Source organism: Streptomyces sp. NPDC052225, assembly GCF_040679615.1.
Taxonomy (GTDB): Bacteria; Actinomycetota; Actinomycetes; order Streptomycetales; family Streptomycetaceae; genus Streptomyces.
On sequence record NZ_JBFAVD010000008.1, the window covers coordinates 1 to 229,749 of the forward strand.

Annotated in this window: 190 protein-coding genes, 7 pseudogenes and 1 riboswitch (1 of these 198 only partly in view); of the genes and pseudogenes, 79 read left to right on the plus strand and 118 right to left on the minus strand. The window is 71.3% G+C overall.

Translation table 11 applies throughout. The features are described from left to right. Both cysD and AB0L37_RS14345 read left to right on the plus strand, forming a co-directional pair. Nucleotides 1-450, plus strand: a 450-nt coding sequence (gene cysD, locus AB0L37_RS14340) for a sulfate adenylyltransferase subunit CysD (protein WP_365504259.1), incomplete at its 5' end; no start/stop codon positions are given. A gap of 2 nt (nt 451-452) precedes the next feature. Next, a complete protein-coding gene (locus tag AB0L37_RS14345) occupies nt 453-1,682 on the plus strand; it encodes a GTP-binding protein (RefSeq protein ID WP_365504261.1) in 1,230 nt (409 codons plus the stop codon). Between the two features lie 188 nt (nt 1,683-1,870). On the opposite strand, the gene AB0L37_RS14350 is transcribed toward AB0L37_RS14345, so the two are convergent. Continuing rightward, on the minus strand, nt 1,871-4,165 hold the full coding sequence (locus AB0L37_RS14350) for a bifunctional salicylyl-CoA 5-hydroxylase/oxidoreductase (protein WP_365504263.1): 2,295 nt from the start codon (nt 4,163-4,165) through the stop codon (nt 1,871-1,873). A gap of 7 nt (nt 4,166-4,172) precedes the next feature. Then, the gene (locus AB0L37_RS14355; RefSeq protein ID WP_365504265.1) at nt 4,173-5,003 is read right to left on the minus strand and encodes an enoyl-CoA hydratase family protein; all 831 of its coding nucleotides are present in this window, start codon (nt 5,001-5,003) and stop codon (nt 4,173-4,175) included. A gap of 324 nt (nt 5,004-5,327) precedes the next feature. On the opposite strand from AB0L37_RS14355, the gene AB0L37_RS14360 reads away from it, so the two are divergent. Next, the gene (locus AB0L37_RS14360; protein ID WP_365504267.1) at nt 5,328-5,774 is read left to right on the plus strand and encodes an ATP-binding protein; all 447 of its coding nucleotides are present in this window, start codon (nt 5,328-5,330) and stop codon (nt 5,772-5,774) included. Here the strand turns inward: AB0L37_RS14360 and AB0L37_RS14365 are convergent. From AB0L37_RS14365 to AB0L37_RS14420, 12 genes are all read right to left on the minus strand, one after another. Further along, nucleotides 5,728-7,179: an amino acid permease gene (locus AB0L37_RS14365; protein ID WP_365504269.1), complete on the minus strand. Its 1,452-nt coding sequence runs from the start codon at nt 7,177-7,179 to the stop codon at nt 5,728-5,730. The genes AB0L37_RS14360 and AB0L37_RS14365 overlap by 47 nt on opposite strands. Before the next feature lie 126 nt (nt 7,180-7,305). Continuing rightward, a complete protein-coding gene (argF, locus tag AB0L37_RS14370; RefSeq protein ID WP_365504271.1) occupies nt 7,306-8,319 on the minus strand; it encodes an ornithine carbamoyltransferase in 1,014 nt (337 codons plus the stop codon). A gap of 113 nt (nt 8,320-8,432) precedes the next feature. After that, complete coding sequence (locus AB0L37_RS14375; RefSeq protein WP_365504273.1) at nt 8,433-9,677, minus strand: arginine deiminase; 1,245 nt, start codon at nt 9,675-9,677, stop codon at nt 8,433-8,435. Between the two features lie 36 nt (nt 9,678-9,713). Next, complete coding sequence (locus AB0L37_RS14380; protein WP_365504275.1) at nt 9,714-11,327, minus strand: HEXXH motif-containing putative peptide modification protein; 1,614 nt, start codon at nt 11,325-11,327, stop codon at nt 9,714-9,716. A gap of 58 nt (nt 11,328-11,385) precedes the next feature. After that, nucleotides 11,386-11,613: a hypothetical protein gene (locus AB0L37_RS14385; protein ID WP_365504277.1), complete on the minus strand. Its 228-nt coding sequence runs from the start codon at nt 11,611-11,613 to the stop codon at nt 11,386-11,388. Between the two features lie 101 nt (nt 11,614-11,714). Next, nucleotides 11,715-12,845 (minus strand): caspase family protein, encoded by a 1,131-nt coding sequence (locus AB0L37_RS14390; RefSeq protein ID WP_365504279.1) that lies wholly within the window; start codon nt 12,843-12,845, stop codon nt 11,715-11,717. Continuing rightward, nucleotides 12,842-14,038: a hypothetical protein gene (locus AB0L37_RS14395; protein ID WP_365504281.1), complete on the minus strand. Its 1,197-nt coding sequence runs from the start codon at nt 14,036-14,038 to the stop codon at nt 12,842-12,844. The genes AB0L37_RS14390 and AB0L37_RS14395 overlap by 4 nt, the downstream gene beginning before the upstream one ends. A gap of 131 nt (nt 14,039-14,169) precedes the next feature. Beyond that, entirely contained in the window at nt 14,170-18,483 is a 4,314-nt protein-coding gene (gene fxsT / locus AB0L37_RS14400; RefSeq protein WP_365504283.1) for an FxSxx-COOH system tetratricopeptide repeat protein, read from the minus strand. Continuing rightward, on the minus strand, nt 18,484-19,584 hold the full coding sequence (locus AB0L37_RS14405; protein WP_365504285.1) for an AAA family ATPase: 1,101 nt from the start codon (nt 19,582-19,584) through the stop codon (nt 18,484-18,486). Beyond that, the gene (locus tag AB0L37_RS14410) at nt 19,581-21,137 is read right to left on the minus strand and encodes a hypothetical protein (RefSeq protein WP_365504287.1); all 1,557 of its coding nucleotides are present in this window, start codon (nt 21,135-21,137) and stop codon (nt 19,581-19,583) included. Before AB0L37_RS14410 ends, AB0L37_RS14405 begins: the two co-directional genes overlap by 4 nt. Before the next feature lie 146 nt (nt 21,138-21,283). After that, nucleotides 21,284-23,848 (minus strand): polynucleotide kinase-phosphatase, encoded by a 2,565-nt coding sequence (locus AB0L37_RS14415; RefSeq protein ID WP_365504289.1) that lies wholly within the window; start codon nt 23,846-23,848, stop codon nt 21,284-21,286. Further along, the gene (locus AB0L37_RS14420; protein WP_365504291.1) at nt 23,845-25,326 is read right to left on the minus strand and encodes a 3' terminal RNA ribose 2'-O-methyltransferase Hen1; all 1,482 of its coding nucleotides are present in this window, start codon (nt 25,324-25,326) and stop codon (nt 23,845-23,847) included. The genes AB0L37_RS14415 and AB0L37_RS14420 overlap by 4 nt, the downstream gene beginning before the upstream one ends. 81 nt (nt 25,327-25,407) lie before the next feature. On the opposite strand from AB0L37_RS14420, the gene AB0L37_RS14425 reads away from it, so the two are divergent. Next, on the plus strand, nt 25,408-26,331 hold the full coding sequence (locus AB0L37_RS14425) for an LLM class F420-dependent oxidoreductase (protein WP_365504293.1): 924 nt from the start codon (nt 25,408-25,410) through the stop codon (nt 26,329-26,331). Between the two features lie 266 nt (nt 26,332-26,597). Next, entirely contained in the window at nt 26,598-26,798 is a 201-nt protein-coding gene (locus AB0L37_RS14430; protein ID WP_365504295.1) for a hypothetical protein, read from the plus strand. Between the two features lie 33 nt (nt 26,799-26,831). On the opposite strand, the gene AB0L37_RS14435 is transcribed toward AB0L37_RS14430, so the two are convergent. From AB0L37_RS14435 to AB0L37_RS14465, 7 genes are all read right to left on the minus strand, one after another. Continuing rightward, nucleotides 26,832-27,329, minus strand: coding sequence for a DUF6099 family protein (locus AB0L37_RS14435; RefSeq protein ID WP_365504648.1), 498 nt, complete (start codon nt 27,327-27,329; stop codon nt 26,832-26,834). Nucleotides 27,330-27,447: 118 nt separating this feature from the next. Continuing rightward, nucleotides 27,448-27,876, minus strand: coding sequence for a nucleotide pyrophosphohydrolase (locus AB0L37_RS14440; protein ID WP_365504297.1), 429 nt, complete (start codon nt 27,874-27,876; stop codon nt 27,448-27,450). Continuing rightward, a complete protein-coding gene (locus AB0L37_RS14445) occupies nt 27,873-29,042 on the minus strand; it encodes an ATP-binding protein (protein ID WP_365504299.1) in 1,170 nt (389 codons plus the stop codon). Before AB0L37_RS14445 ends, AB0L37_RS14440 begins: the two co-directional genes overlap by 4 nt. A 120-nt stretch (nt 29,043-29,162) precedes the next feature. Then, the gene (locus AB0L37_RS14450; RefSeq protein WP_365504301.1) at nt 29,163-29,549 is read right to left on the minus strand and encodes a cell division protein SepF; all 387 of its coding nucleotides are present in this window, start codon (nt 29,547-29,549) and stop codon (nt 29,163-29,165) included. A 107-nt stretch (nt 29,550-29,656) separates the two neighbouring features. Continuing rightward, nucleotides 29,657-30,994, minus strand: a complete 1,338-nt coding sequence (locus AB0L37_RS14455; RefSeq protein ID WP_365504650.1) for an FtsX-like permease family protein — start codon at nt 30,992-30,994, stop codon at nt 29,657-29,659. Between the two features lie 12 nt (nt 30,995-31,006). Continuing rightward, nucleotides 31,007-31,813, minus strand: a complete 807-nt coding sequence (locus AB0L37_RS14460; RefSeq protein WP_365504303.1) for an ABC transporter ATP-binding protein — start codon at nt 31,811-31,813, stop codon at nt 31,007-31,009. 130 nt (nt 31,814-31,943) lie between these two features. Next, nucleotides 31,944-32,702, minus strand: a complete 759-nt coding sequence (locus tag AB0L37_RS14465) for an ATP-binding cassette domain-containing protein (RefSeq protein WP_365504652.1) — start codon at nt 32,700-32,702, stop codon at nt 31,944-31,946. A gap of 222 nt (nt 32,703-32,924) precedes the next feature. Here AB0L37_RS14465 and AB0L37_RS14470 point away from each other — a divergent pair, with 222 nt between their 5' ends. The 4 genes from AB0L37_RS14470 (at nt 32,925) to AB0L37_RS14485 (ending at nt 37,826) form a co-directional block, all read left to right on the plus strand. Next, nucleotides 32,925-35,102, plus strand: a complete 2,178-nt coding sequence (locus AB0L37_RS14470) for an MMPL family transporter (protein WP_365504305.1) — start codon at nt 32,925-32,927, stop codon at nt 35,100-35,102. A gap of 4 nt (nt 35,103-35,106) precedes the next feature. Then, nucleotides 35,107-36,345 (plus strand): histidine kinase, encoded by a 1,239-nt coding sequence (locus AB0L37_RS14475; protein ID WP_365504307.1) that lies wholly within the window; start codon nt 35,107-35,109, stop codon nt 36,343-36,345. Beyond that, a complete protein-coding gene (locus AB0L37_RS14480) occupies nt 36,342-37,001 on the plus strand; it encodes a response regulator transcription factor (RefSeq protein WP_365504309.1) in 660 nt (219 codons plus the stop codon). Before AB0L37_RS14475 ends, AB0L37_RS14480 begins: the two co-directional genes overlap by 4 nt. A 189-nt stretch (nt 37,002-37,190) precedes the next feature. Next, the gene (locus AB0L37_RS14485; RefSeq protein WP_365504311.1) at nt 37,191-37,826 is read left to right on the plus strand and encodes an HAD-IA family hydrolase; all 636 of its coding nucleotides are present in this window, start codon (nt 37,191-37,193) and stop codon (nt 37,824-37,826) included. Here the strand turns inward: AB0L37_RS14485 and AB0L37_RS14490 are convergent, their stop codons facing one another. The 4 genes from AB0L37_RS14490 to kdpF are packed head-to-tail and all read right to left on the minus strand — an operon-like array spanning nt 37,827 to nt 42,369. Further along, nucleotides 37,827-38,480: a potassium-transporting ATPase subunit C gene (locus AB0L37_RS14490; protein ID WP_365504313.1), complete on the minus strand. Its 654-nt coding sequence runs from the start codon at nt 38,478-38,480 to the stop codon at nt 37,827-37,829. Between the two features lie 5 nt (nt 38,481-38,485). Next, a complete protein-coding gene (gene kdpB / locus AB0L37_RS14495) occupies nt 38,486-40,615 on the minus strand; it encodes a potassium-transporting ATPase subunit KdpB (RefSeq protein ID WP_365504315.1) in 2,130 nt (709 codons plus the stop codon). Next, entirely contained in the window at nt 40,616-42,277 is a 1,662-nt protein-coding gene (kdpA, locus tag AB0L37_RS14500) for a potassium-transporting ATPase subunit KdpA (RefSeq protein WP_365504317.1), read from the minus strand. 8 nt (nt 42,278-42,285) lie between these two features. Next, nucleotides 42,286-42,369 (minus strand): K(+)-transporting ATPase subunit F, encoded by an 84-nt coding sequence (kdpF, locus tag AB0L37_RS14505; protein ID WP_365504654.1) that lies wholly within the window; start codon nt 42,367-42,369, stop codon nt 42,286-42,288. Nucleotides 42,370-42,740: 371 nt separating this feature from the next. Between kdpF and AB0L37_RS14510 the strand changes: the two genes are divergently transcribed. After that, a complete protein-coding gene (locus AB0L37_RS14510) occupies nt 42,741-43,526 on the plus strand; it encodes an IclR family transcriptional regulator (RefSeq protein WP_365504319.1) in 786 nt (261 codons plus the stop codon). A 20-nt stretch (nt 43,527-43,546) separates the two neighbouring features. Here AB0L37_RS14510 and AB0L37_RS14515 read toward each other — a convergent pair whose 3' ends face one another. Further along, a complete protein-coding gene (locus AB0L37_RS14515) occupies nt 43,547-45,820 on the minus strand; it encodes an FAD-dependent oxidoreductase (RefSeq protein WP_365504321.1) in 2,274 nt (757 codons plus the stop codon). 132 nt (nt 45,821-45,952) lie between these two features. Here AB0L37_RS14515 and AB0L37_RS14520 point away from each other — a divergent pair, with 132 nt between their 5' ends. Beyond that, nucleotides 45,953-47,221, plus strand: a complete 1,269-nt coding sequence (locus AB0L37_RS14520; protein WP_365504322.1) for a BNR-4 repeat-containing protein — start codon at nt 45,953-45,955, stop codon at nt 47,219-47,221. Nucleotides 47,222-47,242: 21 nt separating this feature from the next. Here AB0L37_RS14520 and AB0L37_RS14525 read toward each other — a convergent pair whose 3' ends face one another. After that, nucleotides 47,243-48,025 carry an SDR family oxidoreductase gene (locus AB0L37_RS14525; RefSeq protein ID WP_365504324.1) on the minus strand — a complete coding sequence of 261 codons (783 nt, stop codon included), beginning with the start codon at nt 48,023-48,025 and terminating at the stop codon, nt 47,243-47,245. Nucleotides 48,026-48,131: 106 nt separating this feature from the next. On the opposite strand from AB0L37_RS14525, the pseudogene AB0L37_RS14530 reads away from it, so the two are divergent. Together AB0L37_RS14530 and AB0L37_RS14535 are read left to right on the plus strand one after the other, a co-directional pair. Beyond that, a pseudogene (locus tag AB0L37_RS14530) lies at nt 48,132-48,730 on the plus strand (DinB family protein). Nucleotides 48,731-48,946: 216 nt separating this feature from the next. Then, on the plus strand, nt 48,947-49,471 hold the full coding sequence (locus tag AB0L37_RS14535) for a GtrA family protein (protein WP_365504326.1): 525 nt from the start codon (nt 48,947-48,949) through the stop codon (nt 49,469-49,471). Between the two features lie 61 nt (nt 49,472-49,532). Here the strand turns inward: AB0L37_RS14535 and AB0L37_RS14540 are convergent, their stop codons facing one another. Next, the gene (locus AB0L37_RS14540; protein ID WP_365504656.1) at nt 49,533-50,180 is read right to left on the minus strand and encodes a carbonic anhydrase; all 648 of its coding nucleotides are present in this window, start codon (nt 50,178-50,180) and stop codon (nt 49,533-49,535) included. 73 nt (nt 50,181-50,253) lie between these two features. Between AB0L37_RS14540 and AB0L37_RS14545 the strand changes: the two genes are divergently transcribed. The 7 genes from AB0L37_RS14545 (at nt 50,254) to AB0L37_RS14575 (ending at nt 55,743) form a co-directional block, all read left to right on the plus strand. Next, entirely contained in the window at nt 50,254-51,123 is an 870-nt protein-coding gene (locus AB0L37_RS14545; protein WP_365504328.1) for a GNAT family N-acetyltransferase, read from the plus strand. Next, nucleotides 51,120-52,319, plus strand: a complete 1,200-nt coding sequence (locus AB0L37_RS14550) for a MalY/PatB family protein (protein ID WP_365504330.1) — start codon at nt 51,120-51,122, stop codon at nt 52,317-52,319. The genes AB0L37_RS14545 and AB0L37_RS14550 overlap by 4 nt, the downstream gene beginning before the upstream one ends. 83 nt (nt 52,320-52,402) lie before the next feature. Beyond that, nucleotides 52,403-52,783: a DoxX-like family protein gene (locus AB0L37_RS14555; protein WP_365504332.1), complete on the plus strand. Its 381-nt coding sequence runs from the start codon at nt 52,403-52,405 to the stop codon at nt 52,781-52,783. Next, complete coding sequence (locus AB0L37_RS14560) at nt 52,780-53,721, plus strand: hypothetical protein (protein WP_365504334.1); 942 nt, start codon at nt 52,780-52,782, stop codon at nt 53,719-53,721. Before AB0L37_RS14555 ends, AB0L37_RS14560 begins: the two co-directional genes overlap by 4 nt. A gap of 92 nt (nt 53,722-53,813) precedes the next feature. Beyond that, nucleotides 53,814-54,560, plus strand: a complete 747-nt coding sequence (locus AB0L37_RS14565) for a DUF2071 domain-containing protein (RefSeq protein WP_365504336.1) — start codon at nt 53,814-53,816, stop codon at nt 54,558-54,560. Next, complete coding sequence (locus AB0L37_RS14570) at nt 54,557-55,321, plus strand: methyltransferase domain-containing protein (protein ID WP_365504338.1); 765 nt, start codon at nt 54,557-54,559, stop codon at nt 55,319-55,321. The genes AB0L37_RS14565 and AB0L37_RS14570 overlap by 4 nt, the downstream gene beginning before the upstream one ends. Beyond that, nucleotides 55,318-55,743, plus strand: a complete 426-nt coding sequence (locus tag AB0L37_RS14575; protein WP_365504340.1) for a hypothetical protein — start codon at nt 55,318-55,320, stop codon at nt 55,741-55,743. Before AB0L37_RS14570 ends, AB0L37_RS14575 begins: the two co-directional genes overlap by 4 nt. Here AB0L37_RS14575 and AB0L37_RS14580 read toward each other — a convergent pair. Together AB0L37_RS14580 and AB0L37_RS14585 are read right to left on the minus strand one after the other, a co-directional pair. Further along, the gene (locus tag AB0L37_RS14580) at nt 55,712-56,413 is read right to left on the minus strand and encodes an NAD(P)-binding domain-containing protein (protein WP_365504342.1); all 702 of its coding nucleotides are present in this window, start codon (nt 56,411-56,413) and stop codon (nt 55,712-55,714) included. The genes AB0L37_RS14575 and AB0L37_RS14580 overlap by 32 nt on opposite strands. Then, a complete protein-coding gene (locus tag AB0L37_RS14585) occupies nt 56,410-57,447 on the minus strand; it encodes an LLM class flavin-dependent oxidoreductase (RefSeq protein WP_365504344.1) in 1,038 nt (345 codons plus the stop codon). The genes AB0L37_RS14580 and AB0L37_RS14585 overlap by 4 nt, the downstream gene beginning before the upstream one ends. Nucleotides 57,448-57,613: 166 nt before the next feature. Between AB0L37_RS14585 and AB0L37_RS14590 the strand changes: the two genes are divergently transcribed. Beyond that, nucleotides 57,614-58,231, plus strand: coding sequence for a TetR/AcrR family transcriptional regulator (locus AB0L37_RS14590; RefSeq protein ID WP_365504346.1), 618 nt, complete (start codon nt 57,614-57,616; stop codon nt 58,229-58,231). A 1-nt stretch (nt 58,232) separates the two neighbouring features. Here AB0L37_RS14590 and AB0L37_RS14595 read toward each other — a convergent pair whose 3' ends face one another. After that, nucleotides 58,233-59,225, minus strand: coding sequence for a Gfo/Idh/MocA family oxidoreductase (locus tag AB0L37_RS14595; RefSeq protein ID WP_365504348.1), 993 nt, complete (start codon nt 59,223-59,225; stop codon nt 58,233-58,235). A 128-nt stretch (nt 59,226-59,353) separates the two neighbouring features. Between AB0L37_RS14595 and AB0L37_RS14600 the strand changes: the two genes are divergently transcribed. Beyond that, on the plus strand, nt 59,354-60,097 hold the full coding sequence (locus tag AB0L37_RS14600; protein ID WP_365504350.1) for a GntR family transcriptional regulator: 744 nt from the start codon (nt 59,354-59,356) through the stop codon (nt 60,095-60,097). Between the two features lie 5 nt (nt 60,098-60,102). Here the strand turns inward: AB0L37_RS14600 and AB0L37_RS14605 are convergent, their stop codons facing one another. The 3 genes from AB0L37_RS14605 to AB0L37_RS14615 all read right to left on the minus strand — a co-directional run bounded on the left by AB0L37_RS14605 (nt 60,103) and on the right by AB0L37_RS14615 (nt 63,094). Next, nucleotides 60,103-60,738 carry a DUF47 family protein gene (locus AB0L37_RS14605; protein WP_365504352.1) on the minus strand — a complete coding sequence of 212 codons (636 nt, stop codon included), beginning with the start codon at nt 60,736-60,738 and terminating at the stop codon, nt 60,103-60,105. Further along, complete coding sequence (locus AB0L37_RS14610) at nt 60,738-61,697, minus strand: inorganic phosphate transporter (protein WP_365504354.1); 960 nt, start codon at nt 61,695-61,697, stop codon at nt 60,738-60,740. Before AB0L37_RS14610 ends, AB0L37_RS14605 begins: the two co-directional genes overlap by 1 nt. A gap of 89 nt (nt 61,698-61,786) precedes the next feature. After that, on the minus strand, nt 61,787-63,094 hold the full coding sequence (locus AB0L37_RS14615) for a phytase (protein WP_365504356.1): 1,308 nt from the start codon (nt 63,092-63,094) through the stop codon (nt 61,787-61,789). 279 nt (nt 63,095-63,373) lie between these two features. Between AB0L37_RS14615 and AB0L37_RS14620 the strand changes: the two genes are divergently transcribed. The 13 genes from AB0L37_RS14620 to iolD all read left to right on the plus strand — a co-directional run bounded on the left by AB0L37_RS14620 (nt 63,374) and on the right by iolD (nt 77,221). After that, the gene (locus AB0L37_RS14620) at nt 63,374-64,579 is read left to right on the plus strand and encodes an ABC transporter substrate-binding protein (RefSeq protein ID WP_365504358.1); all 1,206 of its coding nucleotides are present in this window, start codon (nt 63,374-63,376) and stop codon (nt 64,577-64,579) included. A gap of 75 nt (nt 64,580-64,654) precedes the next feature. Next, nucleotides 64,655-66,514, plus strand: coding sequence for an iron ABC transporter permease (locus AB0L37_RS14625; protein WP_365504361.1), 1,860 nt, complete (start codon nt 64,655-64,657; stop codon nt 66,512-66,514). Nucleotides 66,515-66,519: 5 nt separating this feature from the next. Beyond that, nucleotides 66,520-67,686 (plus strand): ABC transporter ATP-binding protein, encoded by a 1,167-nt coding sequence (locus tag AB0L37_RS14630; RefSeq protein WP_365504363.1) that lies wholly within the window; start codon nt 66,520-66,522, stop codon nt 67,684-67,686. Further along, on the plus strand, nt 67,674-68,450 hold the full coding sequence (locus AB0L37_RS14635) for an HAD-IA family hydrolase (RefSeq protein ID WP_365504365.1): 777 nt from the start codon (nt 67,674-67,676) through the stop codon (nt 68,448-68,450). The genes AB0L37_RS14630 and AB0L37_RS14635 overlap by 13 nt, the downstream gene beginning before the upstream one ends. Further along, nucleotides 68,447-69,223, plus strand: coding sequence for an HAD family hydrolase (locus tag AB0L37_RS14640; RefSeq protein WP_365504367.1), 777 nt, complete (start codon nt 68,447-68,449; stop codon nt 69,221-69,223). The genes AB0L37_RS14635 and AB0L37_RS14640 overlap by 4 nt, the downstream gene beginning before the upstream one ends. Next, complete coding sequence (locus tag AB0L37_RS14645; RefSeq protein WP_365504369.1) at nt 69,220-70,077, plus strand: inositol monophosphatase family protein; 858 nt, start codon at nt 69,220-69,222, stop codon at nt 70,075-70,077. Before AB0L37_RS14640 ends, AB0L37_RS14645 begins: the two co-directional genes overlap by 4 nt. Then, nucleotides 70,074-70,922, plus strand: a complete 849-nt coding sequence (locus AB0L37_RS14650) for an HAD hydrolase family protein (protein ID WP_365504371.1) — start codon at nt 70,074-70,076, stop codon at nt 70,920-70,922. The genes AB0L37_RS14645 and AB0L37_RS14650 overlap by 4 nt, the downstream gene beginning before the upstream one ends. Continuing rightward, entirely contained in the window at nt 70,919-71,680 is a 762-nt protein-coding gene (locus tag AB0L37_RS14655; protein ID WP_365504373.1) for an MBL fold metallo-hydrolase, read from the plus strand. The genes AB0L37_RS14650 and AB0L37_RS14655 overlap by 4 nt, the downstream gene beginning before the upstream one ends. Further along, nucleotides 71,677-72,357, plus strand: a complete 681-nt coding sequence (locus AB0L37_RS14660; protein WP_365504375.1) for an MgtC/SapB family protein — start codon at nt 71,677-71,679, stop codon at nt 72,355-72,357. The genes AB0L37_RS14655 and AB0L37_RS14660 overlap by 4 nt, the downstream gene beginning before the upstream one ends. 150 nt (nt 72,358-72,507) lie before the next feature. Then, a complete protein-coding gene (locus AB0L37_RS14665; RefSeq protein WP_365504377.1) occupies nt 72,508-73,401 on the plus strand; it encodes a TIM barrel protein in 894 nt (297 codons plus the stop codon). Between the two features lie 3 nt (nt 73,402-73,404). Next, nucleotides 73,405-74,379 (plus strand): 5-dehydro-2-deoxygluconokinase, encoded by a 975-nt coding sequence (gene iolC / locus AB0L37_RS14670; protein ID WP_365504379.1) that lies wholly within the window; start codon nt 73,405-73,407, stop codon nt 74,377-74,379. Next, nucleotides 74,376-75,257, plus strand: coding sequence for a deoxyribose-phosphate aldolase (locus AB0L37_RS14675; RefSeq protein WP_365504381.1), 882 nt, complete (start codon nt 74,376-74,378; stop codon nt 75,255-75,257). Before iolC ends, AB0L37_RS14675 begins: the two co-directional genes overlap by 4 nt. A gap of 8 nt (nt 75,258-75,265) precedes the next feature. Beyond that, nucleotides 75,266-77,221, plus strand: a complete 1,956-nt coding sequence (gene iolD, locus AB0L37_RS14680) for a 3D-(3,5/4)-trihydroxycyclohexane-1,2-dione acylhydrolase (decyclizing) (RefSeq protein WP_365504383.1) — start codon at nt 75,266-75,268, stop codon at nt 77,219-77,221. Between the two features lie 25 nt (nt 77,222-77,246). Here the strand turns inward: iolD and AB0L37_RS14685 are convergent, their stop codons facing one another. The 3 genes and pseudogenes from AB0L37_RS14685 to AB0L37_RS14695 form a co-directional block, all read right to left on the minus strand. Then, complete coding sequence (locus AB0L37_RS14685; protein WP_365504385.1) at nt 77,247-79,631, minus strand: non-reducing end alpha-L-arabinofuranosidase family hydrolase; 2,385 nt, start codon at nt 79,629-79,631, stop codon at nt 77,247-77,249. 149 nt (nt 79,632-79,780) lie between these two features. Then, complete coding sequence (locus tag AB0L37_RS14690; RefSeq protein WP_365504387.1) at nt 79,781-81,268, minus strand: sigma-70 family RNA polymerase sigma factor; 1,488 nt, start codon at nt 81,266-81,268, stop codon at nt 79,781-79,783. An 88-nt stretch (nt 81,269-81,356) separates the two neighbouring features. Beyond that, nucleotides 81,357-81,545 (minus strand): annotated as a pseudogene (locus AB0L37_RS14695) (tautomerase family protein); the annotation flags it as partial. A gap of 188 nt (nt 81,546-81,733) precedes the next feature. On the opposite strand from AB0L37_RS14695, the pseudogene AB0L37_RS14700 reads away from it, so the two are divergent. Next, nucleotides 81,734-81,832, plus strand: a pseudogene (locus tag AB0L37_RS14700) (transcriptional regulator); the annotation flags it as partial. A 47-nt stretch (nt 81,833-81,879) separates the two neighbouring features. Here AB0L37_RS14700 and AB0L37_RS14705 read toward each other — a convergent pair. From AB0L37_RS14705 to AB0L37_RS14715, 3 genes are all read right to left on the minus strand, one after another. Further along, complete coding sequence (locus AB0L37_RS14705; protein WP_365504658.1) at nt 81,880-82,173, minus strand: antibiotic biosynthesis monooxygenase family protein; 294 nt, start codon at nt 82,171-82,173, stop codon at nt 81,880-81,882. Nucleotides 82,174-82,210: 37 nt separating this feature from the next. Further along, nucleotides 82,211-84,772: a GH32 C-terminal domain-containing protein gene (locus AB0L37_RS14710; RefSeq protein WP_365504389.1), complete on the minus strand. Its 2,562-nt coding sequence runs from the start codon at nt 84,770-84,772 to the stop codon at nt 82,211-82,213. Between the two features lie 159 nt (nt 84,773-84,931). After that, entirely contained in the window at nt 84,932-85,894 is a 963-nt protein-coding gene (locus AB0L37_RS14715) for a carbohydrate kinase (protein WP_365504391.1), read from the minus strand. 293 nt (nt 85,895-86,187) lie between these two features. On the opposite strand from AB0L37_RS14715, the gene AB0L37_RS14720 reads away from it, so the two are divergent. The 5 genes and pseudogenes from AB0L37_RS14720 to AB0L37_RS14740 form a co-directional block, all read left to right on the plus strand. Beyond that, entirely contained in the window at nt 86,188-87,222 is a 1,035-nt protein-coding gene (locus AB0L37_RS14720; protein ID WP_365504393.1) for a sugar ABC transporter substrate-binding protein, read from the plus strand. 112 nt (nt 87,223-87,334) lie between these two features. After that, nucleotides 87,335-88,330: an ABC transporter permease gene (locus AB0L37_RS14725; protein ID WP_365504394.1), complete on the plus strand. Its 996-nt coding sequence runs from the start codon at nt 87,335-87,337 to the stop codon at nt 88,328-88,330. Next, nucleotides 88,327-89,160, plus strand: coding sequence for an ATP-binding cassette domain-containing protein (locus tag AB0L37_RS14730; RefSeq protein WP_365504396.1), 834 nt, complete (start codon nt 88,327-88,329; stop codon nt 89,158-89,160). Before AB0L37_RS14725 ends, AB0L37_RS14730 begins: the two co-directional genes overlap by 4 nt. 78 nt (nt 89,161-89,238) lie before the next feature. After that, nucleotides 89,239-90,264 carry a LacI family DNA-binding transcriptional regulator gene (locus AB0L37_RS14735; protein WP_365504398.1) on the plus strand — a complete coding sequence of 342 codons (1,026 nt, stop codon included), beginning with the start codon at nt 89,239-89,241 and terminating at the stop codon, nt 90,262-90,264. Between the two features lie 522 nt (nt 90,265-90,786). After that, nucleotides 90,787-91,068, plus strand: a pseudogene (locus tag AB0L37_RS14740) (TetR/AcrR family transcriptional regulator); the annotation flags it as partial. 343 nt (nt 91,069-91,411) lie between these two features. Here the strand turns inward: AB0L37_RS14740 and AB0L37_RS14745 are convergent. The 6 genes from AB0L37_RS14745 to AB0L37_RS14770 all read right to left on the minus strand — a co-directional run bounded on the left by AB0L37_RS14745 (nt 91,412) and on the right by AB0L37_RS14770 (nt 100,166). After that, entirely contained in the window at nt 91,412-93,586 is a 2,175-nt protein-coding gene (locus AB0L37_RS14745; RefSeq protein ID WP_365504400.1) for a hypothetical protein, read from the minus strand. Nucleotides 93,587-93,588: 2 nt separating this feature from the next. Continuing rightward, the gene (locus tag AB0L37_RS14750) at nt 93,589-94,416 is read right to left on the minus strand and encodes a hypothetical protein (RefSeq protein WP_365504402.1); all 828 of its coding nucleotides are present in this window, start codon (nt 94,414-94,416) and stop codon (nt 93,589-93,591) included. A 17-nt stretch (nt 94,417-94,433) separates the two neighbouring features. Beyond that, on the minus strand, nt 94,434-95,270 hold the full coding sequence (locus AB0L37_RS14755; protein WP_365504404.1) for a vWA domain-containing protein: 837 nt from the start codon (nt 95,268-95,270) through the stop codon (nt 94,434-94,436). Between the two features lie 171 nt (nt 95,271-95,441). Beyond that, nucleotides 95,442-99,107 (minus strand): AAA domain-containing protein, encoded by a 3,666-nt coding sequence (locus tag AB0L37_RS14760; protein WP_365504406.1) that lies wholly within the window; start codon nt 99,105-99,107, stop codon nt 95,442-95,444. 20 nt (nt 99,108-99,127) lie between these two features. Continuing rightward, a complete protein-coding gene (locus tag AB0L37_RS14765) occupies nt 99,128-99,526 on the minus strand; it encodes a hypothetical protein (protein ID WP_365504408.1) in 399 nt (132 codons plus the stop codon). Nucleotides 99,527-99,590: 64 nt separating this feature from the next. Then, nucleotides 99,591-100,166, minus strand: a complete 576-nt coding sequence (locus tag AB0L37_RS14770) for a restriction endonuclease (protein ID WP_365504410.1) — start codon at nt 100,164-100,166, stop codon at nt 99,591-99,593. Nucleotides 100,167-100,799: 633 nt separating this feature from the next. Between AB0L37_RS14770 and AB0L37_RS14775 the strand changes: the two are divergent. Further along, nucleotides 100,800-101,042: pseudogene (locus AB0L37_RS14775) on the plus strand (NERD domain-containing protein); the annotation flags it as partial. Next, nucleotides 101,042-102,273, plus strand: a pseudogene (locus AB0L37_RS14780) (helicase-related protein); the annotation flags it as partial. The pseudogenes AB0L37_RS14775 and AB0L37_RS14780, both read left to right, overlap by 1 nt. 539 nt (nt 102,274-102,812) lie before the next feature. Here AB0L37_RS14780 and AB0L37_RS14785 read toward each other — a convergent pair. The 3 genes and pseudogenes from AB0L37_RS14785 to AB0L37_RS14795 all read right to left on the minus strand — a co-directional run. Then, nucleotides 102,813-103,109 (minus strand): annotated as a pseudogene (locus tag AB0L37_RS14785) (DNA/RNA helicase domain-containing protein); the annotation flags it as partial. 280 nt (nt 103,110-103,389) lie between these two features. Further along, complete coding sequence (locus AB0L37_RS14790; RefSeq protein ID WP_365504412.1) at nt 103,390-104,718, minus strand: class I SAM-dependent RNA methyltransferase; 1,329 nt, start codon at nt 104,716-104,718, stop codon at nt 103,390-103,392. A gap of 114 nt (nt 104,719-104,832) precedes the next feature. Further along, nucleotides 104,833-106,878, minus strand: coding sequence for an APC family permease (locus AB0L37_RS14795; RefSeq protein WP_365504414.1), 2,046 nt, complete (start codon nt 106,876-106,878; stop codon nt 104,833-104,835). Between the two features lie 259 nt (nt 106,879-107,137). On the opposite strand from AB0L37_RS14795, the gene AB0L37_RS14800 reads away from it, so the two are divergent. Continuing rightward, entirely contained in the window at nt 107,138-107,809 is a 672-nt protein-coding gene (locus AB0L37_RS14800; protein WP_365504415.1) for a TrkA family potassium uptake protein, read from the plus strand. Next, nucleotides 107,809-108,480, plus strand: a complete 672-nt coding sequence (locus AB0L37_RS14805; protein ID WP_207826409.1) for a TrkA family potassium uptake protein — start codon at nt 107,809-107,811, stop codon at nt 108,478-108,480. The genes AB0L37_RS14800 and AB0L37_RS14805 overlap by 1 nt, the downstream gene beginning before the upstream one ends. A 112-nt stretch (nt 108,481-108,592) precedes the next feature. Here the strand turns inward: AB0L37_RS14805 and AB0L37_RS14810 are convergent, their stop codons facing one another. The 9 genes from AB0L37_RS14810 to AB0L37_RS14850 all read right to left on the minus strand — a co-directional run bounded on the left by AB0L37_RS14810 (nt 108,593) and on the right by AB0L37_RS14850 (nt 117,347). Next, nucleotides 108,593-109,348 (minus strand): DUF3159 domain-containing protein, encoded by a 756-nt coding sequence (locus AB0L37_RS14810; RefSeq protein ID WP_365504417.1) that lies wholly within the window; start codon nt 109,346-109,348, stop codon nt 108,593-108,595. Between the two features lie 3 nt (nt 109,349-109,351). After that, nucleotides 109,352-109,762 (minus strand): OB-fold nucleic acid binding domain-containing protein, encoded by a 411-nt coding sequence (locus tag AB0L37_RS14815; protein WP_365504419.1) that lies wholly within the window; start codon nt 109,760-109,762, stop codon nt 109,352-109,354. A 77-nt stretch (nt 109,763-109,839) separates the two neighbouring features. Then, on the minus strand, nt 109,840-110,523 hold the full coding sequence (locus AB0L37_RS14820; RefSeq protein ID WP_365504421.1) for a response regulator: 684 nt from the start codon (nt 110,521-110,523) through the stop codon (nt 109,840-109,842). Continuing rightward, nucleotides 110,520-113,096 (minus strand): sensor histidine kinase KdpD, encoded by a 2,577-nt coding sequence (locus AB0L37_RS14825; RefSeq protein ID WP_365504423.1) that lies wholly within the window; start codon nt 113,094-113,096, stop codon nt 110,520-110,522. Before AB0L37_RS14825 ends, AB0L37_RS14820 begins: the two co-directional genes overlap by 4 nt. A gap of 127 nt (nt 113,097-113,223) precedes the next feature. Continuing rightward, nucleotides 113,224-113,949: an ABC transporter ATP-binding protein gene (locus AB0L37_RS14830; RefSeq protein WP_365504425.1), complete on the minus strand. Its 726-nt coding sequence runs from the start codon at nt 113,947-113,949 to the stop codon at nt 113,224-113,226. A gap of 92 nt (nt 113,950-114,041) precedes the next feature. Continuing rightward, a complete protein-coding gene (locus AB0L37_RS14835; protein WP_365504428.1) occupies nt 114,042-115,250 on the minus strand; it encodes an alginate lyase family protein in 1,209 nt (402 codons plus the stop codon). A 201-nt stretch (nt 115,251-115,451) separates the two neighbouring features. Next, entirely contained in the window at nt 115,452-116,219 is a 768-nt protein-coding gene (locus tag AB0L37_RS14840; protein ID WP_365504429.1) for a DUF3710 domain-containing protein, read from the minus strand. A gap of 1 nt (nt 116,220) precedes the next feature. Further along, nucleotides 116,221-116,766, minus strand: coding sequence for a dUTP diphosphatase (gene dut, locus AB0L37_RS14845; protein ID WP_365504431.1), 546 nt, complete (start codon nt 116,764-116,766; stop codon nt 116,221-116,223). Continuing rightward, nucleotides 116,763-117,347 (minus strand): PaaI family thioesterase, encoded by a 585-nt coding sequence (locus AB0L37_RS14850; RefSeq protein WP_365504433.1) that lies wholly within the window; start codon nt 117,345-117,347, stop codon nt 116,763-116,765. Before AB0L37_RS14850 ends, dut begins: the two co-directional genes overlap by 4 nt. A 58-nt stretch (nt 117,348-117,405) precedes the next feature. Between AB0L37_RS14850 and AB0L37_RS14855 the strand changes: the two genes are divergently transcribed. Continuing rightward, the gene (locus AB0L37_RS14855) at nt 117,406-117,858 is read left to right on the plus strand and encodes a DUF3093 domain-containing protein (protein ID WP_365504435.1); all 453 of its coding nucleotides are present in this window, start codon (nt 117,406-117,408) and stop codon (nt 117,856-117,858) included. A 19-nt stretch (nt 117,859-117,877) separates the two neighbouring features. Here the strand turns inward: AB0L37_RS14855 and AB0L37_RS14860 are convergent, their stop codons facing one another. The 4 genes from AB0L37_RS14860 to AB0L37_RS14875 form a co-directional block, all read right to left on the minus strand. Beyond that, on the minus strand, nt 117,878-118,876 hold the full coding sequence (locus AB0L37_RS14860) for a hypothetical protein (RefSeq protein WP_365504437.1): 999 nt from the start codon (nt 118,874-118,876) through the stop codon (nt 117,878-117,880). Between the two features lie 13 nt (nt 118,877-118,889). Further along, nucleotides 118,890-119,186: a DUF4193 domain-containing protein gene (locus AB0L37_RS14865; RefSeq protein ID WP_018535993.1), complete on the minus strand. Its 297-nt coding sequence runs from the start codon at nt 119,184-119,186 to the stop codon at nt 118,890-118,892. 426 nt (nt 119,187-119,612) lie between these two features. Continuing rightward, on the minus strand, nt 119,613-120,854 hold the full coding sequence (locus tag AB0L37_RS14870) for an ATP-binding protein (RefSeq protein WP_365504439.1): 1,242 nt from the start codon (nt 120,852-120,854) through the stop codon (nt 119,613-119,615). A gap of 6 nt (nt 120,855-120,860) precedes the next feature. After that, the gene (locus AB0L37_RS14875) at nt 120,861-121,514 is read right to left on the minus strand and encodes a response regulator transcription factor (RefSeq protein ID WP_018535991.1); all 654 of its coding nucleotides are present in this window, start codon (nt 121,512-121,514) and stop codon (nt 120,861-120,863) included. A gap of 339 nt (nt 121,515-121,853) precedes the next feature. Between AB0L37_RS14875 and AB0L37_RS14880 the strand changes: the two genes are divergently transcribed. Beyond that, nucleotides 121,854-122,027, plus strand: coding sequence for a hypothetical protein (locus AB0L37_RS14880; protein ID WP_365504441.1), 174 nt, complete (start codon nt 121,854-121,856; stop codon nt 122,025-122,027). 81 nt (nt 122,028-122,108) lie between these two features. On the opposite strand, the gene AB0L37_RS14885 is transcribed toward AB0L37_RS14880, so the two are convergent. Next, on the minus strand, nt 122,109-122,906 hold the full coding sequence (locus AB0L37_RS14885) for an inositol monophosphatase family protein (protein WP_365504442.1): 798 nt from the start codon (nt 122,904-122,906) through the stop codon (nt 122,109-122,111). A 9-nt stretch (nt 122,907-122,915) separates the two neighbouring features. Next, nucleotides 122,916-124,055 carry a ferrochelatase gene (locus AB0L37_RS14890; protein WP_365504444.1) on the minus strand — a complete coding sequence of 380 codons (1,140 nt, stop codon included), beginning with the start codon at nt 124,053-124,055 and terminating at the stop codon, nt 122,916-122,918. A gap of 115 nt (nt 124,056-124,170) precedes the next feature. Here AB0L37_RS14890 and AB0L37_RS14895 point away from each other — a divergent pair, with 115 nt between their 5' ends. Next, nucleotides 124,171-125,424 (plus strand): MFS transporter, encoded by a 1,254-nt coding sequence (locus AB0L37_RS14895; RefSeq protein WP_365504446.1) that lies wholly within the window; start codon nt 124,171-124,173, stop codon nt 125,422-125,424. Beyond that, nucleotides 125,375-126,703 carry a D-arabinono-1,4-lactone oxidase gene (locus AB0L37_RS14900; protein ID WP_365504448.1) on the plus strand — a complete coding sequence of 443 codons (1,329 nt, stop codon included), beginning with the start codon at nt 125,375-125,377 and terminating at the stop codon, nt 126,701-126,703. Before AB0L37_RS14895 ends, AB0L37_RS14900 begins: the two co-directional genes overlap by 50 nt. Before the next feature lie 10 nt (nt 126,704-126,713). Here AB0L37_RS14900 and AB0L37_RS14905 read toward each other — a convergent pair whose 3' ends face one another. Continuing rightward, on the minus strand, nt 126,714-127,904 hold the full coding sequence (locus AB0L37_RS14905) for a hypothetical protein (RefSeq protein ID WP_365504450.1): 1,191 nt from the start codon (nt 127,902-127,904) through the stop codon (nt 126,714-126,716). Between the two features lie 530 nt (nt 127,905-128,434). On the opposite strand from AB0L37_RS14905, the gene sepH reads away from it, so the two are divergent. Next, nucleotides 128,435-129,520 carry a septation protein SepH gene (sepH, locus tag AB0L37_RS14910; RefSeq protein WP_365504452.1) on the plus strand — a complete coding sequence of 362 codons (1,086 nt, stop codon included), beginning with the start codon at nt 128,435-128,437 and terminating at the stop codon, nt 129,518-129,520. Nucleotides 129,521-129,595: 75 nt separating this feature from the next. Here sepH and AB0L37_RS14915 read toward each other — a convergent pair whose 3' ends face one another. After that, nucleotides 129,596-130,462: a sulfurtransferase gene (locus AB0L37_RS14915; protein ID WP_365504454.1), complete on the minus strand. Its 867-nt coding sequence runs from the start codon at nt 130,460-130,462 to the stop codon at nt 129,596-129,598. Between the two features lie 274 nt (nt 130,463-130,736). Between AB0L37_RS14915 and AB0L37_RS14920 the strand changes: the two genes are divergently transcribed. Continuing rightward, on the plus strand, nt 130,737-131,513 hold the full coding sequence (locus AB0L37_RS14920; RefSeq protein WP_365504456.1) for a VOC family protein: 777 nt from the start codon (nt 130,737-130,739) through the stop codon (nt 131,511-131,513). A 16-nt stretch (nt 131,514-131,529) separates the two neighbouring features. Here the strand turns inward: AB0L37_RS14920 and AB0L37_RS14925 are convergent, their stop codons facing one another. After that, entirely contained in the window at nt 131,530-133,104 is a 1,575-nt protein-coding gene (locus AB0L37_RS14925; protein ID WP_365504458.1) for a glycoside hydrolase family 32 protein, read from the minus strand. A gap of 221 nt (nt 133,105-133,325) precedes the next feature. Between AB0L37_RS14925 and AB0L37_RS14930 the strand changes: the two genes are divergently transcribed. Genes AB0L37_RS14930 through AB0L37_RS14945 form a run of 4 tightly spaced genes read left to right on the plus strand, consistent with a single transcriptional unit; the run spans nt 133,326 to nt 138,023 of the window. Then, nucleotides 133,326-134,756: an extracellular solute-binding protein gene (locus AB0L37_RS14930; protein WP_365504460.1), complete on the plus strand. Its 1,431-nt coding sequence runs from the start codon at nt 133,326-133,328 to the stop codon at nt 134,754-134,756. Further along, the gene (locus tag AB0L37_RS14935) at nt 134,753-135,706 is read left to right on the plus strand and encodes a sugar ABC transporter permease (protein ID WP_365504462.1); all 954 of its coding nucleotides are present in this window, start codon (nt 134,753-134,755) and stop codon (nt 135,704-135,706) included. The genes AB0L37_RS14930 and AB0L37_RS14935 overlap by 4 nt, the downstream gene beginning before the upstream one ends. A gap of 14 nt (nt 135,707-135,720) precedes the next feature. After that, nucleotides 135,721-136,566 (plus strand): carbohydrate ABC transporter permease, encoded by an 846-nt coding sequence (locus AB0L37_RS14940; protein ID WP_365504463.1) that lies wholly within the window; start codon nt 135,721-135,723, stop codon nt 136,564-136,566. 29 nt (nt 136,567-136,595) lie between these two features. Continuing rightward, nucleotides 136,596-138,023: a glycoside hydrolase family 32 protein gene (locus AB0L37_RS14945; protein ID WP_365504660.1), complete on the plus strand. Its 1,428-nt coding sequence runs from the start codon at nt 136,596-136,598 to the stop codon at nt 138,021-138,023. A 27-nt stretch (nt 138,024-138,050) separates the two neighbouring features. On the opposite strand, the gene AB0L37_RS14950 is transcribed toward AB0L37_RS14945, so the two are convergent. The 6 genes from AB0L37_RS14950 to AB0L37_RS14975 form a co-directional block, all read right to left on the minus strand. Beyond that, nucleotides 138,051-139,130 (minus strand): LacI family DNA-binding transcriptional regulator, encoded by a 1,080-nt coding sequence (locus AB0L37_RS14950; protein ID WP_365504465.1) that lies wholly within the window; start codon nt 139,128-139,130, stop codon nt 138,051-138,053. Between the two features lie 403 nt (nt 139,131-139,533). After that, nucleotides 139,534-140,034, minus strand: coding sequence for a hypothetical protein (locus AB0L37_RS14955; protein ID WP_365504467.1), 501 nt, complete (start codon nt 140,032-140,034; stop codon nt 139,534-139,536). Nucleotides 140,035-140,091: 57 nt separating this feature from the next. Further along, on the minus strand, nt 140,092-140,742 hold the full coding sequence (locus tag AB0L37_RS14960) for a thymidine kinase (RefSeq protein ID WP_365504469.1): 651 nt from the start codon (nt 140,740-140,742) through the stop codon (nt 140,092-140,094). 46 nt (nt 140,743-140,788) lie between these two features. After that, nucleotides 140,789-141,976 (minus strand): nucleotide pyrophosphatase/phosphodiesterase family protein, encoded by a 1,188-nt coding sequence (locus tag AB0L37_RS14965; protein ID WP_365504471.1) that lies wholly within the window; start codon nt 141,974-141,976, stop codon nt 140,789-140,791. After that, entirely contained in the window at nt 141,976-142,563 is a 588-nt protein-coding gene (locus tag AB0L37_RS14970) for a DUF5998 family protein (protein ID WP_365504473.1), read from the minus strand. The genes AB0L37_RS14965 and AB0L37_RS14970 overlap by 1 nt, the downstream gene beginning before the upstream one ends. A 79-nt stretch (nt 142,564-142,642) precedes the next feature. Beyond that, entirely contained in the window at nt 142,643-145,465 is a 2,823-nt protein-coding gene (locus AB0L37_RS14975; protein ID WP_365504475.1) for a GNAT family N-acetyltransferase, read from the minus strand. Between the two features lie 189 nt (nt 145,466-145,654). Here AB0L37_RS14975 and AB0L37_RS14980 point away from each other — a divergent pair, with 189 nt between their 5' ends. Next, nucleotides 145,655-145,936, plus strand: a complete 282-nt coding sequence (locus AB0L37_RS14980; protein WP_003981826.1) for an HPr family phosphocarrier protein — start codon at nt 145,655-145,657, stop codon at nt 145,934-145,936. A gap of 193 nt (nt 145,937-146,129) precedes the next feature. Here the strand turns inward: AB0L37_RS14980 and AB0L37_RS14985 are convergent, their stop codons facing one another. The 4 genes from AB0L37_RS14985 to AB0L37_RS15000 form a co-directional block, all read right to left on the minus strand. Further along, nucleotides 146,130-146,816 carry a GntR family transcriptional regulator gene (locus tag AB0L37_RS14985; RefSeq protein ID WP_365504477.1) on the minus strand — a complete coding sequence of 229 codons (687 nt, stop codon included), beginning with the start codon at nt 146,814-146,816 and terminating at the stop codon, nt 146,130-146,132. Between the two features lie 228 nt (nt 146,817-147,044). Next, nucleotides 147,045-147,833: a M23 family metallopeptidase gene (locus AB0L37_RS14990; protein WP_365504479.1), complete on the minus strand. Its 789-nt coding sequence runs from the start codon at nt 147,831-147,833 to the stop codon at nt 147,045-147,047. Between the two features lie 12 nt (nt 147,834-147,845). Continuing rightward, a riboswitch (cyclic di-AMP (ydaO/yuaA leader) is annotated at nt 147,846-148,010 on the minus strand. Nucleotides 148,011-148,260: 250 nt separating this feature from the next. Further along, on the minus strand, nt 148,261-149,628 hold the full coding sequence (locus AB0L37_RS14995) for a pitrilysin family protein (protein ID WP_365504662.1): 1,368 nt from the start codon (nt 149,626-149,628) through the stop codon (nt 148,261-148,263). Nucleotides 149,629-149,645: 17 nt separating this feature from the next. Next, nucleotides 149,646-150,986: a pitrilysin family protein gene (locus AB0L37_RS15000; RefSeq protein WP_365504481.1), complete on the minus strand. Its 1,341-nt coding sequence runs from the start codon at nt 150,984-150,986 to the stop codon at nt 149,646-149,648. A gap of 283 nt (nt 150,987-151,269) precedes the next feature. On the opposite strand from AB0L37_RS15000, the gene AB0L37_RS15005 reads away from it, so the two are divergent. Then, the gene (locus AB0L37_RS15005; RefSeq protein ID WP_365504483.1) at nt 151,270-153,726 is read left to right on the plus strand and encodes a DNA topoisomerase IV subunit A; all 2,457 of its coding nucleotides are present in this window, start codon (nt 151,270-151,272) and stop codon (nt 153,724-153,726) included. Here the strand turns inward: AB0L37_RS15005 and AB0L37_RS15010 are convergent. Beyond that, the gene (locus AB0L37_RS15010) at nt 153,723-154,832 is read right to left on the minus strand and encodes a GTP-binding protein (RefSeq protein ID WP_365504485.1); all 1,110 of its coding nucleotides are present in this window, start codon (nt 154,830-154,832) and stop codon (nt 153,723-153,725) included. The two genes, AB0L37_RS15005 and AB0L37_RS15010, sit on opposite strands and share 4 nt — an antisense overlap. Nucleotides 154,833-155,157: 325 nt before the next feature. On the opposite strand from AB0L37_RS15010, the gene AB0L37_RS15015 reads away from it, so the two are divergent. Next, the gene (locus tag AB0L37_RS15015) at nt 155,158-155,691 is read left to right on the plus strand and encodes a DUF6082 family protein (protein WP_365504487.1); all 534 of its coding nucleotides are present in this window, start codon (nt 155,158-155,160) and stop codon (nt 155,689-155,691) included. Between the two features lie 150 nt (nt 155,692-155,841). Then, nucleotides 155,842-156,078, plus strand: a complete 237-nt coding sequence (locus AB0L37_RS15020) for a hypothetical protein (protein ID WP_365504489.1) — start codon at nt 155,842-155,844, stop codon at nt 156,076-156,078. A 58-nt stretch (nt 156,079-156,136) separates the two neighbouring features. On the opposite strand, the gene AB0L37_RS15025 is transcribed toward AB0L37_RS15020, so the two are convergent. Then, nucleotides 156,137-157,306 (minus strand): citrate synthase/methylcitrate synthase, encoded by a 1,170-nt coding sequence (locus AB0L37_RS15025; protein WP_365504491.1) that lies wholly within the window; start codon nt 157,304-157,306, stop codon nt 156,137-156,139. Nucleotides 157,307-157,403: 97 nt separating this feature from the next. Here AB0L37_RS15025 and AB0L37_RS15030 point away from each other — a divergent pair, with 97 nt between their 5' ends. The 4 genes from AB0L37_RS15030 (at nt 157,404) to AB0L37_RS15045 (ending at nt 162,023) form a co-directional block, all read left to right on the plus strand. Then, a complete protein-coding gene (locus AB0L37_RS15030; RefSeq protein ID WP_365504493.1) occupies nt 157,404-158,672 on the plus strand; it encodes a citrate synthase in 1,269 nt (422 codons plus the stop codon). 27 nt (nt 158,673-158,699) lie between these two features. Further along, nucleotides 158,700-159,623 carry a sucrase/ferredoxin-like family protein gene (locus AB0L37_RS15035; protein WP_365504495.1) on the plus strand — a complete coding sequence of 308 codons (924 nt, stop codon included), beginning with the start codon at nt 158,700-158,702 and terminating at the stop codon, nt 159,621-159,623. Nucleotides 159,624-159,705: 82 nt separating this feature from the next. Then, nucleotides 159,706-161,349 (plus strand): sensor histidine kinase, encoded by a 1,644-nt coding sequence (locus tag AB0L37_RS15040; protein WP_365504497.1) that lies wholly within the window; start codon nt 159,706-159,708, stop codon nt 161,347-161,349. Further along, nucleotides 161,346-162,023 carry a response regulator gene (locus AB0L37_RS15045; protein WP_365504498.1) on the plus strand — a complete coding sequence of 226 codons (678 nt, stop codon included), beginning with the start codon at nt 161,346-161,348 and terminating at the stop codon, nt 162,021-162,023. The genes AB0L37_RS15040 and AB0L37_RS15045 overlap by 4 nt, the downstream gene beginning before the upstream one ends. A gap of 47 nt (nt 162,024-162,070) precedes the next feature. On the opposite strand, the gene AB0L37_RS15050 is transcribed toward AB0L37_RS15045, so the two are convergent. The 6 genes from AB0L37_RS15050 to AB0L37_RS15075 form a co-directional block, all read right to left on the minus strand. After that, nucleotides 162,071-163,669: a cation acetate symporter gene (locus AB0L37_RS15050; protein ID WP_365504500.1), complete on the minus strand. Its 1,599-nt coding sequence runs from the start codon at nt 163,667-163,669 to the stop codon at nt 162,071-162,073. After that, nucleotides 163,666-164,199 carry a DUF485 domain-containing protein gene (locus tag AB0L37_RS15055; protein ID WP_365504502.1) on the minus strand — a complete coding sequence of 178 codons (534 nt, stop codon included), beginning with the start codon at nt 164,197-164,199 and terminating at the stop codon, nt 163,666-163,668. Before AB0L37_RS15055 ends, AB0L37_RS15050 begins: the two co-directional genes overlap by 4 nt. 94 nt (nt 164,200-164,293) lie before the next feature. Continuing rightward, entirely contained in the window at nt 164,294-165,001 is a 708-nt protein-coding gene (locus AB0L37_RS15060; RefSeq protein WP_365504504.1) for a response regulator transcription factor, read from the minus strand. Further along, nucleotides 164,998-166,155 (minus strand): histidine kinase, encoded by a 1,158-nt coding sequence (locus AB0L37_RS15065; RefSeq protein ID WP_365504506.1) that lies wholly within the window; start codon nt 166,153-166,155, stop codon nt 164,998-165,000. The genes AB0L37_RS15060 and AB0L37_RS15065 overlap by 4 nt, the downstream gene beginning before the upstream one ends. After that, nucleotides 166,152-166,697 carry a DUF1453 domain-containing protein gene (locus AB0L37_RS15070; RefSeq protein WP_365504508.1) on the minus strand — a complete coding sequence of 182 codons (546 nt, stop codon included), beginning with the start codon at nt 166,695-166,697 and terminating at the stop codon, nt 166,152-166,154. The genes AB0L37_RS15065 and AB0L37_RS15070 overlap by 4 nt, the downstream gene beginning before the upstream one ends. Before the next feature lie 165 nt (nt 166,698-166,862). After that, the gene (locus tag AB0L37_RS15075; RefSeq protein ID WP_365504510.1) at nt 166,863-168,986 is read right to left on the minus strand and encodes a DNA topoisomerase IV subunit B; all 2,124 of its coding nucleotides are present in this window, start codon (nt 168,984-168,986) and stop codon (nt 166,863-166,865) included. Nucleotides 168,987-169,428: 442 nt separating this feature from the next. Here AB0L37_RS15075 and AB0L37_RS15080 point away from each other — a divergent pair, with 442 nt between their 5' ends. Continuing rightward, the gene (locus AB0L37_RS15080; protein ID WP_127825940.1) at nt 169,429-169,659 is read left to right on the plus strand and encodes a hypothetical protein; all 231 of its coding nucleotides are present in this window, start codon (nt 169,429-169,431) and stop codon (nt 169,657-169,659) included. A gap of 102 nt (nt 169,660-169,761) precedes the next feature. Here AB0L37_RS15080 and AB0L37_RS15085 read toward each other — a convergent pair whose 3' ends face one another. The 7 genes from AB0L37_RS15085 to AB0L37_RS15115 form a co-directional block, all read right to left on the minus strand. Beyond that, nucleotides 169,762-170,592: a serine protease gene (locus AB0L37_RS15085; RefSeq protein WP_365504512.1), complete on the minus strand. Its 831-nt coding sequence runs from the start codon at nt 170,590-170,592 to the stop codon at nt 169,762-169,764. Nucleotides 170,593-170,752: 160 nt separating this feature from the next. Beyond that, nucleotides 170,753-172,285, minus strand: a complete 1,533-nt coding sequence (locus AB0L37_RS15090; protein WP_365504514.1) for an RNA polymerase sigma factor — start codon at nt 172,283-172,285, stop codon at nt 170,753-170,755. Nucleotides 172,286-172,713: 428 nt separating this feature from the next. Further along, nucleotides 172,714-173,598: a FadR/GntR family transcriptional regulator gene (locus tag AB0L37_RS15095; RefSeq protein WP_365504516.1), complete on the minus strand. Its 885-nt coding sequence runs from the start codon at nt 173,596-173,598 to the stop codon at nt 172,714-172,716. A gap of 163 nt (nt 173,599-173,761) precedes the next feature. Beyond that, nucleotides 173,762-175,663, minus strand: coding sequence for an ABC transporter ATP-binding protein (locus tag AB0L37_RS15100; protein WP_365504518.1), 1,902 nt, complete (start codon nt 175,661-175,663; stop codon nt 173,762-173,764). A gap of 241 nt (nt 175,664-175,904) precedes the next feature. Further along, nucleotides 175,905-176,666 carry an NUDIX domain-containing protein gene (locus AB0L37_RS15105; protein ID WP_365504520.1) on the minus strand — a complete coding sequence of 254 codons (762 nt, stop codon included), beginning with the start codon at nt 176,664-176,666 and terminating at the stop codon, nt 175,905-175,907. Between the two features lie 107 nt (nt 176,667-176,773). Next, the gene (locus tag AB0L37_RS15110) at nt 176,774-178,852 is read right to left on the minus strand and encodes a glycogen debranching N-terminal domain-containing protein (RefSeq protein ID WP_365504522.1); all 2,079 of its coding nucleotides are present in this window, start codon (nt 178,850-178,852) and stop codon (nt 176,774-176,776) included. Between the two features lie 203 nt (nt 178,853-179,055). Then, nucleotides 179,056-180,426 carry a DUF4192 domain-containing protein gene (locus AB0L37_RS15115; protein ID WP_365504524.1) on the minus strand — a complete coding sequence of 457 codons (1,371 nt, stop codon included), beginning with the start codon at nt 180,424-180,426 and terminating at the stop codon, nt 179,056-179,058. Between the two features lie 132 nt (nt 180,427-180,558). Here AB0L37_RS15115 and AB0L37_RS15120 point away from each other — a divergent pair, with 132 nt between their 5' ends. Beyond that, complete coding sequence (locus AB0L37_RS15120) at nt 180,559-182,721, plus strand: RecQ family ATP-dependent DNA helicase (RefSeq protein ID WP_365504526.1); 2,163 nt, start codon at nt 180,559-180,561, stop codon at nt 182,719-182,721. Between the two features lie 217 nt (nt 182,722-182,938). Further along, entirely contained in the window at nt 182,939-183,577 is a 639-nt protein-coding gene (locus AB0L37_RS15125; protein WP_365504528.1) for a hypothetical protein, read from the plus strand. 75 nt (nt 183,578-183,652) lie between these two features. On the opposite strand, the gene AB0L37_RS15130 is transcribed toward AB0L37_RS15125, so the two are convergent. The 3 genes from AB0L37_RS15130 to AB0L37_RS15140 form a co-directional block, all read right to left on the minus strand. Next, a complete protein-coding gene (locus AB0L37_RS15130; protein ID WP_365504530.1) occupies nt 183,653-184,288 on the minus strand; it encodes a hypothetical protein in 636 nt (211 codons plus the stop codon). A gap of 68 nt (nt 184,289-184,356) precedes the next feature. Then, nucleotides 184,357-185,058 carry a ribonuclease HII gene (locus tag AB0L37_RS15135; protein ID WP_365504532.1) on the minus strand — a complete coding sequence of 234 codons (702 nt, stop codon included), beginning with the start codon at nt 185,056-185,058 and terminating at the stop codon, nt 184,357-184,359. A 51-nt stretch (nt 185,059-185,109) separates the two neighbouring features. Next, nucleotides 185,110-185,736, minus strand: a complete 627-nt coding sequence (locus AB0L37_RS15140) for a TetR/AcrR family transcriptional regulator (protein ID WP_365504664.1) — start codon at nt 185,734-185,736, stop codon at nt 185,110-185,112. A 146-nt stretch (nt 185,737-185,882) separates the two neighbouring features. Here AB0L37_RS15140 and AB0L37_RS15145 point away from each other — a divergent pair, with 146 nt between their 5' ends. After that, entirely contained in the window at nt 185,883-187,439 is a 1,557-nt protein-coding gene (locus AB0L37_RS15145; RefSeq protein ID WP_365504533.1) for an MFS transporter, read from the plus strand. Between the two features lie 72 nt (nt 187,440-187,511). Here AB0L37_RS15145 and AB0L37_RS15150 read toward each other — a convergent pair whose 3' ends face one another. The 4 genes from AB0L37_RS15150 to AB0L37_RS15165 form a co-directional block, all read right to left on the minus strand. After that, on the minus strand, nt 187,512-188,420 hold the full coding sequence (locus tag AB0L37_RS15150) for an ADP-ribosylglycohydrolase family protein (RefSeq protein WP_365504535.1): 909 nt from the start codon (nt 188,418-188,420) through the stop codon (nt 187,512-187,514). 12 nt (nt 188,421-188,432) lie between these two features. Beyond that, entirely contained in the window at nt 188,433-189,092 is a 660-nt protein-coding gene (locus tag AB0L37_RS15155; RefSeq protein ID WP_365504537.1) for a histidine phosphatase family protein, read from the minus strand. A gap of 106 nt (nt 189,093-189,198) precedes the next feature. After that, nucleotides 189,199-189,804: a YdbC family protein gene (locus AB0L37_RS15160; protein ID WP_365504666.1), complete on the minus strand. Its 606-nt coding sequence runs from the start codon at nt 189,802-189,804 to the stop codon at nt 189,199-189,201. A gap of 34 nt (nt 189,805-189,838) precedes the next feature. Further along, complete coding sequence (locus AB0L37_RS15165; protein ID WP_365504539.1) at nt 189,839-190,663, minus strand: arylamine N-acetyltransferase; 825 nt, start codon at nt 190,661-190,663, stop codon at nt 189,839-189,841. 114 nt (nt 190,664-190,777) lie between these two features. Between AB0L37_RS15165 and AB0L37_RS15170 the strand changes: the two genes are divergently transcribed. Then, nucleotides 190,778-191,314 (plus strand): TerD family protein, encoded by a 537-nt coding sequence (locus tag AB0L37_RS15170; RefSeq protein WP_365504541.1) that lies wholly within the window; start codon nt 190,778-190,780, stop codon nt 191,312-191,314. Nucleotides 191,315-191,391: 77 nt separating this feature from the next. Here the strand turns inward: AB0L37_RS15170 and AB0L37_RS15175 are convergent, their stop codons facing one another. Together AB0L37_RS15175 and nrdR are read right to left on the minus strand one after the other, a co-directional pair. Then, entirely contained in the window at nt 191,392-194,286 is a 2,895-nt protein-coding gene (locus AB0L37_RS15175; RefSeq protein WP_365504543.1) for a vitamin B12-dependent ribonucleotide reductase, read from the minus strand. A 137-nt stretch (nt 194,287-194,423) separates the two neighbouring features. Beyond that, nucleotides 194,424-194,969: a transcriptional regulator NrdR gene (gene nrdR, locus AB0L37_RS15180; RefSeq protein WP_365504545.1), complete on the minus strand. Its 546-nt coding sequence runs from the start codon at nt 194,967-194,969 to the stop codon at nt 194,424-194,426. Nucleotides 194,970-195,485: 516 nt separating this feature from the next. Between nrdR and lexA the strand changes: the two genes are divergently transcribed. Continuing rightward, nucleotides 195,486-196,271: a transcriptional repressor LexA gene (lexA, locus tag AB0L37_RS15185; RefSeq protein WP_365504547.1), complete on the plus strand. Its 786-nt coding sequence runs from the start codon at nt 195,486-195,488 to the stop codon at nt 196,269-196,271. A gap of 108 nt (nt 196,272-196,379) precedes the next feature. Here lexA and AB0L37_RS15190 read toward each other — a convergent pair whose 3' ends face one another. The 5 genes from AB0L37_RS15190 to AB0L37_RS15210 form a co-directional block, all read right to left on the minus strand. After that, a complete protein-coding gene (locus AB0L37_RS15190; protein ID WP_365504549.1) occupies nt 196,380-198,353 on the minus strand; it encodes an ATP-dependent DNA helicase in 1,974 nt (657 codons plus the stop codon). Between the two features lie 40 nt (nt 198,354-198,393). Beyond that, nucleotides 198,394-200,262 carry an IucA/IucC family siderophore biosynthesis protein gene (locus AB0L37_RS15195; RefSeq protein ID WP_365504551.1) on the minus strand — a complete coding sequence of 623 codons (1,869 nt, stop codon included), beginning with the start codon at nt 200,260-200,262 and terminating at the stop codon, nt 198,394-198,396. Between the two features lie 58 nt (nt 200,263-200,320). Next, the gene (locus AB0L37_RS15200) at nt 200,321-201,124 is read right to left on the minus strand and encodes a GNAT family N-acetyltransferase (RefSeq protein WP_365504553.1); all 804 of its coding nucleotides are present in this window, start codon (nt 201,122-201,124) and stop codon (nt 200,321-200,323) included. Between the two features lie 66 nt (nt 201,125-201,190). Then, complete coding sequence (locus tag AB0L37_RS15205; RefSeq protein WP_365504668.1) at nt 201,191-203,116, minus strand: IucA/IucC family protein; 1,926 nt, start codon at nt 203,114-203,116, stop codon at nt 201,191-201,193. Nucleotides 203,117-203,414: 298 nt separating this feature from the next. Then, nucleotides 203,415-204,857 carry a diaminobutyrate--2-oxoglutarate transaminase family protein gene (locus AB0L37_RS15210; RefSeq protein WP_365504669.1) on the minus strand — a complete coding sequence of 481 codons (1,443 nt, stop codon included), beginning with the start codon at nt 204,855-204,857 and terminating at the stop codon, nt 203,415-203,417. Between the two features lie 467 nt (nt 204,858-205,324). Here AB0L37_RS15210 and AB0L37_RS15215 point away from each other — a divergent pair, with 467 nt between their 5' ends. Then, nucleotides 205,325-206,551: a hypothetical protein gene (locus AB0L37_RS15215; protein ID WP_365504555.1), complete on the plus strand. Its 1,227-nt coding sequence runs from the start codon at nt 205,325-205,327 to the stop codon at nt 206,549-206,551. A gap of 179 nt (nt 206,552-206,730) precedes the next feature. After that, a complete protein-coding gene (locus AB0L37_RS15220) occupies nt 206,731-207,945 on the plus strand; it encodes a hypothetical protein (RefSeq protein ID WP_365504557.1) in 1,215 nt (404 codons plus the stop codon). A 76-nt stretch (nt 207,946-208,021) separates the two neighbouring features. Here the strand turns inward: AB0L37_RS15220 and hflX are convergent, their stop codons facing one another. The 6 genes from hflX to miaA form a co-directional block, all read right to left on the minus strand. Further along, entirely contained in the window at nt 208,022-209,518 is a 1,497-nt protein-coding gene (hflX, locus tag AB0L37_RS15225; protein ID WP_365504559.1) for a GTPase HflX, read from the minus strand. 203 nt (nt 209,519-209,721) lie between these two features. After that, a complete protein-coding gene (locus AB0L37_RS15230; protein ID WP_365504561.1) occupies nt 209,722-211,188 on the minus strand; it encodes a M1 family metallopeptidase in 1,467 nt (488 codons plus the stop codon). A 79-nt stretch (nt 211,189-211,267) separates the two neighbouring features. Next, a complete protein-coding gene (locus tag AB0L37_RS15235) occupies nt 211,268-213,391 on the minus strand; it encodes an HD domain-containing protein (RefSeq protein ID WP_365504563.1) in 2,124 nt (707 codons plus the stop codon). A 139-nt stretch (nt 213,392-213,530) separates the two neighbouring features. Further along, a complete protein-coding gene (gene dapF / locus AB0L37_RS15240) occupies nt 213,531-214,400 on the minus strand; it encodes a diaminopimelate epimerase (RefSeq protein ID WP_365504565.1) in 870 nt (289 codons plus the stop codon). 47 nt (nt 214,401-214,447) lie between these two features. Further along, nucleotides 214,448-214,915 (minus strand): hypothetical protein, encoded by a 468-nt coding sequence (locus AB0L37_RS15245; protein ID WP_365504671.1) that lies wholly within the window; start codon nt 214,913-214,915, stop codon nt 214,448-214,450. A gap of 107 nt (nt 214,916-215,022) precedes the next feature. Beyond that, nucleotides 215,023-215,961 (minus strand): tRNA (adenosine(37)-N6)-dimethylallyltransferase MiaA, encoded by a 939-nt coding sequence (gene miaA, locus AB0L37_RS15250; protein WP_365504567.1) that lies wholly within the window; start codon nt 215,959-215,961, stop codon nt 215,023-215,025. Nucleotides 215,962-216,158: 197 nt separating this feature from the next. On the opposite strand from miaA, the gene AB0L37_RS15255 reads away from it, so the two are divergent. Then, the gene (locus AB0L37_RS15255; RefSeq protein ID WP_365504569.1) at nt 216,159-216,419 is read left to right on the plus strand and encodes a hypothetical protein; all 261 of its coding nucleotides are present in this window, start codon (nt 216,159-216,161) and stop codon (nt 216,417-216,419) included. Between the two features lie 23 nt (nt 216,420-216,442). Next, the gene (locus AB0L37_RS15260; protein WP_365504571.1) at nt 216,443-216,703 is read left to right on the plus strand and encodes an antitoxin; all 261 of its coding nucleotides are present in this window, start codon (nt 216,443-216,445) and stop codon (nt 216,701-216,703) included. Between the two features lie 82 nt (nt 216,704-216,785). Here AB0L37_RS15260 and AB0L37_RS15265 read toward each other — a convergent pair whose 3' ends face one another. The 4 genes from AB0L37_RS15265 to AB0L37_RS15280 are packed head-to-tail and all read right to left on the minus strand — an operon-like array spanning nt 216,786 to nt 221,231. Beyond that, nucleotides 216,786-217,502 carry a class III extradiol dioxygenase subunit B-like domain-containing protein gene (locus AB0L37_RS15265; protein ID WP_365504573.1) on the minus strand — a complete coding sequence of 239 codons (717 nt, stop codon included), beginning with the start codon at nt 217,500-217,502 and terminating at the stop codon, nt 216,786-216,788. Nucleotides 217,503-217,512: 10 nt separating this feature from the next. Further along, complete coding sequence (locus AB0L37_RS15270; protein WP_365504575.1) at nt 217,513-217,866, minus strand: hypothetical protein; 354 nt, start codon at nt 217,864-217,866, stop codon at nt 217,513-217,515. 23 nt (nt 217,867-217,889) lie between these two features. Beyond that, on the minus strand, nt 217,890-219,416 hold the full coding sequence (miaB, locus tag AB0L37_RS15275) for a tRNA (N6-isopentenyl adenosine(37)-C2)-methylthiotransferase MiaB (protein WP_365504577.1): 1,527 nt from the start codon (nt 219,414-219,416) through the stop codon (nt 217,890-217,892). A 33-nt stretch (nt 219,417-219,449) separates the two neighbouring features. Continuing rightward, entirely contained in the window at nt 219,450-221,231 is a 1,782-nt protein-coding gene (locus AB0L37_RS15280; RefSeq protein WP_365504673.1) for an ABC transporter ATP-binding protein, read from the minus strand. A gap of 179 nt (nt 221,232-221,410) precedes the next feature. Here AB0L37_RS15280 and AB0L37_RS15285 point away from each other — a divergent pair, with 179 nt between their 5' ends. After that, the gene (locus AB0L37_RS15285) at nt 221,411-222,406 is read left to right on the plus strand and encodes a TAXI family TRAP transporter solute-binding subunit (protein ID WP_365504579.1); all 996 of its coding nucleotides are present in this window, start codon (nt 221,411-221,413) and stop codon (nt 222,404-222,406) included. Here AB0L37_RS15285 and AB0L37_RS15290 read toward each other — a convergent pair. Further along, nucleotides 222,385-223,854, minus strand: a complete 1,470-nt coding sequence (locus AB0L37_RS15290; protein ID WP_365504581.1) for a HAMP domain-containing sensor histidine kinase — start codon at nt 223,852-223,854, stop codon at nt 222,385-222,387. The genes AB0L37_RS15285 and AB0L37_RS15290 overlap by 22 nt on opposite strands. Nucleotides 223,855-223,873: 19 nt before the next feature. Continuing rightward, a complete protein-coding gene (locus AB0L37_RS15295) occupies nt 223,874-224,560 on the minus strand; it encodes a response regulator transcription factor (protein WP_365504583.1) in 687 nt (228 codons plus the stop codon). 254 nt (nt 224,561-224,814) lie between these two features. Here AB0L37_RS15295 and AB0L37_RS15300 point away from each other — a divergent pair, with 254 nt between their 5' ends. From AB0L37_RS15300 to AB0L37_RS15320, 5 genes are all read left to right on the plus strand, one after another. After that, nucleotides 224,815-225,594, plus strand: a complete 780-nt coding sequence (locus AB0L37_RS15300; protein WP_365504585.1) for an amino acid ABC transporter ATP-binding protein — start codon at nt 224,815-224,817, stop codon at nt 225,592-225,594. 94 nt (nt 225,595-225,688) lie between these two features. After that, the gene (locus AB0L37_RS15305) at nt 225,689-226,528 is read left to right on the plus strand and encodes a glutamate ABC transporter substrate-binding protein (RefSeq protein ID WP_365504587.1); all 840 of its coding nucleotides are present in this window, start codon (nt 225,689-225,691) and stop codon (nt 226,526-226,528) included. A 98-nt stretch (nt 226,529-226,626) separates the two neighbouring features. Then, nucleotides 226,627-227,292, plus strand: coding sequence for an amino acid ABC transporter permease (locus AB0L37_RS15310; RefSeq protein ID WP_365504589.1), 666 nt, complete (start codon nt 226,627-226,629; stop codon nt 227,290-227,292). Continuing rightward, complete coding sequence (locus tag AB0L37_RS15315) at nt 227,289-228,182, plus strand: amino acid ABC transporter permease (protein WP_365504591.1); 894 nt, start codon at nt 227,289-227,291, stop codon at nt 228,180-228,182. The genes AB0L37_RS15310 and AB0L37_RS15315 overlap by 4 nt, the downstream gene beginning before the upstream one ends. A 375-nt stretch (nt 228,183-228,557) precedes the next feature. Continuing rightward, nucleotides 228,558-229,749, plus strand: partial view of an FAD-dependent monooxygenase gene (locus AB0L37_RS15320; protein WP_365504593.1) — the 5' portion only. It continues 422 nt past the right edge of the window; the window shows 1,192 of its 1,614 coding nt (coding positions 1-1,192); the start codon lies at nt 228,558-228,560; its stop codon lies beyond the right edge, outside the window.

The following is a 229,749-nucleotide window of genomic DNA, read 5'->3' on the forward strand; positions in this document are numbered from 1 at the left end:
GAGTTCTCGCAGTGGGACCCGCGCCGCCAGCGCCCCGAACTGTGGCAGCTCTACAACGGCCGCCACGCGCCCGGCGAGCACGTCCGCGTCTTCCCGCTGTCCAACTGGACCGAGCTGGACGTGTGGCAGTACATCGCCCGCGAGAACATCGACCTGCCCGGGATCTACTTCGCCCATCGGCGCGAGGTGTTCGACCGCGGCGGCATGTGGCTGACGGCGGGCGCGTGGGGCGGTCCGAAGGAGGGCGAGACGGTGGAGAAGCGCCAGGTTCGCTACCGCACCGTGGGCGACATGTCCTGCACCGGTGCCGTCGACTCCGGCGCCGAGACGCTGGAGCAGGTCATCGCCGAGATCGCCGCGTCCCGGCTCACCGAGCGCGGTGCCACGCGCGCCGACGACAAGATGTCGGAGGCGGCGATGGAAGACCGCAAGCGCGAAGGGTACTTCTAGAGATGTCCGCTTCTGTTTCTGTTTCCGGTGTCCCCGGCGCCGCCGGGGCCGGCACGCTGCGCCTCGCCACGGCCGGGTCGGTCGACGACGGCAAGTCCACGCTCGTGGGCCGCCTCCTGCACGACTCCAAGTCGGTCCTCGCCGATCAGCTGGAGGCGATCTCCCGTACGGGTACGCCGGACCTGGCGCTGCTCACGGACGGGCTGCGGGCCGAGCGCGAGCAGGGCATCACGATCGACGTCGCCTACCGCTACTTCGCGACCCCGCGCCGCCGCTTCATCCTGGCGGACACCCCGGGCCACGTGCAGTACACCCGGAACATGGTCACGGGCGCGTCCACGGCGGAGCTGACGATCATCCTGGTGGACGCCAGGAACGGGGTCGTCGACCAGACGCGGCGGCACGCGGCCGTCGCGGCGATGCTGCGGGTCCCGCACGTCGTGCTCGCGGTGAACAAGATGGACCTCGTCGGGTACGAGGAGAGCGTCTTCGCGCGGATCACCGCAGGATTCACCTCGTACGCACGGGAGTTGGGCGTTCCGGCCGTCACCGCGATCCCGATCTCGGCACTCGTCGGTGACAACGTGGTCGAGCCGTCCGCCACCATGGACTGGTACGGCGGCCCGACCGTCCTGGAACACCTGGAGACCGTGCCGGTGACCGCCGAGTCCCCCGACGCACCGGCTCGCTTCCCCGTCCAGTACGTCATCCGGCACGGTGAATCCCGTCACTACGCGGGCCAGTTGGTCTCCGGCACGCTGCGGGTCGGCGACGCCGTGACCGTCCACCCGTCGGGCCGTACGACGACGATCGCGGCCCTCGACGTCCTCGGCACCCGGGTCGACGAGGCCCACGCCGGGGCCTCGCTCACGGTGCGGCTCGCCGATGAACTGGACGTGGCCCGGGGGGACTTGATCGCTCCGGTGGACGGGCGGGCGCCGGCTGTGACGCAGGACGTGACGGCGGCGGTGTGCCATCTGGCGGATCAGCCGTTGGTCGTGGGCCGGCGGGTTCTTGTGCGGCACACGACGCGGACGGTTGCGGCGGTTGTCCGGTCGCTCGGGGCGGTGGATGCTCTGGGTGCGAATGACCTCGGGCGGGTTGTGCTGCGCACGGCCGAGCCGGTTGTCGTCGACGATTATGCGGTGATTCGGCGGACCGGGGCGTTCTTGGTTGTCGACCCGGTGGATGGGACGACGTTGACCGCGGGGATGACGGTGCTGCGGGGGTAGTTCGTCGCTGGGTGCGGGCCGGTGGGGGCTGGTCGCGCAGTTCCCCGCGCCCCTGAGATGCGCACCTTCGGTGCGGCATCTCATCGGGCGCGTACGCGTCGGGGAAATGCGGCGCGCAGCGCCTGCATTTCAGGGGCGCGGGGAACTGCGCGACCAGCCACGACGGCGCCGCAGCCGCGACCTCACGCTCAACCCGGCAGGACCAGGCGGGGCCGGGGCGCGTCCAGGCGGCCCGTCTGGGGGCGTCGGCTCCCCGCCAGGTACGGCTCGGGCCAGACCACCCCCGGCCCCGTATACCCCTGCTCCGCGGCAGCGTGCAACGTCCAGTTCGGGTCGTACAGGTGCGGCCGGGCCAACGCGCACAGATCCGTACGCCCGGCCAGCACCAGCGAGTTGACGTCGTCCCACGACGAGATCGCCCCGACCGAGATCACCGGTACCCCGGCCTCGCCCCGGATCCGGTCCGCGTACGGCACCTGGTAGGAGCGCCCGTACGCGGGCCGCTCCTCCGCGACGACCTGCCCGGTCGACACATCGATCGCATCGGCGCCGTGCGCGGCGAAGGCGCGCGCGATCGCCACGGCGTCGTCGGCACTGGTGCCGCCCTCCGCCCAGTCCGTCGCCGAGATCCGTACGGTCATCGGCCGGTCATCGGGCCACACCCCGCGCACCGCGTCGAAGACCTCCAGCGGGAATCGCAGCCGGCCCTCCAGGGAACCTCCGTACGCGTCCGTGCGGCGGTTCGTCAGCGGCGACAGGAAGCCGGAGAGCAGGTAGCCGTGCGCGCAGTGCAGCTCCAGGAGGTCGAACCCGGCCCGTGCCGCGCGCCACGCCGCCGACGTGAACTCCTCGCGGATCTCCTCCAGTTGAGCGGCCGTCAGTTCGGCAGGTGTCTGGCTGACGCCCGGCTTGTACGGGATCGGGGACGCGGCGACGAGAGGCCAGTTGTCGTCGGGGTCGGGCAGCGGTTCGTCGATGCCCTCCCACATGAGCTTCGTCGAGCCCTTGCGGCCGGAGTGCCCGAGCTGCACGCCGATCGCGGTGCCGGGCGCGCGGGTGTGCACGAACTCGACGATCCGGCGCCAGGCGGCGGCCTGTTCGGGGGTGTAGAGCCCGGCGCAGCCGGGGGTGATGCGGCCCCGCGGGCTGACACACACCATCTCGGTCATCACCAGGCCCGCACCCCCGAGCGCCCGCGCGCCCAGGTGGACGAGGTGGAAGTCGCCGGGCACGCCGTCCACCGCCGAGTACATGTCCATCGGCGAGACGACGACCCGGTTGCGCAGCCGCAGACCGCGCAGTGCGAACGGCGTGAACATCGGCGGCGTACCTTCCGGGCAGCCGAACTCCCGCTCCACCGACTCCGTGAACCGGGCGTCGCGCAGCCGCAGGTTGTCGTGCGTGACGCGGCGCGAGCGGGTGAGAAGGTTGAAGGCGAACTGGCGCGGCGGCTGGTCCAGGTAGCGGCCCAGCTCCTCGAACCACTCCAGGCTGGCCCGCGCGGCGCGCTGCGTGGAGGCGACGACGGGGCGGCGTTCGGCCTCGTACGCCTTCAACGCTGCGCCGGTCGTGGGGTGTTCGTGCAGGCACGCGGCGAGCGCGAGGGCGTCCTCGACGGCGAGCTTGGTGCCGGAGCCGATGGAGAAGTGCGCGGTGTGCGCCGCGTCACCGATGAGCACGCAATTGCCGTGCGACCAGCGGTCGTTGACGACGGTGCGGAACGTCACCCAGGAGGAGTTGTTGGACTTCAGGCCGCGTCCGCCGAGCGCGTCGGAGAAGACCTTCGCGCTGCGCTCGACCGATTCGCGTACGTCCATCTCGTCGAAGCCCGCCGCCCGCCACACCTCGTCGCGCATCTCGATGATGACGGTCGACTCGTGGTCGCTGTACGGGTAGCCGTGCATCTGCATCACGCCGTGCTCGGTCTCGGCGATCTCGAAGCGGAACGCGTCGAAGGCGAAGTCGGCGGCGAGCCAGATGTAGCGGTTGCGGTGCTCCTCGATGTGCGGGCGGAAGGCGTCGGCGTACGTCTCACGCGTGCGGCTGCGCACCCCGTCGGCGGCGATCACGAGGTCGTACGCCGCCGAGAGCTCGGCCGCGGGCGGCGCCTCGGTGCGAAAGCGCAGGTCGACGCCGAGCTGGCGGCAGCGGCCCTGCAGTATCTCCAGGAGGCGGCGCCGGCCGAGCGCCGCGAAGCCGTGGCCGCCCGAGGTGTGCCGGGCGCCGCGGTGCACGATGTCGATGTCGTCCCAGCGCACGAACTCGTCGCGCAGCGACGCGTAGACGACGGGGTCGGCGTGCTCGATGCCGCCGAGGGTCTCGTCGGACAGGACGACGCCGAAGCCGAACGTGTCGTGCGGGGCGTTGCGCTCCCAGACAGTGATCTCGCGCGCGGGGTCGAGGCGCTTGAGGAGCGCCGCCGCGTACAGGCCGCCGGGGCCGCCGCCGACGACGGCGATCTTCCGCGCCTTGGTCAGGGTCATCGGGTGCTCACCGCCCCTGCCACTTGGGCGGTCGCTTCTCGGTGAAGGCCGCGTGGAACTCGCGGTAGTCCTCGCCGTTCATGAGCAGCGCCTGGGTCGCGGCGTCCATCTCGACCGCCGCGGCGAGCGGCATGTCGAGTTCGGCGGTGAGCAGCGCCTTCGTCTGCGCGTACGCGAGGGCCGGGCCCTCGGCGAGGCGGTGGGCGAGGGCGAGGGCGGCCTCGTCGGCGCGGCCCTCGTCGGTCAACTCGCTGAGCAGGCCGATCCGCTCGGCCTCGGGTGCGCGCACGGGCTCGCCGAGCATGAGGAGCCGGGTGGCGTGGCCGAGGCCGACGACGCGCGGCAGGAGGTACGCGGCACCCATGTCGCCGCCGGAGAGGCCGACCTTGGTGAACAGGAACGCGAACCGGGCGCTCGGGTCCGCGACGCGGAAGTCGGCGGCGAGCGCGAGCACGGCGCCCGCCCCGGCGGCGACCCCGTGCACGGCGGCGATCACCGGGAACGGGGCCTCGCGCACGGCCCGTACGACCTGTCCGGTCATCCGGTTGAAGTCGAGGAGCTGGGCGGTGTCCATGGCGAGGGTGGCGCCGATGATCTCGTCGACGTCGCCGCCGGAGCAGAAGCCGCGCCCCTGCCCGGTGAGGACGAGGGCGCGGACGGACTTCTCGCGGGCCAGCTCGGCGAGCAGGTCGCGCAGGTCGGCGTAGGCGCCGAAGGTGAGGGCGTTGAGCTTCTCGGGCCGGGCGAGCGTGACGGTCGCGACGCCGTGCGCGTCCACGGCGTACGTCAGGTGGCGCCAGGTCTCGGTGCGGGGGGCGGAGCCGGTGAAGGGACTCATGCGGATGCCTCCGGCGGACGGCGGGGCGGTGCGGAGCGGGATGGATTGGGATGGAGCGGGATGGAGCGCGGGCGAGTGACTCTCTCGCGAAGGTATCACCGCATCGTGACTGCCGTCACGAGTACGCGATACAGCGGTACGCACTACGTCCGTACGCGATACGTCCTGGGCGACATAGGTCCAGAAAGGGACGGACGTCCCGACAGAGCCCGCCGGGAGCCCCTATCGCACCCGCCGTACCATTCCTAAGGTTGAAAGCAGGACCGCCACCCCCAGCGGCCCGCCTGCCAGCCCGTCCCCGAGCCCCCCTCCGAGGACCCCGCCTTGCCCCCACCTCCGACGCCCACCTCGTGGCGCATCGCCCTGCCGCACACGGCTGCCGCCGTGCCGGTCGCGCGCGCCCTCGTCCGGACCGCCCTGACCGAGATCGACTCACCGGCGGCCGACATGGACACCGCCGAGCTGCTCACGGCCGAGCTGGTGGCGAACGCGGTGGAGCACACGACGGGCGACGCGCCGATCGAGCTGGTCGTGGAGCTGCTGGAGTCGGGCTGTCAGGTCGAGGTGCACGACCCGGACCCGGCGCCGCCCGCGGACCTCACCAATCCGGACGACGCCGAGGAACCCGACCCCTGGCAGGAGCACGGCCGCGGCCTGCTCCTCATCCGCACGCTGTCCTCCTCGTGCGGGCACCGCCCCACCGACTCCGGCAAGGCGGTCTGGTTCACCCTTCCCGCGGTGCCGAAGCAGCGCCCGCCGTCGGAGGCGTGAGAGCGCCGAGCCGCGAGTTCCGGCGCCCGTAGAACGCGTAGACGAGCGCGCCCACCACGACGAACACCACGAACTGCACCCACGTCGTCCAGCCCGTGCCCCAGATCAGATAGAGGCACATCGCGACGCCCAGGACCGGGCTGAGCGGATAGAGCGGCACCCGGAACGAGCGCTTCAGCCCGGGGTGCGAGCGGCGCAGGGCGACGACCGCGACGTTGACGACGGCCATGGTCGCGAGCGTGCCGATGGTGGTCAGGTTGACCACGACGTCCAGTGACGAGAAGGCCGCCGGGATCGCGAAGACGGCCGCGACGATCCAGGTGTTGGCGGCGGGCGTCGACGTCTTCGGGGAGACCCGCTCGAAGACCCGCGGGATCAGACCGTCGCGGGACATCGACATCAGGATGCGTGTCTGCCCGTACATCACCGCGAGCACGACGGACGCGATGGCGACGACCGCGCCGAACGCGATGATGCCGCCGCCGACGTCCGAGCCGGTGACCTGGTCGACGACCAGGGAGAGCGCGGCGGGCTTGTCGCCGACCTCGTCGGCGCCGAGCGCTCCGATGGCCGCGACCGCGACGGCGCAGTACAGCAGCGTGACGATGCCGATGCAGATCATGATCGCGATCGGGATGTTCCGCCGCGGGTTCTTGACCTCCTCGCCGGCCGTGGTGATCGCGTCGAAGCCGATGTACGAGAAGAAGGCGAGCGAGGCGCCCGAGGTGATGCCGCCGACGCCCTCGGCCATGAACGGCGTCAGGTTGCCGGCCTCGAAGGCGCTGAAGCCGATGGCGCAGAACGCGACCAGGATGCCGATCTTGAGGACGGCCATGGCGGCGGTGGCCCGCGCGCTCTCGCGGATGCCGCGCACGAGCAGGGTGGCGGCCATCAGGATCACGATGACGGCGGGCAGGTTGATCACGCCGCCGTCACCGGGCCCGGCGGACAGCGAGGCGGGGATCTGCCATCCGAAGAGGCTGTCGAGCAGCTCGTTCAGATACTGGCTCCAGCCGACCGCCACGGCGGAGACCGAGACGCCGTACTCCAGGAGCAGGCACCAGCCGACCAGGAACGCGATGCGCTCGCCGAGGGTCGCGTAGGCGAAGGAGTACGAGGATCCGGAGACCGGGATCGCGCCGCCCAGCTCGGCGAACGAGAACGCCGTGAAGATGCAGGTGACCGCGGCGAGCACGAAGGAGACGATGACGGCGGGCCCGGCCTCGGCGACCGTGTCGGACAGGCCGACGAAGATGCCGGTGCCGACGATCGCGCCGACGCCGAAGCACACGAGCTGGAAGAGCCCCATCGTGCGCTTGAGCCCGTGCCCCTCCAGGTCGGCGCCGGACTCGGCGATGAGCGACTCGGGGGACTTGATGCGCAGCCCTGTGGGGGTGGGCGACATGCGGTGGTGCTCTTTTCTTGTGGTGCGGGAGTGCGGCGGGGTGTGCCGCATGCCGGTGGGGCCGGAGAAGGTGTTCCGGCCCCACCAGTTTGAACAGTTATGGGCGACTTGCGCCGCTTATCACAGCTATCGGCCGAGCGTGGCGACCATGATCGCCTTGATGGTGTGCATCCGGTTCTCGGCCTCGTCGAACACTACCGAGTGCTCCGACTCGAAGACCTCGTCGGTCACTTCGAGGGACTCCAGACCGTACTTCTCGTGGATCTCGCGGCCGACCTTGGTGCCGAGGTCGTGGAAGGCGGGCAGGCAGTGCAGGAACTTCACGTCCGCGTTCCCCGTCGCGCGCAGGACGTCCATCGTGACGGCGTACGGCGCGAGCGCCTTGATCCGCTCGTCCCAGATCTCCTCCGGCTCGCCCATCGAGACCCAGACGTCGGTGACGACGAAATCGGCGCCCGCGACGCCCTCCTCGACGGACTCGGTGAGCGTGATGCGCGCGCCGCCGGCGGCGGCCAGCTCACGGGCCTGCGCCACGACCGCATCGGCCGGCCAGTAGGACTTGGGCGCGACGATCCGTACGTCCATGCCGAGCAGCGCGCCGGTCACCAGGTACGAGTTCCCCATGTTGAACCGGGCGTCCCCCAGGTAGGCGAAGGAGATCTCGGTCAGCGGCTTGGCGCTGTGCTCGGTCATGGTGAGCACGTCGGCCAGCATCTGGGTGGGGTGCCAGTCGTCGGTGAGGCCGTTGTAGACCGGCACGCCCGCGTACGCGGCGAGCGTCTCGACGGTCTCCTGGGCATCGCCCCGGAACTCGATCGCGTCGAACATCCGGCCGAGGACGCGGGCCGTGTCCTTGCTCGACTCCTTCTTGCCGATGTGCGAACCGGCCGGGTCGATGTACGTCGTCGAGGCGCCCTGGTCGGCGGCGGCGACCTCGAAGGAGCAGCGCGTCCGCGTCGAGGACTTCTCGAAGATCAGCGCGATGTTCTTCCCCTTGAGCCGCTGCTGCTCGGTCCCCGCCTTCTTGGCGGCCTTCAGCTCGGCGGCCAGCGCGACCAGGCCTCGGAACTCCTCGGCGGTGAAGTCCACCTCCTTGAGGAAGTGGCGGCCGGCGAGGTCGGGGCGGGCGGTGGTCGCCATGGGGCGCTCCTGGATGCAGCTAGGGGACGGGAACAGCGGTGCGAACAACGGGACGATGGAAGTCTATACGACGCCTCACATTTATATACAGATGGTCCCTGTACGGGGTCCCTCTACGAGGCCGCTACGGGACCCTGTACGGGGTCGCGCTCGACCGGGCAGCTCATGCAGCGCGGGCCGCCCCGGCCGCGGCCCAGTTCGCTGCCCGGGATCTCGATGACCTCGATGCCCTGCTTGCGCAGATAGGTGTTGGTGGTGGCGTTCCGCTCGTACGCGACGACGACGCCGGGCTCGACGGCCAGGACGTTGCACCCGTCGTCCCACTGCTCGCGCTCGGCGGCGTGCACGTCCTGTGTGGCGGTCAGGACCCGGATCTCGCTGAGGCCGAGCGCGGCGGCGATCGCGCGGTGCATGTGCTCCGGCGGGTGGTCGGTGACCTTCAACTCCCGCGGCGACGAGCCCGGTTCGATGGTGTACGAGCGGAGCATGCCGAGCCCCGCGTACTGCGTGAACGTGTCTCCGTCGACCATCGTCATCACGGTGTCCAGGTGCATGAAGGCCCGCCGCTTCGGCATGTCGAGCGCGACGATGGTGCGGGCCGAACCGGCCGCGAACAGCTTGTGCGCGAGCATCTCGACGGCCTGCGGGGTGGTGCGCTCGCTCATGCCGATGAGGACGGCGCCCTGCCCGATCACGAGGACGTCGCCGCCCTCGATGGTCGAGGGGTAGTCGGCCTGCCCCTCCGACCAGACGTGGAAGGACTCGTCTCGGAAGAGCGGATGGTGCCGGTAGATCGCCTCGAAGTGGACGGTCTCGCGCTGGCGGGCGGGCAGCCGCATCGCATTGATGGAGACGCCGTCGTAGATCCAGGCCGAGGTGTCGCGGGTGAAGAGGTGGTTGGGCAGCGGGCCGAGCAGGAAGTCGTCGAGCTCCATCGCGTGGAACCGCACGGAGGTCGGCTCCGGGTGCGCGTCCAGGAACTCCCGCTTGGTCATGCCGCCGATCAGCGCCGCCGCGAGGTCCTCGGAGGGCAGCGTCTCGAAGGCGGCCCGCAGCGGGCCCGTGGCCAGCGGCCCGTACTCCTTCTCGTCGAAGACGCGGTCCAGGACGAGGGAGCGGGCGGCGTCCACGCCGAGCGTCTCGGTGAGCAGGTCGCCGAAGAGGTGCACGGTCACGCCCCGGTCGCGCAGCACGTCGGCGAACCCGTCGTGCTCCTGCCGCGCCCGGCGCACCCACAGCACGTCGTCGAAGAGCAACTGGTCCTTGTTGCTGGGCGTGAGCCGCTTCAGCTCCAGATCGGGCCGGTGCAGGATGACGCGGCGCAGCCGCCCGGCTTCGGAGTCGACGTGGAATGCCATGCCTTCATCCTCACCGCTGGACCGCGCGTTCACCCCTCAGAGCGCGGCTTCCTCGGGCCTGGCGAGGAGGCGGCGGGCCGCCCGGCCGGGGTTCAGGGTCGCGCGAGCCACGATCCAGCCCGCGAGGGCGTGCGGGTCGCCGGGGGCCGCGGCCAGTTCGTCGGTGAAGCGGGCGAGGGCGCCGGCCGGATCGCCCGCGGCGAGGTGCTCGTCGCCGGTGCGCGGCGCGGCGGGGCGGACGGCGAGGGCGTGGGTGCGGACGTCGGGCCAGGAGGCGCCCGGCGTCCGCAGCCGCGGCACGGGACCGGGGACGACATTGCGCAGCCGCCACTCGGTGCGGTGCAGGGCCGCCGCGGTGCGGGCCCGGGCCAGGGCGTCGGCGCGGACCGGCACGCGCAGCCAGCCGTCCAGGGAGTGCGCGAGCCCCTCGACGAGGCGGCGGCCCGGCGCGGTGAGCCCGCCCTCGGTCAGCAGGGTGCGCACCACGAGCCTGCTCTGGAGCCGGCGCAGGGCGAAGTGGTACGCGGCGGTCTCGCCGTGCGCCGGGTCGTCGAGCAGGCCGTGCCAGAACCCGGTGACGCCGGTGAACGCGTACGCGCCGTGCAGCAGCCCCGTGCGGTGGCGGGGGTCGGCGCGCCACGGCGCGTAGTACCGCTCGGCGCGGTCGTCGTCCAGGAGCGGAAGGAGGTGGAGGAGTGCGCCGAGTTTGCTGTGCTGGAACTCGTGCACGAGGGTCTCGGCGAGCGCGAGCGCGCTGCCCGGCCGGGCGATGACCATGGCGCCGAAGGAATCGCCGCTGGAGGCGGAGACCCGGACGTCCGGCGGGGCGGGCGGCATGACGCCGGTGCGCCCCCACGGCACGACGGCCCGGATGACGGCGGGGTCGAGGCGGACGGGACCCCGGAGCCGCGCGAGGATTCCGGCGGCCTCTTCGAAGAGGTCCTGCCAGGCCGCCGCCTCCTCCGGGTCGAGCCGGGCGGCCGGCACGGGTTCGTCGAGGTCGCGGTAGGGGTGGAGGTCGTCGAGCGGGATCCGGGCGGCGCCGGCCCGCAGGATGCGCAGCGGGGTCCAGTCCGGGGCGGTGGCGCCAAGGTCGAAACCGACGGCGGGCCCGCCGTCGGGGGACGCCAGGGTGAACGTGCCGTCGCCCGCCGTGCGCAGCCGCCCCACGCTCAACCCGCTCGCGGCGCCCGGGAGTCGGGCCGTGCCGAGACCGGGCAGATGGACCGTCCCGTCGTCGAGCGGCACAAGGATGTCGAGGTCCGTGCCGGCGTGCAGGGCGGCGGACGCGGCCAGCGCGCCGAGGTGGCCGGCCTCGGCCCACAGGGGCGGCCCCGGGGCGGTGCCGTGCGCGCGGCGCAGCAGATGGGCGAGCCAGCCGCCGGTCTGCGGTGCGAGCAGCAGCCGCTCGACGGCCTCGGGGGCGCGCCCGGCCGCCCGCCGCACCTGGCGCCAGGTCTCGGCCGGCGGGGTGAGCGGGGTGGGCAGCGCGTCGAGGCGGTCGAGCGCGGTGCGCAGCAGGAGCAGTCTGCGGTGGCGCTCCCCGCGTTCGAGGAAGGCGACCGCCTGCGGGGAGCCGCCGCCGGTGGCGAGTTCGGCGAAGAGCGCGCCGGGCACGCTCAGCCGGGGCGGCACCTGCTCGCTGGTCATGGCCGGGTCCTCCGGTCGGTCGGCGGGGTGAGCGGTGTCGTCAGCACGTGCCGTACGGCTACTCCGCTCTGCCGGGTTCGCCACCGCCGCGCATGCTGCCGCGTGGGCGGAGCACTTCTTCGAGGATGCGGGCGGTCGCGGGGAGCGGCGAGAGGCCCTCGACGTCGGTCAGCGGGACCAGGGTCAGGTCGGGCAGGTCCGACTCCCAGTCGGGGGCGGCGGCCGGGTGGGCCGGATCGACCGGGTGGGACGGGGCGGCTCGCTCCGCGCGTAGCGACTGGTCCAAGATCCGTTCCCCTCCTCGCACGGTGGCACTCGATGCCCCCGCGTCCTTCCATCATGACGAACCGGGCCCGCATGGGAAACCCGTACGATCACGCCACACGATCAGCGGCGTCCGCCCATCGCCTCCCCATTTCCGCCCAACTCACGCAACGCGGAGGTGAGTTCGGCCGCCCGGTCGGGGTCGTCGTCGAGGACGAGCACGGCGCCGAGCAACTCCTGGAGGGCGTCGGCGCCGCGCCGGGCGAGAGCGGTGAGGATGCCGACGACGTCGGTGCGGCCGCGGGGGTGCCGGGGCACCATCGCGCTGAGCCGCGGGCTCAACGCGCCGACCACGGCCTGCCGTTCGGCAGGGTCCGCCATCAGGGGATAGGCGACGAGCGCGTCCACCGCACGCTGCAACGCGGCGACGGGCGGCGGCGCTCCCGGCGGCACGGCCCGCCCCTCCCGCGGCAGGATCTCGGTGCGCTCGGGGCTCTGCATCCGGACCTCCGGGCGCTGCGCGGTGCGCCCGGAGGCGCGCAGCGCGGCGACCTTCTCCCGCACCGCGGGGAACAGCTCCTCCGGGTCGGGCAGCCCCGGCAGCACGTCCGCGCGCTCACGCAGCAGGCCGAGGAGAACGTCCGAGAAGAGACCCGTGGCGCGGACCGGGTCGTTGGCCGCGGCACGGCCCGCCCCCGCGGCGCGCAGCAGGATCTGCCGGTGGCCGAGGGTCCGGTCACCGGCCGGCAGCGCGTCGGGCGGCAACGGGCCCCGGAACCCCAGGCGTTCCTCGAACGACTCGCAGGCGTCGACGATCCACAGCTGGTCGGCGAAGCCGGGCACGGCGTCGCTCGCGTAGCGGGTCAGCGCGGACTCCAGGTCGACGGCCACCTTGTCGGCGGTCGTGGCGTCCGCGCAGAACAGCCGCGTGTGCCCGGCCCGGTCGAGGACGCCGTGCCCGCCCCACCACACCCACAGCACGTCACCGGGGCGCGCGGGCAGATCCCGTACGAGGGCACGGCGCAGCGTCGCGTGGTCGGCGTAGGCGTACGGAACCTGCGGCACGTACGGCGCCAACGGGGCCAGGAACAGGTGCAGTTGAGGTGCGGGCACGCCTGCCGCGCGGAGCAGGCCGTGGAAGGCGACGGCGTCGCGGGCCGGTCCCGGAAGGTTCCAGGAGGGACCCGCCTCGTACGTCTCGATGCCGACGACGAGGGCGTGCACCCGCGCCGGATCGACGGGTCCGGCGGTCACTTCAGCCACTCCGCGATGTGCCGGTACGTGGCCGGGTTGGTCCAGTACGCGCTGTGCGCGGCGGGGAACGGCTGGCGGTTGTCGACGGCGATGTCGGTGACCCGGGCGGGGAAGAGGCCGCCGCCGAGATAGCCGAGCAGATCGCGCGGATCGTACAGATTCAGCCAGTCGGGCATGTGCGCGGGCAACGGCTCCGGGTGCGCGAGCGAGGGCAGGGACCCGGACTCGTACAGGAAAGGGCCCTGCGATCCGGCCGTGACCAGCAGGGCGACCTGGGGCAGCGGGGCCTCGATGAGGGTGTCGAGGGCGATGATGCCGCCGAGGCTGTGGCCGACGAGGGTGACGGGCGGTTCGAGTCCGGCGACGAGAGTGCGCAGGTCGGCGCGGAAGCCGGCACCCCTGCTGAGGTAGCGCAGCACGTCTCCGGCGGCCGGGTGCGCGGCCTCGGTGAGCGCGCGGCGGCGGCGCACGACGGCCCGGGACGCGGCGCTCCCCGCGAGGGCCAACAGGCGGCTGCGCAGCCCGCGTTCGGCGCCGGAGGGGGCCGCGCCGAGCTGTCCGGCGACGTGCTCGACGGCGGCGTCGCGGCGGTCGCCGTCGGGGACCAGCGGCGTGTCCGCGTCCAGGGCGTCGGCGAGGGCGCGGGCGACGACGGCGCGGGCGGCGAGCAGGGCGAGGTCGTCGGGGTCGAGGGCGTCGGCCGCGGCGGGGAGCAGCGGGTGTCCCGCGAGGCGCAGGGCCGCGGGGCCGATGCCGGGCAGCAGTCCGTCGCCGGGCGTCGCGGCGAGGGCGGTCAGCCGGTCCTGGAGGAGCTGCTCGGGCAGGGCGGCGTGCGGCGGGCGCTCCGCGGGGCCCTTCGACGAGGCCGCGGCCAGGGCGAGTTCGGCGTCGGGGTCGGCGTAGAGGACGGCCCAGGCGGCGGTGTCGTCCGGGGTTCCGTCCGGGTTTCCGTCCGGGGTTGCCTCCGATATCCCTTCCGGCGCCCCGAACGGACCCCGGGTCGCGCCGCCCGGCGCCGGCGGCAGGCTCACACCGCCCGCGGCGAGGGTCGCGCCGTGGGTGCCGCCCCAGTAGTGGGGCACGATCCGCAGGCCGCCGCGCAGCGCGGTGAGCTCCGCCGCGAAGCGTCCGGCGAGCGCGGAGAAGCCCGGCTCCCGTACGCCGGTGCCGTGAATGAAGACCACCGTCGACATGCGTCCCCCGTTCCCCTCGTCCCCCGTGAAGATCTCTCAACTTACCCAGACATGCGGCGAGTTGAACCTGAGACCGACGGCGGGGCGGGCGGTGGACACCGCCCGCCCCGCACGCTTTCGTGCGCCGGCCGCTACAGCGGCATCGGCGCCATGTCGCACTCGATACGCCGCCGCTGCCGGGCCGCGGTCAGCCACGGGTGGTCGGCGCGCACGACCCGCGTGAAGCCCTCCACCGCCTTGCGCTCCAGCTGGTCGGCCTCGGCGCCGCGGCCGAGACCTCGCAGGTCGAGGGCGAGGTTGGCGGTGCAGGAGAGGGTCAACGGGTGGTCCTCGCCTGCCACTTCGGCGAGCTTCGGCAGGTTCTGCTCGTCGATCTCGCGCGCCTTGTCGAAGTTGAGGCGCCCGTACTCGGTGCTCGCCCTGCCGAGCGTGACGGTGAGCGACAGGACGTGCCGGGGACCGACCGTGTCGGCGAGGCCGCGGGCCGCGTCCGAGTCGAGTTCCTCGGCCACGTCGAAGGCGCCGAGGGCCCGCATGGTGGCGGCCAGGTTGGCCTTGGTCAGCAGGGTGTGTGCGTGCCGTGCGCCGAGGCGCTGGGTGTAGCGGCGCACGGTCGACTCACCGAGCTCCCTCGAGCCCTCCAGATCACCACTGATACGCCGGTCGACCACGGCGTTGACGGCGGTGGCCAGCGTGTAGTTGTGGTCGGCCCCGTAGCGCTGCGTGAGGCGGCGCAGGATGTCCTCGGAGAGTTTGGCCGCCTCTTCCACGGCGCCGTCCCTGCGGCGGCACACCGCCAGGTCGTTGGCGGAGCGCAGCGTGAAGGGGTTGTCCTCGCCCAAGGCGCCGCGCTGCCTGCGGTAGACGTCCTCCCGGAAGTCGCGCGCTCCGGGGTAGTCACCGCTCTCCCGCATGTCGATGGCGAGAGCGCCCTGCGTGTTCAGGGTCAGTCCACTGGTCGGCCCGAACAGCAGGTCGCGCAGCCGTACGGTCTCCTCGTCGAGCGCCTTCGCCTCCTTGAACTCCCCGCACAGGCGCAGCGAGACACCCCAGCTGTGCATCGCGCGCAGCGTCATCGGGTCCTCGGGACCGAACAGGGTCCGGGACCGCTCGGCGGCCTCGGCGTCCAGCTCCCGGGCCTCCTGGAAGCGGCCCTGATAGCGCCGCGCGTCGGACAGCTCGACCATGGAGTCGATCAGGTCCTCCACGTCGACGTCGATGCGGCGGCAGACCTCGAGGGCCCGCTCGTTGAGCGGAATGGACTCCTCGACCTGGCTGACGACGCGCAGGCAGAAGGCGAGGATCTTGGACATCCGGATGACGTGGATGTTCTCCTCGCCGGACGACTCCAGCCACGCGCTCCACGCCTGGCGGGCGAGGTCCACGGCGGATTCGTGCGCCCCCCAGTAGTAGAGGAACATCACGGTGTCGTAGACGAGTTCGCGCGCCCAGGTGTCCGAGGAACGGACCGCTTCCGCCGTCAGGACGTGCGGAAGCAGCGCCTGGTAGGCGGGCCATTCACGGGACGACGCGTAGTGGCCCGGCTTGGCGGCCGACAGGAGCTGGTGCGCGGCGTCGCGCATGCGCTCCCGGTCGTCGGGGCCGAGCTTGGCGAGGAGCACGTTCTGGAGCAGTCGGTGCATCTGGAGGGTGTCGGCCCGCAGGTCCAGCTTCACCAGGGAGAACTGGTTGAGGTCGCGGATGGCGCGGCTCAGTTTGATGGACTCCCGCAGCAGCAGGTCCAGTTCGGGGGTGATGTCGATGCCGCGGCTGCCCCGGAACAGCGACAGCGGTACGGGTTCGGGCGCCATGCAGGCACAGATGTCGAGGAGCTGACGGGCGCCGGGGTTGTTCTCGGCGATCCGCTCGAGGGAGATGTCCCAGGCGGCGGCGACGGAGACCGGGTAGTCGGGCGCCGGGTCGAGTTCCAGGACCTCCGGGCTGCGGGCTTCGAGCAGGTCGAGGTAGTCCTCGACGAGCATGCCGGTGACGGCCCGCCAGGCGCCCGCCTGCTCGACGGCGAGCGGCAGGTCGCCGAGGGCTTCGGCGAGCCGGTCGGCGTCGTCGTAGGAGAGGTCGGGCGAGCGCTTCTGGAGGAGCTGGATCGACTCGTCGCGCTCGAAGACGTTCACCGGCAGGGGGCTCGCCACCCGCTCCCACTCGCGGTTGCGGGAGGTGACGATGATCTTCCCCGGGCCGTTGGTGGGGAAGTAGTTGCGGACCACGTCGATGTTCTCGGCGTTGTCGAAGACCAGCAGCCAGTTGTCGTACGGGGCTCCGGTGCGCAGCGCTTCGAGGACGGCCGGCACGGCGGTGTTGGCGGCCGGTGCGGCGCCGCCTTCGTCGCCGGGGAACAGCCGCAGCCGGGTGGCGAGGCCGGCCAGACCGGCGAGGATGAGGCTCTCGCGCTCCGCGGGGATCCAGCAGATGACCTTGTAGTCCCGCTGGTGCGTGTAGATGTACTCCAGGGCCAGCTGCGACTTTCCGACCCCGCCCATGCCTTGCAGCGCGTGCGGCAGGACCGCCGCCGTGTCCTGGGCACCCAGCTGTTCCTCGACGGCGCGCAACAGTGCGGTGCGCCCCACGAACGAGGTGTTGCGCAGCGGCACGTTCACCAGGAGGGCCGGCGATCCGGTCGTGGTGCTGGGCATGGGCGGTTCAGCCTCCTGGGCTTCGGATCGGGGCGCGGCTTCGTTGACCAGGGGCGGCACGTTCTCTCCAGAGGGGTCAGGGACCAAGGGCTCCTGATCTCTGCCCTCTCCCGTGCCGGACGACTCCGCCAAACGGCCATTCGTGATATCAGGGGCATCGATGACTAAACCCGGCTCCAGCCGTTTAGCACGTTCGGAGTACGGGCCCGAGAGCGCGCGCATGACCGCGAGCTCGCTGCGCCGCCACCCCCGCTCGTGCGGTGCGGGCAGGGTCGCGCCCACCGGGTCCTGCAACGCGGCCCGCAGCGCGACGCCCCGCTCCCCCGCCGCCGGCAGGCCGCTCACCACGCTGACGGTGCGGGCGAGCTGGGTGCGGGTGGTCGTCGCGAGCAGCGCCTCGCGCACCCCCTCGGCGAACTCGGGCCGCCCTTCGCCGCCGCTGTCCCAGTCGAGCAGGCCGCCCATCATGATCTCGGCGAGATGGGCGGGCCCGGTCTCCGGCATGGTCCGCCGGCGTAACTGGTCGACCAGGTCGAACTCGAAGGGGATGGCGGCGAGTTGGGTCGCCAGGCGCCGGGCAGCGGGTGTGGCGAGCGTGAAGAACCGGCGTACGGCGGCCGCCGCGAACCGGGGCAGCCGCGGCGCGCGCAGCCCCGGCGTGGGCGCCCCCTTGGTGAGCGCGCCGGCGAGCACGACCGGCAGCTCCCTGCGCACCCCCCGCTCTCCGGTGACGAGGTCCGCCCACGCGGCGATCGACCCCGGCTTCAGGGACAGCACCGGTACGGGAACGGAGTCGTCGCCGGTCTCGGGCAGCGGGCGCAGCGGGTCGGGGCCCTCACCGGGGGCGCCGTGGCCGAGGTTCACGTTCGACGCGCCGAAGCCGCCGGCCTCCAGGACCGCCGGGTACGGGTAGATCGAGGAACGGTGGCGCAGATGGGGCGGAAGGAGATGGACGAGGGCGGTGGGGCCCGAGCGGGCGAGCCGGCCCAGGAGCCGGTCGGCGGCCGGTGCGGTCCAGCCGTGCGCCAGGCCGTCGGTGACGACGAGGAAGATCCGGCCGCCGCCTCCGTCGAGCAGCTCGGCCGGGTCGGCAGGGGTGCAGGTGGCGCCGCTGCGGACGGTCGGCATCCCGGTGCGCGGCACGCTCACCTTCACCGTCCGCACCAGGCGGAAGCCGCCGCTGTGCTCGGCCGCGGCGGCCAGCCGGGTGATCTCCTCGTCCCAGATCCGCATGGTGGGCGCGTCGTCGGCGAGCAGGACCAGGTCGAACGCGGTGGCCTCCGCGGGGCGGAAGAACGGCATCCACAGTTCGTCGGCAAGGCCCCGCTCGGCGGTGACGTCCTCGTCGAGCTCGACGTGCACGGACGAGGGGACGCGGCGGGCGAGCCGGTGCAGGGCGCGGGCGAGCAGGGCCCAGCGCCGGCCCGGGCCGGAGGGTTTGAGGGGCTCGTCGGGCACGTGCGGTCGACCGAGATGCACCGTTTCGGGGCCTTCGGGGTCAAGGGTGGGCAGCGCAGGGCTGGGTAAGTCGCCGGGCCACAAAGGGTCCGGGAGCGGGGCGAGCGGCAGATCGGTGCCGCCGGCTCCGGGGAGCTCGTCGCCCACCGCGTCGTCCGCGGGCAGGTCCGGCGGGTCCGCGCGACGTGCGGCGCGGGCCCAGTGCGCGGCGAGCCACACCGCGTCGGCGAACTCCTGCCACTGGGGGGTCCGGCCGGGCTCGTCGCCCGAAAGCCGCGAAGGTCCCGGTTCGCCGTCGGCGGCGCCGGGTGCGCGCTCCCTGGGAAAGCCGTTCATTCAGCGGCCCTTCGCGAGATCGCGGAGCAAGCTTTCCACGAGCTTACGCCCGTCACCGTCGGCCTGGAAACCACCCGCAGTAGTCAACTGGACAGCGTTGAGCAACTGGTCGAGGGAGTGGGTCCCGCCGGCGTTCACCCGCTGAACGAACAGGTCGACGAGGTCCTCGGCGGCTTCGGGGCGGCTCCTCAAGTGCCCTTCCACCATGGCCAGAAGCTGCTCCTTGGAGGGGGTGCGCATCTCAAGGGGCAGACACCTGCGGCGGAATGCGGCGGGGAACTCCCGCTCCCCGTTACTGGTGATCACCACGACGGGGAACTCACGGCACTCGACGCGGCCGCCGGACACCACCGCGTGCCCGCCGGGGTCGGCGGTGTGCACCTCGGCGCTGCCGGTGGCGTCGCGCACCAGCTCCGGGATCTCATAATTGCCGTTCTCCAGCACATGAAGCAGGTCGTTGGGCAGGTCGATGTCGCTCTTGTCGAGCTCGTCGATCAGCAGGAGCCGGGGACGGTCGTAGGGCAGCAGGGCGGTCCCCAGCGGGCCCAGCGTAACGAACTCCCCCAGGGGCGGCGGAAGTTGATGTTCACCCTGTCCGGCGTACGCCGGGTCGTCGGGGGCGCTCGGATCCGTGCGGAGCGCCGCCGCACGCCAGGCGGCGATGGCCTGGGCGCGGCCGATGGCGTCATGGGCGTACAGGCCGTCGCGCAGGGTCGTACGGCTGACGATGTTCCATTCGAGGACGCGCCCGAGGCCCAGCTCGCGGGCGATCAGGTAGGCGAGGGTCGACTTGCCGACGCCGGGGGCGCCGGTGATCAGCAGCGGCCTGCGCAGCAGCAGCGCGGCGTTGACGGTGTCGATCTCCTCCGGGCCGAGCTGCGGGGTCGCGTCGAGCTGCCCGAGGCGGCGGGTCGCCGCCTGTTCGTCGTCGGGGGCGCAGGGCTGGGCGGGAGAGCCGTGGAAGCGGCGCCAGGGCGGCGCTTCGGGCAGCACGGCCCGGTCCTCGGCCGGCACGCCCGTGGCCCGGAAGACGCGCCAGTCGCTCGGGGTCTGCGGCCTGGCGTCCGCGTCCCGCCCGGTCCCGTTCTCGTGCGCGCTCATGCCGAGGCCTCCTCGTCGGCGGGATCGCCGTAGTCGGTGGTCTGGAGGTCGACGACCCGGTTCGGGTCGTCCCAGAAAAAGGCGATGTGCCGGCCGAGGAGGAGCGTGCCCTGCGGGCTGCGCTCCGCCTTGCGGCGAAGCCGGTGGATGGCGAGGGGGATCTGCACGGGTGTCTGAGCGGTCGCGAACACGGCAGTCACTACTTCCCGCCGCTCCTCGATGAAAACTCCCCTGCGGTCCCAGACGGCGAGCCCGATCCCCGTGGCGATGGCGGCCTTCAGGGCGGCGAGGGCGTCCCCCTCGTCCGGCGCGTCGAGCACGACCGCCGTGCGGTTCGGTTCGTCGGCGAGCGCGATCTGCCAGGAGCGCAGCGCTCCCGCCTCGGCCGAGCTCCAGTCGTGCACGGTGATGCCGTGCCGGCGCAGCGTTCCCCAGCGCGACCGCCAGCGTTCCCTGACGAGTCCGTCGTCGCTGCGCATGCGGTCCAGACTGCGCAGATGGACCGCGAACTCCAGCCCCAGCGGCACCGATTCGGGCCCCGGGCCGAGCGCCAACCCCGCTACATCGTGGTTCAGGAGGTCATACGGAAGGATGAACTCGACGTACGCAGGCTGCTGTCCCGCCCCGCTGGACGCCGGGTCCTGCCCGGCCGACCACAGCCGGGCCCCTTGGCGCAGCACCCGCGCGACGGCCGGGCCGAGCCCGTCCATGGTCGTGATGCGGGGCTCGGCGGGCTGCGGGTTCCAGTACCCCGCCACGGTGTTGAGCCAGGGCCGCACCATCACCTCGCCCGAGCCGTCCCGGGCCGGTTCGACGGCGACGAGCAGGCAGCGGGGCACTTCCGGATCGTGGGTGAGGGCGATCCGCTCGGCCCGGCGCCGCTCGAGCGCCGGCAAGAACCCCGCGTGTTCGGCCCACCCCTTGGCCCACGCGGCCAGATTGGCCCGGTGGCCGGGGTCGGCCACCTGTAACGCCGCGTGCTCCACGAGGATCACCGCGGGCGGGATCTGGTCGGGCTGTGCCGTGAACTCCATGACGTGCCGGAAGAGTTGATCGCACGTCATGTTCAACGGCAGGTCCAGGCTGCCGAGTTCGACCGCGAGGGCGTCCCGCAGCCGCGTCGCCGAGATCTCCCCCTTCACCGCGTCGAGGAGCACGAGGGCGGCGCTCTCCTCGTAGGGCGAGACCGGTCCCGGCACGGGGGCCGTCCGGACGGTGAGTGGTCCCGGCGGGTCGAGAAGTATCTGGAACTCGCTCGCGACGTCGGGTCCCTCGTAGATCCGGATCACGTCGAGGAGTACGTCCGCGCCGTTCGGTCGTTTCAGCGCCACGGTGACCATCTTCCGGACGTCGTCCCGCAGCCGGGAGCCGCTCACGTCGACGGGCCGGCCCAGCTCCAGGTACTCCCCGAGCATCGCCGCGAACTCCACCCGGGAGGCGGGCGCTTCCATGCAGACGAGGCCGCACACCGCCTCGACCAGCCGGAACACCAGATTGATGTCCGGCGGGGGACCCGACTGCGACTCGGGCCCGCCGATACTCGCACCTGCCACCACCGACCGTCCCCCATGAGCCGGTACTTCTGCCTGCCCGGTCTGCGAAGCTAGCATGTCAACTCCTGGTTAACCAGGGGCATTTGATGTTCCAGTCCGGTCCGCCCGACCGATGTGCGGCCGGGCGGACAGCGGAATTCAGCCGATCAGAGCCGGGGGTCGACCGGCTCCGACTCCAGGGCGAGGACCCCGAACACCGCCTCGTGCACCCGCCACAGCGGCTCCCCTTCCGCCAGCCGGTCGAGGGCTTCGAGCCCGAGGCCGTACTCCCGTATCGCCAGCGACCGCTTGTGGCCGAGGAAGCGGTGCCGCAGCTTGGCCAGGTTCTCCGGCCGGGTGTACTCGGGTCCGTAGATGATCCGGAGGTACTCGCGGCCACGGCACTTGATGCCGGGCTGCACGAGCCGCCCCTTGCCGTCCCTGACCATCGCGCCGACCGGCTTGACGACCATGCCCTCGCCACCGCGCCCGGTCATCTCCAGCCACCAGTCGACGCCCGCCCGCACCGACGCGGCGTCACCCGTGTCGACGTACAGCCGCCGTGTCGTCTGCAACAGGCCGCTCGTGTCGTGCTCGACCATGCGGTCGATGAGCGCGAGCTGCTCGTCGTGCGGCAGCGCCGCGAGAGACCGGCCCTGGGCGGCGAGGATCTGGAACGGCGCGAGCCGTACGCCCTCAAGGCCCTCCGTGGTCCAGCAGTAGCGCCGGTACGCGTCCGTGAACGCCGCGGCGTCCGCGGCACGCCCGCGCTGGCGCTCCAGGAGATCCCCCACCTCGACGCCGCGCGCGGCCGCCTTCTCCAGCGCTCCGAGCACCCCGGGGAACACCGCGCCGGACGCCGCGCCCACCGCCGCGTACTGCGAGCGCAGCAAACCGGACGCCTTGAGCGACCAGGGCATCAACTCGGCGTCGAGGAGCAGCCAGTCCGTGTCCAGCTCGCCCCAGAGCCCGGCCGCCGTGGCGGCGTCCCGCACGCGGGCGAGCACCGCCTCCGTCGTCTCCCGGCTGCCGAAGAACGGGCGGCCCGTACGGGTGTACAGGGAGCCGGTGACGCCCGGCTCCTCCACGCCGAAACGCTCCCGCGCGGCCTCCGCGTCACGGCACACGAGCGCCACGGCCCGCGACCCCATGTGCTTCTCCTCGCACACGACGCGCTCCACGCCGTCGGCGGCATACTGCGCGAACGCCTCCGCCGGGTGCTCCAAGTAGCCGTCCACCTCGGACGTGGCCGTCGGCGCCATCGTCGGCGGCAGGTACGGCACGAGCCGCGGGTCGACGGCGAAGCGGCTCATGACTTCGAGCGCCGCCGCCGCGTTCTCCTCTCGTACGGTCACGCGGCCGCTGTGCCGGGTCTCGACGGTGCGCCGTCCGTGCACGTCGGCGAGGTCGAGCGGCCGGCCCTCGTGCCCGCCGGGCGCCTCGGTCGCGAGCGGCCTGGCCGGCTCGTACCAGACCTTCTCGGCCGGGACGTCGACGAGCTCGCGCTCCGGCCAGCGCAGCGCGGTGAGCTTGCCGCCGAACACGGCGCCGGTGTCGAGGCAGATCGTGTTGTTGAGCCAGGTGGCGGTCGGGACCGGGGTGTGGCCGTAGACCACCGCGGCCTTGCCCCGGTAGTCCTCCGCCCACGGGTAGCGCACGGGCAGGCCGAACTCGTCGGTCTCGCCGGTCGTGTCCCCGTACAACGCGTGCGAGCGCACCCGGCCCGAGGTCCGGCCGTGGTACTGCTCGGGCAGCCCCGCGTGGCAGACGACCAGCTTGCCGCCGTCGAGGACGTAGTGGCTGACGAGCCCGTCGACGAACTGCCGCACCTCGGCGCGGAACTCCTCGCTCTCCTTGTCCAACTGCTCGATGGTCTCGGCGAGTCCGTGCGTGTGCTGCACGTTCCTGCCCTTGAGGTACCGGCCGAGCTTGTTCTCGTGGTTGCCGGGCACGCACAGCGCGGTGCCCGCCTTCACCATCGACATCACGCGGCGCAGCACGCCGGGGGTGTCGGGACCGCGGTCGACGAGGTCACCGACGAAGACGGCGGTGCGGCCCTCGGGGTGCACGCCGTCGACGTACCCCAGCTCGCCGAGCAGCGTCTCCAGTTCGCTCGCGCAGCCGTGGATGTCGCCGACGATGTCGAAGGGGCCTGTGAGGTGCGTCAGGTCGTTGAACCGCTTCTCGCGGACGATGCTCGCGCTCTCGACCTCCGCCACTCCGCGCAGCACATGCACCTTGCGGAAGCCTTCGCGCTCCAAGTGCCGCAGGGAGCGTCGCAGTTCGCGGGTGTGGCGGGTGATGACACGGCGCGGCATGTCGGCGCGGTCGGTGCGCTCCGCGTTCCGCGCGACGCAGACGTCCTCCGGGACGTCGAGGACGATCGCGATCGGCAGGACGTCGTGCTTGCGGGCCAGCTCGATCAGCTGACGGCGGCTTTCCTGCTGCACGTTCGTCGCGTCGACGACGGTGAGCCGTCCCGCGGCAAGGCGCTTGCCCGCGATGTAGTGCAGCACGTCGAACGCGTCGCGGCTCGCGCCCTGGTCGTTCTCGTCGTCGGCGACGAGGCCGCGGCAGAAGTCGCTGGAGATGACCTCGGTGGGCTTGAAACGGGCCCGCGCGAACGTGGACTTGCCCGACCCCGAGGCCCCGACGAGCACGACGAGGGAGAGGTCGGTGACGGGCAGCGTCCGCGCGCTGCTGTGCTCGGTGGATCCGGTGGTACTGCTCATGCGGCCTTCGCCTCCTTCGTGCTCGGGTCGGTCCTGGTGGTCGGGTCGGTCAGGGTGAACACGGCCATCTGCGTGGGCGGGCCCACCTCGGGGTCGTCGGGTCCGACGGGCACGTACCGCACGTCGTAGCCGTGTCGCGCGGCGACCCGCTCCGCCCAGTCGCGGAACTCCTCCCGCGTCCACTCGAACCGGTGGTCGCCGTGCCGGACATGGCCCGCGGGGAGCGTCTCCCAGCGGACGTTGTACTCGACGTTCGGCGTCGTCACGAGGACCGTGCGGGGCCGCGCGGAGCCGAACACCGCGTATTCGAGGGCGGGCAGCCGGGGCAGGTCGAGGTGCTCGATCACCTCGCTGAGCACCGCGGCGTCGTACCCCTTGAGCCGCTTGTCGGTGTACGCGAGCGAGCCCTGGAGGAGCTGCACGCGCGAGGCCCGCCGCTCGCCCATGCGGTCCAGCTTGAGACGCCGCGCGGCGATGGTGAGCGCCCGCACGGACACGTCGACACCCACGATCTCGGTGACCCGCGCGTCCTTGAGCAGCGCCTGCACCAACTGGCCCTGTCCGCAGCCGAGGTCGAGGACCCTGGCCGCGCCGGACGCGCGCAGGGCGTCGAGGATCGCCTCGCGCCGCTGTACGGCGAGCGGCACCGGCTTCTCCTCGGTGTCGCTGGTCTCGTCGACGGCGTTGTCGATCTCCTCGACGTCCGTGTCGTCGGCGTCGGCGAGCCGCACCAGTTCGAGCCGCTCCATCGCCTGCCGGGTCAGCGACCAGCGCCGCGACAGATAGCGGCTGGTGATCAGCTTCTGCTCGGGGTGCTCGGCGAGCCACCCCTCACCGGCCCGCAACAGCTTGTCGACCTCGTCGGCCGAGACCCAGTAGTGCTTGGCGTCGTCGAGCACCGGCAGCAGCACATACAGGTGCCGCAGTGCCTGCGCGAGCCGCAGCTCCCCTTCCAGGACGAGCGTGACGTACCGCGAGGCCCCCCACTCGGGGAACCGCGCGTCCAGCGCCACGGCCTCCACCGTCACCTGCCAGCCCAGCGGCTCGAACAGCTTCCTTACGAGGTCGGCGCCGCCCCGCGCGGGCAGCGCGGGCACCTCGATGCGCAGCGGCAACGCCTCCTCGGCCCGCTCGGGGCGCGCCTTGCACACCCCGCGCAGGGCGCTGGAGAAGACGCTGCTCAGCGCGACGGCGAGCAGCGACGACGCGGCGTACGGCCGGTCGTTCACATACTGCGCGAGCGCCGCGTCCGGAGCCGAACGGTCCTTCTTCTTCCCGCGCCGCATCAACGCCACCGGATCGATCTCAAGCAGCAACGCGGCCGTGCACCGCTCCGCGCTCGCCTCGGGGTAGAGGACGTGCGCGGTGCCGTAGGAGGTGGAGAACGCCTGCGCGCTGTCGGGATGCTTGTGCAGCAGAAATCCCAGGTCGGTCGCGGGGCGGTCCGGGGTGCCGGTGGTACTGATCGTCAGGAACACGCGGATCAGTCTCCCCCGACGGACGCGGGCGCGACCAGCGAGTTTTCCGGGTCGGCGGCGCCCGCCGGGCATCATGGCGGTATGGATCTTCGCGTTTTCACCGAACCTCAGCAAGGTGCCACCTACGAGACCCTGCTCCGCGTCGCCCGGGCCGCGGAGGAGCTGAACTACGGAGCCTTCTTCCGCTCGGACCATTACCTGCACATGGGCTCGGTCGACGGCCTTCCCGGACCCACCGACGCCTGGACGACGCTCGCCGGCCTCGCCCGCGAGACGAAGACGATCCGCCTGGGCACCCTGATGACCGCGGGCACCTTCCGGCTGCCGGGCGTCCTCGCCATCCAGGTGGCGCAGGTCGACCAGATGTCGGGCGGCCGCGTCGAACTCGGCCTCGGCTCCGGCTGGTACGCGGAGGAGCACGCCGCGTACGGCATCCCGTTCCCCAAGGAGAAGTTCGGGCGCCTGGCCGAGCAGCTCGCCATCGTGACGGGTCTGTGGGAGACGCCCGTGGGCCAGCGCTTCAACTTCGACGGCACGTACTACCAATTGAAGGACTCCCCCGCCCTGCCCAAGCCCGCCCAGACGCGGGTGCCGATCCTGGTCGGCGGCCACGGCGCCAAGAAGACCCCGGCGCTGGCCGCGAAGTTCGCCACCGAGTTCAACATTCCTTTCGCCTCCGTCTCCGACACCGAGCAGCAGTTCAAGCGGGTGCGCGCCGCGGCCGTCGAGCACGGGCGCGCGGACGACGCGCTCGTCTACTCCAACGCCCTGATCGCCTGCGTCGGCCGGACCGACGCCGAGGTGAAGCGCCGTGCCGACGCGATCGGCCGCGACGTCGACGAGCTGAAGGCGAACGGCCTCGCCGGCTCCCCCGCCGAGGTGGTCGAGCGCATCGCCGCCTTCCAGGCCGTCGGCTCGCAGCGGATGTACTTGCAGATGCTCGACCTCGACGACCTGGACCACCTGGAGCTGATCGCCTCCGAGGTGGCGCCGCAGCTGACCTGAGCCGGCCCGGGCGGCGGCCTCCCGGGACGCCGCCGCTCGAACAGGCGTCAACGCGCCCGCCGCCCCGGTCCTCCACCGCCACGGTCGGGTGAAATTGCGTCAACCCGGCAGGTGGTGGCGGTCCGGGCCAGTGACCAGGGCCCCGCGGTGATCGTTGGCTCGGGCGGAGCCGGACCGCCCGGCACCCGCGCCGGCGGTCGCTGCCGGGCGCCACTTGCGTCAACTGCCCGTCCCCCAGCGGGAGGGCGAGGGCCGAGGAGGCCGTCATGTCCCAGGAAGCCGTGCCCGAGGCTGTGCACGACACGTCCGTGCCGGAGCAGCAGGGTGCACCCAAGGGTCTGTTGCAGCAGATGGAGGAGCTGATGGCGGCGCTCAACGCCGACCTGTCCCAGCTCGACGCCGATCTGCAACAGTCCCCGGGCACCCCGACCACGGGCACGTCGCGCCCCGCCGCCGAGGACGTCTGACGGCACCGCCTGCCGGGAGCGGCCCGCTCCCGGTCAGGCCGCCGAGTCCGAGTCGGGATGCGGCTCGGCGTCGGGCCCGGTCATCACGACGCCGCCCTCGGGCAGGCGCCGCAATATCTCCAGGACGTGGTCCCGCGACTCGTCCGCCGCGTCGATCGCTTCCATGCACTGCCAATAGGCCCCCTCCTCGAAGGATTCGCTCGCCACGCCGACGAGCGCGATGCCCACGTCGCCGAGGAGCACGCCCAGGCCCACCAACGCCGCGCGCACATCCCCCAGTTCGGTCAGCTGCGCCGCCCGTATCCCGCCGGCGCCGACCACCGGGACCGCCGAGCCGCCGCTGCCCCGCGCACCCGCCTCGCTCAGACTGCGCGCCTCGCCTCTTGATTCCGGCGGCCCGTGCGCCGCGAGCCGTCCGCCGATCGCCTGTGCCAGTGCTTGTGCCTGCCATGCCTCCCTCATGATGTCCGGCGCGTCCTGGCTCTGCGCCAGGGCCCGTCGTCCGACCCCGATGAGCCGCACCGCGTCCATCCGCGTCCCCGTCCTGCCCGCCCGAACTCCGTTGTCCACTACCCAGAGTGAAGGTCCGCGCGACGAAAAGCCAGAGGAAGCCCGAAATCTGTGGACACGGAGTCCGATGTGGATATTTCTATGACTCCGGAGAGTGACTGTCGTCGTGAGGGCGGGCGTGCGAGGCGTCCCGCTCCGGAACCCGCTCCGGCCCCGGCACCGGGAAGCGGCTCTCGTTGCGGTCGATCTTCGCCGCGAGCGCGGCCAGCGCGTCGATGCCGAGGACCTCGCACAGCTGGAGGAGGTACGCGAGGACGTCGGCGACCTCGTCCTCGACACGGTGCGCGGCGTCCGGGTCGTCCATCACGCGGGCGGACTGCTCGGGGGTCAACCACTGGAAGATCTCGACCAGTTCGGACGCCTCGACGCTGAGCGCCGCCGCCAGGTTCTTCGGGGTGTGGAAGGGCTGCCAGTTCCGCGCGGCGGCGAAGCGCGCGAGCCGGGTCTGAAGGGCCGCCACATCGAGCGGGCGGGGCTGTTCGGCCTGGTCATGGGTTGCGTCTGTCACGGTTTCAGGTCTACCACCGCCGCCCCGTGCGCCCGCGCCGCCCCGTCCGCGCACGACGCCTCGCCCACCGCGGCGACCAGGCGGATGTGGCCGCGGGCGGACATCCGGGCGGCGAGCGCGGCCAGTTCGGTGCCCTGGGCGCGGTCCAGGTCGCGGTCGAAGCCGTCCGCGAGGACGGTGAGGGTCTGGTAGGCCTCCGGGACCTCGGCCGCCGGGTCGACCTCGAGCACACGGGGCCCGGTGAGCAGGACGAGGGCGAGGGCCAGATACCTCAACTCACCGTCCGCCAGCCGCTCCACGGGGGTGCGGTGCCCGTCCCCCCGGTCGACGACGGCGCGCACGGCGCCGTCGGGCAGGGTCTCGGCGAGGACGTCCGCCACCGGACCCGCGAGACCGGCGCGGGCCGTCGCGACGAGGAGGGCGTGCCGGTTGCCGCACTCGGCGCGGGTACGGCGCAGGACCGCGGCGAGGTTGTCGCAGCCGGTCAGGAGCCGGTCGGCCCGCGGCGTCACCGGCGTACGCATCCGGGCCGGGTCCGGGGCGCAGGCGAACGTGGAGCGCAGCCCGACCACCACCTGTTCCGCCGCCGCGAGCACCTGCCGCTGCCCTTCGGTGCGGCCGGCCACGCGCAGCGGCAGCAGGGCCGTGCCGAGGAGGTCGTCGGGGAGCGGGCCGCGCGTCACGGGGACCGAGCCCGCGGTGTGCCACGCGGCCTGCACGTCCCTGCGGCCCGGGTCGCGCAGCGCGGTCTCCAGGTAGGTGACGCCCGGGCCGGTCAACCGCTCGCCCACGATGCGCAGTTCGGGCTCGGCCTGGACGGCGAGGTCGAGGCGGACGGGTCCGGCGGGGCCGTCGACGGTGCAGCCGATGCGGAACCCGCGGCGGGCCTGCGCGTCGGGGCGGGCGCGTTCGGGAACGTACGCGGCGGGGTCGGGGAAGACCTCGGCGAGATCGGCGCCGCCGCCGAGCCTGGCGAGCGCCTCAAGTGCCGTCAGGACGGCGCTCTTTCCGCTGCCGCTCGGCCCGGTCAGTACGGTGAACGGGGCGAGCGGGACGGTGCGGCCGCGGTGCCGCGCGAAGGCGGAGAGCCGCAGCTCGCTCACGTGCGGGCGGTCCGGGGAGGCCCCCGGCGGTAACGGGGGCGCGCCCCCGTGGAGCACGGTCATGCGGCGAACGTAGGCGGGCCCACGGCGCAGAACCGTTTGTCCTGGGTGACCTTCCTACGATCGGGGGACTATGCCCTCCGGGATTGCCACCCCGGCCGGACCGTCACGGAGCCTCCGCACTCAGGAGAGCGCGCCGGCTCCCGCCACCAGGCCCTGGACCTCGGTTCCCGGAGGGGCCAGCAGGAACACGTTGCGGTCGACGCGGTGCATGCCGCAGCCGAGGCCGAGGACGACGCCGCTGCTGAAGTCCAGGACGCGCTTGGCCACTTCGGTCTCGGCGCCGGAGAGGTCGAGCAGGACCGGGATGCCCGCCATAACCGTCTCGGCGACCTCGCGGGCGTCACCGAAGACGTTGACCCGCAGGACGACGAAGCGGCGGCGCGGCTCCGTCTCCGGTTCGCGGATCGCCCGGTGGTCGACCGCCGACGGCCACTCGTTACGGCTGCGCAGCGGTACGACCTGGGCGAGCCCTTCCCACTGTTCGTCTGTGACGTCGTGGCTGTTCACTACCGCACCCACCCCGTCCGGGCTCGCACTGTTGTCTGCACCGGGCAATTCTTACGCCATGTCACCCGTTCAGCCCAACACCGACACGGACCGGAGTGCCCGCACACTCATGCGGCGAGGGCCACCGCTTCGACCGCCGGGACCCGCAGGCCGCGTCGCGCGGTGGCCAGGCTGGTGCCCAGCGTGGCCACGGCGGCAATGGCCACCACCGTGATCCAGATGCCGAGACCCTGATCGGGCAGGAGGTCGTCCGTGCGGACGGCGGTGAAGGGGAGGATCCCCGCGAGCGCCGCGAGTGTGCCGAAGAACACGCCGGTGACGGTCAGGACGACGCCTTCGACCGCGACGGTCGCGAGGACCTGGGACGGGGTGGCGCCGGCCAGGCGCTGCTGGCCGAACTCCCTGACGCGGTAGGACGTCGCGGCGTACAGAGAGTTGATCAACATGATGCAGGCGAACACGACGATGATGCCGACGACCGTGAAGTTGAGTGTCTCGAGGTTCTTGTCGTCTATGGACTTGGTCAACCCCGATTCCTTGATCGCGTCATTCTCGACGGCCTGCATGTACAGCGTCGCGGTGGCCATCCCCGTGAAGAGGATCAACGGCATCAGGACGCCGGACAGTTGGGACGCGCGCTGCCGCATGTTCCGTACGGTCAGATAGCCGCTCACGCCCGCGAAGGCCGTGACGAGCGGCTCGGCGCGGCCGAGGGCGGTGCGCAGCAGGCCCGGCGAGACGAGGGCGAAGCCGACGGAGAGCAGGATCGCGCCGTAGGCGGGCGCCGCCATCAGGGCCGCGTCGGTGGCGTCCATCGCGAACGTCGAGCACACGGCGAGGCCGCCGACGGCGAGCGCCGCCCAGGACGCGAACTTCCGTGCACGTCCCGCCCGTCGGCGTGCGCCGGCGGCCGCCTTCGTGGCGCGGCGCACCGCGAGGAACGCGGCGCCGGCCGCGGCGAGCACCGTGATGTCGATGCCCGACATGAGGGCGATCGGGCCGAAGGAGAAGTCGACGGAGTCGGCGACCTGGCCGCTGTCCTTGAAGACGTCGAGGAGGACGGTGCCGCCGAGCACGGCCGGGCCGATGGCGAGCAGGGCGCCCACGAGGGAGACGGCCACGGCCTCGCCGACGACCATGCGCTTGATCTGGGCGGGGGTCGCGCCGGTCTGCCTCAACAGGTTGATCTCGTCCGTACGTTGACGCACGTTGACCGTCAGGGTGGACGCGATCGCGAAGAACACGAGGAGCGTCCCGTAGCCCCCGACGACGCTCGCGGCCGTGGTGAGGGTGTCCGCGCTGACCTGGTCGACGCCGTCGGCGCCCGCCGTGTCGTGCATCGCGTTGAACGTCATGATGATCGTCGCGCCGAGGAAGGCGGACAGAAGGGTCGCGAGGAAGCGGCCGGGGCGCTGCCGTACGGAGCGGATCGCGAGGCCGAGCATCGTGAACACGGCTCACACCTCCGTCAGGGCGTCGTCGCCGAGGTGCGCGAGGCGTTCGGCGACCGCGTCGACCGTGGGGGCGGGCAGGCGGCCCGCGAGGCGGCCGTCGGCCAGGAACTGCACGGCGTCCGCGTACGAGGCCGCCACCGGGTCGTGCGTCACCATCACGACGGTCCTGCCGTGCACCCGTACGGCTTCCTGGAGGAGGCGCAGTACGTCGCGGGCGCTGCGGGTGTCGAGGGCGCCGGTCGGCTCGTCCGCGAAGATCACGGAGGGTTCGGTGACCAGGGCACGGGCGATGGCGACGCGCTGGCGCTGGCCGCCGGAGAGCTGGTCGGGACGGTGCCCGAGCCGGTCGCCGAGGCCGACGGAGTCGAGGATCTGCTCAACGCGGGCCCGGTTCACGCGGCGCCCGGCGAGCTTGAGCGGCAGGATCGTGTTCTGGGCGACGGTGAGCGTCGGCAGCAGGTTGTACTGCTGGAACACGAAGCCCACGCGCGTGCGGCGGAACTTGGTGAGCGCCGCCTCGCCGCGGGCCGCGCCCGGGCCGCCGGTCATCTCCTCGCCGTCGACCGCGACGAGGCCGCTGTCGGGCCGGTCGAGGCCCGCCGCGCAGTGGAGCAGCGTGGACTTGCCGGAGCCCGACGGGCCCATCACCGCGGTGAAGGTGCCGGCCGGCAGCGAGAGGGTGACGTCGTCGAGGGCGCGGACCGCGGTGTCGCCGCCGTCGCCCCCGGTCCCGTACGTCTTGGTGACCCGCACGAGCCGCAGCGCCTCGCCGCGGTCGTCGTACCCCGGTGTCCGTTCGTCGTGTCGCATGATCGCCGATCCCCTCGTCGGGCGCTCCGTGCGCGCCGCTGTGTCGATGGATACGACGCTAGGGACGGCGGGGCCGCGGCACATTGGGCGTACGACCCGGACGGGGGTGTCTCTATGTACACCGTGAGAACTACGGGTGGCCGCCGGAGCGGGCCAGCCAGCGGCCCGCGTGGCGGGTCACCTCGATGGGGCGGCCGAAGCAGGCGGTCATCCGCTCCCCCGTCAGGACCTCGTCGACCGGGCCGTGGGCCATCACCCGGCCGTCGCGCAGGAGCAGGGCGCGGTCGATCGCCGGGGAGAGTTCCTCCAGGTGATGGGTGACCGTGACGGTCGCCAACTCCGGCCGGTTCTCGGCCAGTCGGCGCATCGTGTCGATGAGGTCCTCGCGCGAGGGCAGGTCGAGGGCGTTGAACGGCTCGTCGAGCAGGAGCAGCGCCGGGTCCGCCATGAGGGCGCGGGCGATGAGGATGCGGGCACGCTGGCCGCCGGAGCAGACGCCGTACTCGCGGTCGGCGAGCTCCTTGATCTGGAGTTCGGCGAGGAGGGAGTGGGCGCGGTCGCGCACCTCGCTGTCGTACGACTTCCAGAGCGGCTGGACGGTGCCCGTGTGGCCGGTGAGGACGACGGTGTGCCCGGTGAGGTCCTGCGGGACGCGCTGGGAGGTGGAGACATGGCCGATGTGGGCGCGCAGTTCGCGCACGTCGACCCGGCCGAGGCGGTGGCCGAGGACCTCGACGGTGCCGGTGGTGGGGAAGGTGGTCGCGCCGACCATGCGCAGGATGCTGGTCTTGCCCGCGCCGTTCGGGCCGAGCAGGGCCCAGTGCTCGCCGGAGCGGACGGTCCAGTCGATCCCGTCGAGGATGACCTGGCCGGTGGTGTAGCGCCGCATGCTGACACCGTCGAGGGCGGCCACGACCCGCCTCTGCTCGTCGCTCACTGTGCCTCCCGTTCCGTCATGTACCGGTCGGAGGGTAGCTGTACGCAGCACGGACCCGCGGGGTCGTCCGAGTCGTGGACCGCCGGCCGGCGGAGGGGTCCACCGACCGGTGGACCCCAGGTTCCACCGGTCGCCGCTGTCGGCGTCGTGGCCGTCGCGACCAGCATGGACGTCATGACCAACTACCCCGTACGCATGGCGCGTTGGAGCGCCGGACATCCGTGGCGCGCGATCGCCGGATGGTTTCTCTTTGTCGTCCTGTGCCTCGGCGCGGGCATCGCGGTCGGCGGGAATCCGGCCGCTTCCGCGGACTTCGGTGTGGGCGAGGCCGGGCGCGGTGAGGCCATCGCGCGGGACGGCGGGCTCGCCCAGCGGCCCCTTGAGCGGGTGCTCATCGAGCGGCGCGACGGCGGCGCGCGGCTCGACCGCGGCACCGCGGGTGCCGTCGCCCGGGAGGTGACCCGCCGGATGCGGGCGCTGCCCGAGGTGCGGTCCGTCGGCGATCCGGTGTGGTCGAAGGACGGCCGGGCCGTGCGGGTCGACGTGACGATGAAGGGCGCCGAACTCGACGGCAAGAAGCACGTCGACCCGCTGCGGGCGCAGACCGCGGCCGTCCAGAAGGCGCACCCCGGGCTGCGTGTCGAGGAGACCGGCGGGCCGTCCATCGGCCAGGGCGTCGACAAGCTCCGCGGCAGCGATCTGTCGCGTACGGAGATGATCGCGCTGCCGATCACGCTGCTCACGCTGCTGTTCGTGTTCCGGTCCCTGGCGATGGCGACCGTGCCGCTGCTGCTCGCGCTGACCTCGATCGTCGCGTCGGTCGGCCTGTCGATGCTGGCCTCGCACGTCTTCCCGGACGCGGGGGTCGGCACGAACATCATCCTGCTCGTCGGTCTCGCCGTGGGCGTCGACTACACGCTGTTCTATCTGAAACGGGAGAGGGAGGAACGGGCCCGTGCGCAGGGGAAGTTGAGCTCGCCCGCACTGGTCGAGCTGGCCGCCGCGACCTCCGGCCGGGCCGTCGTCCTGTCCGGTCTCGCGGTCGCCGTGTCCAGTGCGACGCTCTATCTCGCCGACGACGTGATCTTCTCGTCCATCGCCACGGCGGCGATCGTGGTGACGCTGGTGGCCGTGGTCAGCTCCCTGACGGTGCTGCCCGCGCTGCTGGCCACGATCGGGGCACGGGCCGAGCGACGGGCCGCACGCAAGCCGCGCAAGGCCCCTGCCGAGAAGGCCGTACGCCACAACGCCCTGCTGCGCCTCACGGCCCGCCGGCCCGCCGCCGTCCTGGCCGTCGCGGTCGTCGCGCTGCTCGCCCTGGCCGCCCCGCTGCTCGGCCTGAAGCTGACCGACATGGGACGCGAGACGCACTCGCGGCAGGTGCCGTCGATGCCCACGTTCGACCGGCTCAACGCGGCGTTCCCCGAGGTCAAGGCCATGCACCAGGTCGTCGTACGAGCGGACGCGGACCGTGCCGGCGAGGTGGCGGCCGCCCTGCGCGGCCTGGGCGCCGCGGCGCACGACGATCCGGGTCTGAACGGCACGTTCACGCTGCGCACCTCCGCCGACCGGAGGGTCACCTCGCTCGAACTGCCGGTGCCGCACTACGTGAGCGCCGCACCCGCGCAGGAGTCCCTCGACCGGCTGCGGAGCCGCTATCTCCCGGACGCAGTAAGGGTGTTGGGGTCCGGCGTCGAGTCCGCCGTGACCGGTGACGTCGCCCGGTACGCCGACTATCCCGCACACCAGAAGCAGAAACTCCCCCTGATCATCGCGGCGTTGCTGCTCGTGACGTTCGCGATGACCGTGTGGGCGTTCCGCTCCGTGGTGCTCGGCGTGATCGGTGTCGTGCTGAATCTGCTGTCGGCTGCGGCGTCGCTCGGTGTGCTGACCCTGACGTTCCAGAGGAGTTGGGCCGAGGGGCTGCTCGACTTCACCTCGACCGGGTCGATCGGCTCGCGCGTGCCGCTGTTCCTGTTCGTGATCCTCTTCGGGCTCTCGATGGACTACCAGGTGTTCGTGATCAGCCGGATCCAGGAGGCGGTGCGGCGCGGGGTGCCGACGCGGCAGGCGGTGCTCGACGGGGTCGGCAGTTCGGCGGGGGTGGTGACCAGCGCGGCGTTCGTCATGGTGACCGTGTTCGCGAGCTTCGTGTCGCTGCACTTCATCGAGATGAAGCAGATCGGCTTCAGCCTGGCGGTGGCGGTGCTGCTCGACGCGTTCGTGATCCGGGTGCTGATCCTTCCGGCGCTCATGTTGCTGCTGGGCGAGGCGAGTTGGTGGCCTTCGCGGCGCCGGCGGGCAGCGTCCTTCGACTCCTCGGCGGACCGGGTCCTGACGAACGTAGGCTGAAACGATGTTGCAACGACCGCGGCGCGGCGACCCGTTCTGGATCTGGCTCCTGCACTCCTGGGACCTGTTCTCCTGGGCGATCATGGGCCTGCTGGCCCTGATCACGGTCCTGGGTGACGCCCCGGCGGGGCCGCGGTACGGGTCGCTCGCGCTCCTGGCCGCGCTCGGCGCCGCGAACCTGGCGGTTCGGCGGTGGGGGCGCGCCGGGGCGGTCGGCGGGTACGTGTACCTGGGCCTGCTGATCGTCGCCCTCGGCGAACTGGCCTATCTGCGCGACGGGTTCGGGGCGCTGTTCACCGCGGCGCTCGCCCAGTTCGTCGTCTACGCGGACAGCCGGCGCGGGGCGCTGGTCGCCAGCGGGCTCGGGGCCGTCGCCATCACGGCGGGCGGGGTGCTGCGGGAGGGCTGGGGCGTGGACGCGCTGGCCCGCAACAGCGTCTCCACCCTCGCGGTGTACGCGGTGGCCGTGCTGGTGGTGACGGTGACGCCGCGGGCCCTCGAACTCCGGGACGACCGGGCCCGGTTGCGGGCGGAGCTGGCCAGTACGCAGGCGGATCTGGCCGAGGCGCTGCGCCGGGAGGGCGCGGCGGCGGAGCGGGCCAGGATCGCCCGGGAGATCCACGACACGCTCGCGCAGGGCTTCGCGTCCATCGTGGTCCTCGCGGAGGCGGCCCGCGCCGGCATCGAGACCGAACCGGCGCGCTCCGCACAGCAGTTGACGTCCATCGAGCACACGGCGCGGGAGAACCTCGCGGAGGCGCGCGCCCTGGTCGGGGCCCATCCGCCGCCGGGCGGGGCGGCGCCGGGGTCGGTGGCCGGGACGCTGCGGCGCACCCTGGACCGGTTCGCCGAGGACACCGGGATCGCCGTCGACGCCGAACTGCCGGACGTGGACTGCGACCAGCACACCCGGATCGCCCTCCTGCGCTGCACGCAGGAGTCCCTCGCCAACGTCCGCAAGCACGCGGGGGCCTCCACGGTGATCGTGGTCCTGTCCCCGGGCCCGTACGGCATCGAGCTGGAGATCACCGACGACGGGCAGGGGTTCGACGTGGCCGAGGCCCGCGGTTTCGGGCTCGACGGGATGCGCAGGCGCCTCTCCGAGCTGGGCGGCGAGCTGTCCGTGACCAGCTCGCTCGGCGACGGCACCCGGGTCCTCGCCTGTCTGCCCGCACCCCAGTTCGCGCCCCTGCCCGTGCCCCGGTCCGCGCCCCAGTCCGCCCCCGAGGAGGAGTCCGTATGACGGAATCTGACCAGCTGCGCGTCGTCGTGGTCGACGACCACACCGTGATGCGGGCCGGGGTGGTGGCGCTGCTCGCGCCCGAGCCCGGCATCGCGATCGTCGGCGAGGCGGACGACGGGCGGGCCGGGGTGACGCTCGTCGAGGAACTCGCCCCGGATGTCGCCCTGTTGGACCTGCGGATGCCCGAGCTCGACGGCGTCGAGGCGACGCGGCGGATCGTGGCGGGGCCCAGCGGCACACGCGTCCTGATCCTGACGACGTACGACACGGACACGGAGATCGAGCGCGCTGTGGAGGCCGGGGCGGTCGGCTACCTCCTCAAGGACACCTCCCGTGAGCAGCTGGTCGACGCGATCCGTTCCGCGGCGCGCGGCGAGACGGTGCTCGCGCCGCGCGTCGCGCAGAAACTCGTGGCCAAGATGCGCCGCCCGGCCCAGGCGGCGCTCACCGCCCGCGAGGTGGACGTGCTGCGGGCGGTGGCCGACGGCCTGTCCAACCCCGACATCGCGCGGCGCCTCGTGATCGGCGAGGCGACGGTCAAGACCCACCTGCTGCGGGTCTTCGCGAAGCTGGACGTGAGCGACCGGACACGGGCGGTGGTGGTGGCGATGGAGCGGGGGCTCCTGGCGCCGGCGGGCGGGCACCGGCCCGGGTGAGATCCTGTCTTGGAACCCCCGGCGTTCGCACGAAATGCGGGCGCAGCCGGCGTTCACTGGGCCCTCCCGCCCGAGCCGGGCGAAGCCGGTTCGAGGGTGCGTGCCGGGCGGTGGGGCGCAGGCGGGGGTTCCGGGACAGGCTCCGGGGGCGTGTGCGGCGGGTGATCACCGGCGTGCTATCCAGGAGTGGTGACGACCACCCCGCATCCGAGCCGCCCCTTCGACGCCGTCCTGTGCGACGTCGACAATGTGATCCGCTTCTACGACAGCACGCCCGTCGCCGCCCTCGAACGGGCCGCGGGGCTGCCGGAGGGCGCGACCGCCGCGGTCGCGTTCGCGCCGGAGGTCGATCTGCCGCTGATGCTCGGGGAGATCGACACGCGGCAGTGGGTGGAGGCCGTCGTGGACGGTTTCGCCGGGCGGGTGCACGAGGAGCTCGCGCGGGAACTGGGGGCGGCGCTCGCCGCGTCGCCGTTCCGCGCGGACGACGAGATCGTGGGCCTGCTGCGCCGGGCTCGGGCGGCCCGGATTCCGTTGGTGCTGGTGACCAACGCGACCGTGGAGCTCGAGAAGGACCTGACGGCGATGGGGCTGTCCGATCTCGCCGACCATGTCGTCAGCAGCGCCCGGGTCGGGGTGGCCAAGCCCGATCCGAAGATCTACGAGATCGCCGCCTCCCTCGCGGGTGTCGCCCCTGAGCGGTGCCTTTTCGTGGACGACAGCCGGGAGAACGTGGACGCGGCGGTCGGGCTCGGGATGACCGGGGTGGTGTACCGGCAGCCGGACGATCTGCGGGCCCTGCTGGGGCCCTGGATCGACTGCTGATCAGCTCCTGGACGCCAGCTCCCGCAAGGCCACGTTGAGTTCGAGGACGTTGACGGTCGGCTCCCCCATGAAGCCGAGCTGCCGGCCCCTCTCGTGCGCGTCGACGAGCTTCTGGACCTGGGCGACCGTGAGACCGTTCCGCTCCGCGACGCGGTGCACCTGGAGGTCGGCGTACGCCGGGGAGATCGCCGGGTCGAGGCCGGAGCCGGAGGACGTGACGGCATCCGCCGGGACGTCGGAGGGTTTCACCTGGTACGTGGCGGTGGAGTTGTCCTTGACGACGGCGGCCTGAGCGTCCTTCACCTGCTTGATCAGGTCCTTGTTGTCACCGGCGAGGTTGGTGGCGCCGGACAGGATCAGCTCGTACTGCGTGTTGACGCTGTTCTCGCCGAGGCCGTTCCGCGGGCGGCCCTGGAACCACTTCAGGTCCGCGTCGCCGTCCTTGTCCGTGTACGACTGGCCGATCAGGGACGAGCCGACGACCGTGCCGTCGGCGTCCTTGATCTCGGAGCCGTTCGCCTTGTCGTGGAAGGCGGCCTGGGCGACGCCGGTCACGGCGAACGGGTAGAGGACGCCGCAGACGACGGTGAGGAGGAGCAGGGCGCGCAGGCCCGCCCAGAGCAACCGGCCTGTGTTTCCGATGGAGTTGTTCATGACGATCAGCCGATTCCGGGGATGAGGGAGAGGAGTACGTCGATGATCTTGATGCCGATGAAGGGCGCGACGAGGCCGCCGAGGCCGTAGATCCCGAGGTTGCGGCGGAGCAGCTTGTCGGCGCTGACCGGCCGGTACCGGACGCCCTTCAGAGCGAGCGGCACGAGCGCGATGATGATGAGCGCGTTGAAGACGACCGCGGACAGGATCGCCGAGTCCGGCGAGGACAGCCGCATGATGTTGAGCTTGTCCAGGCCCGGGTGGACGGCCGCGAAGAGCGCCGGGATGATCGCGAAGTACTTCGCGACGTCGTTGGCGATGGAGAACGTGGTCAACGCGCCCCGGGTGATGAGGAGTTGCTTGCCGATCTCGACGATCTCGATGAGCTTGGTCGGGTTCGAGTCGAGGTCGACCATGTTGCCGGCCTCCTTCGCGGCCGACGTGCCCGTGTTCATCGCGACGCCCACGTCGGCCTGCGCGAGCGCGGGCGCGTCGTTGGTGCCGTCACCGGTCATCGCGACGAGCTTGCCGCCTGCCTGCTCCCGCTTGATGAGCGCCATCTTGTCCTCGGGCGTGGCCTCCGCGAGGAAGTCGTCGACGCCCGCCTCCTCGGCGATCGCCTTGGCCGTCAGCGGGTTGTCGCCCGTGATCATGACGGTCTTGATGCCCATGCGGCGCAGTTCGTCGAACCGCTCGCGCATGCCTTCCTTGACGACGTCCTTGAGGTGGATGACGCCCAGGACGCGGGCCCCGTCGGAGTCCGCCAGGGCGACGAGCAGCGGCGTGCCGCCCGCCTCGGAGATCCGGTCCGTCAACTCCCGTGTGTCGGCGGCGACTTCGCCGCCCTGCTGTTCGACCCAGGCGATGACGGAGCCGGTCGCGCCCTTGCGGACCCTGCGGCCGTCGACGTCCACGCCCGACATACGGGTCTGCGCGGTGAACTCGATCCACTCGGCTCCTGTCAGGTCGTGCCGTTCGCGCAGCCCGTACTTCTCCTTGGCGAGGACGACGACCGAGCGGCCCTCGGGCGTCTCGTCGGCCAGCGAGGAGAGCTGGGCGGCGTCGGCGACCTCGGCGTCGGTGGTGCCGCGGACGGGCACGAACTCGGCTGCCTGGCGGTTGCCGAGGGTGATGGTGCCGGTCTTGTCGAGGAGCAGCGTGGAGACGTCACCGGCGGCCTCGACCGCGCGGCCCGACATGGCGAGGACGTTGCGCTGCACCAGGCGGTCCATGCCCGCGATGCCGATCGCGGAGAGCAGGGCGCCGATGGTGGTCGGGATGAGGCAGACGAGCAGGGCGATCAGGACGACCATGCCGAGGTGCTCGCCCGCGTAGTCCGCGAACGGCGGCAGGGTCGCCACCGCCAGCAGGAAGACGACGGTCAGCGACGCGAGCAGGATGTTGAGCGCGATCTCGTTCGGCGTCTTCTGCCGGGCCGCGCCCTCGACCAGGTGGATCATGCGGTCGATGAACGTCTCGCCGGGCTTCGTCGTGATCGTGATGACGACGCGGTCGGAGAGCACCTTCGTACCACCGGTGACGGCCGAGCGGTCGCCGCCGGACTCGCGGATGACGGGGGCGGACTCGCCGGTGATCGCCGACTCGTCGACGCTCGCGACGCCCTCGACGACGTCACCGTCGCCGGGGATGATGTCGCCGGCCTCGCAGACGACCAGGTCGCCGATCTTCAGCTCCGTACCGGCGACGACGGTCCCGTCGGCCTTGCGCGCGACCGTGTCGGTCTTCGCCTTGCGCAGGGTGTCGGCCTGGGCCTTGCCGCGGCCCTCGGCGACGGCCTCCGCGAGGTTGGCGAAGATCACCGTCAGCCAGAGCCAGGCGCTGATCGTCCATCCGAACCAGTCGGACGGGTCCTTGAAGGAGAACACCGTCGTCAGGACGGACCCGACGAGGACCACGAACATGACGGGCGACGTGACCATGAGGCGCGGGTCGAGCTTGCGGCAGGCGTCCGGCACCGACTTCAGGAGCTGCTTCGGGTCGAAGAGCCCGGCGCGGACCTTGCCCTCGCCGTCCTCCTGGCTGGGCTGGTGACCGCTCGGCGCGTCCAGCGGGGCATGGGTGGCTGTGGACATGGAGTCCTCTGCGTTCTTCCGTTTCCGGGTGTCGGTGCTCATTTACGCCAACCCCTCGGCCAGCGGCCCGAGCGCGAGCGCCGGGAAGTAGGTGAGTCCGGTGATGACGAGGAGCGTTCCGGCCAACAGGCCGGCGAAGAGCGGCTTGTCGGTGCGCAGGGTGCCCGCGGTCTCCGGGACCGGCCGCTGCCCGGCGAGCGATCCGGCGAGGGCGAGCACGAACACCATCGGCAGGAACCGGCCGAGGAGCATCGCGAGGCCGATCGTGGTGTTGAACCACTGGGTGTCGGCGCTCAGGCCCGCGAAGGCCGAACCGTTGTTGTTGGCGCCGGACGTGTACGCGTACAGGATCTCGGAGAAGCCGTGCGCGCCGGGGTTGAGCATGGAGTTCGGCGGGGTCGGCAGCGCCATCGCGACGGCGGTGAACACGAGGACCAGGGCCGGGGTGATGAGGATGGAGCAGGCCGCGAACTTGATCTCGCGGGCGCCGATCTTCTTGCCCAGGTACTCGGGGGTGCGGCCGACCATCAGACCGGCGATGAACACGGCGATGATCGCCATGACGAGCATGCCGTAGAGGCCGGAGCCGACGCCGCCGGGCGCGATCTCGCCGAGCTGCATGCCAAGGAGGTTGAGACCGCCGCCGAGTCCGGTGTTGGAGGAGTGGAAGGAGTCCACCGCGCCGGTCGAGGTGAGCGTCGTCGAGATGGAGAAGATCGCCGAGGCGCCGATGCCGAAGCGGTTCTCCTTGCCCTCCATCGCGCCGCCGGCCAGGTCGAACGCGGGGCCGTGGTGGGCGAACTCGGTCCACATCATCAGGGCGACGAAGCCGGCCCAGATGGTGGCCATCGTGGCGAGGATCGCGTAGCCCTGCTTGAGCGAGCCGACCATCCGGCCGAAGGTGCGGGTCAGCGCGAACGGGATGAGCAGGATCAGGAAGATCTCGAAAAGGTTCGAGAAGGCGCTGGGGTTCTCGAAGGGGTGGGCCGAGTTGGCGTTGAAGTAACCGCCGCCGTTGGTGCCCAGCTCCTTGATGACCTCCTGGGAGGCGACGGCGCCGCCGTTCCACTGCTGCGAGCCGCCCATGAACTGACCGACTTCGTGGATCCCGGCGAAGTTCTGGACGGCGCCGCACGCGACGAGGACGAGCGCGCCGAGCACCGAGATCGGGATCAGGATGCGCACGACGCCGCGGACCAGGTCGGCCCAGAAGTTGCCCAGTTCGCCGGTGCGGGAGCGGGCGAAGCCCCGTACGAGAGCGACGGCCACGGCGATGCCGACGGCCGCCGAGACGAAGTTCTGCACCGCGAGGCCGGCGGTCTGCACGACGTGGCCCATGGCCTGTTCGCCGTAGTACGACTGCCAGTTGGTGTTGGAGACGAAGGACGCGGCCGTGTTGAAGGCCTGGTCCGGGTCGATCGACGAGAAGCCGAGCGAACCGGGCAGCGAGCCCTGGAGGCGCTGCAACAGGTACAGGAACAGCACGCCCACGGCCGAGAAGGCGAGGACACCGCGCAGGTAGGCGGTCCAGCGCATCTCCGCGGTGGGGTCGGCGCCGATGCCCTTGTAGATCCACTTCTCCACCCGGAGGTGCTTCTCGGAGGAGTAGACCCGGGCCATGTGGTCGCCGAGGGGACGGTAGGCCAGCGCGAGCGCCGCTGTCAGCGCGAGCAACTGGAGCACTGCGGCAAGTACGGGGCTCATATCCGTGCTCAGAACCTCTCCGGGCAGAGGAGGGCGAGGACGAGATAGCCCAGGAGGGCGACGGCCACGACGAGGCCGACAGCGTTTTCGATGTGCTCGGCGTTCACAGCTTGGTCACCCCCTTGGCGACGAGTGCCACCAGCGCGAAGACCGCGATCGTGGTGACGACGAAGGCCAGATCGGCCATCGTGAGCTCCTGACGAGAAGGTGCGGAAACGAACGGACGACCCGAGGAAACCTCTGGTCACGGCCGGTTTCGATCCCCGTTGACGCCTCCCTTACGGCGACGTACGCAGCCTTGACGCGTCTCTTACGCGAGCGGCTGCGCCGGCGGTCGCGTGGACGGTCCTGAGCGGCGGCGCACGCCCGGTCTGCGTCACAGTCCGCCGCGATAGGCTGATGCACGCTGCGCAATTCGCGTGCAGCATGCAGTCACGCCGGCACAGCGGACAGAGGGAGAGCCATGGCTACGCGGGCGACCGACGCCGGGACGAACCAGAGCGTGGAGCGGGCCGTGTCCGTGCTGCGGGCGCTCGACTCCGGGCGCGCCGAACTGCGCGTCTCCGACGTCGCGGAGCTGACCGGGCTCGGCTCCTCCACCGCCTCCCGGCTGCTGTCCACGCTGGAGCGGCTCGACATGGTCGAGCGCGACCCGGTCAGCAACCTGTACCGGATCAGCCTCGGCACGCTCTCCCTCGCCGCGACCGCCGTCAACCGGCACCCCGTGCACCGCGCCGCCCGCACCGTCCTCCAGGACCTCGCCGCCCGCACCGGCCTCGGCGCGAACGTGGCCGTGCGGCGCGGTGACGTCCTGATGTTCCTGTGCAACTTCGAGGGCGCCCGCGCCCCCAAGTCGTACACCCAGGCGGGACACACGGCGCCGCTGCACGCCACCGGCATCGGCAAGTGCCTGCTGTCCGGTCTCGCGCCCAAGGAGCGGCGCACACTGCTGCCCGAACCCCTCGACGCGCACACGGAGTTCACCACCGTCAGCCACGACCTGCTCGACGAGGAACTCGCCGAGGTCCGCAGGGTGGGCTACGCGGTCGAGGCGGAGGAGCGCGCGCTCGGCCGCGCCTCCCTCGCCGCCCCGGTCCGCGACGCGTCGGGCGACGTCGTCGCGGCCGTCTCCCTGTGGGGCCCGACCTCCGTGCTCGGCACCGACGCCGGCGACGACGCCCGCGGCGCGCTCGTCCGCGAGGTCATCGAAGCGGCCGACGCCGTCAGCCAGGCCCTCGGCGCGGTCTGACCCGACCCGCGCCGCTCCCCCTACTCCCCGTACGCCTTGAACGCGACCACGTGGGCGCGCGCCGCTCCGTGCGTCGCGTCCACCACGAGGCGCAGGGCACGGGTGCGCACCGGGTCGGTGAACCGGTGGATCCGGTGGCGGCGGCGGTTGTCCGTCACGGTCAGCAGGGTGCGCCAGGTGCCGTCGGCTTCCTGGCCCTGGAGGCGGTAGTCCCGGACGAGTTCCGGCATCACCTCGTACGGGGTGCGGTGGCGGTGCAGGTTGTTGAGGTACTCGTCGACGTCGTCGTCGAACACCACGCGCACTTCGGCGAGTTGGTGCTCGCGGTCCCAGTCGAGCCCCAGCCACTGCTCGGGCAGCGGCTGCGAGGACCACAACCGCGGTCCGCCGTACGGGCGTTGGTAGCCGCCGACGGTCTGCTCGGGCGCGAAAGCGCGGGTGGCCGGGGAGGCACGGAAGGCGAAGGTGCTGCGGCGCAGGCCGCGCGCCTGCCACTCCAGGACCAACTGGCCCTCCTCCTCCGGGATGTCGTGGTCGACGGCCGCGTCGCCCTCGGCCCTGCGGCGCAGCGCGAGGACGCCGTCGGTGCGGACGGGGACGCGGACGAGGGCGGCGCCGGGGCAGGCGCGGACGATCAGGACGACGTTCTCGGGTACCTCGGGGCGGTGGTCGAGGCGGGCCGTCACCCAGTGCGGGCCGCCGGGCGGTGCCGTGACGGTCGTCGTGGTGAGGTGGTCGACCGGGACGCCGTTCTCGGGCAGTCCCGTGCCCCACAACTCGACGGTCAGCTCCCGGGGTTGACCGTCGTCGCCGCCGTGGACGAGCAGGTCGACCGTGTCGAGTGCGGGGTCCACGGGCAGCAGCAGCGCGAGGTCGCGGGTGAGCGGGTACGGCTCGCCGGGCGCGTCGGCGGCGGGCTCCGCGGCCAGGTCGGCGAGGTGCGAGGAGGCGCTGACGCGGGCCGTGCGGGCCAGGTCGGCGGGGTCGTCGTCGCGCACGCCGATCACGGAGGCGTCCTGGCGCAGCAGGGTGCGGCGGACCAACTCAGGGCGTTTGGCGGCCAGTTCGCGCGGGGTGAGCCCTTCGTCGACGCAGAGCGCGGCGGCGGTTCCGGCGGCCTCGCCGAGGGTGGCGCAGGTGGCCATCACGCGGGTGGCGCCGAAGGCGATGTGGGTGGCGGAGATGTTGCGCCCGGCGAAGAGCAGGTTCGTCACGTTCGCGGAGTACAGGGAGCGCAGCGGGATGTGGAAGATGCCGTCCGCGTAGCGCTGGCGGGCGCCGGGCTCTTCGGCGTACATGCCCTGCACGGGGTGGAGGTCGACCGACCAGCCGCCGAAGGCGACCCGGTCCTCGAACTGCCGCTGCTCCAGGATGTCCTGTTGCGTCAGGACGTAGTCGCCGACGAAGCGCCGGTACTCGCGCTTGCCGGGGAGGCTTCCGACCCACTCCAGGGTGAGGTTCGCGGCGTCGGGGAACTCCCCAGAGTTCTTGATGTGGTCCCAGATGCCCATGATGGCGCCCTGGAGTTCGTCGCGGATCCGCTCGTTGTCGTGGACGGTGTCGAGCTCGCCGCCCCACTCGATCCACCAGTAGTCGCAGCCGTTGTCGCCGGTGCGCAGGACGCGGTTGCGCAGGATGGGCGTCGAGGTGAGGTCGCGGGCGTAGGCGGGCGGGACGAACTTGACCGGGTGGCCCGCGTCCTTGGTGTGGAAGAGGATCGTCGAGCCGAGCAGTGCCTCGTCGGCCTCGTCGGGCGCCCACGGTTCGCCGTGCTCGGAGCGGGCCTCGCGGCCCACCCGGTAGCGGGCCCCGGCGAGATGGCCGAGCAGCCCGTCGCCGGTGCAGTCGAGGAACTGCCGTGCGTGGAAGGTGATGCGGCGTTCCGAACCCATCATCCAGCCGGTGCAGGAATGCACTTCGCGTGCGTCCTGTGGGCCGGACGCGTCGACTTCCCGCACGTCGGTGTTCAGGTAGAGGTCGATCAGCGGTTCGGCGAGGACCGCGTCGAGGACCACCTGGTCCCAGTAGTACGGGTTGCCCTCGGGGTTGCGGTACTGGTTCTCCGTGTAGAGCTCGCCCATGATGCCGCTCTCGCGGGCCCAGCGGTGCACGCCGTGCGCGGTGGCGCCGCAGACCCAGACGCGTATCTCGCTGCTGGCGTTGCCGCCCAGGACCGGGCGGTTGTGCACCAGGGCGACCCGGCGCCCGAGCCGGGCGGCGGCGATGGCCGCGCACGTCCCCGCAAGCCCGCCGCCGATCACGGCGATGTCGTAGTGGGCCTCTTCTTCCCGCACGTGCGGCCTCCTCGGTGATGGTTCGAGCCGCCATGAACGTACATCACATGCATATTGTGCAACCACTGTTCAGCCAGTGGGATCTGCAGTAAGTTCGCGCCGCATTCCCCCCCCGCCCGTGAAGGAGTCACCATGCGACGCCTGTACGTCCTCTCGGCCCTGACCGCCGCGCTCACCCTCGTATCCGCCCCGCAGGCCACGTCCGCCGACACCACCGTCGAGACGGTCCCGTACGCGATGGACTCGTCCAATCAGGCCGCCTGGTGGACGCCCGTCGCCACCTACAAGGGGCGCGGCCAGTACACGTACTTCGCCTTCAACGAGCCGGGGTCGACGGCCACGACGCACCGCCCGGCCATCGCCCGCCGCGACCCCGACGGCGTCTGGAGCCGGCTGCCGCTGCTCAACAGCGACGGCAAACAGGCCGAGTTCGCCGACGACAACGGCCACAACCAGCCGTCCGTCGCCCGTGACGGCAGCGGCCGGCTGCACGTCTTCACGTCCATGCACGGCAACTCCTGGCGCTACTTCCGCACGGAAGGTCCGGGCACCGGCGTCACCGACCACGCCGCCGAACTCCCCGACCAGGGCGTCGGCATCACGTATCCCGTCCTGACGACCGCGCCCAACGGCGACCTGTACCTGACCGCCCGCGTGGGCATCGACGCCGAGCAGCGCCCGGGCAAGCTCTACCGATGGGACAACGCCGCCTCGAAGTGGAGCGTCGTCGCCACCTTCGCCACCGCCCAGTACCGCTCCGTCTACCCGGACGACCTCGCCGTCGACAGCGCCGGACGCGTGCACATCCTGTACGAGTGGGCGAAGGCACCGGCGTCCGCCTTCCGGCACCAGCTCTCCTACCTGCGCTACGACCCGTCGACCGGCACCTTCGCCGACAGCACGGGCGCCGCGGCCACCGTCCCCGCCACACCCGGCACCGCCGACGTCGTCCAGGGCCTGACCAGCGGCGAGGAGTGGAGCATCGACAACACCGGGTACACAGGGCCTGCGGTGCAGAGCGCCAAGCTGACGCTCGACGGCGACGTGCCCAAGGTGGCCTTCCGCTACCGGTCCGCCGAGAGCGCGGGCGACTTCCGCGTCTACTACGCGTATCCGAGCGGCGGGGCCTGGGCCCGGCAGACCGTGTACGCGGGCGGGCAGACGAGCGCCGCACTCGGCATCACCTGGGACGAGACCGACGGCAAGCGCGTCTATTACGTGACCGCGTCCGGGACCGACCGGGTCTTCGCGGCGACCGAGTCGGCCGGCACATGGACGGCGCGGTCCGCGACGCCCGGCGTCCCGGCGGACCGCCTGGCCGTACGCCGGGACTCGGACGGGAACGACGTGCTGTACCTGCCGGACACCGCGCACAACACCCTTTACTACGCGCGCCGTTGAGGCCCCGGAGCAGGCGATGGGTCACGCGATGCCGCCGTTGCTCATCAAGAGCTGACCGTTGATCCAGCCGCCCGCCTCGGAGCACAGGAAGTCGACGAGGTGGGCGGTGTCGCGCGGTGTGCCCAGGCGGCCGAGCGGGGTGGCGTCGAGGCACGCCGCGCGGATCTCGTCGGACATCCAACCGGTGTCCACGGGGCCGGGGTTGATCGCGTTGGCCGTCACCCCGAGATGGGCGAGTTCGCGGGCGGCGGCCGTCGTGATGCGGTCCAGGGCGCCCTTGCTGGCGCCGTAGGGCAGGTTGCCCACGGTGTGGTCGCTGGTGAGGCTGATGACGCGGCCCGTGCCGTGCGCGCCGGTGAAGCGGCGGCCGAACTCGCGGATCAGCAGCCAGGTCGCGCGGGCGTTGACGGCGAAGTGCCGGTCGAAGCTCTCCACGGTGGTGTCGAGCAGCCCCGAGTCGACCGACTCGCAGTGGCACATCACCAAGGCGCTCACGTTGCCGAGCCGCTTCTCGGCCTCGTCGAAGACGCGGGCGGGGGTGCCCGGGTCGGCGAGGTCCGCCTCGATGGCGGCGCGCGCCGCGCCCTGCCCGGCGAGTTCGCGGCCGATCGCGTCGGCGGCCCCCGCTTCCCGCCCCCAGGCCATGCGGTCGTCGTAGGGGGTCCAGTAGGTGAAGGCGATGTCCCAGCCCGACGCGGCGAGCCGCCGGGCAACTCCCGCGCCGATTCCGGCCGTTCGGCCCACTCCGGTGACCAGGGCGATGGGGCGGGCGGGGTGCGCGGTCCGGTCCTCGGGTGTCGTCACGGTCCCGGATCCTCCCCGCCCGCCGGACGCGGCGTCAACGGAAATTCGCTCGCCCGGCCGGACGCCCGGTCGTTAGGCTCCCGTGCATCGACAGGGGGAGTTCGAGATGGGTACCGGGGACGGGCCGAGCGGCCGTCTTGGCGTTCTGCTCGACCAGTTCGACCGCGCCAGGGAGACGGCGGACGCCCGCCTCTCCGGGCTCGGCGACGGCGAGTACCCGTGGGAGCCCGCGCCCGGCTGCCGGTCGGTGCGGCGGCGCGGCAAGGCGGTGACATCGCCGCGGACTGGAGCGTGGGCGTCGAGCGGGTGGGCCAGGTCCTCGCCCACACCGGCCCGCCGGACCCGGATCCCGTGCACATGACGACGCTCGCGTGGCGCCTCGGGCATCCGCACTTCCGCTTCGCGGGCCGGCGGGAGTGGACGTTCGGCGAGCGCCGTACGGACCCGAAGGACCTGGTCGGCTTCAGCCCGTCGGCGGCCGTGGCGCTCGACCGGTTCGGGGCGGTGCTCGACCGCCGGCGCGCCGGTGTGGCCGCGCTCGGCGACGAGCAGCGCGACGCGATCGGCCTGTCGCAGTACCCGTACGGCTCGGACCCCGACGGCGCGTTCGTCGACGTGCTGTGGGGGACGGCCCTCGAGTTCATCCACCACAGGGCGGAGATCGGGCTGCTGCGCGGCCTGTGGCGGGCGCGCTTCACGCGCTGAGCACACCCACCAGAAGGGACGCGGTGACGCCGACGACGGCGCTCACCGGCTCCCACCTGCGCTGACACCGCACGGCTCACCCATAGAGCCAGAGCGACGCCATGCGCGACACCATATGCACTACACATGGCGCCACTGATGTGCCATCATGGCGTCACTAACGGCGCAGGGGCGGCGCGGACCGCGGGCCCCGCACCATCGAAGGGGTGGGGGACCATGGAGACAGCACAGCGTCAGCCGCAGGCGGCACCCGGCGCCGTCGCCGCCTTCGCCCGCTTCGCACTCTGCGGCGGCGGGGTGGGGGTCGCCTCCAGCTTCGCCGTGGCGGCCCTGTCCGGATGGATCCCCTGGGCCCTTGCCAACGCGCTGATCACGGTGGCCTCCACGCTCCTCGCGACCGACCTGCACGCCCGCTTCACCTTCGGCGCGGGCGGGCACGCGACCTGGCGCCAGCACCTTCAGTCGGCCGGGTCCGCGGCGGCCGCGTACGCGGTGACCTGCGGGGCGATGCTCGTCCTGCACCTCCTGGTGGCGGCCCCCGGAGCCGCCATGGAACAGGTCGTCTACCTCTCGGCGTCCGCCCTCGCCGGCGTCGCCCGGTTCGTGGTCCTGCGCCTGGTCGTCTTCGCCCGCACCCGCGCGCAGGCCGCGCAGACCGCGCAGACCGCGTTGCCCACGCGCACGGTGGCCACGACGGTGACCCGCGCTGCGGCCCCGACGGAGCTGTGCCCGGCGGCCTGAGAAACGACGGACGGGCCCTGCCGCCTCGACAGCGGCAGGGCCCGTTCGGGTGTGTCCGCGCCTACGCCGCGACGGACTCGCTCAGGCCGCGGGACGCGATCACCTGCGCCTGGCCGTCGGTGAGCCGGTAGCAGAGGCCGACCACCGCGGTGCGGCCCGCCGCCACGCCCTCGGCGAGCGTCTGCGAACGGTCGAGGAGCAGGTCCACCGAGTGCCGGATGTGCTCGTGCAGGATCTCCTCGTCGCCGACCCGACCGGCCGCCCGGGCCGCGAGGACGCTCGGCGTCACCCGCTCCACGACGTCGCGGACGAAGCCGCCGGGGGTCTCGCCGCTCTCCACGGCGACCCGCGTCGCGGCGACCGCCCCGCACGAGTCGTGCCCGAGGACCACGACGAGCGGACTGCCGAGCACGCCCACCCCGTACTCGATGCTGCCGAGCACCTCCGGGCCCACGACGTGCCCGGCGGTGCGCACGACGAACAGGTCGCCGAGGCCCCGGTCGAAGATGATCTCGGCGGCGAGGCGGGAGTCGGAGCATCCGAAGAGCACCGCGAACGGGCTCTGGGCGGGCACGAGTTCGGCCCGGCGCGCGGCGTCCTGGTTGGGGTGGTCGGGGCTTCCCGTGACGAACCGCTGGTTACCCGCCATCAGCGTCGCGAAGGCGGCGTCCGGCGTGATCGGCTGCTCGGGGGCGGACGGTATGGGCATCTCGGTCATGGATGAAGCCTACGATCCGCTCGCCGGCCTTGATCCCCGGACCAGCCAAAAGGAGTCCCTGCCGATGACGACCACCGATCACGACCAGGACCAAGACCAGGACCAGGACCGGGACCAGGGCCGGGACCAGGACCAGGGCCGGGACCAGGACCAGGGCCGGGACCAGGGCCGGGACCAGGACCAGGGCCACGACCGCGCCCGCGCCCACGACGACGCACTCGACGCGGCGCTCGACGACCCCGTCGGTCACGCGCTCCGCGGCCCGCACGCGCATCTGGCCCGCCGGCTCGGCGCCGCGGCCACGTATCTGCCGGACGTCGCGACCTTCGCCGCGCTCCCGGCCGACGCGGGGCCGGCCGCCTGGGCCGATCTGGCGGCGCTGCTCGGCCCCGGCTCCCTCGCCGACCTGTTCAGCTCGTCGGCGACGCCGCCGGACGACTGGGAGCCGGTGTTCTCCCTCGACGGCCTCCAGCTGACGCTTCCCGCGAACCGCGCCCCCTCTCAGCCCCAGGACGACCCGCGCATCGTCGAACTGGGCGCCGCCGACGTCCCCGACATGCTCGCCCTCGTCGCCCGTACGAGACCGGGCCCCTTCTGGCCGCGCACCCACGAACTCGGCACGTACCTCGGCGTCCGCGACGAGGCCGGCGCGCTCGTCGCCCTGGCCGGTGAACGGCTTCGCCCGCCCGGCCTGACCGAGATCAGCGCCGTCTGCACCACCCCCGAGGCCCGCGGCCACGGCCAAGCCGCGCGTCTGGTGCGCGCCCTGGCCGTCCGGATCGAGGCCCGCGGCGAGCTCCCCTTCCTGCACGTGGCGAAGGACAACACCGCCGCGCTCGCCCTCTACGAGCGGCTGGGCTTCGAGGTCCGCGGCCCGGTGACCTTCCGAGGCTTCCGCACCCCCGGCGACGAAAGGAACACACCTCAGCCATGACCACGCCCGGCATATTCGACGACATCGTCGACCGCAGGAACTCCAACTCCCTGAAGTGGACCCTTTCCGAGGAATTCCTCACCCCGGAGGAAGCGGCGGCCGACCCGCTCCCCATGTGGGTGGCGGACACCGATTTCAAGGCGCCCCGCGCCGTCCGGGAAGCGCTTCACGAAGCGGTGGAGTACGGCGTTTTCGGCTATCCGGCGGGCGCCACCGCGAGCTGTCTGGCCGCGGTGACGGGCTGGCAGGCGAAGCGTTTCGGGTGGGACGTCGATCCGGCCTGGGCCGTGCAGACGGCGGGCGTCATCACGAGTCTGAAGACGGCGGTCCAGGCGTTCTCGGCCCCCGGCGACTCCGTCCTCGTCCAGCCGCCGGTGTACGCCCACTTCCATGAGGACGTCCAGCTCAACGGCCGTCACCTGGCTCTCGCGCCGCTGACGCGGACCGAGGACGGCTACGCCTTCGACGCCCGTACGTTCGAGGCCGCGATCCGCCCGGACACCAAGCTGTTCATCCTGAGTCACCCGCACAATCCGACCGGGAACGTCTGGTCCGAGAGCGACTTGCGGACCATGGGCGGGATCTGCGCCCGCAACGGCGTTCTCGTCGTCTCGGACGAGATCCATCAGGACCTGATCATCAATACGGCGAAGCGGCACATACCTTTCGCTTCGCTCGGCCCGGAATTCGCGCGGAACAGCATCACGTGCACGGCCCCGAGCAAGACGTTCAACCTCCCCGGGCTGCAATGCGCGAACGTCTTCATTCCCGACCGCCGGCTCCGCGCGGAATTCTCCCGCCAGTACGAGCGCAATCTCTTCCCACTCGTCAATGTCCTGGGCACGGTGGCCGCCGAGGCCGCGTACACGCACGGCGAGCCCTGGCTGGAGGAGCTCCTGACCTATCTGCGCGGCAACCACGCGCACTTCGCCGCGTCCGTGAACGCCGCCACGTCCCGGGTCCGCGTCCTGCCCGCCGACTCCCTCTACCTCGCATGGATGGACTGCCGGGGTCTCGGCATGGACCCCGCGACCCTCGACCGGTTCATGCTGCTCACCGCCCGCCTCTGGCTCGACCGGGGCCCGAAGTTCGGCCGTGAGGGGCACGGCTACATGCGGGTGAACCTCGGCTGCCCGCGCGCCACCGTGGACGAGGCGATCCACCGCCTCACGACGGCCGTCGCCGCGCTCCCGTAACACCCCCCTGCTCCCGCGCTCCCACCCGATGTGGTTTTCTGAACGCGTTCAACTTCCTGAGCGGGGTGGGGGTGGGGATGCTCATGAGCCGTATGACCTTGGCTCGTTGGGCCGTCGCGCTGGTCTGGTTCTACGAGGGCTTCTGGTGCAAGGTCTGGCCGGGGCGCGCGGACCAGCGGGCCATCGTGGGGGACGTGCCGTTGCTTGACGGCTGGTCCGTGACGGCGGCTCTCGTGGCGATCGGGCTCGCCGAGGTGGCGCTCGGCATCTGGGTCCTGACCGGGCTGCGGCCGGTCGCCGCCGCCCTCGTGCAGACGGCCCTGGTGGCCGGGTTCAACGCGGGCGGCCTGCTGTTCAGCCCCGGCCAGATCGACGAACCCGGCCGCCTGCTCACCCAGAACCTGGTCTTCGTCGCGCTGATCTGGGTCCTGGCGCGGACGTCCCCGAGAGCGGGGCTCCGATGACCGGCACCCCGTGGGCCCGCGGCCGGATCGTCAGCGGGACGGGCGGCCCCCGCCTCCTCTTCGGGCGGATGTACGAGGACCACGGCGTCGAGCTCGACCGCCTGCCCGCGCCCGGCGCCCGGGTCCTGTGCATCGCCTCCGCCGGTGACACCGCGGCCGCGCTGCACCGGGCGGGCCACGACGTGACGGCCGTCGACGTCAACCCGGTGCAACTCGCCTATGCGCGGGAACGGCTCGCCGGGGGCGCGACCCTGGAGGGTTCGGCCGAGCGGCTGATGCGCCTCGGCCGCGGCGCCGCGGGCGCCGTGCTTCCGGCCTGGCGCGGGCCCGCACTCCGCGCCTTCCTCGCGCTCGACGACCCGGCACGACAGGCCGAGCACTGGCGCACGTGCCTGGACGGGCCCGGGCTGCGCCGGCTGATGCGGATCGCGCTGCGGCCGGGCGGCGCGCTCGCGGTGGCGCTGCGCCCCTCGTTCGCGCCCGTGGTCCCCGCACGCTTCGACACGGTGCTGCGCCTGCGCCTGGAACGCACCGTCGCCGAACACCCCAATGCCCGTAACCCGTGGCTGTGGCGGCTGCTCGCGGGGGCCGAACCCCCGGACGCCGAGCGGCTGTTCGCCCCCGGCGTCCGCCTCGTCCGGGGCGATGTGGTGGACATCCTCGAACGCTCGCCCCGCGGCGCCTACGACGCGGTGACGCTCTCGAACGTCCTCGACGGCCCCGGCCGCGCCTTCGCCCACCGCCTGCGCGCCGCGGTCCGGCACGCCGTACGCCCCGGCGGCGTCGTGGTCCTGCGCAGCTTCCGGGAACCGGGACCGGCCGGGCCCGGCTGGGCGGCGCGGGACCGCTCCGCTTTGTGGGGCGTCGTACGTGTGGTGCGCCTGGGCGCGGCACGCGATGGTTCCGACGACAGGAGGGTCGACCCGTGCGACTTCTGACAGGCATGGCTCATAGGGCGCCCCAGGCGCACCCGGTACACCCGGTACACCCGGTACACCCGGCGCACCTGATACGCCGTCACCCCATCCCCATGCGGACGCACTTCGCGCACTCCCTCGTCCTCACCTACGCCCTTCCCGCCGAGGTGCTGCGCCCCCTCGTGCCGCCCGCCCTGACGCTCGACACGTACCAACGCGGCGGCGAGGGACCGGAGTTCGGTTTCGTGGCCGCCGCGCTCGTCGACACCCGCGACTTGCGGCCGGCCTTCCTGCCCGCCCGGTTCGGCGGCGACTTCCTGCTGACCGGGTACCGCGTCTTCACCCGCTTCCCGACGCCCGGCGGCCGCACCATGCGCGGCCTGCGGATCCTGCGCAGCGACACCGACCGGCGCCTGATGCGGCTCGGCGGGAACCTGCTCACCCGCTACAACTACCGCCTGGCGTCGATCAGTTCACGCGCCGACGAGGAGCATCTGGAGTTCCGCGTCGACAGCGCCGACGGACGCGCGGACTTGCAGGTGCGCGCCGATCTGCGGGGGCCCGCGCCGCTGCCGCCGGGCAGCCCGTTCGCCGACGAGCGCGCCGCCCGCCGCTTCGCCGGACCGCTGCCGTACACCTTCGAGTACGAGCCGCGGACCCGCTCCGTGATCGTCATCAAGGCGTTCCGCACCCGGTGGGACCCGCGGCCGGTCGCCGTCGACGTGCCGCGTCTGACGTTCTTCGACCACGGCCCGCTCGCCGGAACCCGGCCCGTCCTCGCCAACGCCTTCCACGTCGCGGGCGTCGACTACGGCTGGGAGCGCGGCGTGCGGCGCGATGCGGCGGGCGGTGCGCGATGACACCGCGCCACTCGGGGGTGCGTGACGTCGTCGCGTACAACTGGCCGCAGTACGCGGCCGGTCTGACCGCGGCGGCGACCGCGGCCGCCGTCGCCGGACGCCTGCCCCGTCCCGTGCGCCGCCTGGCCCGTACGGGTTCGGCGGCCGCGCTCGGTCTCCTCGCCGCCGCCACGGCCGCGAGCTGGTGCGTGTACGACCGCTCTGACCTGTACGCGTACGACTGGCTGGCGGCGCTGCTCCCCCGCACCCCGTCCTCGTACGCCGTGGTGAGCTGCGGCCTCGACGAGGTCAGCGGTCCGCTCGCGGCGCGCTGGCCCGGCGCGCGCCAGGTCTCCGTCGACCTGTACGACCCGGCGCTGACCACCGAGGGTTCCATCCGGCGCGCCCGGCGCCGGGTGCCGCCGCCCGCTCACGCCGTGCCGGGCCGCCCGGGCGCGCTGCCGCTCCCCGCCGCCGGGACGGACGCCGTCCTGCTGGTCTTCGCCGCGCACGAACTGCGCCGCGCCCGGGACCGCGAGGCGCTGTTCGCCGCGTGTGCCCGCGCGTTGCGTCCCGGCGGCACGCTGATCCTCGCCGAACATCTCAGGGACGCCGCGAACACGGCCGTCTTCGGTCCCGGTGCCTGGCACTTCCTGCCCCGCGCGGAGTGGCTGCGGCTCGCCGCCCTCGCCGGACTGCGCCCCGCGGCCGAGCGCCGGGTCGCACACCTGGTCACGGCTTTCGCCTTCACCAAACCGGAGCCGGAGCCGGAGCGGACATGAGTGAACTCCTCACCCTCACCGGCCAGTTGCGCCTGGTCGGCCTCGCCCTCATCGCGATGGGCCTGGTGCACGCCGTGCTGCCGCGCGTTCTCGACTGGCCCGCCGACCTGCGCGCGAGCACCCTGCTGACCCGCCAGGTCTCGTACGCCCATCTCTTCTTCATCGCGCTGACCTGCGCGCTGCTCGGAGCGCTCCCCCTGCTCTTCGCGCCCGACCTCCTGACGGGCGCTCCGCTGCCGACGTTCCTGCTGTGCGCCCAGACCCTGTTCTGGGGTCTGCGCTGGGCCATGCAGTTCGCCTACTTCTCGCCCCGGCTGTGGCGCGGCCACCGGCTGCGCACGACGGGCCACGTCGCGCTCGCCGTGCTGTGGACCTGGGTGACGGCGGTGTTCACGACGGCGACGGCGCAGGCCCTGTCCTGACGGTCGCACCGTCGCGGCTCCCGGCCGCCGGCCTGCCGAGCATGTCCCGCAGCTCTTCGGCCCCCGCATTGGCGCCGAAGATCTCGGTGCCGGGCTGCATCCGTACTCCGTCGGCCAGGGTCCCGGCCGGGACGGGATCGAAGCCGAGGTCGTCGACGATCCGGCCGACGGCGGCGAGTGCGTCCGGGTCGTCACCGGCGACGGCGATGGCCTTGCGCCCGGCGGCGCCCACCGGCCGGGCACCCTCCTCCAGGTCGTGGTAGCCCATGTGGTTGAAGGCCTTGACGACCCGCGCCCCGGCCAGGAAGTCCCGCACCGTCGCGCTGGAGGAGACGGCCGGATCGCCGAGGTCGTCCCGTACGCCGTCCGTCTCCCACCAGTAGTTCATGGCGTCGATGACGAGCTTGCCGCGCAGCGCGTCCACGGGCAGCGTGCGGTACTTGCCAAGCGGCAGCGCGAGCACGACGGCGTCCGCGCCCGCCACGGCCTGATCGACGGTCACCGCGACGGCGCCCGGCGTCAGCACCTCCACCGTGAGCGCGATCTTCGCCGGGTCCCCGGAACCGGCGATCAGGACGCGGTATCCGGCACCGAGCGCGAGCCGCGCCAGCACGGTCCCGACCTTTCCGGCGCCGAGGACGGCGAGGGTGCGTACGTCCGTGGCGTTCATGCCTGCTCCCCCGCGAGGATGTCGCGGACCATCGGGATCACCTTCGTGCCGTACAGCTCGACGGCGCGCAGCCGGGCGCTGACCGGCACGGTCCCCGAGCCGTAGATCATGTCGAACCGGCCGACCCCGAGGCCCTTGATCGCGGCCGCCATCTTGCGGGATACCGTCTCGGGCGAGCCGATGTACAGGGAGCCGTGCTCGATCTCGCGCTCGTACTCGGCCTTGGTCACCGGCGGCCAGCCGCGCAGCGCGCCGATGCGGTCGCGCATCACCTTGTAGCGGGGCCAGTGCAGTTCACGGGCCTGCTCGTCGGTGTCGGCGACGAAGCCCGGCGAGTGCATGCCGACCGGGTGGGCGGTGGTGCCGAACTGCTCGGCGGCCCGCCGGTACAGGTCGACGTACGGGGCGAAGCGGGTGGGGCTGCCGCCGATGATGGCGATCATCAGCGGGAACCCGTACTTCGCCGTGCGCACGACCGACTGCGGTGTGCCGCCGACGCCGACCCATGTGGTCAGACCCTTCTCGGTCTTGGGGAACACGTCCGCGTCGACGAGGGGCGCCCGCTTGGTGCCGCTCCAGGTGACCGGCTTCTCCTCCAGGAGCTTCGCGAAGAGCTCGATCTTCTCCTCGAAGAGCACGTCGTAGTCGGCGAGGTCGTAGCCGAACAAGGGGAACGACTCGGTGAACGAGCCGCGCCCGAGGATCACTTCGGCCCGCCCGTTCGACAGCGCGTCCAGGGTCGCGAACCGCTGGAAGACGCGGACGGGGTCGTCGGAGCTGAGCACGGTGACCCCGGAGCCGAGCTTGATCCGCTCGGTGCGTCCGGCGATGCCCGCGAGCACGGTCTCCGGCGTCGAGATCGCGTACTCGGGGCGGTGGTGCTCGCCGAGGGCGAGGGCGTCGACACCGACCTGGTCGGCGAGGACGGCCTCGTCGACGACGTGCCGGATGGCCTGCGCGTACGAGACGAGGCGGCCGGAGTCGTCCTCGGGCACGTCGCCGAACGTGTCGAGGCCGAAGAGGAGGTCGGACATGACAGCGGCTCCTTCGTGAGCGCAGAGTCTCGGGGCGGTACGAGCTTCTCGTGGCGGTACGAGCGCCTCGGGGCGGTACGAGCGCCTCGGGCCGGCGTCTCGTGGTCGGTCACGAGCATAAACGGACTCCACCCCGCTTAATATTTCCGGAGGTAGGTTGGAGGCCATGGACAGCCCTTTCGTGCCGCTCGGACGCCCCCGCCCCGAACGCGCCGACGCCGCCCGCAACCGCGAGCAGCTCCTGGCCACGGCCCGCGCGATGGTGGCCGAGATGGGCGTGGAGAAGGTCACGATGGACGGCCTGGCCGAGCGCGCGGGCCTGGGCAAAGGCACCGTCTACCGCCGCTTCGGCACCCGCGCGGGCATCTTCCACGCGCTCCTGGACGAGGACGAGCACGCCTTCCAGGAACAGGTCATGACCGGCCCGCCCCCGCTGGGCCCCGGCGCCGAGCCCGTCGACCGGCTCATCGCGTACGGCCGCGCCCGCACCGCCTACCTCGCCGACCACCTCGTACTGGTCCGCGCCTCCCTCGACCGCAACCAGCCGGCCCCCGCCGGCGGCGCCTCCACCCTGACCCGGCTGCACCTGCGCATGCTCCTGGCCCTCGCCCGCCCGGGCCTCCCCGACCTCGACAGCCTCGCCCTCCAGCTGACAGCCGCGCTGGAGGGTCCGGTGATGCTGTTCCTCTCGCCGCCGCAGCCGACGCCCCCGACGGACTCCCCCGCGGCGGACCGCCTCGGCGACAGCTGGCAGGCGCTGATCGAGCGGATCTGCCGGCGCTAGCTCAGCCGTCGACGCCCGGCACCGCGACCGCGCGGCCCTCGGCCCGCGACCGGGTGGCCGCTTCGGCGATCGCCAGGGCCGCGCGGGCGTCCGCACCCGTGCAGGGGCTCGGCCGCGACCCCGCCACCACCTCGGTGAACGCGGCGAGTTCGGCGCGGTAGGCGTCCCGGAAGCGCTCCATGAAGCCCGGGTACGGCGTCCCCGCGGGCCATGACGCGCCGTCCGCGGAGACCAGCGGGGTCGCGTCGGTGAGGCCCGCGACGAGGGAGCCCTTCGAGCCGCACACCTCCAGGCGGACGTCGTACCCGGCGCCGTTGTAACGGGTCGCGGTGCAGGTGGCGAGCGTGCCGTCGTCCAGGGTGAGGACGCTGACCGCCGTGTCGACGTCACCGGCGGCGGCGAAGAACTCCTCCCCGCGGTTGGCTCCGGTGGCGTACACCGAGACGACCTCGCGGCCGGTCACCCAGCGCACGATGTCGTAGTCGTGCACCGAGCAGTCCCGGAAGATCCCGCCGGAGCCCGGGACGTAGCCGGCCGGCGGCGGTGTCGGGTCGGCCGTGCACGCGCGCACCGTATGCGTCCAGCCGAGGCGCCCGGCCGCGACGGCGTCCCTCAACTCCCGGTATCCGGCGTCGAATCGCCGCTGGAACCCGATGTGCAGCGGCGCCCCCGTGAGGGCCGCGAGAACGGCGTCCGTCTCCGCCAGCGAGCCCGCGACCGGCTTCTCGCAGAACGTCGGCAGCCCGGCGCGCTGCGCCGCGAGGATCAGCTCGGCGTGGGCCGCCGTGGGCGCGGCGACGACCACCCCGTCGAGGCGGGCGCCGAGCAGTCCGTCGAGGTCACCGGCGACCTCTCCCGCGACGCGGTCGGCGACGGCGCGGGCCGAGCGCTCGTCGGCGTCGTGCACCACGACGCCGCTCACCGCCGGGAGTGCGGCGAGGGTCGAGGCGTGGAACGCGCCGATGCGGCCGGTCCCGATCAGTCCTATGCGCATGGACGACACCCTTTCGTCAGACGCTTCTCTTTGTTATTACATATGGACGTGCGGATGTAGCGACGTACGGAACTTAAGGTGAAGCGCCGGATACTGTCGCGGTCGGCAGCAGCACCCAGGAGGATGCCGTGGAGTCGTTCACGAAACTGATCACCATCGATCGGGCCAGTCCGGTCCCGCTGTACTTCCAGTTCGCCCAGCAGTTGCAGCAGCTCATCGAGTCCGGGGTGCTGCCGCCCGGCACCCGGCTGAGCAACGAGATCGCGCTCGCCGACCAGTTCGGGCTCTCCCGCCCGACCATGCGGCAGGCCATGCAGCACCTCGTCGACAAGGGCCTCCTCGCCCGCAAGCGCGGGGTGGGCACGCAGGTCGTCGCCGACCGCATCCGCCGCCAGGTCGAGCTGTCGAGCCTGTACGACGACCTGGAGCGCGACGAGCGGCGTCCGCGGACGAAGGTCCTCACCGTGGAGCCCCGCCCGGCGGACGCGGCCACGGCCGCGGCGCTGCGCGTCGAGGAGGGCGCCGACGTGCTGGCCGTCGAGCGGCTCCGGTTCGCGGACGACCAGCCGATCGCGCTGATGCGCAACCATCTGCCGCTCGGCCTGGTCGAGTTGACCGCCGAGACCCTCGCCGAGGGCGGCCTCTACCGGCTGCTGCGCCGCTCCGGCGTGAATCTGCACACGGCCGAGCAGGCGATCGGCGCCCGCGGCGCGACGACGGCAGAGGCGCGGCTCCTTGAGGAGAACCGCGGCGCCACGCTGCTGACCATGACGCGCACCGCGTACGACGACGCCGGGACGCCGGTCGAGTACGGCTCGCACGTCTACCGGGCGTCGCGCTACTCCTTCGAGATGACGGTCGCGGCCCGCTGACCCCATCAGTGCCCCCGCTTGAGCAGGGCGTCGGACAGATCCGCCGCGGCGGCGTTCAGCCGCAGCCCGATCACATCGAGCCGGCGCAGCAGTTCACGGCGGCGCAGCGTCCCGGCGTCAAGGGGCTCGCGGAACAGTGCGGCGAGCGCCTCCTGGTACTCCCGGCGCACCCGCCCGGCCGCCTTGCGGGCCGCCATCGCCTGCTCCTGCACCAGACGCGGTTCGTCCGCCAGGTGCGCGACCGCCTCGCGCAGGGCGGCGAGCCCCTCGCGCACGGCTTCGAGCGCGGGCAGGTCCGCGGGGTCGCCGGGCATGCCGAACAGGTCGGTCTCGCGCACCAGGTCCCGCAGGTTGTCCAGCACGTCGTCGACCGAGCGGGAGAACCGGTAGAGGTCCTCGCGGTCGATCGGCGTGGTCAGCGTGGTGGCCAGCTCCGCCACCAGGGCGGCGCGCTGCCCGTCCCCTTCGTGCTCCACGCCGCCCATGCCGCCCCGCGCGGCGGCGGGCGCGATGCGTCCCGCGGCCAGGTCGGCGGCGAGGTCGACTCCCTTGACGGTGGCGTCCAGTTGAGCGGTCAGCAGGTCGAGCGTGCGGCGGTGGGAACGCCCCGCGAGGTCGGCCAGCACCCGGCGTACGGACATCAGGAGACTCCTCTGAGGATCAGGCCGGCCAGCGCACCGGCGGCGAACGCGGCCGGCAGCGTCACCAGCCAGGCGGTGAGCAGCGGCACGGCGAACTGCCAGCGCACCCGCCGCCCGCCCTCACTGGCCCCCGTCCCGACCAGCCCGCCCGCGATCGACTGCGTCATGCTGACCGGTGTGCCGAGCCCCGCCGTGGACAACACCGCGGCGGACGAGGCGAGTTCGGCGGACATCACCTGCCAGGGCCGCACGCTCAGCAGCCGGCTGGTCGCGCCCCGGGCGACTTTGCGTACGCCGATGAGCGCGCCGGCGGCGAACACGGCGGCCACCATCACGTCGCCCGCCTCCCACGGCCGCGGCAGCAGTGCGTCGCCGGCGAACGCGACGGCCACGACGGCGAACATCTTCTGCGCGTCGTTGGCCGCGTAGGCCAGGCACTGGGCGGCGTACGCGGCCAGTTGAAGGCCCCGCACCACCCGCGGCATGCCCCGCATGGCGGGCAGGCGGCGGACGGCCCGGCCGATGAGCCAGCCGACCGCCGCCCCCACCAGGGGCGCCGCCGCCGCGACGGCGAGGACGAGCCCGAGACGGCCCCACGCCGGACGCTCGCCCAGGGCGAGGCCGCCCCCGGCGAGTCCGCCGAGCACGGCGAGCGTCAGCGAGGTGGGCACGCCGCGCCAGGCGAGCACGAGCACCACGGCCACCGCGGCGCCCGCGCCCGCCAGGAACACCAACCGCGCGACGGCGGGCGGCCCTTGGCCGAGCCGCCCGGTGAAGGTGCGGGCGACGGCCAGGCCGAAGAGGTGGGGCCCCGCCCCGACGGCGGTCACCAGGAGCGCGAGCACCGGGCCCGCCGACCGGCCGCGGTGCCGGACGGCGAGCGCGAGCAGCGCACCGCCGTCGTTGGCCCCGCAGATGAAGACGAAGGCGAGCGCGGTGACGCACAGCGCGATGGTCACCAACCGAGGCACCTTCCTTCATGACTTCATGCGCGGCTGTCGGCATGGGCACGGGCACGGGTCGATACGGGGACGGGTACGGGCCCGGGTCAGTAGGCCCCCGCCGCCCGCATCACGTCGGCCAGATCGACGAGCTTGTAGTTGGTGTCGGTGCGGTCGCCGTCGTCGCCGGCGGCCGGGGCGTTGTAGCCGTCCTGAGCCACGAAGAGACCGGCCGGGAAGGCGCTGCCCAGCGGCTTGTTGAAGGCCGCGATGCCGTCGGTCTCCTCGGAGCCGTCGGCCTTCGGACCCGCGGCCACGCGGAAGCCGCCGGTGAACCTGTCCTCGCGCGCGGTGTCGTAGACGGCATAGGTGTAGTCGCCCTGGCTGGACGCGACGAGGTACTGGTGTCCAGAGGGCCCGCGATACAGCGTCAGCCCTTCGACGTCGGCGACCAGATGCTCGCCTCCGTAGCCGGGATCGTCGCCGGGCACGCACTCCTCGGTCGCCGGGTCGTACACGGCGGGCACCCCGAACTCCCTGGTGCGGTCCACGAGTTGGGGCCTGTCGGAGAGGTCGGCCGGCAACTTCCAGATGCCGACGTCCTCCTGGCTGATGTACACGGTGCCCCGGGCGGGGTCCACCACGAGCCCCTCGGCCTGCGGCCCGTTCCCGGGGTCCTCGCACGGGCTCCAGTCGCCGCCCGGGGTGCGGAACGTGTCGGGCAGCGCCACCGTGCGGACATGACGGTACGTCAGCGATCCGGCGGCGGTGACGGCGACCTCGAACAGGCCCACATCCGAGGTGTGCCGGCGGCTGGCCAGCACATAGGAGCGGCCGGTGCGCGGGTCGCGCCAGGCGGCCGTGCCGTACGCGGTGAGCTGGTCGTCGACGTCGGCCTCGGTGGCGGAGAAGGCGCGCGGCACGGCCGCGTCCGTGACATCGGTCAGGGGTGCGGCCGGGCGGGTGCCGTCGATGCGGTAGAAGCGGATCCGGTCGCGCCCGCGGTCGGTGACGACGGCGACGTCGGACGTGCGGCCGTCCGGGAAGCGGACCTTGGACAGGATGTCGACGTTGTTGAAGCGACCCGGCGCCGAGCCCTCCGCGGGGGCGGCGGGGGCCGGGAGTCTCTGGATGAGCGTGCCGTCGAGCCGGTGCACGTCCAGGCCGCCCTCCTTGGCGGTGCCCAGGACCAGACTGGCGCCCGGGCGGGCGGAGTCGTACCAGATCGCGGGGTCGTCGGCGTTGGCGTTGCCGCCCTGGTCGTCGTCGTACAGCGGGGGCGTCTCGGCCTTGGCGTACACGGGCGGGACGGTCGTGTTGCCGGGCAGTGGAGCGGTGGCGGCGGTCGCCGTGGTCACGGTCAGGACCGTGGCGAGCACGGCCAGCGCGGCGGCGAGTCGGGTTGTGCTTCGCATGCTTCCTCCCTGAGAGGGCTCGGTCACCCGAAGTCGCTGCGGACCTTACATAAGTATGTATGGACAAAGAAAGAGGTGGAGCGAAAGTGGAATCCAGGTGAACGGAAGATGTCCGCGAGGTCGACTCCGCTTTGCCAATCGGTGTCATCAGAATGTCTTGACATACTGCCGAACCCGGGTCGAAGCTGGCGCCCGTCGGCCGTCGAGCCCCACCCTCTCCGGCCTCAGGACCACGCCATTCCAGCCCGGTTGACGCCGGGACACTGTGGGAGGTCAGGCATGTCACGCCACATTTCCGGAACCCCTCGCCGCCGCTTCGGCCACCATCGGCTCCTCACCGCCGCCCTCGTCGCCGGAACGCTCGGCGCCGCCGCGGCGTGCGCACCGTCGGGGCCCGACCCCGCTTCCGGCACCGAGTCGGCCGGCGCCGTGAAGCCGGTCATCGACACGAAGTTCGACCTGGACAAGCTCGTCACCGCCGCGAAGAAGGAGGGCAGTGTCACCGTCTACGACAGCACCGGCGACATCACGAAGACCGCCGCCGCCTTCACGAAGAAGTACGGGATCAAGGCGACCGGCGTGAAGAGCAAGGTCGGCGAGACCCTGGAGAAGATGACCAGGGAGAACCAGTCGGGCAACGTCACCATCGACGTGACGAACTACGAGGACGGCCCGTCCCTGGTGGGGCAGTTGCTCGCGGAGAAGACCGTCTACACCTACATCCCGGGTCCCGTCGCACAGGACCTGCCGCCCTCGGGGCAGAACCCGCTCCAGGTGCTGTCCAAGGGCAACCTGTGGGTCTACAACCCCGAGCTGTTCCCCGGCGGCTGTCCGGTGCACAGCATGTGGGACCTGACGGAGCCGAAGTGGAAAGGCAAGGTCGCCCTCCAGGACCCGCTGAGCAAGCCCAACATCGTCGAGTTCTTCAACCAGTTGAAGTCCGGCGGCGACCAGCAGCTGCGACAGGCGTACCAGGACACGTTCCACAAGGCGCTGCCCGACGGTGACTCCGCCGGCGAGGCCTGGGTCAAGGGCCTGGCCAAGAACTCCCCCATCCTCACGTCCTCCGACGACGACGCGGCCGCGGCCGTCGCGGCTCCGAACCAGAAGAAGCCGCGTATCGCGCTGGTGTCCAACGCGAAGTTCCGTGACGTGAAGGACAAGGGCTACCACATGCGCGTCTGCACGGGCCTGCGGCCGTGGGCGGGCTATCAGTACCCCAAGTACTCCGCCATCGCGACGAAGGCCGAACACCCCAACGCGGCCAAGCTGTTCGTGCACTTCATGCTGACGCAGGAGGGCATCGACACGCAGCTGGACACCGGCGGCGTCCCCGGCAACCCCGAGCTCAGCACGGGGACGTTCATGCCGGCCGGCCTGACGGACTGGGACAAGCAGCTGCTCGTCTTCGACCCGTCCAAGCTGCGCGACGACTTCGAGAACCTGCAGCCGATGCAGGACCTGTGGCGGCTCAACCACGGCTGACCACCCGCCGGCCCGTTCACGCACCGGGCCGGCCCGTACCCGGGCACGTCCTCGCACACGTAACGGAGATCGCGCATGGCTGCCGCCACCCGCTCCCCCGCCACCGCAGCGCCGCCCGCCCGAGGCGGTGAACCGCCCGGAAGCCCGCGCCATCGGCTGCGCTACCGGCTGAGCGTCCTGCGGCACGAACCGACCGTTCCGCTCGGCATCCTGCTCATCGTCGTCCTGCTCTACCTGGTCGTCGCACCGCTCGTCGCGGTGCTCTCGGACTCGGCGCACGTGCAGGCCGGTGACGAGGCGGCCTCGCATCAGGCCACGGGCTCCTTCACCGGCTACTACATGTGGCGGGTGTTCCGCTCGCCGGTGGCCCAACTCCTCTTCTGGAAGCCGCTGTTGCACACCGTCGTCGTCTCCGTCGGGGTCACGGTCGTCGCCGTGGTGCTCGGCGGGTCGACGGCCTGGCTGCTGACGCGGACGAACGTGGCGGGCCGCAAGTGGCTGTCCACCGCGCTCGTCGTGCCGTACATGCTGCCGTCGTGGACGTTCGCGCTCGCCTGGCTCGCGCTGTTCAAGAACTCGGCGTCCGGCGGGCAGATCGGCATGCTGGAGGCGTGGGGTGTGCACACGCCGAACTGGCTCGCGTACGGCCAGGTGCCCATCATCATCTGCCTGGGCCTGCACTACTACCCGTTCGTGCTGCTGCTCTTCGGCAACGCGCTGCGGCGCCTGGACAGCCAACTGGAGGACTCCGCACGGATTCTGGGCGCGAGCCGGGCCACGGTCGCGCGCCGGATCACGCTGCCGCTGATGCTGCCCTCGCTGTCGTCGTCGGTGCTCCTGGTCTTCGGCCGGATCCTCGGCACGTTCGGCACGCCGTACATCCTGGGCCTGCCGGTCAACTACGACCTGCTGTCCACCTCGCTGTTCCGGTCGGTCAACAGCCACCAGCGCGGGGTCACCGCGGTGCTCGCCGGCGTCATCGTGGTCGTCGGGGTGCTTGCCATCGTCGTCGACACCCGGCTCGCCCGGGAGGCCAAACGGTTCGTGACCGTCGGCGGCAAGGGCGCGATGGACCGGGTCAGCCCCCTCGGGCGGTGGCGGTGGCCGGCCTTCGGTGCCGCGCTCGCCGTCTTCGCCGTCGGGGTCGTGATCCCGGTCGCGAGCCTGGCGCTGTCCACGGTCACCAAGACGCCCGGCGTCTTCCACAAGGACAACTTCACCCTCAAGTACTGGATCGCCGACCACCTCGGCGGCGCCCCCGGATTCCCCCACGGGGTGCTGCGCGGCGGCCAGTTGTACGAGGCCGCGTGGAACAGCCTGCGCATCGTCGGACTCGCCGCGCTCATCTGCGGGATCGTCGGGCTGCTCATCGGGTACGTGGTGGTGCGGGCGGGCGGCAGCCGGATCGGCACGGTCCTTCGCCAGATCAGCTTCCTGCCCTACATGGTGCCGGGCATCGCGTTCGCCGCCGCGTTCCTGTCCTTGTTCGCGGTGCGCCGCGGCCCGGTGCCCGCCCTGTACGGGTCGGTCACGCTCCTTGTGATCGTGCTGGCGGTCACGCATCTCCCGTACGCCTCGCGCTCCGGCATCAGCGCCATGACGCAGCTCGGCCGCGAGCCGGAGGAGGCCGCGCAGGTGTCGGGGGCGGGCTGGTTCACCCGGCTTCGGAAGATCATCATCCCGATCCAGCGGGGCGCCCTGGTCACGGGGGTGATCCTGCCGTTCATCTCGGGTCTGAAGGAGCTGAGCATCGTCATCATGCTCACCACGTCCGGCACCGAGCTGCTCACCACCTTGTCGATCAACCTCGTCGACTACGCCTACGACCAGATGGCCAACGCGGTGGTGCTGGTCATCGCCCTGGTCTCCTTCCTCGCCACCTACCTCACCCAGCGGCTGACCAGGACGAACCTCTCGTCCGGACTCGGAGGCTGACACTCATGCCGACCATCACGCTCACGTCGGTGCGCAAGAGCTACGGCTCCGGGCCGCCCGCCGTCGACAACCTCGACCTGGAGATCCCGTCGGGCTCCTTCACCTGTCTGCTCGGCCCCTCCGGCTGCGGCAAGACCACGACCCTGCGCATGATCTCGGGGCTCGAGTCGCTGAACGCCGGGACGATCACCGTCGGCGGCCGGATCATGGACTCCACGCGCGACGGTGTCTTCGTGCCGCCGGAGAAGCGCGGCATGGGCCTGGTCTTCCAGAACTACGCGCTGTGGCCGCACCTGACCGTCGCCAAGAACGTCGAGTTCGGCCTGAAGGTGCGCAAGGTCAAGTCGGCCGAGCGGGCCGAACGCACTGCCGCCGCACTGACGATGATGCAGATCGACTGGGCCGCCGACCGCTACCCGGCCCAGCTCTCCGGCGGCCAGCAGCAGCGCGTCTCGCTGGCCCGCATGCTCGCCGTCAGCCCCGACGTGCTGCTGCTCGACGAGCCGCTGTCCAACCTCGACGCCCAGCTGCGCCTGGACATGCGCGCCGAGTTGAAGCGGATCCACGACGAGACGGGCCACACCATCGTCTTCGTCACCCACGACCAGCTGGAGGCCATGACCATGGCCACCCACGTGGTCGTCATGAAGAAGGGTGTCGTCCAGCAGATGGCACCGCCCATGGAGGTCTACTCCCGGCCCGCCAACACGTTCGTGGCCCGCTTCGTGGGAAGTCCGCCGATGAACCTCGTCGACAGCGGCGAGGTCTTCGCCGCGGCGCGCGACCGCGTGGCCGCCGAATACCCGCACCTGGCAACGGAGTTGACGACCGTCGGTCTGCGCCCCGAGGCGATACGCACCGTGCCCTCGCACGAGTCGGCGCCGCCGGAGTGCCTCGTCTTCGAGGCCACCGTGAAGGCCGCCCTGCCCACCGGTTCCAGCTGGACGGTCCTGGTGGAGGCCGGGGGCACCGAGCTGTACCTGGTGGCGTACGGCGATGTGCGCGCCCACCCGGGGACGACGGTGCGCTTCGCCGTCCGCCTCACCGACCTGCACCTGTTCGACGAGGCGGGCGACCGGCTTCCCGACCACGCCGGCACGCGCGAGAACGCGAACGAGATCGCGAACGTGAACGACGAGACCGAGGAGAACACCGCCACATGGGCGAGCTGACCCGACCCACCGCTCTGCTCCTCGACTTCGGCGGCGTCGTCGTGGCGACCACCAACCGGCCTTCGTGGGCAGGGGAGTTGGCCGCGGAGCTGTACGACGCGCTGACGGCCGCCGGATGTCACGAGCTGTCCGCGGAGCACATCGAGGCGGACCTGAGGGCCGCCTCCGCCGCGGACGCGCACTGGAAGAACGCGATGAGCCGCCCGGCCGCGCCGCGCGAGATGACGTACCACCGCTTCTGGACCGAGTTCGTCGCCGCCGACTGGCCGGACGCCGCGCTCGCCTGGGTGACCGCGCACGCGCAGCCGCTGTGCCACCGGATCGGGCAGCTCAAGCAGGACCGGGCGAACCGGCCCGGCACGGGCGAACTCCTGGACACCTGCGAGGAGTTCGGCATCCGCGTCGGCATCGTGTCGAACGCGCTGGCCGGTTCGGTGCACCGTGACCACATGGCGGCGTGCGGCCTCGACAAGCGGGTGGCCGTGCAGGTCTACAGCGACGAGGTCGGCGTCCGCAAACCCAACCCTGAGCTGATCAGGATCGCCGCCCGCGCCCTGGCCGCCGAACCGGCCGACTGCTGGTACGTGGGCGACAACTACGACCGCGACGTGCTGTGCGGCCGCCGCGCCGGGGTCGGCGCCACCGTCCTCATGGAGGCCCGCGGCACGTACGACCGGCCCTACGTCGTGCAGGCCGAGCCGGACGCGGTGGTGGCCGATCCGCACGCCCTGCGCGCACTGCTGCTCGGCGCGGCGGCCCGGTGATCGCCCCGCCGCGCGCCCTGCTCCTCGACCACGGCGGGGTGCTGGTGCGGTCGGTCCAACACCCGGAGCGGATGCGGGACTTCGCCGGGCGGGTGCTGGCCCTGCTCGGGCCCGGCGCGGGCCTCGACCACGACACCGTGCTCGCCGACATCGCCGCCGGGCGGGCCGCGTACCGCGCCTGGAAGAACGGTCTCGTGCGCACCGGGGAACCCCGCGAGATCCGGCACCGGGAGCTGTGGGAGGACTTCATCGCCGCCGACTGGCCGACGGCGGCCCGCGCCCTGGTCGGCGCGGAGGCCGTACCGCTGTGCCGTGAGCTGATCCTCGCCGAGAGCGACAAGACACTCGCGCCCGGCATGCCGGAGACGTTGCGGCTGGCCCGCGCGCACGGGGTGCGCACCGGCGTCGTCTCCAACACGCTGCTCGGTTCCCTCAACCGGGACATGGCCGAACGCCTGGGCACCGCCCCCTGCTTGGACGTGCAGGTGTACTCGGACGAGATCGGGCTGCGCAAACCGGCCGCCGACACGATCCGCCTGGCGGCGCGTGCGCTGTCGGTCGACCCGGCCGACTGCTGGTACGTGGGCGACAACTACGACCGCGACGTGCTGTGCGGCCGCCGCGCCGGCGTCGGCGTCACCGTCCTGATGCGCCCGGCCGGCCGGCGCGATCCCGCGGCCCGGCCCCGGCCGGACGTCGCGGTCGCCGACGGTCACGGGCTGTACGAGCTGCTGCGCGCCGCACTGACGACGAAGGAGAGCACCGCCGCATGAACGAACTCGACGATCTTTCCACCCACTTGAGGGAGGTCGCCACCGAGGCGGCGCTCGCCGTGGCGCCCGATCTGCTCGCGGCCTTCCGCGGCGCGATGGACGTGGACTTCAAACGGGACGAGCACGACCCCGTCACCGTGCACGACCGGCGCGCGGAGGAGCGGATCCGCGAGGTGCTGCTGCACCGCGTCCCGGGCAGCACCGTCGTCGGCGAGGAGGGCGGTCGCAGGGACGGCTCCGGGCGGATCGCCTGGTACGTCGACCCGATCGACGGCACCGCCAACTTCGCCCGGGGGCTGGCCTTCTTCTGCACCTCGGTCGGCGCCACGGTCGACGGGGAGCCGGTGGCCGGGGCGATCGTCGATCCGGTCGCCGGGCATGTCTTCACCGCCGACACGGGCGGCTCCCGGCTCGGCGGCGAACGGCTCGCGCCCGCCGGAGTGCGCGACGAGGCCAGGGGCCTGCTCATCACCAGCTTCCCCACCAGCCGCGAACTGGCCCGCAGCGACCCCGAGACGCTGCGGCGCTTCGGTGAACTCGTCGCCCGGTACGGCACCGTGCGCCGCACCGGGAGCGCCGCGCTGACGCTCGCGCACGTCGCGGCGGGCTGGTGCGACGCGGCGCTCGGCACCTCGGTGAACGCGTGGGACATCTGCGCGGCCCGGGTGCTGGTGCGCGGCTCCGGCGCCGTGTACACCGCCTTCGCGGGAAACGGGGACGGGAGCGGCGACGACGGGGGCGCGGGCGGCTGGGACCAGCGCGGATATCTGGCCCACACCGCGCGCCTGAACCCCGTCGTCGTACGGGAGTTCGTCGACTGGTACGAGTCCGGGCTCTCCCGGAGCGCCGCATGAAGGCCGCCACCGGCACGGGTCTGCGCTACCCGTGGATCGTCACCGACCTCGACGGCACGCTCGTCGGCCGCGACCTGGAGATCGTGCCGCGCAGTGCGCTGGCCCTGCGCCGCTTCCAGGACCTCGGCGGCACCGTCGTCATCGCCACCGGCCGCAACGAGGTCTCGGCCGGCCGCTACCACCGCGCGCTCGGTCTCACCACCCCGATGATCGTGTACAACGGCGCCCGGATCGTCGACCCGGTCTCGGGCACCCGGCTGCTCGACCTGGACCTGGGCGCCGCCTGGCGGCCGCTGTGCGAGGGCCTGTTGCCGCGGTTGCCGGAGGGCGTCGGGGCGGTGGCCTTCGCCGGTGAGGACGCCCATGTCCTGCGGGCCGCACCGGCGCTGGCGGCGTACGCGGGGCGGGACCGGATCACGTTGCTGGACAGTCCCGCACCCCGCACCCCGGCGAAGGTGATGCTGATCGCCGACCGCCCGGGTCTCGGCCCCCTGGCCGAACTCGCCGCGCAGCACTGCCCCACGGCCCGCCTCGTGCAGTCGGAGGACACCTACCTGGAGCTCCTGCCGGCCGACGCGGGCAAGGAGCAGGCGCTGCGCCGGCTCGCCGAGCACGCGGGCCTCTCCCTGGACCGGATCGCAGCGATCGGCGACAACCCGAACGACACCGGCATGGTCCGCGCGGCCGGCCTGGGCGCGGCGGTCGGCGACGGGCACAAGGACGTGCGGGCCGCGGCCGACGTGGTGGTGGGCCCGTGCGCGCTCGGCGCGGTCGCGGACCTCGTGGACCGCGTCATCGCGGACCGGGATGTCGTGGGCCGGGACGTCGTGGGCCGGCCCCGATGATCCTCACCGTCCTCGGCTCCTCGGGGTCGGCGCCGGGCCCCGGCAACCCGTGTTCCGGCTACCTGGTCGAGCACGCAGGCCACCGGCTGCTGCTCGACCTCGGCACCGGGGCGTTCGGGGCCCTCCTCGGCCACGTACGCCCCGCCCTCGTCGACACGGTGGTGATCACCCACCGGCACGCCGACCACTCCGCGGACCTGGCGGTGCTCGCCTACGCCCTGGAGAAGCTGGGCGGCCGCACGGAACCGGTCCGGGTGATCGCGCCGGCCGGCGTAGGGGAACGGGTGGGGCGGACGTCCGTGCTGGCCTTCGAGGAGGCCGGGGCCGGCGGCCTGGCGTGCGGCCCGTTCCGGGTGCGGCTCGCCCGGGTGCGGCACTCGGTCGAGACGTACGCCGTGCGCGTCGAGGACGAGCGGGGCTCACTGACGTACACCGGCGACTCGGGCCCGTGCCGGGAACTGGCCGAACTCGCCCATGGCAGCGGGGTACTGCTCGCCGAGGCGGCCCTCGGCCCCGGCGACGGGCCCGGTGTGCCGGCCGTCCGCTGGGACGCGGACCACACCGCCCCCGCGCCCCACCATCTGACCGCGCACCAGGCGGGCGACCTCGCCGCGAGGGCCGGCGCCGGGCTGCTGGCGCTGACGCATGTGCGCCCCTGGGACGACCCCGTCGCCTCGCTGGCGGCGGCGCGCTTCCCGGGACCGGTGGTCCTGGCGTCGCCGGGACTGCGCCTGACCCCTCCCGCGGAGACGCGATGAACCACGACGGCACCTCCCTGGCCCATCTCGCGGTGGCGTTCGCCCTGTGCACGGTCATCGGCACGGAGCGCGAGTACCGGCAGAAGTCGGCGGGCCTGCGCACCCACGTCCTGGTCGGCCTGGGCTCCGCCCTTTTCATGCTCGTGTCGAAGTACGGCTTCTCGGACATGCTCGGCCTGTCCGGGGTGGCGCTCGACCCGTCACGGGTGGCGGCGCAGATCGTGTCCGGCATCGGCTTCATCGGCGGCGGGCTCATCTTCGTACGCCGCGACGCGGTACGGGGGCTGACGACCGCGGCCAGTGTCTGGCTGTCGGCGTCCATCGGCGCCGCCGCGGGCGCGGGGCTGCTGGAGCTGGCCTGCGCCGTGACGGCCGCGTATCTGCTGGTCGCGTTCGTCTTTCCGGTGCTCGCCCGGCGGTTGCCGCGGTCGCCGGCGGACTCGGTGCTGCTGCGGGTCGGTTGTCGCGACGGGCGCGGGCTGCTGGGCGAGATCGTCCAGGAGTGCACCGACGCGGGGTTCCACGTGTCGGGGTTGCGGTCGGCGGAGGGCGGGGACGCGCGGGCCGGCGTGACATTGGCGCTTTCGGGGAAGGGCCTGCGGGACGAACTGGTCCCGCGCCTGTCGCGCCGGGACGGCATCACGGAGGTGACCTTCCTGGAGGACGAGGCGGACTGAGCGGTGCCGCCGGCCTTGCGCGCACCACGCACGAGAGATTCATGAGTCAGTATGTAAGGACAATAGGTTGACAGGGTATTGCAGCGAAGTGCAGGCTCGCATCACGCGGGCGGGACACCGCCCCGCCCGCATCACCGAAGGAGGCAGGCCGTGACCACACCCCTTGCCCGGCGCGTCGCCGGAGCGCCGATCTCCTGGGGGGTCTGCGAGGTCCCGGGCTGGGGCCACCAGCTCGCCCCGGATCTGGTACTGCGCCAGATGCGTGAAGTCGGTCTCAGGGCAACGGAGTTCGGGCCCGAGGGTTTTCTCCCCGACGCCCCGGCCGAGAAGGCGGCGACGCTCGCGTCGTACGGCCTCGAAGCGGTCGGGCAGTTCGTCCCCGCCGTCCTCCACGACCCGGGCCACGACCCGCTCCCCCAGGTCGAGGCGGCCGTCGCCGGTCTCGTCGCCGCCGACGCGGGCACGGTCGTCGTCGCGGCCGCCACCGGGTCCGACGGCTACGACGCGCGCCCCGCGCTCGACACCGCGGGCTGGGCGTCGCTCCTGGCCAACCTCGACCGGATCTCCGCCGTCGCCGCCGACGCCGGACTCGTCGCGACCCTCCACCCGCACGTCGGGACGATGGTCGAGTCCGGCGAGGAGACACGGCGCGTCCTCGACGGATCGGGCATCGGACTCTGCCTGGACACGGGCCATCTGCTCATCGGCGGCGCGGACCCGGTCGCCCTCGCGGCAGAGCACCCCGAGCGGGTCGCCCACGTCCACCTCAAGGACGTACGCCTCGATCTGTGCGAGCGGGTGCGGTCCGGGCGGACGAGCTACACGGAGGCGGTCGCCGCCGGGATGTACGTGCCGCTGGGCGCCGGGGACATCGACATCGCCGCGATCGTCGGGCTTCTTGAGAACGCCGGGTACGACGGGTGGTACGTGCTCGAACAGGACACCGTGCTGACGTCCGCGCCGGACACGGGCGCAGGACCCGCCGACGACGTGCGCGCCTCCGTCGCCCACCTCCTCTCCCTCGCCCCCGCCGCGAAGGGCTGAGCCATGGCCCACGACCTCGTCGCCCTCGGGCGCACCGGCGTCGACATCTACCCGCTCGACCACGGCGTCGGCCTCGAACAGGTGCGTACGTTCGAGAAGTTCCTCGGCGGGAGCGCCACGAACGTCGCCGTCGCGGCCGCGCGTCACGGCCGCACCGCCGCGCTCGTCTCGCGGGTCGGCCAGGACCCCTTCGGCTGTTACGTGCGGCAGGAGGCGGAGCGGCTCGGCGTGGACCCGGCCCACATCACCGCGCTCACCGCACCGGGCGGGCCGCCGACCCCGGTGACCTTCTGCGAGGTCTTCCCGCCCGACGACTTCCCGCTCTACTTCTACCGGCACGGCGGCGCGCCCGATCTGCTGATCGAGCCCGCAGACCTGCCGCTCGACGACATCCGGGACGCGGCGGTCTTCTGGGCGACGGTGACGGGCCTGTCGGCCGAGCCGAGCCGGGCCGCGCACTTCGCCGCCTGGCGGGCCCGCGCCCGGCGCCCCCACACCGTCCTCGACCTGGACTACCGGCCGATGTTCTGGAGCGGCCCCGACGAGGCCGCGCGCCAGGTGGAGCGGGCCCTCGGCCACGTCACCGTCGCCGTCGGCAACCGGCAGGAGTGCGAGGTCGCCGTGGGCGAGACGGAACCGGGGCGGGCGGCCGACGCGCTGCTCGACCGCGGACTCGAACTCGCCGTCGTCAAACGGGGGCCCGAGGGGGTGCTCGCGGCCACCCGCGACGAGCGGGTGGAGGTCCCGCCGTTCCCGGTCGAGGTCGTCAACGGCCTCGGTGCGGGGGACGCGTTCGGCGGCGCCCTCGTGCACGGGCTGCTCAGCGGCTGGGACCTGCGCGAGGTCGTCGAGTTCGCCAACGTCGCGGGCGCGCTCGTGGCCGCACGTCTCGCCTGTTCCACCGCCATGCCGACCACGTCGGAGGTGGAGGCGGCCCTCGCCTCCCCGCCGACGGCCCAGCACCTGGGGACCGCATGATCGACGCCGCACGACTCACCGAGATCCGGGCCCGCGAGCCCGAACTCATCGGACGCGCCTGGCAGAAGCGTTCCCGGCGCCCGCTGACCGGGGACGACGGCCGGCTCCTGATCGTCGCCGCCGACCACCCGGCCCGCGGCGCCCTCGGAGTGCGGGACGACGGCGCGGCCATGGCCAGCCGCACCGGGCTCCTGGACCGTCTGGCGACGGCACTGTCCCGGCCGGGCGTCGACGGCGTGCTCGGCACCCCGGACCTCCTCGACGACCTGGTCCTCATGGGCGCCCTTGAGGACCGGATCGCCATCGGCTCGATGAACCGGGGCGGGCTTCAGGGGTCCGTCTTCGAGCTCGACGACCGGTTCACCGCGTACACCGCCGAGGCCGTCGCCGCCCAGGGGCTCGACGGGGGCAAGGCGCTGGCCCGCATCTGCCTCGACGATCCCGGGAGTCTGCGCACCCTGGAGTCGACGGCGGCCGCGGTCACCAGCCTCGCCGAGCACAGCCTGATGGCCATGATCGAACCGTTTCTGACGGTACGTCAGGACGGCCGGGCGCGTAATCTCCTCGACCCCGACAGCGTCATCAGGTCGATCCACATCGCGAGCGGGCTCGGCGCGAGCAGCGCCTACACCTGGCTGAAGCTGCCGGTCGTCGACCAGCTCGACCGCGTCCTGGACGCGACGACCCTGCCGACGCTGCTGCTCGGCGGCGACCCGCAGGGCGACCCGCACGACACGTACGCGGCCTGGGGCGCCGCCCTCACCCTCCCCGCGGTACGCGGCCTGGTCGTCGGGCGCACCCTCCTCTACCCGCCCGGCGGCGACGTCGCCGCGGCCGTCGACATCGCGGCCGGTCTCGTGCACGGGAGCGTCCGGTGAGGAAGAACATGAACGCACCCCGGGCCACGACGGTCCGGCTGACCGTGGCGCAGGCCCTCGTGAGGTTCCTCGCCGCCCAGCGCACCGAACGCGACGGCGAGCACCGGCGGATGTTCGCGGGGGTCCTCGGCATCTTCGGGCACGGGAACGTCGCGGGCCTCGGCCAGGCCCTGCTCCAGGCGGAACGGGAGGGACCGGGGCCGGAGGGCGGCGGACTCCCCTACGTCCTGGCCCGCAACGAACAGGCCATGGTGCACACGGCAGTTGCCTACGCGCGGCACCAGGACCGCCTGGAGACCTGGGCCTGCACCGCCTCCATCGGCCCCGGTTCCACCAATATGCTGACCGGCGCCGCGCTCGCCACGATCAACCGCGTCCCGGTGCTGCTGCTCCCCGCCGACACCTTCGCCACCCGCCGCAGCGCGCCCGTCCTCCAGGAGCTGGAACAGCCCGGCGCCGCCGACATCTCCGTCAACGACGCCTTCCGCCCCCTGTGCCGGTTCTTCGACCGGGTCAGCCGCCCCGAGCAACTGCCGTCCGCCCTCCTGGGCGCCATGCGGGTGCTCACCGACCCGGTCGAGACGGGGGCGGCGACGATCGCGCTGCCGCAGGACGTGCAGGCCGAGGCGTACGACTGGCCCGCCGAACTGTTCGCCGAGCGGGTCTGGCACATCGCCCGGCCGCCCGCGGAGGCGGCGCGCGTCGCCGCCGCGGCCGCGTTGCTCCGCTCTGCGCGGCGTCCGCTGATCGTCGCGGGCGGCGGCGTCCACCACTCCGGCGCGGAGGCGGCCCTGACCGCGCTGGCGGAGGCGACCGGCATCCCCGTAGGCGAGACGCAAGCGGGGAAGGGCTCACTGCCGCACGGGCATCCGCGGTTGATGGGCGGGGTGGGTTCGACCGGCACGACCGCGGCGAACGCGCTGGCGCGGGACGCCGATGTCGTCGTCGGTGTCGGCACCCGCTGGAGCGATTTCACGACCGCGTCGCGAACTGCCTTCCAGGATCCGGGAGTTCGCTTCGTCAATCTCAACATCGCCGGCTTCGACGCGGGCAAGCACGCGGGCCTGTCCGTCGTGGCCGACGCCCGCGAGGCGCTCACCGCGCTGACGACGGCGCTGCGCGGCCACCGCGTACCGGCCGAGCACGAGGAACGGCAGTCCCGGCTCTGGCAGCAGTGGAACCGACAGGTGGAGGAGACGTACCACCCACCGGCCTCGGTGACGGACCGGCTGGCCGACGGCGTCCTCACCCAGGGCACGGTGCTCGGCTGCGTCAACGAGCTGGCCGACCCGCGTGACGTCGTCCTCTGCGCGGCCGGTTCCATGCCCGGCGACCTGCACAAGCTGTGGCGCGTGCGCGACCGCAAGGCGTACCACGTCGAGTACGGCTACTCCTGCATGGGTTACGAGATCCCGGCCGCGCTCGGCGTCCGGTTCGCCGACGACACCCGGGACGTGTTCGCCATGGTCGGCGACGGCGGCTATCTGATGATGCCCACCGAACTGGCCACCGCGGTCCAGGAACGGGTCAAGATCATCGTGGTGCTCGTCCAGAACCACGGCTTCCACTCGATCGGCGCGCTGTCGGAGTCCCTCGGCTCCCAGCGGTTCGGTACGCGCTACCGCTACCGCACCGCCGACGGACACCTCGACGGGCCCCCGCTCCCCACCGACCTGGCCGCCAACGCCCGCAGCCTGGGCGCCCATGTCATCGAGGTGCGCTCGCGCGGCGCGCTGGAGAAGGCCATCGCCGAGGCCAGGTCGCGGCCGGCCGACAGCGGCCCCGTCGTCATCCACGTCGAGACCGACCCGGCGGTCTCCGCGCCGGACAGCGGCAGTTGGTGGGACGTACCGGTGAGTGAGGTCGCCACGCTCGACTCGACGCGCGCGGCTCACGCGGTCCACACCGACCGGCGCAGGGCCCAGCGTCCCCTCCTCGCACCGCCGCCGGGCGGAGCGTCGTGATGCCCGGCGGCGGCTGAGGGGTCGCTCAGCGTTGCAGCGTCAGGACGCCCGGCCGGTACGGCAGCGCGTCGTAGGGGGCGTCCGAGTTCGGGGACTTGCCCTGGTAGAGGAGTTGCAGGTGGCACGGATCGACGGTCATCGTCTGGTCCGGGTTGGAGCGGATGAGGTCGCCGTGGCTGATGTCGTTGGTCCAGGTCGCCCCGCTGTTGGCCTTGCCCGCGAAGGGGTTGGACTCGGTGGCGGCCTGCGGGGTCCACGTGCCGTTCAGGGATGTCGCCGTGAACGAGCGGAAGTAGCGGTTCTCGTGCGCGCCCCGCGCCTCGACGATCATCAGGTACTGGTTCTGGCCCTGGACCTTGTAGACCTGCGGCGCCTCGAAGAGGTTCTTCACCGTGTCGGACATGACCGTGGTGTACGTCGAGCCGAAGTTGCCGGGGAAGTTCCCGATCGGCATGGACGCCCGGTAGATCTTGCCGTTGTCACCGGCGAAGAACAGGTACATGTTCTGGTCGTCGCCGATCAGCGTCTGGTCGATCGGTCCGGTGCCGGCGTCGGGCAGCTTGCCGGTGAACAGGGCCTGCGGCGCGGACCAGCCGTTGGGGTTGGTCGGGTCGCTCGACGTGCGGTAGCTGAAGGGCGAGGCGCCCCGCTGGTAGGTGAGGACCCAGATCTTCTTCGGCGCGAAGTAGAAGAGGGTGGGCGCGACCGCGTTCTGGCTCATCCTGGTCTGCGTGGCCTTGCCCATGTCCGACCAGTTGGTGAACGGCGCGAACGCCATCGAACCGTACGCGGTGCCGGTCGACATCGACCCGTAGACCAGGTGCTTGCCGTTGTACGTGACGTGCGTGAAGTCCTTCAGCGAGGCCCAGCCGTTCGAGGGCTGCGCGAGGGCGCCGGTCGAGCTCCACTTGTACGAGGACGGCAGCGCGCAGGTGCCGCCGGCCGACCCGGTGGGGGCGGACCACTTCTGGTTGTCGGCGTTGGCGCAGGTGTAGAGCTGGATCTTGGTGTCGTTGGAGGTGCCCGCACCGACCGCGTCGAGGCACTTGCCCGACTGCACCCCGCTGATCGTGCCGCCCGAGTTGACGTTCCACTGCTGGTTGGCGCCGCCGTTGCAGTCGTGGATGACGACTTCGGTGCCGTTCGTCGTGCCCTTCGCCTTCGCGTCGAGGCACTTGTTGCCGAACACCTTCAGCTGCTTGCCCGCGGTGTACGTCCAGCTCTGATTGGGCTGCCCCGAGCAGTCGTACAACTGCACCCGCGTGTTGTCGGCGGTCGAGGCGCCCACGACATCGAGGCAGCGGCCGGACGCCACGCCCTTGATCTGTCCGGTGCCGGCGCCCGGATCGGCCTGCGTGGTGCCCGAGTGGGCGTTGAACGCGTCCTTGACGGCGGTGTACGCGGGCTTGGCCTTGCCGCTGCTGTCGAAGAGCAGCGGCTTCTCGTCCGCGCGCCACGAGTCGCTGTCCCGTACGCCCCACACCGTGATCCCGGTGCAACGCGCCACCGCCAGACAGGCCTTGACCGCGGTCGAGTAGTGCGTGGCGGACGCCTGCGCGATGTCCAGCTCGGTGATCTGGACGTCGACGCCGAGCGCGGCGAAGTTGGCGAGGGTGGTCCTGAAGCTCGCGGGCGGGCCGCCGGCCCCGAAGTGGCTCTGGAAGCCGACGCAGTCGATCGGGACGCCGCGCGCCTTGAAGTCCTTCACCAGGCGGTAGACGCCCTGGGTCTTGGCCGCCGACCAGTCCTCGATGTTGTAGTCGTTGTAGCAGAGCTTGGCGGCCGGGTCGGCGGCGCGAGCGGTGCGGAACGCCTCCTCGATGAAGCCGCTGCCGAGCACCTTCTTGAACACCGAGTCGCGCAGCGCGCCGCTGCCACCGTCCTCGAAGGCCTCGTTGACGACGTCCCAGGCGTAGATCTTGCCCTTGTAGTGGCCCATCGTCGTCTTGATGTGGTTGTTCATGACGCCGCGCAGCGTGGTCGGGTCGCCGATCGCCTTGACCCAGTCGGGGAGCTGCGAGTGCCAGACCGTGGTGTGCCCGCGCAGCCGCTGCCCGTGCGCCAGGGCACGGTTCACGATCTTGTCGGCGGCCGCGAACCGGAAGGTACCGCGGGACGGTTCGGTCGCGTCCCACTTCATCTCGTTCTCGGGGGTGACCATGTTGAACTCCCGGTCGGCGATCGACGTGTACGTCGAGTCGCTCAGCCGCCCGGCGGCCAGCGCGGTACCGAAGTACCGCCCGGAGGGGGACGCCTCGGTGCCGAGGCCCGCGGCTCCGGCGGAGTTGGGGATGAGCGTCACGACACCGGCCACCAGCGCGGAGGCGGCGACGCCGATCGTCAGGGTCCGCCGAGGCCGGCGGCGAAGCCGGTGCAGGCCCTTGCGGGGTTCGTCCGTGTGTCTGGTCATGGGGGTGACTTTCTTCAGGGGACAGAACAGCGTGGGTGCGCCGTGGAGGGCGCCCTGAAGAGGAGGCCGGGGCGGGTGGGACCGCGTAACGAAAAAAGTCCGTGCCCGCGCGGTGACGAATCTCGCAGCCGGAAAACGTTATGCGGCGCTCAGGTCGCGGGACCGCGCACGAGGAAGGACGCCTGGCCGGTGAAGGTCCGGGTGCCGTTGGAGCCGTCGAGGCGGATGCCGCCGTCGCGCGGGCGCAGGGCGGAGCCCGGGTAGTTGTGCGCGCGCAGGGTCACGGACCCGTCGACCGTCCCGGGGCGCGGGCAGAAGGTGGCGTCCTCCCGGAACAGCCGACTGCCGTCGTCGGAGCTGAGCCGCAGCCGCAGGTAGTGGTGGCGCAGATAGCGGCCGTCGGCGGCCCGGAAGGTGACGCACCGGCTGTCGGCGAGCCCCTTGACGACGGTGAAGGTGCCCCGCCGCCGCGCCTGCTCGCCACGGCCGAGCACCGCGAAGTCCCCCGCGTAGGTGAGGAATTGGCCGGGCTGGTCCACGGACTCCAGCGTCCGCGCGCCCAGCGGGACGACGGCCGGGAGCGCGGACGGGCTGACGGGGGGCGCCGACGTGCGCGAGGGGGCCGGCGCCGACGTGTCCGCCGTGGGCGCTGCCGTGACACCGGGCGTCCGGTGCTCCGGCTCGGGCCAGGCCAGGTACGTGGCGGTCCCCGTGGCGAGGACCGCGCCGGTGGCGAGCATCGCCACCGGATGGGCGGTGACCGCGTGGAGCTTGCCGAGCAGGGCGCCGCCTCCCGTCCCCGCACTCGTCGCGGTCGCGGTCGCGGCCATGGCCGTACCCGAGAGCAGGCCCTTCGCTGTCAGTGCGGCGAGCAGCGCGGCAGGAACGGCGAGCGGCGCGACGCCGAGCAGCAGCATCTCGGCGGGCACCCGCTCGGTCGCCGTCGCCGTGCACAGCGCACAGTCGCGGGTGTGCCGGGCGATCCGCTTGCGCCACACCGGGGCGGGAACCCCGTCCCAGCCGGCGACGGTCCCGCTCAGCCCCGGACAGCGCGGGTCGGCGGCCAGCGCGGCGACGATGGTCCGGCTCAGTTCGAGCTGCTCGCGCATGCGCTGCACCCGTACGCCGGTGTGGGCGACGCTCAGCCCCGTCGCGTCGGCGATGTCCTGCCGGGTCAGCAGCCCGGCGCACTCCTGCCACCACAGCGAGAGCAGCACCCGGTGGTCCGCGTCCAGCCAGCGCGCCGCCTCGACCGCTTGGCCCCGCTCGTCGGACAGGCGCAGCCGCAGGATCGTCGCGTCCTCGAGCGGGGCGCCGGCGTCGGGCACCGGGAGCGCCTCGTCGATGAGCGCCGTCCGGTCCTCATGGGTGCGCTGCCGCTGCCAGTACGTGGTGATCTGCCGCAGCGTGATCGACACGAGCCAGGACCGGAAACTCTCCGGGGTACGCAGGGCGGGCAGGTCGCGCACCGCGCGCAGCAGGGTCTCCTGCACGACGTCGTCGACGTCGGCATGACCGCTCAGCGCGCGTCCGACGATGTTGTACAACAACGGCAGATACGCACAGACCAGCTCCTCGCGCGCTCGCGCGTCACCGCCTTGCGCCGCGACGACCAGCCGCGCGTGATCCGCGTCCATGAGTACCGTGCCCGCCTCTTGAGGGAGAGATCCGCCGAGTGAGGCGGCATACCTTAGCGGCGGCGAACGGCTCGTCCGCGACCGCCCCTCACCCCTTGGCCATCGCCACGAGGTCGGCGTAGCGGATCACGGAGCCGCCCGCGCCCCAGGTGCCGTCGGGCTGTTCGTGGACGAGGACCCATACCCGCAGGGCGTCGTCCGGGCCGAGACCGGCGGCGGCCAGGACGGTCTTCGTCGCGTCCTCGACGAGCCCGGCCTTGCGCCGCTCGGACAGGGCCTCCCCGCCGACCCGGACACCGACCAGGTCTGCCGCCTGGACGGCTACCTCGTCCTCCAGCCGCACGCCTGAGCCGGCACTCACCATGAAGCCCCGCCCACCCGGCGGGGCTTCGTCGTTCCCGCATCGTCGCAGGTCAGCCGCTCCGTCTAGGAAAGATCCTTCCCATGGTGGCCCAACCGCCCCGGCTGCGCATGCAGGCCGCCGACCACCCCACCGACCCCCGACTCACCGCCCTGGTCGGGGAGTTGTCGGTCGCCGACGCCCAGTTCCGTCAGTGGCGGGCGGGCGACCCCGACCAGCAGCTCATCACCTGGTCGGCGCCCTTCAGAGGTCAGTTGAGCGGGTCGAGGAAGGTCAGTTCCGAGGCGTCCTCCTCGATCAGCGGGGCGAGCGCGGCGTTGAACGGGCCGCCGTAGGGCGCCTGGAGGTGCGCCTGGAAGGCCGCCTCGTCCCGGTACACCTCGAAGATCCAGTAGGCGCGGGGCCGGGCCGCCTTGGTGTAGACGTCGAAGGCGAGGTTGCCGTCCTCCTCGCGGACCTCCTTGGCGTACTCCGTGATCAGACGGGCGACGTCGGCCTCCGCGCCCTCGCGTGCGGTGAACTCGGCGAGCAGGGTCTTGGGCATGTCGGGCATGTCGAGGTGTCCTGTCGGTGTGGTCGGGTCAGTCACGGTAGGAGCCGAGGTGCCGGATGCGGGCCTGGTCGAGGCGCGCCGAGCCGTTCTCGGCGAAGACCTGGACCCCTTGGCTCGCCGGGCCGGGGAAGATCTGGTCGGTGATGACGGCGTCGCCCCGGCCGCCGAAGACCTCGACGGACGACCAGTCGACGAGGATCCGCAGCTTGATCCTGCCGTTCTCCGGCTTGAGCGGTGCGCGCTGGACGCCGGGGAAGGCGGCGCTGAAGTCCGCGGCACCGGAGTGCCTGCGGTCGACGTACATCTCCTGTGTGGTGGTGTCGTAGCCGATGACGGTCTCCTCGCCGTCGGCGCCGGTGCGCACCTTCAGGCCGAAGCGGTCCGCGTCCTGCACGGAGAACGTCGCCTCGATGTCGAGGGCCTTCCCGGCCGCCGCCGGCCCGCCCAGGGGCTGTGACGTGTCGGTCACCGTGACGCCGTCCGCCGTCACCGCGGATCCCTGCCGCAGGGACGCGAGACCGGCGACCGGTTCGCTGGTGAGCCGGAGCCTGCCGTCGACGGTGCGCAGGGCCATCCGCCGGGGCACGCTCTGTGCGCCGCGCCAGGGAGAGGTGGGGATGGCGCCGCCGTACTCCCAGTCGTTCATCCAGCCGATCATGTAGCGCTCGTCGCCCGGTGCGTCCTCCCAGGAGACGGCCGCGTAGTAGTCCTTGCCGTGGTCGGCCCAATCGGCGCGCTGGACAAGGGACTTGGCGGGTGCGGACGCGGTGGTGAACCGGTCGGCCATGATGTGGCCCCAGCCGGCGGTGTTGTTGTCGACGACCTGGATCCGCGCCTGCTCGCCCGCGTAGGGCCGCAGGTCGAAGGAGGCCCAGTCCAGGGTCTCGCTGTCGGCGCCGGTGGCGCTGGCGACCACCTTGCCGTCGACGAGGAGATTGACGGCCGTCTCGCGGGAGACGGGCTCGGCTCGGGTGTCCGAGAGGACGATGTGGTCGACGTTGAGATGGCCCCAGCCGCCGGTGTTCGCGTCGACGATCCTGAGCCGGGCCTTCTTTCCTGCGAGGTCCTTGACGTCCCAGGAGGCCCAGTTGAGTGCCTCGTCGTCGCTGCCGGTGGCGGTGCGGACCGGCTTGCCGTCGACGAGGAGTTGGATCGCGGTCGGGTCGGCGGCGCCTGCCGGGTGGTTGCCGCCGCCGATGAGGAAGTCGACGTAGTCCTTGTCGAGGGTGAACTCGGGTGAGGTGAGCGTTCCGGTCGCGGCGTCACCGCCGAGGAACGTGTTGACCAGGCCGACGCCGAGCCAGCCGCTGACCGGCAGTTGGCCGGGCAGGGTGCCGGGGGCGGGCGCGGTGCCGAACGCGTCGCCGGTCGCCGTCCAGTCGCCGTACGTACCGCCCTCGAAATCGGCGAGGACCGTGCCGTCGGGCGCGGGCCCGCGCTCCAGCACGGTGCCGTCCTTGTGGGAGTGTTTGCCGCCGCCCACCGTGAAGTTGAGGTAGCGGCTGTCGACCGTGAACGGCTGCGAGGTGAGGGTGCCGGTCGCGGAGTCGCCGCCGTGGAAACTGTTCGCGAACCCCTTGCCGTCATACCCCGTGACCTCGCCCTGGCCCTCCAGCGCTCCGGTCGCGGGGGCCGCGCCGAATGCCGTGCCCGCGGCCGTCCACGTACCGAAGTCGGCGCCTTCGAAGTCCTGCACGACCGTGCCGGCGGGCGGGGTGTAGCTGCCCTTGTCCTCGGCGGTGAACTTCGTCCCGTCGAAGTCTCCTACGAAGTACTGCGCGCCCGAACCCCCGGCGATTCCACCGGGGTTGATGTTGACGACCAGGACCCACTTGATCTTCTTCTTGTCGCCGTCGACCGGGAGTGGGAACAGGTCGGGGCACTCCCACACGCCGCCCGTCGCACCGGCAGGACCGAACTCGCTGAGCTGCTTCCAGTCCTTGAGGTTCTTCGACGAGTAGAAGCGCACCTTGTGCTCGGCGGACAGCGAGACAGTCATCAGCCAGCTCTTGGTCGGCGCGTACCACTGCACCTTCGGGTCGCGGAAGTCCTTCGAGCCGATGTCGATGACGGGATTTCCCCGGTACTTGGTCCAGGTGCGGCCCCGGTCGGTGCTGTACGCGAGCGACTGCGCCTGCACGCCGGTCGCCTTGTCGAGGCTGGTGTAGACCGCCACCATGGGCGGGTTCGTCCTCGTGCCGAAGCCGGTGGTGTTGTCCCGGTCGACGACCGCGCTGCCGGAGAACACCATCTCCTTGTCGTCGTGCGACAGGGCGAGCGGCAGCTCCTTCCAGTGCACGAGGTCCGTGCTCACCGCGTGGCCCCAGGACATGTCGCCCCAGGAGTTGCCGTTCGGGTTGTACTGGTAGAAGAGGTGGTACTCGCCCTTGTAGTACACGAGGCCGTTGGGGTCGTTCATCCAGTTCTTCTGCGGGGTGAAGTGGAACTGGGGTCGGTACGTCTCGGAGTACGCCGGCGCGTCAAGTGCCGCGGCGTGAGGGGCCAGTGGGGTCGCGGAGAGGGCGCATACGGTCACGGTCGCCGCGATCAGCCGTCTGCGGGCATGCCGGACTGGACGTACAGGGCTCATGAGGTCTCCTGCGCGAACTGGGTCGGAAGAAGGTCTGAAAGGGATCGGGAGAGGGCCGGAAGGCCATCGGGAGGGGATCAGGATGCGAGTGTCATCGTTGACTCATGTCATCGATGACACCCATGGCGAGCCGATGATGAGCGCAGTCCGGCCCCCGCGTCAACGGTTCGCGCACGACAAGCCGTGCTGCACCTGACGCAGCCACGGCGGGTTGGGGCCGGAAACCGAGCAGGTCAGGGCCGCGACGCGGGAGGCGAACCGGCAGGCGTCCGCCACGTCGTCGAGTCGGAGCCGCGACAGGCGGCCGCCGAGGAGTCCGGCGGCGCCCAGGTGGTGCAGCAGTCCGGCGGTGAACGAGTCCCCCGCGCCGACCGTGTCGACGACGTCCGCCGGCACGGCGGGCACCCGGAAGCGTTCGCCGTCGAGCGAGGCGAGGACGCCGGCGGCGCCGCGCGTGATCACGACGAGGCGTGCGCCGGCCGCGTGCCAGATGTCGCACGCCTTCTCGGGCGAGGCGTCGGGGAGCAGCAGTTCGAGGTCGTCCTCGCTCAGCCTCAGGATGTCGGCGAGTTCGCACCAGTGCGCGAGACGGTCCCGGTAGACCTCGGGACGCACCAGCAGCGGCCGGACGTTGGGGTCGATGCTGATCGTCGCGCCGGGGGCGGCGGCCGCCAGGAAGTCCTCCACCGCCGCAGCCCCGGGCCGGCGCACCAGCGCCAGGGAACCGGTGTGCAGACAGGCAGTCCCGGACAGGTCCACGCGCGCCAACTCCCCTGCCGTCCACTGCCAGTCGGCCGTGTTCTGCGCGTGGAAGGAGTACGCGGCCTGCCCTCGGGCGTCCAGTTCCGCCACGGCCAGCGTGCTCGGCTCGTCGGCCTCGACGGCGTACGTCAGATCTACGCCGGATGCCTCCAAGTGGCCCCGGAACAGCCGCCCGAACACGTCCCCGGAGAGCCGGGCCAGGAGGCAGGCCGGGGTGCCGAGCCGGGCCAGCGCGACCGCGGTGTTCGCCGGTCCGCCGCCCGGCAGCACACGCAGCGCGAGCTCGTTCACGGCCTGCGCCGGCTCGGTGAACGCGTCGGCGACGCACTCGCCCAGAACGGTTATCTGACGTGGAGTCATGAGCTGCTCTTCTCTCGGGTCTCGGAACGTGGCTTCGGGCCGACGCTCGATGAGCGTTGCCGATTTGTGACGGGCGGAAGGCATTGACGTTGCCGGGACCGGGAGTCCATCATCCTCGCCAGGCAGTGTCAACGATGACATAAGTCAACGATGACACCTCAGGCAGCCGCACCATGAACCCGGCCCGTGCCGGGCGCCACCGCCATCCGCCACTGCCCTCCGCCATCGCTGTTCGTCATCGCCGTTCGCCATCGCTGTTCCTCATCGCCGTTCGCCGTCCCACAGGAGTCGCCATGTCCCGCAGCACGCGTATGTCCCGGTCCGCCCTCGGAGCCGTCGCCGTCACCGCGATCTCCGCCCTCACGCTGACGGCCTGCGGGTCGGGGTCGGGCTCCGGGTCGGGGTCCGCCTCCGCCGGCGGCGGTTCGGGTCAGGTCAAGGTCGGTCTGATCACCAAGACGGACACCAACCCGTTCTTCGTGAAGATGAAGGAGGGCGCGGAGAAGTCCGCGAAGGAACACGGTGCCCAACTACTCACCGCCGCAGGGAAGTTCGACGGTGACAACGCCGGTCAGGTCACGGCCATCGAGAACATGGTCGCCTCCGGCGTGAAGGGCATCCTGGTGACCCCGAGCGACTCCAAGGCCATCGTCCCCGCGATCCAGAAGGCCCGCGCCAAGGGCGTCCTGGTCATCGCCCTGGACACCCCGACCGACCCGCAGAGCGCCGCCGACGCCCTCTTCGCCACCGACAACCTGCACGCCGGCGAGCTGATCGGCGAGTACGCCAAGGCCGCCATGAAGGGCAAGGCCGCGAAGATAGCGACGCTCGACCTCGCCCCCGGCGTCTCCGTCGGCGTCCAGCGGCACGACGGGTTCCTCAAGGGCTTCGGCATCGGCGCCGGGGACAAGTCGATCGTCTGCTCCCAGGACACCGGTGGCGACCAGGCCAAGGGCCAGACCGCCATGGAGAACTGCCTCCAGAAGAACCCCGGCATCAACCTCGTCTACACCATCAACGAGCCCGCCGCCCTGGGCGCTTACACCGCGCTCAAGGCCAAGGGCCGGGAGAAGGACGTCCTGATCGTCTCCGTCGACGGCGGCTGCACCGGGACGCGGGCGGTCAAGGACGGCAAGATCGCCGCCACCTCGCAGCAGTACCCACTGAAGATGGCCGCCCAGGGCGTCGACGCCGTCGTCACGTACGCCAAGTCCGGCAAGAAGGCGTCCGGTTACACCGACACGGGCGTCACTCTCGTCACCGACAAGGCGCAGGCGGGCGTCACGTCGAAGGACACCGGGTTCGGCCTCAAGAACTGCTGGGGCTAGGTCCTGCTGACCGGCGGATCAGGCACCCCACCTCCTCATCTGTCGGCCGCACCTCCTCGTCCGCCGGCGCGGACGGACACGTACAACTTCTGTCTTCCGACAAGGACTTCGCATGACAGCCACCACCACGCCGTACGCCGATCTGAAGGCGCCGACCACGGCCCGCAGACTGCTCACGGCGCCGACCGCAGGACCCCTGGTCGCTCTCCTCCTCGCCTGCCTCTTCTTCTCCGTGTCGAGCGACCAGTTCCTCACGGGCGGCAACTTCTCGCTGATCGTGCAGCAGGTCATGGTCGTGGGCACCCTCGCCATCGGCCAGACCCTGATCATCCTCACCGCGGGCATCGACCTGTCATGCGGTGCGGTGATGGCGTTCGGCAGCATCGTGATCGCGAAGACGGCCGCCGAGGGGACACTGCCGCCGCTCGTCGCCATCGCGCTCGGCCTCGCCGTCTGCGCCGGATTCGGGCTGCTCAACGGGCTGTTGGTGCAGAAGATCCCGCTGCCGCCGTTCATCGTCACGCTCGGCATGCTGAACGTGGCGTTCGCGCTGACGCACATCTACTCCGAGGAGCAGACGATCACGAGCCTGCCCGGGCCGCTGACGGCCCTCGGGCGGACGTTCCCCCTCGGGCACACCGACATCACGTACGGCTCGCTGGTCACCATCGCCCTGTTCCTCCTCCTCGCCTACACGCTGAGCAGCACCGGCTGGGGCCGGCACGTCTACGCGCTCGGCAACAGCCAGGAGGCCGCCCGCCTCAACGGCATCCGCACCTCGCGCCTCACCATCGGCATCTACGCCGTCGCGGGCCTCATGTACGGCATCGCCGCCCTGCTGCTCGTCTCCCGTACCGGGGTCGGCGACCCGCAGGCCGGCCAGACGGACAACCTCGACAGCATCACGGCCGTGGTCCTCGGCGGCACCAGCCTGTTCGGCGGACGCGGTTCCGTCCTGGGCACGTTCATCGGCGTCCTCATCGTCGGCGTCTTCCGCAACGGGCTCCAGTTGATGGGGGTCGCCTCCATCTACCAGACGCTGATCACCGGAGTCCTGGTGATCCTCGCCGTGACCGTCGACCAGATCTCCCGGAAGAGGGCCCGATGACCACCAGCACCCCCACCCCCGTTCTCCAGGCCCGCGGTCTGGTCAAGCGCTACGGTCACGTCACCGCCATCGACGGCGCCGACTTCGATCTGCTGCCCGGCGAGGTCCTGGCGGTCATCGGCGACAACGGGGCCGGCAAGACCAGCCTGATCAAGGCCCTCACCGGCGCGCTGGTCCCGGACGAGGGCGAGATACGCCTCAACGGCGAACCGATCCAGTTCTCCGGTCCGCAGAGCGCCCGCGCCCACGGCATCGAGACCGTCTACCAGGACCTCGCCGTGGCCTCCTCCATGGACATCGCGTCGAACATGTTCCTCGGCCGCGAACTGCGCCGCCCCGGCGTCCTCGGCACCGTCCTGCGCATGCTCGACAAGAAGCGCATGCGCGAGGAGGCCGCCGAGCACATGGCCGACCTCAAGATCGGTCTGCGTTCGCTCACGCAGGCGGTCGAGACCCTCTCGGGGGGCCAGCGCCAGGCCGTGGCCGTCGCCCGTTCCGTCGCCTGGGCGCGCTCCGTCGTCGTCATGGACGAACCCACAGCGGCCCTCGGCGTCAAGGAGTCGGGACAGGTGCTCGACCTGATCCGCCGCGTCCGCGACAAGGGCATGCCCGTGGTCCTCATCAGCCACAACATGCCGCACGTCTTCGAGATAGCCGACCGGATCCACGTCCACCGGCTCGGCCGGCGCGCAGCGGTGATCAAGCCGTCCGACCACACCATGGCCGAGGTCGTCGCCATCATGACCGGGGCGCTCACCCTGGACGCCACCGGGGATACTGTCGTGGCGGACTCCGAGGCGGCGAAAGCCGCGGGGGTCCGGTCCAACTGACCACACGACCAAGACACTCACAGGTTCCGGCCGCGTCCGCCGCGGCCGGAACCGACGAGCAAGGGGGCCCTCTCCTCCATGGCAGCGAACCGCCGCCCGACCCTGGCAGACGTCGCCAAAGAAGTGGGCGTCAGCGCCAAGACCGTCTCCCGTGTCCTCAACGAGGACGGCCCCGCCTCGCCGCAGACCAGGGAACAGGTGCTCGCCGCCGTCACCAAGCTCGGCTTCCAGCCGAACCTGATGGCCCGCAACATCCGTGTCGGCGGACCCGACACCACGATCGGCCTGGTCATCCCCGACCTCGCCAACCCGTTCTTCGGAGCCGTCGCCCGCAGCATCGAGGACACGGTCAGCGAGCGCGGCCTGACGCTCCTCATGGGCTCGTCGGCGGACGACCCCGACCGCGAGCGCGCGCTGACGGACAAGTTCCTGGCCCGCCGCGTCAGCATCCTGATGGTCGTCCCGTCCGTCGGCGCCGGCCACGCCCACCTCAAGACCCACCGCTCCACGGGCCTGCCCATCGTCTTCATCGACCGCCCCGGTTCCGGGCTGGCCACCGACAACGTCGTCAGCTCCAACCGCTCGGGCGCCCACGACGGCGTCACCCACCTGATCGCCCACGGCCACCGGCGGATCGCGTTCATCGGCGACCTGCCCACCAAGCTCTACACGCGCCGGGAGCGTCTGGCCGGCTACCGCTCGGCCCTCCAGGAAGCCGACATCCCGTACGACCGCACGCTCGTCGCCAACGCCCACGACCAGCAGGGCGCCGCGGCGGAGGCCGCCCGCCTGCTCGGCCTGGCCGATCCGCCCACGGCGCTGTTCGCCGGCAACAACATCATGGCGCTGGGCATCGTCGCCGAACTCGCCCGCAGCAAGCGCAAGCACGTGGCGGTGGTCGCCTTCGACGACGTCTCCCTCGCCGACGCCCTCGAACCGGCCCTGACCGTCGTCGCCCAGGACCCCGAGGAGATCGGCAGAGCGGCAGCGAGGACGGCCCTGGCCCGCCTGGACGGCGACCGCACCCGTGCGCGCACCACCACGGTGGCGACGCGGCTGATCGTGCGCGGCTCGGGCGAGCAGCCGGTGCGGGCGTCGTCCTGATCGCCGGCGCCTTGACCTCGCAGTAACGTGAGCGGGCCGCGATGAGACTGGGCGGGCCTGACATAACCACCACGTTCCACGGCGCGACCGCCAGCGTGCACCACGAGGGCACGAGCGTCGCCTCCGCGCTGATCAACACCAGCCAGCAGGTGGGTGGTTCGATCAGTCGGTACTGCTGACCATCGTCGCCTCATCGGCCGCGACCGACTGCCTGTCCTCGCACAAGCCCGGCGCGCCGGCCATGACCCAGGCCGGAGTCGAGAGCTGCACGGCGACCCTCGCCTAGGGCGCCGCGATCTTCGTGGTCGGTGCGGTGCTCACGGCGTTCTTGATGCCGAATCGGGCCCTGGAACCCTCGGACGGCGAGCCCATGCTCACCCAGCGAGTAAACCGATCTGTTTCCATCACACCGGAATCGAGTCAACCTCGCCCAATAACCCCCGAAGCAATGCCTGGTCGCGAGAGCGCCTGCTGGAGGCAGCCGCCGTACTCGCGCCTACCCGAACGGCGTCCGCATGGCCGTACGTCTTCGCACAGGCGGAGACACAGTCGGGCGCACCCGACTTCCAACTCAAGGAGCCGGCACACCGCGAGCCGAGGGCCCAGCAGGTCAAGGAGAACCTGACCACCTTCTTCCGCGCCGAGGCCGAGCAGGGCGGGGTGTGCGACCCGGACTTGCTGGCCCGTCAGCTGATCCTGGTCTTCAACGGTGCCAGCGCCCCGGCCGGAATCAAGGCCGATACGCAGACCGGGCTCGTCGCTCACACAGTGACCAGCCTGCTTCACGCGGCGGGCATGCGCTGACGCTTGGAGTTACCGTGCAGGCCGGGACTGCTTCCTCCCATGCGGTACAGATGCCGCGGCCGACCGTCTTCCACCGAGGCCGCTGCACGACTGGGCAGAGCCTGCCCGGTCTGCGAAGTCATCACCAACTGCGCTTCAACAGCGACAGCCACGCGGTCCGGGCCCACGGCATCGTCCACCGACCGAGTCAGGAAATCGACTTCGACATCGACACCCCCCGGCTCCTAGCGAACACCGACGTGGACTCCTCCATGGTCTGAGCCCACCGCCAGAGCGATGCCCATCTTCGACCGCAGAAAGTACGACATCCACCGTGGCTGCGGGCGTATTCCCGGTGCGCGGTTCAGCGACCGATGTAGAGGAACCTCAGGTAGCGCACAAAGGACAGCCTGCGCCAGTGTGCCTCTGCAGTCTCGGCAGCAGAGCTCAGCGCCGCATGACGCGCACTGTTCTGCTGGAGCGCGACCGCGCGCCGACTGAATTCCTGCCGCTGTCGGCTGGCCCGATTTCCGGCCAGAGTGTTTTCCCGAGTGAGCCGCGCCTGGCCGTCCTCCATCTCCTTCTGCGCCTTTGTCCGTGAGGCTTCAGCTGCCGCGTCCACGGAGCGGAGTTCGGCGGCGAGGCGGACGCGCCGAACCTCGATGCCCTGGTCGATCGACTGTCGTTCCTGTGCGGTGAGCGCAGCGGGCTGACTGGCTTCAGCAGCGGCGACCAGCTGCCTGCGCCAGGCATCGAGCGCCATGGCCTTGGCCTCGCCGATGCCCTGAACGTCTATACGGCGGCCATTGCTCAGCACCAGTTCGGCGCCGACGCTGTTGTAGTGCGCGTTCCGCACGGCTCGGTATCCGGTGAAGTCGGCTGCGGTACGGACTCCCGCAGCCGCCAGCCGCGCGGCAAGTTTCGGTCCGATGCCGTGCGGCGGATTCTGGGCGATCAGCCGTCGCCCGAGACGCTCCCGCACGTAAGCAGACTGCCGGGCGGCAAGCGCCGTTCTCAGTGCCTTCCCTCGCTCCTCCGAAAGCCCAGCGATCTTCTTGTCCAGCTCCTGCCGCTTACGGACCCGGCGCTTCTCGATCTGTTGGAGCTCGCCGTGGTAGCTCGCGGTGAGCCTGCTCTGTGCATGTGGGTGGTCCGCGGCGCGCTTTGTCTCTGCGGCGTCGAACTTCGCCCGCTCCTTGCGCAGCTTCCCCTCGGCCTTGACCGGGTCATCGAGCTGCGCCAGTTCTGCCGTGAGCCCGGAGAGTACGGCCCGTGCCTGGGCCCGCTCCGGGCGGCGGGCCTGCCCGAACACTGAGAACGCGGCGGCGGCGATCATTGGGACTGCTGGACCTAAGGGGGCTGTGGAGAGGCCCATCACAAGTGCCAGCAGGGTCACGGCCAGCATCAGAGGCCAGACGACGGCCACGACGACATCCAGAGGCGTCCTGACGTGGAATCCGCCGGGTAGGTCCACCGAGGACGCGGGCTGCGTCGGCGACGCCGCCGAGGCGATGTGTCCCGCCATCCAGCCGGGCAGACCGCCCTCGCCCGGGGCCCCGTTCGGGGCAGTGCTGTCCGTGATCACCGTTACGGCCGGGCGCTGCCTGGGCACGGCCAGGGTGAGCGGCGGCACCATGTCCAGGGGCTGGCACGCCAGGGTCTGCACCTGGTCGGCGAGTCCGCTCACCATGCGGTCGGGATGCGTGAGCAGTGTCTGCAGTCGTGCGGACCCGGCCGGGCTCGTGAAATCGTCCTCGGTAAGCAGGAGGAACTCGCCGCTGGGTTCGTGCAACCGGGACCACAGGGCCGGTTCGGAGGCGATCGCCTTCAACGAGAGGAAGATGACCCAGGCGGAGAACCGGTCAAGATCCACTCCGAAGTCGTCGTTCCCCCGCAGGGGCGACTGATAGTTCCGGTGCCCTCGCTCGGTCCCTCCCAGGCCGGCCAGCGCCGGGACGTACATGCCGTCGTAGTCGACCAGCCGCAAGGTGTCGTCGCTCGCCACGAGCAGGTTGCCGTGCTGCAGATCGCCGTGGGCGATCTGGTGGTTGGCCAGGTCCCGGGTCAGTTCCTCGAACCGGTCAGCCAGGCGATCGACGGCGACCCGGTCCGCATGGTTGTCGTCGAGCCAGGAGGACAGGGTGACGGCCTCGGCCCACTCCATCTTGAGAACCGGGTAGCGTTCCCGCCCGACGCTGATGGCGTCGGGAAGGTACTCAAAGCCGAGGTTCCACGGCTGGGAGAGCTCCGCCGGATCGAGCATGGCGAGTCGGGAACTGATGGCCTCGTACCGGCGTTCCTGGTCCGGGACGTGACGAGTGAAGCACTTGACCGCGTACCGGCGGCCCGATGAGGGCGAGGTCAGGGAGAAGACACTGGCGAAGGCGCCGGAGATGGGGCGCGGCAGGCCGAGTCCGGTCAACTCGGGCCGGGCGCCCTTGAGTTCCGGATGATGGAAGCACAGCTGGGTGTGCTGCAGAGCTTCCGCGTACTCGGCGCCGCTGGGGAACCGGCGCTGCGAACCGGTGGCCGGGCCCATGTTCACCGTCCCTCGAAATCGATCCGTACGAATGCCACATCGTCGTTGCGCAACTGCCGACTGTCCCGTAGTCCGTTCAACCAGTTGTTGAAATCGTCCAGGTCATCGGGACCGGCGTACTCAAGGAGCTGGCCGACGGCGTCGGCCTGGTCCGAGGCCGACATGAGCCAAGCGGACAGGGCATCCGTCATCAGGAGCAGTCGGTCTCCCGGGCGACAGTTCCCTTCGGTGAATCTCGTACGGTCGGAAAGGAGCGCGGCGTCACGGTTGCGGCTGCCGAAGAGATCGGGAGTGGTGCCGAATTCCTCGACGGCCGACACCGGGAATGTCCGTATCAGCTGGTCGTCGCGCAGGTGGAACAGGCAGCTGTCGCCCAGCGCAGCGGCGCGCCACTGCCAGGACGGTTCCGCTTCGCCGCCATCGGCACTGCTCTCCGGGTCGACGCGCACCGCGAGCAGCGTTGCGTAGGCACCCTCAGCGAGCTTGGTGTGCTCGTACCACTTCAGTGGACGCCCTTCTGATTGGCGAGCCAGTGTGTAGTCGGCCAGCCAGGGTTCCCACCCGGCCACCACGGACGCTGCGAACTGCTCGAAGACGGTTCCATCCGTCAGCGCGTCCGGCAGCGCCATGGCGTGTTCGACCGCCGCGCGGGACAGCAGCCTGGCCCAATCCTTGGCCAGTGCGCTTTCTGTGGCTCCGTCGCAGACGCCTGCCGCGAATGGCTCCCGCAGCATGTGATCGTGCGGATGCCCGGGCAGCACGGCGACGGCATCCTCACATTCCGCTGCCGTGCTTCCCTTCTTGGGGGCCACCAGGTGCGTGACGTACACGCAGGAAGTGGAGGTCGTCACCGCAGTTCGGTGGCCCGGGTACCGATGTCGAGGAACTGGACGACCGTTGTGATGTCGGCGTTGTAGACGAAACCGCGAGTGGTCTCACTGACCCGCTGCCCCTGCGAGGCCGCGTACGAGCGCATGTGGCTCGGCAGCGGGCTGGACATGTTGAACAGGGTCCGGGCGTAGCTGTCCGGAAGGGTGTCCGCCGAGTCGGGGAACGCGGTCGGTGTGCCGCCTGCCGCGGACACATGCAGATTGAACAGCAGCGCCGCTCCGTCTGCTGTGGCGTGGGATGTGACTGCATCAGCGGCCGCGGTGGGGTCGCCGTCTGTCGACTCGCCGTCCGTCAGGTTGATGACGATGGGCGGGAATCCGGCCGGATACCGCTCTGTCCAGCCGGCGACGAGTCCCTCCGCGTACTGCAACGCACGGTTCATCGGGGTCCCGCCGTGAGCGACCGGATCCATCCACAGAGGGAAGTTGACGGCGGTCTCCACCAGGCCGCCAGCACCGTCGGGAACCTTCTTGCTCCGCTCGTCGATGCGGGCCGGGTTGTCCGCCACCTCGCTCAGGGGGACAAGGTCCCGTCCTTCGAGCGGCCCCGCGAGCGCCGAGCCCACGGTGGCGCCGTAGCCGATGACCGCGACGTGGAAGTAGTCGCGTACGCCCTCTTCCTTCGCGCACTTGACGGAGAGTTCGGTGAGCAGGCGGTTGATGGCGTCAGCGACAACATCTGCCTTCTGCTGCGGTACTTCACCACCGATGGGATCGCTCATGGAGGTCGACTGGTCGACGAGGAAGACGATGCTCGTCGGGTTGGAGCGGCTGATCTCTGCCGTGTACGGCACGGTGAACTCCTGGCGGAATACGAGGAAACCGGTCGTCGGAGAAGCTCGTACGGCATGCCGACGCAGTGGTCTCCGGCGTGCGGCCGGGACACCGAGATCCCCCGGTTCGATGATAGGGACAGGCTTCGGCTGTCGCAGTCGTATCGCGCTTCGCGCTCCTCCCTGCGCATGTCAGTTGTCGAATCGGCCCACCACCCGTTCCGTCCGTCCGTCCCACACCTGCCAGGCAGGGATCCGAACACCGTTGGGCAGCAAGGCCGTTCGGCCGAGTGCGAGTCTCAGGTGACGTGCGGCCTCTGCACCGGGGGACGCACCGTGGTCGAGCCGGATCCGAACGCTCTTTGAGCTGCGGCGGACGTCAAAGTCGTAGGGATAGCCGTCCACCGTGGCATTCCGGTCGATCAGGACTCCCGGAATCTCGTCCGTCAACAGGTACTGCAGCCGGTCGCCGACGTTTTCGTCGGCGTGCTCCGGGCGAACTCCGAGCGGAGGGAGCCCGTCCTTGGCCTCTGCCGCGTCGAGAAGTGCGTGCGGCATGCCGGACCGGACAGACCAGAAGTCGCGGTCGCCGAACACGATGAGATGTGAACGAGCCCGGGTGATGGCCACATTCCAGAGGTTGACCTCGCGGGAGAGCCAGTTGACGGCGCTCGGACGCATCCGGTCGGACGCAACAAGGGACAGGAGGATCACATCCTGCTGTCCTCCCTGGAAGGTGTGCACCGTCCCGACCCTGACCCGTGGTTCGTGCTGCCAGCGGCCGGCGATCAGGTCCTTCTGGGCCCGGAAGGGAGTGACGACGCCTACGGTCGAACCGGGCGGAAGTCTCTTGAGCAGGCGCTCCACCGAGAGATGAACGCGGTCGGCCTCCTCCTGGTTCTGCCACGACCCGCTGTGGCCCCTGCGCACCGTTCCTTTCACGTCGAGCCACTGCACGGCGTCGACTCCATCGATGCGCCGGAGCGACCGGGGGTCGGTAAGGACGGTCAATCGGCCGCCGTAGCAGTGTCGGTTCGCGATGCCGACGATGTCCGGGTGGCAGCGGAAGTGCTCGTCGAGCAGCAGCGTCTCCCCTGCCGCATGGGCAGCCGCATGGAAGGAGGAGTAGCGGCGGTGCTCGAGCCGGTGCTCGTCGAGCCAGCTGGCCCGCAGTCCTGTTCTCCGGTGTGCCTCAGCCTCCTGGCGTGGCTGCAGTGTGGTGATGTGCTGCAGCTGCATGGGGTCGCCGATCACCAGGGCACGCCGGGCGCGGAAGAGCAGTGGCAGCACATCCGGTGCGGAGCACTGACTGGCTTCGTCCACGATGACCAGGTCGAAGAGGGCGGCCCGGTCCCGGAACCGCCGTGCGGACCGCGCGGTGACGGCCCACCCCGAGACCTGCGGCAGGATGCGGTCCAAGGTCGACCACTGCCTCGGCGAACGTGCCCGCACCGCCTCGATGCGCTCGTGGACGGCAGCGCGCGCGGTCAACGCCTGCTCCGCCACCGAGGACTGCAGCAATGCTGTCGCGGCCTCACGGACTCGCCGGTCGGCATCCTGGAGCGTGGCGTGGAGTTGTGCGTCGTCGGGCGCCGCTTCGGCTGCGGTGCGCATCCGCCGCCAGTCGGCTTCCGCTTCGGCGAACATCAGCAGTTCGACGAAGTCCTGGCGGTCCACGACCTGGATCGGCACAGGGTCGAGCCTGCGCACACACCGGCCGCGCAGCCATCCCCCGAGGATTCCGAGACGGGCGGCCCTGCGAGCCCGGCGCAGCCACCGTCCCAGGGAGACGTCGTCGCCCAGCGCGGTGGCGCAAATCAGGGGGTCCTGGTGGTGCTTCTCCGCGTAGGCGGAACGCAGCCGGCCGAGGTCGGCGAGGTCCCGCTCCCGGCGGGCGATCTCCGCGAGCCGGTGCCGCAGCGACTCCTGCGTGCGGAGATGGTTCCGCAGTTCGCCCCGGTACGTCTGGGAGGACTGCCGGGGCCGGACGCTGCGGGTGAGCTCCTCCAGTGTGCGCACCTCCTTCTCGACAACCGACTGCGCGCCTGTCCGCACGAGAAGCCCCGGGGCGAGTTGCTCGCACCTCTCCCAGACCTCGTCCACCGCCTTGTTGTTGGTGGAGGCGACGAGCACGGTCTCTCCGGCCGCTCTGGCGGTGGCGACCGTGTTGACGATGAGCTGGCTCTTGCCTGTGCCGGGTGGTCCGGTGGCGACCGTGAGCCTGCGGACCATGGCGGCCCGGATGACGGCTTCCTGTCCTTCGTTGAGTTCCAGTGGCGCGACGATCTGTACGTCCGCTTCGGCGCTCGGATCCGTTTCGCCCTGGGCGGTGAACGCTCCGAGTGCCGTGTCCGGGAACTGCCCGATGCTCCGCTGCAGCGTTGTGTAGTCCTTCATCAGCTGCGCTGTAGCCGCGCTGTCCGACCGGGTCGCGTAGACGACCGCCACGTTGCGGGCGCCCTCGTGTGCCGCGCGCAGCGAGCTGCCGTCGCCGAGGGCCCCGGGATCGAGGTGTTCGGTGTCGGGCAGCCCGAGTTCCTGCAGCAGGCTGCGCAGGTCGCGGATCATGTCCTCGCGGAATCCCGGCCGCCAGTTGGGCTGGTAGGCGGCGAGCAGTTCCCGCCCTTCGTCCTTGCCGAGGCGGTTCAGGACGAGTTCGGGGTGCAGGACGATCGGTCCGGAAGGCGTGACGACGCTGCGCCCCTGCGGTCCGGGTTCGACATCGATGCGGCGCATGGCGAGCGGTGCGCACACCTGTCGCGTGCCGTCGTACAGTACGGCGACGGGATACCCGTACCAGAGGTCGGAGCCGTCCTTCTGCGCCTGCTCGGCGAGGTCCACGACGCGTTGTGGTGCCTGCACACTGGATTCCGTGCCGGAGAGAAGGACTTCCTCCCCGGCCGGCCAGACCGTGCGCGGCGGGTCACTGCCCGCCAGTGGCAACAGTCCGCCGGTGCGGTTCTCCGCCTCCAGGCATTGCTGGTAGTAGGCCAGCAGTTGGGCCCATTCGACGTCGGTGAAGGTGGAGTCGTCGTGTGCCGCTTCGGTGGGCTCGACCGGTGCCGGTGACTTGTCCCCCGCGGTATTGGTCACTGCGGTGAGCCCGGCGGGCAGTGGCTTGAGCGCGGGGATCTGGCGGCCGGTGGAAGCGCGGGCGAGAAAGATGTCCCCGGTCACGGACAGGGTGGACTGGGTCGGCGTCTGCCGACGGCCGTCCGGCGCCTTCCGCAGCTCCCGGCTGATGTAACGGAACAGGTCGTTCGCAGAGATCAGGCCTTCGCCGTGCAGGTCCGCTTGTCCCGAATGCAGACCCTCGACGATCGCCCGAGTGAACTGTGAAGGCTGGTCGGCGTCCGTGGTGAACGCCTTTTCCCAGTGCTGGGAGGCGGTGATGACGTGCACTCCGCTGGCTTCGACCTTCGGTTCGGCGGCCGGCTGGGGTGCTCCCTTGCTGCGAAAGCCCTGCACCGCGCTGCCGCTGAAACAGCAGTCGAGCAGCAGCACCTTGCGGCGGGCCGCGCACTTCTCCAACTGGTCGATGACAAAGGCTGCTTCGAGGGCCGTCTCCCGTTCCCGCCCGGCCTCGGTGTCCGTGGTGACGAAGTACAGTTGTCCGTCCTCGCGGTCGTACGCCCCGTGGCCGCTGAGGTAGACCACCACCAGTTCATCGGGTTCCCGCGCGCTCAGGAAGCCCTCGATGGCCTGCTTGATCGCTGCTTTGGGCGAGTCCTCGACCCGGGAGCACTTCTCGTACCCTCCGACGGCGGGCATCTCCAGAACCTGGCCCAGGAAGTGGATGTCCGCGCGCACCGAAGGCAGGGCGGGGTAGCTCGCATCCTGGTGGGTGGCGGTGCCCACGAGCAGGGCATGCTTTCGGCTCACCGCCCGACTCCGGGACCGGGGCCCGAACTGCCGTTGCTGCCACCGTCCCGCAGCTTCCTGATCTCACGTCCGGAGACGCCGCCCTGGAACTCCGTGACCGTGCCGTCCGGGTGCAGGACGCGCACCTTGCGGCTCTTGCGGACGGCGACCCATGCCTTGATGGCGGTCCCGGCCAGCGTGAAAGATCCTCCCGTGAGAACGAGCACGACCTCCGGGGTCAGCAGCGCGGGTCCCTTCGAGCCCTCCGTATCGTGTGTTGCTTCCGGTGGGGCGAAGCGCACCTCGGTGTCGTCCAACCGGCGCAGAACGTCGCGGAGTTCTCGCGCCTCCAGTTCCGCGTGACGCGGGTCCGCCCCGGACACCTGAATCCGTACGGACTCGATCTGGCCGGTCATACTCCCCCTCGTGTCATCAACTCGCCCACATATAAGGCCAGTTGGGATGTGCGCCAACGCAATGTCACCCTAGCGACTTTCTTGCACGCCAAGATCCGGGTCCTCGTTTCCCGCTCCGTGCCCGCCCATCGGGAATCCGGAGAATCCCGTACAACGGCTCGCCCAAGTCGGCCCACCGCTCCAGCGCGTCACGGTCGACCAGATGGATCCCGTAGCGCGGGCCACTGGCTCTGGCCGCTGTCGTGAACCCTCCGGTGGTGACGATCACAGCAAATTCAGCACCATGGTCGTGGCGGTAGGTTCCGTTGACCCGCTGGACGTCCTGGTCGCCGACCTTTCGGTCCGGTCGCAGCCGCTTGCACTGCACGACCACCCGTCGTAGGGCCCCGTCGACGACCAGTACGTCCGCTCCCTTGTCTCCGGCTCGGCCGACATGCTGCGCGGCCAGGCCGTCCCTGCGCAGCAGGGAGCAGACCGCCAGTTCGAACGCCGTGGGGTCCAGGGAATCGAGATGTGCCAGCGAATAGCGCATGGGCCCTGCGGCAAGCGCCGAGCGGCCGACCCGCGTCATGAAGGTCGCTCGCCCCGGATGCAGCGCCAGCCCGACAGCTGTGGAAGCCAGCCCGAGCCCGGCCCACACCGGCCACTCCCTGCCCACCTGCCACAGCCCGATGAGCCCTGCCAGGCCTCCGAGCCCCCACGCCCACCAGGGAATCGCGGCCCACCCTCCTTGGCTACGACTGCGCCGCATCAGCCGGCTGCCCCGAAGAGCGTCCACACTCCAAAGGCCAGACCGAACAGCGCGAGTCCCGCCAGGTCGGTGACCGTGACAAGGGTGAAGCCGTGATCCTGGCAACGCGCGAACAGCCCTCTGCGTCTGCGGCGGCACGGCCGGTGGTACTGCGTCGGTCCACCGCAACGGGACACCAGCACACATCCGCCTATGCCCAGTAATCCCATGACAAGCAGCACTGAATCCCCCGATCCCCCGCTCAAGCCTTCATATGTATCGGAGAGCCGCGTGTCTCGACCAGTGCGTCTTCGGACGAACTGCAGGGCCCGAGTTCCAGTCACTCGCCCACGCCCCTCACCTGCGCCGTCCCGCGCTGTCCCCCTGGCCTACTTTGTAGGGCCACTGCCGCTCCTGGGCCACCTGGTGTCAGTGTCACCGTCCTGGATTTCTTCCAGGCAATTTCAGCCAGGCTGCCTGAGCTGCACCAGCAGGAATGCGACCGGCACACACGCACATGAGCTGACACGGGGCAGGAGCCGCATGGAGGATGGCCGGTTGACGAAGGTCACCGAGTCCGAGTTCAGGCATGAGCGCCGCGGCCTTGAGGCGATTCGCAGGCTCCTGCCGAACGAGGGAGCCTTGGCGCGCCTGGTCGAACTTCACCTTCACCGCAAATAGTGGGCACCTCAGCGAGATCGACCTCATGATCACCACACCGGTAGGTGCGTTCCTGGTCTGAAGAACTGGCGCGGGTCGGTGAGCAGCGGCGGCAACAGCTGGGTGAACGGGCCCGCTCCGAGCAGGCGTTCGCCGAGGCCCGCGACTGCGTCATCGTGCCCACTTCCACCCTGGAGCTCGGCATCGACGTCGGCGACCTCGACCGAGTCATCCAGATCGACTCCCCGGCACCGTCGCCTTGTTCCAGCAGCGGATCGGCCGCCGCGCCGACTCCTACCGCAACTGTCTCTTCCTCGCCACCAGTACCGAGTCGTTGCTGCAGGCCGACCGGCTGCTCACCCCCTGGGCCAAGGGCTGGGGCGAGCCCGTCAACCCCGCCACCGTCGCCCCGTCACCTCGCCGCCCAGCAGCTGCTCGCCCTCACCCTGCAGGAGCACCACATCGGCGACCGGCTCTGGCCCACGCAGTAGAACGGCCTTGCATCCTTTGACCGGTCGGCCGCCCCGCGCCTGAAGCACCTGGTCGACTGGACAGCGACGACGGCATGCTCTTCATCGGCCCCGAGGCCGAGAAGCACTTCGGCCGCCGCCACTTCATGGACCTCACCGCTTCTCTCACCGCGCCGTCCGAGTTCACCGTCCTCGCCGGGCTCACCGAGATCGGCCCCACCGATCCCATAGTGCTCACCGAGGAACGCCCTGGCCCGCGTCGTCTCCTGCTCGCTGGGCGCAGCTGGCAAGTCACCTTTATCGACCGGGCCCGGCGCCGTGCATTCGTCGAACCCGTCGACGACGACGGTGTCGCCAAATTGCAAGGCAGCGAGGCGCGCGGTCTGTCGCTCACCCTCACCCGCGCCATGCGCGACGTCCTCCTCGGCACCGAATCCAACGTCCGGCTCACCCACCGCGCCACCACTGCCCTCGCCGAGTTGCGCACCGATCATGCCCTTCACGAGGTTCACCCGGCCGGCACTCTCGTGGTCTGCGACGCCGACGCCACCCGCTGGTGGACCTGGCCCGGCTACCGCGCCAACGCCACCCTCGCCGCTTCCCTCGGCAACCTCGCCGACCCCGGCCAGCGGCCCTCCGACACCCATCTCCGCCCGCGCCAGGACCTCTCCCCTGCCGACGGGAAATCCGCCCGCGCCGAACTCGCCCACCCCCTCACACTGCCCACCATCGACCCGCGAACCGTCCGCGGCCTGAAGTTCTCGGCTGCCCTCCCACCGCGCGTGACCACGGCCAAACTGGCCGAACGTCTCGCGGACTTCTACGGGGCAGCGACCACGGCGCGAGAGCCGGTACGGCTCGAGTGGGGATGTGAATGCCGCTCCTGACAGCGCGTAAGTTCCGCCATGGCGCCATCTCTGCCATGCCCACCGGGCCTTCGGCTTGCGAAGCCCGCAAGAACTACTCCTGTGCGAAGCCCGACCTAGCTGCATCCTCGACGACAGCAGCCGGATGGGTGCCGGTCCGGGAGGTCCGTTCCGCATGGGCGAGTTCGAGGGTGGAGGCCTGCTGGTCCTCCCCGGCGCGACGAACAGCCGGTGGTCGACGTTGTCGCAGTCGTCGTAGGCGGGCGGAAGCGCGGGCAGCGTCTCCTCGCCGAGTCTGCGGACCTCTGGCGCCGCGCCGGATCGACCTCCTCACGGCCGAAAATCTGGTTCGGGCCTGCAGTGGGGTCGTCTGTGGGCACAGATGGCTTGGCGTGGGCGTCGGGCCACTCCATGCCGCTCATCGCCCCGGGGACCTGACAGTTGACTCCGCTGGCGATAAGCCACACTTCACCGAACAAACCGGTGTGCACGTCGCCGCCGACGGCCTCTGCACCGAACTTTCCTTCTCGGTATTGGGCATTCCGTTCTTGGCAGTGCACCTACCAGCGGACGCGCAAGGGCCCGTTCACGGAGCACTGAGCAGGTCCGAAGAAAGGACCGGACACTTCAGTCACAGCTTCGGAATCCCGAGGTCGGCAAAGAGCGATCCGCTTCAGCAGATCTTTGTCTGAGGAAATCCGACGAGCCTTGTTGCGCACATGCGCACGATCCACGACCCAAGCGTCTCCGGCCCAGGTGAGATTAGCCCCCATGATGACTCCGCCCCACTCATACTCGAGGCCCTCTGCTGTGTGGACACCGCCTGTCTGGCCGAAGCCGCCGGGATCCGTGGCCCAGAATCTACGCTTCGCACTCCGGGGGTGCGGTGGCCGTCATCGGCATTCCATGGCCGGACCCAACCCTTCTCCGGTGCAACGACCAATGCCGTACCTGTGTTGTCGGTCCAGTCCCAGCACACACCTGCGCTCATCCGAGTATTCAACCCGGCGTCCGACTTGGACTGCAGAAAAACCTCCATACGGGGCTGCAATGTCCGTGTAGTACAGCTCGAAGGGTTCCGGGTCTTGGTCGTCATCAAGCTTGCGCCACCGCCATTCCCCTCAAGGGATTTGCAGGTCAGACATCCTCGCGCACAGGCTCAAGAATCGCGACGCACTCCACATGATGAGTCATCGGAAACAGATCGAACGCCCGAAGCGTCCGCACCCGGTACCCGCCCTCCTTGAAGTACCCCAGGTCCCGCGCCAGCGCCGCCGGGTCGCAGGCCACGTACGCGATGCGGCGGGCGCCCAGCGTCGAGAGGTGGGCGACGGTCTTCTTGCCGGCGCCGGCGCGCGGCGGGTCGAGGACGATCAGGTCGACCTCGGTGATGCCGGTGCGCGGCAGGGCCGCCTCGACCTTGCCCTGCTCGATGCGGACCCGGTCGAAGGACTCCAGGTTGTGCCGGGCGTCCTCGACCGCGCGCTTGCCGGACTCGATGCCGAGCACCGCGCCCTTCTCGCCGACGCGGTCCGCGAGCGCGCCCGCGAACAGGCCGACGCCGCAGTACAGGTCGAGGGCGGTGTCGCCCTTGCGGGGCAGCAGGCCCTGCATGACCGCCTTCATCAGGGTGTCCGCCGCCTTCGGGTGGACCTGCCAGAAGCCGCCGCTGCCGACGCGGTACGTACGGTCGTCGGCGCGCTCGCGGACGAAGGGGCGGCCGTGGACGCGGTGGACGCCGCCGTCCTTCTCGCCGACACGCATCACGGAGACCGGCTTGTCCAGCTCCACGATGGGCAGGCGGGCGCCCGGCTTCGGGGTCAGGATCACCTGGCGGTCCTGCGAGCCGCTGGCGGCGATGGCCTCGACGGACTCCATGCCGGACCAGTCGCGCTGCTCGATGCCCAGCTCCGAGACGCCCTCGGCGGCGATCATGCAGTGCTCGATCGGCTCGACGTCGTGGGAGCGGTGGCGGCGCAGGCCCGCGTTGCCGTCCGCGTCGACGGCGTACTGGACGCGCGTGCGCCACTGGGGCACCTCGCCCGCGGGAAGCTTGTCGCCCTCTGCCGGCATGACCGTGCCGTCCCAGCCGGCCTCCTCGGGCGTGAGGCCCGCGAGGCGCTGCAACTGCTCGGCGATGACCTCGCCCTTCAGGCGGCGCTGCGCCCCCGGCTTGGCGTGCTGCCAGTCGCAGCCGCCGCAGCGGCCGGGACCGGCGTACGGGCACGGCGCCTCGACCCGGTCCTTGGACGGCTCCAGGACGGTGACCGCGTCGGCGCGCAGGAACCGCGCGCCCTCCTCGCCCTCGGTCACCCGGGCGACGACACGCTCGCCGGGCAGCGTGTGCCGGACGAACAGGACCTGGCCCTCGGCCGTGCGCGCGATGCAGTGACCGCCGTGCGCGACGGGGCCCACCTCGACCTCGTACTCGGCCCCCACCAGTGACTTCTTCGGTTCTGCCTGCATGGCGGGGTGACTCCAGTACGTAAGGGGACGGACCGCGGAAAAAGAGCGGCCGGACAACAGCCCACCAGTCTACGTGGCTGTCGTCCGGCCGCTCACCACGGGCGAACCGCGCGGTTACTTGTGGCTGTGCTCCTTGGGCCGCTTCTCCACCGGCCCGCGGCGCACCGCACCCGGCGCGCTCCACTCGGAGCGCCTGCGGGCCCGCTTCTTGGCGGCCTCGGAGGACTCCAGCTGGTAGGGCACGGAGGTGACCATGATCCCCGGGGTGAAGAGCAGGCGGCCCTTGAGGCGCAGCGCGCTCTGGTTGTGCAGCAGGTGCTCGTACCAGTGGCCGACCACGTACTCGGGGATGATCACGCTGACCGCGTCGCGCGGCGACTCCCGGCGCAGGCTCTTCACGTACTCGATGATCGGCCGGGTGATCTCCCGGTAGGGCGAGTCGAGGACCTTGAGCGGGACGTCGATGCCGCGGCGCTCCCACTCCTCCCGCAGGGCCTTCGTCTCGACCGGATCAACATTGACGCTCAACGCCTCAAGAGTGTCCGTACGCATCAACTTGGCGTAGGCGAGCGCACGCAGCGTCGGGCGGTGGATCTTGGAGACGAGGACGATCGAGTGGACGCGGGACGGGCGGACGCTGTCGTCGGACGGCGTGTCCGGTGCGGCGATCTCCTCGGCGACCCGGTCGTAGTGCTTACGGATCGCGGTCATCGTCGCGTAGAAGATGCACATGCCGAGCAGCGCGACCCAGGCGCCGTGCGTGAACTTCGTGACCAGGACGACCACGAGGACGAGGCCGGTGAAGAAGGCGCCGAACGCGTTGATCGCGCGGGAGCGGATCATGTGGCGCCGCTTGTCCGCGTCCTTCTCGCTCCGCAGGTGGCGGTTCCAGTGCCGGACCATGCCGGTCTGGCTCAGCGTGAAGGAGACGAACACGCCCACGATGTAGAGCTGGATCAGGCGGGTCGAGTCGGCCCCGTAGATGATCACCAGGAGCATGGCCGCGCCGGCCAGCAGCACGATGCCGTTGGAGAACGCGAGGCGGTCGCCGCGGGTGTGCAGCTGGCGCGGCAGGTAGCGGTCCTGCGCGAGGATCGAGCCGAGCAGCGGGAAGCCGTTGTACGCGGTGTTGGCCGCGAGGAAGAGGACCAGGGCCGTGGCCGCCGCGAGGATCAGGAACAGGAAGCTGCCCTTGCCGAAGACGGCCTCGGCGACCTGCGAGATGACCGGGTTCTGGACGTAGCCGGAGCCCACCGCGATGCCGTTGTGGATCAGGTCGGTCGCCGGGTTCTCGGCCATGCGGACGTGGGTCGCCATGGCGAGGGCGATGATGCCGCAGAACATGGTCACGGCCAGCGCGCCCATGAGCGCGAGGGTGGACGCCGCGTTCTTCGACTTGGGCTTGCGGAAGGCCGGGACACCGTTGGAGATCGCCTCGACGCCGGTGAGCGCCGCACAGCCGGACGAGAAGGCGCGGAGCAGCAGGAAGACGAGCGCGAAGCCCGCGAGTCCCTGGTGCTCGGCCTTGATGTGGAAGTCGGCGGTCGGGGCCTTCATCGCGTCGTCGAGGACGATCCCGCGGAAGGCACCCCAGGCGATCATGATGAAGACGCCCGCGACGAAGACGTACGTGGGGATGGCGAAGAGCTTCCCGGACTCCTTCACGCCGCGCAGGTTCATCAGCGTGAGCAGCACGATGACGGCGCACGCGCAGAGCACCTTGTGCTCGACCACGAACGGGATCGCGGAGCCGAGGTTCTCGATGCCGGAGGCGATGGAGACGGCGACGGTCAGGACGTAGTCGACGAGCAGGGCGCTCGCGACGGTGAGCCCGGCCTTCGGGCCGAGGTTGGTGTTGGCCACCTCGTAGTCGCCGCCACCGCTCGGGTAGGCGTGCACGTTCTGCCGGTAGGAAGCGACGACCGTGAACATCAGCACGACGACCGCGACCGCGATCCAGGGGCTGAAGTGGTAGGCCGACACGCCCGCGATGGAGAGGACCAGCAGGACCTCACCCGGCGCGTACGCCACGGAGGACAGCGGGTCGGAGGCGAAAACGGGGAGTGCGATGCGCTTCGGCAGGAGCGTTTCTCCGAGCCGATCACTGCGCAGAGCGCGCCCGATCAAGATCCGTTTGGGCACGTCGGTCAGTTTGGACACGCAGAGGATCGTAAGCGTTCGAACGGGAGGTCGCCCACCCACCACCCCTAAGAGCTCGTCATTGCACCCCGTGGATCTAGGCCCCGACGCGAAGGAGGAGTTCGAGCACATTGCCGATACGGTGGTCCTGATACGGGCCGTACGGGCCCGCACCGTGCCCAGATCGAGCCGCACCCCGGCTGGACCGAGCCGCGAGAGAGAGACATGAGCAGGACGTTTAGGCAGGTCAGAAGGCCTATGAGGAGTGCGGGGTAGGGCCGTGCATATCGTGATCATGGGCTGTGGCCGCGTAGGGTCCCAACTCGCCCAGACCCTGGAACAGCAGGGCCACACGGTCGCCGTGGTCGACCAGGACCCCACGGCCTTCCGCCGCCTGGGCTCCGGGTTCGGCGGCCGTCGTGTCACCGGGGTCGGCTTCGACCAGGACACCCTGCGTGAGGCCGGCATCGAGGAGGCGGGCGCCTTCGCCGCCGTCTCCAGCGGTGACAACTCCAACATCATCGCCGCCCGCGTGGCCCGCGAGATGTTCGGCATCGAGAACGTGGCGGCGCGGATCTACGACCCCCGCCGCGCCGAGGTCTACCAGCGCCTGGGCATCCCCACCGTCGCCACGGTCCGCTGGACCGCCGACCAGATGCTGCGCCGGCTCCTGCCGTCCGGGGCCGAGCCGCTGTGGCGCGACCCCACCGGCGGTGTCCAGCTCGCCGAGGTGCACGCCTCGTCGGCCTGGGTGGGGCACAAGATCAGCCGCCTCCAGGAGGAGACGGGCGTCCGCGTGGCGTTCGTCACCCGGCTCGGCGAGGCGATCCTGCCGACGTCGCAGACGGTGTTGCAGGAAGGCGACCTCGTGCACGTGATGATGCGCACGGACGACGTCGAGAAGGTCGAGGCGACGTTCGCCGAGGGTCCTGATGAGGAGGGCGGTCACTGATGAGGGTCGCCATTGCCGGAGCCGGAGCGGTGGGCCGCTCGATCGCGGGCGAACTGCTCGAGAACGGCCACGAGGTCCTCCTCGTCGACAAGGCGCCGACCGCCATCTCGGTCGAGCGCGTCCCGCAGGCGGAGTGGCTGCTCGCCGACGCCTGCGAGATCACGTCCCTGGACGAGGCGGCGCTCCAGCGCTGCAACGTGGTCATCGCGGCCACCGGCGACGACAAGGTCAACCTCGTCGTCTCCCTGCTCGCGAAGACCGAGTACGGGGTCCCGCGGGTCGTCGCCCGCGTCAACAACCCCAAGAACGAATGGCTGTTCAACGAGTCGTGGGGCGTGGACGTCGCCGTCTCCACCCCGCGCCTGATGTCGGCCCTGGTCGAAGAGGCGGTCAGCGTCGGCGACCTGGTCCGCCTGCTCCGCTTCAGCCACGGCGACGCGAACCTGGTCGAGCTGACGCTCCCGCCGGAGTCGGCACTCGCCGGCACGCGCGTGGGCGACGTCCAGTGGCCGGAGGACACGTCCCTGGTGACGATCATCCGCGGCACCCGCGTCCTGGCCCCCAGCCAGGAGGACTCCCTGGAGGCGGGCGACGAGCTCCTGTTCGTCGCGGCCCAGGCGCGCGAGGAACAGTTGGAGGACCTCCTTTCGGTCCGCCGCGAAGACGCGTAGAAGGCATAAGGGTGGGCCCCCGAGCTAGGTGCTCGGGGGCCCACCCTTATGTCCTCAGGGGCGCGAGGAACTGCGCGCGCAGCCGCACACGACCGGCACTCGCGCAACGGCCTCAGGCCTCACGGCGATGCCGCGCCCCACCTTCGCCCCGAGCGACCTTGGCCTCCTGCTCGGCCTTCTCCGCGGCCTCCATCTCGGCGAACACGTCAATGGGCGCGGGGGCCTTCGCCAGGAACACCCACGTCAGCCACACCGCCAGCAGGAACGGCGGAATCTTCAGCGCGATGAGCACCCAGCCGAACTTGGTCGTGTCCGCCCACCAGTACATCGGGAAGAGCACCGCGCACTTGGCGAGCAGGATGAGCCCCCAGGCCCAACTCGCCTTCGCGTAGGCCTTCTTGCGCCCAGGATTGCGCGTACGCCACGACAGGTTCTCCTTGAACACGGGCCCGAGGATGAGCCCGATCAAGGGAACGCCGCACAGCGTCGTCACGATGTACGCGAGGGAGAGCCCCAACGTGTAGAGCATGCCGGGGAGATAGAAGTCCTTGGCGTTCCCGGTCATCATCGCGAAGACGACACCGAAGACGACGCCGAAGACACCACTGAAGGCGTGCTTGACCGTGTCCTTCATGACCAGGCGTACGACGACCAGGACCAGGGACACCGCGAGGGCCGCGATGGCCGACATGTGCAGGTCCTTGTTGATCGTGAAGATGGTCACGAAGAGAAGACCGGGCACGACGGTCTCCACCATGCCCCGCACGCCACCGAAGGCCTCGAAGAGCGCGGCCTCGGTCACCGCCCTGTCCGCGGTGTCCTGGTCTGCGAGGTCTTCGCGGTCGGTCGGCTTGTCGAGGGACGTCACCGGCTACTCCCGTCCGAGCGGTCTGAGTTCGTATTTCGGATTGAAGAGCACCCTACGGCCCCGGCTCATCGATATCCGGCCCGATGCGATCAACTTGCGGCCCGGCTCGATCCCCACGATGGAGCGCCTGCCGAGCCACACCACGTCCAGGGCGGCCGAGCCGTCGAACAACTCCGCCTCCAGGGCCGGGACTCCGGCGCGTGGCCGAAGGGTGACGGTGCGCAACGTACCAGTAACCGTGACTATCTGACGGTCCTGGCAGTCGCCGATACGCGTACAGCCCGTGGTCTGCGAATCCTCGCGCAGCTCCTCCGACTCCAGGTCCTCCTGCGAGGTGGAGAGCCGGTCGAGCATGCGCCGGAATCGGCCCGCCGGCTTCTCGGACGTCCTGTCGGAACGAGGAACAGCACTCATACAGGAAGCGTACCCGGGGCCGGTGACACGGTCGTACCCGCTGGTGTACCCCGGATCCGAGGTCCTTACCTCTCGATCTACCGCTCGAACCGGTACCCCATCCCGGGCTCCGTGACGAAGTGCCGCGGATGCGACGGATCGGTCTCCAGCTTGCGGCGCAGCTGTGCCATGTACACGCGCAGATAGTTGGTCTCGGTGCCGTACGAGGGCCCCCACACCTCCTGCAACAGCTGCTTCTGGCTGACCAGGCGCCCCGTGTTGCGCACGAGCACCTCCAGGAGGTGCCACTCCGTGGGCGTGAGCCGTACGTCGCGGCCGTCCCGGTTGACCTTCTTCGCGGCCAGGTCGACCGTGAAGCCGTCCGTCTCGACGATCCCCTCGTCCTCGCCGCCCCCGGTGGGCTCGGCCCGTCGCACGGCCGCGCGCAGCCGCGCGAGCAGCTCGTCCATGCCGAAGGGCTTGGTCACGTAGTCGTCGGCGCCCGCGTCGAGCGCCTCGACCTTCTCGTCCGAGGAGTGCCGCGCGGACAGGACCAGGATCGGTACGCGGGTCCAGCCGCGCAGCCCCTTGATCACGTCGACGCCGTCCATGTCGGGCAGGCCCAGGTCGAGGACGACCACGTCGGGGTGGCGGGCGGCGGCGAGCTGGAGGGCCTGAGCGCCGTCGGCGGCGGCGTCGACCTCGTACTTGCGCGCCTTGAGGTTGATGACGAGGGCGCGGACGATCTGCGGTTCGTCGTCGACCACGAGCACCCGGGTCATGCGGGCCTGCCTCTCTGCGTTCCAGCGGTGTGCGGGGCGGCCTCCGTGGCCGCCGCCGGTGCGAGGGTGCGGGGCGCTGCCCGCAGGGTCAGAACCATGGTGAGCCCGCCTCCTGGGGTGTCCTCCGCGGCGAGCGTGCCGCCCATCGCCTCGGCGAAGCCCCGCGCGACCGCGAGGCCGAGGCCGACCCCGGCGCCGCGCGGGGCGTCCCCGTAGCGCTGGAAGGGTTCGAAGATGCGGTCCTTGGCGTCGTCGGGGACGCCGGGGCCGCGGTCCACGACGCGGAGTTCGACGCGGTCGCCGAGCGTGCTGGCGGCGACGAGGACGGGCTCGTCGGGCGGGCTGTACTTGACGGCGTTCTCGACGACGTTGGCGACGGCCCGCTCCAGGAGCCCCTTGTCGACGCTGACCATGGGCAGCGACTCGGGGATCTCCAGATCGACGCTGAGCTCCGGGTCCGGCACGCCGACGAGCGCCATCGGCACGACCTCGTCGAGGTCGATCTCGCGGATGAGCGGGGTCACGGTGCCGGTCTGGAGGCGCGACATGTCGAGGAGGTTCCCGACGAGGTGGTCGAGGCGGTCGGCGCCCTCCTCGATCCCGGCGAGCAGCTCGGCCTGGTCCTCGGGCGACCAGTCGACGTCCTCGGAGCGCAGCGAGGAGACCGCGGCCTTGATGCCGGCCAGCGGGGTGCGCAGGTCGTGCGAGACGGCGGCGAGCAGGGCGGTGCGGATGCGATTGCCCTCGGCGAGGGTGCGGGCCTGGTCGGCGGCGTCCTGGAGGCGCCGGCGGTCGAGCACGACGACGGCCTGCGCCGCGAAGGCCGCGAGCACCCGGCGGTCCTCGGCGGGCAGCACCCGCCCGGACAGGGCGAGCGCCATGTGGTCGCCGACCGGCATGTCCACGTCGGCGTCCTCGGGCCGCCCGCCGGGGTGCGGCCCGGCGCTGCCCGCGCACGTCCAGGGCGCGATGTCGCTCTCCCGCTCCAGAAGCGCCACGGACTCCATCGCGAACGTCTCCCGTACGCGCTCCAGGAGCGCCTCCAGAGACGTGTCGCCGCGCAGCACACTGCCCGCGAGGAAGGAGAGGATCTCCGACTCGGCGCGCAGCCGGGCCGCCTGGTGGGTGCGGCGTGCGGCGAGGTCCACGACGGACGCGACGGACACGGCGACACCGACGAAGATCACGATGGCGACGATGTTCTTCGGGTCGGCGATCGTGAACAGGTGCAGCGGCGGCGTGAAGAAGTAGTTCAGGAGCAGCGAGCCGACCGCCGCCGAGGCGAGCGCGGGGAACAGTCCGCCGACGAGGGCCGCGGCGACCGTCGCCGACAGGAACAGCAGCATGTCGTTGGCGAGGCCGAGGTCGCCGCTCATGTGGGTGAGGGCCAGCGAGAGGAGCGCGGGGCCGCCGACGCCGACCAGCCAGCCCCACACGATCCGGGACCGGCCGAGCCGGGCGCCGCGCGCGACGGGCAGTCCGCGTCCCTTGGCGACCTCCTCGTGGGTGACGATGTGCACGTCGAGGTCGGGCCCGGACTCCCGGGCGACGGTGGCGCCGACGCCGGGCCCGAAGACGTACTGCCAGGTCTTGCGGCGCGAGGAGCCGAGGACGATCTGGGTGGCGTTGACGCCGCGCGCGAACTCCAGGAGCGCCGAGGGGATGTCGTCGCCGATGACGTGATGGAACGTTCCGCCGAGGTCCTCGACGAGGGTGCGCTGGAGCGCGAGCTCCTTGGGCGAGGCGGCGGTCAGGCCGTCGCTGCGGGCGATGTAGACGGCGAGCACCTCGCCGCCCGCGCCCTTCTCCGCGAGCCGCGCCGCGCGCCGGATCAACGTACGGCCTTCGGGACCTCCGGTCAGCCCGACGACGATGCGCTCGCGGGCCTGCCAGGTGGAACGGATGTCGTGCTCGCCCCGGTACTCCTGGAGGTACTCGTCGGCCCGGTCGGCGACCCAGAGCAGGGCCAGCTCGCGCAGGGCGGTGAGGTTGCCGGGGCGGAAGTAGTTGGACAGGGCCGCGTCGACCTTGTCCGGCTGGTAGATGTTGCCGTGCGCCATCCGGCGGCGCAGCGCCTGGGGCGACATGTCGACCAGCTCGATCTGATCGGCGCGGCGCACGACCTCGTCGGGCACGGTCTCACGTTGACGTACACCGGTGATCGACTCAACCACGTCACCCAACGACTCAAGATGTTGAATGTTGACGGTCGATACGACGTCGATGCCGGCGGCGAGCAGTTCCTCGACGTCCTGCCAGCGCTTGGCGTTGCGCGAGCCGGGGACGTTCGTGTGCGCGAGTTCGTCCACGAGCGCGACGGCCGGGGCCCGGTGCAGGACGGCGTCGACGTCCATCTCGGGGAAGAGCGAGCCCCGGTACTCGATCTCCCGGCGCGGCACCTGCTCCAGGCCGTGCAGCATCACCTCGGTGCGCGGCCGGCCGTGGTGCTCGACGAACGCGACGACGCAGTCGGTGCCCCGCTCGACGCGGCGGTGCGCCTCGGACAGCATCGCGTACGTCTTCCCGACGCCCGGCGCGCTGCCGAGATAGATCCGAAGTCTGCCGCGTCCCATGGCCTCACTGTCTTCTGTCGCTGCTCCACGCAGTCTCGACCTTACGGCCGACGATGGCGACAAAAGGGACGGATGCCTGGTGGGCGGGCGGCTTTGACGCAACCCTGATGCCGGTCCCGCCGCGGGCTCAGTGCTCGACGATCTCGCCGTCGCTGAGCTCCAGGACGCGGTCCGCGAGGCCGAGCAGGGTCGTGTCGTGGGTGGCGACGAGCGCGGTGACCCGCTCGCTGCGCACCACGGCGCGCAGCAGCTCCATCACGGCAAGGCCGGTCTCCGCGTCGAGCTGTCCGGTCGGCTCGTCGGCGATCAGCAGGGCGGGCCGGTTGGCGAGCGCGCGGGCGATGGCGACGCGCTGCTGCTGCCCGCCGGACAGCTCGCCGGGCCGCTGTCGGGCGTGCCCGTCGAGGCCGACGAGGGAGAGCAGCAGCTCGACGCGCTCCTCGCGCTCGCGCGGGTCGGCCTTGCGCAGCCGCATCGGCACGCCGACGTTCTCGGCGGCGGTGAGGATCGGGATGAGCCCGAAGGACTGGAAGATGAAGCCGATGCGGTCGCGGCGCAGCTCCAGGAGGCCGTTCTCGCCGAGCCGCGCGAGATCGAGCCCGTCGACGGTGATCCGCCCCTCGTCGGGCACGTCCAGGCCGCCCACCAGGTTGAGCAGCGTCGTCTTGCCGGATCCTGAGCGGCCCTTGAGGGCGACGAGCTCACCGCGCGGCACCTCGAAGGAGACCCCGCGCAGCGCGTGCACGGCGGCGGCCCCTGTCCCGTACGAGCGGCGCAGGTTCTCCACGACGACCATCGGCCCGCTGCCGTCCTGCTCCAGGACGGCGGTGCCCGCCTCGGTGCTCTCGGTCATCCGTCCACTCCCCCGTCGTCACGTTCCCGGCCGGGCGCCAGTATGGTCACGCGGCGCCCGGCCGGGCAATGGTCGAGACCGGTTCGGGGCTTCTAGCTGGGGTTCTCCGCGTGGGTGAGGGTCTCCCAGGCGACGAAGAGGTTGTTGGAGCCCGCGGGCCGCTGCTGCTCGGTGAGCTTCTGGGTGTTGGTCATGGCGACGCCGAGCCGGGTGTGCAGGGCGTTGTAGCCGACCTCGGTGACGGGCCCGAGCCCGCGCTTGACGGTGCCGCCGCACAGCCAGCTCGGCGGTGCCTCACCGAGCTCGTACCGGGAGTGGAAGCCGAGCGCCTGCCGCAGCCGCTCGCCGACGTCGGTGCCGTACAGGTCCGTGCCCTGGATGCGGCTCGTCTCGGCGACGTGCGAGATGGCGGAGATCCCGTACCCGGTGTGCGTGAAGTCGCGGCACGTCTCCTGGGACAGCCCCGTCACGAAGGTCGACTGCCCCTGCCAGTAGCTGACGATCTTGGCCTTGGTGTCGAGGTTCTGGCTCGGCACGGTCTTGGGCAGCTCGCCGTCCGAGGCGAGATACACGTAGGCGGCCGTCCGCGTCCGGAACTTCGCCATGGCCTTGTCGTACGAGGTCCTGTCCTCCAGGAAGACGGAGATACCGACGGCGGCCTCCATCATCGACAGCTCCCAATTGCCGTTGGAGTTCGAGCCGTTGATGACCTCGGGCAGGTACACGTCGCGCAGCATCGTCCTGAAACGCGCCTCGTTGGCCCAGCCGCCGCTGTACGTGTACTTGATGATCTCGGCGGCCTTGGGCCAGGAGGAGCCCGCCCAGCCGGTCTGGAGGGGCGCGTTGCTGTTGGTGTGGTCCTTGATGGTGGCGGACCAGGCGTCCATGAGCGCGATGGACTTCTTCGCGTAGCGGTCGTCGCGCGTGATGTACCAGGCGAGCGCGTCGGTGTACGCGGCTATCGCGTCCTCGCGCTCGTCGGTGCAGCCGTAGTTGGGGTTGGAGTACGAGCCGCACTCGACGGTCGCCCAGGGCTTGGGGGTGCGGTTCAGGTCGGCGTACTTGCTCGCCATCATCTGGTCGAAGGCGCCCTTCCAGGGCTGTGCCCCGGCGGCGACCTTGGCCTTCGCGAAGTCCAGCTGCCCCTGGGAGACGGTGACTCCGGGGTGGGCGAACGCGGCGGGGGCGGCGTCGGCGCGGTCGGCGCCGGGCCAGGCGACGACGCCGACGGCCACGGCGGCGAGGGCGGTGGTGAGGGTGGCGAGCAGGGTGGTGCGCGATCTTCTGTGACGAGCCTGCATGGTGGGGGGCCATCCGTTCTCGTATATGAACGCGAGGCGCCGATGTGAACACGACGCTGGGCGGAGACCCTAGGTACGGACCAGCCTTCCGTCAATACCTGAAGAAAGAACGGGAGTTGGGCGGCCCTGAACACCAAAAGGGCCGGGGCCGCGCGTCCTTGAAGACGTGCGGCCCCGGCCACGTACTACAGCTGTCGTGCGTCAGCGCACTTCGGTGATCTCCGGGCCACGGGCCAGCTGACCCATGCCGCCGCCGAAGCGCGAGCCTTCCTGGCCGTCCTGCCCGGCACCCTCGGCGACCATCTGCGCGTCGTCCGGGAGCTTGAGGACGATCGGGTCACGCGGGGCCATCGGGCCCTCGCCGCGCACCACGACCGTGTCGCGGAAGATCTGCTCGAGAAGGCCGGCCGCCTGCGGCTGCACCGCGCCCTGCCCGGAGATCACACCACGCAGGAACCAGCGCGGACCGTCGACACCGATGAAGCGCACGACCTGGAAACCACCCGTGCCGTCGGGCAGCTGCACCGGCACCTGGGCCCGCAGCTCCCAGCCGAGCGGCCCCTCGACCTCGTCGATCACACCACCCTGCTGAGTGATGCCCGTGGCGATCTCCTCGCGGACCTCGCCCCAGATGCCCTCCTTCTTGGGGGCCGCGAAGCCCTGGAGCTGGATCGCGCTGTCCTGGAGGACCACGGTGGCCGCGACGATCGCGTCGCCCGCGACCTCCACGCGCAGCTCCATGCCCTCTACACCGGGGACGAAGAGTCCACCGAGGTCGACCCGGCCCTCGCCGGGCTCACGGACCTCGGAGGCGTCCCAAGGGCCGTCCGGGCGCGGCTCGGGCTCGAGGCGGACACGCTCCGGCTCGGCCTCGGCGTCCGCGTCGGCATCGTCGACGACCTGCTCGGCCTCGCCCGCCGCGTCCACTGCGTCTTCAGCGGAGCTGTTCTTCTTGCGACGTCCGAACACGTCACTGTCCTTCCCGGTCGGATACGACCGAAGCGTATCGATTCCCACCCTGCTGGCCGCCCGAGCCGCCGACGGCTCCGACGGTCCCGACGGAACCACCCACGGAGGCATGCCCGCCGGTGGACCCGAAACCCCCCTCGGCCCGCGCGGATTCGGGAAGCTGCGCCACCTCGTGGAAGCGCACCCTCTCGACCTGCTGAACGACGAGTTGGGCAATCCGGTCGAAGCGCTCGAACCGCACGCTCTCGCGCGGGTCGAGATTCACCACGATCACCTTGATCTCCCCACGGTACCCGGCATCCACCGTCCCTGGGGCATTCACCAGGGCGACGCCACAGCGCGCGGCGAGACCGGATCGCGGGTGCACGAAGGCCGCGTACCCCTCGGGCAGCGCGACAGACACTCCGGTGGGCAGCACGGCCCGCTCACCGGGGGCGAGTTCGCACGCCTCGGTGGTGCGCAGATCGGCTCCCGCGTCGCCCGGGTGCTCGTACGCGGGCAGCGGCACGTCGGGGTCGACGCGTCGGATCAGCACGTCAAGCGTCACGGGTTCACCTCGAAGGCACGGGCGCGCCGGACCTGGTCCGGGTCGCTCATGGCCGCCTGGATCTCTTCCTTGCGGCCGTTGTCGATGAAGTGGTCGACCTTCACCTCGATGAAGAGGGCGTCGGCGCGGACGGCGACGGGCCCGTCGGGGCCGCCGATCCGGCCGGTCGCGGTCGAGTAGATCTTGCGCCCCGCGACGGCCGTGATCTCGGCGGACAGGTGCAGCACGGTGCCGACGGGCACCGGGCGTACGTAGTCCGTCTCGAGGCGTCCAGTCACGGCGATGGTCTGGGTCAGCCAGTTGAGCGAGCCGAGCGTCTCGTCGAGCGCGGTGGCGAGCAGGCCGCCGTGCGCGAGACCGGGCGCACCCTGGTGCGCGGCGCGCACGGTGAACTCGGCGGTGACGTTGACGCCGTCACCGGCGCGCGCCTCCAGATGCAGCCCGTGCGGCTGTTCGCCGCCGCAGCCGAAACAGTGTCCGTAGTGCGCGCCGAGGAGCTCGCCGGGGGCGGGCGCGTCGGGGTGCCGGACCGGCGCTATGGCGTCGGCCGGGGGCGTCAGAGCTGCAGAAGTACCACTCACAGGCGCAGACCTTACCCGCGCGTCCTATGGCTTCACGCATCGTGCCAAGCTTGTCCGCATGGAGCTCTCGACGACGCCTTACGAAGAACGCCTCACCGCGCCCCGTTCCTGGTGGTTCGTGACCTTCCTCGTGGGTGTCGCGGGCGGCCTCATCCTGCTGCCCTTCGGCACGCTGCCGCTGCTCGGCGGCTTCGTCGGCGGACTGCTCGTGGCGGCCGTGATCACCAGCTCGTACGGCTCGGTCCGGGTCCGCGTCGTGGCGAACTCGCTGGTCGCGGGCGACGCGAAGATCCCGCTGTCCGCGCTGGGCCCGGTGGAGATCCTGGACGCGGAGGAGGCCCGCGCCTGGCGCACGCACAAGGCCGATCCGCGCGCCTTCATGCTGCTGCGCAGCTACGTGCCGACCGCGATCCGCGCCGAGATCACGGACCCGACGGACCCGACGCCGTACGTCTACGTGTCCACGCGCGAACCTGAAGCTTTGGCAAAGGCTCTCGGATCCCGCAGCTGACAGGCCTCGGTCCTCGGTCTCAGTCCTCGGTCCCGCTCTCGATCTCCAGAGCGTCCTTCGGCGTCTCCAGCGGCGGCAGTCCGGACAGCTCGTCCCACGGCACCTGTATGTGCCGCAGATCCTTGCGGACCCGCTCCGCGAGCTTCTTGGTGTCCCTGCGGTTCATGGTCGCGCCCACAGCGGCGCCGATCATGAACGGTGTCAGGCTCGGCAGATTGCGCATCGTGCGCTTCATGATCTGCTGGCGCAGTTCGCGCTTCATCTGTCCGCCGAGCGCCGCGTTGACCGACATCGGCTTCGCCACGTCGATGCCGCGCTCCTGCGTCCACGACGTCAGGTAGGCGCTGCTGCGGTCCTTGAGGGTGCCGCGCGGGCGCACTCCGTACACCTCGTGCAGCTCGGCGATGAGTTTCAGCTCGATCGCCGCGACACCGGTGATCTCCGCGGCCAGTTCCGTCGCCATCGCGGGCGGTACGGGGAGCATCGCCGCGACCCCGATCCCGGCGCCGACCGTGGACGAGGCGTTGGCCGCGCCGGCGACCAGCTTGTCCGCGATCTCCTCGGGCCCCAGGCCCGGAAAGTGTCTGCGCAGCGTCGCCAGGTCCCGTACGGGGACCCGCGGCGCGATGTCGATGATCCGGTCCGCGAGATGACCGAACCCGGCCTTGGCCGCGGCGCCGCCCTTGACCATGCCGGTCTTCACGACGGTGCCGCTCTTGCGTATCCCCGTTCTGGCGGCGCTGCCGCCCTTGCGTACGCCGTCCTTGACGGCATCGACGCGCCGCCGGGCCGGCTGCGCGTCGTCCACCACGGCAGCCGTGTCGGCGTCGCGCAGCGCGACGTCGGCAGGCTCCGGGTCGCCCGTCTCGTGCTCGTCGTGAAGTGCCGATTCGAGCGAGGCTGCTCCAGGGTCGGAAGAGCCTCGCTCGTCGTCACGCACGGCCTCCGAAGGGCCTTGTGCCGCGTCCCGGAGGTGTTTCCGGGGGCGGCGCTTCCAGGGCGGGGTCGAGCCAGTCATGCCCGACCCTGCCTCAGTCGCAGTCGCGGCAGATCGGCTGCCCGTTCTTCTCCCGCGCAAGCTGGCTGCGGTGGTGCACCAGGAAACAGCTCATGCAGGTGAACTCGTCCTGCTGCTTGGGCAGGACACGAACGGCCAGCTCCTCGTTCGAGAGGTCGGCGCCCGGAAGCTCCAGGCCCTCGGCCGCCTCGAACTCGTCCACGTCGACGTTCGACGCGGACTTGTCGTTACGCCGCGACTTCAGCTCTTCGATGCTGTCCTCGTTGAGGTCGTCATCGGTCTTGCGTGGGGTGTCGTAATCCGTTGCCATGTCGCTCTCCCCCTCTGGGTGTAGGCGGTGTCTCAGCGCACGTAACGCATGAGAGGCCGGACTTGTGCCCGACCTGAGGCGGAGATTTTGCCTCACATCAAGGTCTGTTACTCAATCGACACCCAACCGGATCCCTCACGAGTGATCGGCTGGAGTGGCGAACGGGACCGTACACGGTCCGATTGCCGCACTGCACGGGCGCCACCCCGTGTACTTCCCGTGATCAAGCTGCCCGAAAACCCGGATTTTCCCGGCTTTCCGGCGGCTTTTGCGATCACAGAGAGTGGATGCCGGAAAAATCGCCCATGTGATCGATCACACACGACCCTCGTGGGCTCAGGTCCCGAAAATTCAGCTAAAAGCGAACTCTTCAGCGCGTCGGCGGAAGCATCTCAGATCAGTCCCGCCGCCGCACGTCGGATCGGCCTAGATCGGCAGGGTGACTCGCATCACGAGCCCACCCCCCTCGCGCGGTTCGGCGCTGATCCGCCCGCCGTGGGCCCGTGCGACGGACCGCGCGATGGACAGTCCGAGGCCGACACCCTTGTCGCTCCCGGTCCGCTCGGTGCGCAGCCGCCGGAACGGCTCGAAGAGGTTGTCGATCTCGTACGCGGGGACCACCGGGCCGGTGTTGGCGACCACGAGGACCGCCTGACCGTGCTGCGCCTCGGTGTCGACCTCGACCCAGCCGCCCTCCGGCACGTTGTACCTGATCGCGTTCTGTACGAGGTTCAGCGCGATCCGCTCCAGAAGCACGCCGTTGCCCTGGACGACCGCCTCCTTGCGCTCCCCGCGGATCTCCACGCCCTTCTCGTCGGCCTCGGCGCGGGCCTGGTCGAGCGCCTGGGAGGCGACCTCGGCCAGGTCCACGGGCTTGCGCTCGACGATCTGGTTGTCGCTCCTGGCGAGCAGCAGCAGGCCCTCCACGAGCTGCTCACTGCGCTCGTTCGTGGCGAGCAGCGTCTTGCCGAGCTGCTGGAGCTCGACCGGGGCGCCCGGGTCCGAGAGGTGGACCTCCAGGAGCGTGCGGTTGATCGCGAGCGGGGTGCGCAGCTCGTGCGACGCGTTGCCCACGAAGCGCTGCTGCGCCGTGAACGCCCGCTCCAGGCGGTCGAGCATCTCGTCGAAGGTGTCCGAAAGCTCCTTCAACTCGTCGTCGGGCCCGTCCAGTTCGATCCGGCGCGACAGGTCCGTGCCGGCCACCCGGCGCGCGGTGCGCGTGATGCGGCCGAGCGGGGACAGGACGCGTCCGGCCATCGCGTACCCGAAGGCGAAGGCGATGATCGCGAGGCCGAGCAGCGCCATCAGGGAACGGCTCAACAGCACGTCGAGGGCGTGCTGACGCTGGTCGTTGACGCACTTGCTCAGGACGTCGTTCAGCTCGCTGGCCGGGATCTGCGAACCGTCGGGGATGTTGCAGACCGCGCTGGCGACGCGGCCTTCCACGATCTTGAACGGCAGCTCGCTGCCCACGTTCAGCGCCTGCGCCGCGAGCAGATAGATGATCGAGAGCAACAGGATGCCCGCGATGAGGAACATGCCGCCGTAGAGGAGCGTGAGCCTTATGCGGATCGTCGGGCGGAGCCAGGGAAAGGGCGGCTCGACCGGCGCTCCCGGCTTCCAGGTCGGCTTCGGTGGCGCCTTCGGGGGCGCGGGAGTGGTGGCCATGGAAGGTCAGATCCGGTAGCCGGAGCCCGGCACCGTGACGATGACGGCCGGCTCGCCGAGCTTGCGGCGCAGGGTCATGACGGTGACCCGGACGACGTTCGTGAACGGGTCCGTGTTCTCGTCCCAGGCCTTCTCCAGGAGCTGCTCCGCGGAGACGACGGCGCCCTCGCTGCGCAGCAGCACTTCGAGGACCGCGAACTCCTTGGGGGCGAGCTGGATCTCCTTGCCGTCCCGGAACACCTCGCGGCGGTTCGGGTCGAGCTTGATGCCGGCGCGCTCCAGGACGGGCGGCAGCGGCACGCTCGTACGGCGTCCGAGAGCCCGCACACGGGCCGTCAGCTCGCTGAACGCGAAGGGCTTGGGGAGGTAGTCGTCGGCGCCCAGCTCCAGGCCCTCCACGCGGTCGCTGACGTCGCCGGAGGCGGTCAGCATGAGGATGCGGGTGGGCATGCCCAGCTCGACGATCTTGCGGGCGACGTCGTCGCCGTGCACGAGCGGGAGGTCGCGGTCGAGAACGACCACGTCGTAGTCGTTCACGCCGATGCGCTCGAGGGCGGCCGCACCGTCGTACACGACGTCGACGGCCATGGCCTCCCGGCGCAGTCCGGTGGCCACCGCATCGGCGAGCAGCTGCTCGTCCTCGACGACGAGTACGCGCACGTCGCTTGTCCTTCCTCTGGTCACCCACGGGCAGCGTTCGGGCGCACGTGGGCAGGTCCGGTCATGGGATGTGAGCCTCCATCCTGCCCCTTTCGGCCATAAACCGGCTGTAAGGCGGCCGGGCGTCCCGGGAATGCCGGTTTTTCTCCGGGGGTTGAGGTTTCTGCCGAAGGGAGCGTGGGGAGGACGGCTGTACACCCGCGATCACGCTTTGTATGTGGCATGCCACGAGCCGCTGTCGAGTTCGCTTCCCGCAGGGCGGCTCGAGACGTGATCGCCCCTTCCACCGGGCACACCCCCGTGCCACCGACCCACGACCCAGGACGAGGGGGCGCAACCATGGACGCATTCACCGCAGGACTGATGCAGCGCATAAGGGCGGCCGAGACCGACCTGACGCGGGCGCGCGAGACCGGCGACGACTTCCTCGCGGAGGTCGAGCAGGGCGAGCTGGACGACCTCCACCGCCTCGCCGCCGAGCACGGCGTAGAGATCCACGCCGCGAGCGTCTGACGGCCACAGCGAAGGGCCCCGGCACCTGTTCGATCCAGGCAGGTGCCGGGGCCCTTTCGTGCGCCCTCAGGGCTACGGAGGTCAGTCGTGCCAGGCGCCGAGCTCTTCCAGCCAGTTCTGAAGCGGCTCGAACAGGCCGGGGGGCGCGGCGATCGTCAGCTCGGGCGAGACGGGCTCGCCGGGGCGGCCGCCGGTCAGGGCGCCGGCCTCCCGCGCGACGAGGTCGCCGGCGGCGAAGTCCCAAGGGTTCAGGCCGCGTTCGTAGTACGCGTCCATGCGGCCGAGCGCCACGTCGCACAGGTCGATGGCCGCGGAGCCGCCCCGCCGGATGTCCCGCACGCGCGGCACCAACTGCCGTACGACGTCGGCCTGCTGGACGCGGCGCGACTCCAGGTAGCCGAAGCCGGTGCCGACCAGGGCCTGCTCGAACGGGGGCGCCACGCGCACGCGCGCGGGCCGGTCGTTCACGAAGGCGCCGCCGCCGAGGACGGCGCGGTACGTCTCGCCGCGCATGGGTGCCGCGACGACGCCGACGATCGTCTCGCCGTCCTTGCGGGCCGCGATGGAGACGGACCAATCGGGGCGCCCGTAAAGGTAGTTGACCGTTCCGTCGAGGGGATCGATCACCCACTCGACGCCGCTGGTGCCCCGGGTGCTCGCGCCCTCCTCGCCGAGCACGCCGTCGTCGGGGCGGCGCTCGGCCAGGTAGTCCGTGATCAGCTTCTCGGACGCGATGTCCATCTCGGTGACGACGTCGACGGCGCTGGTCTTGGTGGCGGCGACGCCGAGGTCGGCCGGGCGGCCGTCGCGCAGGAAGACGCCCGCGCGGGCGGCCGCCTCCAGGGCGATGTCGAGAAGCTCTGCCTTCAGGTCGGTCATCTGGCGTCCTTACGCGTACGGGCTGTCGGCGCCCGCCGCGGCGGGCTTGGGGGCGCGGGCCGGGCAGCAGCCCACCGGGCACACGTTGTGACTCGCGCCGAGGGCGCCCAGGGCGCAGGGCGTGACCTGCTCGCCGCTCTCGGCGGCGGCCCGCTCCAGGACCAGCTCGCGGACGGCGGCGGCGAAGCGCGGGTCGGCGCCGACGGTCGCCGAGCGGCGGACCGGCAGGCCGATCTCGGCGGCCTTGGCGGTGGCCTCGGTGTCGAGGTCGTAGAGGACCTCCATGTGGTCCGAGACGAACCCGATGGGCGCCATGACGACGGCAGGGACCCCTGCGCCGTGCCGCTCCTCCAGGTGGTCGCAGATGTCGGGCTCCAGCCACGGGATGTGCGGGGCTCCCGAGCGCGACTGGTAGACGAGCTGCCAGGGGTGGTCGACGCCGGTCTCCTCGCGCACCGCGTCGGCGACGAGCCGCGCGACGTCCAGGTGCTGCTTCACGTACGCGCCGCCGTCGCCGTGGTCCTCCGCGGGCCCGGAGCTGTCGGCCGCGGCGTCCGGGATGGAGTGCGTGGTGAAGGCGATGTGGGCGCCGTCGCGCACGTCCTCGGGGAGGTCGGCGAGGGACTTCAGGACGCCGTCGACCATGGGCCGTACGAAGCCGGGGTGGTTGAAGTAGTGCCGCAGCTTGTCGATCGCCGGGAGCTCCAGGCCCTCCGCCTCCAGGGCGGCGAGGGACTCCGCCAGGTTCTCCCGGTACTGGCGGCAGCCCGAGTACGAGGCGTACGCGCTGGTGGCGAGGACGAGGATGCGGCGGTGGCCGTCGGTGACCATCTCGCGCAGGGTGTCGGTCAGGTACGGCGCCCAGTTCCTGTTGCCCCAGTACACCGGCAGGTCCAGGCCGTGGTCGGCGAAGTCCTTGCGCAGGGCGTCGAGCAGCGCCCGGTTCTGGTCGTTGATCGGGCTGACCCCGCCGAACAGGAAGTAGTGCTGCCCCACTTCCTTGAGCCGCTCCTTGGGGATGCCGCGGCCGCGCGTCACGTTCTCCAGGAACGGGACGACGTCGTCGGGGCCCTCGGGGCCGCCGAACGAGAGCAGCAGCAGGGCGTCGTAGGGGCGGGCGTCGGGGGTGGCAGCGTGCGCTTCTGGCATGTGTTCGATCCTGCCACCCGGCACTGACAGGCGGAAAACCGCCATGCCCCGGATGCCTGACACGCGTAAGCTGTGTCAGCCGAGTTCACGCCTTACGTTTCCCGCCGGAGTCCTGTTGCCCAGCCCCTACCGCGCCATATTCGCCCTGCCCGGGACCAAGAGTTTCTCGGTGGCCGGGTTCCTGGGCCGGATGCCCCTGTCGATGATGGGCATCGGCATCGTCACGATGGTCTCGCAGCTGACCGGGCGCTACGGCCTGGCCGGTGCCCTGTCCGCGACGGTGGCGCTGTCCGCCGCGGTGATCGGGCCGCAGATCTCCCGCCAGGTCGACCGGCACGGGCAGCGACGCGTGCTGCGCCCCGCGACCCTCGTGTCGCTCGTGGCGGTCTCCGGGCTCCTGCTGTGCGCCAAGTACGAGGCGCCGGACTGGACGCTCTTCCTGTGTGCCGCGTTCATCGGCTGCGTCCCCAGCGTGGGCTCGATGATCCGCGCGCGGTGGGCCGCCCTCTACCGGGACACCCCGCGGCAACTGCACACCGCGTACTCCTTCGAGTCCGTGATCGACGAGGTGTGCTTCATCTTCGGGCCGATCATCTCGATCGGCCTGTCCACGGCGTGGTTCCCGGAAGCGGGGCCCCTGCTCGCGGGCTGTTTCCTCGCGGTCGGTGTCTTCTGGCTGACCTCGCAGCGGGCCACGGAACCGGCGCCGCACCCCCGCGGGCAGCACGGCGCCGGATCGGCGCTCCGCGCGCGCGGGTTGCAGGTTCTGGTGGCGACCTTCGTGGCCACGGGCGCGATCTTCGGTGCGGTCGACGTGGTGACGGTGGCCTTCGCCGAGGAGCAGGGTCACAAGTCGATGGCCAGTGTCGTGCTCGCCATCTATGCGGCCGGCTCCTGTGTCGCGGGTGCCGTCTTCGGCCTCCTGCACTTCAAGGGGGCGCCCGCCCGCAGGTGGCTGGTGGGTGTCGTCGCGATGGCCGTGAGTATGATCCCCCTCCAACTGGTCGGGAACCTGCCGTTTCTGGCCGTGGCGCTCTTCGTTGCGGGCCTGTCCATCGCACCGACGATGATCACGACGATGGCCCTCGTCGAGCAGCACGTACCACGCGCGAAACTGACCGAGGGCATGACCTGGATCAGCACCGGGCTCGCGGTCGGTGTCGCGCTCGGTTCCTCCGTGGCGGGGTGGGTGATCGACGCCTTCGGTGCGAAGGCCGGGTACGGGGTACCGGGGATCTCCGGCGCCGTCGCGGTCCTGGTGGCGTTCCTCGGCTACCGCCGGCTGAAGCAGCCGGTTCCGCAGCGGGGAGGACCTACGGATGAGCACGGCGCAGACGGGCAGCACGAAGAGCAGCGAAGCGTGGCGTAACTGGGCGGGGAACGTCGTCTCCCGCCCCGTGCGCGAGGTGACGCCCGCATCCGTGGAGGAACTCACGGCGGCCGTGCGCAGGGCGGCCGAGGACGGTCTGAAGGTGAAGGCGGTCGGCACCGGCCACTCCTTCACGGCGGCCGCCGCGACCGACGGAGTGTTGATACGCCCTCAACTGTTGACCGGCATCCGCAGCATCGACCGGGCGAACGGCACGGTCACGGTCGAGGCCGGCACCCCGCTCAAGCGACTCAACCTGGCCCTGGCCCGCGAGGGCCTGTCGCTCACCAACATGGGCGACATCATGGAGCAGACCGTCTCCGGCGCCACGAGCACCGGCACGCACGGCACGGGCCGCGACTCCGCCTCCATCGCCGCCCAGATCAAGGGACTTGAGCTGGTCACCGCGAGCGGTGAGCTGATCACCTGCTCCGAGAAGGAGAACCCCGAGATCTTCGCCGCCGCCCGGATCGGCCTGGGCGCGCTCGGCATCGTCACCGCGATCACCTTCGCCGTGGAGCCGGTCTTCCTGCTCACCGCGCGCGAGGAGCCGATGACCTTCGACAAGGTCCTCGCCGACTTCGACGAGCTGCACGCCGAGAACGAGCACTTCGAGTTCTACTGGTTCCCGCACACCGGCAACTGCAACACCAAGCGCAACAACCGCAGCGCGGGCCCCGAGGCGCCGGTCTCCCGGATCAGCAGCCTCTGGGAGGACGAGATCCTCTCCAACGGCCTGTTCCAGGTGGTCAATTCGCTCGGCCGCGCGGTGCCCGGCACGATCCCGACGATCGCCAAGATCTCCAGCAAGGCGCTGTCGGCCCGTACGTACACGGACATTCCCTACAAGGTCTTCACATCCCCGCGCCGGGTGCGTTTCGTGGAGATGGAGTACGCGGTTCCGCGCGCGGCCCTGGTGGAGACGCTGCGCGAGCTGAAGTCCATGGTGGACCGCTCGAACCTGCGCGTCAGCTTCCCCGTGGAGGTCCGCACGGCCCCGGCCGACGACATCGCGCTGTCCACGGCGTCGGACCGCGACAGCGCCTACATCGCGGTCCACATGTACAAGGGCACCCCGTACCAGCGGTACTTCACTGCGGCCGAGCAGATCTTCACCGCCCACGAGGGCCGCCCGCACTGGGGCAAGGTGCACACGCGCGACGCCGAGTACTTCGCCGGCGTCTACCCGCGCTTCGGCGAGTTCACCGCCCTGCGCGACCGCCTGGACCCGGACCGCCTGTTCGGCAACGCCTACCTGCGCCGGGTCCTCGGCGACTGAGGCACGCCCGCTATTCGGCCGGGGTCTCCCCCAGGCCGTTCTCCGCGCCGGTGCCCGTGCTCTGCGAGGGGGTCGGCGTGGGCGTCGGGGTCGGCGTCGTACCGCTGTCCCCGGAATCGGAGCCCGTGTCGGAGTCGTTGTCCGAGTCGCCCGTACCGCTGTCGGAGCCGGGGTCCGTGTCGGACCCGGTCCCGGTGCTGTCGCCGGGTGTCGGCGTGGGCGTCGCGTCGCCGTCCGTGGACGAGTCGTCGCCGTTCTGCCGCGTGCCGCCGTCCGAGCCCGTGCTGCTGTCGCCGGAGGGCGTCTGTGACGTGCCGGGCGTCGGGTCGCTGTCACCGGAGGACGAGCGACCGGAGAAGGCGTCGCGGAACGTCGTGCTGCCGCTGTCGCCGCTGAAGCTGTGCCCGGACACGAGTTCGTACGTGGTGATGCCGCCCATGGTCACGCCGAACACGACGGCGGCGGCGATCAGCGGGCGCTTCCAGCTCTTGATGCGCGTGCGGTGCACGGTCCCGCCGGTGAACTCCTCGGACGGGAGCGGGGGTTGGGGCGGCTCGCCCACGGGCCGCAGCAGGCGGGTGGCCTCGTCGACGGCGCCGGCCTTGAGGAGCTGGGTCTTCTCGGGGTCGACCGTGCCCAGGAAGCGGGTCTCCTCGGGGTCGACCGCGCCCAGGAGCCGGGTCTTCTCGGCCGCGTCGGGCAGCAGGTCGGCGACGGCTCCGGTGTCCAGGAGCCGGGTCTCGCCGTCGTCGGGTATCCGGTGCTCCGCGGCGGGCGTGCCCCACGTGATGGTCGTCGGCACCGCCCCGGTGGCGGGTCGCGCGGCCGGCGGCCGGTCGCCGGTGACCATGGCCTTCGTGGCGTCCATCGCGTCGTCCGAGCGGAACGTGCGCGGCACCGGGCGCCCTTCGGCGGTGACCGGGACCTGACGCGCCTTCGGCTTCGTCTGCACCGCGACGTCGCGTATCTGCTCGCCGGTGCGCTTGAAGAAATGCTGGAAGACGGTGCCGCCGCAGGTGGCGAGGGCGCTGACCAGGCCGGCGCCCAGGATCGTCCCGTAGACCCCGAAGCTGGAGGCGAGCTTCGCGGCCACGACGGCGGCGACCGCACTGCCCGCCACCTGGGGCACGCTCAGATCCAGCCGCTTCTTCTCCTTGGGCTCGCCCTGACCGTCCTTGGAGTTCTCCGGCTTCTCGCCCATTTCCGGACCTTGCCTGCCTTTCTCGACACAAACCGACATCACGCCTGTTTCGCAGCGAAGTTCACGAGGCTACGTGAACTTCCTGTGTCACACGAGAAAGGGACGTACGGGCGAAGTGAATGGTTCCGGTTCCGGAGATTCCGTGAAGCACGCCACGCAGATCCCCCGCGAATCGGACGCCGCAGGCGCACGCCCCATACCCAACTCCCGTTCCCCATGAGAAGTTCGGCGGCGTGCCGATCCACGCGAGTGGCCCGAATGGAGTACTGTTGCGAGCCCTGGGTCCGGTCTCCCGCCAGGGTGTCCGGGGCCTTCCAGGACCGCCGGGAGGGGGCTCGTTGCACAGGGTGACGAACTCGGTCACTTAGCGTTGCGAACAGGTAACCGTGCCATAACGGCGCTCTCGGGTCGATGCCCGACACGCCGGGCAACTCGGCAAGGTTGTGGCAGGCTGCACCCGGGCAGGCCACACTCGACTAGCGGAAGCAGCGACGCACGTGACGTCGGCAGGCACCACCCGGGAGGTCCCCATGCCCGAACTGCGTGTCGTGGCCGTCTCTAACGACGGCACACGGCTGGTGCTGAAGGCTGCGGACAGCACGGAGTACACGCTTCCGATCGACGAGCGCCTCCGGGCCGCCGTGCGCGGCGACCGTCCGCGTCTCGGCCAGATCGAGATCGAGGTGGAGAGCCACCTCCGCCCGCGCGACATTCAGGCGCGCATACGAGCCGGTGCCTCCGCCGAGGAGGTCGCCCAGCTCGCGGGCATCCCGGTCGATCGTGTACGCCGCTTCGAGGGCCCCGTGCTCGCGGAGCGTGCCTTCATGGCCGAGCGGGCCAGGAAGACCCCCGTGCGCCGTCCCGGCGAGAACACCGGCCCCCAGCTCGGCGAGGCGGTGCAGGAGCGACTCCTGCTGCGCGGCGCCGACAAGGAAACCGTCCAGTGGGACTCCTGGCGCCGCGACGACGGCACCTGGGAAGTCCTCCTCGTCTACCGGGTCGCGGGCGAACCGCACTCGGCGAGCTGGACCTACGACCCGCCCCGCAGGCTCGTCCAGGCCGTGGACGACGAGGCGCGCTCGCTCATCGGCGAGTCCGACGACATCGGCGCGCCCGAGCCCACGTTCCCGTTCGTGCCGCGCATCGCACGACTGCCCAGGGACCGGCCGCTCGACCGCGCCCTCGACCGGCAGTTGGAGCGTCCGACGCCGCCTCCGCCGGAGGTCGGTCCTCCGGCGGCCGAGGAGAACCTGCCGGCGATCGCCTCCTCCGCGGAGCGCGACTCGCTGACCAGCCTCCTCGAGGCGGTGCCCAGTTACCGCGGCGACATCGTCGTGCCCGACCGTCCGACGACGGCTCCCGAGCCGCCGCAGGAGGAGCCCGAGCCGCCCGCGGCCGCCGAGTTGGAGGAGCCGGCGGCGCCCGCCGCGTCGGCCGGTGCCGGATCGGCGTACGCGGACGTGCTGATGCCGCGCTCCGTCGCCGGGCACCGGGACCGTCTGACCGGCACCACCGACCGGCAGGCCGAGGCCGACGGGGTGCGCCCCGGCCGGCGGGCCGCGGTGCCGAGCTGGGACGAGATCGTGTTCGGCACCCGGCGCAAGAAGCAGGAGTAGCCCTCCTCCAGGGATACGCGAGCGAGGCCCGCGCCGTTCAGTCGGCGCGGGCCTCAACTCCGTACGGGGGAAGGGTTACTGCGGGTCCGGGCCCGTCGCGACCGGGCGGGACTCGTCCGCCGACCACTGGGACCAGGAGCCGACGTAGAGCTGCGCGTCGATGCCCGCCACCGCGAGGGCGAGGACCTCGTGGGCGCCGGAGACGCCCGAGCCGCAGTAGACGCCGACCTGGCCCGGATCGCCGGTCGCGCCAAGGGACTTGAAGCGGTCGGCGAGTACGGCGGCGTCCAGGAAGCGGCCGTCGGGGCCGACGTTCTCCGTCGTCGGGGCGGACACCGCGCCCGGGATGTGGCCGCCGACGCGGTCGATGGGCTCCACGTCGCCGCGGTAGCGCTCGGCCGCGCGGGCGTCCAGGAGCAGCCCCGAGCGGGCGAGAGCGGCGGCGGCGTCCGCGTCGAGGAGTCCGGTGGCACCGGGTGCAGGCTCGAAGGTGCCGGGCTCCGGCGAGGGGATCTCGGTCTCCAGGGGGCCGTCCCACGCGGCGAGGCCGCCGTCGAGGACTCGCACGGACGGGTGACCCGTCCAGCGCAGGAGCCACCAGGCGCGCGCGGCGGCCCAGCCCTGCCCGCCGTCGTACACAACGACGTCCCGGTCGGCCGAGACGCCCGCGGCGCGCAGCGCCGCGCCGAGGTCCGCCAGGTCGGGCAGCGGGTGACGGCCCTCGCCCGGACCCGCGTGACCTGCGAGTTCCGCGTCCAGATCGATGAAGACCGCGCCCGGGAGATGGCCCTTGGCGTACTCGGCACGACCGTCGAAAGCGGGCTCTCCCGCGGCCTTCGCGACGCTCAGCTGCCAGCGGATGTCGAGCAGAACCGGAGGATTGTCCCCCGCCGACTCGCTCGCAAGTTCGGATGCGGAGATGATGGCATTCATGAGGGTCATCCTTGCTCATGGTCTGGTACGAGCGGCGCCGTTCGGCTAGCGTGCTCGATCGACTACCGAGCGTCTACCGACCGGACACGCTCGGGTCATGGCGTCGCAACGCATGCGAAACACCGATTCGGGCATCCTCTGCGGGGAGTCCGGCGGATTCGGCGCGGCCAGGGAGCGCCGCGCGGCACGGAGTGCCACCATCAGCACGGGCGTGATGCGACAGCTGGGGTCCCGAGTGCGGGGCCGAGCGTCCTGGTCCGAGGATTCCGAGGAGAGAGTGACGATGACCGAGGCAGCAGCCCGGCGCGCACCGGGCACACCGTGCTGGGTGAGTCTGATGGTGCACAGCCTGAGCGCGACCCAGGAGTTCTACGGGGCGCTGTTCGGCTGGGAGTTCAGGCCGGGGCCGCAGCAGCTCGGCCCGTACGTACGGGCCCTCCTGGACGGCAAGGAGGTGGCCGGCATCGGCCAGCTGCCGCCCGACCGCCATCTGCCGGTCGCCTGGACCCCGTATCTGGCCACGGACGACGTGGACGCGACGGCCGAGTCCGTGCGGCACTGCGGCGGCACGGTGGGCGTCGGCCCGCTGGACGCCGGCGAGGCGGGCCGGTTGGCGATCGGCTCCGACCCGGCCGGCGCGGTGTTCGGCGTCTGGCAGGCCGCCGCGCACCTGGGCATGGCGGTCACCGGGGTGCCCGGCGCGGTGGCGTGGAACGAGCTGGTGACGCGGGAGACGGCGAGCGTCGCCAAGTTCTACCAGGCGGTCTTCGGGTACGCCGAAGAGGCCGTGGTCTCCGCCGACTTCGACTATCTGACGCTGCACCTGGAGGGGCACGCGGTGGCGGGCGTGCACGGCGTCGGCAACGCGCTGCCGCGCGACCGGGGCGCGTACTGGATCACGTACTTCGAGGTCGCCGACGTGGACGAGGCCGTGGAGCGGGTCGCCGACCTGGGCGGCCACGTGGTCACGCCCGCGCGCGACTCGTCGCACGGGCGGGTGGCCACGGTGGCCGACCCGGAAGGGGCGCAGTTCGCGCTCGTGGCGCCCCCGAGGCCGTAGGAGACGGTCGGCCGGTTCAGCGCACCGAGAACTCGCGGATCACGGTGTTCCGGAAGACCGCCTTGCCATCCGCGCTGAACAGCGCGAGGCCGGTGTCCACGAGGTACGGGAACGCCTCCATGGAGTGCACGTACCGGCCGTCGTCGACGTACATCTCGACCGTGGTCCGGTCGACCAGGACACGCAGCCGCACGGTGTGCGCGGACGGGTCGAACGGGGTGCGGCTCTCCTGCCACTTCCCGGAGGTGTCGGGGTTCGCGGCGCCGCGCCGGTTGACGAAGGCGTAGTCGCCCCACACGCCCGCGTCGATGTGCCGGCCACCGTCGGAGGAGCGGCGCAACTGGACTCCGGCGCCCGTGAGCCGGTCCCAGGTGATCTCGGTCGTCAGCTCGTACGCGGTGCCCGTGTAGGCGAGGACGCGGGTGCCGTCGACCTCCAGGTCGCCGAGGTTCACGGTGCGCGAGACGTGTCCGTCCAGGGCTGTGACGGGGCGGGACGCGAGGTAATACGTACCACCTGAGGCGCGGCGGAGGGTGACCTCGCGGACGATCGAGTCGGTGCCGTTGAAGCCGTCCGTGTCGATGGTCGGCGTCGTGTTGGGGTAGTCCCAGTTGTTCGCCCAGCCGATCGCGTACCGGACGGCCGGGTCGACGGTGCCGTCCGGCGCGTGCTTGTCGAAGGTGACGGCGCCGTACCAGTCGAAGCCGTGGTCGAGCCACTGCGGGTCGGGGGCGTCGGGCGTGAAGGCGGAGCCGTCGAACTCGCCGGTCCAGTAGGCGTACGTGTTGGGCAGGCCTGACGCCTTGCCGTTCGCGCTGACGCCGAGGACCCACTTGACGGTGCCGCCGTCGGTGGCGATGCGGAACAGGTCGGGGCACTCCAGGACGCCGAGACCCTCCTTGACGAAGCCGCCCGCGTACGTCCACCGCTTGAGGTCGGCCGAGTGGTAGAAGCCGACCTTGGTGTTCTCGGCGAGGGCCATCACCCAGCGGCCCCGCGCCTCGTCGCGGATCACCTTGGGGTCGCGGAAGTCCTTGACGCCGGGGTTGGCGAGGGCCGGGGCGGTGCCGTGGTGGGTGAAGGTGCGGCCGCCGTCGGTGGAGTACCAGAGGTACTGGGCCTGGGTGGCGGCGCTCTCGTCGGGTTCCATCGTGGCGAGGACGACGACGGCTCCGGCGCCGAACCCGGCGGTGTTGCCGCTGTCCACGACGGCGGATCCGGACCAGATGTCGCCGTTCGGTGTCGTGTCCTTCGGTATCGCGATGCCGCGGTCGGTGAAGGAGACGAGGTCGGTGCTGGTGGCCAGGCGCCAGGCGGTTCCGGTCGTGGTGCCGCCGCTCAGGTAGTCGGCGTTGTAGAGGTAGTAGTAGTGGTACTCGCCGTCGATCCAGACCGGCCGCTGCGGATCGTTCTTCCACTGGTCGGGGACGGTGAAGTGGTACTCGGCGCGGTAACTCGCGCCGTCCTTCGACGACTTGGGCTTCGAGGGCTTGGGCTTCGCCGCGGCCGGGGCGACGGCGGCGGGCAGGGCCGGCGCGGCCGCGCCCAGGGCGGACGCGGCGAGCAGGGTTCTGCGGGTGGGTCCGGGCATGGAGGTACGTCCCTTCTGCCGGCGTCCGTCGGGAGACACCCTTCGACAGACGTCCATCGGAAGACGTCCATCGGGATCGGCCGGCGTCGGTGAGGACTGTAGACCTAACTCGTTAAAGGTCAAGCGATACAGGGCCTTGACAGGGACGTAACGCGGTTCTCATCATCTGGGCATCGCCCTTCGCTAATACGAGTTAGGCCCTTCATGAGTGAGGCCCTCCGATGACCGACTCACCCCGCCCGCCCACGGCCCGCGGCGTCCCGCGCCGCGATCTGCTCCGCTACGGCGCGTACGGCGCCGGTGCCGCCGCGCTCGCGGGCACCGCGTCCCAGTGGGACCGGCTGACCGGGAACGACATCCCGGGACGTGACGGCGACGCGCTCGTCGTCGCGACGCTCGGCTCCGCCGTCGACCCGGCCGCCCAGCGCGTCCTGCGCGACGGCTTCCAGCGGCTGCACCCCGACATCAGGATCCGCCTGCTGCCCGTGCAGGCCACGGACTGGTCGGACTTCTTCGCCAAGATCCTCACCCAGATCGCCGCGGGCACCGCGCCCGACGTGGTCTATGTCGCCACCGAGGGCGTGCAGTTGTTCGCCGAGCGGCTCGGTGTCGCCCTCGACGACCGGGTGCGGCGCGACGCCGACGAGCTGCGGGAGTACTTCTCGGACGTCCATCCGTCGCTGGTGGAGTCGATGATGTACGAGGGGAGCCTGTACCAGCTGCCGGTCGAGTTCAACGCGGCCGACATGTACCTGAACCGGCAGGTCCTGAAGCGGGCCGGCGCCGAACTGCCGCCGCCCGACTGGACGAAGGACCAGTTCACCGCGTTGCTGCGGGACATGAAGCGCAGCGGCGGCTCCGGCTTCACCCCGTACTTCTGGACCAACCGGCTGTGGGGCGGAGTCGTCCCCTGGCTCTTCGCCAACGGTACGAACGTGCTCACCGAGGAGAAAGCGCCCGGCGGCCAGTGGCTGTGGGACTCCTTCTATCCGGCGCACGCGCGGCGAGGCCGGGGCGGCGGATTCCGCTGGCGCGCCGCGCAGGCCACCGCCGACCGCGTCGAGGAGGTCTACGACTATCTGGCCTCGCTCATCCAGGACCGGCTCTGCTCGCGCCCCGAGGGCGGCAGCGGCACGAACCTCGTCGGCGTCTTCTCCACCGGCCGCGTCGGCGTGACCCCCGCGGGCGGGTTCTGGGCGGGCGGGCTGCACACCGCGGGGATGCGAAGGGACGCGTACGACGTGCAGTACTTCCCGCGCTGGCGCGATCAGCGGCACCAGTTCGGCGCGGCCGGCTACGCGCTGCTGCGCACGTCCAAGAAACAGGACGAGGCCTGGGAGTTCATCAAGTACAGCGTGCGCAAGGACGTCCTGACCGAGCTGTTCAAGGCCAACCAGACGACTCCGGCCCGCCGTTCGATGGTGCACGCGGCGCGGTACGCCGAGACCGGGCCCGCGCACTGGGACGTCTTCTACGACACCCTCGACCGGTTCCCGGACACCGGGCCGATCCCCGCCCCGCCGCAGGTCGCCGCGGTCGAGCAGCTGCTGCTCAAGCACACCGGTACGGCGCTCGCCTCGCCGCACAGCGTGCGGCCCGCGCTGCGCCGACTGCACAGCGATCTCGATCAGGCCCTGGAGCGCGACATATGACGCACACTCAACTCGCCGTCGAGCCGGCCGCTCCTTCCGTGGAGACGCAGGGCAGGGCCCGTGCGCCACGCGCCCGCGACCGCGGGGTGCGGGCCCTGGCCGCGCTGTTCCTGGCGCCCACCGTCATCGGCATCCTCGTCTTCACCGTCGTACCGATCGTCGGTTCGGTCGTCCTGAGCTTCTTCCACTGGAACGTCATCGACGATCCGACGTTCGCGGGCGGCGCCAACTACCGGGAGATGTTCACCGACGACACCGTCCTCGTGTCCTTCCGCAACACCCTCGTCTTCATGGTGTTCGCGGTGGCCCTGCAACTCCTGCTGGCCCTGGTCCTCGCGCTCGCGCTCGACGCGAAGCTGCCGTCGTGGCTGCGGTCGGTGTTCCGCTCGGCGTTCTTCTTTCCGCTGGTCCTGTCCGCGGCGTCCCTCTCTGTGGTGATGAAGTACCTGTTCAACCAGGACTTCGGCGTCGTGAACTGGCTGCTCGGGCACGTCGGTATCGACCCGGTGCCCTGGCTGACCTCGGAGAACTCGGCGATGGTCGCCGTGGTCCTGGTCTATGTGTGGCAGCAGTTCGGCTTCTCGTTCCTGCTGTTCGTCGGGGGTCTGAACAACATCCCCAAGGAGATCCACGAGGCCGCGTCGCTGGACGGCGCGACGGGCCTGCGCAAGCACCTCTCCGTCACGCTGCCGCTCCTGTCGCCCACGCTCCTGGTGGCGTCGGTGGTCGGCATCATCAACGCCCTTCAGGTCTTCGAGCAGCCGTACGTGCTGACCGACGGAGGCCCGGGCGACGCGACGCGCACCGTCGTGATGGTCATCTACCAGGACGCCTTCGAGCAGTTGCGCTTCGGTGAGGCGTCCGCGATCGGCGTGCTGCTGTTCGCGCTGATCCTGGGCGTCACCGCCCTCCAGTTCCGGCTCAGCCGCCGATTCGTCCACTACCAGTGATCCGGGTGAGCCAAGTGAAAGCTCCGAACGTCACCTTCCCGCTCCGCCTGTCGACGTGGGGGCGGATCGCCGGTCTGACGGCGGTCGCGCTGCTCACGCTCGGCCCGGTCATCTGGACCGTGTCCACGTCGCTGCGCGCCCCGGCCGAGTCCTTCGACCTGCCGCCGCAGATCATTCCGTCGCACGCCACGACGCAGGCCTACCACCAGGTCTTCGCGCAGATCGACGTGTGGCTGCTCGCGCTGAACTCCACGCTGGTGACCGCGCTGGTCGCGGCCGGCCAGATGATCACCGCGGGGCTCGCCGGGTATGCCTTCGCGCGGCTCGAATTCCGGTTCAAGAAGCCGCTGTTCGGGCTCGTCCTCGCGACGATGATGGTGCCGGTGCAGGTCACCATCGTGCCGGTGTTCCTGGTCCTGAAGTCGATGGGCCTGACCGACACACTGCTCGGCCTGATCGTCCCGGCCTGGCCGACCGCGTTCGGGACGTTCCTGATGCGGCAGTACTTCCTCGGCATGCCGAAGGACCTCGGCGAGGCCGCGATGATCGACGGGGCCGGGCCGTGGCGGATCTTCCGCTCGGTGTACGCGCCGCTGGCCGCGCCCGGCCTCGCGATCGTCGGCGTGCTGGCCTTCAACTACCACTGGAACGAGTTCTTCCGGCCGCTGATCCTGGAGACGTCGACGCAGAACTTCACCCTGCCGCTCGGCCTGGTTTCGCTCCAGGGCAACCTCGGCACCGGCTCCATCTCGGTCGTCCTGGCCGGAGTGGTGCTCTCGATGATCCCCGCCGTCCTCGTCTTCGCCGTGGGGCAGCGGCCGCTGCGCGAGGGCATCACGTCCGCCGGAGTCAACAGGTGAGTGTGGAACGTCAGTTGAGCGATACGTCGATGAACGCGGGGGAATGGGGCGGTCCGGTCGGCGATCCGCACGCCCCGCGCCACCGGATCCGCCCGCCGGCCAACTGGATCAACGACCCGAACGGGCCCTTCCGTTGGCGCGGCCGCTACCACGTCTTCTATCAGCACAACCCCGACTCCCCCACGCACGCGAACGTGCACTGGGGTCATGTCTCCAGCCCGGACCTCGCCCACTGGACCCACCATCCCGTCGCCCTCACACCCACCCCGGGCGGCCCCGACGAGGCCGGCTGCTGGTCCGGGTGCGTGGTCGACGACGACGGCGTGCCGACCGCCGTCTACACCGGGATCGACCGGCATCACACGGGCCTCGGCACGATCTGTCTGGCCCAAGCCGCCCCGGACGACGACGAGTTGACGCGGTGGACTCCCTTGCCCGCGCCCGTGGTGAGCGGGCCTCCGGAGGGGCTCGGCGTGACGATGTTCCGCGATCCGTTCGTGTTCCGGCACGAGGGGCGGCGGTGGGCGCTGGTCGGCGCGGGCCACGCCGACGGCACGCCGTCGGTGCTGCTGTACGACTGCGAGGACCTGACGTCATGGCGGTTCACCGGGGTGTTCCTCGACGGACACGACCCGGTGGCCGCCGAGGCGTTCGGGGACGAGGCGGTCGGCTGGGAGTGCCCCCAGCTCGTCGAGACGCCGGACGGGGACTGGGTGCTGCTGCTGTCGCTGTGGTCGGGGGATCCGATGTCCACCGGATATCTGGCGGGGCGTCTTGCCGCTGACGGGGAGGGCGGGTTGAGGTTCCGGGCCCGGGCCGGCGCGCGCCTTGATCACGGCCGCGACTTCTACGCCCCCGCCGTCCTCCAGGACCGCGAGGCGGGCCGGGCCCTGGTGTGGGGCTGGGCCTGGGAGGCCCGCGGGCAGCGCGAGGCGGAGGCGGCGGGGTGGTCGGGGGTGCTCACGGCGCCGCGGGTCCTGGACACGCGCCCGGACGGCTCGCTGCGGGTCGCCCCTGCGCCGGAGCTCGAACTCCTGCGGCGGCGAAGGCTGTCGCCCGGATCAAACGGGACGCGCAGACCGCTCCCTCACGCGTACGAGGTGGAGATCGCGGCCCGCGCCCGCACGACGGTGACGCTCTGGCGCTCGGCCTCCGGCGCGGAGGTGACCGTATGCCTGGACCCGGCCGCGGGAACCGTCGCGCTCGACCGTTCGGCGTGGCCGCGCGAGCGGGCGGACGGCGCCTCCGGTCCGCTCACGCTGACCGCCGGGCGCCCGGGGCGGGACCACGTGTGCGCCCGCATCCTCGTCGACGGCTCCCTGCTGGAACTGTTCGCCGGGGACCGCGCCGTGGCGACGGAGCGGATCTATCAACGCGCCGATGACGTACGGGAGTTGGCGGTGCACGGCGACGGCGCCGAGGTCACGCTCTGGGAGATCGGCGACGGGGCCCACTGACAGCGGGCGCTGTCGGTCTCCGCCTCCTCAGCGGCCGGCCGGCGGTGCCCCCACCGACGCGCGGCTGACCAGCGGGCATTCGACACGCCGCACCTCGACCTTCGGGGCGCTGCGCGTCTCGATCGCGTCGAGGAGCAGGCGCGCCGCCGACGCGCCCATCGCGCGGTGCGGCAGGGCGACCGTCGACAGGGGCGGATGGAGGTGGGCGGCCATGTGCTCCTGGTCGTCGTAGCCCACCACCGACAGGTCGCCCGGCACGTCGATCCCGAGCCGGGCCGCGGCATGCAGCACGCCCGCCGCGACCCGGTCGTTGTAGCAGACGACGCCGGTGGGCCTGTCCTGCGGCGCCACCCCGTCGAAGAGGCGCAGGGCGCCTTCGTACCCGGCGGAGATCTCGCCCCCGGTGCGCACGATCCACTCCTTGCCGACCCGCTCGCCGACCGTGCGCAGCGCGTCGCGGAAGCCCCGCAGGCGCTCCGCGGAGGCGATGTCGTCGAGCCCGCCGACCAGGGCGATCCGGCGGTGTCCGGCGTCCAGGAGGGCCTTGGCGGCGGCCCGGCCGCCGGCGCGTTCGGCGGGGATCACGGCGGCCAGCGAGTCGTCCTCGGGCAGGCAGTTCGCGAACACGGCGTACGTGCGGTGCAGCCCGGCAGGAACGCGGGCGCGGCGCAGCGACATGGCCGCGTAGATGATGCCGTCGACGCGCCGGTCGAGGAGTTCGGCGACCGCCGCGTCCTCCTTGGCGAGGTCGCCGCCCGAGTCGACGCTGAGCACCAGGTGCTCGGCCTGCCACGCCGTCTCCATCGCGCCACGCACCAGCGCTCCGGCGAACGGGGTCGAGGCGATGTGGTCGGTGACCAGGCCGATCACGGCGGTCCTGCTGCGGCGCAGGCCGCGGGCGACGGCGTTGGGCCGGTAACCGAGCTGCTCCGCCGCCTTCCTGATCTTCTCCTGGGTCGCGGCCGACAGATTGCCCTCGGCACGGCCGTTGAACACGAAGGAGACCGCGGTGTGCGAGACCCCGGCGAGCCGGGCGACATCCCGCGACGTCGGCCGCTCCGACCGGTCCCCGCCTGCCCCCGCGCTGCTGCTCTCGCCCTTGCCCATACGTGCCGCCGCTCTCCCGTCCCCCACACAACCAGGGCGCCTCGCGTGCGGCGCCGACTTGATCAGCCCACCCTATCGACGCGGTCGCCGTCGCTGTGCGGTGCAGGTGCGGGCGTGCACGCAGGCACGGGTGCGGGCGTGGGGGCCGCCCGGCCGCGCGCACCCCCACCTCGCCCGCCCCGCGCACCACCTCGGCCTCGTACGTCCCACGCGGCGCCGGACAGATCTTCTCGGTCAGCGCCGCTCGTTCGTTCAGGAAGACCTCGGACAACGGCCCGTCGACGAGGACCCGCAACCGCGCACCCGTCCCCGGCGGCACGGTCGCGACCGCGTCGTCCGTGCACGACAGCGAGTGCGACGACGCGGCGGGGGCCGGCCTGATGTCCCGTACGGATGACGGATGTCAGGCAGTCACCAGCGACGCGCGGATCCGGTCGACGGCCCGCACGATCTCGTCCCGGTTCCCCGCCCGCTTGACCCAGACCGGAAGGCGCGCCACCAGGGTCATCTTCCGCCCGTGGTCGTACCAGGGCGCCCGCTCCCGCAGCGTCGCCTCGGCGAAGCGGCGGATCAGGTCGAGGTGTTCGAGGTCGTACGCCCACAGCCACCCGTGCCGGGTCTCGGTCTGGAGCCACAGCGGCAGGCCGAAGTACGGATCCGTCGCGGGACCGCTCGTGCCACGGGCGAGCGCCACGCACCGGCCGCTCCACGTCCGCGACAGCCCGCAGTTGAGGCAGACCAGACGCCGCGGCCTGAACAGTGACAGGACTTGGGGACCCGGCTCCCGCGGCGCGGGCACCACGCGCGCGGCCTTCTCGCAGGCGGGGCAGCGCACCATGACCGAGTCGAGGAAGTCGTACGTGGTGCTGCGCGGGTCACGGAACCGCCGTGCGGGCTTGGCCATGCGGTGAGTATGCGGGCGCGCTGATGGCCGCCGCATCCCGGTTTCGGCGCCGGCCGGTCAGCCCGCGCTCACCGGCAGCACATCCGGCGACAGGGCCGCCGCGTGTGCCGACGCGCTCGTCATGCGCCTGCGGTGGTGGCGGCGGCACAGCACCTCGTAGCCGACCTCCTCCGCGGGGCGGTCCACGTCGCCGATGACGACCTGGGCGCCCTCGACGACCATCTCGCCGCCCACCGTGCGCGCGTTGTGCGTGGCGCGCTCGCCGCACCAGCACATCGCCTCGACCTGCAACGCCTCTATGCGGTCGGCCAGTTCGATCAGGCGCTGCGAGCCGGGGAAGAGGCGGGTGCGGAAGTCCGTCGTGATGCCGAAGGCGAAGACGTCCAGGTCCAGGTCGTCGACGACGCGGGCCAGTTGGTCGATCTGTTCCGCGGCGAGGAACTGGGCCTCGTCCACGATCACGTAGTCCACCTTGTCGCCGCGCGACAACTGCGCCACCACATACGCGTACAGGTCGAGCCCGGCCCCTGCCTCCACCGCGTCGGTCACCAGGCCGAGCCGTGACGACAGCTTGCCCTCGCCGGCCCGGTCGTCCCGCGTGAAGATCAGGCCCTTGAGCCCCCGCGCCGAACGGTTGTGCTCGATCTGGAGCGCCAAGGTGCTCTTTCCGCAGTCCATCGTTCCGGAGAAGAACACAAGCTCGGGCATGGGGTGTCGAGCACCTTTCGGGTTGTACGGGACGGAGGTCGGGGGGTCAGGAACGCACTTCGAGCAGCGGGACGAGCTGCTCCGCCGGGGTCATCGAGCCGTGGTTGCCGACCATCGCCGACTCCTTCGGCTCGTTCTCGGACGCGATGATGACCACGTCGTCGCGGGCGGCGGCGATGACGTCGCCGAGCCGCTCGTACACGCGCCGGTCGACCTGCGGCCCGAACCAGCCCGCGGCGATCGCCTCGTCGCGGCTCGCGATCCAGAACTGCTCGCCGAGCACCTCGCGCCAGACGGCGAGCACGTCGCTCTGCGCGCCCGGTACCGCGTACACATGGCGCGCGCGGCCCTCGCCGCCCAACAGGGCGACGCCCGCCCGCAGTTCCCAGTCCGTGTCGAAGTCGATACGGGACTGCTCGTCGAAGGGGATGTCGAGCATGCCGTGGTCGGCGGTGACGTACAGGGCGCTGCGCGGCGGCAGTTGCTCCGCGAGGCGCTGGGCGAGCCGGTCGACGTACATGAGCTGGCCGCGCCAGGGGTCGGAGTCGACGCCGAAGCGGTGCCCCTTGCCGTCGACCTCGCTGTAGTACGTGTAGACCAACGACCGGTCGCCCGCGGCCAGTTGCTCGGCGGCCAGGTCCATGCGGTCCTCGCCGGACAGGCGCCCGTGGAACGTGCCGCCGCTGAGGGCGACCTTCGTGAGCGGCGTCGTCTGGAAGGCGGGCGCGGACACCTGCGCGGTGTGCACGCCCGCGTCGTGGGCGCGCTGGAAGATCGTCGGGTACGGCTGCCAGGCCTGCGGTTTCGTCCACGGGATCCAGCGGAGCTGGTTCATCAGCTCGCCGGTGTCCGGGTTGCGCACGGTGTAGCCGGGCAGGCCGTGGGCGCCGGGCGGCAGTCCCGTACCGACCGAGGCGAGGGAGGTCGCGGTGGTGGCCGGGTATCCGGCGGTGATCGGCCGGCCGGTGCCGCCGCGCGAGGACGCTATGAGCGAGCTGAGGAAGGGCGCCTCATCGGGGTGGGCCTTCAGCTGCTCCCAGCCGAGGCCGTCGATGAGGAAGACGCACGCGCGGTCGACCGGAGCGAGCTCCGGGATCGCGACCGTGCAGTCGGGGACGCCCAGGTGGGAGCCGAGGGTGGGCAGCAGGTCGGCGAGGGATCCTGAGCCGTATGCCGGGACGGGTGCGGAGTGGACGGGCAGCGGCTCTACGTCGTCCCAGGCGGCCTGCGTCATCAGCGTCCCGCGTCCGCGATGGCCTCGGAGAGCGCCTGCGCGAAGGCGAGCGCCTGGCGCACGGTCTCCGGACCGTCACCGGCCTCGCTGACGCGCAGGCTCAGGTCGTCGGCGGTCGAGCTGCCGGTGTAGCCGTGGTCCGCCTCGCAGTTGGGGTCGCCGCAGGCCGCGGGCTCCAGGTCGATGCGGGAGACGGCGCCCCAGCCGATGGTGAGGACGACCTCGCGCGGCAGCGTGCCCGGCACGTACTTCTCCGGATTGGCGACGACGCGGCTGAGCACGACCGAGGAGATCCGGCCGATCTTCACGGACTCCGTGGACGTCGTCGCGTACGGCGTCGGGGAGGTGGTGTCGGCCGCCTGCTCGTCGGTGTGGCTGACGATGAAGCGGGTGTCGGTCAGGACCAGGACGGTGACATGACGACGGACCTCGTTCGCGTCGAACGTGGTCTCCTGGTGCACGAGGTACGACGACATGGGCTCGCCGCCGACCGCGGCTTCCACCGCCTCGGCCACGAGGGCCGGGTAGTAGCCGCTGCGCTCGATCGCCGCTCGTAGCCCTTGGGTCGTCGTACTGGTCTTGGCCATGTGGTCCATCCTAAGGCCCGGAAAGAGGCTGCCGTTGCCCCTGTGGATAACTCTGCGTGAGGACGCCGGGCGGCTTCGGTCAGTACGCGACGGGCAGGGTCCGCGGGCCGAGGTCGTCGCGGGCGGGAGGCGGCGCGAGCCGGACGGACGCGCCGAGCACGGTCAGCCCGTGCTGGGCCACCACGACCGGTTCGAGGGCGACACCGACGACCTCGGGGTGGTCGTCGACGAGGCGGGACACGCGTTGCAGGAGCTCTTCGAGCGCGGGCGTGTCGACGGGGGCGCTGCCGCGCCAGCCGAACAGGATCGGCGCGGTCTTGATGGAGCGGACGATGCCCTGGGCGTCCCGGTCGGTGACCGGGATGAGGCGGTGCGCGGTGTCGCCGAGCAGTTCGGACGCGGCGCCGGCGAGACCGAAGGAGAGCACGGCTCCGGCCGCCGGGTCGATCACGGCCCGTACGACGGTGTCGACACCGCGCGGTGCCATCGCCTGCACGACGGGCCGCAGCTCGGCCGGCGCGCCGAGCCGCTCGCACAGCTCCTCGTAAGCGCGCCGCAGCTCTCCTTCGTTGGCGAGGTCGAGGCGTACGCCACCGAGGTCGGGGCGGTGGCGCAGGTGCGGGGCCGTCGTCTTCAGGGCGACCGGGTAGCCGAGCGTGCGCGCGGCCGCGGCGGCCTCGTCGGGGTCGGGCGCGGGCAGCGTCGCGCGCACGTCGACGCCGTAGCGGGCGAGCAGGGCGCGGGCGGCGTCCGGGGCGAGCTCCGTGCCGCGCGGGTCGTCCTCGCCGGCGAGCAGTTCGGTGATGAGGGTGGCGGCCCCCGCCTCGTCGATGTCGTCGTACTCCGGCACCTTGCCCGGCTCCGCGGCGTCGCGCCGCCACTGGGCGTACTTGGCGACCTCGGACAGGGCACGCACGGCCCGCTCGGCGGCGGGGTAGGCGGGGATGAGGCGCCGGGTGCGCTCGGGGGCGTCCTCGGCGGCGGGCGCGGGGCGGGCGGCGGGCTGCGCGCCCGGCGCGTTCGGACCCGTGCTCGCCGCGGCGGACAGGGCCTCGGCGAGGCCGCCCAGCTCCACGTGGACGACGAGCACCGGCTTCGTGGGCACGGTCGCGGCGGCGGCGCTCAGGGCGGCGGCCAGCTCGGCGTCCTCGGTCGGGTCCTCGCCCACGGTGGGCATGGCGGTGACGACGACGGCGTCGGTCTTGTCGTCCGCGAGCGCGTCCTCCAGGGCTGCGCGGAAGTCCTGTGCGGAGGCTCCGGTGGTGAGGTCGCGCGGCGGCTTGGGCCGCAGTCCTTCGGAGAGGCACACGTCGTAGGTGAGCAGGCCGAGCGACTCCGAGTTGCCCAGGATGGCGACGCGCGGTCCCGCCGGGAGCGGCTGGCGCGCCAACAGGAGCCCCGCGTCGACGAGTTCGGTGATGGTGTCGACCCGGATGACCCCGGCCTGGCGCAGCAGGGCGGAGACGGTGGCGTACGGGAGGCGGGTGGCCCGTACCGCGTGCCCGGTGGGGGCGATCCCGCTGTGCCGCGCTCCTTGCACGACCACGAGGGGTTTCGCGGCGGCGGTGCGGCGGGCGAGGCGGGTGAACTTGCGCGGGTTGCCGATCGATTCGAGGTACATGAGCGCGACGTCCGTGTCCGGGTCGTCGTACCAGTACTGAAGGACGTCGTTGCCGGAGACGTCCGCGCGGTTGCCCGCGGAGACGAACGTGGAGACGCCGGTGAGGCCGGTGACGCCCCCGCCGCGCCGCTGGAGTCGCGCGAGGAGGGCGATGCCGATGGCGCCGGACTGGGCGAACAGGCCGATGCGGCCCGCGCGGGGCATCTCGGGCGCGAGCGAGGCGTTGAGCCGTACGCCCGGGGAGGTGTTGACCACACCGAAGGCGTTGGGACCGACGATGCGCATCCCGTAGGAGCGGGCCTGGCGGACCAGCTCCCGCTGGCGCTCGCGTCCTTCGGCGCCGCTCTCGGCGTATCCGGCGGAGATGACGACCAGGCCCTGGACGCCGCGCTCGCCGCATTCGGCGACGACTTCGGGGACGTACGGGGCCGGGACGGCGACGACGGCCAGGTCGACGTGGTCGGCGGGGTCGATATCGCGGACGGAGCGGTAGGCGGGGACGCCGTCGAGCTCCTTGAAGTCCTCTGGGTAGGCCTTGTTCACCGCATACATGCGGCCCGTGAAACCGGCGTCCTTCAGGTTGTCGAGAACGCTGCGGCCCACTCCACCGGGTGCACGCCCCGCGCCGATCACGGCGACCGATCCGGGCGCGAGGAGACGCTGCACGGAACGGGCCTCGGCGCGCTGCTCGCGGGCGCGCTGCACGGCGAGGGACGCCTCCGTGGGCTCCAGGTCGAACTCCAGGCGGACGACGCCGTCCTCGAAGCTGCGCTTCTGGGTGTACCCGGCGTCCGTGAACACCTTGATCATCTTGGTGTTGGCGGGCAGCACCTCCGCGGCGAACCGGCGGATGTCGCGCTCGCGGGCGACGGCCGCGATGTGCTCCAGAAGGGCGGACGCCACACCGCGCCCCTGGTGGGCGTCCTGCACGAGGAAGGCGACCTCGGCCTCGTCGGCCGGCATGGAGGCGGGCATGCCCTTCGCGTCGATCCGGTCGTAGCGCACCGTCGCGATGAACTCGCCGCCCACCGTGGCGGCGAGCCCGACCCGGTCCACGTAGTCGTGATGGGTGAAGCGGTGGACGTCCTTGTCGGACAGCCGCGGGTAGGGCGCGAAGAAGCGGTAGTACTTCGACTCGTCCGAGACCTGCTCGTAGAAGCTGGTCAGGCGCTCGGCGTCCTCGGTGGTGATCGGCCTGATCCGCGCGGTGCCGCCGTCGCGCAGCACGACGTCGGCCTCCCAGTGGGCGGGGTAGGCGTGCCGGTCCGACGGGGTCTCCATGCCGCAAGGGTAGGGCGGGCCACCGACAAGCGGGCAGTGCGCGCACGGGTCGCGTCGGGCGCGTGGGGAAGGCAGGCTATGGAGGGCCGAACGGCCGTGCGCGCAAAGGACCTGGGTCCGCGTCGAGCACGTTCGCCGGTGTGTGAGAATGGTCTAGACAACCGTGAGACACCTGAAGGGCAGCATCACATGGCTGAGCGCCGCGTCAACGTCGGCTGGGCCGAGGGCCTCCACGCCCGCCCCGCCTCCATCTTCGTCCGCGCGGCCACCGCGTCCGGCGTCCCCGTGACGATCGCCAAGGCTGACGGCAACCCGGTCAACGCCGCCTCCATGCTCGCGGTGCTCGGCCTGGGCGCCCAGGGCGGCGAGGAGATCGTCCTGGCCTCCGACGCCGAGGGCGCGGACGCCGCTCTCGACCGTCTGGCGAAGCTGGTCGCCGAGGGTCTCGAGGAGCTCCCCGAGACCGTCTGAGCCGTCGCTCGCAGCAATAACAGCGGAGCCGCGCGATTCCCCCCGGGGCGCGCGGCTCCGCTGTTTTGCTTTCCCCCTCCGGCCGCATCTGCATTTACGTACGACAGAATGCGCACCGGAAATCGAAGGGCAGCGTCAATTACTCCGCGGCCCATTCGACGAATAGTGCACTTCTTTGTATACGGCTCCCCTGTTAATGGCGGAGCCCTGCTGTGTTTACGGGAGGTTGCAAAGTCCTCACACGCTCGCCCGCGCGGGGGACGCGCAGCCGGTGGGCCGCCGTGGCCCGCTCGGTGTGCAGGGCGGTCAGAGTGCGGGCGCGCTGCGCGTCACCGCGCGCCACGGCGTCGACGATCGCGCCGTGCTCCGCCCAGGACTCGGCGGGCTGGGCCGGCGTCTCCACGGCGTACATCCAGGCGATCTTGTGGCGGAGCTGGGTGAGCAGGGTGATCAGGCCGGGGCTGCCGGAGGCCTGCGCGAGCGTCTCGTGGAACCAGCCGCCCAGGGAGCGCAGATCCTCGCTCTGACCTCGCCTGGAGCGCTCCTGGCCCAGCCTGACCAGGCCGCGCAGGACCTTCAGGTGGGCCTCCGTGCGGCGCTGCGCCGCGCGGGCCGCGCCCAGCGGTTCGAGCAGCATCCGGATCTCCAGGAGGTCGGCGGCCTCCTGCTCGGTGGGCTCGGCGACGCACGCGCCCGCGTGGCGGCGCGTGACGACGAACCCCTCCGCCTCCAGGGTGCGCAGCGCCTCGCGGACCGGCACCCGCGAGACTCCGTAGCGGCGCGCGAGCAGTTCCTCGGTGAGTCTGCTGCCGCGCTCGTAGACCCCCGCGACGATGTCGTCGCGGATCGCCGTGCATACCGAGTGCGCGGGAATGCGCATGACCCGACCTCCGCCTTAATCCCCGCGAAACGCGGTCGATTGACGCCCCTGCAAGCGCGATTGACGCTCGATCAGCGCGCTTGCCATGTGACTCTATTCCACCGTCCTTGAATTTCCGACGGCAGCCCTGAATCCATGGATATTTTTTGGACAGGAGCGGCGTGCACACGCGAAAGCCCCGGCTCGGCGAGCCGGGGCTTTCGTGAGGTCGTCCGAACGGGTCAGCCGTCAGACACTGACGCCGTGCGAGCGCAGGTACGCGACCGGGTCGATGTCCGAGCCGTACTCGGGGCTCGTGCGGGCCTCGAAGTGGAGGTGCGGGCCGGTGACGTTGCCCGTGGCGCCGGAGAGGCCTATCTGCTGGCCCGGGGTGACCGACTGGCCCACGGAGACGCCGATGGACGACAGGTGACCGTACTGGGTGTACGTGCCGTCGTTCATCTTGATCACGATGTTGTTGCCGTACGCGCCGCCCCAGCCGGCCTCGACGACGGTGCCGGAGCCGACGGCGTGCACCGCGGTGCCGCTCGCGGCGTGGAAGTCGATGCCGGTGTGGCTGCCGGAGGACCACAGGCCGCTGCTCGCCTTGTAGGCGGTGGAGACGTACGAGTTGGAGATGGGCGCCACGTAGGTGTTGAGGCGCTTGCGCTCGGCCTCACGCGCGGCGCGCTCCTTGGCCTCGCGCTCCTTCTTGGCCTTCGCCTCGGCGGCGCGCCTCTCGGCCTCGGCCTTCTTCTGGGCCTCCTCGGCCGCCTTCTTCTCGGCGGCGGCTTCGGCGGCGGCCTTCTTCTGCGCGGAGGCCTGTGCGTCGATCTGGTCGGCCAGGGAGTCGCCGATGGCGATGGCCTGCGTCAGGCCGTTCTGGTCGGCGGCCGCGGAGTCTGCGGCGAGAGCGGGGGCGGCGAAGCCTCCGATGACACCGGTCGTGGTGAGCGCCGCGACGCCCGCGACCTGCGCGGTGGTACGCGTGAGACGGCTCGGACGACGGTGCTTCCCGGTGGCACGGGTGAACGCCATGAAGGGGTTGATCCTTTCCTTCCCTCTCGCCTACCGGGTTAGCTGACGGGTTCGGAGCAGGAAGGTCTCCTACGGGCTCCCTCCCCTCGCGGGAAGAGCGCCCGATTCACCCCAGGGACTGCGGTGGGTCCCCGGCTCCCCTGGCTCGCGCCATGGGGGACTCGGCGATGACTGTCCGGTGTCGCGGGCGCGACGTGTGTCTGGCGGACAGCCGGACCGACGCTAAGCGGGACATCTTTCAATCAACAAACGGATCCCGGCTTTTGTAGTGCATGCCACAGAGCAGACAGGCAACCTCCGCCTCAATTCGGACATATGCGATCGATAGCTAGTCGAGAGGCGGACAACTGCGGACGTGAGCGACACCACGAAGCCCCGGTGGCCTATGCGGCCACCGGGGCTTGCGGTCTCCTGCGGGTCGTCCGGGTCAGCCGGTGACGACGCTCACCTCGCCGATCCCGAGCGCCTTGACGGGCTCCTCGATCTGCGCGGCGTCGCCCACCAGGATCGTCACCAGACGGTCGGCCGGGAAGGCGCTCACGACCGCCGCAGTGGCCTCCACGGTGCCCGTGGCGGCGAGTTGGCGGTACAGCTGCGCCTGGTAGTCGTCCGGCAGGTGCTGCTCGACCTGGTCGGCGAGCGTGCCGGCGACGGCCGCGGCGGTCTCGAACTTCAGCGGGGCCACGCCCACCAAGTTCTGCACCGCGGTGTCGCGTTCGGCGTCCGTGAGGCCCTCCGCGGCCAGCGTGCGCAGGACCTTCCAGAGGTCGTCGAGCGCGGGCCCGGTGTTCGGCGTGTCCACGGACCCGCTGATGGCGAGCATCGCGGCGCCCGTGCCGTCCGGCGCCGAACGCAGCACCTGGGCGAAGGAGCGCACTCCGTAGGTGTAGCCCTTCTCCTCGCGCAGAACCCGGTCGAGGCGCGAGGTGAGGGTGCCGCCGAGGCAGTACGTGCCGAGGATCTGCGCGGCCCACACGCGGTCGTGCCGGTCGGGTCCGATGCGGCCGATGAGCAGCTGCGTCTGCACGGCGCCCGGGCGGTCCACGATGACGACGCGTCCGGTGTCGTCGGCGGTGACCGGCGGGACCGGGCGGGGCTCGGTGGTGTCGCCGGTCCAGGCGCCGAGCGTGTCCCCCAGGAGGGCGTCGACGTCGACGCCCGTCAGGTCGCCCACCACTACGGCTGTAGCGGTGGCAGGGCGTACGTGCTTCTCGTAGAAGGCGCGTACGGCGGCCGCGTCGATCGCGGTGACGGTCTCCTCGGTGCCCTGGCGCGGGCGCGACATGCGCGCGCTCGCCGGGAAGAGCTGCCGGGAGAGCTCCTTGGCCGCGCGGCGGGCCGGGTTGGCGCTCTCGTGCGGGATCTCGTCCAGGCGGTTGCGCACCAAGCGCTCGATCTCGCTGTCGGCGAAGGCGGGCGCGCGCAGGGCGTCGGCCAGCAGCGCGAGCGCCTTCGGGAGCCGGGAGACGGGCACTTCGAGGGAGACGCGGACGCCGGGGTGGTCGGCGTGCGCGTCCATCGTGGCGCCGCAGCGCTCCAGTTCGGCCGCGAACTCCTCGGCGGAGTGCTTGTCGGTGCCCTCGTTGAAGGCACGCGCCATGATCGTGGCGACGCCGTCGAGCCCGGCGGGCTCGGCGTCCAGGGGCGCGTCGAGGTTGACCTCGACGGCGACGACCTGCTGGCCCGGGCGGTGGCAGCGCAGCACGGTCAGGCCGTTGCCGAGGGCACCGCGCTGCGGGGCGGGGAACGCCCACGGCTTGGCGGCGCCGGCCTGCGGCTGGGGGTGGAAGTCCATGGTCGCGAGCTGCTCGGTCACCGGCCCGCCTCCTCGTCGCTGTCGTCGTCGGTCTCGGCGGGCGCCGTGGGCTCGTACACGAGGACCGCGCGGTTGTCGGGGCGCAGGCGGGCCTTGGCGACCTCCTGGACCTCCTCGGCGGTCACGTCGAGGACGCGCTGTACGGCGGTGAGGGCGAGCTGCGGATCGCCGAACAGGACGGCGTAACGGCACAGTTCGTCGGCACGGCCCGCGACCGTGCTGAGCCGGTCCAGCCACTCGCGCTCCAACTGGGCCTGGGCGCGCTCCATTTCCTCGGGCGTGGGGCCCTCTGCGGCGAACCGCGCGAGCTCCTCGTCGACGGCGGCCTCGATCACCGGCACCTCGACGTCACCGGACGTCTTCACGTCGAGCCAGCCCAGGGACGGCGCCCCGGACAGGCGCAGCAGACCGAAGCCGGCGGCCACGGCGGTGCGGTCCCGGCGTACGAGGCGGTTGTAGAGCCGCGAGGACTCGCCGCCGCCGAGCACCGTCAGGGCGAGGTCCGCGGCGTCTCCCGCGCGCGTGCCGTCCTCGGGGAGCCTGTATGCGGCCATCAGGGCGCGCGCGGGCACGTCCTCCTCGACGACCTCGCGCAGTTCCTCGCCGATGATCTCCGGCAGCGAGCCGTCGCGCGGGGCGGGCTTGCCGTCGTGGCCGGGGATGGAACCGAAGTACTTCTCGACCCAGGCGAGCGTCTCCTCGGGGTCGATGTCGCCCACCACGGAGAGCACCGCATTGTTGGGCGCGTAGTAGGTGCGGAAGAAGTTCCGCGCGTCTTCAAGGGTGGCCGCGTCCAGGTCGGCCATGGAGCCGATGGGCGTGTGGTGGTATGGGTGGCCCTCGGGGTACATCAGGGCGGTCAGCTTCTCGAACGCGGTGCCGTAGGGCACGTTGTCGTAGCGCTGGCGGCGCTCGTTCTTGACGACATCGCGCTGGTTCTCCATGGACTCGTCGTCCAGGGCCGCGAGCAGCGAGCCCATGCGGTCGGCCTCCAGCCACAGCGCGAGCTCCAGCTGGTGGGCGGGCATGGTCTCGAAGTAGTTCGTACGCTCGAAGCTCGTCGTGCCGTTGAGAGAGCCGCCCGCGCCCTGGACCAGCTCGAAGTGGCCGTTGCCGTGCACCTGCTTCGAACCCTGGAACATCAGGTGCTCGAAGAGGTGAGCCAGGCCCGTACGGCCCTTGACCTCGTGGCGCGAGCCGACGTCGTACCAGAGGCAGACCGCGGCGACCGGGGTCAGGTGGTCCTCGGAGAGCACCACGCGCAGGCCGTTGGCCAGCCGGTGCTCGGTCGCTGTCAGGCCGCCGGAGCCGGCCTCGGCGGTGGCCGTGTGACCCATGGGCATGTACGTCCCTTCGATCGCGGAGAACGCAAAATACGCAGCAAACCACAGAACTGCTGCCAGTCCTGCCACTGTATGCAAGCGTGCTGACCCCTGACGAAGTTCCCGCTCCGGCTACGCCGTAAGCGAGCAGGCGACCCTCGTGAGGACTGCGAAGCACCCCGTACGGACGGGTCGCGAGCAGCGTTGTCAGTGGGGCGGTCCACAATGGTCCGCGACAGTTCCCGTTCATGTATCTGTTCATGTACCTGTTCATGTTGGTGAAGGAGCCGCAGCAGCGATGGCCCGCCGCAGCACGAAGACCCCGCCGCCCGACGACTTCGAGGAGAAGATCCTCGACATCGACGTGGTCGACGAAATGCAGGGCTCCTACCTGGAGTACGCGTACTCGGTCATCTACTCGCGCGCCCTGCCGGACGCCCGGGACGGGATGAAGCCCGTCCATCGGCGGATCGTCTACCAGATGAACGAGATGGGCCTGCGCCCCGAGCGCGGCTATGTGAAGTGCGCCCGTGTCGTCGGCGAGGTCATGGGTAAGTTGCACCCCCATGGCGACGCGTCGATCTACGACGCCCTGGTGCGCCTGGCCCAGCCGTTCTCCATGCGCGTGCCGCTGATCGACGGCCACGGCAACTTCGGCTCGCTGGGCAATGACGACCGCCCGGCCGCCATGCGATACACCGAGTGCAAGATGGACGCCGCGGCGTCCCTGATGACCGACTCGATCGACGAGAACACGGTCGACTTCACGCCGAACTACGACGGGCAGGAGCAGGAGCCGGTCGTCCTCCCGGCCGCGTACCCGAACCTGCTGGTGAACGGCACGTCGGGCATCGCGGTCGGCATGGCGACGAACATGCCGCCGCACAACCTGGGCGAAGTCATCGCGGCAGCCCGGCACTTGATCAGGCACCCGGGCGCCGACCTCGAGACGCTCATGAAGTTCGTGCCGGGCCCCGACCTGCCCACCGGCGGCAGGATCGTCGGCCTGACCGGCATCAAGGACGCCTACGAGACGGGCCGCGGCACCTTCAAGATCCGCGCGACGGTCTCCGTGGAGAACGTCACGGCGCGCCGCAAGGGCCTCGTCGTGACCGAACTGCCCTTCGCGGTGGGCCCCGAGAAGGTCATCGCGAAGATCAAGGAACTGGTCGGCTCGAAGAAGCTCCAGGGCATCGCCGACGTCAAGGACCTCACCGACCGCGAGCACGGCCTGCGCCTGGTCATCGAGATCAAGAACGGCTTCGTGCCCGAGGCCGTCCTGGAGCAGCTCTACAAGCTGACGCCGATGGAGGAGTCCTTCGGCATCAACAACGTGGCACTGGTGGACGGTCAGCCGCTCACGCTCGGCCTCAAGGAGCTCCTCGAGGTCTACCTGGACCACCGCTTCACCGTGGTGCGCCGGCGCAGCGAGTTCCGCCGCAGCAAGAAGCAGGCCCGCCTCCACCTGGTGGAGGGCCTCCTCGTCGCCCTGGTCGACATCGACGAGGTCATCCGTCTCATCCGCTCCAGCGACAACAGCGCGCAGGCCAAGGAGCGCCTCATCGAGCGCTTCTCGCTGAGCGAGATCCAGACGCAGTACATCCTGGACACGCCGCTGCGCCGACTCACCAAGTTCGACCGCATCGAGCTGGAGTCCGAGCGCGACAAGCTCAACGGCGAGATCGACGAGCTGACCGGGATCCTCGACTCGGACACGGAGCTGCGCAAGCTGGTCTCGTCCGAACTGGCCGCGGTGGCCAAGCAGTTCGGCTCCGACCGGCGCACGGTGCTCCTGGAGTCCGCGGGCGCGCCGGTGGCCGCGGTCTCGCTCCAGGTGGCCGACGACCCGTGCCGCGTCCTGCTCTCGTCGACGGGCCTGCTGGCCCGCACGGCGAACGGGGCGCCGTTCACCGACGACGAGGACGGCAAGCGCGTCAAGCACGACGTGATCGTCTCCGCGGTGCCGGCGACCGCGCGCGGCGAGGTCGGCGCGGTCACCTCCGCGGGCCGCCTGCTGCGGCTGAGCGTGATCGACCTGCCGCAGCTCCCGGACACGGCGGCCACGCCGAACCTCTCCGGCGGCGCTCCGATCTCCGAGTTCCTCTCCTCCCTGGAAGCCGACGAGACGGTCGTCTGTCTGACGACGCTGGACGAGTCGTCCCCCGGCCTCGCCATCGGTACGGAACAGGGCATCGTCAAGCGCGTGGTGCCCGACTACCCGTCCAACAAGGAGGAGCTGGAGGTCATCACCCTCAAGGACGGTGACCGGATCGTGGGCGCCGTGGAGCTGCGCACCGGCGAGGAGGACCTGGTCTTCATCACGGACGACGCCCAGCTCCTGCGCTTCCAGGCGAGCATCGTGCGCCCGCAGGGGCGGCCCGCGGGCGGCATGGCCGGCATCAAGCTGGCGACCGGCGCGAAGGTCATCTCGTTCACGGCGGTCGATCCGGCGGCGGACGCCGTGGTGTTCACGGTGGCGGGCTCGCGCGGCACGCTCGACGACTCGGTGCAGACGACGGCCAAGCTCACACCGTTCGACCAGTACCCGCGCAAGGGCCGCGCGACCGGCGGTGTGCGCTGCCAGCGGTTCCTGAAGGGCGAGGACTGCCTGAGCCTGGCCTGGGCGGGCGCGGCGCCCGCGCGCGCGGCGCAGAAGAACGGCACCCCGGCCGAGCTTCCGGAGATGGACCCGCGCCGCGACGGCTCGGGCCTCTCGCTCCCGAAGACGGTGTCGGTGGTGGCGGGGCCCGCCTAGAGCTCCGGCTCCGACTCCGGCCCGTCCTCGTTCTGCACGTAGCGGAGAACGCCCCACATGCTGTGCTCGTCCACGGCGTGCGGGGCGTCGCTCGTACAGGCGTCGAGTTCCTTGCGCAGCCCTTCCGTGTCGATGCCCGCGCCGATGAGGACGAGCTGCGTGAGCCGCTCCTCCGATCCGGCGGGCCACGGTTCGGGGTAGAACCGCAGGAACCGTCCGACGGCGTGCACGGCATACCGGTTGCGCCCGTCGGCGGCGCCGAAGTCGACATATCCCTTGATGCGGTAGAGCCCCTCGGACCGGCGGTCGAGGAACTCCATCAACCGGCGCGGGTCCATGGGTACTTCAGAGGTGAACGCGATGCTCTCGTAGGCGGCGTGCAGATGCTCCGCATGTGCTTCGGACGCCTCAGCCGCATCGGACGCGTCGTCGTGCCGGTGCAGGTCGTCGAAGGACAGCTGTCCGATCCGCTCCTCCGTGGGACGGCAGTCGAAGAGCAGCTCGGGGTCGATGCGCCCGTACGACGCGGACACGACGGCGGCCCGCGCGGCAGCCGCGCGCACGGTGCTCAGCACCCGCTCCCGCTCGCTCTCCCCCACCCGGTCGCCCTTGTTCACCACGACGAGGTCCGCGATCCCCAGGTGCCGCTCCACCTCGGGGTGCTTCTCGCGCGTGGCGTCGAACTCGGCGGCGTCGACGACCTCGACGAGACCTCCGTACACGATCCGCGCGTTCTCACTGGCGAGGACCATGCGCACCAGTTCCTGCGGTTCCGCGATGCCGCTCGCCTCGATCACGATGACGTCGATGGCATGACTGTCATTGACGGGGCGAGTCAACTTGTCCAGATACTCGTCAAGTTCACTCGCGTCCACGGCGCAGCACAGGCAGCCGTTGCCGAGCGACACCGTGGAGTCGCCGAGCTGCCCGGCGACCGCCATGGCGTCGATCTCGATGGCTCCGAAGTCGTTGACGATCGCTCCGATACGGGTGCCTCCGCTGCGGTGCAGGAGGTGGTTGAGCAGGGTGGTCTTCCCTGACCCGAGGAAGCCCGCGAGGACGACGACGGGGATCTGCTGCGGGTTCGCCTTGCTCGACGTGCTCAACGCGCGACCTCTCTCACGCCGAAGCGTGCACCGGCTCGGGGACCGGCTCTCGTACGGAGAATGAATGCCGCCCCAGGATACGAGCGCGTAGAAAGGCCGCGTAGTGAACGATTGCTAACGGCGCTCGCGGGGCACACGTTGGACATGGCGCCGGTTTACGCGACCCGAACATCCTTCCGCGCGCCTCCTCTCCGCCTCCCAAGCCGATCAGAGCCGCTCGGCACCCTGGGAGACGGCAAGCGCGCCGCCCACCGCTTCGCCGGTCCCCACTTCTGTCGCCCCGCACCCGACGACCGGCGGACGGTCGCCTGAACCGGGGGTTGACATGGCCACACAGAGTCACGGGTTCGCACGGTTCGTGTTCGCCGCTGCCACCGGAGGGGTGGCGGGCGCTTTGGCGACCACTCTTCTCCATATGCGCCACGGCACCGCGCATCAGGAGCAACTGGCGTCCCAGGAGCGGCGCGCGGCCCGTGCTCATCAGCAGCGCATGCACTGGGAGCTGCTGAACAAGGCGATTGACGACGCGTCACTGGCGGACGTGATCGACACGTACGAGTCCGAGTTCCCGCCGGAGAAACGGCGCCAACTGATCTTCGCCAACGCGTGGTACGTCAACGCGCTCCACCTGTATCAGGCAGGACTCATGGACCGTAGCGAGGTGTACGGGCACCTGCGCGAGATCTTCCAGAGCCGCGTCATGAGGGAGTACTGGGAGGCGACCCGCTACCATCGCGCCTCGCTCGACGACGGCTCCGAGGAGGCGTGGCTCGGGCGGATCACCGATGGGTTGATCAAGGAGCTGGACGAGGACGACAGCGGCGAATGGTGGGTCGTGGGCGAGCCTCCGATCGACTGAACCTGCCTGGCGCGCCGTCCCCCGCATCACCCGGTTCAGTGAACCGAGTCCCCAACTCGCTCTGGAAACTGGGAAGTCGCTACCCTGGCGCCCCTCGGGACCCACTACTGTGACGCCGTCATCTCCCAGCTCCCCGAAGGACCGGTTCCCTTGAAGATCGTGCGCCGCATCGGTGTGCCCCCGAGCGCTCGTGGTAGCGCGTCCGGCACGACCTGCCCCGATGTTTTCGAACTCAGCGACGGGAACTTCGCCGTGATCGGCACGGAGGCGACCGCGGACCTCAGGAACGAACTTCCGGCCGACGCCGGCGTCGCCGACTACGAGCGCATCGTGATCGTGAACCGGGAGACCCTGGTCCGCGCCAAGGGCGACATCCCCGACGCCTGATCACGCTCCGCCCGCGGCGGCCGTCCCCCACCCCGGGCCGGCCGCCGCGGCGCGTCCGTCATGCCACCACCGGCACCGCCACCGGAGGCTCCGCCCCCACATAGCGCGCCGCCGGCCTGATGATCTTCGAATCCTCCGCCTGCTCAAGGATGTTGGCGCTCCAGCCGACGACCCGCGCCGCCGCGAACGTGGGCGTGAACATCGTGCGCGGCAGCCCGCACAGTTCCATGACCACACCGGCGTAGAACTCCACGTTCGTGTGCAGCTCACGGCCCGGCTTGAGCTCCGCCAGGATCGCCTCCACGTGCCGCTCGACCTCGACGGCGAACTCCACCAGCGGTCCGCCGAACCCTTCCGCGATGCCGCGCAGCATGCGCGAACGCGGGTCCTCCGTGCGGTAGACCGGGTGCCCGAAGCCCATGATCCGGTCGCCGGCCAGCACACGCTCACGGATCCAGGCGTCGATACGGTCCGGGGTGCCGATCGCGTCCAGCGTGTCCAGTGCGCGGCTGGGCGCCCCGCCGTGCAGCGGCCCGGAGAGGGCGCCGACCGCTCCGACCAGACAGGCCGCGACATCGGCACCCGTCGACGCGATGACACGCCCCGTGAACGTTGATGCATTGAAGCCGTGATCAATGGTTGAGATGAGGTACTGCTCGACGGCCCGCGCATGCGCGGGCTCGGGCTCCGAACCCGTCAACATGTACAGGTAGTTGGCCGCGTACGAGAGATCCTCGCGCGGCTCCACGGGGTCCAGCCCCGCACTGAGCCGGTGCAGCGCGGTCAACATGGTAGGGACCACGGCCGCGGCCGCGAGGGTGTCCGCGCGGCGCCGCTCGGCGTCGATGTCGTAGACGGGCCGGAAACCCTGTGAGGCGCCGAAGAGCGAGAGCGCGGTGCGCAGTCCGGCCAGCGGTCCGGAGACGGCCCCGGCCCGGGCGATCGCGGGCAGCGCGGCGCGCACCTCCTCGGGCAGGCCGCGCAGCGCCGCCGTCTGTCGCGCGAAGGCGGCCGACCGTGCGGCGTCGGGCAGTTCGCCGTGGATCATCAGGTGCCAGACGTCCTCGAAGCTGCGGGTCTGCGCGAGCTCGACGGCCGAGTACTGGCGGTAGTGGTAGAAGCCCTCGCGCCCCCTGACGTCCCCGAGTGCGGTGTCGGTGACGACGACGCCCGCGAGCCCTCGCGGTACGTCGGCGACGGGGGCGGCGATGGTCCCGTTGATCGGCATGTTTCCTCCCTGGACTTGATTTGACTGTCCATGCTTGACTCAATCCCTGTCAATATTGATTGAATCAATGCATCGCGATGCGGATACGGTGACGCCCATGAGGGATCAAGAGCCGGCACCGGCGCAGCAGGCCCGCCGACTGAGCACCAAAGAGACCGCCGAGAAGCTCGGCGTGAAACCGGAGACCGTGTACGCGTACGTGAGCCGCGGACAGCTCACCAGCAGGCGGAAACAGGACGGCCGGGGCAGCACCTTCGACCCGGCCGAGGTGGCGGCCCTCGCCCGCCGCAACAAGCGGGAGAGCGCGCCGAGTTCGGCTGCGAACGAGTTGTCCGTCCGCACCCGGATCACCCTCATCGACGACGACAGGTACTTCTTCCGAGGGGTCGACGCGGCGGACCTCGCCGCCCGCCACTCGTACGAGGAGGTGGCGGAGTGGCTGTGGACGGGGACGCTGCGGCCCGGCGCCCGGTTCACGGCGCCCAAGGAGTCCCTCGCCGCGGCCCGCCGCGCGGTCGGCGCGCTGCCGGAGCACAGCAGCCCCGTCGACCGGCTGCGGGTGGCGGCCGTCGCCGCCGCGACCGCGGATCCGCTGCGCTACGACCTGTCCGAGCAGTCCGTCCTCGGCGCCGCGCGCTCCCTGATCCCGACCCTCGCGGCGGCGCTGCCGCTGCGGCGCTCCACCTACGTGGACGGGGAGCCCATCGCGCAGCGCCTGTGGGGCCGACTGACCCACACGACGCCTGACGAGGCGTCACTGCGCGCTCTGGACACGGCACTCGCCCTTCTCGTCGACCACGACCTGGCCGCGTCCACGCTCGCCGTGCGGGTCGCGGCATCGGCACGGGCCCACGCCTACGCGGCCGTCTCCGCGGGCCTGGGGGTCCTGGAGGGGCCGCTGCACGGCGCGGCCAGCGGACTGGCCCACCGCATGCTCCTGGAGGTCCTCGACCGGGGCAGCGCAGGCCCGGTGGTGGCCGACGAACTGCGGGCGGGGCGCCGCGTCCCGGGGCTCGGCCACCGCCTCTACAAGGGCGAGGACCCGCGCGCCCAGGCGCTGTTCGCATGCCTGGAGGAACTGCCTGACGCGCACCCCGCCCTGGCGGCGGCGCGGGACGTCGTGGCGACCACCGCGCGCCACACGGACCTGCACGCCAACGTGGATCTGGCGCTCGCCGTGTTCACCACGTCGTTCGGGATGGCCGCCGAGGCAGGCGAGACGATCTTCGCGGTGGGCCGTACCGCGGGCTGGATCGCGCACGCCCTGGAGGAGTACGGAGAACGCCCCCTCCGTATGCGCCCCACAGGCCACTACGTGGGCTTGCGGCCGCCCCAACCCCTGCCGTCGCCGGCCGGCGAGGAGTGACCGCGCAGGCAGGCTAGGCTCACCTTTGTGAGTACGTGCGCGACCGCCTCGCGAGACCTGGCCGAACCCCTCGCGGGCACCGCGGCCACCGCCCGGACCTGGCTGCTGATCGAGCAGCCCGGGCCGTGGGGCGCCAAGGCCCTGACGTCCAGCCATCTGGACCCGGACGTGGGCCGCGCGCTGGAGGCGGCCGCCGAGGGAACCGGCGTACGGGTCGCGCTCATCCGGCGCCCCGGTCGGCACGCCGACTGCCACGCTCCGGCCCGCCACCAGGTGTACGTGGCCCACACCGCGCCGGGCAACGCATGGCTACGGAGCACCACGGTCGACGACCCTGAAGTGCTGACCCATCTCGACTTCGCTTCCTTGGGCGCTGGTGAGCACGGCGGCTTCGGCGCTCCGCATGTAGGCGCCCCGCTCGCTCTCGTGTGCACGAACGGAAAGCGCGACCGCTGCTGCGCTCTTCTGGGACGTCCGCTCGCCTCCGAACTTGCCCTCTCCGGCGAAGAGGGCGTCTGGGAGGTCACGCACCTGGGCGGACACCGTTTCTCCCCCACCTTGTTGGTGCTCCCGTACGGCTACGCCTATGGAAGGGCCACGGCAGCCGACGTCAAAGAGATCCTTCATGCGGTGCGCTCGGGGCGGATCGTCACCGAGGGGTGCCGCGGCAGCTCCGCCTGGGACCGGCCCGGCCAGGCCGCGGAGCTCGCCGTACGACAGGCGGCTTCCGTGGACGGCGCCGACGTCCTGATCCTCGTACAAACGGATGCGGTCGACGGCGACGGTGCCCCGTCCTGGGAGGTGACCGTCGCCCATGCCGACGGACGGCGCTGGCACGTGACCGTCGCGCAGGGAGCGTCGCTGCCCCCGCGCCCTGAGAGCTGTGGCGCCGCCCTTGCGTCACCGGCGCGCATGGATGTCGTGGCTGTGCGTGAGGTTCCCGCCACGTAGGAAAAGATCGCGGGACCGGGAGAGGAGATCCGCGCCACAAGGGCTACGAACGAGGACGGAACGCCCCGTACCGTTCGTGACCATGAGCCCGAACTCCCCCGCCCGCCGACTGCGCCTCGCGATGCCGCGCCGCGTGTTCGCGCAGGTCCTGCTGATGCAGGTGGCGATCGCCGCCGGGGTGGCCGTGCTGGCCACGGGGCTGTTCCTCGCGCCGCTCAGCGAGCAGTTGGACGACCAGGCGATGCGGCGCGCCCTCGCCATCGCGCAGACCACGGCCGCGCAGCCGCGGATCGCCGCCGACCTGAAGTCCTCGCGTCCCACGGCGGACGGGCCCGTGCAGGCCGAGGCGGAGCGGATCCGGCGGGCCAGTGGCGCCGAGTACGTCGTGATCATGAACAACGAGGGCGTGCGCTGGTCGCACACCGACCGCGACCGGATCGGGAAGGTCGTCTCGACGGACCCCAGCGACGCTCTGGCGGGCCATGAGGTCATGGAGATCGACGACGGTACCCTCGGGCGCTCCGCGCGCGGCAAAGTGCCGCTGAGGGGCTCGGACGGGGCCATCGTGGGCGCCGTGTCGGTCGGCATCGAGTATGACAGCGTCCGCGCGCGCCTCATCCACGCGATCCCCGGCCTGTTCGCGTACGCGGGCGGCGCCCTCGCCGTGGGGGCGCTGGCGGCGTATCTGATCGCGCGGCGGGTGCAGCGGCAGACGCGCGACCTGGCGTTCTCGGACATCTCGGCACTGCTGGCCGAGCGCGAGGCGATGCTGCACGGCATCCGCGAAGGCGTCGTCGCCCTCGACCGCACCGGCCGGATACGCCTGCTCAACGACGAGGCGCAACGGCTCCTCGGCCTGGGCGCCGAGGCGATCGGGCAGCCCCTGGGCGCCGTGCTCGGCGCGGGACGCACGACCGATGTGCTCGCGGGGAACGTCGCCGGCACCGATCTGCTCACCGTGCGCGGGCAGCGCGTCCTGGTCGCCAACCGGATGCCCACGGACGACGGCGGCGCCGTGGCCACCCTGCGTGATCGCACGGAGCTGGAGCAGCTGGGCCGCGAACTCGACTCCACGCGCGGCCTGATCGACGCCCTGCGGGCACAGGACCACGAGCACGCCAACCGGATGCACACACTCCTTGGGCTCCTTGAGCTGGAGATGTACGAGGAGGCCGCGGAGTTCGTCGGCGAGGTGGCCGGCGCGCACCGGGTCACCGCGGAGCAGATCACCGAGAAGATCCAGGATCCGCTGCTCGCGGCCCTGCTGGTGGGGAAGGCTACGGTCGCCGCGGAGCGCGGTGTGGCCCTCACCATCTCACCGGACACCGAGCTTCCGGACCGCCTCGTGGACCCGCGCGGCCTGGTCACGATCGTCGGCAACCTGGTGGACAACGCCTTGGACGCGGCGGCCGGTTCGGGCCTCCGCGCGCGCGTGGAGGTGGTGGTGCGGGCGCAGGGCCGCGCGGCGGTCCTCCGGGTGCGCGACACGGGCCCCGGCGTCCCCGCCGATCAGCGGGAGAGCGTCTTCGTAGAGGGGTGGTCCACGAAGGAGCCGCCCGCTCACGGCAAGCGCGGCATCGGGCTCGCCCTGGTGCGGCGGCTCGCGGAGCGGCAGGGCGGCACGGCCGAGGTGACCGCGTCGCCGTCCGGGGGCGCCGAGTTCGTCGTCGTCCTGCCGGAAGCACTCACCGATCCCGTGCCGAGCGCGGCCGAGGAGGTCCGATGATCGAGGTTCTGGTCGTGGACGACGACATCCGCGTCGCCGACGTCAACGCCGCCTATGTGGCGAAGGTGCCCGGCTTCCGCGTGGCGGGCACGGCGCACAGCGCGGCCCAGGCGCTGGAGCGCATCGAGGAACTCGCCGTCGATCTGGTGCTCCTCGACCACTATCTGCCGGACGAGACAGGCCTCACCGTCGCCCGGACGCTGCGCGAACGCGGCCACCAGATCGACGTGATCATGGTGACCGCGGCACGCGACGTGGCCACGGTCCAGTCCGCGATGCGTCACGGAGCGCTGCAATACCTGGTCAAGCCCTTCTCGTTCGCGGGGCTGCGCGGAAAGCTCGAGGCGTACGCACAACTGCGCCGCACCCTCGACGGCGGGGGCGAGGCCGAGCAGGCGGAGGTCGACCGGATCTTCGGCGCCCTGTCCGCCACGCCCGCGCCCGAGCTGCCCAAGGGCCACTCCCCCACCACGGCCGAGCTCGTGCGCCGGGCCCTGATGGGCGCGGAAGGTCCGCTCTCCGCCCAGGAGTTGGCCGACCGCACCCGGCTCAGCCGCCAGACCGCCCAGCGCTATCTGAAGCTCCTGGAGCGCACGGGACGGGTCCGGCTGAGTCTGCGGTACGGGGACACGGGCCGGCCCGAGCACCGGTACGAGTGGGCCGCCGGCGGGTGACGCCGGGAAGCCGGTGACATTGCGCAGCGGGTGACGCCGCGCGGCGGTCAGACGGCCCCCGCGCCGGTCAGGGCTCGCACCTCGGTCTCCGCGTGCTTCGCCTCGTCGGGCGGCTCCGCCGAGGTCACGGTGCCCAGCCAGCCCGCGAGGAAGCCGAGCGGGATGGAGACCAGCCCCGGGTTCTCCAACGGGAAGTACTGGAAGTCCACCCCGGGGAAGAGCGAGGTGGGGCTGCCGGAGACCACCGGTGACAGGACCACGAGGAGCAGCGCGGGGACGAGCCCCCCGTACACGGACCACACGGCGCCGCGCGTGGTGAAGTTCCGCCAGAACAGCGAGTAGAGCAGCACCGGGAGGTTGGCCGACGCGGCGACGGCGAAGGCCAGGCCGACCAGGAACGCCACGTTCAGATCGCGGGCCAGCAGGCCGAGGCCGATGGCGAGTACGCCGATGCCGGCCGCGGCGACCCGCGCCACCGTGACCTCGCTGTACGGCTTGGCGTCCGCCCGCCGTCTGCGCAGCGTCGCGTAGAGGTCGTGCGCCACTGACGCGGAGGACGCGAGCGTGATGCCCGCGACGACGGCGAGGATGGTCGCGAAGGCGACCGCGGCGACGATCGCGAACAGGACCGTGCCGCCCGTGGAGTCCGCGCCGCCGCCCAGGTCGAGCGCGAGCAGCGGAACTGCCGTGTTCCCCGCGGCATTTGACCCGCGTACGGCGCTCGATCCCACGATGGCGGCGGCACCGAACCCGAGCACGATCGTCATCAGGTAGAAGCTGCCGATCAGCCCGATCGACCAGACGACCGAGCGGCGCGCGGCCCGTGCGGTCGGCACGGTGTAGAAGCGCGACAGGATGTGCGGCAGGCCCGCCGTGCCGAGCACGAGGGCGAGGCCCAGGCTGATGAAGTCGAAGCGCGCGGTCCAGCTCCCGCCGTACCTCAGACCGGGCACGAGGAAGTCGGAGCCGTGCCCGCTGCGCGCGGCGGCCGTGCGCAGCAGCTCGTTGAAGTCGCCGTGGAAGCGCGCCAGGACGAGCACCGTCAGGGCGATCGTCCCGCCCATCAGCAGGACCGCCTTCACGATCTGGATCCACGTGGTGGCCCGCATCCCTCCCAACGACACATAGATGACCATCAACGCGCCGACCCCGACCACGGTCCAGGCCTGCGCCGCCCCGCTCGAACCGCCGAGCAGCAGCGCGACCAGGCTGCCCGCCCCCACCATCTGCGCCACCAGGTAGAGAACGGACACCGTCACCGAGGAAGTTCCCGCGGCGATCCGTACGGGACGCTCCCGCATCCGGGACGCCACGACGTCGGCGAGCGTGAACCGGCCGCAGTTGCGCACCAGTTCGGCGACGAGGAAGAGCACCACGAGCCAGGCCACGAGGAAGCCCACGGAGTAGAGCAGGCCGTCGTAGCCGAAGAGCGCGATCAGCCCGGAGATGCCGAGGAAGGAAGCGGCCGACATATAGTCACCGGCGATGGCGAAACCGTTCTCCATAGGCGAGAACAGTCGTCCGCCCGCATAGAACTCCTCCGCCGAGCCGTGCCGGTTGCGGCTCACCCACGTGGTGATCCCGAGGGTGACCGCCACGAACACGCTGAACAGCACCAATGCCAGCGCCTGATGGTTCCCGGTCACCACTGCCCACCCTCGCTCCGCGACGAACCGTTCATCCGCGCGGGGTCGTCGATGCCCCGCGTCATCTCCTGGGTGTCCCAGCGCAGTTCGAGCGCGGGGCGGTCCCTGCGCAGCCGGGCATGGCGCGCGTACAGCCACGTCAGCAGGAACGTACTGGCGAACTGACCGAGCCCCGCCACCATCGCCACGTTCACCGCGCCCGCGACCGGCCGGGCCATCAGCGCCGGCGCGCTCGTGGCGGCCACGATGTACGCGACGTACCACGCGAAGAAGATCGCGACCGCGGGCACGACGAACCTCCGGTAGCGCCCGCGCACTTCCTGGAACGCGGCGCTGCGCTGCACCTCCAGGTAGACCCCCGCCGCGCTCCGCTGCGCGGGTGCGGCCTGGGCGGGTACGGCCGGCGACGCCGCGCCCGCGCCTTCCCACTCACCCCATCCCGAGGCCAGCGCGTCGTGCCACGGGTCGCCGAGACCACCGCGGTCACCGGGCCGGGACTGCGCTGTGTCGCGCCCGTCGTGCTTGTCCACCGAACTCTCCTTGTCCGCGGCCCGCTTCGGCCGCGTGCCCAAGGATGGACAGACCAGGAAGATCCCGGACTCTCCTCGCAAGCCCTTCACCCCATTAGGTGATGGACGAGCCCGGCGGCCTCGCGAGTCCGTGCCCATAGGCGTAACGGACCGCCTGGGCACGGTCTTTGAGTCCGGCCTTCGCGAAAAGGTTGTTGATGTGGGTCTTCACCGTGGCGGTGGAGACGTGGAGGGCGCGGGCGATCTCCTGGTTGGTCAGCCCGTCGGCGATGAGCACCAGGACCTCGGCCTCCCTCGTCGTGAGCCCGTCCGGCGGATCCTTCGGTCCTGGCTCGGCCGCCACCGGCTGCGACAGGCGCTCGAGCAACCGCCGCTGAATGCTCGGCGCCAGCCCGGCCTCCCCCGACAGGACGTCCGACACCGCCCGCACGATCTCGTCGCCTCCCGCGTCCTTGGTCAGATAGCCGCGCGCCCCGGCCGTGAGAGCCGGGAAGAGCGACTCGTCGTCCGCGTACGTGGTGAGGATGACGACCTGGGTGCCCGGGTACTGCGCCCGGATCCGTCTGGTCGCCTCCACACCGTCGCACCGCGGCATGCGCAGGTCCATCAGGACGACGTCCGGGGCCAGCTCGGCCACGAGGGCAACCGCTTCCTCGCCGTCTCCCCCCGCGCCGACGACCTCGATCCCGGGCAGCAGCCCGAGCAGCATCACGATGCCCTCGCGCACCACCGTCTGGTCGTCGACCACCACCACGCGGGCCGGGGGCCGCTCCGCGCTCGCCCCCGCGCCTGCCGTGCTCATACCGGAACCCTCAACTTCACCACGAACCCCTCCTCGCACGGCCCTGCCTCGAGCGTGCCGCCCATCAACTCGGCCCGCTCCCTCATCCCCAACAGACCGTAACCGCCACCACTGACAGTGAGCTCCCCGTGCGGCCCGGGAGCCCCCGAGTCCCGTATCTCCAGGGCCACTTCGGCCGGCCCGTACTCCAGCCGCATCGCCGTCTTCGCCCCCGGAGCGTGCTTGCGCACGTTCGTCAGGGCCTCCTGCGCGACACGGCGCACCGTCTGTGAGGCCTCCACCGGCATCGGGCGCCGCTCGCCCCGCACGTCGAGGCTCGCCCCGTCCGACGACGCGACCAGCTCCCGCAGGAAGTCCTCCAGCGGTGTCATCTCGCCCCGCAGCGCGGAGAGCGCCTGCCGTGTCTCCGCCAGCCCGTCGCGCGCCATGCCCCGGGCCGCGACGACCCGGTCCAGGATCTGCTCGCGGTCGGCCCCGCCCTCGATGAGCAGCCGCGCCGCCTCCAGGTGCACGAGCTGCGCGGACAGGCTGTGGGCGAGGACGTCGTGGATCTCCCGGGCTATGCGTGAACGCTCGGCGAGCGCCGCGGACTCCGTCTCCGCGACCCGCGCGGCCCGCTCCTGCGCCAGAAGCCGCTGTGCGGCCCCCCGCGCCTCCGCGTCGAGGCGCAGCACGTAGCCGGACAGGCAGAGGCCGATGGCGACGGCCACCGTGGTGAGCCACGGGTCGTCGTTCACCAGGACGAACCCGGTGAGGGACGCCGCCGTGGCGGGCACCGCCGCGACGAGCGGCATGCGCTCGAGTGCGGTCACCGCGCAGCCGCACCACAGCACCGTGGCCGGCGCGGTGAACCCCACGTGCTGCGCCAGTACCGCGACGGCCAGCAGGAAGGCGAGCAGCCCGAGGGACGGCAGCAGCCGATGGGCGAGCGTCGTGCGGAACAGTGCCCATGCCGCGGCCCCGCACGCGAGCAGCACCACCGGCGCCAGGGCCACCGCCCACTCGGCGACGCCTCGCTGCTCGACCGCCGTCCACAGCAGGATCGTCAGCAGCGCCACCCGCACGGTCCACGCCAGCATCCGCCGCGCACGCGTCACCCCTTCACGGGAGAGCGCCTCCCGCGAGGGCCACGCCCTCCACTGGCTCAGGGTCACCTGTGGTCCTCCCAGGCCGGCTGCGCGACAGGACCAACGTACGCCGATCGCAGTCCGTCGGCCCGCCACATCAAGGTCCCCGCGCGGACCAGCAGCGACAGTGCGAACCCCAGCATGAGGGCGGAGCTGCCGAGGTGGATGCCCAGGGCGAGGCCGATGCCGACGACGGCCGCGCGGACCGCGATGCCGCCTATCCAGGTACCGACGGTCGCGGCGGTGCCCTTGGTCCAGACGTCCCCTTGCTCGTCCCGCCAGACGCGCGTCGTGAACGCCCATCCGACCCCGATGCCGAGGCTGACCAGCAGCTCGACGACGAGCAGGATCACCGAGCCCGTGAGGTGGTGCGGGTCCGTGAGCGAGCCGTCCCGTATCGCGAAGAACGCGAGGAGCGCGGGCAGCAGCCACCACCTGCGATCGGTCGAAAGTCGCGCGGTCCTGAACTGGCGCACGAGCACGAGTGCGACAGCGGCGACGATCACCAGGACATCGGTGAGCCCGGACATGACGGCCTCCGTGGAGCGGTCGGGAGCGGAGTGGTTCAACGCCCTCGACGCTACGGAAAATGGCAGGTCAGCTGATCGGAGCCAGGGTGGATCATGGGTGGATCAGGTGGCTCCACCCATGGGTGGAGCCACCTGACCTGACCTGTGACCGGTCCGGACCGGGCCGCGCCGGACGGCGCCGCGCCCCTGCCTACGCGTCGATGCCTACGCGTCGATGCGCGAGCGGTCGAGCGTCGCGGCGGAGCTGCTGATGAACTCCTTGCGCGGCGCCACGTCGTTGCCCATCAGCAGATCGAAGACCTGCTCGGCGGCGTCCAGCTCCCCGATGTTGATCCGGCGCAGGGTGCGGTGGCGCGGGTCCATCGTGGTCTCGGCCAGCTGGTCGGCGTCCATCTCGCCCAGACCCTTGTAGCGCTGGATCGAGTCCTTGTAGCGCACGTTCTTGCGCTGGAACTCGAGCAGCGTCTCGCGCAGCTCACGGTCCGAGTACGTGTAGACGTACTTGTCCTGGCCCTTCTTCGGCTGGACCAGTTCGATGCGGTGCAGGGGCGGCACGGCGGCGAAGACGCGCCCCGCCTCGACCATGGGCCGCATGTAGCGCTGGAACAGCGTCAGGAGCAGACAGCGGATGTGCGCGCCGTCGACGTCGGCGTCGACGAGCAGGATGATCTTGCCGTAGCGCGCCGCGTCGATGTCGAAGGTCCGGCCGGACCCGGCTCCTATGACCTGGATGATCGCGCCGCACTCGACGTTCTTCAGCATGTCCGAGACCGACGACTTCTGAACGTTGAGGATCTTGCCGCGGATCGGCAGAAGCGCCTGGAACTCGGAGTTCCGGGCGAGCTTGGCCGTACCGAGCGCGGAGTCGCCCTCGACGATGAACAGCTCGCTGCGCTCGACGTCGTCACTACGGCAGTCCGCGAGCTTCGCGGGCAGCGACGACGACTCCAGGGCGGTCTTACGGCGCTGCGCGTCCTTGTGCTGACGGGCCGCGATGCGCGTACGTGCCGCGGCGACGGCCTTCTCCATGACGGCGCGGGCCTGCGCCTTGGCGTCGCGCTTGGTGGAGGTCAGGAACGCCTTGAGCTCCTTCGCCACCACGTTCGCCACGATCCGGTTGGCCGCCGAGGTGCCGAGGACCTCCTTGGTCTGGCCCTCGAACTGCGGCTCCGCCAGGCGCACGGTGACGACGGCGGTGAGGCCCTCCAGGGCGTCGTCCTTGACGATGTCGTCCTCGGCGACGCGCAGCAGCTTCTGGCTGCGCAGCACCTCGTTCATCGTCTTCGTGAGGGACCGCTCGAAGCCCGTGACGTGGGTGCCGCCCTTCGGGGTGGCGATGATGTTCACGAACGACTTGATGGTCGCGTCGTATCCGGTTCCCCAGCGCAGCGCGACATCCACGGAGAGCTCGCGCGTGACCTCCGTCGGCGTCATCTGGCCGTGGTCGTCGAGGACCGGGACGGTCTCCTTGAAGGTGCCCTGCCCCGTCAGGCGGAGGACGTCGCAGACCGCCTTGTCCTGGGCCAGGTACTCGCAGAACTCGCTGATGCCGCCGTCGAAGCGGAAGGATTCCTCGCCCTTGCTGCCGCCCTCGCCGAGGCCGAACTCGTCCCGGACGACGATGGTCAGGCCGGGCACCAGGAAGGCCGTCTGACGGGCACGCTGGTGCAGGTTCTCCAGCGAGAGCTTCGCGTCCTTGAGGAAGATCTGCCGGTCCGCCCAGTAGCGGATACGGGTCCCGACGCGGTTCTTCGGGACCTTCTTGGTCTTGCTCAGTCGCGCCGAGGGGTCGAACGGCGCGTCCGGGCCGGGCTTGGAGAAGGCGCCGGGCACGCCGCGGCGGAAGCTGATGGCATGCGTATGCCCGCCGCGGTCCACCTCGACGTCGAGGCGCGCCGACAGCGCGTTCACCACAGAGGCGCCCACGCCGTGCAGACCGCCGGAGGCCGCGTACGAGCCGCCTCCGAACTTGCCGCCCGCGTGGAGCTTGGTCATGACGACCTCGACGCCGGAAAGGCCGGTCTTGGGCTCGACGTCCACGGGGATGCCGCGGCCGTTGTCCCGCACCTCGACGGATCCGTCGTCGTGCAGGATCACCTCGATGTGGTCGCAGAAGCCGCCCAGGGCCTCGTCGACGGAGTTGTCGATGATCTCCCAGAGGCAGTGCATCAGGCCGCGACTGTCGGTCGAGCCGATGTACATGCCTGGACGCTTGCGTACGGCCTCGAGCCCCTCGAGAACGAGAAGGTGCCGCGCGGTGTAGTTGGAACCGTCCCGGTCTGCTCCGGTCAGCAGCGCTGTGGACGGCACGGACGTTTCGGCGGTCACGCGGTTCGCTCCTCGCTGAATTTCAGATGGGGCCCTTTTGGGTACAGGGCCGGCGTCGGTCGCCGCTCAGAGGGTACCGAGGCCTGGTAGAGCCGTTGTCACGCCACCCTCACCTCAGCCCAGACTAGTCCAAGGTCGTATGCATGTTCGATCCCTCGATGGAGTGAAGCACACATCACGTTCCCTTCCAGGCATGAACCATTTAGGCTCCGGGCACGTCCTCATGAACAACCGGCAAGCCGGCCGGGGAGGACCGACCCTGACAGAACGCGCGAACCCGTAAGACTCGCAAGAGACGCAATACGGCACATTCGCCGCCACCCGGCAACAGACAGCCGGTCTCGGAGAAATTTTTCGAGGAAAAGCCGCGAGCGGGAACGTTTTCGGCCTGGTTGGATGTTGACCCTGGTACGACAGCTCGTCGAGCTAGAGAAGAGGCGACGTGACTACTGTTCTGACCCCCGCGAGCCCGCTGACGGCCGCTGACCGCTGTGACAGGTGCGGCGCCCAGGCTTACCTGCGCGTCGTACTCATCAGCGGTGGTGAACTGCTCTTCTGCGCCCACCACGGACGCAAGTTCGAGCCGGAACTCAAGAAGATCGCCGCTGAGATACAGGACGAGACGGAGCGACTCACCGCCGTTCCGGTAAGCGCCGAGACCGAGGAACGCTGACGCCTCGCACCCACGACGAGCCAGCTCCGGCACCAGGCCGGTGATCGGGCGGTCACCCCTCCACCGAGGAGTGACCGCCCGTCCTCGTATCCGTACGGCCCGTCAGGAGTGCGCGCGCAGCACCCGCAGCACGTCGGAGACCCGCGTGTAGACGCCGGGGCTCCCCGCGCGCCCGCAGCCGCTCCCCCAGGACACCAGGCCGATCAGCCTCCCCTGAGCGACCAGCGGACCGCCGCTGTCCCCCTGGCAGGCATCCCTGCCGCCTTCCAGTTCACCTGCGCACAGCATGGACGACGGCAGATACTTGCCGTCCGAGCTGCCGGGATAGGCCTCCTGGCACACGGCGTCGGCCAGCACCTGCACCCGCGCGGCGCGCAGGGTGCGCGCATAGTCGCCCGCCCCCGTCGTGTCGCCCCATCCGTAGACGGCGGCGCCCGTTCCGGCCGCGTAGGCCGGGTCTCCCTCGTCGGCCATCGGGATCACGTACGGTCCGGGCAGCGGAGTGGCCAGTGTGAGGACCGCCACATCACCCGCGTTCGTGTAGCCGTCGTAGTCAGGGTTGATCCACGCACCGCGTACGGGGATCTCCGCGCCCTCCGCCGCCTGCAGGTCGCCACGGCCCGCGATCACCTTGAGGTCGCGCACCTCGCTGCGCGGCACACCCAGGACGTCTTCACTCAGGCAGTGCGCCGCGGTGAGCACGGTCGAGCGGGCGACGACCACGCCACCGCAGAACTGGCCCGCGCGGGTACCCCCGAATCGGTCACGGCTGGCGAGGGCCACCACCCACGGGCTGTCCGTCGCCCGGACCTGGCGCCCGCCGATGACGCCCTCGTCGGCGGCCGCGGGGAGCGACGAGGCCAGGGGCAGCACGACCGCCACGGCCAGCGCGGCCAGCGGCGCGGTCAGCGCTCTCGCGAAAGGGCGACGCATGCGGTCTCCTCACTCTGGGTTGCAACAGCACACCCAGAGTGATTCAGCGGGGCGCACCACGCATCGCGAGGATGCGTCCACAGCCCCGTACGGCGAAGGCCCGGCACGAACCCCGATGAGGGGCGTGCCGGGCCTTCACAGAGCCGTACAGCGCGTGTGACTAGTCGAGGTAGTCGCGCAGCACCTGCGAGCGCGACGGGTGGCGCAGCTTCGACATCGTCTTGGACTCGATCTGGCGGATGCGCTCACGCGTGACGCCGTAGACCTTGCCGATCTCGTCGAGGGTCTTCGGCTGACCGTCAGTGAGACCGAAGCGCATCGAGACGACGCCCGCCTCGCGCTCGGACAGGGTGTCGAGCACGGAGTGCAGCTGCTCCTGGAGGAGCGTGAAGCTGACCGCGTCGGCCGGAACCACGGCCTCGGAGTCCTCGATGAGGTCACCGAACTCGCTGTCGCCGTCCTCACCCAGGGGGGTGTGGAGGGAGATCGGCTCACGGCCGTACTTCTGGACCTCGATGACCTTCTCGGGGGTCATGTCGAGTTCCTTGGCCAGCTCCTCCGGGGTGGGCTCGCGGCCCAGGTCCTGGAGCATCTGGCGCTGCACGCGCGCGAGCTTGTTGATGACCTCGACCATGTGCACCGGGATACGGATGGTGCGGGCCTGGTCGGCCATGGCGCGGGTGATCGCCTGACGGATCCACCAGGTGGCGTACGTGGAGAACTTGTAGCCCTTGGTGTAGTCGAACTTCTCGACCGCGCGGATCAGACCGAGGTTGCCCTCCTGGATGAGGTCCAGGAAGAGCATGCCGCGACCGGTGTAGCGCTTGGCCAGGGAGACCACCAGACGGAGGTTGGCCTCCAGGAGGTGGTTCTTGGCGCGGCGGCCGTCCTCGGCGATGATCTCCAGCTCGCGCTTGAGCTTGGGGGCGAGCTTGTCGGCGTTGGCCAGCTTGTCCTCGGCGAACAGACCGGCCTCGATGCGCTTGGCGAGCTCGACCTCCTGCTCGGCGTTGAGCAGCGGGACCTTGCCGATCTGCTTGAGGTAGTCCTTGACCGGGTCGGCCGTGGCACCGGCGGCGGCGACCTGCTGGGCCGGCGCGTCGTCCTCGTCCTCGTCGGACAGGACGAAGCCCTGGCCCTCGGGGGTCTCCTCGTCGCCGCCCTTGGCGGTGGCGGGGGTCTCCTCCGCGCCATCGTCCTCGAGGAGCTCGTCGTCCTTCTTGCCCGCCTTCTTGGCGGTGGCCTTCTTGGCGACCGTCTTCTTGGCGGTGGCCTTCTTGGCGGTGGTCTTCTTTGCCGCGGCCTTCTTGGCGGGCGCGGCGTCGTCCGCTGCGACCTCGGCGGCAGGCGCCTCGGGAGCGGCGGTGGCGGCGACCTTCTTGGCGGTGACCGTCTTGGCCGCGACGGTCTTGGTCGCGGTGCGCTTGACCGGACTCTTGGCTGCGACGCTCTTTCGGGGACGCTTGGGCTCAGCGGCACTGACCATCAGCGTCACACCCTCTTCCTCGAGGATCTGGTTGAGGCTGCGCAGAACGTTCTTCCACTGAGTGGCCGGAATCTGGTCGGCTTCGAACGCACGGCGCACGTCGTCGCCGGCGATCTGGCCATCAGCCTTTCCCCGCTCAATGAGCGCCATGACAGAGACGGACTCGGCGATCTCCGGCGGGAGCGTACGGGATGTGCTGGCCGACACGAACAACCTCTCGGAACGTTGGAAAACGGCTTCCGGCCCCGTCCTGTGTGGACCGGAGCCGACGACCGCCGACTTGGGGATGGGCCGACGGCGCGGGCGTGGGCCGGGGAGATGCACAGCGCCTTGAACGGCTGCTGTATTCCCTCCTCGGCTGTCACCTCTTAGGTCATCGCGTTGTTCCGAGGAGCGTTACGCCCAATCTGCGTGGCCCGAGTCACACCCCGTAAGTGGTCAAAAACAGACGGATACGGGCAGAGTCGGTCACGTCTTGCAGATCGTACGGGCGGACAGCCGCCTCTGCACGAACAACGGACCCGTACGACCGAGTCGCCGGACAGAGCCCTCCTACACATGCGCAAGGCACATGGGGGGCGCCGTCCGGCGACGTCTGGTGCGTACTCCCTCGCTCTGCCGCCCTCTCGGCGCGGTCAGTGCTCGCGCGGGGCCGGCACGACGCGCTCCACCTCGGGGTGGACGATCAGCAGCTGGCGCATCGCCGCCTCGGCACCGGAGCCGTCTCCCGCCGCGAGCGCGTCGGCGATGCGGCCGTGGTGCGCGACCGCCGTCTCGTTCGGTCGGTCGCAGCCGGTGACGGGCCCACCGGAGACCTGAAGGGCCGCCGAGACGATGCCGGAGAGGTGCTCCAGCATGCGGTTGCCCGCGAGCTGGATGAGCAGCGAGTGGAACTCGGCGTCGGCGCGGGAGAACGTGATCGAGTCCCCCTGACCGAGGGCGTGCCCCATGATCTCGACCATGTCCGCAAGGCGCTGCTGCACGTCCTCGCGGCCGTGCCCGGCGGCGAGGCGCGCGGCGAGCGGCTCGATCGTCCAGCGCAGCTCGCTCAGCTCCCGGCGCTGGTCGTCGCGCTGCGGCCCGAACGCACGCCACTCGATGATGTCCGGGTCAAGGAGGTTCCAGTCGCTGACCGGGCGCACGCGCGTCCCGACGTTCGGCCGGGCGCTGACCAGACCCTTGGCCTCCAGGACGCGGAGCGACTCGCGGACGACGGTACGGGACACCTCGAAACGCTGGCCGATCTCCTCGGGCACCAGCGGGCGGTCGGCGCCCAGGTCTCCGGAGACGATCATCTGCCCCAGCTGCTGGACGAGTTGACCGTGCAGACCTCGGCCACGGCTGCCCGCGGCGCGTCGGCCGACCCGGCCGAGGTCCTGGTCCGTGCTGTCCCAGGGAGAGGCACCGACACGGTCGGCGGCCGAATCCGCGTAGGGATAGCGGTCGAGTTCACCCGGTCCTGCGAGGCCTGAGTCGGCGGAGCGGGCGGCGGTCATCATGGAGTGCGCAAGGGTAGTCACGGAATCTGTTGTCGGCGCCGTCCCCAACTCCCTTGAGGTCTTTGGTGAAAAGCACACGAAAGGGTGATCACCGCCCTCGCCGCAATTGACGCCTTATCGGAAAGAAGTGGGCGTTCCTTGGGGAGTTGTGCGCAGTGCTGGACCGGAAGGCGCCGGACAGCCGTCATCGCACCCTGGGACGCAGCACCATGAGCACATATGCGCAGAGCAGAGCAGTGAGCGACAACATCAGTGCGCCGCCCACGGGTTGAGCGATCATCCGAACTACGGCGGTCACGAACCGCTCGGCGCCGAACGGCCAGTGCACCAGGGCGAGATCGCGCAGCCTGGTCGGAAGTCCTGCGGCCGTTCGCACAGACGGCCCCTCCAAGGCCTTTTGTACGAGCGGCACGATGACGATCGGTACGGCGACCACGGCGGCGAGTCCGGCGGCCGTGGACCGGAATACGCCGGACGCCAGCACCCCCGCCCACGCGCACGCGATGACCAGGGCGAACCAACTCACGGTCAGCGAAAGCCAGTCGGCGGGAACCTGCGTGAGCTCCTCGCCGTACACGAGGTGGAGCAGCGCGGCGTCGCAGCCGACGACGAGGACGGCCATGAGGACGGCGGTGGCCGCTCCCACCAGCAACTTGGCGGCCAGAAGTCCCAGGCGGCGCGGGACGGTGCCACGGTCGGCGGCCAGTGCCGGGTGGCGGAACTCGTCGCCGAACGCGAAGGCGCCGAGCAGTCCGGCGCCCAGCGCGGCGGGCGGCAGCGGCAGTTCCTGCGGCCAGGCCGCGAGCAGGCGCGGCTGCGGGGTGTGGCCGACGCGGGCCAGAAGCACGGAGAGGAGCGCCGATACCGCGAGGACGAGCCCGATGGTGACGTAACCGGTCGCGATCCCGCTCGCGCGGCGCAGTTCGTACCGCAGGGGGCGCAGCGGGCTGCGTGCGGGCCTGACGGTGATGGGCGGGGGCAACGGCGGCAGAGCGGCGCCCGACCGGGGCGCTCCGCTCTCGTCCGCGTGCGGGCCGGTCCGTGCGACGGGATCGGTGTCGGCGAGCGGCACGAAGGTGCTGGTCGGCGGGTCGGCGTCGAGGAGGGCGGAGGGGGCGGACCGCTGCGTACCGGCCTCCGCCGTGGGCTCGGCAGGCGCGGACGACCGCGCGTCCGGGTCGTCGGCCGGTACAGGTGTCAGCGCCACGGCGGGCCCCGCGTCCCCGATCTCGTCCGCGAGTTGATGTACGAGGATGCCGTGGCGGTACGCGGCCTCGCCCACGTCCGCGCAACTGCTGCCGTACACCGAGAGCCGGCTGCCGTCCTCCGTGACCACTTCGACGGACCGCTTGGCCGTGCGCGCTTCCTTGGTCAGCAGGACGCCGAGCCGCGCGGCGTGCGGGCTGCGGACCGCGACCCGGGGTCGCAGCCGGGTGCGCGCGAACTCGGTGGCTTCCTGATCGGCCGTCACCTTGCCCTCATCAAGGGTCACGACGCGGTCGGCCGTGCGAGCCGCTTCCTTCGGGTCGTCGGTGGTGAACAGGACGGTGCCGCCGAGTGCCGCGTGCGCGCGCAGGATGCCGTGCAGCCACTTGCTCTCGCGGACCGACAGGCCCGCCGCCGGACCGTCGAGCACGAGCGTGTGCGGGTCCGCGAGCAGGGCGCAGGCCAGGCCGAGGCGGCGGTCCATGCCGCGCGAGAGCGTGCCCAGACGCTCCCCACCCAGGCTGACCAGGCCGACGACCTCCAGGACCTCGTCCGCGCGCTGGACGGGGACTCCGGCCGCCGAGCACAGCATGCGCAGTTGCCCGCGGACGGTACGCGCCGGATGACCCGGCACGTCGCCGAGGAGGACGCCGACCTCGCGCGCGGGGTGAGCGATGCGGTGCAGCGGGCGGCCTCTGAAGTAGGTGATACCGCGCCCCGGTTGGAGTTCGAGCATCAGCCGGACCGTGGTCGTCTTGCCGGCCCCACGGGCGCCGAGCAGCGCCGTGACCCGGCCCGCGTGCGCCTCGAAGGTCACGTCGTCGACCGTGGGCGGGCTCTCCTTGCGGGCGTTGCTGGTCAGTCCGATGGCCTGGATCATCGCTTCTCTCGCAGGATGGGAGACCGCTCGGCGGCCGAGGCCCGTCCGTCAGGCGGACGAGGGACGAACCTCGTGGGTACTCCAGCAAGATAACGCGATATTTCCGGCTTTTCGGGCAGGGTTGGGCGCGGGTGTCCCGTTCCGGGGACGGTGCGGCGCGCGGGCACGGGCACGGGCGGGCGCGGCAGGGTGCCGGGCCCTCGGACCGGCACCGCGTCCGCGAGTTGGCCGGGCGGTCCCCTCAGACCTCCGGTCGCAGCATCGGCGGGTTGAGCAGCGTGGCACCGCCGGCCCGGAAGAGCTGGGCGGGCCGGCCGCCCTGGCGGGTGGTGGTGCCGCCGGTCGGCACCAGGAACCCGGGCGTCCCGGTCACCTTGCGGTGGAAGTTGCGCGGGTCCAGGGCGACGCCCCACACCGCCTCGTAGACACGGCGCAGCTCCCCGACGGTGAACTCGGGCGGACAGAACGCGGTGGCCAGCGAGGAGTACTCGATCTTCGAACGCGCCCGCTCCACGCCGTCCGCCAGGATCTGCGCATGGTCGAAGGCGAGCGGCGCGGCCTGCTCGCCCTCGCGCCCGTAGCCGCCCTGGTGCAGCAGGGCCTCGACCGGCGCCCAGCGGGCGCTGTGCGCGTCCCCGCCCGGACGCGGTGCGGGCAGATCGGGCGCGAGCGCGAGATGGGCGACGCTGACCACCCGCATCCGGGGGTCCCGCTTCGGCTCCCCGTAGGTGGCCAGCTGCTCCAGGTGCGCGCCGTTGTCCTGCGCGGGCACGCCGGGGTCGTGGGCGCACAGGCCCGTCTCCTCGGCCAGCTCACGCGCGGCTGCCGCCGTCAGGTCCTCGTCGTCGCGTACGAAACCACCGGGCAGCGCCCAGCGGCCCTGAAACGGCGGTTCGCCCCGCCGCACCGCCAACGCACACAGCGCGTGGCGGCGCACGGTCAACACGACCAGGTCGACAGTGACAGCGAAGGGCGGGAAGGCCGACGGGTCGTAGGGCGACATGGAACGATCATAGTCGTCTGCCTGACGATAAACAGTCCCTTCTCTGGTTGCTTCCGCGGTTCCGCGCACGGGCCGTTGTGGTCCGGCTCCGGTCGGCCGCACCTCCGTCACACCCCCAACTGCAAGGTGTCGGCGGCCTCCTCGACCATGGCGAGGCCAAGTCTGCTGACGCGCGCCGAGAAAGCGTGTCCGGCCACGCGCAGCCCGGCAAGACCGACCTCGCCGAGCGGCGCGCTGCGTAAGGGGGACAGCGTCACGGTCCGGGCCGGCGCGTCCGGGCGGATCCCGACGAGGGTGGCCAGCAGGTGCACCCCGGCGGCCGCGGCGACGGCGGCCGGTCTACAGGCGGCGGGATGCGGCAGCGGGGCACTGCCTTCGGTGCGCTGCTCCCCCGCGTACATCTCGGGCAGTCGGCAGTCGAAGGTCTCCGCGGCGGCGAGGACACCTTTGAGCAGGGACGACGCCTCCTTCTCGTATCCGGCGGCGGCCAGGCCCGCGACGGCGACCGCCGTCTCGTGCACACGGACGGCGCCCGCGCGGTGCCCGAACGGGTTGTACGACGCCTCCTTCACCGCCAGGCTGCGCAGCCCCCAGCCCGAGTCGAGGCCCGGCCCGCCGAGCAGTCGGGCCAGCTGCTCCGTCTGCACCTTGTCGAGCAGGCCCGGTGCGCACGCGCCCGCCGCGAGCAGGCCCGTGTCCAGCAGGTGTGCGGCGCCGCTACCCAGGTGCGGCACGGGGTGTCCGTCCGCGGTACGCGCGGCGGCCGGTCTGCCGCCGCCCCGGTCCTCGACCCAGAAGTCCTGCCGGAAGCGCGTGCGCAGATCGTCGGCCCACTGGCGCAGTTCGGCGCCGCCGGGGCGGTCGTAGGCGTCGAGCAGCTCGGCGCCGAGGAGCGCAGCCCGGTGGGCGTGTGCCTGGGTCTCGCAGCGTGCGGGCCCGCCGGGTCCGGGGTCCGGCAGATACGGCCCTTCGCGGGCTGCGGCGCGCAGCCATTGGAGGCACCCCTCAGCGGCGGGCAGCAGCTCCGTCACCTCCTGCTCGGCGAGCCCCCACCGTCTGGCCTCGGCCAGGAGGACGGGAAAGAGCAGTGTGGCCTCGACGCCGGTGCAGCTCGGCGGCAGCTGAGGGCCCGCGTGCCGCAGCGGCCCGGGGAGCCGCCCGAACTCCGGCCCTCGCTCGGTGAGTTGGGTGCGGGCCAGGGCGCGCAACGTGCCGGCCGCCAACCGTGTCCCGAGCGGCAGGGCCATCCGCGCGGCCGCCAACGACTCGGCCGGGGCGGGGCCGCAGCGCCACGGCGCGCCGGCCGCGAGGGAGACGTCGAGCGGATGAGCGGGGTCGCGCACCAGCAGCGCCTGGAGGTCGTCGACACAGGTCGCCAGCAAGGGCCCCACCCGCGGGTCGTCGCCGTGCGCCCGGGCCGGGGCGAACGGCCGCACCGTGCTGTGCACCGCTGCTCTCCCGATGCCCGGGCCCTCGGCGCGGACTCGCAGCTCCACGGTGTACGTGCCGCCGGGCGGCAGGTCGAACTCCCAGCGCAGCAGCCCTGCCGAGGCGAGGGCGTCGGTCGGGGCGGGAGTCGCGGTGACGACCGTGTACCCCGTGGGCGACGACCACCGCATGCCGGTGTCGTGGACCGTCGCGGGCAGCTCACGCCCTGGTGTGCCCGCGGCCACCGCTCCGAGTTCGGCGAGGTCGGTGCCGAGGGAGACTTCGAGGGGCAGGCGCAGAGGTCGCGGTGCCGAGCTGTGCAGCGTGATCCGCTCCGTGCCGTCGGCATGCCGGGTCCGCTCGACGACGACGTCCGGGTCGGGCCCCCCATCGGGGGACGCGCGCACGGTCCCCACGAAGCGCGCTCGGTCGGCGGCCACCATGCGTGCCTGTACGGCCAGGGGTTCTCGGCCCGCGACCCGGAGGTGGCAGCGCGAAAGGAGGCGCCGGCCGCCTCGGTAGAAGCCTTCGAGGCCCTGCGCCGTCATCTGTCCGTCTTCGGAGGAGATGGCGAGACCGGGGAGCGCGACGCAGATCAATGCCCGGTGCACGGGCGGGAGTTGAACCCCCCGTCGCGTGGCCGGTGCAGGCGCGGGGCGTCCCGGAACCCTCTCCGTGAACTGCGATGCCCCTTGGGGGGCGCCGCCCCGCTCGGGCGGGGCGGCTTGCAGGGACCGGACTGCGCTGTTCGGTGCCATCACCCTTCTCCCAGCTCCAGCTGCCGCATGGGGCGCCTCCTCTCGCGCGCGGTCGCGCGAGGCGCCGGCATCCTGCCGGGCTGGTGGACACAGAGGCGGCACGGCCCGGGCTTCGCTACTGCCACTCAGGTGAACGGGGGTGCCCCGTCCCAAGTAACGCCGTAGCGCTGTGCAACGGCGCCGGAGTGCCGCCGCGCCCCCGCTCACCCCTCGCGCCTCGTCCGCTGACGCCCGACACGACGCCGGCCCGTGGCGCGCCGGGGCGGGCGCGCTCCCGACCGGCCTCCCGGCCTCGTCCCCGCCCCGATGCCGCGCTCGCCCCGCCGGCGCAGCGCGGCTTCCAGGCCGCGCGCCGCGCGCGACATACCCGGGTCGACGGCAGACCCGCGCGGAGGGAGAAGGGGCCCACCGCCTTTCTTGCCCTGCTCGACGGGCTCGGCGTCCTCGTCGCCCGCGGGCCCGCCTCGCAGACAGCGCCGTACCACCTCCGGATCGGCGCCTTCCGCCCGCGCCTCGTTGAGCAGGCGGGCGAAGACGTACGTCGGATCGACGGTGAGGGCCATCTCCAGCGCCTGGTCCGCTTCGACCGTGTCTCCGAGTGACCAGGCCACCCACCCCGCGAGGGACAGCGGGGCCGCGGCGTACTCCTCGTACGGACCGACGCACCGCCTGGCCAGGGCCCGCCACAGCCGGAGTGCGGCGCGTGCTTCGTCGCCCTCCATCCACTCCGCCGCGCGGTCCCGGGTGATCCGGTCCTGGAGGCCGAGGATCACCACGGCCGCTTCGTCGTGCGCCATCAGTTCGTCGTCCTTGCGGTCCGCCTCCAGCGGTTGCGCGTCCTGCGGCGCCTCGGCGAGCCGTCGCAGGACGCGGTGGGCGAGGTCGAGGGTGTCCGCCTCCACCTCCTCGCGCGGGACGCCGCCGATGATCCTCGGGACGAGGTCCATCGCGGCCGCGTCCAGGGCGCGCGTCTGCTCAGCGACGAGCGCGGTCTCCAGAGGGGCGAGGCGCATCCGCACCTCCTGCACGGATTCCCGTACCTGGATGCCCGCGTACGCCGCCGTCGCCGCCATCACCGAGGTGCCCTCCGTGTCGATGGCGTGCCCCTCGGGCGGGCAGCACTCGGAGCGCGGACAGCAGTAGGACCAGTACCTGCCGTCGGAGAGGCACAGCGCTTCCGTGACCGGTACGTCGAGGTCGCCGCAGGCCGTCCGCAGCAGTTGGGCGAGCGGGCGCAGCCGCTCCATGACCTGTCGGCCCGACCCTGCTCCCGCGGCCGCTGGGTCCTGACACAAGAAGGCGACCACGCTGTCCGGGCGGCCGTCCCTGCGCTCGCACTCGCCGATCAGGCAGCTCGCCATCTGCTGCGCCACGGACGCCCAGTCCTCCGGGCGGTCGGGGATTCCGACGCGCACCCGGCCACCGAACCTCCCCCGGTGCAGGGCGACCAGGACGAGGCTGTCGTCCGGGCGGAATCCAAGCAGGTACGGGAGCGCCTCGGCGAGTTCACCGGCGGTGCGCAGGGTGATCTTTGCCTCGCCGGTCGGTGCGGCGGGCTGGGTGTGATTCGTCATGCGTCGACCTTGCACCGGATCGCCCCATTCCGTTTTCCCTGTGGATAACCTCGATCAGGGACACGACATGAATTGTCCACAGGTCGGCGGGGCCGTTCGCGCGATGTCAGTCCCATCGGGTTGCATGGGGGCATGAGCAACGAAGACCTGCGGACTGCCGCCGATGCCGTCCTCGCCCGCCTCGTCGGAGATCCGACCGGTACGGCCCGGCTGCGCGAGGACCAGTGGCGCGCGATCGAGGCGCTGGTCGCCGACCACAGACGGGCCCTCGTCGTGCAGCGCACCGGCTGGGGCAAGTCCGCGGTGTACTTCGTGGCGACGGCGCTGCTGCGTGAGCGCGGCAGCGGCCCGACCGTGATCGTCTCGCCGCTCCTGGCCCTGATGCGCAACCAGGTGGAGGCGGCCGAGCGCGCCGGCATCCGAGCGCGCACGATCAACTCGTCGAACACCGAGGAATGGGACGCCGTCCGCACCGAGGTCGCCGCCGGTGAGGTCGATGTGCTCCTGGTGAGCCCGGAGCGGCTCAACAACCCGGACTTCCGGGACAACGTCCTGCCTCAACTCGCCTCGGCTACCGGCCTGTTGGTGGTCGACGAGGCGCACTGCATCTCGGACTGGGGGCACGACTTCCGTCCCGACTACCGGCGTCTGCGCACGATGCTGGCCGATCTGCCGCAGGGCGTCCCCGTCCTGGCCACCACGGCGACGGCCAACGCGCGGGTGACGGCCGACGTCGCCGACCAGCTGGGCACGGGCGGCAGCTCGGACGCGCTCGTGCTGCGCGGGCCCCTCGACCGGGAGAGCCTGAGCCTGAGCGTGCTCCAACTGCCGGATGCCGCACACCGGTTGGCCTGGCTCGCCGATCACCTGGACGAGCTGCCGGGCTCCGGGATCATCTACACCCTCACGGTCGCCGCCGCCGAGGAGGTCACGGCCTACTTGCGCCAGTGCGGGCACACCGTCACCTCGTACACCGGCAAGACGGAGAACGCGGACCGGCAGCAGGCCGAGGAGGACCTGCTCGCGAACCGGGTGAAGGCCCTGGTCGCCACCTCCGCGCTCGGCATGGGTTTCGACAAGCCCGACCTGGGGTTCGTCGTGCACCTGGGCTCACCCTCGTCACCGATCGCCTACTACCAGCAGGTGGGGCGCGCCGGGCGCGGTGTCGAGCACGCCGAGGTCCTGCTGCTGCCCGGCAAGGAGGACGAGGCGATCTGGCGCTACTTCGCCTCGCTCGCCTTCCCACCGGAGGAGCAGGTACGACGTACGTTGGACGTGCTCGCCGCGTCCGAGAGGCCGCTCTCCCTCCCCGCCCTCGAACCCCTTGTGGAGCTGCGCCGCTCACGCCTGGAGACGATGCTCAAGGTCCTCGACGTGGACGGTGCGGTGCACCGCGTCAAGGGCGGCTGGATCTCCACGGGACAACCCTGGGTGTACGACACCGAGCGCTACGCGTGGGTCGCCAAGCAGCGCGAGGCGGAGCAGCAGGCGATGCGCGACTACGCGACGACGACCGGCTGCCGCATGGAGTTCCTGCGCCGCCAGCTGGACGACGAGGCGGCGGCCCCCTGCGGCCGCTGTGACAACTGCGCGGAGCCGAGGTTCGCGACCGCCGTATCGGCTCAGGCGCTCACCTCGGCCAAGGGCGAACTCGGCCGCCCGGGCGTGGACGTGGAGCCCCGCAAGATGTGGCCCACCGGACTCGCGGCCGTGGGCATCGACCTCAAGGGGCGGATCCCCGCGGGCGAGCAGGCGGGCACGGGGCGGGCCCTCGGCAGGCTCTCGGACATCGGCTGGGGCAACAGGCTGCGCCCCATGCTCACCCCTCAGGCTCCGGACGGCCCGGTCCCGGACGATGTGGCGCGGGCGGTCGTGGAGGTCCTCGCCGACTGGGCGAAGGGGCCGGGTGGCTGGGCCTCCGGCGCCCCCGACGCGCAGCCGCGCCCCGTGGGCGTGGTCACCATGTCGTCCCACACCCGGCCGCAGCTCATCGAATCGCTGGGCGCCGGCATCGCGCAGGTCGGGCGCATGCCCCTGCTGGGCCGGATCACGTACGCGCCCGGCAGCGACACCGCGCACATCCCCCGGAGCAACAGCGCGCAGCGGCTGCGGGCCCTCGACGGCACGTTGACGGTGGCGCCCGAGCTCGCCGAGGCACTCGCGCGCGCGGGTGGCCCGGTCCTGCTCGTCGACGACTTCACGGAGACCGGCTGGACACTCGCCATGGCCGCCCGGTTGCTGCGCCGGGCCGGAGCCGAGGGGGTGTTGCCGCTGGTCCTCGCCGTACAAGGCTGAGGCAGGCGTCCAAGGGGTGACCTCTGGGCAGGGATATAGGTGACGCATCGCCAGATACCGGTCCGCAAGCTCAATTGCTCGTTGCCGAGTGCCAGTACGACGGGAAGAATTGGTCTCGCTCCCGCGTGGCTCCCGTGGTCCGGTAGGGCTGTGCTGCGGTGCGCTCCCCCAGTCCGACCCCGCCCCCTTGTGTGGGCGTGTAGCCGAAGGGAGGACCGTGACCTTCGGATTCGCTCCGTCCTCGGCGACATCGCTGTCCGCGTCCTCGATGCGCACCGAGAGGTCCGCCGATTCCGCCAACCGACCCACCAGGCTGCTCGACCCCGCGGAATGGGCGGCAGCCGGGATCCCGCTGCTGCGCAACCCCCGTGAGGTCGTCACCGGCCTGCACACCCGCCATCGCCCCTTGCCGATGACCGCCGTGGTGGCCGTCCTGGACCCGGACGAACGGCTGCGGGCGAGCGCCTCGTTCGCGCGCCGCGACACCGCCACCGACGGCTGGACGTTCCGCAACGCCCTGCTGTCGCAGCTGCGCCGGGTCATCCCGCACGATCTGCGCCGGCGGACCCCGGTGCGTACCGCCGTCCTGCTCTACTGCCGCGACGGGGACGCCCGTTGGACGGAGGAGGACGGAGCCTGGATGTGGGGCCTGCGCGACGCCTGCACGCTGCACGGCCTGCGCTGCGGGGCCTACATCACGATGACCCGTGACGGCTGGCAGGTGCTCGGCGAGGGCCGCGGCGGCCGGCGCCCCAGCGTCGGTTCCGTGGCCGAGGTGCTCGGCGGGGACGAGCAGCCCGCGCCGCGGACCGGCGGTGCCGCGACGGAGATGCTGCGCCGCGCGGCGGCCCGCTGACCTGCCGGACCGTGCGACGGCCTGCCGGGCTCCCCGGTCACCGCTGAGCGGTGCGGGCAGCCGGCAAGCCGTGCGTCAGACCCCTGCGCCGAGGAGCGCGTTGATGCGCTGCGGGTCGCCGCACACGATCAGCAGGGCACCGGCCCGGCCGAGGGCGAGCGGCAGCGCCGTCGCGGCCGTCTCGTCGGCGCCGCCGTTCACGGCGACGACGACCACCGGTCGCGCTGCGGCACGGTTCAGGGCCGAGGCGTCGGCGTAGAAGACGTCGTCCCCCGCGTCATGCTGCGCCCAGTAGGACTCCTCGCCGAACGACAGCTCGTGCGCGGCCCACGGGTGCGCGTCACCCGTGGTGATCACCAGGACCTCGCCGGGCTTGCGGCCCGAGTCGAGCAGCAGGTCGACGGCTTCCTCGGCGGCGTCCAGCGCGCCCTCGGCCGAGGCCGGGATGAGCTGGATCTGCGGCTGGGAGGTCGAAGTCGACGGCGTGGCCGGGGCGTTCGGCCCCGGCGTGGGGGCACCGGCCGTCTCGCGCGGCATGCGCTGCGCGGGAGGCGTGGGCCTTACGGGACCCGGGCGGCCGGGTCGCGACGGCGCCGCGGGACGCGGGCCGGGTACGGGTCGAGGGGTCGGCGCGGTGCGGCTGCTGGCCGGCGTGGCGCGGGGACCCTGGGCGCTCTCGTGAATCTGAGGCTCCTCGGGAATGAGAGGCATGAGGTGATATCTATCAAACGCAGGTGCGGATTGCGCCAGCGGGGGGCACATCTGTGCGGGCGCGGTGGTCAGAAGTCGAAGCCGAGCTGGCCCTCGATCTGCGGAACGCCGACGTCCGCCCAGCTGCGGGCCTTCTTGAGGTGCCGCCACTGGGGCAGCGCATCAAGATACGCCCACGAAAGTCGGTGGTACGGGGTGGGCCCCCGCTCCTCCAGCGCGGCGCGATGCACCGGCGACGGGTATCCGGCGTTGGCCGCAAACCCGAAGTCTGCATGGTCGACACCCAGTTCGGCCATCATTTTGTCGCGGCGGACCTTGGCAATCACCGACGCGGCGGCGACGGCGATGCAGGAACGGTCCCCCTTGATGACCGTACGGACCTGCCAGGGATCGCCCAGGTAGTCGTGCTTCCCGTCGAGGATGATCGCGTCGGGCCGGACCGGCAGCGCCTCGAGCGCGCGCACGGCCGCGAGGCGGAGCGCCGCCGTCATGCCCAGGTCGTCGATCTCCTCGTGGGAGGCATGGCCCAGGGCGTGCGCCGTGACCCAGCCCTCCAGCTCGACCGCGAGTTCCTCGCGGCGCTTGGGGCTGATCAGCTTGGAGTCGGTCAGCCCCTGTGGCGGGCGGCGCAGCCCGGTGACGGCGGCGCAGACGGTGACGGGGCCGGCCCAGGCACCGCGGCCGACCTCATCGACACCGGCGACGATCTTGGCCCCGGTAGTGGCGCGCAGTGAGCGCTCGACGGTGTGGGTGGGTGCTTCGTACGGCATGGCGGCAGACAGCGTACGCCGCCGAGCCCCCTGCGCGACACCCGGCAGGCCTCAAGCCTGGTGCGACCTGAGCAGGGGCACCATCACGCGGTCGATCAGCTCCACCAGATCGGCCTCTTCCCATTCACTTCCGCACATCTTGGAGCGGTACATCATCATCGCCGGGATCACGTCGCACACGTAGGAGTCCGACGCGTCCGCACGCACCTCACCGCGCTCGATTCCACGACGTACGACTTCCCTGATCAGCCGCACGCTCGGCTCGACGACCCCTTCGACGATCACGCTGTGGAAGCGCTCCGCGGTGAACGTGTCGCACTCGTGAACCACCGAGCGCAGCGCGAAGCCGGGCCGCGAGAACATGGCCGCCCTCGCCTGCCGGCACAGCTCCAGAAGATCTTCGCGCAGGCTGCCCAGATCCGGCACCGCGTCGAGCGTCGGCAGCGCCGCCCGCAGCGCGTCGACGACGAGGTCCTCCTTGGAGGGCCAGCGCCGGTACACCGCGGCCTTGCCGGTCTGCGCCCCCGCGGCGACGCCTTCCATGGTCAGGCCGTTCCAGCCGACCGTACTGAGCTGATCCAACGCGGCCTCCAGGATGGCCCGTTCGAGCACGGGACCACGCCTGCGCAGGGAGGCGGCCGACTGGGCGGGAGCGGCCGTCCAGCGCGAAGTAACCATCGTCATCTCTCCGTTGACAGTCCGAGAGCGGTCCGAACGCACGGCAGCGGTTTCAGTGAACGGTTGCGTTCACTGAAGGGGAGTCACTACCGTTGAACATGACAGTGAACGCGATCGTTCACTAACGCTCTTGTGGGGGATCCATAGTGACAACCTCTCAGTTAACGCAAGATCAGAAGCCCGGGGCCGCCCGCCGGGAGGGGCATCCCGGCATCGCACTCACCGTCATCGCCGCCTGCCAACTCATGGTCGTCCTCGATGCCACGATTGTGAACATCGCACTCCCGCACATTCAGGACGCTCTCAAATTCTCGACGACCGACCTGACATGGGTCGTCAGCGCCTACACGCTCACCTTCGGCGGGCTGCTGCTCCTGGGCGGTCGCGCGGGTGACATCCTCGGCCGCCGCCGGGTCTTCATCACCGGCATCCTGCTCTTCACCGTCGCCTCCCTGCTGGGCGGACTCGCCCAGGAACCCTGGCAGTTGCTGGCAGCGCGCGCCCTTCAGGGCGTGGGCGGCGCGATCGCGTCACCCACTTCGCTGGCCCTCATCACCACGACGTTCCCCGAAGGGCCCGAGCGGAACCGGGCGTTCGGAGTCTTCGCCGCGGTGTCCGCGGGCGGCGGCGCCGTCGGACTCCTCGCGGGCGGCATGCTCACGGAGTGGCTCGACTGGCGCTGGGTGCTGTTCGTGAACGTACCCATCGGCATCCTGATCGCCGTGGTCACCCCGCGCTACATCAACGAGTCGGAGCGGCACCCCGGCAGCTTCGACATATCCGGCGCGCTCACCTCGACGCTCGGCATGGCAGCGCTCGTGTACGGCTTCATCCGCGCCTCCGAGGAGGGCTGGCGGGACAGTCTGACGCTGGGGTCCTTCGGGGCGGCCGTCGTCCTGCTGCTCGCGTTCGTGGCGATCGAGAGCCGCGCCAAGGATCCGATCACGCCCCTGCGGATGTTCGCCGACCGCAACCGTTCGGGCACGTACGTGATCATGCTGAGCCTCGCCGCGGCCATGTTCGGCATGTTCTTCTTCATCGTGCTGTTCGTGCAGAACGTGCTGGACTACTCGCCGATCAAGGCTGGTCTCGCCTTCCTCCCGGTGACCGCGGCGATCGCGGTCGGCGCGGGTCTGTCCCAGCGGTTCCTGCCGGTCCTCGGGCCGAAGCCGTTCATGGCGGGCGGTTCCGCGCTCGTGGTGATCGGTCTCGTGTGGCAGACGTTCATCAGCCCCGACAGCTCGTACGTCGGCGGGGTGCTCGGCCCGATGCTGATCTTCGGCTTCGGTATGGGGCTGAACTTCGTGACGGTGACGGTCACCGCGGTCTCCGGCGTCGCGCCGCACGAAGCGGGCGCCGCGTCGGGTCTGCTCAACACCACGCAGCAAGTGGGCGGTTCGCTCGGCCTGTCCATCCTGACCACGGTCTTCGGCACGGCGAGCCGTGACGAAGGCAGGAGCCAGGCGGCCGACTTCATGGCGAACGCCTCACCGGAACAGAAGGCGACATTCGCGAAGACCCATGAGCTGCCCGCTCCTTGGGGCCATGAGGTGCTGGCCCACGGCATCTCGACGGCCTTCATACCGGCGGCCGCGATGGCGGTACTCGCGTTGATCGTCGCCGCCCTGGTGATCAAGGTACGGAAGAGCGACCTGGAGGCGCTCGCCGGTACGGCGAGCGCGGTAGGTCCCGCCGGAGGCTGAGTCAGGCTCCGGACCGTACACGTCTGTAGGCGCCGGGCCGTCCCCACCATGGGGCCGACCCGGCGTACGCGCTCAGACCGACGCGGTGGGCATCCACTGCGCGAGCGGCTCGGTGCGCTCCAGCCATGCGGCCGGCGGCGCCCCGATCTTCTCGGCCGCGACGACACCGCCGACGATCGCGCAGGTCGTATCCATGTCGCCGCCCACCTGGGCGGTGCTCCAGAAGGCCTGCTCGAAGTCGCCGAGCCCGCGCGCGGCCGACCACAGGGCGAACGGCACGGTGTCGTGCGCGGTCGTGCGTCTGCCGCAGCCTAGGACCGCGGCCACGGTGGCCGGGTCGCCGTAGTCGAGCATGTCCTTGGCCCTGCGCAGCCCCGCGCCCACCGCGCTGCGCGGCACGAGCGCGATCACGCCGTCCAGCAGATCGCGCGAGGTCGGCGGACCGGACGGGGAGGCCACGAGCGCCGCGGCGGCGGCCACGGCCATCGCTCCGACCACGGCCTCACGGTGCTGGTGCGTGGGGTAGGCCGAGATCTCGGCCTGGTGCGTGGCCTGCTCGGGGTCGTCGGCGTAGTAGGCGCCGAGCGGGGCGATCCGCATCGCCGCGCCGTTGCCCCACGAGCCCTGCCCCTTGAACAGGGCGGACGCCAGCGCGCGCCAGTCGCCGCCCTCCCGGATCTGCCGCAGCAGCCGGTTCACGGCGGGGCCGTAGCCGCGGTCGAAGTCATGGTGCTCGGCGAAGGAGCGGGCGAGGTCGTCCTGGTCGATGCGGCCGTGCGCGGCCAGTACGGCCACCACGGAGCACGCCATCTCGGTGTCGTCGGTCCACTCCCAGACACCGTCCGGCAGGGCACGGCTCTTGAGCAGCGGATAGTTCTCAGGAACGAAGAACTGTGAGCCCAGCGCGTCGCCCACACTCAGTCCGCGCAGGCTGGACAGCGCGCGGTCCAGGCGCCTGTCGGGAGAGGAGTCAACGGTCATCGCTCTGCCAGCCTATCCGGTGACTCCGTACGATTCCGGTTCGCACCAGCGGTCGAATTCTCTGTCCATCGTGTACTTGCCGTTCTCCCCGAGAACGAGCGTGCGCGTCTCCGCGTTCCCCGGATTCGAGAGCGACTCGAAATCCGCGACGGTCCAGTGGAACCAGCGCATGCAGAAGAGCCGCATGGTCAGGCCGTGGGTCACGAGCAGGACGTTCGGCGGGTGGTCCGGATCCTCGAAGCTGCGGTACAGGCTCTCCAGGAACGCCCCCACCCGGTCGTACACGTCCGCCCCCGACTCGCCCTGGGCGAAGCGGTAGAAGAAGTGCCCGTACGCGTCCCGGTACGCCTTCTGCAGGCGTACGTCGTCACGGTCCTGCCAGTTCCCCCAGTCCTGCTCGCGCAGCCTCGGCTCCTCCCGCACCCGTACGAGATCCGGGTCGAGCCGGAAGGCGCGGAACGTCTCATGGGTGCGGCGGTAGGGCGAGACGTAGACACTCACCCGCTCGCGACCGAACAGATCCCGCAGTTCCTTGCCGGTCTCCTCGGCCTGGCGCCAGCCCTTCTCGGTGAGCGCCAGAGCATGGTCGGGCTCGCGCTCGTACACGGTGTCGTCCGCATTCCCCTCGGACTCGCCGTGCCGGACCAGAACGATGCGCCGCGGTCGTGCCATGCACAGACCCTAGATCGGTTCGGCCCGGTTCGAGCACTCGTACGTCCCCATCCGGCGTATCTTCACACGGCTCACGCGCGCGTGTGCCCCGTTTGTCCACGTCCGGCTACACCGTCCAGGTCGGCTCCAGCTGCACGATGTCACCGGAGATCGCGGCCACGTCGACATCGGTCTGGGCACGCAGCGAGAGCCGCTCCACCCGGTCCACCTGGTACTTGCCGTGCTCGGCGGCCGATCTCCACATGGACAGGACCAGGAACTCGTCGCCCGGCGCCTCACCGAAGAGGCCGCGGATCATGCCGGGCGAGCCTGCCATCGCCGGGTTCCAGACCTTCTGCTGCATCAAGGTGAAGTGCTCGGCCCGCTCGGCGTTCACCTCGCAGTGGGCGACCCGTACGACGTCCGCGTCCGTGAAGATCGGCTCGAAGCCGGTCTTCACATCGAAGAGGTGGTCGAACAGCTTCACCTGGATGTCCTTGTACGTCCCCGACTGCGACGCCGCGAGCCGGTCGTGGGAGCGCGCCATGAAGGAGTCGTAGAAGGCACGGCTCTCCCAGAAGGCGAAGACGTGCGCCACGTCGGGACGCTGCCTGCTCCAGCCCCCGCCCTGCCCCCGGAACCCCGGCTCTCCAAGGAGCCCCGCCCATTTCCGCTGTCCCCGCTCGAACCCCCGACGGTCCACCACAGTGCAGCGAATCCACTTGACCAGCACCGCGCCATCGTACGGCGCGGTGCGTGACATGGGGTCACTCTCCGGCGTAGTGCACGCGCTCCAGCTCGGCGAGTTCCTCGTCACTCAGGCCGATCCCGAACTCACGGTCGAGCACCTCCTTCAACTCGCCCGCCTGAACGGTCCGTTCGGTCCGATCCCCGTTGGCGTACTCGACGACCAGATCGCTCCCGGTGAGCAGGCGCCGGGCATCCTTGGCGGCGTACTGCACCACAGGGCGCCGGATGAACGTCGACCTTGTATGCGTGGAGGTGTAGTGATTGAGCACTATGTAGTCGACGGGATGGCGCTCCTCCAGAGTGAAGGCATAGAGGTCGCGCCAGCCCTCGGGCCGCAGGCTGCGCAGCACCCACAGGTCGTCACCCTCCTTGGCCAGCCCGAACTCCCATACCCCTTGGCGCACTTGAGCGCCGTCGCGGAGCGGGATCGGCCCCCTCAGACCTGCTGCCCCGAAGCCGACGTCGCACAGCCACTCCTCGCCCTCGCCCGTCGAGACCCGGGTCAGCATGTGCGTCACGGGACGCACAGAAGAGGTGCCCAGGCGGACGCGGGCGCCAAGTCCTGTGACGGAGAAGCCGATTCGCTCCAGAAGGGCGGCGAACAGCAGGTTGTGTTCGTAGCAGTACCCGCCGCGGCGCCGGCGGACCAACTTGTCCTGCAGGGCGGGCAGATCGAGCAACACGGGCCTGCCGAGCATCATCTCCAGGTTCTCGAACGGAATCGCGGCCACATGTGCGCGGTGCAGCGCGTGCAGCGTCTCCGTGTCGGGCTTCAGGTCCCCCGTGAAGCCGGTTCGCGCCAGGTAGGCGTCGACGTCGAGTTCTTCCCCGTTCCAGGTCATGCCCCCATGATCCCTCGCTTCTCCCCCGCGGCACCCCGATGTCAGTGCGACGACGTAGCGTGTGCACTGCACGCGGTATCCGGAATCAACGACGCACCGAGAAGGGGGAGTTCGGTGAGCAGCCTTCGCAAGGGGATCGACAAGGTCGAGGTCGGGCTGAAGTGGGATCCGAGCCCGCTCGGCTCGCCCCCCGACGACCTGGACCTCGTCGCCGCGACGTACACGAGCGACGATCCGTACGGCAGACCCGATTACCTCGTCCACTTCGACAGGCGCTCCCCCGACGGGACGATCACGCTGAACCGTGACAGCAGGACCGGGCAGGGTTTCGGCTTCGACGAGGTCATGACGATCGAGCTCGAGCGACTCGCGGCGCGGTACGCGCGCGTGGTCGTGGGTGTGGCCGTCCAGCAGAACGAGGAAGGGGCCGGCCGGACGAAGACGTTCTGGGACGTCGCGAACACGGCGGTGCGCATACGCGAGGGCTACACCGACTTGTCGCAGCACGACCTCTCGGCGGTGGCCGCCCACTCGGCCGCCACCGTCGCCGAGTTCACCCGCGACGCCGACGGCGAGTGGTCGTTCCGCGAGCTCATACGTGGCTTCGACGGCGACCTGACCGCCTTCGCCGCCGCGATGGGCGCCTTGTAGCAGAGAGACGCGTACGAACGCCGAAGGGCGGCGGGACCGTGGTGGTCCCGCCGCCCCTCAGCTCAGGCGTTCAGCGATCAGCTGCAACCGCTGGTCGAGCCGCAGCCCTCGCAGATGTAGCAGGAGCCGGCGCGCTGCATCTTCGTACCGCAGGAGAAGCAGAGCGGGGCGTCGGCCTGGATGCCCAGCTGCATCTCCACGAGCTCGGCGCTGGTGTGGGCCTGCTTCGGGGCGGGCACCACCGCGGCGGCCTCGGCCTTCGGCGTCTCGACGGCCTTCAGCTCCTGCGCGCGGGGCGCGGACTGGGCCAGGCCCTCGACGTCGACCTCGTCCTCGGCGGGCTCGTAGGAGCCCGTCTCCAGGTGACGCTGACGCTCCTCGGCGGAGTGGATGCCGAGCGCGGAGCGCGTCTCGAAGGGCAGGAAGTCGAGCGCCAGGCGACGGAAGATGTAGTCGACGATCGACTGCGCCATCCGCACGTCCGGGTCGTCCGTCATGCCGGCCGGCTCGAAGCGCATGTTGGTGAACTTCGAGACGTAGGTCTCCAGCGGCACGCCGTACTGGAGGCCGACCGAGACGGCGATGGAGAAGGCGTCCATCATGCCGGCGAGGGTGGAGCCCTGCTTGGACATCTTCAGGAAGACCTCGCCGAGACCGTCGTCCGGGTAGGAGTTGGCGGTCATGTAGCCCTCGGCGCCACCCACGGTGAAGGAGGTGGTGATGCCGGGACGGCCCTTGGGCAGGCGCTTGCGGACCGGGCGGTACTCGACGACCTTCTCGACGGCCTTGCGGATCTCGGCCTCGGCCTTCTCCGTGACCTCGGTCTTCTCCTTCTCCTTGGTCTTGGCGGAGAGGGGCTGGCCGACCTTGCAGTTGTCGCGGTAGATCGCGAGCGCCTTGACGCCCATCTTCCACGCCTCGAAGTAGACCTCCTCGACGTCCTCGACGGTCGCCGTCTCCGGCAGGTTGACCGTCTTGGAGAGGGCGCCCGAGATCCACGGCTGGATGGCCGCCATCATGCGGACGTGGCCCATCGCGGAGATGGAGCGCTCACCCATGGCGCAGTCGAAGACCTCGTAGTGCTCGGTCTTCAGGCCCGGGGCGTCGATCACATTGCCGTGTTCGGCGATGTGGGCGACGATCGCCTCGATCTGCTCCTCCTGGTAGCCCAGGCGGCGCAGGGCCTGCGGGACGGTGCCGTTGACGATCTGCATCGAGCCGCCGCCGACCAGCTTCTTGAACTTGACCAGGGCGAGGTCGGGCTCGAGGCCGGTGGTGTCGCAGGACATCGCGAGACCGATGGTGCCGGTCGGGGCGATGACCGACGCCTGGGCGTTACGGAAACCGTTCTTCTCACCGAGGCGGACGACGTCCTGCCAGGCCTCCGTGGCGGCGGCCCAGATCGGGGTGTCCAGGTCGTCCATGCGCACGGCCGCGGTGTTGGCGTCGGCGTGCTGCTTCATGACGCGCTGGTGCGGCGTGGCGTTCTTGGCGTAGCCGTCGTACGGGCCGACGACGGCGGCCAGTTCGGCGGAGCGCTTGTACGACGTACCCGTCATCAGCGACGTGATGGCGCCGGCGAGGGCGCGGCCGCCGTCCGAGTCGTAGGCGTGGCCGGTCGCCATGAGCAGGGCGCCCAGGTTCGCGTAGCCGATGCCGAGCTGACGGAAGGCGCGGGTGTTCTCACCGATCTTCTCGGTGGGGAAGTCCGCGAAGCAGATGGAGATGTCCATCGCGGTGATGACCAGCTCGACGACCTTGGAGAAGCGCTCGACGTCGAAGGACTGGTTGCCCAGGCCGTCGTCCTTGAGGAACTTCATCAGGTTCAGCGAGGCGAGGTTGCAGGACGTGTTGTCCAGGTGCATGTACTCGCTGCACGGGTTCGAGCCGTTGATCCGGCCGGACTCCGGGCACGTGTGCCAGTGGTTGATGGTGTCGTCGTACTGGATGCCGGGGTCGGCACAGGCCCAGGCGGCCTCGGCCATCTTGCGGAAGAGCGACTTGGCGTCGACCTCCTCGATGACCTCGCCCGTCATACGGGAGGTGAGGCCGAACTTGCCGCCCTCCTCGACCGCCTTCATGAACGTGTCGTTCACGCGGACCGAGTTGTTGGCGTTCTGGTACTGGACGGACGTGATGTCGTCGCCGCCCAGGTCCATGTCGAAGCCCGCGTCACGCAGGGCGCGGATCTTCTCCTCTTCCTTCACCTTGGTCTCGATGAAGTCCTCGATGTCGGGGTGGTCGACGTCGAGGATGACCATCTTGGCCGCGCGGCGCGTGGCGCCACCCGACTTGATCGTTCCTGCGGAGGCGTCGGCACCGCGCATGAAGGAAACCGGACCCGAGGCGTTGCCGCCGGAGGAGAGGAGTTCCTTGGAGGAGCGGATACGGGAGAGGTTCAGGCCGGCGCCGGAGCCGCCCTTGAAGATCATGCCCTCTTCCTTGTACCAGTCGAGGATCGACTCCATGGAGTCGTCGACGGCAAGGATGAAGCAGGCGGAGACCTGCTGCGGCTGCGGCGTGCCCACGTTGAACCACACGGGCGAGTTGAAGCTGAAGATCTGGTGCAGGAGGGCGTACGCCAACTCGTGCTCGAAGATCTCGGCGTCGGCGGGCGAGGCGAAGTACTTGTAGTCCTCGCCGGCCTTCCGATACGTCTTCACAATGCGGTCGATGAGCTGCTTGAGGCTCACTTCACGCTGCGGCGTGCCGACTGCACCGCGGAAGTACTTGCTGGTGACGATGTTGACCGCGTTCACCGACCAGAACTCGGGGAACTCGACGCCACGCTGCTCGAAATTGACCGAGCCGTCGCGCCAATTGGTCATGACGACGTCACGACGCGCCCATTCCACCTCGTCGTACGGGTGCACGCCGGGGGTGGTGTGGATGCGCTCGATGCGCAGACCCTTGGTGGCCTTGGAACCCTTGGTGCGGGAACCTCGTGCCGGGCCGCTCGCCGTCTCTGTCATGCCGCCTCCCATATACCGGGCTAAAACGCCCAAAAGTGCCCGGATCTTCCCGTGCACGGTGTGTGTCTTGTGTCGCGGACGCCGCTCTCGCCGCCCGCAACAGGTCTGTGGTTCGTCGCCGCCCGGCCCCTGGCCGGTCAGTCGGCGGCGTGGGCGGGCACGGGGACTTCGACAGTCCCTCCGGGCCCGCAGTCACTCTCTACGCGTTCTCCGCCCGCGTCGGCCGCCTGCGCGCCGCGCGTGTGTTCCCTCAGTTCCGCGATCGCCGACTCGAAGTCCTCCAGCGAGTCGAACGCCCGGTAGACGGACGCGAACCGCAGGTAGGCCACGAGGTCCAGCTCCTGAAGCGGGCCGAGTATGGCCAGGCCCACGTCATGGGTGGTCAGTTCGGCGCTTCCGGTGGCGCGCACCGCCTCCTCGACCCGCTGGCCGAGCTGGGCGAGGGCGTCCTCGGTGACCGGCCGCCCCTGACATGCCTTGCGCACGCCGTTGATGACCTTGGTGCGACTGAAAGGTTCGGTCACCCCGCTCCGCTTGACCACCATCAGTGAGCACGTCTCCACCGTCGTGAAACGACGGGAGCAGTCCGGGCACTGACGGCGCCGGCGGATCGACGTGCCGTCGTCGGTGGTGCGGCTGTCGACGACACGGCTGTCGGGATGCCTGCAGAAGGGGCAGTGCATGAACTCCCAACCCTCCTTCACGGCACGACTCGATAGCCCCGAGAGGCTGGTCATGCCCCTCGCGACAGCCCCAAGCATAGGCGATGACCACCGGCCTGAAGGACCGGGGACCACAACTTCTGGGCTGCTGATGCAATCCAACCACTACATCTGGGGTTCGGCTGCTTTTTCGGCCCTAGAGCGTGTCGCGGCCCGGGAGTTCACGAGGCGCACCCGCACAACCCCACAGGCCACAGGCCTTCACCGGCACGACGCACGGGAGGAGGGGGTGGTGCCTGATCGACGAGGCCACGAATGGCAGACTGGGACGGCCCACGGAGCGGGTCTCGGTCCCGGCGGTGAAGCGTACCGGATTGAACCGAATTGCCTGGAAGCCCGATCGGCAGCCATACACCTAGGCGCATGATCACGACAAGTAATCTGCGTTTTTTCACTCGAACGTGTGTTTGGCGCAACCTTTCGAAAGGAACTACCGTTGGCTAGCTAGGGAGACATTCTCGAGAGGGGCCGACCGACGTGACCACGACCGCAGACAGTGCCACCATCACTGCCCAGGGCCGCGCCCAGGGCCGACTCGAGCCGGTGCATGCCATGAATGACGCAGCCATGAGCCAGGAGGGGCCCAAGCCCGGGCGCTCCTTGCCCGGCCGACCTCCAGGGATCCGCGCGGACAGCTCGGGCCTCACCGACCGCCAGCGTCGAGTGATCGAGGTCATTCGCGACTCGGTCCAGCGCCGGGGGTACCCGCCGTCGATGCGGGAGATCGGTCAGGCGGTCGGCCTGTCCAGCACGTCGTCGGTCGCCCACCAGCTGATGGCCCTGGAGCGCAAGGGCTTCCTGCGCCGGGACCCGCACCGTCCCCGCGCGTACGAGGTCCGGGGCTCGGACCAGCCCAGCGCGCAGCCCACGGACACCGCGGGCAAGCCGGCCGCCTCGTACGTGCCGCTGGTCGGCCGGATCGCCGCCGGTGGGCCGATCCTCGCCGAGGAGTCGGTCGAGGATGTCTTCCCGCTCCCCCGGCAGCTGGTCGGCGACGGTGAGCTGTTCGTCCTCAAGGTCGTCGGTGACTCCATGATCGAGGCCGCGATCTGCGACGGGGACTGGGTCACGGTCCGCCGTCAGCCGGTCGCCGAGAACGGTGACATCGTGGCCGCGATGCTGGACGGCGAGGCCACCGTGAAGCGCTTCAAGCGTGAGGACGGCCATGTGTGGCTACTGCCGCACAACTCCGCGTACCAGCCGATCCCCGGTGACGAGGCGACCATCCTGGGCAAGGTGGTGGCCGTCCTGCGGCGCGTCTGACGCTCCTCCCTGACCGGGCCCCGGAACCAACTGCGCCGGTTCCGGGGCCCTGCGCTGTCCGCGACCGCGGCCCTGCGCGGAAAGCGCAGGGCCGCGGTCGCGCGCGGACTACTTGCCGTCGGCCTTCGCCGCCGCGTCGATCGCCGAGAGCGAGCGGCGCACCTGATTGCGGTCCGTGGTGTACCAGAAGTCCGGCATCGAAGCCCGCAGATAGCTTCCGTAGCGGGCCGTGGCCAGTCGGGGGTCGAGCACCGCGACGACGCCGCGGTCCCCCGTCGCCCGTACGAGACGGCCGGCGCCCTGCGCCATCAGCAGCGCGGAATGGGTCGCCGCCACGGCCATGAAGCCGTTGCCTCCCGCGTCCTCGACCGCCTTCTGGCGAGCGCTCATCAGCGGGTCGTCGGGGCGCGGGAACGGGATCTTGTCCATGACCACCAGCTGGCAGCTGGGACCGGGGACGTCCACTCCCTGCCACAGCGAGAGCGTTCCGAACAGGCAGGTCTGCGGGTCCGCCGCGAAGTTCTTGATCAGCTCGCCGAGGGTGTCCTCGCCCTGCAACAGGATCGGGAACTCCGGGATCCTGGTGCGCAGTTCCTCCGCCGCGGCCTGCGCCGCGCGCATCGACGAGAACAGGCCGAGGGTCCTGCCGCCCGCCGCCTGCATCAGCTCGGCCAGTTCGTCCGTCATGTCGCTGCGGGTGCCCTCGCGCGCGGGGCGGGCCAGGTGCTTGGCGACGTACAGGATGCCCTGCTTCGGGTAGTCGAACGGCGAGCCGACGTCGACGCCCTTCCACACCGGGAGGTCGTCGCCCGTGGTGCCCTCGGGGGCGAGGCCCAGGGACGCGCCCACCCCGTTGAAGTCGCCGCCGAGCTTCAGGGTCGCCGAGGTCAGGACCACGGAGCGGTCGGAGAAGAGCTTCTCTCTCAGGAGGCCCGATACGGACATGGGGGCCACGCGGAGGGATGCGCCGAAGCGGTCGTGGCGCTCGTACCAGACGACGTCCCACTCCGATCCGTTCGTGATCCGCTCCGAGACGTCATGGATCGTCTCCACAGAGGCGAGGGCCTGCTTGCGGACGGCGTCCTCGTCCTGGACGGATTTGTCGCGCGTGGAGCCGAGGGCCGTGATCACCGTCCGGGAGGCGTCGCGGAGCGCCATCAGTGCGTAGCCGAGGTCTTCGGGGATCTCTTCGAGGCGGCCGGGCAGGGCCAGCTCCATGAGCCGCTCGAAGCCCTCGGCGGCGGTCTGGAGCTGGTCGGCGGCCTTCTCGTTCACCAGCTTCGCGGCGCGGCGCACCGCGCGGTTGACCTGGCCGGGGGTCAGCTCGCCGGTCGCCACCCCGGTCACGCGCGAGACCAGCTCGTGGGCCTCGTCCACGATCAGGACCTCATGCTGCGGCAGGACCGGCGCGCCCTCGATGGCGTCGATCGCCAGGAGCGCGTGATTGGTCACGATGACGTCGGAGAGCTTGGCTCGCTCGCGGGACATCTCCGCGAAGCACTCCTGGCCGTACGCGCACTCCGAGGCGCCGAGGCACTCGCGCGAGGAGACCGACACCTGAGCCCAGGCACGGTCGGAGACGCCCGGCGTGAGATCGTCCCGGTCGCCCGTCTCGGTCTCGTCCGCCCAGTCCCGCATGCGCAGCAGGTCCTGGCCCAGCTTGCTCGTCGGCGCGGCCGCCTCGAACTGGTCGAAGAGGCCCTCCTCCTCTTCCTGCGGCACGCCTTCGTGGAGGCGGTGCAGACACAGGTAGTTCGACCGGCCCTTGAGCATGGCGAAGCTGGGGCGGCGGCGCAGCAGCGGGTGGAGCGCCTCGACGGTGCGCGGCAGGTCCCGCTCGACGAGCTGGCGCTGCAGCGCCAGGGTCGCCGTGGCCACCACGACGCGCTCCCCGTGCGCCAGGGCCGGCACCAGGTAGCCCAAGGACTTTCCGGTGCCGGTACCCGCCTGGACGAGCAGATGGGAACCGTCGTCGATCGCCTCGGCGACGGTCTCGGCCATGGTCACCTGGCCAGGGCGCTCCGTGCCGCCGACCGAGGTGACGGCGGCGTGCAGGAGATCGGGGAGTGAGGGCTTCGTCATAGGTCGACCACCCTAAACGGCACCACTGACATTCCGGCGATCACGGTTGGTGCAGGGGGTTGGGGACCGTGCCCCGCACCGCGGCGTGCGGGCGGTGGGAGCGGTCGCGGTAGCCGTCGAGGTGGAGGCGGTTGCGGTTGAGGCAGAGCCGCTCGATGCGCGGGGTGAGCAGGTCGAACATCTCGTAGCGGTCCTTCAGCTCCGGGAACCGGGCGTGGTGACGCAGGATCTCGGCGCGCACCAGCGACCAGAACTCCTGCTCGGGGACGCCCAGCTGTGCCTCGTACAGCGGTGCCAGGTAGCGGAATACGCCGACGAAGAGACCGGAGTGGATGAACTGGGTGAGGAAGGAGGGGCGCTCCGTGAGGAGGACGTCTCGTACGTCCTCGGGCATGGAGTCGTGTTCGGGGAGTGGTTCGGCGCTGATGTTGACGTCGTCCACGAAGTCCTTCACCGCGAGGCGTACGGGGACGTCGTGGTCGTCGAAGACGACGATGGCGTTCTCGCCGTGCGGGGAGAACACGGTGCCGTAGCGGTAGAGGAAGCGCAGCAGGGGCGGCAGCAGCGCGGCGAAGAGGCGGCGCAGCCAGGTCTTCGGGTCGAGGCCGGAGCGGGCGACGAGTTCCGCGGTGAACGCGCGTCCTTCAGGGTCGGTGTGCAGCAAGGAGGCGAGGGTGCGGGCGCGCTCCCCGGGGGCGAGGTACCGCGAGACGGGTTCGCGCCAGATGGCGCCGAGCAGTTCCTTGTACTGGTACGGCACTTCGTCGAGGCCGTCGTACAAGGGGTGCTGGACCGTCACGGAGGCGACTTCGCCCAGCAGGATGACGCCGCATTCGTCCCGCAAGAAGGCGTCGGCGTCCCGAAGTCCGTGCATCCATGTCGTGACGGCGGGAGCCGCAAGAGTGCGCTCCGTCGGAAGTCCGCGCCATACAAGGGTGTTGAGAACGGACAGCGGCAGTTTGACGGTGTGACGCTCGGGGCGGGTGCTGTTGAGGAACGTACGGATCGACTGCTGAGGCAGGCGCAGGTCGCCGTCGGTGGGGAGCGGGACGATCGCGTTCGCGGCGACAGAAGGCGCGAAGAGCGGCAGCACGACGTCGTCCCACTGCCAGGGGTGCACGGGGAGATAGAGGTACCCGGCCGGGTCCAGGCCGCGGGCACGGAGCGTGTCGGCGAACAACTGCCGGACCGGCGGGTCGAGTTCGCGCGTGTAGAGCGCGTCCGCGGACTCCAGGCCGGCCGCGCCCCGGTACGTGGCGAGGTTCGTGTGCACCGCGATCCACGGGAGGCCGGTGTGGCGGCGGGCCTCGGGAGCCCAGCGGGCGGCGTCGGAGGCGGAGAACCCGAGGCGGCCCTTGTTGAGGACGAGCCAGGGGTGGCCGGTCTGGTGCCCCTCCAGTTCCGCGTAGCCGAGGTCGGCGAGCCGGGCGGCGCTCAGCGCGGTGTGGTCGAGCCGGGCGTCGGCGGCGAGGGTGACGGTGAGTTCGCGGATGAGGTGGCCGAGGGTGATCCCGTCCAGGCCCAGGACGTGTTGGGCGGCGAGGAGAAAGGCCAGCGGGTCGGCGAAGGGCTCGTCGCTGTCGCCCTTGTCCGGCGCTGCGGACCAGCGCAGGCTTTCGGGGTCGACCTGCCAACTGCCGTAGGCCCCGCGGCGGGCACGGAACCCGAGCACGCCGCCTGCCGAGTCCGGGCCGGGCGGGACGGTCAGGGTGTGCGGGTGATGGCCGGGGCCGGATGCGGCCGCAGGGTCTTCGGGCTGCGGCCGCAACAGGTCCTCGTAGGCGAATTCGGCGATCAGTTTGGCGAGGAGGCGTGCGCCCGCCCTGTCCCAGTTCTCGGGCGTGAGCTCGGGCGGGTCGTACAGCGCGGGCTGCTCCGCTGAACTCGGGGCGATGGGCGGATTCGGCACGGGGACTCCTCGCGAGGGAACCGGATCGGGTCGAGCTTCGTTACTGTGAGTGACCGGCTCAGAGCACGGCGCGCAGGGCTCGGTCACGCATCATGAGCGCCGCCCGTTTGTCGGGGAGGTCGACCTCGGCAGAGAGGCGGAAACCGGCGCTCAGGAAGGCTGAGACGGAAGGGGTGTTGCGAAGGTCGGGTTCTGCCACGACGCGCGCGCATTGCGGGCGACGGTCGAGTACGAGGTCGGCGACGGCTTTGAGAAGGGTGGTCCCGAGCCCTCGGCCGCGGTTGGCGACACCACCGATGAGGAGGTGGATTCCGGTGTCGTGCGGGCGGGCGGGGTAGTGCCGGGCCAGTGGATCGAGGTCGGCGCGGTAGATCTCCCAGTAGCTCATCGGCGTGCCGTCGAGGACGCCGAGGCAGGGGACGCTGCGCCCGTCGCCGTCGAGTTGGGGTTTCAGGTGGTCCGCGGTCACGGAGTCCGGGCCCGCGAGCTCCCAGAACGCGGCCACGGCCGGGTCGTTCATCCACCGGCTGATGAGCGGGAGGTCGCGTTCGACGCGGGCCGGGATGAGCTGGAACACGCCTGAGGGGGTGGTGACGGGGCCCCACTCCCCCACGTTGTCGAGCAGATCGTGCTCGGTCAGCGATGTGGGGTGGTGCGGCGCGGCGGACCCGGTGCCGGTGTCGGTGCCGGCTGTGGCGGCAGCGTTCTGTTCGGCGATGAGCGCGAGCAGTTCGTCGGGCAGCCGGAGGTCCAGGGTGTCCTGGCCGTCGGTGTTCTCCGTGTTCTCCGCGTGCGTGGCGGAGGGACCGGGGTCGGCGACGGGCGGGATGCCTGCGGCGGTGCTCGCGTCGATGGGGGGCACGGCGACGCTCCTCTCAGGAAGTGGAGTGGTGCGGGGTGGGTCCTCGGGTTCGCGCGTTCTCGGGGCTTACGAATGAAGGGGGTTGGCGATGGTCACGTAGACGGACTGCGTGTCGACAGGGCCGACGAGCTCGTCGAGGCCGTGCATGCGGGTGAGCAGGTTCGCCTTGCAGCGCAGGGTCGGCGTGTCCAGGAGCCGGCTCGGCAGCGGGCTGCGCAGACGCGCCGGTCCGGTGGCCGCGTCGCCGAGGAACCGGCGGAACGCCGCGAGCAACAGGCGCTCGTCGGCGAGCCGTTGGGAGCCGAAGGCGCCGATGAGGCCGAGGACGTTGTTGATGGCGAGGTAGTAGGCGAACCGCTCGTCGGTGACCTCGTCCGAGACGAAGGTGTCGCTGTGCGTGCCGATGCCGGGCAGCCGCTGGTCGAGTTCGGCGCGGCGGGACTCGCGGAAGTAGTAGCCCTGGTTGTCGCGGTAGCGGCCGCCGATGGGCCAGCCGTCCGCGTCGAGGAGCAGCAGGGTGTTCTGCTGGTGGGCTTCCAGCGCGATGCCCGCCTCGCTGTCGAGCCAGAGCACGGGGCGCACGACGTGTTCCAGGTAGCGCAGGAACCACTCGGCGGCGACGGCGGAGCGGGGGCGTCCGGTGCGGACCGCGAGGCGGGTGACGGTGTCGGCGAGACGGGAGGTCATGAGCGCGTGACCGGTGCGGTCCGTGCGGTCCTGGCGGGCCGGGTCGTCGGCCGGGCGCGGGGAGACGAGGCCGGCGATGCAGGAGGCGTCGTCGCCCGGGCGGAAGGGGTTGTTGCGGATCATCACGTCGAGGCCGGGGACGGGCTCGCCGGACAGGTCGTCGACGGCGAGCCAGGCCGGGTCGCGGACGATGTCGAACCCGGGGTGCGCGGCCCGCCACTGGTCGAAGAGACCGCTGCGCAGCAGGCGGTGGACCTCGACGCCGCGGTGGAGTTCCTTGCGGAGGTTCTCGCGGCGGGAGTTGGTGATCCGCAGGCCGAGGGAGAGCTTCAGCATGGCGGGCGCGTCGGGACGGTACAGGGTGCGGACGGAGGAGGTGGGGAACCAGGGGTCGCCGTGCGGGCCCAGGTCGCGCAGCAGTCCGGCCTCCAGCAGCGCGGCGGTGGCGGGGCGGTGCTGGAGTTCGCGGATCTGCCACGGGTGCAGGGGCAGCGCGGCCTCGTACCCGTCGGGCAACGTCAGCTTGGGGCCGGCGAGTTGGGAGGTGAGAAGGGGCGCGGGGACGGTGCGGCCGCGCTCGGTCCAGGCCGAGTCGTGGGCGAGCACCTCGGGGGCCACGGCGATCCAGTGGAGCGGGAAGGAGCCGCGCAGTTCGGGTGAGTACAGGCGGGCCTCGGCCTCGGAGAGACCCTCGCGGCTCTTCGGCGTCGGGTGCAGGGGGTGGCCGAGGATCAGCGACTGTTCCGCGGCGAGGAAGAGGTCGGCGCCGTCGGCCGGCTCCTCGCGGCGGTCGGCGATGAAGGCGGCGGTGCGACGGGCCGAGTCGGCGACCCGGCCCACCAGGTCGCCGCCGTCGCCCGCGGGGAAGGCGGGGTGCGCCGTGTCGGGGGCGCGCCGCGCCGTGCCGTCGACCGCATCCGTGTCGGTGCCGACACCGATGTCGGTACTGGTGCCGATGTCGGTACCGGTGCCGGTGTCCGTGTCGGCGGGTCCCGACTCGCGGCTCAGCAGGGCCGCGAGGGTCACGGCGTCCACGGAGGGGGCGCCGTGCGGGGCGCCTTCGAGTCGGGGCAGGCCGAACCTGTGCCAGCCGGTGGGTGACCAGTAGCGAACGGGGACGAGGAGAGCGGTGCCACTCGCGGGCAGGGGGACGCGCAGGGCGCCGGGAGAGGTAGGGGGGATGGCGTTCTCACGTACCCAGCAGCGCAGCAGGTTCTCGACTGCCGCGCTCTGGGCGGCAGTTGTGGGGTCCTGGTGGTCGAGGAGGTCCGGCTGGTCCCCGTGGTCCGCGGTGGGCGTGTGCAGACGCTCGGCCTCTTGGCCGCCGCCCTTCTGCCGCGGGACCGTATCGCGTTCCGATGCGCGCGGGGGCTGCGTGTCGCAGGCGCCTCCGGCGGAGGGACGGGGACGGCCGTCGGATGCGGGAGTGGCGTTCAAGAGTGCTTCCTTGCGTGGGGTGGGGGGCTCCGGGTGGCGGTGGGCCGTGGGGCTGCTGGTCCGGTCGTCCGCTGCTGTCGCCGCTGGTGGCGTGCGACCGGGGCTGGGCCGTGTCCGTACGCTTTCCGCGTCCGCGCGGAGCGGGGCACGGCGGTGCGGAACCGGTCTACCGCCGGTCGCGGGAGACGGCCTCGAGGGCGTCGGCGAATCGGTCGACGACGGCCGCGGCCTGTTCGTCGGTGATCGTGAGGGGCGGCAGAAGGCGGACGACACTGGAGTGGCGGCCGCCGAGTTCGACGATGAGTCCGCGATCGAGGCACGCGTCGCGGACGGCCGCGGCGAGGTCCGGCGCGGCGGGCAGCGGTGCGTCGGCGGGATCGCCGAGCAGGGGGTCACCGGCGAGGGTGTCGCCTGCGCCGGGTTCTCGCGCGAGGTCGGAGACGCCGGCGGCGGGGGCGGCCGCCGGGTCGACCAGTTCGATGCCGATCATCAGGCCCCGTCCCCGCACGTCGCCGATGCAGGGGAACTCCTCGGCCAGGTCCTGGAGTTGGCCGAGCATCCGGGAGCCGAGGTCACCGGCGCGCTCGGCGAGCCCGTTCTCGCGGACGTATGTGAGGGTGGCGGCGCCCGCGGCCATCGCCAGTTGGTTGCCGCGGAAGGTGCCCGCGTGCGCTCCCGGCGGCCAGACGTCCAGGTCGTCGCGGTAGACGATGACGGCGAGCGGGAGGCTGCCGCCGATCGCCTTCGACATGACCATCACGTCGGGGACGATGCCGCTGTGCTCCACGGCCCAGAAGGCGCCGGTCCGGCCGACGCCGGTCTGCACCTCGTCGGCGATCAGCGGGATCGACCGCTCCTCGGTGAGGGAGCGCATCCTGCGCAGCCAGGCGTCCGGGGCGGGGATCACGCCGCCCTCGCCCTGCACCGGCTCCAGGATCATCCCGGCGGGCCGGGGCACCCCGGACTTGGTGTCGTCGAGCAGGGACCGGGTCCAGCGCGCGCCGAGTTCGGCGCCGCGCGGGCCGCCGATGCCGAAGGGGCAGCGATAGTCCTGCGGATAGGGCAGGCGCGTGACCCGCACGTCCGGTGCGCCGCCGGACGCTTCGAGCGCCCCCGCGGTCATGCCGTGGTACGCCCCGGTGAAGGCGAGCAGGCCGGAGCGGCCGGTGGCGGTGCGGACCAGTTTCAGCGCGGCTTCGACGGCGTCGGTCCCGGCCGGTCCGCAGAACTGGACACGGGCCCGGTCGGCAAGGGCCGGCGGCAGCGTGCGGAACAGCTCCGTGGTGAAGGCGTCCTTGACGGGGGTGGCCAGGTCGAGGACGTGCAGCGGCGCACCCGAGTCGATGACCTTCCTGATGGCTTCCAGGACGACCGGGTGGTTGTGGCCGAGGGCGAGGGTGCCCGCGCCGGAGAGGCAGTCCAGATAGCGGCGTCCGTCGGCGCCCTCGATGGTGAGGCCGCGGGCGCGCACGGGCACGATCGGCAGCGCGCGCGCATAGGTGCGCGCCGCCGACTCCCGCGCGGACTGGCGGCGCAGGATCCCTTCGTGCGCGGCACGGTCGTCCCGTGCGGCGCTCTCGCGCGCCTCCCCGTCGTACGGGGCGGGCACCGTCACGGACGCGGAATCGGTCACGGCCACGGCTGTCGGTCCTCCCGCTGCAGACACGGCTGCAGATATGGCTGCCTATACGGTCGACGGCGCTCGTCGACTCACTTGAGGAGGGGGCGAGTTGGCGTACGCAGACCAGAACGACCGTCCTGGCACGCCAGGACGGTTCGAGGACTGAACGCCGACCGCGGATCCCCCGTACGCACTAACGACGAGGCGGCCGGAGGAACACGGGTCGCACGCGGACTCGTACGAGACCTTTGTCACGAGCGGTCGCGACCGGGCCGAGGTGTCCTGACGATCCGTGGCCCACGCAAGATCCCTCCGTGACGGAACCGTTGCGGTTCCGTCGGCCGTCCCCGACGGCACCGGCATAGTGTGGGGTGCCGTTCGGGGAGGACGACGCCGCTCGTCCACCGCACCCGTACGGCAGTGCAACGATCTCGAAGCCCAGGGGGATTCACGACATGCGACCCATACGCCCGCTGCCCGCCGCTCGCCGCGCACGGAGCGTGCGCGGCAGAACGTCCCCCGTGGCGGCGGCAGTTGCGCTCGGCGCGGTCCTCGCCCTGACCGCCACGGCGTGCGGTCCGAGCGAGGACGACGCGAACGACAAGCCGACCGCGTCGGCCACCGCGGGCGGCAACGACTCGCTCCAGATCCCTGACGACCTCAAGGACAAGCTCAAGGATCACGGGTTCGATCTCGACAAGTGGAAGCACGGGGACTGGAAGAACTGGGACAAGGACAAGTGGCTGCGTGAGGCGCAGGACTTCGTCAACCCCATCATCGACGGTCTGTGGGACTCGGACCGGATGCGCGACGCCGACAAGAACCCGGACCACGAGGTCGACGACAACGACCTCTCCGGCGACCAGGGCGTGACCGACCCCGAGCCGAAGCCCGTGCAGGCGGCGGCTGTCGCCAGTCCGTACCACGGGAGCACCCCGTACGCGGGCAAGTTGTTCTTCGACGGGCCGGAGGGCTCGATGGTCTGCTCGGCGACCGTGGTCACCGACCCGGCCAACCCCGGCAAGTCCAACATGATCTGGACCGCGGGCCACTGTGTGCACGCGGGCAAGAACGGCGGCTGGTACCGCAACATCGCGTTCGTGCCGTCGTACAACGACAGCGGCAAGTCCGCCGCGGAGCTCCAGGGCGCGCCCAAGGAAGAGGTCGCTCCCTACGGCGTGTGGTGGGGCGACTGGGCGCAGACGTCCGACCAGTGGATCGAGCAGGGCGGTCCGACCGGCGGCGCGGGCGCCCCGTACGACTTCGCCGTGATCCATGTGACGCCGGAGAAGGGCAGCACAGGCAAGTCCCTTGAGGAGACGGTCGGTTCGGCGCTTCCGGTGAACTTCAACGCGCCGGCGGTACCGAGCATCGCGCAGCTGACCGCGAAGGGCTACCCGGCGGCGCCGCCGTACGACGGCCAGAAGCTGTTCCAGTGTGCGGACAAGCCGGGCCGGCTCTCGCTCGAGAAGTCGGACCCGACGATGTACCGGATCGGCTGCACGATGACCGGCGGTTCGTCCGGTGGCGGCTGGGTCGGCCGGGGTTCGGACGGCAAGCCGGCCCTGGTGTCGAACACGTCGATCGGCCCGGTGACGGCGGGCTGGCTCGCCGGACCGCGGCTCAGCAAGGAGGCCAAGGGCATCTACGACTCGGTGAGCAAGAAGTTCGCCGGGCAGTGACGGCCCGCGTCGCACCCGCGTGACACCCGCGCGGCGGGGTGGAGAAACCTTCACCACCCCGCCGCCGTTCGTCCCCCACTCCCCAGGCATAGTGGGGGGTCTGTGTCTCAGCGGGCGCACAGGATCACCGGTTCCCGAATGACACGCTCATGACAGTTTTCAACGGGGGTATTCCCAGCATGCGTTCCATACGTCCATCCGTCGCGCGCGCTCGCGGGCGGCGCGCCGTTCTCGCCGCGACCGGCATCGCCGCCGCGCTGGCGCTCACCGCCACCGGCTGCAACGACAGCAAAGACGGCAAGAGCACTGCGGACGGAGCCGCCGGCAAACCGGCCGCGACCACCTCGCAGGGGTCCGACAGCGGCGCGAAGCTCCCCGGTGACGTCGCCGACCAGCTGAAGAAGCACGGCATCGACCCGGACAAGTGGAAGGACGGGGACTGGAAGAACTGGGAGAAGGGCGACTGGCTGCGCGAGGCCAAGGACTTCGTCAATCCGGTCATCGAGGGGCTGTGGAAGCCCGAGCGGATGAAGTCCGCCGAGGACCCGAACAAGACGGTCGCGGCGAAGGACTACGCCGACGACCAGGGCGTCACCGACCCCGAGCCCGAGCCGGTGCGGGCGAAGGCCGAGAAGACGCCGTACCACGAGAACGCGGCGCCGGTCGGCAAGGTCTTCTTCGACTCCCCCGAGGGCTCGATGGTCTGCTCCGGCACCGTCGTGAAGGACCCGCGCAACCCCGGCAGGTCCAACCTCGTGTGGACCGCGGGCCACTGCGTGCACGCGGGCGCGGCGGGCGGCTGGTACCGCAACATCGCGTTCGTGCCCTCGTACAACGACCAGGGCAAGTCCGCGGACGCGCTGCGCAACGCGACGCAGCAGGAGGTCGCTCCGTACGGCACGTACTGGGCGGACTGGGCCTCCACCTCGAACGAGTGGATCGACCAGGGTGCCGAGTCGGGCGGCGCGGGCGCCCCGTACGACTTCGCCGTGCTGCACGTGAAGCCGGAGCAGGGCACCAAGTCCCTCGAGGAGACGGTCGGTACGGCCCTCGACGTCGACTTCTCGACGCCGTCGGTGCAGTCGGTCGGCTCGATGGGCGCCTGGGGCTACCCGGCCGCGCCGCCGTACGACGGCCTGCTGATGCACAAGTGCCTCGACCGTCCGGGCCGACTCTCGCTGAGCCCCGAGCAGCCGACGATGTACCGCATCGGCTGCACGATGACCGGCGGTTCGTCGGGCGGCGGCTGGTTCCGCGTCCGCGCCGGCAAGACGGTCCTGGTGTCGAACACGTCGATCGGTCCGGCCGAGAACACCTGGCTGGCCGGACCGCAGCTGGGCGCCGAGGCCCAGCAGGTCTTCGACACGATGAGCGAGAAGTACGGCAGCCGGTAAGGCAGTTGTACGACGTGAAGGGCCCCCTCCGACCGATCGGAGGGGGCCCTTCACGTACAGCCGTGCGCGGAGAGCGTCAGCCCGCGGCCGCCGCCGGAACGTACGGCGCGAACTCCGCCGCCAGTTCCTCGTGGACGCGCGCCTTCAGGAGCGTGCCCTCCGGGGTGTGCTCCTCGGAGATCACCTCGCCGTCGGAGTGCGCCCGCGCGACCAGCTGGCCGTGCGTGTACGGCACCAGGGCCTCGATCTCGACCGAGGGCCGCGGCAGTTCGGCGTCGATGAGGGCGAGCAGCTCCTCGATGCCCTGGCCCGAGCGGGCCGAGACGGCGATGGAGTGCTTCTCGACGCGCAGCAGCCGCTGGAGGACCAGCGGGTCGGCCGCGTCCGCCTTGTTGATCACGACGATCTCGGGGACCTCGGTGGCGCCGACGTCCCTGATCACCTCGCGCACGGCGGCCAGCTGCTCCTCCGGCGCCGGGTGCGAACCGTCGACCACGTGCAGGATCAGGTCGGAGTCGCCGACCTCCTCCATCGTGGAGCGGAACGCCTCGACGAGGTGGTGCGGCAGGTGCCGTACGAAACCGACGGTGTCGGCCAGGGTGTACAGGCGGCCGCTCGGCGTCTCGGCCCGGCGCACGGTCGGGTCGAGGGTGGCGAACAGCGCGTTCTCCACCAGGACGCCCGCGCCCGTGAGGCGGTTGAGCAGCGAGGACTTGCCCGCGTTCGTGTAACCGGCGATGGCGACCGAGGGCACCTTGTTGCGCTTGCGCTCCTGGCGCTTGATGTCGCGGCCGGTCTTCATCTCCGCGATCTCACGGCGCATCTTCGCCATCTTCTCGCGGATCCGTCGCCGGTCCGTCTCGATCTTGGTCTCACCGGGACCACGGGTGGCCATGCCGCCACCGCCGCCGCCACCCATCTGCCGGGAGAGCGACTGACCCCAGCCGCGCAGGCGCGGCAGCATGTACTGCATCTGCGCGAGCGCGACCTGCGCCTTGCCCTCTCGGGACTTGGCGTGCTGGGCGAAGATGTCCAGGATCAGGGCGGTCCGGTCGACCACCTTGACCTTGACGACGTCTTCGAGGTGGATGAGCTGGCCGGGGCTGAGCTCACCGTCGCACACGACGGTGTCCGCTCCGGTCTCGAGGACGATGTCGCGCAGCTCCAGGGCCTTGCCGGAGCCGATGTACGTCGCGGCGTCGGGCTTGTCCCGGCGCTGGATGACGCCGTCGAGCACCAGTGCGCCCGCAGTCTCGGCGAGGGCGGCCAGCTCCGCGAGGGAGTTCTCCGCGTCGTGGACCGTTCCCGACGTCCAGACGCCGACGAGGACGACGCGCTCCAGGCGGAGCTGTCGGTACTCGACCTCGGTGACGTCCTCGAGCTCGGTGGAGAGGCCGGCGACGCGGCGCAGAGCCGCGCGCTCGGAGCGGTCGAACTGGTCGCCGTCCCGCTCTCCGTCGATCTCGTGGCTCCAGGCGACGTCCTCTTCCATCAGGGCATCGGCCCGAAGACCTTCGGGGTTGTTCTGCGCGAAGCTCTGCGCGTCCTGGGAAGGGGAAGAAGAGGAGGTCATTGGATCCTTAACGTCGGTGGGACGCATGCTTCGGAATGCATGCTTCGGGTTGCGTGACGAACGCCTCGTCCGTCATGAGTGACAACGCACGGCCCGTCCCCGGGATTCCCGCGCCGTCGACCTGAAGATGGTCGCACGGCACGGGGCGTCTCGTCACCCGACTTATTTCCCGTGGAGACGGGGCCGAAGCCCGCGATCACGGCCTACTTCAGCGGTTTCCGGCTCACCCAGTCCGGGTGCCCCGGCATGGGCGGCGTCTTCTTCCCGTACAGCCAGGCCTGGAAGAAGCCGCTCAGATCGCGCCCGGCGTTCCTCGATGCGAGCGCGACGAAGTCCGCGGTGGTGGCGGTGGAGTCACGGTGCGTCCTCACCCACTGCCGTTCGAGCCGCTCGAAGGCGTCCTTGCCGATCTCCTGGCGCAGCGCGTACAGGACGAGCGCGCTGCCGTCGTAGACGACGGGCCGGAAGATGCTGATCTTCTCGCCGGGTGCCGGTCCCTTGGGCGCGGCGGGCGGGCCGCCCGCGGCGCGCCAGGCGTCGGAGTCACGGTAGGCGTCCCGCATCCGCGTCTCCAGGGGCTGCTTGGCCTTCTCCTCGGCGTACTGGGCCTCGTACCAGGTGGCGTGTCCTTCGTTGAGCCACAGGTCGGACCAGGTGCGCGGGCTCACGCTGTCGCCGAACCACTGGTGCGCGAGCTCATGGACCATGATCGATTCGACGTACCACTGGGGGTACTCGGGGCGCAGGAACAGCTCTCTCTCGAAGAGAGAGAGCGTCTGCGTCTCGAGTTCGAAGCCGGTGGTGGCCTGCGCGACGAGCACCCCGTAGTTCTCGAAGGGGTAGCGGCCGACCTTCTTCTCCATCCAGGCGAGGTGCGCGGGCGTCTTGTCGAGCCACGGCCGCAGCGCCTTGACGTCACCGGCCGGGACGACGTCGCGTACGGGCAGGCCGTGCGGGCCCTCCTGGTGCAGGACCGCGGAGTGGCCGATGGAGACCTGGGCGAGTTCCGTCGCCATCGGGTGGACGGTGCGGTAGGCCCAGTTCGTGGTGCCTTCTTGTCGCGTGGTCGCGCGCGTCGCTACAGGAAGCCCGTTGGCCACGGCCGTGTACTCCTTCGGCGCGGTGACGCGGAAGGTGAAGTACGCCTTGTCGGCCGGGTGGTCGTTGCAGGGGAACACCCGGTGCGCGGCGTCGGCCTGGTTCGCCATCGCGAGCCCGTCCTTGGTGCGCACCCAGCCCACCTCCTCCTTGCCGGGTACGGGGTTGCTGGTGTGCCGCACCGTGATGCGCAGCGGCTGACCGGCCGCGACCGGCCGCGCGGGCGTGACGATCAGGTCCTCGTCGCTCAGGGCGAAGTCCGCGCGGGCGCCGTTGACGTCCACGGAGCGCACGGTGCCGTGCGAGAAGTCGAGGTTGACCTGGTCGAGCCGGGAGGTCGCCAGGGCGTCGATCCGGGTGACGGCGTCGAGCGGCTTGCGGTTGTCGCCCTTGTAGGTGAAGGCGATGTCGTACGACTGCACGTCGTAGCCGGGGTTGCCGAGGTGCGGGAAGAGCCGGTCGCCGATGCCGAGCGGGACAGCGGGCCGGGGCGCGGCCGCGGCGAGCAGGGCGAGGGAGGCTCCGGCGGCGAGGAGGGCGGCGGTGCGGGGTGATCGGGAGCTGAGCAGCATGGACAACGGCTACCAGCGCGGCCCCCGGCGGGCGGGGCGCACGCGCCGCCCCCACCCGAACGAGACCGCGAAAGGGGCCCTACAGCGCCCCGGCCGTCGCGTGCTGGGCGCGGCCCACGTCGTACACCCCCGGCACATTGCGCATCGCGCGCATCAGGGCCTGGAGGTGGGCGGCGTCCGGGAGTTGGAGGGTGTACGTGTGCCGGACGCGGCCCTGGGCGGGCGGTTCGACGGTCGCCGAGATGATGGCGACACCCTCGAGCGCTATGGCTTCGGTGAGGTCGGCGAGCAGGTGCGGCCGGCTGAAGGACTCGGCGAGCAGCGTGACGCGGTACTCGGCGCTCTGCGCGTCCGCCCAGTGCACCCCGACCTCGGCGCGCCCCGCGTCCTTCATGCGCTCCACTCCGGAGCACGCGACGCGGTGCACGGTGACGACGCCGCCGCGGATCGCGAAGCCGGTGACCTCGTCGGGCGGTACGGGCGTACAACAGCCCGCGAGGCGTACGGAGGCGCCGGGCTGGTCGACCACGGCGTTGGCCGCGGCGGGCCGCGCGGAGGGGCCGCTGTACGGGGCGCGCGGCTCGGGCCCGGTGTCGCTCGGGCCCTCCGGGTGCGTGGCCAGCCAGCGGCGGATGGCGATGCGCGCGGCGGGCGTACGGGCGTGGTCGAGCCAGTCGCGGGACGGCTCGGACGCCGCGGCGCCCTCCGTGCCCGCCATCAGCAGTTGGACCGTGTCGCCGTCCTTGAGGACCGTACTGAGCGTCGCCAGGCGGCCGTTGACCCGCGCGCCGATGCAGGCGTGCGCGTCCTCCCCGTACTGCGCGTACGCCGCGTCGACGCAACTGGCGCCCGCGGGCAGGCCGATGGTGCCGCCGTCGGGCCGGAAGACGGTGATCTCGCGGTCCTGGGCGAGGTCCTCGCGCAGCGTCGACCAGAAGGTGTCGGCGTCGGGCGCGGACTGCTGCCAGTCGAGGAGCCGGGAGAGCCAGCCGGGCCGGGTCGGGTCGGCGCGCTCGCCGACCGTGTCCAGATGCTCCTCGCCGGAGGGCGTGTACGGGTTGCCGAGGGCGACGACGCCCGCTTCGGCGACCTTGTGCATCTGGTGCGTACGGATGAGGACTTCGGCGACCTCGCCGTCGGCGCGGGCCACGGCGGTGTGCAGCGACTGGTACAGGTTGAACTTCGGTACGGCGATGAAGTCCTTGAACTCGGCGACGACCGGGGTGAAACAGGTGTGGAGTTCGCCGAGGACGCCGTAGCAGTCCGCGTCCTCGGCGACGAGGACGAGCAGCCGCCCGAAGTCGGAGCCGCGCAGCTCGCCCCGTTTGCGTTTCACGCGGTGCACGGAGACGAAGTGCCGCGGCCGGATGAGGACTTCGGCGCTGAGACCAGCCTCGCGCAGCACGCCGCGCACCTCGTCGGCGATGGCGGCGAGCGGGTCGTCGCCGCGCGCCGCGTTGAGCGCCATGAGCGTGCGGGTCTCCGCGTACTCCTCGGGGTGCAGGATCGCGAAGACCAGGTCCTCCAGCTCGGTCTTCAGGGCCTGGACGCCGAGGCGCTCGGCGAGCGGGATGAGGACGTCGCGGGTGACCTTGGCGATCCGCTCCTGCTTCTCCTGGCGCATGACGCCGAGGGTGCGCATGTTGTGCAGCCGGTCGGCGAGCTTGATCGACATGACGCGTACGTCGTTGCCGGTGGCGACCAGCATCTTGCGGAAGGTCTCGGGCTCGGCGGCGGCGCCGTAGTCGACCTTCTCGAGCTTGGTGACGCCGTCGACGAGATAGGCCACCTCCTCGCCGAACTCCTCGCGCACCTGGTCGAGGGTGACGTCCGTGTCCTCGACGGTGTCGTGGAGCAGGGAGGCGGTCAGCGTCGTGGTCTCCGCGCCCAGCTCGGCCAGGATCAGCGTCACGGCGAGCGGGTGCGTGATGTACGGCTCGCCGCTCTTGCGCATCTGGCCGCGGTGCGAGGACTCGGCGAGCACGTAGGCGCGCCGCAGCGGTTCGAGGTCGGCGTCCGGGTAGTGGGCGCGGTGGGCCTCCACGACGTGGCCGATGGCGTCGGGGAGCCGGCCGCGGGCGGCGGGGCCGAGGAGCGCGGCGCGGCCGAGGCGCCGCAGGTCGATACGTGGGCGGGCGCGCCGGCGGGGTGCTCCGGGCGTGATCGGCCCGGGGGTCGCGGGGTTGGTCGCCTCCGCACTCATGAGCACCTCCGGCTGGTTCGACCGGCGGCGGGCTGGCGGGGGCACCCGTCCGGACCGGTGCTTGATGCTACCGAGCCCATCACGTGGCGCAGTCCCGCTCTCGCCCAGCGTGAAACGGATCACCCATTCGAGCGAAGGTTCACGGGTTTACGGTTTCGATCGCCGCGAACCAGTCCGCTTCGATCTCACCCTCGGCCACGATCACGGCGGGACCGGTCATCTCGATCTCGCCGTCGGGCCGCTCGGTGATGGTCAGTCTGCCGCCGGGCAGATCGATCTCGTACGTGACGGGGGCCCCGGTCACGGCCGGGTCCAGGCCGTCCCTGCGGGCGGTGGCGACGGCCACGGCGCAGGCGCCGGTGCCGCAGGAGCGGGTCTCGCCGGAGCCGCGCTCGTGCACGCGCATGGCGACGTGGCGCGGGCCGCGGTCGACGACGAACTCGACGTTCACACCCTCCGGGTAGGCGTTCGCCGGTGCGAAGGGGGGTGCGTCGTAGAGCGTGCCGGCGTGACCCAGATCATCGACGAAGGCCACGGCGTGCGGGTTGCCCATGTTCACGTTCGTGGCGGGCCAGGTGCGGTCGTCGACGCTGACCGTGACGTCGCCCGCGGGAAGCGCCGCCTTGCCCATACCGACCGTGATCAGGCCTTCCTTGTCGATGTGGACCTTCTTGACACCGCCGCGGGTGGCCACGGCGACATCGCCCTCGGTGACGTGCCCCGCGTGCTGGAGGTAGCGGGCGAAGACCCGTACGCCGTTGCCGCACATCTCGGCGATCGAGCCGTCTCCGTTGCGGTAGTCCATGAACCACTCGGCCTCGCCGGCCAGGTGGCGCGCCTCGGGGTGGGCGGCGGAGCGCACGACGTGCAGGATGCCGTCCCCGCCGATGCCGGCGCGGCGGTCGCACAGGGCCGCGACGACGGCCGGGGACAGCGCGATCGCGTTCTCCGGATCCGGGATGATCACGAAGTCGTTCTCGGTCCCGTGGCCCTTGAGGAAGGTCGTCATTTCTCGATCGTACGAGATGGCTCCGACAAGCCCGCGGGAGGACCGGCTCAGCGGAGCCGGGCGACGCGCCAGACCGCCAGGACCGCCGCGGCGGCGACCACGACCACGTACGCGCCCACGACCCGCCAGTCCGGCCGGCGGCCGGAGCCGCGCGGCGGGAGGCCGGGCAGGGTGTAGCCGACGCGGCGGGCGGCCATCATGCCCCAGCCCGCGGCGCAGGAGCTGATCAGCAGACCCAGCATCGCGACCACGGCGCCGCCGTCGCCGAACTCGAAGAACAGCGGGAACGCGAACATCAGGGAGCCGATGGTGGCGAGCATCACGATGGGGGCGAGCTGCCAGATGCGCAGCCGGCGCTGCGGGCGCAGCTCGACCTCGACCTCCGCCGCCTCGTCCTGCGCGGCGATCTCGTCCACGGTCGGGCCGTCGGCGATCACGCCGTCCGGGGTCCGCTCGGGACCGTCGGGGCTCAGTTGCTCGCCGCCTGGTGCGGTGTCACGAGGGCCGGCCTCCATCGCCACGCGCCCTCCCACTCCGGACTCCACTGGTCGATCGATGGTCGATGATGGCACGCTCCGGGAGGCCGGGATGACCGCCCGAGCGTCCCGATGCCATCACGTGATCAGGCTGTAACCGGTCGTTCGACCAACGCCATTGCACGGCCCTGGAGTTCCCCGCGTTCGGCGACGGCCCCACTGAGCCAATGCACCCGGGGGTCGCGCCGGAACCACGAATCCTGGCGGCGCGCGAAGCGCTTGGTGGCGCGGACGGTCTCGGCGCGCGCCTCGTCGTCGGTGCACTCCCCCGCGAGCGCCGCGAGGACCTGCTGGTAGCCGAGTGCGCGCGACGCCGTACGCCCCTCGCGCAGCCCCTGGGCCTCCAGTGCGCGCACCTCGTCGACGAGTCCGGCGTCCCACATGCGGTCCACGCGCGTGGCGATGCGTTCGTCGAGTTCGGGGCGGGCCACATCGACGCCGATCTGGACGGTGTCGTAGACGGAGTCGTGTCCGGGGAGGTTGGCGGTGAAGGGCTTCCCCGTGATCTCGATGACTTCGAGGGCGCGCACGATGCGGCGGCCGTTGCTCGGCAGGATGGCCGTCGCGGCCTCCGGGTCGGCCGCGGCGAGGCGGGCGTGCAGGGCGCCGGAGCCGCGCAGCGCGAGCTCGTCCTCCAGGCGGGCACGGACCTCGGGGTCGGTGCCGGGGAACTCCATCTTGTCGACGGCGCCTCTTACGTAGAGCCCGGATCCGCCGACGAGGATGGGCCAGCGGCCCGCGGCGAGCAGGCGGTCGATCTCCGCGCGGGCGAGTTTCTGGTACTCGGCGACGCTGGCGGTCACCGTGACGTCCCAGATGTCCAGGAGGTGGTGCGGGACTCCGGCGCGCTCCTCGGGCGTCAGCTTGGCGGTGCCGATGTCCATCCCCCGGTACAGCTGCATGGAGTCGGCGTTGACGACTTCGCCGCCGAGTTCCTTGGCGAGGAAGACACCGAGATCGGACTTTCCCGCCGCGGTGGGACCGACGACGGCGATGACCCGCGGGGCGGGAGCTGCGCTACTCACCGCCACAGTCTCGCAAACCTCGGGACCTCTTCTCGAACGAGCTACGTGACGGCACGGGTCCGGGTTCGTTGCCTGTTGCGAGGTTCCGGCCGCCCGGTTCGAGGACCGGTGACCCGTGCGACGCAATGAGACGCACCGGCCAGGGCGGGATTTCGCCCACACGAGTAACGTATGGAGTTGAAATGGGCGTTTTTGCCATGTTTCGCCGGAAGGTCAAGGAAAGCGACGAGGCGTCAACCGCCGAGGCGCAGGCCGCCACTCTGACGGCCGAGCCGGAAGCGGATGGGGCCGAGAGCCCTGCCGAGGCCACCGAGGCCGCCACGGGCGAGCAGAAGGCCGTGGAGACCGAGACCGGCGAGACCGTGGAGGCCGCCGCGACGGAGAGCGTGGAGATTCCGAAGCAGCAGTCCGCGGAACAGGCCGCTGACAACGGGGCCGGCGAGAGCGTCCGCAAGTAGGTTCCGCGAGGGAAGGTGCATCCATGGGCTTCCTGGATTCTCTGAAAGCTAAGCTCAACCCTGCCAAGGACAAGGTCTCCGACCTCGCGCAGCAGCACGGGGACAAGATCGACCAGGGTCTCGACAAGGCCGCCAAGGTGGTCGACGACAAGACCAAGGGCAAGTACAGCGACAAGATCCAGCAGGGTACGGACAAGGCGAAGGACGCCCTGGACAAGCTCTCCGGGCCGGATGCGAACGGCCAGGACGGCGGGGGCACGCCGTCGCCCCCGGCTGCGTCCTGACGTCGCGGGCGGGCACGCACGGCGGACGGCCGCGGAACCCACCGGTTCCGCGGCCGTCCGCCGTGTGCGGCCCGGTGCGGGGCTACGTCCAGGAGGCCACGAAGTAGCCGACTCCGTAGGGCGCGTCCTCGTACAGGAGGCGGGCCGTGCCGTCCCGCTTGTCCCAGGCGTCGGTGAGGAGCTGCCAGGGGACGCGGCCGGAGATCTTCAGCTCGCGGGCGAGGTCCGCGTCGAGGGCGGCCAGATAACCGTCCCGGTCGGCGGTGCGCAGCGCCTCGGCGATGTGCGCGTCCACGCCTTCGGCGCGTTCGTCCAGGTAGCCGGGGGCCTTCACGGTGCGGCAGGCGGTGCCGTCGCCCATGACGAGGAAGCCGATGCGCTCCGTACCGAGAGGGCCGTCGGCGAGGCGCCGGCCGGTTTCGGTGACGTCGAACGCCGACAGGTCCGCCGTCACCTCGTAGCCGCGCACGTTCCCGGTCCACCCCGCGCGCGCGAGCAGCCACGCGCCTACGGAGAGGGACGGCGGGAGCGTGGCCTCCACGGCATCGGCCGGGGCCGCGCCCAAGTGAACGTCCAGGTCGACGCCGAAGGGGCGGAAGGAGCCCTTGGCGCCGGGCCGGTGGACGCCGGTGCGCGGGCCCTCGCCGATCACCCAGATGATGTCGGGTCCGGCCGCGAGCAGCGCCGCGATCGCCTCGTCGCACGCCGCGCGCGCGGCGTCCAGTTCCGGGGCCGCCCCGGCGGCGACCTGGGGCACGAGGAGGGGCGGGCAGGGGCAGACGGCGGCGGCGACAAGCATGATCGGCAGCCTACTGGTCGGGCGCGCTCCAGTAGCGGGGAGCCGGTTCCCCGGGGTCGGGAAGACCCGCCGAGGTGGACCGCGGCACGGGCGGCGGCTCCTCGGAGCTCCAGACCCGTTCCGCGAGGCAGTAGCGCAGGCGGTACGTGCCGAGGGCGCCCCGGATCTCCACGTAGTACGCGTCGTCGTCCTGCCGGAACACCTCGCGGCGCCGCTCGCGCAAGGAGGTGCTGAACCGGTGCGTGCACGCCGTCTCGTACAGCCTGCGGCGTGCTTCTTCGCGCGTGCCGTCGAACCGGGCGACCGGGGCGAGGCTCTCCCCCTCGCCCCGGTCGTGGTCCACGACGATCACCCAGTGCGGCACGACCCGTCCCCCGTCACCTCATGTCAGTCGACCGCGCAGCCCCCGGTCATCGCCGGCAGCGGCTCGGGGACGCCCACCGTGGGCAGGCCCAGCATGACGCCGGCCTTCTTGTCCTGCTCCTCCTTGTTGCGCTTTTCCCATGCGTCGCCCGCGCGCGTGGGGCGCACGTTCAGGACGGGGCCTTCGGCGAGGAGGTGGTGCGGGGCCGCGTACGTGATCTCGACCGTGACGACGTCGCCGGGGCGGACCTCGGTGTCCGGCTTGGTGAAGTGGACGAGGCGGTTGTCGGGGGCGCGGCCGGAGAGGCGGTGCGTGGCGCCGTCCTTGCGGCCCTCACCCTCGGCGACCATGAGCTCCAGGGTGCGGCCGACCTGCTTCTTGTTCTCCTCCCAGGAGATCTCCTCCTGAAGGGCGACGAGACGCTCGTAGCGCGCCTGCACGACCTCCTTGGGGACCTGGTTCTCCATGGTGGCCGCCGGCGTACCGGGGCGCTTGGAGTACTGGAAGGTGAAGGCGGCGGAGAAGCGGGCCTCGCGGACGGCGTGCATCGTCTGCTCGAAGTCCTCCTCGGTCTCGCCGGGAAAGCCCACGATGATGTCGGTGGTGATGGCCGCGTCCGGGATGGCGGCGCGGACCTTCTCGATGATGCCGAGGAAGCGCTCCTGGCGGTACGAGCGCCGCATCGACTTGAGGATGGCGTCCGAGCCGGACTGCATCGGCATGTGGAGCTGCGGCATCACGTTCGGCGTCTCGGCCATCGCCGCGATCACGTCGTCCGTGAAGTCGCGCGGGTGCGGAGACGTGAAGCGGACGCGCTCCAGGCCCTCGATCGTGCCGCAGGCGCGCAGCAGCTTGCTGAAGGCCTCGCGGTCGCCGATGTCGCTGCCGTAGGCGTTCACGTTCTGGCCGAGGAGGGTGATCTCGGAGACGCCCTCGGCGACCAGGGCCTCGATCTCGGCGAGGATGTCGCCGGTCCTGCGGTCCTTCTCCTTGCCGCGCAGCGCGGGCACGATGCAGAAGGTGCAGGTGTTGTTGCAGCCGACGGAGATGGAGACCCAGGCCGCGTACGCGCTCTCGCGGCGGGTCGGCAGCGTGGAGGGGAAGGCCTCCAGGGACTCGGCGATCTCGACCTGGGCCTCTTCCTGGACGCGGGCGCGCTCCAGGAGGACGGGCAGCTTGCCGATGTTGTGCGTGCCGAAGACGACGTCGACCCAGGGCGCCTTCTTGACGATGGTGTCGCGGTCCTTCTGGGCGAGGCAGCCGCCGACGGCGATCTGCATGCCGGGGCGCGACGCCTTGCGGGGGGCGAGGCGGCCGAGGTTGCCGTAGAGGCGGTTGTCGGCGTTCTCACGGACCGCGCAGGTGTTGAAGACGACGACGTCGGCGTCGCCGTCCGCGTCCTCGGGGGCGCGGACGTACCCCGCGTCCTCAAGGAGGCCCGACAAGCGCTCGGAGTCGTGGACGTTCATCTGGCACCCGTAGGTGCGCACTTCATACGTCTTGGTGTCCTGAACGTCCACTGCCTGACTCCGGTCGCCGCTGCTGGTCATGGAACAAGGGTAGGCCGTCCGGAGGACACGTCCTCACGGCCTCAGCCGGACCTCCTGGGGCTGCTCGTCCTCGGCGCTGTCGTCCAGGAAGCCGCCCGACTGGTGCAGCCACAGGCGGGCGTAGGTGCCGTCCGAGTCGAGCAGCTCCTGGTGCGTGCCCTGTTCCACGATCCGCCCGCGGTCGAGGACGACGAGGCGGTCCATGCCCGCGACCGTGCTCAGGCGGTGCGCGACGACGAGGGCGGTGCGGCCCTCCATGAGGCGCCACAGCGCTTCCTGGACGAGGACCTCGCTCTCGGAGTCCAGGGCGCTGGTCGCCTCGTCGAGGAGCAGGATCGGGGCGTCACGCAGGATGGCGCGGGCCAGGGCGACGCGCTGGCGCTGGCCGCCGGAGAGCTTGACGCCACGCTCGCCGACGAGAGTGTCGAAGCCGTCGGGCAGGGTGTCGGCGAACTCCGTGACGTGCGCCGCCTCCGCCGCGCGCCGGACCTCCGCGTCGGTGGCGTCGGGCCGGGCGAAGGCGATGTTGTCGCGCAGGCTGCGGTGGAACATGGCCGGGTCCTGGGGCACGTACGCGATGAGGCTGCGCAGGTCGCGCTGGCGCAGGGCCGCGATGTCCTGGCCGCCGACGAGGATCCGGCCGCCCTGGAGGTCGGTCATCCGCAGCAGCAGCCGGGTCAGGGTCGTCTTGCCGCCGCCGGAGCGGCCGACGAAGCCGATCCGGGCGCCGCCGGGCACGTCCAGGTCGAGGCCCTCGAAGAGCGGCCGGCCGCCCGCGTACGCGAAGGTCACCTTCTCGAAGCGGACGTCCGCGCGGCCGCGGCGAAGGGGTTCGGGGGCGGGCGGGTCGAGGACGGTCGGCGGGTCGAGGAGGAGCTGCGTGAACTGGGCCGCCTCCGTCATCGAGCTCTCCAGGCGGCGGTAGATCTGATTGAAGTCGAACATGATGCGCGTCGCGTTCGTGTAGTACGTGAAGGCGACGACGACGCCCTCGACGCCGTGTCCCGCGCCGAGCGTGACCGCGAGCAGCAGACCGAGGGCGTTCGTGAGGACGGAGAGCGGGGCGACGACGGTGTCGATGCGCAGGTTGCCGTAGTCCCAGGAGCGGAGCATCAGTCGGCATGACTCGGCGACACGGGTGCGGTGTTCGGCGGCCTCGCGCTCCTCGGCGGCGAACGCGCGGACGGTGTCCATGTTCATCAGGCTGTCCGCGACGTGTCCGGCGACGCGGGCGACGGCCGCCTCGCGCGCGTCGACGAGACGCTGCCGGCGGCGGATGAGCGGCGCCACGCACACGGCGGTCAGCGCGATCATCGACAACAGGCCGACGACGAGCAGGGGTTCGTAGGTCCACAGGACGACCGAGCCGAACAGCAGCGGTACGAGGTCGGCCGTGATCCGGAAGACGAGCGTGTCGACGAACTCCTCGAAGCGGGACGCGAAGCTCAGGACGCGCTTGGTGAGCGATCCGGCGAAGTTGTCGTGGAAGAACGCGGCGTCCTTCGCGTACAGCTCGTCCATGCCGAAGATGTAGAGCCGCTCGACGCCGCGCGCGTCCAGGCGGTTGAGGCAGTGGAAGCCGAAGCGCCACAGCGTCTCGGCGACCAGGAGGACGCCGGAGAAGGCGAGGACGTACGGGAGCGCTTCGGAGACGCTGACCGTGTGGGAGCCCGCGATGTCGCCGACGAGCTTGGCGACGAGCAAGGGGGCCACGTAGTGGAGGCCGATGTTGCCGAATGCCGGGAGGAGCAGGGCGGGGACCGTCATGCGGCGCTGCCGGCGCAGTTCTCCCACGTAGTGGCGCAGGGCGAGCATGACCGCTCCGCGGCCGGGTGTCGTGCTGGGTAACTCGGGTGTCGTTGCCACGTCAACCCCTCGTCGTCGAGGGAAAAGTGTCCCGCGGCGGCGGGTGCAGGGTCCACGGGTTTTCGGTGCGTCCGCCGCGGTATGCAGGCCCTGGTCAGCGCCGGGTCCGACCTGGCAGGATCGCGCCCATGTCGCAGCTGTCCGCCCGTTTCACCCGCCGCCGCGCCCTCACGGGCTCCGCGGTCGGCCTTGTGGTGTTCGGGCTGCTCCTGTGGTGGGTGCTGCCGCTGGGCGATGAGACGCCGAGTGGCCGGATCACGTTCAGCACGGGAGCCCGCACCGGTGTCTACGAGCTCTACGGCGACCTCCTCGAATCGGCCCTCGCCCGCGACGTGCCCGGCCTCGACGTGACGCTCGCGAGCAGCGAGGGCTCGTGGATGAACGTGGAGCGGGTGGCCACCGGCAAGGCCGACTTCACGATCGCCGCGGCCGACGCCGTGGCGAAGTACCAGTCCGACAGGCTGCCCGGCGCCGACCGGCTGCGCGGCTGCGCCCGCCTCTACGACGACTACATGCAGCTCGTCGTGCCGAAGACGTCCGACGTGAGGTCGGTGGCCGACCTGCGCGGCAAGAAGGTCGCCGTCGGCGGCGCGGGCTCGGGCGTACGGCTGATCGCCGACCGGCTCCTGTCGGCCGCGGGCCTGGACATCGACCAGGACATCGAGCCGCGGAACATCGGGATAGACGCCATGCCGCGGGCGCTGCAATCCGGCGAGATCGACGCGTTCTTCTGGTCGGGCGGCCTGCCCACCGACCATGTACGCGACCTCTCGGAGGAGTTCCCGATCCGCCTGGTCGAGCTCGGCAGCCTGGTGGAGAAGCTGCACCAGCAGGGCGGCGCCTCGCGCTACTACCGCGCCGCCGTGATGCCCGCCGACGCCTACCCGGCCGCGCAGCAGGGCGAGCCCGTGACCACGCTGGCCGTGGCGAACCTCCTGGTGACGACCGACCGCACCGATCCGCGGCTGACCGAGGCGATGACCCGTACGGTGATCGACAGCCGGGACCGGATCGGCGCCGAGGTGCACGCGGCTCAGCTCGTCGACCTCAGGACGGCCGTCTACACGGACCCGCTCGCCCTGCACGAGGGCGCACGCCGCTACTACCGCTCGGTCAAGCCCTGAGGCTCCGCGAGCCGCTCCCCGGGGCCCGCGTCGCGGGACTGCGGGACCGGCGCGGTCCTGGGCACGCGCAGCGTCACCTTGAGGCCGTGCGGTTCGTGCGTCTCGTACGTGATCGTGCCGCCGCCGGCCGTGAGCAGGGCCCGCGAGATGGACAGGCCGAGCCCCGAGCCCTTGATGTTCTGGTGCTGGGTGCTGCGCCAGAACCGGTCGCCGATGCGGGCCAGCTCCTCCTCGCGCAGGCCGGGGCCGCGGTCGGCGATCTCGATGGCGGTGGTGCCGCCGTTCGCCACGACGGTGACGCGGACCTCCTCGCCTGCGGGCGTGAACTTCAGCGCGTTGTCGATCACTGCGTCCAGGGCGCTGGACAGCGCGATCGGGTCGGCCCAGCCGGTCGCGGCCGGGCAGTCGGCGACGAGCCGGACGCCCTTCTCGTCGGCGGTCGGACGCCAGGCCTCGACCCGCTCGGTCGCGAGCTCGCCGAGGTCGGTGAGGTGCAGGTCGGCGGCGGCGTGCTCGGCCAGGGCCAGGTCGAGCAGGTCGTCGAGGACGCGGGCGAGGCGCTTGCCCTCGGCCCGTACGGACGCGATCTCCTCGTTCCCCTCCGGCAGTTCGTACGACAGGACTTCGATGCGCAGCAGCAGGGCGGCCAGCGGGTTGCGCAGTTGGTGCGAGGCGTCGGCGACGAAGGCGCGCTGCTGCTCCAGCACGTTCTCGACGTTGTCCGCCATCTCGTTGAACGACCGGGCCAGGCGCCGGAGTTCCGGCGGACCGCCGGCAGCCGCCACGCGTGACTTGAGACGGCCCGTGGCGATGTCGTGGGTGGTGGCGTCGAGGACGCGTACGGGACGCAGGATCCAGCCGGTCAGGCGGAGCGCGGCGCCGACCGCGAGCAGCATCGCGGCCACTTCGCCCGCCGCGATGACCAGCCAGCCGCGCAGCGTCTTGGCGCGCATCGCGCCGGTCGGCGAGTCGGTGACGACGACCGCGACGACGTCGCCGTCGCGGATGACGGGCGAGGCGACCACGAGCCGGCCGCGCTGCCACGGCCACACCTGCGGCGGGTCGTGGCTGCCGCGCGAGTACAGCGCCTCCTCGAAGGCGTCGCGCAGGGCGCCCTCGGCGAACGGCACCCGGAAGCTGCTGGGCGCACTGCCCATCGGCTCGCGGTCCCGGTAGAAGACACCGGCCCTTATCCCGTACACGTCGTGGTAGCGGTCGAGCTCCTTCTGGAGCGTCTGCTGCCGCTCGTCGGTCTCGGCGGCGGCGCCCGGAGCGGGCCGCGTGGTGACGAACTGCGCGAGCGAGGCGAACCGCGCGGTGTCGTCGATCCGGTCGACCACGACCTTCTGCTGCTGCGCGGAGGCCACGCTCACGGCGAGCGGGAAGCCGAGCGCGAGGAGCACGCCCGCCATGAGGACGATGAGCAGCGGAAGCAGGCGAGTGCGCACGCGGGGACTCTACGGGGTGCTAAGCGGCCGGGGCGACGAGCCGGTAGCCGACGCCGCGCACGGTCTCGATGAGGGCGGGCATCCGCAATTTGGAGCGCAGTGAGGCGACGTGCACCTCCAGGGTGCGCCCCGTCCCCTCCCAACTGGTGCGCCACACCTCGCTGATGATCTGTTCCCGGCGGAAGACGACCCCGGGCCGCTGCGCGAGCAGCGCCAGCAAGTCGAACTCCTTACGGGTGAGTTGGACCGCGCTGCCGTCCACCGTGACCTGTCGCGTGGGCAGTTCGATGTGGACGGGGCCGAGTCGCAGCCCGCTCTCGGCGACGGCCGCGGTCTCCCCCGCCACGCTGCGCCGGCTGACGGCATGGATGCGGGCGAGCAACTCCCCTGTGTCGTACGGCTTCACTACGTAGTCGTCCGCACCGAGGTTGAGGCCATGAATGCGCGACCGTACGTCCGCGCGCGCGGTCACCATGATGACCGGCGTCGAGGTGCGCTTGCGGATCTTGCCGCAGACCTCGTAGCCGTCCTGGTCGGGCAGGCCGAGGTCCAGCAGGACGACTCCGAACGCGGCGGGTTCGGGGACGAGCGCCTGGAGCGCCTCCTCGCCGTTGCGCGCGTGGTGCACGGCGAAGCCGTGGCGGGACAGGACCGCCGACAGAGCCGCGGCCACATGGTCGTCGTCCTCGACGAGCAGCAGTCTCATTCCGGCCCCCTCACGTATCCCGGCCTCTCCAGGTTCACCCAGGCATCCACGCCGATACATAAGGATGTCGTCAAGTGCCTGCGGGTTACGTCCTTGTTCCGTTATGCACCCGGTACGCGCGACCCGCGCCGCCTTCACGCATTGTGTCCGGTTGCGGCCGGATCGTTATGCTCAATTTCCCCTCAGATGTAATGACGCTGGTCGTACCGGGTTACTACTGTCCTCCCAACCGAGGAGGATGGAGCACCACCCCGATGACCGACGTTTCGGTGACCAAGGACGCCACTCCCCCTGTGGGCGACGCGCTGGTCGCACTGAGCCGGGTGAACAAGCACTTCGGCGCGCTGCACGTGCTCCAGGACATCGACCTGACGATCGCGCGCGGCGAGGTCGTGGTCGTCATCGGCCCGTCCGGCTCCGGCAAGTCGACGCTGTGCCGCACGATCAACCGCCTGGAGACCATCGACGACGGCGCGATCACGATCGACGGCAAGCCGCTGCCCCAGGAGGGCAAGGAGCTGGCCCGGCTCCGCGCCGACGTGGGCATGGTCTTCCAGTCCTTCAACCTCTTCGCGCACAAGACGGTGCTCGAGAACGTGATGCTGGGCCAGATCAAGGTCCGCAAGGCGGACAAGAAGCAGGCCGAGGAGAAGGCCCGCGCGCTGCTCGACCGCGTCGGCGTCGGCACGCAGGCGGACAAGTACCCCGCGCAGCTCTCCGGCGGCCAGCAGCAACGCGTCGCCATCGCCCGCGCGTTGGCGATGGACCCGAAGGTGATGCTCTTCGACGAGCCGACCTCCGCGCTCGACCCGGAGATGATCAACGAGGTCCTTGAGGTGATGCAGCAGCTCGCCCGGGACGGCATGACCATGGTGGTGGTCACGCACGAGATGGGCTTCGCCCGCTCGGCGGCCAACCGCGTCGTCTTCATGGCGGACGGCCGCATCGTCGAAGAGGCCACCCCCGACCAGTTCTTCAGCAACCCGCGCAGCGATCGGGCCAAGGACTTCCTGTCGAAGATCCTGCACCACTGACGCGCGCCCGCGCGTGCGCCCCGAACCGGCGCCCCACGCGCGCGTGTTGAGTTTTTTCCTACCTGCCGAATCTGCGACACGAAGGATGTTCCTCATGAAGCTTCGCAAGATCACCGCGGCGGCCTCCGTCGCCCTCGCCCTCGCTGTCACCGCCACGGCCTGCGGCAGCGATGACGGCGACAGCGACAAGGGCGGCTCGGGCGGCGGCAAGATCACCATTGGCGTCAAGATCGACCAGCCCGGCATCGGCATGAAGACCCCGGACGGCAAGTACGAGGGCTTCGACATCGACGTCGCGACCTACGTGGCCAAGGAACTCGGCTACGACGCGGGCGACATCGAGTGGAAGGAAGCCAAGAGCGCCGACCGCGAGACCATGCTGCAGCGCGGTGACGTGGACTTCATCGCCGCCTCGTACTCGATCAACGACGAGCGCGCGGCGAAGGTCGACTTCGCCGGCCCGTACCTCCTGGCCCACCAGGACGTGCTGATCCGCGCGAACGACAACACCATCAAGGACCCGAAGGACCTGAACAACAAGAAGCTCTGTTCGGTCACGGGCTCGACGTCCGCGCAGAACGTCAAGGACAAGCTGGCCCCCAAGGCCCAGCTCCAGGAGTACGGCGGCTACTCGGAGTGCCTGACGGGTGTCGAGAGCAAGGCGATCGACGCGCTGACCACCGATGACTCGATCCTCGCCGGTTACGCCGCGCAGGCCGAGTTCAAGGGCAAGTTCAAGCTCGGCGGCTTCAAGATGACCAACGAGAACTACGGCATCGGTGTCAAGAAGGGCAGCGACCTCAAGGCCAAGATCAACAAGGCCCTGGAGAAGATGGTCTCGGACGGTTCCTGGGAGAAGGCCGTGAAGGCCAACTTCGGCCCGGCGAACTACAAGAACGAGCCCGCCCCGAAGATCGGCAACATCGTCAAGTGACGTGGTGACGCAGGGCGCGGCGGCTCCTCCGCAAGGACGGACCGCCGCGCCCTCCTCACATCCGGCAGCCCTCCACACACGCGGAAGCGCGGGAGATCGTGTTCGACTTTCTTGAAGGTTACGACCTGCTGGGAGCGTTCTGGGTGACGGTGAAACTCACCGCTCTCTCAGCCGTCGGCTCCCTCATATGGGGAACCGTCCTGGCCGGCATGCGGGTCGGCCCGGTCCCCATGATGCGCGGCTTCGGCACCGCGTACGTCAACATCGTGCGGAACATTCCGCTCACCGTCATCATCGTGTTCACCTCGCTCGGCCTCTTCCAGACGCTCGGCATGGACATGGGCTCGAGTCAGTTCGACAGCACCAACTTCCGTCTGTCGGTGCTCGGTCTGACCGCGTACACGGCGGCGTTCGTCTGCGAGGCGCTGCGCTCGGGCATCAACACGGTGCCGCTCGGCCAGGCCGAGGCGGCCCGCGCACTCGGGCTCAGCTTCAGCCAGGTGCTGCGGCTGATCATCCTTCCTCAGGCCTTCCGCTCCGTGGTGGCCCCGCTCGCCAACGTGCTGATCGCGCTCACCAAGAACACCACCGTGGCCGCGGCCATCGGTGTCGCCGAGGCCGCGCTCCTCATGAAGGAAATGATCGAGAACGAGGCCCAGCTCATCCTGATCTCCGCCGTCTTCGCGTTCGGCTTCATCTGCCTGACGCTGCCGACCGGTCTGATCCTCGGCTGGGTGAGCAAGAAGGTGGCGGTGAAGCGATGACGTCGATCCTCTACGACGCCCCCGGCCCCCGGGCCAAGCGGCGCAACATCCTGTACTCCATAGGCTTCCTCGTCGTCTTCGCCCTCGTGGCGTGGTGGGTGGTCGTCAAGCTCAACGACAAGCACCAGCTCGACTGGGTCAAGTGGAAGCCGTTCTTCACGGACATCCGCCCGTGGGAGACCTACATCTGGCCGGGTCTGGAGAACACGCTGACGGCGGCCGGGTTCGCGATGGTGATCGCGCTGCCGCTGGGCGCGTTCTTCGGCATCGCGCGCCTCTCCGACCACCTGGCGATCCGCATTCCGTCCGGCACGGTCGTCGAGTTCTTCCGCGCGATCCCGGTCCTGATCCTGATGATCTTCGCGAACGCGGCGTACTCCGAGTTCACGAACGTCTCGTCGGACGACCGCCCGCTCTACGCCGTCGTCACCGGCCTGGTGCTCTACAACGCGTCGGTCCTCGCGGAGGTCGTCCGCGCGGGCATCCTCGCCCTGCCCAAGGGCCAGACCGAGGCCGCGTACGCCATCGGTCTGCGCAAGGGCCAGACGATGCGCGCGATCCTGCTCCCGCAGTCGGTGACCGCGATGCTGCCGGCGATCGTCAGCCAGCTCGTCGTCATCGTGAAGGACACCGCGCTGGGTGGCGCGATGCTCACGTTCTCCGAACTGCTCGCCTCCGTGCGGCCGATGAGTGCCGCCTACGGAGCGAACACGATCGCCTGCTTCACGATCGTGGCGCTCATCTTCATCGCGATCAACTTCACGCTGACGACGTTCGCCTCATGGCTCGAGGCGCGACTGCGGCGCGCGAAGAAGTCGACGGGAGCGGTCCTCGCGCCGACGGCCGTCGCGGGAACGGCGGGCACAGGCGCCGGGGGCGGCGGCATCTGACGCCGCGTCATCGACCGGTCGTGTACCACGGAGGCAGTGGCGGGATCGCCACTGCCTCCGTCACTTGACGCAAGCACCGGCAATGGGTTGCATACGCTCTGTGAACGCGCACCCCGCTCCAACTGCCCGTCCTTGTACGTCGAAGCGGGTCGGTGGAAGCAGGCGTGCGTTTCCGCGTCGTTCGGGGCGTGCGATCGGTGTGCCGGGCGAAGGTCCCAGTAGCGGTGCTACTCGGGCCTTCGGCCGGTGCGTCGAGCGCGCGTCCCGGGCGGCGTGGGGATGTGCGCCTGCTTCCACCGACCCGCTTGGTACGCCGCCCGCGGATCATCGCGGGACGCTCCCCGGCGGGCTTCCCGGGGCAGGAGGGTCCGCGCTGTGGATCCGGTGATCGTCGTCGGCGCGGGCCCGGTCGGGCTCACGCTGTCCCTCGCCCTCGCGCGTCAGGGCGTACCGTCCGTGATTCTCGACGAAGGCCCCGGCAAGGACGAGCAGCGTCCGGCCCGCACCGTCGTGCTGCGCGAGGACACCGCGGCCCTCGCCGAGCGCCTCGCGGGACGGTCCTTCGACGGCGTCGGCGCCCGCTGGACCGGCTGGCGCTCGCTGCGCCGCAAGCAGGAGATGCGGGCCCTGGAGTTCGGGGCCGCGCTGCCCGCCCCGCTGCACATCGCCCAGCACGAGCTGACCGGCGCGCTGCGCGAGGCCGTCGCCCACGAACGGCTCATCAAGGTCACCGTCGACTCCCGCCTCGACTCGATCGAGGAGGACAAGACCGGCCTGACCGCCCACACCCGCGGCCCCAAGGGCACCTGGTGGCGCGGAAGTTACCTGGTCGGCTGCGACGGCCCGCGCTCCACGGTCCGCAAGCTGCTCGACATCCGCTTCCCCGGCCGCACCGCCGTCGAGCGGCACGCGGTCGCCGCACTGCGTACGGAACTTCCGTGGCCCGGTGAGGCGTTGCTCCATCGGAGCCCTCCGTGGCGGACCTCGGGTCCCTCGGGCGCGGAGGTCGTCGGCCGGCCCCTCGCCGACGGCGTCTGGCGCCTTGACTGGCTGCTGCCGCCCCGCAGCGACCTGGTCACCCCGGACGTCCTGGTGACGCGCGTCCGGGAGACGCTCGCGGGCTGGTGCGGAGGCTCCACCCCGCCGTACGAGCTGCTCGACACCGGCGTCCACACGGTGCACCACCGGCTCGCCCGCCGCTGGCGCGTGGGCCGGGCCTTCCTCGCCGGGGACGCCGCGCACCTCCTGGGCGCGCTCGGCACCCAGGGCCTGGACGAGGGTCTGCGCGACGCCGACAACCTCGCCTGGAAACTGGCCCTGGCCTGGCACGACGGGCCGCGCCCCGGCTCCGGCCTGCTGCTCGACAGCTATCAGGCCGAGCGCCGCGCCGTCGTCGCCGGACGGCTGCGCGCCGCGGACCAGGCGCTGCCGATACTGCGGGGCGGCAAGGGCCTGCGCTCGTACGTACCCGGGTCCGCCCGGGGCCACGACGCGCTGCTCACGGACGGCCATCTGGGGCACGGTCCGCTCGGCGCGCCGGGGGCGTACGCCGACTCGCCACTCTCGC

Bases quoted from the DNA above. Each gene is read 5' to 3' on its own strand.
- AB0L37_RS14345 (WP_365504261.1), top strand. From the start codon at position 453: ATGTCCGCTTCTGTTTCTGTTTCCGGTGTCCCCGGCGCCGCCGGGGCC.
- AB0L37_RS14350 (WP_365504263.1), bottom strand. From the start codon at position 4,165: ATGACCCTGACCAAGGCGCGGAAGATCGCCGTCGTCGGCGGCGGCCCC.
- AB0L37_RS14355 (WP_365504265.1), bottom strand. From the start codon at position 5,003: ATGAGTCCCTTCACCGGCTCCGCCCCCCGCACCGAGACCTGGCGCCAC.
- AB0L37_RS14365 (WP_365504269.1), bottom strand. From the start codon at position 7,179: ATGTCGCCCACCCCCACAGGGCTGCGCATCAAGTCCCCCGAGTCGCTC.
- argF (WP_365504271.1), bottom strand. From the start codon at position 8,319: ATGGCGACCACCGCCCGCCCCGACCTCGCCGGCCGCCACTTCCTCAAG.
- AB0L37_RS14375 (WP_365504273.1), bottom strand. From the start codon at position 9,677: ATGGCATTCCACGTCGACTCCGAAGCCGGGCGGCTGCGCCGCGTCATC.
- AB0L37_RS14380 (WP_365504275.1), bottom strand. From the start codon at position 11,327: ATGACCAGCGAGCAGGTGCCGCCCCGGCTGAGCGTGCCCGGCGCGCTC.
- AB0L37_RS14395 (WP_365504281.1), bottom strand. From the start codon at position 14,038: ATGTCGACGGTGGTCTTCATTCACGGCACCGGCGTACGGGAGCCGGGC.
- fxsT (WP_365504283.1), bottom strand. From the start codon at position 18,483: ATGAACGGCTTTCCCAGGGAGCGCGCACCCGGCGCCGCCGACGGCGAA.
- AB0L37_RS14405 (WP_365504285.1), bottom strand. From the start codon at position 19,584: ATGAGCGCGCACGAGAACGGGACCGGGCGGGACGCGGACGCCAGGCCG.
- AB0L37_RS14415 (WP_365504289.1), bottom strand. From the start codon at position 23,848: ATGAGCAGTACCACCGGATCCACCGAGCACAGCAGCGCGCGGACGCTG.
- AB0L37_RS14425 (WP_365504293.1), top strand. From the start codon at position 25,408: ATGGATCTTCGCGTTTTCACCGAACCTCAGCAAGGTGCCACCTACGAG.
- AB0L37_RS14430 (WP_365504295.1), top strand. From the start codon at position 26,598: ATGTCCCAGGAAGCCGTGCCCGAGGCTGTGCACGACACGTCCGTGCCG.
- AB0L37_RS14435 (WP_365504648.1), bottom strand. From the start codon at position 27,329: ATGGACGCGGTGCGGCTCATCGGGGTCGGACGACGGGCCCTGGCGCAG.
- AB0L37_RS14445 (WP_365504299.1), bottom strand. From the start codon at position 29,042: ATGACCGTGCTCCACGGGGGCGCGCCCCCGTTACCGCCGGGGGCCTCC.
- AB0L37_RS14455 (WP_365504650.1), bottom strand. From the start codon at position 30,994: ATGCTCGGCCTCGCGATCCGCTCCGTACGGCAGCGCCCCGGCCGCTTC.
- AB0L37_RS14460 (WP_365504303.1), bottom strand. From the start codon at position 31,813: ATGCGACACGACGAACGGACACCGGGGTACGACGACCGCGGCGAGGCG.
- AB0L37_RS14465 (WP_365504652.1), bottom strand. From the start codon at position 32,702: ATGCGGCGCTACACCACCGGCCAGGTCATCCTCGACGGGATCGACTGG.
- AB0L37_RS14470 (WP_365504305.1), top strand. From the start codon at position 32,925: ATGACCAACTACCCCGTACGCATGGCGCGTTGGAGCGCCGGACATCCG.
- AB0L37_RS14475 (WP_365504307.1), top strand. From the start codon at position 35,107: ATGTTGCAACGACCGCGGCGCGGCGACCCGTTCTGGATCTGGCTCCTG.
- AB0L37_RS14480 (WP_365504309.1), top strand. From the start codon at position 36,342: ATGACGGAATCTGACCAGCTGCGCGTCGTCGTGGTCGACGACCACACC.
- AB0L37_RS14490 (WP_365504313.1), bottom strand. From the start codon at position 38,480: ATGAACAACTCCATCGGAAACACAGGCCGGTTGCTCTGGGCGGGCCTG.
- kdpB (WP_365504315.1), bottom strand. From the start codon at position 40,615: ATGAGCACCGACACCCGGAAACGGAAGAACGCAGAGGACTCCATGTCC.
- kdpA (WP_365504317.1), bottom strand. From the start codon at position 42,277: ATGAGCCCCGTACTTGCCGCAGTGCTCCAGTTGCTCGCGCTGACAGCG.
- AB0L37_RS14510 (WP_365504319.1), top strand. From the start codon at position 42,741: ATGGCTACGCGGGCGACCGACGCCGGGACGAACCAGAGCGTGGAGCGG.
- AB0L37_RS14520 (WP_365504322.1), top strand. From the start codon at position 45,953: ATGCGACGCCTGTACGTCCTCTCGGCCCTGACCGCCGCGCTCACCCTC.
- AB0L37_RS14535 (WP_365504326.1), top strand. From the start codon at position 48,947: ATGGAGACAGCACAGCGTCAGCCGCAGGCGGCACCCGGCGCCGTCGCC.
- AB0L37_RS14540 (WP_365504656.1), bottom strand. From the start codon at position 50,180: ATGCCCATACCGTCCGCCCCCGAGCAGCCGATCACGCCGGACGCCGCC.
- AB0L37_RS14545 (WP_365504328.1), top strand. From the start codon at position 50,254: ATGACGACCACCGATCACGACCAGGACCAAGACCAGGACCAGGACCGG.
- AB0L37_RS14550 (WP_365504330.1), top strand. From the start codon at position 51,120: ATGACCACGCCCGGCATATTCGACGACATCGTCGACCGCAGGAACTCC.
- AB0L37_RS14555 (WP_365504332.1), top strand. From the start codon at position 52,403: ATGAGCCGTATGACCTTGGCTCGTTGGGCCGTCGCGCTGGTCTGGTTC.
- AB0L37_RS14560 (WP_365504334.1), top strand. From the start codon at position 52,780: ATGACCGGCACCCCGTGGGCCCGCGGCCGGATCGTCAGCGGGACGGGC.
- AB0L37_RS14565 (WP_365504336.1), top strand. From the start codon at position 53,814: ATGCGGACGCACTTCGCGCACTCCCTCGTCCTCACCTACGCCCTTCCC.
- AB0L37_RS14570 (WP_365504338.1), top strand. From the start codon at position 54,557: ATGACACCGCGCCACTCGGGGGTGCGTGACGTCGTCGCGTACAACTGG.
- AB0L37_RS14575 (WP_365504340.1), top strand. From the start codon at position 55,318: ATGAGTGAACTCCTCACCCTCACCGGCCAGTTGCGCCTGGTCGGCCTC.
- AB0L37_RS14580 (WP_365504342.1), bottom strand. From the start codon at position 56,413: ATGAACGCCACGGACGTACGCACCCTCGCCGTCCTCGGCGCCGGAAAG.
- AB0L37_RS14585 (WP_365504344.1), bottom strand. From the start codon at position 57,447: ATGTCCGACCTCCTCTTCGGCCTCGACACGTTCGGCGACGTGCCCGAG.
- AB0L37_RS14590 (WP_365504346.1), top strand. From the start codon at position 57,614: ATGGACAGCCCTTTCGTGCCGCTCGGACGCCCCCGCCCCGAACGCGCC.
- AB0L37_RS14595 (WP_365504348.1), bottom strand. From the start codon at position 59,225: ATGCGCATAGGACTGATCGGGACCGGCCGCATCGGCGCGTTCCACGCC.
- AB0L37_RS14605 (WP_365504352.1), bottom strand. From the start codon at position 60,738: ATGTCCGTACGCCGGGTGCTGGCCGACCTCGCGGGGCGTTCCCACCGC.
- AB0L37_RS14615 (WP_365504356.1), bottom strand. From the start codon at position 63,094: ATGCGAAGCACAACCCGACTCGCCGCCGCGCTGGCCGTGCTCGCCACG.
- AB0L37_RS14620 (WP_365504358.1), top strand. From the start codon at position 63,374: ATGTCACGCCACATTTCCGGAACCCCTCGCCGCCGCTTCGGCCACCAT.
- AB0L37_RS14625 (WP_365504361.1), top strand. From the start codon at position 64,655: ATGGCTGCCGCCACCCGCTCCCCCGCCACCGCAGCGCCGCCCGCCCGA.
- AB0L37_RS14630 (WP_365504363.1), top strand. From the start codon at position 66,520: ATGCCGACCATCACGCTCACGTCGGTGCGCAAGAGCTACGGCTCCGGG.
- AB0L37_RS14635 (WP_365504365.1), top strand. From the start codon at position 67,674: ATGGGCGAGCTGACCCGACCCACCGCTCTGCTCCTCGACTTCGGCGGC.
- AB0L37_RS14645 (WP_365504369.1), top strand. From the start codon at position 69,220: ATGAACGAACTCGACGATCTTTCCACCCACTTGAGGGAGGTCGCCACC.
- AB0L37_RS14650 (WP_365504371.1), top strand. From the start codon at position 70,074: ATGAAGGCCGCCACCGGCACGGGTCTGCGCTACCCGTGGATCGTCACC.
- AB0L37_RS14655 (WP_365504373.1), top strand. From the start codon at position 70,919: ATGATCCTCACCGTCCTCGGCTCCTCGGGGTCGGCGCCGGGCCCCGGC.
- AB0L37_RS14660 (WP_365504375.1), top strand. From the start codon at position 71,677: ATGAACCACGACGGCACCTCCCTGGCCCATCTCGCGGTGGCGTTCGCC.
- iolC (WP_365504379.1), top strand. From the start codon at position 73,405: ATGGCCCACGACCTCGTCGCCCTCGGGCGCACCGGCGTCGACATCTAC.
- AB0L37_RS14675 (WP_365504381.1), top strand. From the start codon at position 74,376: ATGATCGACGCCGCACGACTCACCGAGATCCGGGCCCGCGAGCCCGAA.
- iolD (WP_365504383.1), top strand. From the start codon at position 75,266: ATGAACGCACCCCGGGCCACGACGGTCCGGCTGACCGTGGCGCAGGCC.
- AB0L37_RS14685 (WP_365504385.1), bottom strand. From the start codon at position 79,631: ATGACCAGACACACGGACGAACCCCGCAAGGGCCTGCACCGGCTTCGC.
- AB0L37_RS14690 (WP_365504387.1), bottom strand. From the start codon at position 81,268: ATGGACGCGGATCACGCGCGGCTGGTCGTCGCGGCGCAAGGCGGTGAC.
- AB0L37_RS14705 (WP_365504658.1), bottom strand. From the start codon at position 82,173: ATGCCCAAGACCCTGCTCGCCGAGTTCACCGCACGCGAGGGCGCGGAG.
- AB0L37_RS14710 (WP_365504389.1), bottom strand. From the start codon at position 84,772: ATGAGCCCTGTACGTCCAGTCCGGCATGCCCGCAGACGGCTGATCGCG.
- AB0L37_RS14715 (WP_365504391.1), bottom strand. From the start codon at position 85,894: ATGACTCCACGTCAGATAACCGTTCTGGGCGAGTGCGTCGCCGACGCG.
- AB0L37_RS14720 (WP_365504393.1), top strand. From the start codon at position 86,188: ATGTCCCGCAGCACGCGTATGTCCCGGTCCGCCCTCGGAGCCGTCGCC.
- AB0L37_RS14725 (WP_365504394.1), top strand. From the start codon at position 87,335: ATGACAGCCACCACCACGCCGTACGCCGATCTGAAGGCGCCGACCACG.
- AB0L37_RS14730 (WP_365504396.1), top strand. From the start codon at position 88,327: ATGACCACCAGCACCCCCACCCCCGTTCTCCAGGCCCGCGGTCTGGTC.
- AB0L37_RS14735 (WP_365504398.1), top strand. From the start codon at position 89,239: ATGGCAGCGAACCGCCGCCCGACCCTGGCAGACGTCGCCAAAGAAGTG.
- AB0L37_RS14745 (WP_365504400.1), bottom strand. From the start codon at position 93,586: ATGGGCCCGGCCACCGGTTCGCAGCGCCGGTTCCCCAGCGGCGCCGAG.
- AB0L37_RS14765 (WP_365504408.1), bottom strand. From the start codon at position 99,526: ATGACCGGCCAGATCGAGTCCGTACGGATTCAGGTGTCCGGGGCGGAC.
- AB0L37_RS14790 (WP_365504412.1), bottom strand. From the start codon at position 104,718: ATGCAGGCAGAACCGAAGAAGTCACTGGTGGGGGCCGAGTACGAGGTC.
- AB0L37_RS14805 (WP_207826409.1), top strand. From the start codon at position 107,809: ATGAGGGTCGCCATTGCCGGAGCCGGAGCGGTGGGCCGCTCGATCGCG.
- AB0L37_RS14815 (WP_365504419.1), bottom strand. From the start codon at position 109,762: ATGAGTGCTGTTCCTCGTTCCGACAGGACGTCCGAGAAGCCGGCGGGC.
- AB0L37_RS14820 (WP_365504421.1), bottom strand. From the start codon at position 110,523: ATGACCCGGGTGCTCGTGGTCGACGACGAACCGCAGATCGTCCGCGCC.
- AB0L37_RS14825 (WP_365504423.1), bottom strand. From the start codon at position 113,096: ATGGGACGCGGCAGACTTCGGATCTATCTCGGCAGCGCGCCGGGCGTC.
- AB0L37_RS14830 (WP_365504425.1), bottom strand. From the start codon at position 113,949: ATGACCGAGAGCACCGAGGCGGGCACCGCCGTCCTGGAGCAGGACGGC.
- AB0L37_RS14835 (WP_365504428.1), bottom strand. From the start codon at position 115,250: ATGCAGGCTCGTCACAGAAGATCGCGCACCACCCTGCTCGCCACCCTC.
- AB0L37_RS14855 (WP_365504435.1), top strand. From the start codon at position 117,406: ATGGAGCTCTCGACGACGCCTTACGAAGAACGCCTCACCGCGCCCCGT.
- AB0L37_RS14860 (WP_365504437.1), bottom strand. From the start codon at position 118,876: ATGACTGGCTCGACCCCGCCCTGGAAGCGCCGCCCCCGGAAACACCTC.
- AB0L37_RS14865 (WP_018535993.1), bottom strand. From the start codon at position 119,186: ATGGCAACGGATTACGACACCCCACGCAAGACCGATGACGACCTCAAC.
- AB0L37_RS14870 (WP_365504439.1), bottom strand. From the start codon at position 120,854: ATGGCCACCACTCCCGCGCCCCCGAAGGCGCCACCGAAGCCGACCTGG.
- AB0L37_RS14880 (WP_365504441.1), top strand. From the start codon at position 121,854: ATGGACGCATTCACCGCAGGACTGATGCAGCGCATAAGGGCGGCCGAG.
- AB0L37_RS14885 (WP_365504442.1), bottom strand. From the start codon at position 122,906: ATGACCGACCTGAAGGCAGAGCTTCTCGACATCGCCCTGGAGGCGGCC.
- AB0L37_RS14890 (WP_365504444.1), bottom strand. From the start codon at position 124,055: ATGCCAGAAGCGCACGCTGCCACCCCCGACGCCCGCCCCTACGACGCC.
- AB0L37_RS14900 (WP_365504448.1), top strand. From the start codon at position 125,375: ATGAGCACGGCGCAGACGGGCAGCACGAAGAGCAGCGAAGCGTGGCGT.
- AB0L37_RS14905 (WP_365504450.1), bottom strand. From the start codon at position 127,904: ATGGGCGAGAAGCCGGAGAACTCCAAGGACGGTCAGGGCGAGCCCAAG.
- sepH (WP_365504452.1), top strand. From the start codon at position 128,435: ATGCCCGAACTGCGTGTCGTGGCCGTCTCTAACGACGGCACACGGCTG.
- AB0L37_RS14915 (WP_365504454.1), bottom strand. From the start codon at position 130,462: ATGACCCTCATGAATGCCATCATCTCCGCATCCGAACTTGCGAGCGAG.
- AB0L37_RS14920 (WP_365504456.1), top strand. From the start codon at position 130,737: ATGACCGAGGCAGCAGCCCGGCGCGCACCGGGCACACCGTGCTGGGTG.
- AB0L37_RS14925 (WP_365504458.1), bottom strand. From the start codon at position 133,104: ATGCCCGGACCCACCCGCAGAACCCTGCTCGCCGCGTCCGCCCTGGGC.
- AB0L37_RS14930 (WP_365504460.1), top strand. From the start codon at position 133,326: ATGACCGACTCACCCCGCCCGCCCACGGCCCGCGGCGTCCCGCGCCGC.
- AB0L37_RS14935 (WP_365504462.1), top strand. From the start codon at position 134,753: ATGACGCACACTCAACTCGCCGTCGAGCCGGCCGCTCCTTCCGTGGAG.
- AB0L37_RS14945 (WP_365504660.1), top strand. From the start codon at position 136,596: ATGAACGCGGGGGAATGGGGCGGTCCGGTCGGCGATCCGCACGCCCCG.
- AB0L37_RS14950 (WP_365504465.1), bottom strand. From the start codon at position 139,130: ATGGGCAAGGGCGAGAGCAGCAGCGCGGGGGCAGGCGGGGACCGGTCG.
- AB0L37_RS14955 (WP_365504467.1), bottom strand. From the start codon at position 140,034: ATGGCCAAGCCCGCACGGCGGTTCCGTGACCCGCGCAGCACCACGTAC.
- AB0L37_RS14960 (WP_365504469.1), bottom strand. From the start codon at position 140,742: ATGCCCGAGCTTGTGTTCTTCTCCGGAACGATGGACTGCGGAAAGAGC.
- AB0L37_RS14965 (WP_365504471.1), bottom strand. From the start codon at position 141,976: ATGACGCAGGCCGCCTGGGACGACGTAGAGCCGCTGCCCGTCCACTCC.
- AB0L37_RS14970 (WP_365504473.1), bottom strand. From the start codon at position 142,563: ATGGCCAAGACCAGTACGACGACCCAAGGGCTACGAGCGGCGATCGAG.
- AB0L37_RS14975 (WP_365504475.1), bottom strand. From the start codon at position 145,465: ATGGAGACCCCGTCGGACCGGCACGCCTACCCCGCCCACTGGGAGGCC.
- AB0L37_RS14980 (WP_003981826.1), top strand. From the start codon at position 145,655: ATGGCTGAGCGCCGCGTCAACGTCGGCTGGGCCGAGGGCCTCCACGCC.
- AB0L37_RS14985 (WP_365504477.1), bottom strand. From the start codon at position 146,816: ATGCGCATTCCCGCGCACTCGGTATGCACGGCGATCCGCGACGACATC.
- AB0L37_RS14990 (WP_365504479.1), bottom strand. From the start codon at position 147,833: ATGGCGTTCACCCGTGCCACCGGGAAGCACCGTCGTCCGAGCCGTCTC.
- AB0L37_RS14995 (WP_365504662.1), bottom strand. From the start codon at position 149,628: ATGGACTTCCACCCCCAGCCGCAGGCCGGCGCCGCCAAGCCGTGGGCG.
- AB0L37_RS15000 (WP_365504481.1), bottom strand. From the start codon at position 150,986: ATGGGTCACACGGCCACCGCCGAGGCCGGCTCCGGCGGCCTGACAGCG.
- AB0L37_RS15005 (WP_365504483.1), top strand. From the start codon at position 151,270: ATGGCCCGCCGCAGCACGAAGACCCCGCCGCCCGACGACTTCGAGGAG.
- AB0L37_RS15015 (WP_365504487.1), top strand. From the start codon at position 155,158: ATGGCCACACAGAGTCACGGGTTCGCACGGTTCGTGTTCGCCGCTGCC.
- AB0L37_RS15025 (WP_365504491.1), bottom strand. From the start codon at position 157,306: ATGCCGATCAACGGGACCATCGCCGCCCCCGTCGCCGACGTACCGCGA.
- AB0L37_RS15030 (WP_365504493.1), top strand. From the start codon at position 157,404: ATGAGGGATCAAGAGCCGGCACCGGCGCAGCAGGCCCGCCGACTGAGC.
- AB0L37_RS15040 (WP_365504497.1), top strand. From the start codon at position 159,706: ATGAGCCCGAACTCCCCCGCCCGCCGACTGCGCCTCGCGATGCCGCGC.
- AB0L37_RS15045 (WP_365504498.1), top strand. From the start codon at position 161,346: ATGATCGAGGTTCTGGTCGTGGACGACGACATCCGCGTCGCCGACGTC.
- AB0L37_RS15060 (WP_365504504.1), bottom strand. From the start codon at position 165,001: ATGAGCACGGCAGGCGCGGGGGCGAGCGCGGAGCGGCCCCCGGCCCGC.
- AB0L37_RS15085 (WP_365504512.1), bottom strand. From the start codon at position 170,592: ATGCGTCGCCCTTTCGCGAGAGCGCTGACCGCGCCGCTGGCCGCGCTG.
- AB0L37_RS15100 (WP_365504518.1), bottom strand. From the start codon at position 175,663: ATGATCCAGGCCATCGGACTGACCAGCAACGCCCGCAAGGAGAGCCCG.
- AB0L37_RS15105 (WP_365504520.1), bottom strand. From the start codon at position 176,666: ATGTCGCCCTACGACCCGTCGGCCTTCCCGCCCTTCGCTGTCACTGTC.
- AB0L37_RS15110 (WP_365504522.1), bottom strand. From the start codon at position 178,852: ATGGCACCGAACAGCGCAGTCCGGTCCCTGCAAGCCGCCCCGCCCGAG.
- AB0L37_RS15115 (WP_365504524.1), bottom strand. From the start codon at position 180,426: ATGACGAATCACACCCAGCCCGCCGCACCGACCGGCGAGGCAAAGATC.
- AB0L37_RS15120 (WP_365504526.1), top strand. From the start codon at position 180,559: ATGAGCAACGAAGACCTGCGGACTGCCGCCGATGCCGTCCTCGCCCGC.
- AB0L37_RS15130 (WP_365504530.1), bottom strand. From the start codon at position 184,288: ATGCCTCTCATTCCCGAGGAGCCTCAGATTCACGAGAGCGCCCAGGGT.
- AB0L37_RS15135 (WP_365504532.1), bottom strand. From the start codon at position 185,058: ATGCCGTACGAAGCACCCACCCACACCGTCGAGCGCTCACTGCGCGCC.
- AB0L37_RS15140 (WP_365504664.1), bottom strand. From the start codon at position 185,736: ATGGTTACTTCGCGCTGGACGGCCGCTCCCGCCCAGTCGGCCGCCTCC.
- AB0L37_RS15150 (WP_365504535.1), bottom strand. From the start codon at position 188,420: ATGACCGTTGACTCCTCTCCCGACAGGCGCCTGGACCGCGCGCTGTCC.
- AB0L37_RS15155 (WP_365504537.1), bottom strand. From the start codon at position 189,092: ATGGCACGACCGCGGCGCATCGTTCTGGTCCGGCACGGCGAGTCCGAG.
- AB0L37_RS15165 (WP_365504539.1), bottom strand. From the start codon at position 190,663: ATGACCTGGAACGGGGAAGAACTCGACGTCGACGCCTACCTGGCGCGA.
- AB0L37_RS15175 (WP_365504543.1), bottom strand. From the start codon at position 194,286: ATGACAGAGACGGCGAGCGGCCCGGCACGAGGTTCCCGCACCAAGGGT.
- nrdR (WP_365504545.1), bottom strand. From the start codon at position 194,969: ATGCACTGCCCCTTCTGCAGGCATCCCGACAGCCGTGTCGTCGACAGC.
- AB0L37_RS15190 (WP_365504549.1), bottom strand. From the start codon at position 198,353: ATGACGAAGCCCTCACTCCCCGATCTCCTGCACGCCGCCGTCACCTCG.
- AB0L37_RS15215 (WP_365504555.1), top strand. From the start codon at position 205,325: ATGCGACCCATACGCCCGCTGCCCGCCGCTCGCCGCGCACGGAGCGTG.
- AB0L37_RS15220 (WP_365504557.1), top strand. From the start codon at position 206,731: ATGCGTTCCATACGTCCATCCGTCGCGCGCGCTCGCGGGCGGCGCGCC.
- hflX (WP_365504559.1), bottom strand. From the start codon at position 209,518: ATGACCTCCTCTTCTTCCCCTTCCCAGGACGCGCAGAGCTTCGCGCAG.
- AB0L37_RS15230 (WP_365504561.1), bottom strand. From the start codon at position 211,188: ATGCTGCTCAGCTCCCGATCACCCCGCACCGCCGCCCTCCTCGCCGCC.
- AB0L37_RS15235 (WP_365504563.1), bottom strand. From the start codon at position 213,391: ATGAGTGCGGAGGCGACCAACCCCGCGACCCCCGGGCCGATCACGCCC.
- dapF (WP_365504565.1), bottom strand. From the start codon at position 214,400: ATGACGACCTTCCTCAAGGGCCACGGGACCGAGAACGACTTCGTGATC.
- AB0L37_RS15245 (WP_365504671.1), bottom strand. From the start codon at position 214,915: ATGGAGGCCGGCCCTCGTGACACCGCACCAGGCGGCGAGCAACTGAGC.
- AB0L37_RS15255 (WP_365504569.1), top strand. From the start codon at position 216,159: ATGTTTCGCCGGAAGGTCAAGGAAAGCGACGAGGCGTCAACCGCCGAG.
- AB0L37_RS15260 (WP_365504571.1), top strand. From the start codon at position 216,443: ATGGGCTTCCTGGATTCTCTGAAAGCTAAGCTCAACCCTGCCAAGGAC.
- AB0L37_RS15265 (WP_365504573.1), bottom strand. From the start codon at position 217,502: ATGCTTGTCGCCGCCGCCGTCTGCCCCTGCCCGCCCCTCCTCGTGCCC.
- miaB (WP_365504577.1), bottom strand. From the start codon at position 219,416: ATGACCAGCAGCGGCGACCGGAGTCAGGCAGTGGACGTTCAGGACACC.
- AB0L37_RS15280 (WP_365504673.1), bottom strand. From the start codon at position 221,231: ATGCTCGCCCTGCGCCACTACGTGGGAGAACTGCGCCGGCAGCGCCGC.
- AB0L37_RS15285 (WP_365504579.1), top strand. From the start codon at position 221,411: ATGTCGCAGCTGTCCGCCCGTTTCACCCGCCGCCGCGCCCTCACGGGC.
- AB0L37_RS15295 (WP_365504583.1), bottom strand. From the start codon at position 224,560: ATGAGACTGCTGCTCGTCGAGGACGACGACCATGTGGCCGCGGCTCTG.
- AB0L37_RS15300 (WP_365504585.1), top strand. From the start codon at position 224,815: ATGACCGACGTTTCGGTGACCAAGGACGCCACTCCCCCTGTGGGCGAC.
- AB0L37_RS15305 (WP_365504587.1), top strand. From the start codon at position 225,689: ATGAAGCTTCGCAAGATCACCGCGGCGGCCTCCGTCGCCCTCGCCCTC.
- AB0L37_RS15315 (WP_365504591.1), top strand. From the start codon at position 227,289: ATGACGTCGATCCTCTACGACGCCCCCGGCCCCCGGGCCAAGCGGCGC.